The sequence below is a fragment of the Nocardia sp. MDA0666 genome (assembly GCF_003023875.1).
Taxonomy (GTDB): Bacteria; Actinomycetota; Actinomycetes; order Mycobacteriales; family Mycobacteriaceae; genus Nocardia; species Nocardia aobensis.
In genome coordinates this window covers 459,100-684,444 of the sequence record NZ_PYHT01000001.1, presented here as the reverse complement: position 1 = coordinate 684,444, position 225,345 = coordinate 459,100, and the positions used below count along the sequence as shown (strand labels likewise).

At 68.7% G+C, this 225,345-nt stretch carries 228 protein-coding genes, 2 pseudogenes and 1 riboswitch (2 of these 231 cut by a window edge); of the genes and pseudogenes, 115 read left to right on the top strand and 115 right to left on the bottom strand.

Annotated features, from left to right (window positions below; all coding sequences use genetic code 11):
• Positions 1 to 308 carry the 3' portion of a glyceraldehyde-3-phosphate dehydrogenase gene (locus C8258_RS03325; protein WP_369974705.1) on the top strand. The gene continues 1,129 nt to the left of window position 1, outside the view, so the window shows 308 of its 1,437 coding nt (coding positions 1,130-1,437); its start codon lies beyond the left edge, outside the window; the stop codon is at positions 306 to 308.
• A 12-nt stretch (positions 309 to 320) separates the two neighbouring features.
• On the opposite strand, the gene C8258_RS03320 is transcribed toward C8258_RS03325, so the two are convergent.
• The gene (locus tag C8258_RS03320) at positions 321 to 857 is read right to left on the bottom strand and encodes a hypothetical protein (RefSeq protein ID WP_106953779.1); all 537 of its coding nucleotides are present in this window, start codon (positions 855 to 857) and stop codon (positions 321 to 323) included.
• 283 nt (positions 858 to 1,140) lie between these two features.
• Between C8258_RS03320 and C8258_RS03315 the strand changes: the two genes are divergently transcribed.
• On the top strand, positions 1,141 to 1,539 hold the full coding sequence (locus C8258_RS03315; protein ID WP_146161147.1) for a hypothetical protein: 399 nt from the start codon (positions 1,141 to 1,143) through the stop codon (positions 1,537 to 1,539).
• Positions 1,540 to 1,560: 21 nt separating this feature from the next.
• Here the strand turns inward: C8258_RS03315 and C8258_RS03310 are convergent, their stop codons facing one another.
• The 3 genes from C8258_RS03310 to C8258_RS03300 all read right to left on the bottom strand — a co-directional run bounded on the left by C8258_RS03310 (position 1,561) and on the right by C8258_RS03300 (position 5,441).
• Positions 1,561 to 3,099 carry an acyl-CoA synthetase gene (locus C8258_RS03310; protein ID WP_106953777.1) on the bottom strand — a complete coding sequence of 513 codons (1,539 nt, stop codon included), beginning with the start codon at positions 3,097 to 3,099 and terminating at the stop codon, positions 1,561 to 1,563.
• Positions 3,100 to 3,181: 82 nt separating this feature from the next.
• The gene (locus C8258_RS03305) at positions 3,182 to 4,252 is read right to left on the bottom strand and encodes an alcohol dehydrogenase catalytic domain-containing protein (protein ID WP_106953776.1); all 1,071 of its coding nucleotides are present in this window, start codon (positions 4,250 to 4,252) and stop codon (positions 3,182 to 3,184) included.
• Positions 4,253 to 4,256: 4 nt separating this feature from the next.
• Positions 4,257 to 5,441, bottom strand: coding sequence for an LLM class flavin-dependent oxidoreductase (locus C8258_RS03300; protein WP_106954036.1), 1,185 nt, complete (start codon positions 5,439 to 5,441; stop codon positions 4,257 to 4,259).
• Positions 5,442 to 5,640: 199 nt separating this feature from the next.
• Between C8258_RS03300 and C8258_RS03295 the strand changes: the two genes are divergently transcribed.
• The 4 genes from C8258_RS03295 (at position 5,641) to C8258_RS03280 (ending at position 9,015) form a co-directional block, all read left to right on the top strand.
• Positions 5,641 to 6,285, top strand: coding sequence for a TetR/AcrR family transcriptional regulator (locus C8258_RS03295; protein ID WP_106953775.1), 645 nt, complete (start codon positions 5,641 to 5,643; stop codon positions 6,283 to 6,285).
• Between the two features lie 113 nt (positions 6,286 to 6,398).
• Positions 6,399 to 6,710: a hypothetical protein gene (locus tag C8258_RS03290; protein ID WP_233224843.1), complete on the top strand. Its 312-nt coding sequence runs from the start codon at positions 6,399 to 6,401 to the stop codon at positions 6,708 to 6,710.
• Positions 6,710 to 7,291, top strand: coding sequence for a carboxymuconolactone decarboxylase family protein (locus C8258_RS03285; protein WP_106953774.1), 582 nt, complete (start codon positions 6,710 to 6,712; stop codon positions 7,289 to 7,291). The genes C8258_RS03290 and C8258_RS03285 overlap by 1 nt, the downstream gene beginning before the upstream one ends.
• A gap of 161 nt (positions 7,292 to 7,452) precedes the next feature.
• Positions 7,453 to 9,015 (top strand): aldehyde dehydrogenase family protein, encoded by a 1,563-nt coding sequence (locus tag C8258_RS03280; RefSeq protein WP_233224842.1) that lies wholly within the window; start codon positions 7,453 to 7,455, stop codon positions 9,013 to 9,015.
• A 9-nt stretch (positions 9,016 to 9,024) separates the two neighbouring features.
• Here the strand turns inward: C8258_RS03280 and C8258_RS03275 are convergent, their stop codons facing one another.
• On the bottom strand, positions 9,025 to 9,918 hold the full coding sequence (locus tag C8258_RS03275) for a LysR family transcriptional regulator (RefSeq protein WP_106953773.1): 894 nt from the start codon (positions 9,916 to 9,918) through the stop codon (positions 9,025 to 9,027).
• An 82-nt stretch (positions 9,919 to 10,000) separates the two neighbouring features.
• Here C8258_RS03275 and C8258_RS03270 point away from each other — a divergent pair, with 82 nt between their 5' ends.
• Positions 10,001 to 10,486 (top strand): GNAT family N-acetyltransferase, encoded by a 486-nt coding sequence (locus C8258_RS03270; RefSeq protein WP_199195550.1) that lies wholly within the window; start codon positions 10,001 to 10,003, stop codon positions 10,484 to 10,486.
• 16 nt (positions 10,487 to 10,502) lie between these two features.
• On the opposite strand, the gene C8258_RS03265 is transcribed toward C8258_RS03270, so the two are convergent.
• The gene (locus C8258_RS03265) at positions 10,503 to 11,141 is read right to left on the bottom strand and encodes an LppP/LprE family lipoprotein (protein ID WP_158271203.1); all 639 of its coding nucleotides are present in this window, start codon (positions 11,139 to 11,141) and stop codon (positions 10,503 to 10,505) included.
• A gap of 178 nt (positions 11,142 to 11,319) precedes the next feature.
• On the opposite strand from C8258_RS03265, the gene C8258_RS03260 reads away from it, so the two are divergent.
• Positions 11,320 to 11,625, top strand: a complete 306-nt coding sequence (locus tag C8258_RS03260; RefSeq protein WP_232329325.1) for a LuxR C-terminal-related transcriptional regulator — start codon at positions 11,320 to 11,322, stop codon at positions 11,623 to 11,625.
• 15 nt (positions 11,626 to 11,640) lie between these two features.
• Here C8258_RS03260 and C8258_RS03255 read toward each other — a convergent pair whose 3' ends face one another.
• Genes C8258_RS03255 through C8258_RS03245 form a run of 3 tightly spaced genes read right to left on the bottom strand, consistent with a single transcriptional unit; the run spans position 11,641 to position 14,533 of the window.
• Entirely contained in the window at positions 11,641 to 12,681 is a 1,041-nt protein-coding gene (locus tag C8258_RS03255) for a hypothetical protein (RefSeq protein WP_106953770.1), read from the bottom strand.
• Positions 12,678 to 13,895 carry a sensor histidine kinase gene (locus C8258_RS03250; RefSeq protein WP_106953769.1) on the bottom strand — a complete coding sequence of 406 codons (1,218 nt, stop codon included), beginning with the start codon at positions 13,893 to 13,895 and terminating at the stop codon, positions 12,678 to 12,680. Before C8258_RS03250 ends, C8258_RS03255 begins: the two co-directional genes overlap by 4 nt.
• Positions 13,865 to 14,533, bottom strand: a complete 669-nt coding sequence (locus C8258_RS03245; RefSeq protein ID WP_199195549.1) for a response regulator transcription factor — start codon at positions 14,531 to 14,533, stop codon at positions 13,865 to 13,867. Before C8258_RS03245 ends, C8258_RS03250 begins: the two co-directional genes overlap by 31 nt.
• Before the next feature lie 239 nt (positions 14,534 to 14,772).
• On the opposite strand from C8258_RS03245, the gene C8258_RS03240 reads away from it, so the two are divergent.
• The gene (locus C8258_RS03240; protein ID WP_106953767.1) at positions 14,773 to 15,165 is read left to right on the top strand and encodes a hypothetical protein; all 393 of its coding nucleotides are present in this window, start codon (positions 14,773 to 14,775) and stop codon (positions 15,163 to 15,165) included.
• A gap of 47 nt (positions 15,166 to 15,212) precedes the next feature.
• Here the strand turns inward: C8258_RS03240 and C8258_RS03235 are convergent, their stop codons facing one another.
• From C8258_RS03235 to C8258_RS03225, 3 genes are all read right to left on the bottom strand, one after another.
• Positions 15,213 to 16,649, bottom strand: a complete 1,437-nt coding sequence (locus C8258_RS03235) for a lipase family protein (protein WP_158271202.1) — start codon at positions 16,647 to 16,649, stop codon at positions 15,213 to 15,215.
• An 88-nt stretch (positions 16,650 to 16,737) separates the two neighbouring features.
• Positions 16,738 to 17,895, bottom strand: coding sequence for a CdaR family transcriptional regulator (locus C8258_RS03230; protein WP_106953765.1), 1,158 nt, complete (start codon positions 17,893 to 17,895; stop codon positions 16,738 to 16,740).
• 139 nt (positions 17,896 to 18,034) lie between these two features.
• Positions 18,035 to 19,243, bottom strand: a complete 1,209-nt coding sequence (locus tag C8258_RS03225) for an erythromycin esterase family protein (RefSeq protein WP_106953764.1) — start codon at positions 19,241 to 19,243, stop codon at positions 18,035 to 18,037.
• A 114-nt stretch (positions 19,244 to 19,357) separates the two neighbouring features.
• Here C8258_RS03225 and C8258_RS03220 point away from each other — a divergent pair, with 114 nt between their 5' ends.
• A complete protein-coding gene (locus tag C8258_RS03220) occupies positions 19,358 to 20,080 on the top strand; it encodes a MerR family transcriptional regulator (RefSeq protein ID WP_106953763.1) in 723 nt (240 codons plus the stop codon).
• A gap of 60 nt (positions 20,081 to 20,140) precedes the next feature.
• Positions 20,141 to 20,611 (top strand): hypothetical protein, encoded by a 471-nt coding sequence (locus C8258_RS03215; RefSeq protein WP_232329326.1) that lies wholly within the window; start codon positions 20,141 to 20,143, stop codon positions 20,609 to 20,611.
• Between the two features lie 88 nt (positions 20,612 to 20,699).
• Here the strand turns inward: C8258_RS03215 and C8258_RS03210 are convergent, their stop codons facing one another.
• The 3 genes and pseudogenes from C8258_RS03210 to C8258_RS33090 all read right to left on the bottom strand — a co-directional run.
• A complete protein-coding gene (locus C8258_RS03210; protein ID WP_039782552.1) occupies positions 20,700 to 21,035 on the bottom strand; it encodes a hypothetical protein in 336 nt (111 codons plus the stop codon).
• A gap of 469 nt (positions 21,036 to 21,504) precedes the next feature.
• A complete protein-coding gene (locus C8258_RS33095; RefSeq protein WP_233224871.1) occupies positions 21,505 to 22,338 on the bottom strand; it encodes a collagen binding domain-containing protein in 834 nt (277 codons plus the stop codon).
• 144 nt (positions 22,339 to 22,482) lie between these two features.
• Positions 22,483 to 24,201 (bottom strand): annotated as a pseudogene (locus C8258_RS33090) (MFS transporter); the annotation flags it as partial.
• Positions 24,202 to 24,489: 288 nt separating this feature from the next.
• Here C8258_RS33090 and C8258_RS03200 point away from each other — a divergent pair.
• Positions 24,490 to 25,452 carry an acyl-ACP desaturase gene (locus tag C8258_RS03200; protein WP_106953762.1) on the top strand — a complete coding sequence of 321 codons (963 nt, stop codon included), beginning with the start codon at positions 24,490 to 24,492 and terminating at the stop codon, positions 25,450 to 25,452.
• A 15-nt stretch (positions 25,453 to 25,467) separates the two neighbouring features.
• On the opposite strand, the gene C8258_RS03195 is transcribed toward C8258_RS03200, so the two are convergent.
• The 14 genes from C8258_RS03195 to C8258_RS03130 form a co-directional block, all read right to left on the bottom strand.
• Positions 25,468 to 26,172 (bottom strand): MBL fold metallo-hydrolase, encoded by a 705-nt coding sequence (locus C8258_RS03195; protein ID WP_106953761.1) that lies wholly within the window; start codon positions 26,170 to 26,172, stop codon positions 25,468 to 25,470.
• Positions 26,169 to 26,384 carry a hypothetical protein gene (locus C8258_RS03190; protein WP_146161146.1) on the bottom strand — a complete coding sequence of 72 codons (216 nt, stop codon included), beginning with the start codon at positions 26,382 to 26,384 and terminating at the stop codon, positions 26,169 to 26,171. The genes C8258_RS03195 and C8258_RS03190 overlap by 4 nt, the downstream gene beginning before the upstream one ends.
• A 68-nt stretch (positions 26,385 to 26,452) precedes the next feature.
• On the bottom strand, positions 26,453 to 28,735 hold the full coding sequence (locus C8258_RS03185) for a glycoside hydrolase family 65 protein (protein WP_146161145.1): 2,283 nt from the start codon (positions 28,733 to 28,735) through the stop codon (positions 26,453 to 26,455).
• A gap of 86 nt (positions 28,736 to 28,821) precedes the next feature.
• Positions 28,822 to 29,625: an acyl-CoA thioesterase domain-containing protein gene (locus tag C8258_RS03180; RefSeq protein WP_106953758.1), complete on the bottom strand. Its 804-nt coding sequence runs from the start codon at positions 29,623 to 29,625 to the stop codon at positions 28,822 to 28,824.
• Between the two features lie 42 nt (positions 29,626 to 29,667).
• A complete protein-coding gene (locus C8258_RS03175) occupies positions 29,668 to 30,300 on the bottom strand; it encodes a hypothetical protein (protein WP_233224841.1) in 633 nt (210 codons plus the stop codon).
• 45 nt (positions 30,301 to 30,345) lie between these two features.
• Positions 30,346 to 31,302 carry an MlaD family protein gene (locus C8258_RS03170; protein WP_106953757.1) on the bottom strand — a complete coding sequence of 319 codons (957 nt, stop codon included), beginning with the start codon at positions 31,300 to 31,302 and terminating at the stop codon, positions 30,346 to 30,348.
• Positions 31,299 to 32,396: an MlaD family protein gene (locus tag C8258_RS03165; RefSeq protein ID WP_106953756.1), complete on the bottom strand. Its 1,098-nt coding sequence runs from the start codon at positions 32,394 to 32,396 to the stop codon at positions 31,299 to 31,301. The genes C8258_RS03170 and C8258_RS03165 overlap by 4 nt, the downstream gene beginning before the upstream one ends.
• The gene (locus C8258_RS03160; RefSeq protein WP_199195547.1) at positions 32,393 to 33,496 is read right to left on the bottom strand and encodes an MlaD family protein; all 1,104 of its coding nucleotides are present in this window, start codon (positions 33,494 to 33,496) and stop codon (positions 32,393 to 32,395) included. The genes C8258_RS03165 and C8258_RS03160 overlap by 4 nt, the downstream gene beginning before the upstream one ends.
• A complete protein-coding gene (locus C8258_RS03155; RefSeq protein WP_106953754.1) occupies positions 33,496 to 34,539 on the bottom strand; it encodes an MlaD family protein in 1,044 nt (347 codons plus the stop codon). Before C8258_RS03155 ends, C8258_RS03160 begins: the two co-directional genes overlap by 1 nt.
• Positions 34,527 to 35,531: an MlaD family protein gene (locus C8258_RS03150; protein WP_106953753.1), complete on the bottom strand. Its 1,005-nt coding sequence runs from the start codon at positions 35,529 to 35,531 to the stop codon at positions 34,527 to 34,529. Before C8258_RS03150 ends, C8258_RS03155 begins: the two co-directional genes overlap by 13 nt.
• Entirely contained in the window at positions 35,532 to 36,578 is a 1,047-nt protein-coding gene (locus C8258_RS03145; protein ID WP_106953752.1) for an MlaD family protein, read from the bottom strand. It abuts the gene before it with no gap.
• Between the two features lie 4 nt (positions 36,579 to 36,582).
• Entirely contained in the window at positions 36,583 to 37,446 is an 864-nt protein-coding gene (locus C8258_RS03140) for an ABC transporter permease (RefSeq protein WP_106953751.1), read from the bottom strand.
• The gene (locus tag C8258_RS03135; RefSeq protein ID WP_106953750.1) at positions 37,446 to 38,303 is read right to left on the bottom strand and encodes an ABC transporter permease; all 858 of its coding nucleotides are present in this window, start codon (positions 38,301 to 38,303) and stop codon (positions 37,446 to 37,448) included. Before C8258_RS03135 ends, C8258_RS03140 begins: the two co-directional genes overlap by 1 nt.
• A 148-nt stretch (positions 38,304 to 38,451) precedes the next feature.
• Positions 38,452 to 39,351, bottom strand: a complete 900-nt coding sequence (locus C8258_RS03130) for a phosphotransferase family protein (RefSeq protein ID WP_146161144.1) — start codon at positions 39,349 to 39,351, stop codon at positions 38,452 to 38,454.
• A 206-nt stretch (positions 39,352 to 39,557) separates the two neighbouring features.
• Here C8258_RS03130 and C8258_RS03125 point away from each other — a divergent pair, with 206 nt between their 5' ends.
• Complete coding sequence (locus C8258_RS03125; RefSeq protein WP_106953748.1) at positions 39,558 to 41,867, top strand: MFS transporter; 2,310 nt, start codon at positions 39,558 to 39,560, stop codon at positions 41,865 to 41,867.
• Here the strand turns inward: C8258_RS03125 and C8258_RS03120 are convergent, their stop codons facing one another.
• From C8258_RS03120 to C8258_RS03095, 7 genes are all read right to left on the bottom strand, one after another.
• On the bottom strand, positions 41,868 to 43,808 hold the full coding sequence (locus tag C8258_RS03120; RefSeq protein ID WP_106953747.1) for a YhgE/Pip family protein: 1,941 nt from the start codon (positions 43,806 to 43,808) through the stop codon (positions 41,868 to 41,870).
• A gap of 3 nt (positions 43,809 to 43,811) precedes the next feature.
• A complete protein-coding gene (locus tag C8258_RS03115; RefSeq protein WP_106953746.1) occupies positions 43,812 to 44,489 on the bottom strand; it encodes an ATP-binding cassette domain-containing protein in 678 nt (225 codons plus the stop codon).
• A 56-nt stretch (positions 44,490 to 44,545) separates the two neighbouring features.
• Entirely contained in the window at positions 44,546 to 44,710 is a 165-nt protein-coding gene (locus C8258_RS32485) for a hypothetical protein (RefSeq protein ID WP_158271201.1), read from the bottom strand.
• A 66-nt stretch (positions 44,711 to 44,776) separates the two neighbouring features.
• A complete protein-coding gene (locus C8258_RS03110; protein ID WP_369974692.1) occupies positions 44,777 to 45,475 on the bottom strand; it encodes a PAS and ANTAR domain-containing protein in 699 nt (232 codons plus the stop codon).
• Positions 45,476 to 45,586: 111 nt separating this feature from the next.
• Entirely contained in the window at positions 45,587 to 46,534 is a 948-nt protein-coding gene (locus C8258_RS03105; protein WP_106953744.1) for a helix-turn-helix domain-containing protein, read from the bottom strand.
• Between the two features lie 178 nt (positions 46,535 to 46,712).
• A complete protein-coding gene (locus tag C8258_RS03100; RefSeq protein WP_106953743.1) occupies positions 46,713 to 47,423 on the bottom strand; it encodes an HAD family hydrolase in 711 nt (236 codons plus the stop codon).
• A gap of 94 nt (positions 47,424 to 47,517) precedes the next feature.
• Positions 47,518 to 49,749, bottom strand: a complete 2,232-nt coding sequence (locus C8258_RS03095) for an MMPL family transporter (RefSeq protein WP_106953742.1) — start codon at positions 49,747 to 49,749, stop codon at positions 47,518 to 47,520.
• 545 nt (positions 49,750 to 50,294) lie between these two features.
• On the opposite strand from C8258_RS03095, the gene C8258_RS03090 reads away from it, so the two are divergent.
• From C8258_RS03090 to C8258_RS03070, 5 genes are all read left to right on the top strand, one after another.
• A complete protein-coding gene (locus tag C8258_RS03090; RefSeq protein ID WP_106953741.1) occupies positions 50,295 to 56,738 on the top strand; it encodes a type I polyketide synthase in 6,444 nt (2,147 codons plus the stop codon).
• Positions 56,739 to 56,769: 31 nt separating this feature from the next.
• Positions 56,770 to 58,191: a condensation domain-containing protein gene (locus C8258_RS03085; RefSeq protein WP_233224839.1), complete on the top strand. Its 1,422-nt coding sequence runs from the start codon at positions 56,770 to 56,772 to the stop codon at positions 58,189 to 58,191.
• Between the two features lie 15 nt (positions 58,192 to 58,206).
• The gene (locus C8258_RS03080; RefSeq protein WP_233224838.1) at positions 58,207 to 58,908 is read left to right on the top strand and encodes a hypothetical protein; all 702 of its coding nucleotides are present in this window, start codon (positions 58,207 to 58,209) and stop codon (positions 58,906 to 58,908) included.
• Entirely contained in the window at positions 58,905 to 60,365 is a 1,461-nt protein-coding gene (locus tag C8258_RS03075; protein ID WP_106953739.1) for an MFS transporter, read from the top strand. Before C8258_RS03080 ends, C8258_RS03075 begins: the two co-directional genes overlap by 4 nt.
• A gap of 109 nt (positions 60,366 to 60,474) precedes the next feature.
• Positions 60,475 to 61,419 (top strand): ADP-ribosylglycohydrolase family protein, encoded by a 945-nt coding sequence (locus C8258_RS03070; protein WP_106953738.1) that lies wholly within the window; start codon positions 60,475 to 60,477, stop codon positions 61,417 to 61,419.
• Here C8258_RS03070 and C8258_RS03065 read toward each other — a convergent pair.
• Entirely contained in the window at positions 61,416 to 62,696 is a 1,281-nt protein-coding gene (locus C8258_RS03065) for an MFS transporter (protein ID WP_233224837.1), read from the bottom strand. The two genes, C8258_RS03070 and C8258_RS03065, sit on opposite strands and share 4 nt — an antisense overlap.
• Before the next feature lie 1,051 nt (positions 62,697 to 63,747).
• Here C8258_RS03065 and C8258_RS03055 point away from each other — a divergent pair.
• From C8258_RS03055 to C8258_RS03035, 5 genes are all read left to right on the top strand, one after another.
• The gene (locus C8258_RS03055) at positions 63,748 to 65,121 is read left to right on the top strand and encodes a lipase family protein (protein ID WP_146161143.1); all 1,374 of its coding nucleotides are present in this window, start codon (positions 63,748 to 63,750) and stop codon (positions 65,119 to 65,121) included.
• Positions 65,122 to 65,219: 98 nt separating this feature from the next.
• Positions 65,220 to 66,428, top strand: a complete 1,209-nt coding sequence (locus C8258_RS03050; RefSeq protein ID WP_106953734.1) for an NAD(P)/FAD-dependent oxidoreductase — start codon at positions 65,220 to 65,222, stop codon at positions 66,426 to 66,428.
• A 271-nt stretch (positions 66,429 to 66,699) separates the two neighbouring features.
• Positions 66,700 to 67,524: a DUF1684 domain-containing protein gene (locus C8258_RS03045; RefSeq protein ID WP_106953733.1), complete on the top strand. Its 825-nt coding sequence runs from the start codon at positions 66,700 to 66,702 to the stop codon at positions 67,522 to 67,524.
• A complete protein-coding gene (locus C8258_RS03040) occupies positions 67,521 to 68,543 on the top strand; it encodes an LLM class flavin-dependent oxidoreductase (protein ID WP_106953732.1) in 1,023 nt (340 codons plus the stop codon). Before C8258_RS03045 ends, C8258_RS03040 begins: the two co-directional genes overlap by 4 nt.
• Before the next feature lie 305 nt (positions 68,544 to 68,848).
• Complete coding sequence (locus C8258_RS03035) at positions 68,849 to 69,259, top strand: hypothetical protein (protein ID WP_146161142.1); 411 nt, start codon at positions 68,849 to 68,851, stop codon at positions 69,257 to 69,259.
• Here C8258_RS03035 and C8258_RS03030 read toward each other — a convergent pair.
• Entirely contained in the window at positions 69,246 to 70,562 is a 1,317-nt protein-coding gene (locus C8258_RS03030; RefSeq protein ID WP_106953730.1) for an MATE family efflux transporter, read from the bottom strand. The genes C8258_RS03035 and C8258_RS03030 overlap by 14 nt on opposite strands.
• Positions 70,563 to 70,801: 239 nt before the next feature.
• Between C8258_RS03030 and C8258_RS03025 the strand changes: the two genes are divergently transcribed.
• From C8258_RS03025 to C8258_RS03010, 4 genes are all read left to right on the top strand, one after another.
• Positions 70,802 to 71,230, top strand: a complete 429-nt coding sequence (locus C8258_RS03025; protein WP_106954030.1) for a GtrA family protein — start codon at positions 70,802 to 70,804, stop codon at positions 71,228 to 71,230.
• A gap of 77 nt (positions 71,231 to 71,307) precedes the next feature.
• Positions 71,308 to 72,684: a hypothetical protein gene (locus C8258_RS03020; RefSeq protein ID WP_369974691.1), complete on the top strand. Its 1,377-nt coding sequence runs from the start codon at positions 71,308 to 71,310 to the stop codon at positions 72,682 to 72,684.
• A 45-nt stretch (positions 72,685 to 72,729) separates the two neighbouring features.
• Positions 72,730 to 73,959, top strand: coding sequence for a MoxR family ATPase (locus C8258_RS03015; protein WP_106953728.1), 1,230 nt, complete (start codon positions 72,730 to 72,732; stop codon positions 73,957 to 73,959).
• Positions 73,956 to 75,182 carry a VWA-like domain-containing protein gene (locus C8258_RS03010; RefSeq protein ID WP_106953727.1) on the top strand — a complete coding sequence of 409 codons (1,227 nt, stop codon included), beginning with the start codon at positions 73,956 to 73,958 and terminating at the stop codon, positions 75,180 to 75,182. Before C8258_RS03015 ends, C8258_RS03010 begins: the two co-directional genes overlap by 4 nt.
• A 19-nt stretch (positions 75,183 to 75,201) precedes the next feature.
• Here the strand turns inward: C8258_RS03010 and mug are convergent, their stop codons facing one another.
• Positions 75,202 to 75,765, bottom strand: a complete 564-nt coding sequence (mug, locus tag C8258_RS03005; RefSeq protein ID WP_106953726.1) for a G/U mismatch-specific DNA glycosylase — start codon at positions 75,763 to 75,765, stop codon at positions 75,202 to 75,204.
• 292 nt (positions 75,766 to 76,057) lie between these two features.
• Between mug and C8258_RS03000 the strand changes: the two genes are divergently transcribed.
• From C8258_RS03000 to C8258_RS02970, 7 genes are all read left to right on the top strand, one after another.
• Positions 76,058 to 76,984: an alpha/beta hydrolase gene (locus C8258_RS03000; RefSeq protein ID WP_106953725.1), complete on the top strand. Its 927-nt coding sequence runs from the start codon at positions 76,058 to 76,060 to the stop codon at positions 76,982 to 76,984.
• Positions 76,985 to 77,145: 161 nt separating this feature from the next.
• Positions 77,146 to 78,492, top strand: coding sequence for a family 1 glycosylhydrolase (locus C8258_RS02995; protein ID WP_106953724.1), 1,347 nt, complete (start codon positions 77,146 to 77,148; stop codon positions 78,490 to 78,492).
• A 109-nt stretch (positions 78,493 to 78,601) separates the two neighbouring features.
• Positions 78,602 to 79,171, top strand: a complete 570-nt coding sequence (locus C8258_RS02990; protein ID WP_106953723.1) for a dihydrofolate reductase family protein — start codon at positions 78,602 to 78,604, stop codon at positions 79,169 to 79,171.
• A gap of 14 nt (positions 79,172 to 79,185) precedes the next feature.
• Positions 79,186 to 79,542 (top strand): YciI family protein, encoded by a 357-nt coding sequence (locus tag C8258_RS02985; protein ID WP_106954029.1) that lies wholly within the window; start codon positions 79,186 to 79,188, stop codon positions 79,540 to 79,542.
• A 4-nt stretch (positions 79,543 to 79,546) separates the two neighbouring features.
• The gene (locus C8258_RS02980) at positions 79,547 to 80,845 is read left to right on the top strand and encodes an RNA polymerase sigma factor (protein WP_106953722.1); all 1,299 of its coding nucleotides are present in this window, start codon (positions 79,547 to 79,549) and stop codon (positions 80,843 to 80,845) included.
• Positions 80,846 to 81,101: 256 nt separating this feature from the next.
• The gene (locus tag C8258_RS02975; protein WP_146161141.1) at positions 81,102 to 82,310 is read left to right on the top strand and encodes a Cmx/CmrA family chloramphenicol efflux MFS transporter; all 1,209 of its coding nucleotides are present in this window, start codon (positions 81,102 to 81,104) and stop codon (positions 82,308 to 82,310) included.
• A 107-nt stretch (positions 82,311 to 82,417) separates the two neighbouring features.
• Positions 82,418 to 83,266 (top strand): 3-hydroxybutyryl-CoA dehydrogenase, encoded by an 849-nt coding sequence (locus C8258_RS02970; protein ID WP_036510909.1) that lies wholly within the window; start codon positions 82,418 to 82,420, stop codon positions 83,264 to 83,266.
• Between the two features lie 142 nt (positions 83,267 to 83,408).
• Here C8258_RS02970 and C8258_RS32480 read toward each other — a convergent pair whose 3' ends face one another.
• Positions 83,409 to 83,564 (bottom strand): hypothetical protein, encoded by a 156-nt coding sequence (locus C8258_RS32480; RefSeq protein WP_158271200.1) that lies wholly within the window; start codon positions 83,562 to 83,564, stop codon positions 83,409 to 83,411.
• A 395-nt stretch (positions 83,565 to 83,959) separates the two neighbouring features.
• On the opposite strand from C8258_RS32480, the gene C8258_RS02960 reads away from it, so the two are divergent.
• A complete protein-coding gene (locus tag C8258_RS02960; protein ID WP_233224836.1) occupies positions 83,960 to 84,877 on the top strand; it encodes a cutinase family protein in 918 nt (305 codons plus the stop codon).
• A 7-nt stretch (positions 84,878 to 84,884) separates the two neighbouring features.
• Positions 84,885 to 85,319 carry a hypothetical protein gene (locus C8258_RS02955; protein WP_146161140.1) on the top strand — a complete coding sequence of 145 codons (435 nt, stop codon included), beginning with the start codon at positions 84,885 to 84,887 and terminating at the stop codon, positions 85,317 to 85,319.
• A gap of 189 nt (positions 85,320 to 85,508) precedes the next feature.
• Here the strand turns inward: C8258_RS02955 and C8258_RS02945 are convergent, their stop codons facing one another.
• A complete protein-coding gene (locus tag C8258_RS02945) occupies positions 85,509 to 85,940 on the bottom strand; it encodes a MarR family winged helix-turn-helix transcriptional regulator (RefSeq protein ID WP_106953718.1) in 432 nt (143 codons plus the stop codon).
• Positions 85,941 to 86,035: 95 nt separating this feature from the next.
• Between C8258_RS02945 and C8258_RS02940 the strand changes: the two genes are divergently transcribed.
• On the top strand, positions 86,036 to 86,455 hold the full coding sequence (locus tag C8258_RS02940) for a heme-binding protein (protein WP_106953717.1): 420 nt from the start codon (positions 86,036 to 86,038) through the stop codon (positions 86,453 to 86,455).
• A 95-nt stretch (positions 86,456 to 86,550) separates the two neighbouring features.
• Here C8258_RS02940 and C8258_RS02935 read toward each other — a convergent pair whose 3' ends face one another.
• A complete protein-coding gene (locus C8258_RS02935; protein WP_106953716.1) occupies positions 86,551 to 88,287 on the bottom strand; it encodes an acyl-CoA synthetase in 1,737 nt (578 codons plus the stop codon).
• A 105-nt stretch (positions 88,288 to 88,392) separates the two neighbouring features.
• Here C8258_RS02935 and C8258_RS02930 point away from each other — a divergent pair, with 105 nt between their 5' ends.
• Together C8258_RS02930 and C8258_RS32475 are read left to right on the top strand one after the other, a co-directional pair.
• The gene (locus C8258_RS02930) at positions 88,393 to 89,253 is read left to right on the top strand and encodes an oxygenase MpaB family protein (protein WP_106953715.1); all 861 of its coding nucleotides are present in this window, start codon (positions 88,393 to 88,395) and stop codon (positions 89,251 to 89,253) included.
• Positions 89,254 to 89,311: 58 nt separating this feature from the next.
• Complete coding sequence (locus C8258_RS32475) at positions 89,312 to 89,485, top strand: hypothetical protein (RefSeq protein WP_157104199.1); 174 nt, start codon at positions 89,312 to 89,314, stop codon at positions 89,483 to 89,485.
• A gap of 55 nt (positions 89,486 to 89,540) precedes the next feature.
• Here C8258_RS32475 and C8258_RS02920 read toward each other — a convergent pair whose 3' ends face one another.
• Together C8258_RS02920 and C8258_RS02915 are read right to left on the bottom strand one after the other, a co-directional pair.
• A complete protein-coding gene (locus tag C8258_RS02920) occupies positions 89,541 to 90,104 on the bottom strand; it encodes an NUDIX hydrolase (protein ID WP_106953714.1) in 564 nt (187 codons plus the stop codon).
• Positions 90,105 to 90,154: 50 nt separating this feature from the next.
• Positions 90,155 to 91,123: an endonuclease/exonuclease/phosphatase family protein gene (locus tag C8258_RS02915; protein WP_233224835.1), complete on the bottom strand. Its 969-nt coding sequence runs from the start codon at positions 91,121 to 91,123 to the stop codon at positions 90,155 to 90,157.
• Between the two features lie 288 nt (positions 91,124 to 91,411).
• Between C8258_RS02915 and C8258_RS02910 the strand changes: the two genes are divergently transcribed.
• From C8258_RS02910 to C8258_RS02890, 5 genes are all read left to right on the top strand, one after another.
• Complete coding sequence (locus C8258_RS02910; RefSeq protein ID WP_106953712.1) at positions 91,412 to 92,575, top strand: CdaR family transcriptional regulator; 1,164 nt, start codon at positions 91,412 to 91,414, stop codon at positions 92,573 to 92,575.
• An 83-nt stretch (positions 92,576 to 92,658) separates the two neighbouring features.
• On the top strand, positions 92,659 to 93,210 hold the full coding sequence (locus tag C8258_RS02905) for a hypothetical protein (RefSeq protein WP_106953711.1): 552 nt from the start codon (positions 92,659 to 92,661) through the stop codon (positions 93,208 to 93,210).
• A 37-nt stretch (positions 93,211 to 93,247) separates the two neighbouring features.
• Positions 93,248 to 94,924: an AMP-binding protein gene (locus C8258_RS02900; RefSeq protein ID WP_106954027.1), complete on the top strand. Its 1,677-nt coding sequence runs from the start codon at positions 93,248 to 93,250 to the stop codon at positions 94,922 to 94,924.
• Positions 94,925 to 95,056: 132 nt separating this feature from the next.
• Positions 95,057 to 95,680 carry a DUF4203 domain-containing protein gene (locus C8258_RS02895; protein ID WP_106953710.1) on the top strand — a complete coding sequence of 208 codons (624 nt, stop codon included), beginning with the start codon at positions 95,057 to 95,059 and terminating at the stop codon, positions 95,678 to 95,680.
• A gap of 7 nt (positions 95,681 to 95,687) precedes the next feature.
• Positions 95,688 to 96,347 carry a GAP family protein gene (locus C8258_RS02890; protein ID WP_106953709.1) on the top strand — a complete coding sequence of 220 codons (660 nt, stop codon included), beginning with the start codon at positions 95,688 to 95,690 and terminating at the stop codon, positions 96,345 to 96,347.
• A 4-nt stretch (positions 96,348 to 96,351) separates the two neighbouring features.
• Here C8258_RS02890 and C8258_RS02885 read toward each other — a convergent pair whose 3' ends face one another.
• Positions 96,352 to 96,576, bottom strand: a complete 225-nt coding sequence (locus C8258_RS02885) for a lipopolysaccharide assembly protein LapA domain-containing protein (protein ID WP_051025629.1) — start codon at positions 96,574 to 96,576, stop codon at positions 96,352 to 96,354.
• A gap of 190 nt (positions 96,577 to 96,766) precedes the next feature.
• Here C8258_RS02885 and C8258_RS02880 point away from each other — a divergent pair, with 190 nt between their 5' ends.
• Positions 96,767 to 98,662, top strand: a complete 1,896-nt coding sequence (locus C8258_RS02880) for an alkyl/aryl-sulfatase (RefSeq protein WP_106953708.1) — start codon at positions 96,767 to 96,769, stop codon at positions 98,660 to 98,662.
• Between the two features lie 27 nt (positions 98,663 to 98,689).
• Here C8258_RS02880 and C8258_RS02875 read toward each other — a convergent pair whose 3' ends face one another.
• The 8 genes from C8258_RS02875 to C8258_RS02845 all read right to left on the bottom strand — a co-directional run bounded on the left by C8258_RS02875 (position 98,690) and on the right by C8258_RS02845 (position 104,639).
• Positions 98,690 to 100,156 (bottom strand): FAD-dependent oxidoreductase, encoded by a 1,467-nt coding sequence (locus C8258_RS02875; RefSeq protein WP_106953707.1) that lies wholly within the window; start codon positions 100,154 to 100,156, stop codon positions 98,690 to 98,692.
• Positions 100,157 to 100,193: 37 nt separating this feature from the next.
• Entirely contained in the window at positions 100,194 to 100,316 is a 123-nt protein-coding gene (locus C8258_RS33475; protein ID WP_255420400.1) for a hypothetical protein, read from the bottom strand.
• Positions 100,317 to 100,355: 39 nt separating this feature from the next.
• Positions 100,356 to 100,586 carry a ferredoxin gene (locus C8258_RS02870; protein WP_106953706.1) on the bottom strand — a complete coding sequence of 77 codons (231 nt, stop codon included), beginning with the start codon at positions 100,584 to 100,586 and terminating at the stop codon, positions 100,356 to 100,358.
• The gene (locus C8258_RS02865; RefSeq protein WP_106953705.1) at positions 100,586 to 101,827 is read right to left on the bottom strand and encodes an NADH-ubiquinone oxidoreductase-F iron-sulfur binding region domain-containing protein; all 1,242 of its coding nucleotides are present in this window, start codon (positions 101,825 to 101,827) and stop codon (positions 100,586 to 100,588) included. The genes C8258_RS02870 and C8258_RS02865 overlap by 1 nt, the downstream gene beginning before the upstream one ends.
• Entirely contained in the window at positions 101,824 to 102,396 is a 573-nt protein-coding gene (locus C8258_RS02860; protein ID WP_233224834.1) for a ferric reductase-like transmembrane domain-containing protein, read from the bottom strand. Before C8258_RS02860 ends, C8258_RS02865 begins: the two co-directional genes overlap by 4 nt.
• A complete protein-coding gene (locus C8258_RS02855; RefSeq protein ID WP_106953703.1) occupies positions 102,393 to 103,319 on the bottom strand; it encodes an FAD:protein FMN transferase in 927 nt (308 codons plus the stop codon). The genes C8258_RS02860 and C8258_RS02855 overlap by 4 nt, the downstream gene beginning before the upstream one ends.
• Complete coding sequence (locus tag C8258_RS02850; protein ID WP_146161139.1) at positions 103,316 to 103,567, bottom strand: hypothetical protein; 252 nt, start codon at positions 103,565 to 103,567, stop codon at positions 103,316 to 103,318. The genes C8258_RS02855 and C8258_RS02850 overlap by 4 nt, the downstream gene beginning before the upstream one ends.
• Before the next feature lie 133 nt (positions 103,568 to 103,700).
• The gene (locus tag C8258_RS02845) at positions 103,701 to 104,639 is read right to left on the bottom strand and encodes a GlxA family transcriptional regulator (RefSeq protein WP_106953701.1); all 939 of its coding nucleotides are present in this window, start codon (positions 104,637 to 104,639) and stop codon (positions 103,701 to 103,703) included.
• A 201-nt stretch (positions 104,640 to 104,840) separates the two neighbouring features.
• Here C8258_RS02845 and C8258_RS02840 point away from each other — a divergent pair, with 201 nt between their 5' ends.
• The 5 genes from C8258_RS02840 (at position 104,841) to C8258_RS02820 (ending at position 109,049) form a co-directional block, all read left to right on the top strand.
• Positions 104,841 to 105,533, top strand: a complete 693-nt coding sequence (locus C8258_RS02840; RefSeq protein ID WP_106953700.1) for a DJ-1/PfpI family protein — start codon at positions 104,841 to 104,843, stop codon at positions 105,531 to 105,533.
• A 42-nt stretch (positions 105,534 to 105,575) separates the two neighbouring features.
• Positions 105,576 to 105,893 (top strand): hypothetical protein, encoded by a 318-nt coding sequence (locus tag C8258_RS02835; protein WP_106953699.1) that lies wholly within the window; start codon positions 105,576 to 105,578, stop codon positions 105,891 to 105,893.
• On the top strand, positions 105,890 to 106,339 hold the full coding sequence (locus tag C8258_RS02830; RefSeq protein WP_106953698.1) for a hypothetical protein: 450 nt from the start codon (positions 105,890 to 105,892) through the stop codon (positions 106,337 to 106,339). Before C8258_RS02835 ends, C8258_RS02830 begins: the two co-directional genes overlap by 4 nt.
• Before the next feature lie 82 nt (positions 106,340 to 106,421).
• On the top strand, positions 106,422 to 106,904 hold the full coding sequence (locus tag C8258_RS02825; RefSeq protein WP_106953697.1) for a hypothetical protein: 483 nt from the start codon (positions 106,422 to 106,424) through the stop codon (positions 106,902 to 106,904).
• A gap of 66 nt (positions 106,905 to 106,970) precedes the next feature.
• The gene (locus C8258_RS02820; RefSeq protein ID WP_233224833.1) at positions 106,971 to 109,049 is read left to right on the top strand and encodes a glycosyltransferase family 39 protein; all 2,079 of its coding nucleotides are present in this window, start codon (positions 106,971 to 106,973) and stop codon (positions 109,047 to 109,049) included.
• A gap of 73 nt (positions 109,050 to 109,122) precedes the next feature.
• On the opposite strand, the gene C8258_RS02815 is transcribed toward C8258_RS02820, so the two are convergent.
• Both C8258_RS02815 and C8258_RS02810 read right to left on the bottom strand, forming a co-directional pair.
• Complete coding sequence (locus C8258_RS02815) at positions 109,123 to 110,001, bottom strand: SAM-dependent methyltransferase (protein WP_106953696.1); 879 nt, start codon at positions 109,999 to 110,001, stop codon at positions 109,123 to 109,125.
• Positions 110,002 to 110,215: 214 nt separating this feature from the next.
• The gene (locus C8258_RS02810; RefSeq protein WP_106953695.1) at positions 110,216 to 111,148 is read right to left on the bottom strand and encodes an SDR family NAD(P)-dependent oxidoreductase; all 933 of its coding nucleotides are present in this window, start codon (positions 111,146 to 111,148) and stop codon (positions 110,216 to 110,218) included.
• 103 nt (positions 111,149 to 111,251) lie between these two features.
• On the opposite strand from C8258_RS02810, the gene C8258_RS02805 reads away from it, so the two are divergent.
• A complete protein-coding gene (locus C8258_RS02805; protein WP_106953694.1) occupies positions 111,252 to 112,097 on the top strand; it encodes a helix-turn-helix transcriptional regulator in 846 nt (281 codons plus the stop codon).
• Between the two features lie 25 nt (positions 112,098 to 112,122).
• Here C8258_RS02805 and C8258_RS02800 read toward each other — a convergent pair whose 3' ends face one another.
• The 4 genes from C8258_RS02800 to C8258_RS02785 all read right to left on the bottom strand — a co-directional run bounded on the left by C8258_RS02800 (position 112,123) and on the right by C8258_RS02785 (position 114,605).
• Positions 112,123 to 112,527 (bottom strand): arsenate reductase ArsC, encoded by a 405-nt coding sequence (locus C8258_RS02800; protein WP_106953693.1) that lies wholly within the window; start codon positions 112,525 to 112,527, stop codon positions 112,123 to 112,125.
• Positions 112,524 to 113,639, bottom strand: a complete 1,116-nt coding sequence (gene arsB, locus C8258_RS02795; RefSeq protein ID WP_106953692.1) for an ACR3 family arsenite efflux transporter — start codon at positions 113,637 to 113,639, stop codon at positions 112,524 to 112,526. The genes C8258_RS02800 and arsB overlap by 4 nt, the downstream gene beginning before the upstream one ends.
• Entirely contained in the window at positions 113,636 to 114,016 is a 381-nt protein-coding gene (locus C8258_RS02790) for a helix-turn-helix transcriptional regulator (protein ID WP_106953691.1), read from the bottom strand. Before C8258_RS02790 ends, arsB begins: the two co-directional genes overlap by 4 nt.
• 73 nt (positions 114,017 to 114,089) lie before the next feature.
• Complete coding sequence (locus C8258_RS02785) at positions 114,090 to 114,605, bottom strand: ArsI/CadI family heavy metal resistance metalloenzyme (RefSeq protein WP_106954025.1); 516 nt, start codon at positions 114,603 to 114,605, stop codon at positions 114,090 to 114,092.
• A 97-nt stretch (positions 114,606 to 114,702) separates the two neighbouring features.
• On the opposite strand from C8258_RS02785, the gene C8258_RS02780 reads away from it, so the two are divergent.
• The 4 genes from C8258_RS02780 (at position 114,703) to C8258_RS02765 (ending at position 117,157) form a co-directional block, all read left to right on the top strand.
• On the top strand, positions 114,703 to 115,062 hold the full coding sequence (locus C8258_RS02780; RefSeq protein WP_106953690.1) for an Rv2640c family ArsR-like transcriptional regulator: 360 nt from the start codon (positions 114,703 to 114,705) through the stop codon (positions 115,060 to 115,062).
• Positions 115,063 to 115,199: 137 nt separating this feature from the next.
• Entirely contained in the window at positions 115,200 to 115,793 is a 594-nt protein-coding gene (locus C8258_RS02775; RefSeq protein ID WP_106953689.1) for a TetR/AcrR family transcriptional regulator, read from the top strand.
• A complete protein-coding gene (locus C8258_RS02770) occupies positions 115,790 to 116,644 on the top strand; it encodes an alpha/beta fold hydrolase (protein WP_106953688.1) in 855 nt (284 codons plus the stop codon). The genes C8258_RS02775 and C8258_RS02770 overlap by 4 nt, the downstream gene beginning before the upstream one ends.
• Positions 116,645 to 116,728: 84 nt before the next feature.
• Positions 116,729 to 117,157: a hypothetical protein gene (locus C8258_RS02765; RefSeq protein WP_106953687.1), complete on the top strand. Its 429-nt coding sequence runs from the start codon at positions 116,729 to 116,731 to the stop codon at positions 117,155 to 117,157.
• Positions 117,158 to 117,177: 20 nt separating this feature from the next.
• Here the strand turns inward: C8258_RS02765 and C8258_RS02760 are convergent, their stop codons facing one another.
• Both C8258_RS02760 and C8258_RS02755 read right to left on the bottom strand, forming a co-directional pair.
• On the bottom strand, positions 117,178 to 117,807 hold the full coding sequence (locus C8258_RS02760) for a glyoxalase (RefSeq protein WP_106953686.1): 630 nt from the start codon (positions 117,805 to 117,807) through the stop codon (positions 117,178 to 117,180).
• Positions 117,804 to 119,012 (bottom strand): MFS transporter, encoded by a 1,209-nt coding sequence (locus tag C8258_RS02755; RefSeq protein WP_106953685.1) that lies wholly within the window; start codon positions 119,010 to 119,012, stop codon positions 117,804 to 117,806. The genes C8258_RS02760 and C8258_RS02755 overlap by 4 nt, the downstream gene beginning before the upstream one ends.
• An 84-nt stretch (positions 119,013 to 119,096) precedes the next feature.
• Here C8258_RS02755 and C8258_RS02750 point away from each other — a divergent pair, with 84 nt between their 5' ends.
• The 7 genes from C8258_RS02750 (at position 119,097) to C8258_RS02725 (ending at position 124,396) form a co-directional block, all read left to right on the top strand.
• On the top strand, positions 119,097 to 119,549 hold the full coding sequence (locus C8258_RS02750; protein ID WP_106953684.1) for a helix-turn-helix domain-containing protein: 453 nt from the start codon (positions 119,097 to 119,099) through the stop codon (positions 119,547 to 119,549).
• A 212-nt stretch (positions 119,550 to 119,761) separates the two neighbouring features.
• Positions 119,762 to 120,007 (top strand): CsbD family protein, encoded by a 246-nt coding sequence (locus tag C8258_RS02745; protein WP_036510789.1) that lies wholly within the window; start codon positions 119,762 to 119,764, stop codon positions 120,005 to 120,007.
• Between the two features lie 41 nt (positions 120,008 to 120,048).
• Entirely contained in the window at positions 120,049 to 120,207 is a 159-nt protein-coding gene (locus tag C8258_RS32470) for a hypothetical protein (RefSeq protein ID WP_157104356.1), read from the top strand.
• 31 nt (positions 120,208 to 120,238) lie between these two features.
• Positions 120,239 to 120,703, top strand: a complete 465-nt coding sequence (locus tag C8258_RS02740) for a CinA family protein (protein WP_036510792.1) — start codon at positions 120,239 to 120,241, stop codon at positions 120,701 to 120,703.
• 152 nt (positions 120,704 to 120,855) lie between these two features.
• Positions 120,856 to 122,361, top strand: a complete 1,506-nt coding sequence (gene prpD, locus C8258_RS02735; RefSeq protein WP_106953683.1) for a 2-methylcitrate dehydratase PrpD — start codon at positions 120,856 to 120,858, stop codon at positions 122,359 to 122,361.
• Positions 122,358 to 123,272 (top strand): methylisocitrate lyase, encoded by a 915-nt coding sequence (gene prpB, locus C8258_RS02730; protein WP_106953682.1) that lies wholly within the window; start codon positions 122,358 to 122,360, stop codon positions 123,270 to 123,272. Before prpD ends, prpB begins: the two co-directional genes overlap by 4 nt.
• A complete protein-coding gene (locus tag C8258_RS02725) occupies positions 123,272 to 124,396 on the top strand; it encodes a bifunctional 2-methylcitrate synthase/citrate synthase (protein WP_106953681.1) in 1,125 nt (374 codons plus the stop codon). Before prpB ends, C8258_RS02725 begins: the two co-directional genes overlap by 1 nt.
• Before the next feature lie 20 nt (positions 124,397 to 124,416).
• On the opposite strand, the gene C8258_RS02720 is transcribed toward C8258_RS02725, so the two are convergent.
• Genes C8258_RS02720 through C8258_RS02710 form a run of 3 tightly spaced genes read right to left on the bottom strand, consistent with a single transcriptional unit; the run spans position 124,417 to position 127,347 of the window.
• Positions 124,417 to 125,862 (bottom strand): lipase maturation factor family protein, encoded by a 1,446-nt coding sequence (locus C8258_RS02720; RefSeq protein WP_106953680.1) that lies wholly within the window; start codon positions 125,860 to 125,862, stop codon positions 124,417 to 124,419.
• Between the two features lie 40 nt (positions 125,863 to 125,902).
• Positions 125,903 to 126,727 carry an acyl-CoA thioesterase gene (locus C8258_RS02715; protein ID WP_369974690.1) on the bottom strand — a complete coding sequence of 275 codons (825 nt, stop codon included), beginning with the start codon at positions 126,725 to 126,727 and terminating at the stop codon, positions 125,903 to 125,905.
• Positions 126,724 to 127,347, bottom strand: a complete 624-nt coding sequence (locus C8258_RS02710; protein ID WP_106954023.1) for a TetR/AcrR family transcriptional regulator — start codon at positions 127,345 to 127,347, stop codon at positions 126,724 to 126,726. The genes C8258_RS02715 and C8258_RS02710 overlap by 4 nt, the downstream gene beginning before the upstream one ends.
• Before the next feature lie 115 nt (positions 127,348 to 127,462).
• Here C8258_RS02710 and C8258_RS02705 point away from each other — a divergent pair, with 115 nt between their 5' ends.
• Positions 127,463 to 128,221: a DUF72 domain-containing protein gene (locus tag C8258_RS02705; protein ID WP_106954022.1), complete on the top strand. Its 759-nt coding sequence runs from the start codon at positions 127,463 to 127,465 to the stop codon at positions 128,219 to 128,221.
• A gap of 12 nt (positions 128,222 to 128,233) precedes the next feature.
• On the opposite strand, the gene C8258_RS02700 is transcribed toward C8258_RS02705, so the two are convergent.
• On the bottom strand, positions 128,234 to 131,650 hold the full coding sequence (locus C8258_RS02700; protein WP_233224832.1) for a serine/threonine-protein kinase: 3,417 nt from the start codon (positions 131,648 to 131,650) through the stop codon (positions 128,234 to 128,236).
• A 228-nt stretch (positions 131,651 to 131,878) separates the two neighbouring features.
• Between C8258_RS02700 and C8258_RS02695 the strand changes: the two genes are divergently transcribed.
• From C8258_RS02695 to C8258_RS02685, 3 genes are all read left to right on the top strand, one after another.
• Positions 131,879 to 132,724, top strand: a complete 846-nt coding sequence (locus C8258_RS02695) for a crotonase/enoyl-CoA hydratase family protein (RefSeq protein ID WP_106953678.1) — start codon at positions 131,879 to 131,881, stop codon at positions 132,722 to 132,724.
• A 26-nt stretch (positions 132,725 to 132,750) separates the two neighbouring features.
• On the top strand, positions 132,751 to 133,500 hold the full coding sequence (locus C8258_RS02690; RefSeq protein ID WP_106954021.1) for a VOC family protein: 750 nt from the start codon (positions 132,751 to 132,753) through the stop codon (positions 133,498 to 133,500).
• Positions 133,501 to 133,647: 147 nt separating this feature from the next.
• Entirely contained in the window at positions 133,648 to 135,654 is a 2,007-nt protein-coding gene (locus C8258_RS02685) for an aconitate hydratase (RefSeq protein WP_106953677.1), read from the top strand.
• A gap of 6 nt (positions 135,655 to 135,660) precedes the next feature.
• Here C8258_RS02685 and C8258_RS02680 read toward each other — a convergent pair whose 3' ends face one another.
• The 7 genes from C8258_RS02680 to C8258_RS02650 form a co-directional block, all read right to left on the bottom strand.
• Positions 135,661 to 136,638, bottom strand: a complete 978-nt coding sequence (locus C8258_RS02680; protein WP_106953676.1) for a glycine betaine ABC transporter substrate-binding protein — start codon at positions 136,636 to 136,638, stop codon at positions 135,661 to 135,663.
• On the bottom strand, positions 136,635 to 137,372 hold the full coding sequence (locus C8258_RS02675) for an ABC transporter permease (RefSeq protein ID WP_030513812.1): 738 nt from the start codon (positions 137,370 to 137,372) through the stop codon (positions 136,635 to 136,637). Before C8258_RS02675 ends, C8258_RS02680 begins: the two co-directional genes overlap by 4 nt.
• A complete protein-coding gene (locus C8258_RS02670) occupies positions 137,369 to 138,655 on the bottom strand; it encodes an ATP-binding cassette domain-containing protein (protein WP_063064319.1) in 1,287 nt (428 codons plus the stop codon). Before C8258_RS02670 ends, C8258_RS02675 begins: the two co-directional genes overlap by 4 nt.
• The gene (locus C8258_RS02665; RefSeq protein ID WP_106953675.1) at positions 138,652 to 139,296 is read right to left on the bottom strand and encodes an ABC transporter permease; all 645 of its coding nucleotides are present in this window, start codon (positions 139,294 to 139,296) and stop codon (positions 138,652 to 138,654) included. Before C8258_RS02665 ends, C8258_RS02670 begins: the two co-directional genes overlap by 4 nt.
• A 120-nt stretch (positions 139,297 to 139,416) precedes the next feature.
• Positions 139,417 to 140,349 carry a TauD/TfdA family dioxygenase gene (locus C8258_RS02660; RefSeq protein WP_106953674.1) on the bottom strand — a complete coding sequence of 311 codons (933 nt, stop codon included), beginning with the start codon at positions 140,347 to 140,349 and terminating at the stop codon, positions 139,417 to 139,419.
• Between the two features lie 100 nt (positions 140,350 to 140,449).
• Positions 140,450 to 141,160: a TetR/AcrR family transcriptional regulator gene (locus C8258_RS02655; protein ID WP_158271199.1), complete on the bottom strand. Its 711-nt coding sequence runs from the start codon at positions 141,158 to 141,160 to the stop codon at positions 140,450 to 140,452.
• Between the two features lie 359 nt (positions 141,161 to 141,519).
• On the bottom strand, positions 141,520 to 142,281 hold the full coding sequence (locus C8258_RS02650; RefSeq protein ID WP_106953672.1) for a 1-acyl-sn-glycerol-3-phosphate acyltransferase: 762 nt from the start codon (positions 142,279 to 142,281) through the stop codon (positions 141,520 to 141,522).
• 169 nt (positions 142,282 to 142,450) lie between these two features.
• Between C8258_RS02650 and C8258_RS02645 the strand changes: the two genes are divergently transcribed.
• Positions 142,451 to 142,819: a DUF488 domain-containing protein gene (locus C8258_RS02645; protein WP_106953671.1), complete on the top strand. Its 369-nt coding sequence runs from the start codon at positions 142,451 to 142,453 to the stop codon at positions 142,817 to 142,819.
• Between the two features lie 42 nt (positions 142,820 to 142,861).
• On the opposite strand, the gene C8258_RS02640 is transcribed toward C8258_RS02645, so the two are convergent.
• Genes C8258_RS02640 through C8258_RS02630 form a run of 3 tightly spaced genes read right to left on the bottom strand, consistent with a single transcriptional unit; the run spans position 142,862 to position 144,507 of the window.
• Entirely contained in the window at positions 142,862 to 143,419 is a 558-nt protein-coding gene (locus tag C8258_RS02640; protein WP_106953670.1) for a histidine phosphatase family protein, read from the bottom strand.
• The gene (locus tag C8258_RS02635; protein ID WP_106953669.1) at positions 143,416 to 144,270 is read right to left on the bottom strand and encodes a CbtA family protein; all 855 of its coding nucleotides are present in this window, start codon (positions 144,268 to 144,270) and stop codon (positions 143,416 to 143,418) included. The genes C8258_RS02640 and C8258_RS02635 overlap by 4 nt, the downstream gene beginning before the upstream one ends.
• A 21-nt stretch (positions 144,271 to 144,291) precedes the next feature.
• On the bottom strand, positions 144,292 to 144,507 hold the full coding sequence (locus C8258_RS02630) for a CbtB-domain containing protein (RefSeq protein WP_036510848.1): 216 nt from the start codon (positions 144,505 to 144,507) through the stop codon (positions 144,292 to 144,294).
• Between the two features lie 33 nt (positions 144,508 to 144,540).
• Positions 144,541 to 144,686: riboswitch (cobalamin riboswitch) on the bottom strand.
• A 112-nt stretch (positions 144,687 to 144,798) separates the two neighbouring features.
• Here C8258_RS02630 and ligD point away from each other — a divergent pair.
• Positions 144,799 to 145,743: a non-homologous end-joining DNA ligase gene (gene ligD, locus C8258_RS02625; protein ID WP_233224831.1), complete on the top strand. Its 945-nt coding sequence runs from the start codon at positions 144,799 to 144,801 to the stop codon at positions 145,741 to 145,743.
• 218 nt (positions 145,744 to 145,961) lie between these two features.
• Here the strand turns inward: ligD and C8258_RS02620 are convergent, their stop codons facing one another.
• Both C8258_RS02620 and C8258_RS02615 read right to left on the bottom strand, forming a co-directional pair.
• The gene (locus C8258_RS02620; RefSeq protein WP_106954019.1) at positions 145,962 to 147,041 is read right to left on the bottom strand and encodes an NAD-dependent epimerase/dehydratase family protein; all 1,080 of its coding nucleotides are present in this window, start codon (positions 147,039 to 147,041) and stop codon (positions 145,962 to 145,964) included.
• A 5-nt stretch (positions 147,042 to 147,046) separates the two neighbouring features.
• Positions 147,047 to 148,399, bottom strand: coding sequence for a cytochrome P450 (locus C8258_RS02615; protein ID WP_199195576.1), 1,353 nt, complete (start codon positions 148,397 to 148,399; stop codon positions 147,047 to 147,049).
• 236 nt (positions 148,400 to 148,635) lie between these two features.
• Between C8258_RS02615 and C8258_RS02610 the strand changes: the two genes are divergently transcribed.
• From C8258_RS02610 to C8258_RS02595, 4 genes are all read left to right on the top strand, one after another.
• A complete protein-coding gene (locus C8258_RS02610; RefSeq protein WP_036510966.1) occupies positions 148,636 to 148,986 on the top strand; it encodes a hypothetical protein in 351 nt (116 codons plus the stop codon).
• 93 nt (positions 148,987 to 149,079) lie between these two features.
• On the top strand, positions 149,080 to 149,571 hold the full coding sequence (locus C8258_RS02605; protein ID WP_063010724.1) for a Dps family protein: 492 nt from the start codon (positions 149,080 to 149,082) through the stop codon (positions 149,569 to 149,571).
• Positions 149,550 to 150,590: a hypothetical protein gene (locus C8258_RS02600; RefSeq protein ID WP_233224829.1), complete on the top strand. Its 1,041-nt coding sequence runs from the start codon at positions 149,550 to 149,552 to the stop codon at positions 150,588 to 150,590. Before C8258_RS02605 ends, C8258_RS02600 begins: the two co-directional genes overlap by 22 nt.
• A gap of 11 nt (positions 150,591 to 150,601) precedes the next feature.
• On the top strand, positions 150,602 to 150,952 hold the full coding sequence (locus C8258_RS02595; protein WP_106953667.1) for a hypothetical protein: 351 nt from the start codon (positions 150,602 to 150,604) through the stop codon (positions 150,950 to 150,952).
• Here C8258_RS02595 and C8258_RS02590 read toward each other — a convergent pair.
• The 4 genes from C8258_RS02590 to C8258_RS02575 are packed head-to-tail and all read right to left on the bottom strand — an operon-like array spanning position 150,922 to position 153,912.
• Complete coding sequence (locus C8258_RS02590; RefSeq protein ID WP_106953666.1) at positions 150,922 to 151,200, bottom strand: hypothetical protein; 279 nt, start codon at positions 151,198 to 151,200, stop codon at positions 150,922 to 150,924. The genes C8258_RS02595 and C8258_RS02590 overlap by 31 nt on opposite strands.
• Positions 151,197 to 152,687, bottom strand: coding sequence for a molybdopterin-dependent oxidoreductase (locus tag C8258_RS02585; protein ID WP_106953665.1), 1,491 nt, complete (start codon positions 152,685 to 152,687; stop codon positions 151,197 to 151,199). Before C8258_RS02585 ends, C8258_RS02590 begins: the two co-directional genes overlap by 4 nt.
• A 20-nt stretch (positions 152,688 to 152,707) precedes the next feature.
• A complete protein-coding gene (locus C8258_RS02580; protein WP_106953664.1) occupies positions 152,708 to 153,130 on the bottom strand; it encodes an oxidoreductase in 423 nt (140 codons plus the stop codon).
• 2 nt (positions 153,131 to 153,132) lie between these two features.
• The gene (locus tag C8258_RS02575; RefSeq protein ID WP_106953663.1) at positions 153,133 to 153,912 is read right to left on the bottom strand and encodes an SDR family oxidoreductase; all 780 of its coding nucleotides are present in this window, start codon (positions 153,910 to 153,912) and stop codon (positions 153,133 to 153,135) included.
• Between the two features lie 177 nt (positions 153,913 to 154,089).
• Between C8258_RS02575 and C8258_RS02570 the strand changes: the two genes are divergently transcribed.
• The gene (locus C8258_RS02570) at positions 154,090 to 154,320 is read left to right on the top strand and encodes a DUF6480 family protein (protein ID WP_106953662.1); all 231 of its coding nucleotides are present in this window, start codon (positions 154,090 to 154,092) and stop codon (positions 154,318 to 154,320) included.
• A gap of 673 nt (positions 154,321 to 154,993) precedes the next feature.
• Here the strand turns inward: C8258_RS02570 and C8258_RS02560 are convergent.
• Both C8258_RS02560 and C8258_RS32160 read right to left on the bottom strand, forming a co-directional pair.
• Positions 154,994 to 155,200, bottom strand: coding sequence for a hypothetical protein (locus C8258_RS02560; protein WP_063064394.1), 207 nt, complete (start codon positions 155,198 to 155,200; stop codon positions 154,994 to 154,996).
• Between the two features lie 78 nt (positions 155,201 to 155,278).
• On the bottom strand, positions 155,279 to 155,788 hold the full coding sequence (locus C8258_RS32160) for a hypothetical protein (protein WP_146161138.1): 510 nt from the start codon (positions 155,786 to 155,788) through the stop codon (positions 155,279 to 155,281).
• 113 nt (positions 155,789 to 155,901) lie between these two features.
• On the opposite strand from C8258_RS32160, the gene C8258_RS02550 reads away from it, so the two are divergent.
• The gene (locus C8258_RS02550; RefSeq protein ID WP_106953659.1) at positions 155,902 to 157,008 is read left to right on the top strand and encodes a glutamate--cysteine ligase; all 1,107 of its coding nucleotides are present in this window, start codon (positions 155,902 to 155,904) and stop codon (positions 157,006 to 157,008) included.
• A gap of 11 nt (positions 157,009 to 157,019) precedes the next feature.
• Positions 157,020 to 158,084 carry an NAD-dependent epimerase/dehydratase family protein gene (locus C8258_RS02545; RefSeq protein ID WP_106953658.1) on the top strand — a complete coding sequence of 355 codons (1,065 nt, stop codon included), beginning with the start codon at positions 157,020 to 157,022 and terminating at the stop codon, positions 158,082 to 158,084.
• Positions 158,085 to 158,120: 36 nt separating this feature from the next.
• Here C8258_RS02545 and C8258_RS02540 read toward each other — a convergent pair whose 3' ends face one another.
• From C8258_RS02540 to C8258_RS02505, 8 genes and pseudogenes are all read right to left on the bottom strand, one after another.
• Entirely contained in the window at positions 158,121 to 158,576 is a 456-nt protein-coding gene (locus C8258_RS02540) for an SRPBCC family protein (protein WP_106954017.1), read from the bottom strand.
• A complete protein-coding gene (locus C8258_RS02535; RefSeq protein WP_146161137.1) occupies positions 158,576 to 159,100 on the bottom strand; it encodes a DUF4142 domain-containing protein in 525 nt (174 codons plus the stop codon). The genes C8258_RS02540 and C8258_RS02535 overlap by 1 nt, the downstream gene beginning before the upstream one ends.
• A gap of 73 nt (positions 159,101 to 159,173) precedes the next feature.
• Positions 159,174 to 159,383, bottom strand: a pseudogene (locus tag C8258_RS02530) (MBL fold metallo-hydrolase); the annotation flags it as partial.
• A gap of 69 nt (positions 159,384 to 159,452) precedes the next feature.
• The gene (locus C8258_RS02525) at positions 159,453 to 161,087 is read right to left on the bottom strand and encodes an NAD(P)/FAD-dependent oxidoreductase (protein ID WP_233224828.1); all 1,635 of its coding nucleotides are present in this window, start codon (positions 161,085 to 161,087) and stop codon (positions 159,453 to 159,455) included.
• A gap of 9 nt (positions 161,088 to 161,096) precedes the next feature.
• Positions 161,097 to 161,558 (bottom strand): SRPBCC family protein, encoded by a 462-nt coding sequence (locus C8258_RS02520; protein ID WP_106953655.1) that lies wholly within the window; start codon positions 161,556 to 161,558, stop codon positions 161,097 to 161,099.
• 69 nt (positions 161,559 to 161,627) lie between these two features.
• Positions 161,628 to 161,939 (bottom strand): hypothetical protein, encoded by a 312-nt coding sequence (locus C8258_RS02515; protein WP_106953654.1) that lies wholly within the window; start codon positions 161,937 to 161,939, stop codon positions 161,628 to 161,630.
• Positions 161,936 to 163,024, bottom strand: coding sequence for an alcohol dehydrogenase catalytic domain-containing protein (locus tag C8258_RS02510; protein WP_106953653.1), 1,089 nt, complete (start codon positions 163,022 to 163,024; stop codon positions 161,936 to 161,938). The genes C8258_RS02515 and C8258_RS02510 overlap by 4 nt, the downstream gene beginning before the upstream one ends.
• A 3-nt stretch (positions 163,025 to 163,027) precedes the next feature.
• Positions 163,028 to 163,495: a DUF4334 domain-containing protein gene (locus C8258_RS02505; RefSeq protein ID WP_106954016.1), complete on the bottom strand. Its 468-nt coding sequence runs from the start codon at positions 163,493 to 163,495 to the stop codon at positions 163,028 to 163,030.
• A gap of 82 nt (positions 163,496 to 163,577) precedes the next feature.
• On the opposite strand from C8258_RS02505, the gene C8258_RS02500 reads away from it, so the two are divergent.
• Complete coding sequence (locus C8258_RS02500) at positions 163,578 to 164,126, top strand: TetR family transcriptional regulator (RefSeq protein WP_106953652.1); 549 nt, start codon at positions 163,578 to 163,580, stop codon at positions 164,124 to 164,126.
• A 112-nt stretch (positions 164,127 to 164,238) separates the two neighbouring features.
• On the top strand, positions 164,239 to 165,078 hold the full coding sequence (locus C8258_RS02495; RefSeq protein ID WP_106953651.1) for an SDR family oxidoreductase: 840 nt from the start codon (positions 164,239 to 164,241) through the stop codon (positions 165,076 to 165,078).
• Between the two features lie 7 nt (positions 165,079 to 165,085).
• On the opposite strand, the gene C8258_RS02490 is transcribed toward C8258_RS02495, so the two are convergent.
• A complete protein-coding gene (locus C8258_RS02490; RefSeq protein WP_063064332.1) occupies positions 165,086 to 165,610 on the bottom strand; it encodes a DUF4383 domain-containing protein in 525 nt (174 codons plus the stop codon).
• Between the two features lie 175 nt (positions 165,611 to 165,785).
• On the opposite strand from C8258_RS02490, the gene C8258_RS02485 reads away from it, so the two are divergent.
• The gene (locus C8258_RS02485) at positions 165,786 to 166,457 is read left to right on the top strand and encodes a molybdopterin-dependent oxidoreductase (protein ID WP_369974689.1); all 672 of its coding nucleotides are present in this window, start codon (positions 165,786 to 165,788) and stop codon (positions 166,455 to 166,457) included.
• Positions 166,458 to 166,551: 94 nt separating this feature from the next.
• On the opposite strand, the gene C8258_RS33590 is transcribed toward C8258_RS02485, so the two are convergent.
• Together C8258_RS33590 and C8258_RS32465 are read right to left on the bottom strand one after the other, a co-directional pair.
• Entirely contained in the window at positions 166,552 to 166,839 is a 288-nt protein-coding gene (locus C8258_RS33590) for a molybdopterin-dependent oxidoreductase (RefSeq protein WP_369974704.1), read from the bottom strand.
• Positions 166,840 to 167,058: 219 nt separating this feature from the next.
• Complete coding sequence (locus C8258_RS32465; protein ID WP_158271198.1) at positions 167,059 to 167,343, bottom strand: hypothetical protein; 285 nt, start codon at positions 167,341 to 167,343, stop codon at positions 167,059 to 167,061.
• A 202-nt stretch (positions 167,344 to 167,545) separates the two neighbouring features.
• Here C8258_RS32465 and C8258_RS02465 point away from each other — a divergent pair, with 202 nt between their 5' ends.
• From C8258_RS02465 to C8258_RS02430, 8 genes are all read left to right on the top strand, one after another.
• On the top strand, positions 167,546 to 168,370 hold the full coding sequence (locus tag C8258_RS02465) for a BON domain-containing protein (RefSeq protein ID WP_106953650.1): 825 nt from the start codon (positions 167,546 to 167,548) through the stop codon (positions 168,368 to 168,370).
• Positions 168,371 to 168,399: 29 nt separating this feature from the next.
• Positions 168,400 to 169,179: a metallophosphoesterase gene (locus C8258_RS02460; RefSeq protein ID WP_199195575.1), complete on the top strand. Its 780-nt coding sequence runs from the start codon at positions 168,400 to 168,402 to the stop codon at positions 169,177 to 169,179.
• A 619-nt stretch (positions 169,180 to 169,798) separates the two neighbouring features.
• A complete protein-coding gene (locus C8258_RS02455) occupies positions 169,799 to 170,956 on the top strand; it encodes a class I adenylate-forming enzyme family protein (protein WP_158271197.1) in 1,158 nt (385 codons plus the stop codon).
• A gap of 170 nt (positions 170,957 to 171,126) precedes the next feature.
• Positions 171,127 to 171,792, top strand: a complete 666-nt coding sequence (locus tag C8258_RS02450) for a rhomboid-like protein (protein ID WP_106953647.1) — start codon at positions 171,127 to 171,129, stop codon at positions 171,790 to 171,792.
• A 145-nt stretch (positions 171,793 to 171,937) separates the two neighbouring features.
• Positions 171,938 to 174,082, top strand: coding sequence for an acyltransferase family protein (locus C8258_RS02445; protein WP_233224827.1), 2,145 nt, complete (start codon positions 171,938 to 171,940; stop codon positions 174,080 to 174,082).
• 83 nt (positions 174,083 to 174,165) lie between these two features.
• Entirely contained in the window at positions 174,166 to 175,116 is a 951-nt protein-coding gene (locus tag C8258_RS02440) for a S9 family peptidase (protein WP_233224826.1), read from the top strand.
• Between the two features lie 54 nt (positions 175,117 to 175,170).
• A complete protein-coding gene (locus C8258_RS02435; RefSeq protein WP_106953645.1) occupies positions 175,171 to 175,788 on the top strand; it encodes a TetR/AcrR family transcriptional regulator in 618 nt (205 codons plus the stop codon).
• A 79-nt stretch (positions 175,789 to 175,867) separates the two neighbouring features.
• The gene (locus tag C8258_RS02430; RefSeq protein ID WP_106953644.1) at positions 175,868 to 176,521 is read left to right on the top strand and encodes a dimethylarginine dimethylaminohydrolase family protein; all 654 of its coding nucleotides are present in this window, start codon (positions 175,868 to 175,870) and stop codon (positions 176,519 to 176,521) included.
• A 7-nt stretch (positions 176,522 to 176,528) separates the two neighbouring features.
• Here C8258_RS02430 and C8258_RS02425 read toward each other — a convergent pair whose 3' ends face one another.
• The 4 genes from C8258_RS02425 to C8258_RS02410 form a co-directional block, all read right to left on the bottom strand.
• Positions 176,529 to 177,101 carry a hypothetical protein gene (locus C8258_RS02425; RefSeq protein WP_146161136.1) on the bottom strand — a complete coding sequence of 191 codons (573 nt, stop codon included), beginning with the start codon at positions 177,099 to 177,101 and terminating at the stop codon, positions 176,529 to 176,531.
• A gap of 66 nt (positions 177,102 to 177,167) precedes the next feature.
• Positions 177,168 to 177,386, bottom strand: a complete 219-nt coding sequence (locus tag C8258_RS02420; protein WP_106953643.1) for a hypothetical protein — start codon at positions 177,384 to 177,386, stop codon at positions 177,168 to 177,170.
• A 161-nt stretch (positions 177,387 to 177,547) separates the two neighbouring features.
• Positions 177,548 to 178,213: a sterol desaturase family protein gene (locus C8258_RS02415; protein WP_106953642.1), complete on the bottom strand. Its 666-nt coding sequence runs from the start codon at positions 178,211 to 178,213 to the stop codon at positions 177,548 to 177,550.
• Positions 178,203 to 178,934 carry a FadR/GntR family transcriptional regulator gene (locus C8258_RS02410; RefSeq protein WP_106953641.1) on the bottom strand — a complete coding sequence of 244 codons (732 nt, stop codon included), beginning with the start codon at positions 178,932 to 178,934 and terminating at the stop codon, positions 178,203 to 178,205. Before C8258_RS02410 ends, C8258_RS02415 begins: the two co-directional genes overlap by 11 nt.
• A 196-nt stretch (positions 178,935 to 179,130) precedes the next feature.
• On the opposite strand from C8258_RS02410, the gene C8258_RS02405 reads away from it, so the two are divergent.
• On the top strand, positions 179,131 to 180,066 hold the full coding sequence (locus C8258_RS02405; RefSeq protein ID WP_233224825.1) for a universal stress protein: 936 nt from the start codon (positions 179,131 to 179,133) through the stop codon (positions 180,064 to 180,066).
• A 36-nt stretch (positions 180,067 to 180,102) separates the two neighbouring features.
• A complete protein-coding gene (locus C8258_RS32785; protein WP_199195545.1) occupies positions 180,103 to 180,258 on the top strand; it encodes a hypothetical protein in 156 nt (51 codons plus the stop codon).
• Between the two features lies 1 nt (position 180,259).
• Here C8258_RS32785 and C8258_RS02400 read toward each other — a convergent pair whose 3' ends face one another.
• The 3 genes from C8258_RS02400 to C8258_RS02390 all read right to left on the bottom strand — a co-directional run bounded on the left by C8258_RS02400 (position 180,260) and on the right by C8258_RS02390 (position 181,928).
• Positions 180,260 to 180,682, bottom strand: coding sequence for an organic hydroperoxide resistance protein (locus C8258_RS02400; RefSeq protein ID WP_036504197.1), 423 nt, complete (start codon positions 180,680 to 180,682; stop codon positions 180,260 to 180,262).
• Positions 180,683 to 180,687: 5 nt separating this feature from the next.
• Entirely contained in the window at positions 180,688 to 181,161 is a 474-nt protein-coding gene (locus C8258_RS02395) for a MarR family winged helix-turn-helix transcriptional regulator (protein WP_106953639.1), read from the bottom strand.
• 215 nt (positions 181,162 to 181,376) lie between these two features.
• Positions 181,377 to 181,928, bottom strand: a complete 552-nt coding sequence (locus C8258_RS02390) for a TetR/AcrR family transcriptional regulator (RefSeq protein WP_233224824.1) — start codon at positions 181,926 to 181,928, stop codon at positions 181,377 to 181,379.
• A gap of 108 nt (positions 181,929 to 182,036) precedes the next feature.
• On the opposite strand from C8258_RS02390, the gene C8258_RS02385 reads away from it, so the two are divergent.
• Positions 182,037 to 183,467 (top strand): NAD(P)/FAD-dependent oxidoreductase, encoded by a 1,431-nt coding sequence (locus C8258_RS02385; protein ID WP_106953638.1) that lies wholly within the window; start codon positions 182,037 to 182,039, stop codon positions 183,465 to 183,467.
• Positions 183,468 to 183,475: 8 nt separating this feature from the next.
• On the opposite strand, the gene C8258_RS32460 is transcribed toward C8258_RS02385, so the two are convergent.
• From C8258_RS32460 to C8258_RS02375, 3 genes are read right to left on the bottom strand one after another with little or no spacing between them, the layout of a single operon-like run.
• Positions 183,476 to 183,613, bottom strand: coding sequence for a hypothetical protein (locus tag C8258_RS32460; RefSeq protein WP_158271196.1), 138 nt, complete (start codon positions 183,611 to 183,613; stop codon positions 183,476 to 183,478).
• 17 nt (positions 183,614 to 183,630) lie between these two features.
• Positions 183,631 to 185,049 carry an amidase gene (locus C8258_RS02380; RefSeq protein ID WP_199195544.1) on the bottom strand — a complete coding sequence of 473 codons (1,419 nt, stop codon included), beginning with the start codon at positions 185,047 to 185,049 and terminating at the stop codon, positions 183,631 to 183,633.
• Between the two features lie 29 nt (positions 185,050 to 185,078).
• Positions 185,079 to 185,903 (bottom strand): GntR family transcriptional regulator, encoded by an 825-nt coding sequence (locus C8258_RS02375; RefSeq protein ID WP_106953637.1) that lies wholly within the window; start codon positions 185,901 to 185,903, stop codon positions 185,079 to 185,081.
• A 340-nt stretch (positions 185,904 to 186,243) separates the two neighbouring features.
• Between C8258_RS02375 and C8258_RS02370 the strand changes: the two genes are divergently transcribed.
• The gene (locus C8258_RS02370; RefSeq protein ID WP_106953636.1) at positions 186,244 to 186,690 is read left to right on the top strand and encodes a VOC family protein; all 447 of its coding nucleotides are present in this window, start codon (positions 186,244 to 186,246) and stop codon (positions 186,688 to 186,690) included.
• Positions 186,691 to 186,700: 10 nt separating this feature from the next.
• Here the strand turns inward: C8258_RS02370 and C8258_RS02365 are convergent, their stop codons facing one another.
• On the bottom strand, positions 186,701 to 187,603 hold the full coding sequence (locus C8258_RS02365) for an NAD(P)-dependent oxidoreductase (protein ID WP_146161135.1): 903 nt from the start codon (positions 187,601 to 187,603) through the stop codon (positions 186,701 to 186,703).
• 433 nt (positions 187,604 to 188,036) lie between these two features.
• Between C8258_RS02365 and C8258_RS02360 the strand changes: the two genes are divergently transcribed.
• The 9 genes from C8258_RS02360 to C8258_RS02320 all read left to right on the top strand — a co-directional run bounded on the left by C8258_RS02360 (position 188,037) and on the right by C8258_RS02320 (position 200,355).
• On the top strand, positions 188,037 to 190,247 hold the full coding sequence (locus C8258_RS02360; RefSeq protein ID WP_106953634.1) for a bifunctional SulP family inorganic anion transporter/carbonic anhydrase: 2,211 nt from the start codon (positions 188,037 to 188,039) through the stop codon (positions 190,245 to 190,247).
• A 290-nt stretch (positions 190,248 to 190,537) separates the two neighbouring features.
• Positions 190,538 to 192,778 (top strand): bifunctional SulP family inorganic anion transporter/carbonic anhydrase, encoded by a 2,241-nt coding sequence (locus tag C8258_RS02355; RefSeq protein ID WP_106953633.1) that lies wholly within the window; start codon positions 190,538 to 190,540, stop codon positions 192,776 to 192,778.
• A 246-nt stretch (positions 192,779 to 193,024) separates the two neighbouring features.
• A complete protein-coding gene (locus C8258_RS02350) occupies positions 193,025 to 193,672 on the top strand; it encodes a (2Fe-2S)-binding protein (protein WP_233224823.1) in 648 nt (215 codons plus the stop codon).
• Positions 193,673 to 193,789: 117 nt separating this feature from the next.
• Complete coding sequence (gene thrS / locus C8258_RS02345; protein ID WP_210743177.1) at positions 193,790 to 195,868, top strand: threonine--tRNA ligase; 2,079 nt, start codon at positions 193,790 to 193,792, stop codon at positions 195,866 to 195,868.
• Positions 195,869 to 195,876: 8 nt separating this feature from the next.
• On the top strand, positions 195,877 to 196,512 hold the full coding sequence (locus C8258_RS02340) for an HIT domain-containing protein (RefSeq protein WP_036502908.1): 636 nt from the start codon (positions 195,877 to 195,879) through the stop codon (positions 196,510 to 196,512).
• A 1-nt stretch (position 196,513) separates the two neighbouring features.
• Complete coding sequence (pgsA, locus tag C8258_RS02335) at positions 196,514 to 197,185, top strand: phosphatidylinositol phosphate synthase (protein ID WP_106953632.1); 672 nt, start codon at positions 196,514 to 196,516, stop codon at positions 197,183 to 197,185.
• A 22-nt stretch (positions 197,186 to 197,207) separates the two neighbouring features.
• The gene (locus C8258_RS02330) at positions 197,208 to 198,191 is read left to right on the top strand and encodes a phosphatidylinositol mannoside acyltransferase (protein ID WP_106953631.1); all 984 of its coding nucleotides are present in this window, start codon (positions 197,208 to 197,210) and stop codon (positions 198,189 to 198,191) included.
• A complete protein-coding gene (locus C8258_RS02325; RefSeq protein WP_106953630.1) occupies positions 198,188 to 199,312 on the top strand; it encodes a glycosyltransferase family 4 protein in 1,125 nt (374 codons plus the stop codon). Before C8258_RS02330 ends, C8258_RS02325 begins: the two co-directional genes overlap by 4 nt.
• Positions 199,312 to 200,355: an NUDIX domain-containing protein gene (locus C8258_RS02320; protein WP_106954011.1), complete on the top strand. Its 1,044-nt coding sequence runs from the start codon at positions 199,312 to 199,314 to the stop codon at positions 200,353 to 200,355. Before C8258_RS02325 ends, C8258_RS02320 begins: the two co-directional genes overlap by 1 nt.
• A gap of 24 nt (positions 200,356 to 200,379) precedes the next feature.
• On the opposite strand, the gene C8258_RS02315 is transcribed toward C8258_RS02320, so the two are convergent.
• The 5 genes from C8258_RS02315 to C8258_RS02295 form a co-directional block, all read right to left on the bottom strand.
• Positions 200,380 to 201,780, bottom strand: a complete 1,401-nt coding sequence (locus tag C8258_RS02315) for a PQQ-binding-like beta-propeller repeat protein (RefSeq protein WP_106953629.1) — start codon at positions 201,778 to 201,780, stop codon at positions 200,380 to 200,382.
• Between the two features lie 243 nt (positions 201,781 to 202,023).
• Positions 202,024 to 203,256, bottom strand: a complete 1,233-nt coding sequence (locus tag C8258_RS02310) for an NAD(P)/FAD-dependent oxidoreductase (protein WP_106953628.1) — start codon at positions 203,254 to 203,256, stop codon at positions 202,024 to 202,026.
• On the bottom strand, positions 203,253 to 203,435 hold the full coding sequence (locus C8258_RS02305; RefSeq protein WP_036502897.1) for a rubredoxin: 183 nt from the start codon (positions 203,433 to 203,435) through the stop codon (positions 203,253 to 203,255). The genes C8258_RS02310 and C8258_RS02305 overlap by 4 nt, the downstream gene beginning before the upstream one ends.
• A 1-nt stretch (position 203,436) precedes the next feature.
• Positions 203,437 to 203,634: a rubredoxin gene (locus C8258_RS02300; protein ID WP_106953627.1), complete on the bottom strand. Its 198-nt coding sequence runs from the start codon at positions 203,632 to 203,634 to the stop codon at positions 203,437 to 203,439.
• Positions 203,634 to 204,857: an alkane 1-monooxygenase gene (locus tag C8258_RS02295; RefSeq protein ID WP_106954010.1), complete on the bottom strand. Its 1,224-nt coding sequence runs from the start codon at positions 204,855 to 204,857 to the stop codon at positions 203,634 to 203,636. The genes C8258_RS02300 and C8258_RS02295 overlap by 1 nt, the downstream gene beginning before the upstream one ends.
• A 204-nt stretch (positions 204,858 to 205,061) precedes the next feature.
• On the opposite strand from C8258_RS02295, the gene C8258_RS02290 reads away from it, so the two are divergent.
• Together C8258_RS02290 and pdxS are read left to right on the top strand one after the other, a co-directional pair.
• Positions 205,062 to 205,676 (top strand): TetR family transcriptional regulator, encoded by a 615-nt coding sequence (locus C8258_RS02290; RefSeq protein ID WP_233224822.1) that lies wholly within the window; start codon positions 205,062 to 205,064, stop codon positions 205,674 to 205,676.
• 502 nt (positions 205,677 to 206,178) lie between these two features.
• Positions 206,179 to 207,081, top strand: coding sequence for a pyridoxal 5'-phosphate synthase lyase subunit PdxS (gene pdxS, locus C8258_RS02285; protein WP_062997834.1), 903 nt, complete (start codon positions 206,179 to 206,181; stop codon positions 207,079 to 207,081).
• 81 nt (positions 207,082 to 207,162) lie between these two features.
• On the opposite strand, the gene C8258_RS02280 is transcribed toward pdxS, so the two are convergent.
• Positions 207,163 to 207,603 carry a VOC family protein gene (locus tag C8258_RS02280; protein ID WP_106954008.1) on the bottom strand — a complete coding sequence of 147 codons (441 nt, stop codon included), beginning with the start codon at positions 207,601 to 207,603 and terminating at the stop codon, positions 207,163 to 207,165.
• Between the two features lie 90 nt (positions 207,604 to 207,693).
• On the opposite strand from C8258_RS02280, the gene C8258_RS02275 reads away from it, so the two are divergent.
• Positions 207,694 to 208,683 carry a YafY family protein gene (locus C8258_RS02275; protein WP_106953626.1) on the top strand — a complete coding sequence of 330 codons (990 nt, stop codon included), beginning with the start codon at positions 207,694 to 207,696 and terminating at the stop codon, positions 208,681 to 208,683.
• Between the two features lie 287 nt (positions 208,684 to 208,970).
• A complete protein-coding gene (locus tag C8258_RS02270; protein ID WP_158271195.1) occupies positions 208,971 to 209,960 on the top strand; it encodes a LysR family transcriptional regulator in 990 nt (329 codons plus the stop codon).
• A 50-nt stretch (positions 209,961 to 210,010) separates the two neighbouring features.
• On the opposite strand, the gene C8258_RS02265 is transcribed toward C8258_RS02270, so the two are convergent.
• Positions 210,011 to 210,622 (bottom strand): hypothetical protein, encoded by a 612-nt coding sequence (locus C8258_RS02265; protein WP_106953624.1) that lies wholly within the window; start codon positions 210,620 to 210,622, stop codon positions 210,011 to 210,013.
• Positions 210,623 to 210,808: 186 nt separating this feature from the next.
• Between C8258_RS02265 and C8258_RS02260 the strand changes: the two genes are divergently transcribed.
• The 4 genes from C8258_RS02260 (at position 210,809) to C8258_RS02245 (ending at position 214,749) form a co-directional block, all read left to right on the top strand.
• Positions 210,809 to 212,242: an MFS transporter gene (locus C8258_RS02260; RefSeq protein ID WP_106953623.1), complete on the top strand. Its 1,434-nt coding sequence runs from the start codon at positions 210,809 to 210,811 to the stop codon at positions 212,240 to 212,242.
• An 83-nt stretch (positions 212,243 to 212,325) separates the two neighbouring features.
• Positions 212,326 to 213,144 (top strand): acyl-CoA thioesterase II, encoded by an 819-nt coding sequence (locus C8258_RS02255; protein ID WP_106953622.1) that lies wholly within the window; start codon positions 212,326 to 212,328, stop codon positions 213,142 to 213,144.
• 67 nt (positions 213,145 to 213,211) lie between these two features.
• On the top strand, positions 213,212 to 213,874 hold the full coding sequence (pdxT, locus tag C8258_RS02250; RefSeq protein WP_083870847.1) for a pyridoxal 5'-phosphate synthase glutaminase subunit PdxT: 663 nt from the start codon (positions 213,212 to 213,214) through the stop codon (positions 213,872 to 213,874).
• Between the two features lie 122 nt (positions 213,875 to 213,996).
• Positions 213,997 to 214,749, top strand: coding sequence for a YebC/PmpR family DNA-binding transcriptional regulator (locus C8258_RS02245; RefSeq protein ID WP_036502880.1), 753 nt, complete (start codon positions 213,997 to 213,999; stop codon positions 214,747 to 214,749).
• 52 nt (positions 214,750 to 214,801) lie between these two features.
• Here the strand turns inward: C8258_RS02245 and C8258_RS02240 are convergent, their stop codons facing one another.
• Positions 214,802 to 216,286 (bottom strand): alpha/beta hydrolase, encoded by a 1,485-nt coding sequence (locus tag C8258_RS02240; RefSeq protein ID WP_369974703.1) that lies wholly within the window; start codon positions 216,284 to 216,286, stop codon positions 214,802 to 214,804.
• Positions 216,287 to 216,424: 138 nt separating this feature from the next.
• On the opposite strand from C8258_RS02240, the gene C8258_RS02235 reads away from it, so the two are divergent.
• The 4 genes from C8258_RS02235 (at position 216,425) to ruvB (ending at position 219,364) form a co-directional block, all read left to right on the top strand.
• Entirely contained in the window at positions 216,425 to 216,943 is a 519-nt protein-coding gene (locus C8258_RS02235) for an O-acetyl-ADP-ribose deacetylase (protein ID WP_106953620.1), read from the top strand.
• 125 nt (positions 216,944 to 217,068) lie between these two features.
• Entirely contained in the window at positions 217,069 to 217,638 is a 570-nt protein-coding gene (gene ruvC, locus C8258_RS02230; RefSeq protein ID WP_106953619.1) for a crossover junction endodeoxyribonuclease RuvC, read from the top strand.
• Positions 217,635 to 218,240 carry a Holliday junction branch migration protein RuvA gene (gene ruvA / locus C8258_RS02225; RefSeq protein ID WP_036502860.1) on the top strand — a complete coding sequence of 202 codons (606 nt, stop codon included), beginning with the start codon at positions 217,635 to 217,637 and terminating at the stop codon, positions 218,238 to 218,240. The genes ruvC and ruvA overlap by 4 nt, the downstream gene beginning before the upstream one ends.
• 5 nt (positions 218,241 to 218,245) lie before the next feature.
• On the top strand, positions 218,246 to 219,364 hold the full coding sequence (ruvB, locus tag C8258_RS02220) for a Holliday junction branch migration DNA helicase RuvB (RefSeq protein WP_106953618.1): 1,119 nt from the start codon (positions 218,246 to 218,248) through the stop codon (positions 219,362 to 219,364).
• 28 nt (positions 219,365 to 219,392) lie between these two features.
• Here the strand turns inward: ruvB and C8258_RS02215 are convergent, their stop codons facing one another.
• Together C8258_RS02215 and C8258_RS02210 are read right to left on the bottom strand one after the other, a co-directional pair.
• Positions 219,393 to 219,917, bottom strand: a complete 525-nt coding sequence (locus C8258_RS02215; protein WP_158271194.1) for a DivIVA domain-containing protein — start codon at positions 219,915 to 219,917, stop codon at positions 219,393 to 219,395.
• A 13-nt stretch (positions 219,918 to 219,930) separates the two neighbouring features.
• Positions 219,931 to 220,572 (bottom strand): TetR/AcrR family transcriptional regulator, encoded by a 642-nt coding sequence (locus C8258_RS02210; RefSeq protein ID WP_369974702.1) that lies wholly within the window; start codon positions 220,570 to 220,572, stop codon positions 219,931 to 219,933.
• A gap of 70 nt (positions 220,573 to 220,642) precedes the next feature.
• Between C8258_RS02210 and C8258_RS02205 the strand changes: the two genes are divergently transcribed.
• The 4 genes from C8258_RS02205 to secF all read left to right on the top strand — a co-directional run.
• Positions 220,643 to 222,136, top strand: coding sequence for an NAD(P)/FAD-dependent oxidoreductase (locus C8258_RS02205; RefSeq protein ID WP_106953616.1), 1,494 nt, complete (start codon positions 220,643 to 220,645; stop codon positions 222,134 to 222,136).
• Positions 222,137 to 222,272: 136 nt separating this feature from the next.
• A complete protein-coding gene (yajC, locus tag C8258_RS33585) occupies positions 222,273 to 222,734 on the top strand; it encodes a preprotein translocase subunit YajC (protein ID WP_106953615.1) in 462 nt (153 codons plus the stop codon).
• A 137-nt stretch (positions 222,735 to 222,871) separates the two neighbouring features.
• Entirely contained in the window at positions 222,872 to 224,704 is a 1,833-nt protein-coding gene (gene secD / locus C8258_RS02195) for a protein translocase subunit SecD (protein WP_106953614.1), read from the top strand.
• Positions 224,701 to 225,345 carry the 5' portion of a protein translocase subunit SecF gene (gene secF, locus C8258_RS02190; RefSeq protein WP_106953613.1) on the top strand. Its footprint extends 558 nt past the window's final position, so only the first 645 of its 1,203 coding nucleotides appear in the window; the start codon lies at positions 224,701 to 224,703; its stop codon lies beyond the right edge, outside the window. The genes secD and secF overlap by 4 nt, the downstream gene beginning before the upstream one ends.

Sequence of the window (225,345 nt, the reverse complement as noted above, 5' to 3'; positions counted from 1 at the left end):
ACCTGCGGCAGGTGTCGCTGGCCGGTCCGCTGAGCCGCAATCTCGACTACACCGCCGCCACCGATGTGGTGTCCAGCGATTTCATCGGCTCGCGCGCGGCCTCGATCATCGACGCCAACGCCACCATCGTCGAGGGCGACACCGCGATACTGTACTGCTGGTACGACAACGAATTCGGTTATTCGTCCCAGGTGGTCCGGACGGTGCAGTACATCTCGGGTATCGAGTACCCGACCTATCCGCAGTTCGCGGACCGGTCGCAGGATGCCGCCGACGTGCGCGCACTGGCCGGGGTCGAGGCGGGGTAGCGCCGAACCCGTTCAGTGGGTGAGGACGATCTTGACGACGACCACCGTCGTCGCGACGGCGGTCAGCAGCAGTGCCGTGAGGATGGTCGAGCGGCCGGGCCGGGCGCCTTTGAGCCGTTCGATCACGAAGACGATGCCGCCGATGCGGATGAGCATCGCCACCTCGGCGACGATCTGTGCGGTGCGGGGTGTGAGCCAGTCGAAGGCGGCGCACGCCAGGATGATCGACGGCAGTACCGCGGAGCTGAGAATCGGCACCGAATCGCGCAGATCCTCCCACCGTTGCCGCGGCGTGAGCGCGCGGTTCTCCCGCACGGCCTGGCCGACGCCCTCGGCGAAGGCATGCGCGACGAAGGTCGACAACGCGGTGCCGATGACGATCAGAATCCCGACGTGCTCCTCGGTGGTGGTCACCGGGACCAACGCGGCGAGAATGAGGATATTGCCGTAGACGTAGGCGCTGATCCGGCTCGCGGCATTGCCGCGGTCCAGCGGATTCCGGCGGGAGAACAGGGGACCGTGGAGCAGTGCGTCGCGGCTGCCGTCCATATGTCTCCCGTTTCTGATCGTCCGATGCGGGGCGCGGCCTCGGGTCGGGCACGGGTGGGGCAGGTGGGCCGCCGCGAACAACCCTAGGACATCGGTGATCATCCGGACCATCGATCGGCCGCCGCGTCGACCGCACGGTCCGGCTGCCGGGACGAGAGTCGGTGCGCGCCACGGTACCCATCTGCCGGTGCGGCGCGTCGGTCTGGTTTGCTCTGGCGGAGCCGGGCATTCGGGCCCGGCGCGTGCGCGAGTGCCCGGCGACAGGTGGAACGCGAGGTCAGGTATGGGGTTCGGGGATGGTGGTCCGGCGGGGGAGCCCCGCGGCGTATCGGGGGTGGCTCTGTGGGTGGGCGTGCTGTGGGGTGCGCTGGCGGCCGTGCTCACCGCGCCGGTGGCCGCGGCGATGGTGGCGAGCGTCTATCGGTTTCCGATTCCGTTCGGGGAGTACGCCGAAGGACTGCGCGAGGCGGTGAACGCGGCGCTGGCCGCGGTGTTCTATCTCGTGATGGGCGGCGGCCTGCTGCTGGCCGTGCTCGGTGGTGCGGCGGGACTGATGATCGTGCGCGCGCACGGCCTCCGGCTGGGGCGCGCGCTGGCGCTCACCACCGCGGCGGGGTTCGGGCTGGCGGTGGTGGGCGCGTTCGGGCTGGCCCTGCTCGAACACGTCATCGGGCCTTGGTGATCGAGCGCCGTGGTGAGCCGCTCAGTCCGCTGTCGTCATAGGCTCGCGCAGTTCGCGTTTGAGTAGTTTTCCGCTCTGGTTGCGGGGGAGCGCCTCGGCGAAGCGAATCCTCTTGGGCACCTTGAACGGTGCGATCAGATCTTTGACGTGCGCGATCAGCTCATCGGCGGTCGTCTCGCGGCCTTCGTGCAGGACCACGACGGCGGTGACGGCCTCGATCCATTTCTCGTCCGGGATGCCGATGACCGCGACCTCGGCGACGGCGGGATGGGTATAGAGAGCGTCCTCGACCTCGCGGGAGGCCACCAGGATGCCGCCGGTGTTGATGACGTCCTTGATCCGGTCCACGACGGTGATGTAGCCGTCGGCATCCCGCGTCACCAGGTCGCCGGAGTGGAACCATCCGTCGCGGAACGCCTCCGCGGTCGCGTCCGGGTTGTCCCAGTAGCCGCGGCACAACTGTGGCGAGCGGTAGAGCACTTCGCCCGGCTCGCCGGGACCGACGTCGTTGCCGTCGGTGTCGACGACGCGAGTTTCCACGAAGAACACCGGCCGTCCGCACGACGACGGCCGTTCGGCATGTTCCTCCGGGCGCAGCACCGTGGCGAGCGGCCCGATCTCCGATTGCCCGAAGCAGTTGTAGAAGCCCAGGTCGGGATACCTTTCCCGCAGCCGGTTCAGCACCGTCACCGGCATGATCGAGGCACCGTACTGCGCCTTGCGCAGCGACGAGAGGTCGCGGCGGTCGAGGTCGGGGTGGTTGGACAGCGGCACCCAGACGGTGGGTGCGAGGAACAGTGAACCGATCCGGTCCTGTTCGACCCGGCGCAGAATCTCCGGGATGTCCGGAGTGGCCAGCAGGTGCACGGTCGCGCCGACCGACAGGTAGGGCAGCATGAACACGTGCATGCCCGCCGAGTGGTACAGCGGCATGGCGACGAGCGGATTGTCGTCGGGACGCAGGTCCAGCGCGATCACCGACGAGACGTACTCGAAGACGAGCGCCTCGTGAGTCATCATGGCGCCCTTGGGTTTCGACGTCGTTCCCGAGGTGTAGAGCAGTTGGGCGAGGTCGGTCGCGGCCGCACGGGACGAGAAATCGCAGACCTCGCCGGCCGCATCGGCGACGGCTCGCAGCGATCCGCCGGCATCGCGCAGCGGTACGACGTACTCGACCGAGGTGAGGTCGCCGCGGACCTGGTCGAAAGTGTCGATCAGCGCTGGGTCGACAAGGACGGCCCGCGCACCCGACTGCGAGACGAGATAACTCAGCTCCCCGCCCTTCAGGGCGTAGTTGACCGGAACGTGCACCAGGCCGGCCCGGGCGCAGGCCAGGAATCCGATCACGTACGCGTCGGAATTGGTGCCGTAGGCGGCGACCCGATCGCCCGCGACCAGGCCGAGGTCGAGCAGATGGGTCGCCGCCCGGGTGACCGCGGCGTCGAGTTCCCGGTAGGTGTAGGCCCGGCCGTCGAATGTCAGCGCGGTGCGACCGGGGACCTTCGCCGCCGAACGGTGCAGCACCCCGTCGATGGTGTGCGTGCGGGGATCGAGACTCATAGGCGGGAGATTATAGGACGTCCAACTAGTTTGGCAGGGAATTCGCGAGGCCGGTGGGCGCCCGGTATTCGCCGCCGCGGCCTCATCGTCGCTCCGGCAGGACCAGGATCTTCACGTGTTCGTCGGGTGCGCGCAGGGCGGTGAACGCGTCGGCGACCCCGTCGAGTCCCACGCGGCCGGTGATGATCGCCTCGGCGTCGATCTCCCCCGAGGCCAGGCGCCGCAGCGTGGTGTCGTAGGCGTCCTGGTAGGGACCGTGCCCGAAATTGACGGCGATGCGGCGGAACTGGCCCACCACCGGAATGATCGTCTCGGTGGCGAATCCCGCCGCCAGTACCTGGATGCGCGAATTGAACGGCAACCCGTGCATGAGGGTGTCGAGCATGCCCGGCCGGCCGCTGCATTCGTAGGCGATCAGCGTGCCCGCGGCGCCCGGGCCGACGAGCGAATTGCGCTCGGCGACAAGGTCATTCCACACCAGAATCGGATCCTGTTCGGTGGGGTCGACGGCGACGTCCGCGCCCACCGCGAGCGCCAGGGCGCGGCGCTTGGGAGACGGTTCGGAGGCGACGACCACACCCGCGCCGTGCGCCTTGGCGGCGATGATCGCTCCCAGACCGATGGCGCCACAGCCGATCACGAGGGCCGAATCACCGGCGCGCAGACCGGATTGCTGCACGTGCATCTCGCCGACATGCAGCGGTTCGGCCAGCGTGGCATGCTCCAGCGACAGCCCGTCCGGCACATGCCGGACCCAGACGCTGTCCACCACGATGTGCTCGCCGAACGCGCCGTGATAGTCGTTGGAATAGCCGATGATCGTCGGGATGCCGGTGCCGGCCTCGGTGGCCAGCCCGATGCCCGCCACGCGGTCGCCGACCGCGAAATCCGTGACGCCCGAACCTGTTTCGACGATCGTCCCGGCGTATTCGTGTCCCAGCACCACGGGTCGCGCGATGTCGAAGGTGGCCAGCGGATAACCGCTGTCCGCCGCGACCTGCACGAATCGTCCGGCGTCCTTGGTCATCGACAGGTCGCTGCCGCAGATGCCGCAGGCGGCGACCGCGATGCGCACCTGCCCCGGACCGGGAGCCGGTGGATCGGCGACCTCGGTGACAGCGAATTCTCCGTCGAGATATCCCACGGCACGCATCGATTCACGCTCCTGTCGCGGCGGATTCGCCGTAGTAGTCGGTGTGGGCCTTGGTGATCGCGGTGACCAGTCCGCCGATGAGGCGGTCGCGGTGATCCTCGGCGTATTGCAGACTCGCCTCGCGGCCGAGGTTGCGCCGCCGGAAGTGCGGAATCACCTCCGAGGCGAACAGTTCGTAGCTGCGTTTGGTGTCTTCCCAGTCGGCCATGTCGACATGCAGGATCAGCAGGGTGCCGAAGCCGCCGGTCTTGTCGAGGAGCCGCTCGATCTGCGCGATCGCCTCGTCCGGTGTCCCGATGACGGCCTGGCCGAATTCGCCGAGGCTGTCGTTGCGCCAGTGGTCGATGATCCCCTTACCGGATTCGGCCCACTCGGGTCGCTGTCCGGTCTGGCGGTTCACATACGCCGCCATCGATCCGATCCGGCGCGCGACGGCGCGTTCGGCGTCGGCCCGGGTTTCAGCGAGGAACATCGGATTGACCAGCCGCCACCGCGATCGGTCCGCGCTGTGACCGTGCTCCGCGCACACCTTGTCGTAGATTCCCCAATTGCGGTCCAGCACATCGAAACCCGCCGGTGAGCTGGCGGCGAGCGACAGCAGTGAGAGGCCGTGGGTGCCGGCGAGCACCGAGCCGTTGGGGGAGACGGTGGAGGCCGTGGCGATCTCGATCCCGGCCGGGTCGTAGGTGGGTAGCTGGGCGCGAGCGTCGCGCAACGTGAACCAATCGGTGGACATGTTCACCACGTCGCCGCGCAACAGCGCCAGGATCGCGTCGAGCGCCTCGCCCTGGCGCCGGCGCTGGTCGGAGGGGTCGATCCCCATCATGTGCGCGTCGAGCGGGATCTTGCCCGGCCCGGTGCCGAAGATCAGCCGCCCCCGGGTCTGCAGATCGAGCTGGGTCATGCGGTCGACGGTGACCAGCGGGTGATGGTAGGGCAGTGACACCACGCCGGTGCCGAAGCGCAGCCGCTGCGTCCGTTCGGCCGCGGCCGCGATGAAAACATCGGGCGCGGGCACGATTTCGGCGCCGGTCGAATGGTGCTCACCCATCCATGCCTCGTCGAATCCGAGGTGGTCGAGGTGTTCCATCAGATCGATATCGCGCCGCAGCTGCAGGGCGGGGTCGGCGTCCAGTGGATGGTACGGGGCGAGGAAGGCCCCGAATCGTAAGGATTCGGACGTGTGCACGGAGTCTCCTTCGAACGGCGCGTCTGTGATCTGCTTCACCGCGCTGTGTCCTGCTTAACATGGATCACTTGATCCAAAAGTTTGCTGTCCCGGTGACCGAGATGGCTCGAGAAAAGGTGCACACCAATGCTTTCCGTGTGCGTATGAGATAGAGTTCTCCGGAAGATCGGATCGAGCGAACCAGTACGGAGGTGATCTGATGCCGGCTCCAGCGCCCAACCGCCAGGGCAACGCGACCCGCGGCCGACTCGTCAAGGCGGCCGAGCGTCTGTTCGCCGCGCACGGGGTCGACGCGGTGTCGGTGCGCGCGGTGAACGCGGCCGCGGGCCTGGGGCCGGCGTCGGTCAACTATCACTTCGGCACCAAGGACGACCTGATCACCGCGGTGCTGCTGGATCTCGGCGCCGCGGTGCGCGACAGCATTCGCGCCAATGCCGACCGGCTCGGCGCACGGGACGAGGCGCCGACCACCGAGGAGCTGGTGCGCGCCGTCACCGAGCCCTACCGCGATCTGCTCCTGCGGCACCGCACCCGCGGTATGCGGTGGGTCAGAATCGTCACCCAGGTCTCGGCGCGCGATCATCCCGCCCTGCGCGCGGTGGAGGAGAACCTGCGCGAGCGTCTGCATGTCCAGGTGCGCCGCACCTTTCCCGAGGCCGATCCCGCACGCCTGGAATCGCGCTGGGCCATCGCCCTCATGGGATTTCTGCAGGCGCTCGCCCGCGCGGGGGACTGGCACGCCCACCCCGATCCCCTGCCCGCCGATGTGCTGACCGCCTTCTACGAGGATCAGGTCGCCTTTCTCTCCGGGGGGCTCGACCGCCTGCTCCGCGAGAAGGACTGATCTCGAGCCCGATTTCGCTGGTGGAGCCTGCGGACCCGGCTTCCGGAGGTACATTCGTGTCCGTGGCGCCTGCCGTCACGGCTCGCGTCGGGAACCGGCTGTGAGGAGGCGAGATGGCGCAGGACAAACGCGCGGTATTCCAGGATCTGGTGGATCGGGTGCTCGACGGCGACGGCAGCACGCCGCGGGAACAGCGGGCGCAAGCCTTCGGAAACGCCGGACCGCCCCCGCTGCGCGAACTGGTCGACAAGGTGGCGACCCGGCCGACCGAGGTGACCGATGCCGACTTCGCCGCGGCGCGGGCCTCGGGGTTCGGCGAGGGCGAACTCGTCGAATTGGTGATCGCGGCCGCGGTCGGACAGTCCGCACGGCAGTACGACGCGGGACTCGCCGCGCTCGCCGAAGCGACCCGGGAGCGTGGCTGATGCGACCGGACGTCCTGAACAACGACTATCGGCCCGGAACCAAACTGCTGTTCAGGGCCGTTCGATTGTTCTCCGGTCAGCCGCTGCCCGACGCCGCGAAGCTGGTGTTCTACCGGCCGGATTTCTACGGCGCCCGAGCGAAGGCGTTCACCCACGCGGCGATGCGCGGCCCCTCGAAGTGGTCGGTTGCCGACCGGGAGCTGATGGCGGCGTACGTGTCGAAGGTCAACGCCTCCGCGTTCTGTATCGGTGCGCACACCGCGACCGCGGGACAGGCCTATGCCGACGACGCGAAAGTTCGTGCGGTGCTCGATGATCCGGAATCCGCGCCGATCGGTGCGGGCCTGCGCGAGACGCTGCTACTGCTGGGCAAGCTGTCCCGCGACGGAGAGATCATCGCCGACGATGTCCGAAGGGTGCTGTCCGCCGGGGTATCGCCGCAGCAGGTCGAGGACGCCTTGGCGGTATGCGCCGCCTTCAACACGACCAACCGGCTCGCCGATGCCTTCGGATTCGACGTGCTGAGTCCGGAGGGTTTCGGCGCCGGGGCCAAGTACCTGCTGAAGCGGGGTTATCGGTAGCGCGAGAGCGGCCCGCACGTATCTGCCCGGCGGAAATCTAGAACAAGTTCTCGCAATGGGTAGACAGTTTTGGTAAGTTGTCTACTAGGTCACGAGGGCCGTCCGCCGTGCAATCGATTCGGTTGCGACAACCCTTGTGTGACAACCGAAATCGCACTGGAATGCCAGTTCCGACCGAGGGGAAGATCATGGCCATCGTCCACCCACTGCCGACGACCGAGGGTGACCGGCGCACGCTGGCGCTGGACAGTCCGGTGGATCGCCGGCGCATCGGCGAACTCGAGGTGGACACCACCGCCGAGGTGCAGAGCGCGGTCGCGCGTGCCCGTGCCGCTCAGCCGGCCTGGGCCGCGCGCAGCATCGCCGAGCGTGCCGAGATCCTGCGCGGCGCCGTCGGTGTGATCGTCGCCCGGCGCGCGGAGATCGCCGAGACCATCCGCACCGAGACCGGTAAGCCCGAGGCCGAGGCGCTCGGCGTCGAGATCGTGCCCGCCTGCGACTTCCTCAACTACTGGACCGCACGCGCCCGGCGTGATCTGCGCTCGCACCGGCAGCGGCTGCACGGCTATCTGAAACCGCTCAAGAAGCTGTACATGCAGTATCAGCCGCTGGGTGTGGTCGGTGTCGTGACGCCGTGGAACGCCCCGTTCGTGCTGTCGCTCAATCCGGTGGTGCAGGCGCTGGTCGCCGGCAACACCGTGGTGTTCAAACCGTCGGAGGTGACGCCGCGGTCGGGCGAGTGGGTGGCGCGCGTGCTGCACGAGGCCGGAGTGCCGGAGGATGTCGTGCAGGTGTTGCACGGCGACGGCGAAACCGGTGCGGCACTGGTCGATTCGGAAATCGACAAGGTGTGCTTCACCGGCAGCGTCGGCACCGGCCGCAAGATCGCGGCCGCCTGCGCGACCCGGTTGCTGCCGTGCACCCTGGAACTGGGCGGCAAGGACGCCATGATCGTCTGCGCGGACGCCGATCTCGAGCGCGCCGCCGCCGGTGCGGTGTATCTGTCGATGTTCAACACCGGCCAGGTCTGCATGAGCGTGGAACGCATCTATGTGGTCGACAGCGTCGCGGACGAATTCATCCGGCTGGTCACCGAGAAGGCCGCGGCGGTCACCTACGGTCCCGGCGACACCGATATGGGCCCGCTGTTCTGGGATCGCCAGCGCGACATCGTGATCCGCCACATCGACGATGCGAAGGCCAAGGGCGCCGACATCGTGGTGGGCGGCGCCGCGGACACCGGTGACGGCCTGTACTTCCAGCCCACCGTCGTGGTCGGCGCGCATCACGACATGGACCTGATGACCGAGGAAACCTTCGGTCCGGTGACCGCCATCATGCGGGTCCGTGACGAGGACGAAGCCGTCCGGCTGGCCAACGACTGCAAATACGGGCTGAGTGGCTCGGTGTTCACCAAGGACGCCGCCAAGGCCCGCCGCATCGCGGCCCAGCTCACCACCGGTTCCGTCGTGCACAACGATGCCGCCGTCATCTACGGCGTGCCCGAGGCGCCCTTCGGTGGACGCAAGGACAGCGGTGTCGGCCAGGTCAACGGCCCGGGAGCGCTGCGCGGCTTCACCCACGCCCAGCCGGTCCTGATCGATCGCTGGCAGCCCAAGCAGGAAAGCATCTGGTACCCCTACTCGGAGAAGACCATCCGCAACCTCGACGGTCTCATCCGCTACGGCTTCGGCAACAAGATCATGCGCAAGCTGCTGTCCTGACGAGCGCCCTCACGCCGTGCCCGGGCCGGGCAGCAGGGCGAGCAGATTGTGGACCAGCGGTCGCTCGTCGCCGGTGCGGTGTGCGGTGTAAATGGTTGTGTCGGCATCGGTTTCGGTCAGCGCGAGGATGCGCGCCGAGGCCGGTGCCGTGAAGGTCGCGCTGCGCGGCGCGACCGTGATGCCGAGGCCCGCGGCGACCAGATAGAGAATGATGGTCCAGTTGGTGGCCTCCTGCACGATGCGGGGCCGGCGGCCCGATCGCAGCAGGGGCGCCAGGTTCCGGTCGTGGGCCAGCGAGCCGGCGGCGCGGGGGAAGAAGACCATCGGGTGGTCGACCAGATCGGCGCCGGTGACGGTATCGCGCGCGGCGAGCGGATGGTCGTCGGGCACCACCGCGACGAACGGCTCGGTCATGAGCGGTGTGGTGGTGGTCCCCGGCTGCGGGTCGGGATCGCGCACGATCGCGAGGTCCAGGGCACCGTTGGCGAGCCGTTCCATCAGATGGCTGGTGAATCCCTCGACCAGGTCGACCTCGACCAAGGGATAGCGGTCGCGGAACGCGCGCACCCCGCGCAGTGGTTCGAGCGGCAGTACCGACGGCACGAAGCCCAGGTACAGCGTCCCCTGTCCGCCCTGCCCGATGCGGGAGACCTCGGCCAGATCGCGTTGCGCATGCCCCAGCAGGGCCTCGGCGCGCTCACGCAGTACGGCGCCGGCGGGGGTGAGCGCCACCGTGCGCGAGGTGCGATCGAACAGGCGGGCGCCGAGCAGCGTCTCGAGCCGCCGGATCTGCTGGGTCAGGGCGGGCTGGGCGATGTGCAGACGGGCGGCCGCGCGTCCGAAATGCAATTCCTCCGCGACGGCCAGGAAGTAGCGCAGGTGTCGCAGCTCTACCCCGTCCATATGCCGCCATCCATAAGTTCAAGATATCAATCGGAGCTATCGAATATTGGACGCTATGGGTTCCGGCGCGCATCCTGGTGAAGTGATTCTCGTCGAACCGATGTCCGGGCCGGCCGACGCCGCCGCCTTCAAAGAACTCAATCTGGAATGGATCACCGCTTTGTTCGGCGTCGAACCGGCCGACCTCGCCACTCTGGACAATCCGCAGCGGATCGTGGCGGACGGCGGGCAGGTGCTGATCGCACGCGATGGTGACGACCGCGTTGGGTGTGTCGCCCTCATCGCGGAGGATCCGGGTGTTTTCGAGATCTCGAAAATGGCGGTCGCGCCGCGGGTCCGCGGCCGGGGGATCGGCCGCCTGCTGCTGAACGCCGCCATCGACCACGCTCGCGCAACCGGCGCGACCTCGCTGTTCCTGGCGAGCAACGGACGTCTGGCCGATGCCGTGCACCTGTACGAATCGGTGGGATTCGTGCACGTGCCGCCGGAGGAACTGCGGCCGATTCCCTATGATCGTGCCGACGTCTTCATGAAATTCGATCTCACGCAGCAGGTTTCGGCCGTCTGACCCCCTTGTCGGAGGATCAGTTGATCGGCGGACGACCCTGTGTGTCCACGCCCGAGCCGTTCCAATGGAACGACACCGTCGTATAGGTCCCGTCGGGGCAGGCGTTGCAGCTGCCCGGCGTCTTGTAGGTCAGTACGACGGTGTCGTCGGTACCGGCCCGGGAGTCGACGGTGGTGAATGCCTGGGCTTTCGGCGTGGCGGTGCCGACGTAGTCGCCTCGGTGGAACAGCAGTGCCTGCTCCGGGGAGCTCGCGGTTGCGCGCTGGATCGTCACCACCACGACCGACAGTGTCGAACACCGGTTGTAGGTGCCGCGCAACGCGGGTGGGTTGTCGTTCCACGCCCAGGTGACACCGCCGCCGGCGTCATACGGCGGCAGGGTCGCTACGGCCCGGCGGATCTCCGGCGCCGAGAGGTCGGTGGTGCAGTCCGCCGAGCCGGAACTCGTGGTGGCGGCGGCGGTTTCGCGCGTGGTGTGGTCGACCGGCGTCGGTGACGAGCTGGCGGAACTCGTAGTAGCGGAAGCATTGTCGGTCCCATGTCCGCAGCCGGTCAGCGCGACGAGAGCCACGCCGGCGACCACCGGCAGCCATGCCCTCCGGAGTGGTCGGCGCGGGATACGAGTGGCGGGGGAGCGTGGCGCAGCGACGGTCATATGGCGAGTGTGGCCGATGAGCTTGGTGACTCCTTTCGTTTTCCGAGCGAACGGTGACCCCAGTTTTCGTGTCAAGCAACTGGAACCTGCCGGGCGGCACGGTAACTGCGTAGCGTTCGACGGACACGTCGCCGGGGGAACGGCGACGCCGTCGGCTTCTGCAGAACAGGAAGACATCGTGTCCGAATTGTCGCCGGTTCCGGCCTGTCTCGCCCCCGCGATCGCCGATCGCACCTCGCTCGCCGCCGCCCCGGAACCGCGGCCGCAGCTCAGCGCCCGGGAAGTGGAAGTACTGCTCGCGTGGATTCTCGGCGAGACCAAAGGCGAGGTCTGCCGCAAGCTGTTCATCGCGCCCGGAACGGTCAACACTCACCTCGCCCGGATCCGGGAGAAGTACCGCACCGCGGGCAGGCCGGCGCCGACGAAGGCCGCCCTGCTCGCGCGCGCCCTGCAGGACGGGTACCTGGACCTCGACGACATCTGACGTCGCGGCGGCGGATCAGCCCGGGGCGCCGGCGCGCGGTCCGGGGGCGTCGATTTCGATCCGCCGGATGCCGGAGCCGGGATCGTTGACGACGACCGTGGCCAGAATCGCCCTGTGCGGCGGCAGAATTCGAACATGGGCCGTCCCGGCGGCCGCGGTGGCCAACGCCGCGGCGACGGTGCCCAATACCCGGCGGCGGGTGGAGGCAGGCAGGTCGTCCAGGCCGTGGTCGTCGATCAGGACGACATCGACGCCACGCAACCGGGCATCGCGCGCCGCCGTCGTGACCGGTTCGGCGGCGAGTGCGGGGGCGCGCAGCGTATCGCGCAGATGCGCCTCGATCAGGCGGCAGTCGTCGCGGGTGCGGTCGTCGAGCGGCTGCGGGCCGGCGATGCGTTCCAGAATCGGGCGAACCATATCGTCCAGGCGCTGGATCTGGTCGCGGCGCTCGTCGAGTGCGGCGGCCGCCGCGGCCTCGGAACCCACCTGCCGGGTCGATTCCTCCCGCAACCGGAAGATGGCCTGCGCCGCGGGACGAAGGGTGTAGGCGAAGAAGGTCGCCATCATCAACGGCCCCAGATTGATCGCCGAAATCGCGACGCCGTGACCGAAACCCTGCCCGCTCTGCCACGACCACACGGCGGAGGTGGCGATCATCGACAGCAGACCGGCCCATGCGGCGCCGGTCCGCCCGCGCACGCACATGAACGTCGCGGTCACCGTCCCGCACCCGAACGACCACAGTTGCGCGACCGAGGTCGGGGGAATCGGAAGGTTGAACAGGGTCAGCGCCGCGGTCGCGGGAATCGAGACGGCCAGCGCGGCGGTCGCAGGGAGGGGCAGCGGATCGGGCCGGATGCGCAGCAGTGCCGCGGTCGCGGCGGCGGTGACGGCCAGTCCGGTGAGCACCGGCCACAGATGCCGGGTCTGCTGCGCGGACGAAAGGCTCAGTGCCGCTTCCGAAATCAGGTAGAAGGCCGCGATCAGCCAGGCCGGCCGGGTATCCATGCCCAGGAGGGTGCGGGCATCGCGGACGGGTCCGGTGGCCGCGCTCATCGCTCGACCGCCCGCCACGACAGGTGAATCCGGGTGCCGGCGCCCGGACGGCTGCGCACCTCGACCTCGCCGCCGGGCAGGCGGCGCACCCGTTCCACGATGCTGACGGCCAGTCCGAGGCGGTGGGAGGGGACCTTCGCCGGATCGAATCCGCGGCCGTCGTCGGTCACGACGACCTCGATCCGCCCCGCGTCGAATCTCAGGCTCACCGTACGCGCGGCGTGTGCTCCGGCGTGAATGACGCTGTTGCGCACGGCTTCCGCGACGGCGGCGCCCAGGACCTGGATCGGCTCGGCGGGAAAGTAGCAGTCGCCGCCGTCCGGGTCCTCGCGCACCGTGACCGGCAGCCGGTCGTCGACGTCGGCGACCGCGGTGCGGATGTGCGCGGCGGCCGTCGCGGCCGTAAATCCTTGCGCGCCTTCCGAACTTACGTCGTCCAGCTTGCCCAGTGCGAGTTCGGCCTGGTGGCGTACCTCCGGCCGCTGGGTTCCGCGCGCGGCGGCCAGCAGGGTCGACATCACCCAGTCGTGCAGCAGCGCGTTGAACCGGGCGCGTTGGACGGTGCGCGCGCTCGCCGCCGCGGCCGCGGCCGCGGCCTCGTGGGCTTCGGTCCGGGTGGCGTCCAGAATCCGTCCGGTGCGCATCGCCATCACCCCGGCCGCGACGAAGAGCAGGCAGAAGCTGATCGCGAACATGAGGTCCGGGACGAAGCGGCCGTTGTGTCCGGGCGCGCGGCAGAAATGGTTGATGAGCTGGACCGGGATCACCGCCGCGAGCAGCACGGCGACGGTGCGGCCCGCAGGCCAGACCAATGCGGCGGACAATCCGGCCAAGCCGGGAATGGTGGAGATCCACGCATCGGCACGGAGCAGTTCGCCATTCCACGCCACGGGCCACAGGGCGGCGGCGACCACGAAGCCCAGTGCCGTCACGGCGGCGGTCGCGCGAACCCACCGAAGGTCGGGATGAAACGAGAACAGACCCATCACCACCGCCGGACCGTAGACGATGCCCACGGCGAGCACCGTCCACCACGGAGCCAGGTCGTCGGCCTGGCTGATGATGGTCGCTGCCATCAGGAACAGATAGGCCACATACCCGGAGGACAGGAAGCGGGCGAACAACCGGGTGATGCGGTCCTCGGCCGGGCCGACCGTCGTCCGTGCGGCACCGGCGTCCGGATCTACCGGCGTCGACGTGGTATCGGCAGCCACCCGTCCTCCAGAGCGCGTTTGAACAGTTCGGTTTTGGTGCGCGACGGCCGCCCCGCCTCTGCGTACTTCTGGCGGATCCGGGCCAGATAGGCGTTGACCGTGTCTTCGGTCAGGCCGGTGAGCCGCGCTACGCGGGCCGCCGGTTCTCCCGAGGCGTACAGGGCCAGGACATCGCGTTGGCGGGGGCTGAGCGTGACGGTGGCGAAATTCTCGTCGGAGTCGATCGCGACCGCCCACTCCGTCGTAGGCACCTGGCGGCCGGCCGCGGCATCGCGCACGGCGGCGGCGACCACCTCGTCGCGTTCCGACTTCCGCACCACGCCGAGAACACCGGCCCGGGCGGCCGCGCGCACCAGGAACGGTTCGTCGCCGGAGGTGAACACCAGAGTTTCGATGCCGGCGGCCCGCAGGTGCTCGATATTGATGGCGGGGGAGGACCCGTCGGGAAGCCGCAGGTCGAGCACGACGAGTGCCAGATCCGTTGTGATGGAAAGTAATTCGGTCACCGATGCGGCCGTGGCCGCGATGGTGACGGTGGGCTCGCCGGCGAGGATCTGGCGCAGGCCCGCGATGGTGACCTGGTGATCCTCGACGACACCGATGCGATACGGGTCCCCGGCCGCGACATTCTCCTGCACCCTGCCCCCTCCTGTGCCGACCGTGCCCGGTGGCGCCGGTTCCGGCGCGCGAATACGGCAACGGATGATGATTGTTATTCACTCCGCCGGGGTAATTCATTACGTCCAGCCGCTCGAGCCTTCACGCACAACTGACCAGGCGTCGTGCGAAACACCGACTGGCGCACTCGCCGCGGCGGGGCAGACTGAGCGGTATGGGATGGCAGCGCCCCAGGTTCGAGGAAGGAGGCGTGGTTGTCGTGACGGTAGAACCGCGCCATGTGCCCACGGTGACGGTGGATTTCGACGATCTCGCCGAACTGATCCTCGCCGTGCATACCGTGGTCACAGATGTGCCGCGCCGGCTACGCCGCCGGCACGACAACGTCGTCGACATCGTCGCGGCGACGGTCAGCGATATCCGGCCCACGGACGCGGGACGCCGACATCGTCTGCCGCGCACCCCGGCAGCGGCCTTCGCGGTGACCCAGCGCGGCGAAACGATCGACGTCGTCGTCGAGCAGGGCGACACCGTCGCCTGCGCCAGCTTCTTCGAACAAACGCTCACGGCTCACACTGATTTCGCCGCCTGGCTCGCCGAACACACCCACGACGCCCTCCGGGACCGGCACATCCACTCGATCCTGTCCTGAGCGTTGCGCCGCCGCCGGGCCCGCTTGTTCGTTACTGCCCGAATCTGTTACTGCCCAACGGGTTTGCCGAACAGATTCAGCATGAACGGGGCGATCTGCGGCAGCAGGGTGGTCCACAATTCCGGGGCGAGCAGGACCGAGCCGGCGTCTTCGGTGTGGCAGCCTGCGGGCGCGGGTGTGCCGTCGAAGCGGTCGGCGAGGAATCTGATCATCAGCGGCACGGCGAAGGTGTCGAGGGTGAGATGTTCGCTGAAATGGTCGCGCAGATAACGGATGCGGGCGGTGGGATCAGCGCAATAGGTCGCGACCAGATCGTTGACCGGCCCGACGGGAAGTAGCCAGTCGGGGTTGGCGTGCAGCATGAACATCGGCATATCGGGGACGTGGTGGCCCATCTTGATCTCGTCCATCACCGCCACCGCGCGCGGGTCGTCGAGCGGGTGCGGGATCGCGAAGAGGCTGTCGTAATCGACGAACGGCACGACCAGTGAGGTGGGGACCTGGCAGAGGTTCTGTTTCGCTGCGACGAGCGCCCGACCGGCGGGAGTGAGGTACTTGTCGAAAAGGTCTGCCAATTCCGGATATTCGCGGCTCGCGCCCACCGCACCGGCGAAGACGATACCCGCGCCCGCGTTCGTGCTCGCCATTTTCAGCGCCGCGCCGACGTCGGCGGGGATACCGCCTTCGGCGGCGCCGACGATGGTCAGCTCCGGGGCGTAGTCGCGATGCAGTTCGGCGGCGTGGCCGGTGGCGAGCGCACCGCCGGAATACCCCATCATGCCCACCCGGGTGCGCGGCCCGTCCAGGCGCATCGGCGCGAAGTTCTCGGCGGCGCGGATACCGTCGAGGGTGATCCGGCCTTCCAGCGGACCCGCGCCGAAAGCCTGGGCGGGACCCTCGGTATCGGTGACGACCACCGCCCAGCCCATCTGCGCGGCGGCGATCGGGACCGCGAACAGGCTACTGGTTTCGGCGGAGCCGGCGAGCGGGCCGAGCGAGCCCACCTGGCTCAGATACGAAGGGCGGCAATATTGTCCGAGCGAGTCCTCGGCGAACTGATACGACAGCAGAGGCCGAGGGGACGGGCTGTCGGCGTGCGGTCTCATCACCGTGGTGACCGCGGGAATCGCGCGGCCGCGGGTGTCGGTCGAGCGGAACGACAGCTGCCAGGCATCGATGGTGAAGGGCAGGACACCGAGGTAGCCGAGGTGGACCTGCCGGGCCGCGATGATCTCGCCCGGCTGCTTACCGGCCACGATCGACTGATCCGGCTGATAGAACTGCGCGTCGAGTTCCGGTGGCAGCGGCGGAACAGGAAACGGCAGTGGCGGTGTCACCGGTACCGACGGTTTCGGGTCCGGTGGCGGGGCCGCCGTCGAGACCCCGGCGACCGTCAGAACGGTGGCCGCGGCGAGGGCGGCCACGACCAGTACGTGCCTGCGCCGGGATGGGCGGATGCTGTGCGCGGTGACGTCGTTGTCCACCCTGTCAGCACACCGCATCGCCCGAACCCGCGGTATCGGCAATCCGACAGCCGGTGGCCGCGCCGTTTGGAAGAGTGCCCAAACGTGTTCAGGGCGCGAAGTGATGTGCCTGCAGCCGCTGTGCGGTGAGGGCGGCGGCCACGGTCATCGCCTCGGTGGGGTTCTGCGGATCCAGCCCGATGAGATCCCGGACCCGGCACAAACGGTAGTTGACGGTGTTGCGGTGGATGTCGAGGCGGCGAGCGGTGGCCAGCTGGTTCAGGCCGGTCGCCAGGAACAGCTCCAGGGTCCGGGTCAGGACGGGTTGGGTCTCCAGCGGTGCCAGCACCGCCGCCAGTCCGGGCCGGGCGGCGTCGCCGGCCGCAATGGCGTATTCGAACTGCAGATCCGCTCTGCGGCAGAGGTTTTCGGCTCGTTCGAGGCAGCGTCCGAGTTCGGCGAGGATGCGGGCCTCGGCGTACCCCGACGGGATGTCGGGCCGGGTCGCGGTCGCCGTGCCCACCCAGTACGCCGGTGCGCTCCGCGGCAGGCGGGCGCGCAGCAATGCCGTCGTGTCGCGGCCGTCGTCGCCCGGCGAAAGCGGAATCAGCGCGACCCACCCCGAAATGTCCATCCGCACAAGGACTCCCGGTATCGATTCGACTCGATGCCGCAGATCGGCCGCCGCGTCGCCGATATCGGGGCCCAGCCGGAACACCGTGATCAGATAGCGCTCGGCGAGCCGGACCGTGGGCCGCCCCGGCCATTGCTGCGGATCACAGCCGGTGAGCAGGGCATCGGTCACCGCGCGCCGGTGTTCCATGAATTCCCAGCGTGGATCGTGCGCGCGGTCGGTCGCGGCCGCCACGATGCGCTGGGTGAGCAGCCCGAGGTAGCGCATCAGCGGCGCGGCCGCCGTCAGCAGCAGTTCGCGCTCGCTCGCGGTCGCCGAGTCGAGCAGGCGATCCCAGACGACACTCGCGCCGAGGCGGTAGCGGTCGAGGACGTCGGTGACCGCCGCGCCGTCGCGGACGCGTTCGACCGCGAGCCGCACCATATCGGCGGTGTCGTCCTCGCCGGGTTCGATCCCGGTGCGCAGGTAGCGGAAGAACAGGTCGACATTGAGTTTCACCCCGTGCGCGAAATCCGCGGCCACCAGCGATTCCGGCAGCCGCGGATACGGCGGCACCACCCCGTAGAACCCGTCCACCATCGCCACGACGCTGCGGTGCAGCTCCTCGATTCCGGGCCCCGTGGGCGGTGTCATGGCAGGCCCCTCCATCCCGCGCGACGCTTACGGCGACGACATTCGCTCGATGGTATCGGTACCGGGCCGGGGTGGTAGGCGGTTCAGCGGGCGTCCGAATCGACTCCGGCGATCCGATCGGCCGTGGTGAGCGCCGCCGCTACCAGTACCGGACCTGCTGCCCGTCGGTGTCGGTGATGAAGACGAGCGCGTCGGCGGTGTCGAGATCGGCCCGGCGCAGCGGGATGTGGCCGAGGACCATCGGCTCGCCCGTGGCGATCGCCGCAGGTAGCGAATCGCGCAATTCCTTTGTGGGAAACAGGGTTCGGCGCGTCGTCGCCAGCGCCAGCACACCCTGCAGGGTGGCCGGATCGCAGGAGGTGGCACCGTCGGTCGTCACGACCGTGTAGCGGTCTCCGAGAGCGAGGGCGACGAGCGCCCCGGCTCCACCCCAACCGGGCGTGTCCTCGCCGGGGGAGTGCGCGCGCTGGAGGTGGGCATTGTGCGCGAAGACGAGACTCGGCCCGCGGTGTCGCTCCCGCTCGACGATCGCCAGCAGGTTGTCGGCCATCATTTCGGCGCGCACGCTCAGCAGGGCACCGAGGCGATCGGCGGCGGGGGTGGCCATGGCCGCGTGGTAGCGCAGCAGGCCCTGGGCGGTGCGCGCCTGGGCGACCGCCCGGTCGTAGCCGATCGGATCGACCGGTCGCAGACCGGGACCCGCGCGGTGCAGCGCGCCGGCGAGGTCGTCGGCGACGACGCGCAGGGCACGGGCACGGTCGGAATTGCCGACGGAGGCGGCCGGATCGAACATGGCCGCCTCGTTCGTCCATTCGGCATCAGCACCGAGCAGGGCGTCGAGGTCATGTGCCGACTCCGGCCGCAGTGCGGCGGGCAGATAGCCGGTGACCGCCGACAGCGTGTAGCGCGGACTCGGCGCGGCGGAGATCTCCACCGGCGCGTCGAATCCATAGCAGTGCACGCGATCTCGCGGTGACCGCCCGGCGTTGTAGGCCCGCAGCCATTCGACGAGTTCGCGGTTGCCCGGGACCGCGCCGAAGCCGTGGCTGAACCCGGTGGCGAGGACCTCGTCGATATCCGCGGTGGCGCCGTGGAGGTAGTCGTCGACGCGCGCGGCGGCGAAGAGATCGATCTCCAGCGCGATCGACCGGAATCCCCGCTCCACGAGGTGGGCCAGAATGTCGTTGCGCAGCAACGGGAATGCCGCGATTCCGTGCGTCGGCTCGCCGAGCCCGAGCAGCGCCGGAGGTTCGGGACGCGCGGCGAGCAGTCCGTCGAGCGTGCGGCCCAGGCTCACCGGGTCGTCGAGTGGGCGGCCGATGGCACGCAGGGTGGTGGCAGTGGACATGAATACCCCTTTCCGGCAGCGAATACCTTCGACACTATCGTTGAAGGTTCGAGTGAAACTTCTGCGCAAATGAACTGGTAAAACACCGGTCGAAGTCTCAAACGGAGGTACACACTGCGACCCGTCGATCTCGCCCGCGAACACGGATTGTCCCCGCAGGCGATCCGCAATTACGACGAGGCGGGCATCCTGCCGCCGACCGAGCGCACCGAGACCGGTTACCGCCGCTACACCCCGCGGCACGCGCTGGCGCTGCGCACCTTCCTCGCCCTACGCGCCGGGCACGGGCATCGGCAGGCCGCGGAGATCATGCGCGCGATCCATCGCGACGACCTCGAATCCGCCTACCGGCTCATCGACGCCGCACATGTGGCACTGCTGACCGAACGCGGGACTCGCACCGAAGTCGCGACGGCCCTGAGCGGCCTGTCCGCCGCGCCCGCACCGATTCCCGGGCCGCCGATGACCGTGGGTGAACTGGCGCGCCGGATCGGAGTACATCCGGCGACCCTGCGCACCTGGGAAACCCACGGCATCCTGCGCCCCGACCGGGACCCCGCGACGGGCTACCGCCGGTACGGCCCGGACTGCGTGCGTGACGCCGAGATCGCCAGGCAACTGCGCCGCGGGGGCTACCTGCTGCCGCAGGTCGCGCAGTTCCTGGAGTCGTTGCGCGAGGCGGGCGGCGCGGCGGCGCTGAGTGTATTTCTCGAGGCGTGGCAGCAGCGTCTGATCACCCGTAGTCGCCATCTTCTGGCCGGCGCCGCCCGGCTCGACGAGTACCTGAGGCGGGCGGACCCGGCGGGTAGCCGGTCCGGATGTCGCGCGGACTCGTAATGGGTTGTGGCGGTTGGCCGATGGGTATGTCAGGGACATCATCAGACCGAAGGAGGCAGCGTGAAGCGATGGATCGTGCGTACGTTGGCGATGGCCGGTGCGGCAGCGCCGTTGGCGTTCGGCGGCGTGGCCGGCGCCGACACCCCCGGGCCGGTGTACTTCTCCGCCGGGACTTTGAACTGCTCGATCGCCGACGACGGCAGCGTGGGATGTGACCTCGCCACGCCGACGTGGATGTCCATCCAGCTCGGCACCAACGTCTCGGTGCCGGTTCCCTTCCCGGTCCGCGAGGTCGTCATCGACGTGCCGTGGGCGCCCGCGCATCCGGGGTTCGACGCCGGGACGCCGCACACCCTGCCCGGCGGCAACCCCGATATCTCGACCTACGGCCAGAGCGCCGGGTCCGGTCCGACTGCCGGCCCCGCGGTCTCACACGCCGGGTCGACGTGCGCGGTCGGCTTCCACGGCAGCTTCTCCTGTGATGCGAAGGGCCATCACTTCTTCTACTACGAGGCGATCACCGGCAGCTGATCCAGTCGGCGCAAACCCTGTCGCGCGATTCGCCCCTGCTTCGATCGATGGATCCGGACGAATTGCGCGACAGGCTTTTCCGGGACTGTCACGTACCGTTCAATTCGGGCAGTTCGCCGCTGGCCCAGCGCGCATACGTGTGTTCCGGCGTGACCGTGACGACGTCGGTGATCGCGAGCAGGTCGGCGGGGATCACCCGGTCGGCGAAGTGGTCGAGGCTCGGAACGACGACGGCCTCGGCATCGAGTCGCACCACCGCGTCGATCAGCTGCTGGATCGGATCGCAGGTGCGGTTGCTCAATGCCACGGTCTTACATAGGTTGTAACCTAAACGCCCTGCCAGCCAGCGTATTTGGGACTCGTCCCAATGCTGGTGCCGTCGCGACACATCTCTGCGTAGATATCCGAGGGCAAGGAAGGTCATATCGGTCCATCCTCGAGTCGACTGCACGCGGGCGAACTCGTCGGCCAGGGAGCTTCTCTCTCAGCATCTTTCTGGCAAACTCCAGCTTAACGGTGTTTTTCGTGCCGTGACAACCAGCGGCCGCGGGACCGGCGGTCGGGTGTCCGGTCGAGTTTGCTGAGGGTGACGCCGATTTGCGCAGGTAGCGACCACTTTTCAGCGGCCGGCGCGATGCGCCGAAGACCAACGGGGACAGGCGTTCAGGGCACTTTCATCGCCGCCGCATGCCCTCTGCTCGGCACACGGTGGCGCGAGTGGAAAGCGGACATCAGACAGCCCTGTCCAACTTCCGGCTACTCGGCGAAATAGTCTGCGACATCGGCCTTTTCGGGTGGGGTGACCAAGACGGCCCATGGCCGGATACACGCGTGGCTCCAGCACCACACTGTGCTGGAGCCACGCGAAGGCCGACGATGTCGGCCGGTCTCGGTCAGTCCCGGTCGAATGCCGGTTCCGAGGTGTCCGGTTCGGCGGCCTCGCTGCCGGCGGGCAGGTCGTAGCTGAGCCGCACGTCGTGTTCGACCGCGCCGCCGGCCACCTCGACGCGGGCCTCGCGCGGCGGATAGCCGCGGACTACGACGGTGTGGATGCCCTCGGTCAGGTCGGTCACGCTGTAGCGGCCCTCGCCGTCGGTGCGGGCCGTGCCGAGTACCGCGCCGGTCTCGTCGAGAACCGTGACCAGCGCGTCGGGGACCGCTCGATCGCCGGCCCGGACCGAGCCGGTGAGCACGGCCAGCGGGAACAGCTCCACATCGTGGTGCAGCACGCCGCTGTCGGGCACGGTCAGGGTCATGGCTGCCGGGCGCAGCTGCGCGGCCACCGCGACCAGCGTGTAGGTACCGCCGACGACACCCGAGCACAGGTACCCGCCGTCGGCATCGGTGACCGCCGCGCCGACGACCTGGCCGCGCAGATCGGTGAGGGTGACGGTGGCGTCGGGAACCGCCCGGCCCGCCGCGCGGACGAAGCCGGACAGTTCACCCGAACCGTGCAACGTGACGTCGAGGCGCTGCGGCCGCCCGTCGACCGCGACGGTGACCGCGGTCGGCTGCTGTCCGCGCGCCGACACGATCAGCACGTAGCTGCCGGGAGCCGGCGGATCGATCACGTACCCGCCCCGCGGGTCGCCGGTGGCACGCGAGACCTGATGTCCCTGCTGGTCGATCAGCGTCAGCACCACACCGTCGAGCGGATGGCCGTCGGTGCGCAGCACATGTCCGCTGATCGAGCGCTCCGACCGGGCGGGCGGTGCCGCGGCGGGCATCGCCGCGGTGGCCGCGAGGGCGTGGCGACCGGCGGGTACGGGATGCCCGTTGGTGGCCGGCCGCCCCGTTTCGGCCTCGGCGTCCGCGTCGGTGACCAGGCCGGCGCCGGCCGCGCCGGCCAGTTCCTGCGCCTCGTGCTCGACGTAGTCGCCGCGGGCGAACCAGGAGGCGATCGAACCGAGCAGCATCATCACCGCGGCGGCGAGGAACACCACCACCAGGCCCGAATGGAACGGATCGGAGATCAGGTGCGGGAAGAACTCCTGGCCGGTCAGCACGTCGGAATGCACGCCCGGCTGGTCCAGGGTGCCGCTCGGGCCGAGCAACTCCTTGAACGGGTTGTAGCCGAGGAAGGTCGCGAACAGGCTGCCGACCGGCGGCATATCCGCGATCTGTCCCGCGACGTCGGCGGGGACGCCCTGGCCCTTCAGTCCGGAATTCATCGCACCGGGCAGCGTGCCGGACAGGCCGACGATCATCAGCGAGAAGAAGATGCCGATCGACAGTGCCATACCGCCGTTCATCAGCGTCGCGCGCATACCGGAGGCGACGCCGCGCTGCGAGGCCGGGACCGCGGACATGACCTCGGCGGTGTTCGGAGAGGTGAATATGCCCATACCGAGGCCGTTGAGCAGGATGATCAGCGCGAACAGCCAGTAGTTGAAGTTCACCGGGATCACGATCAGCAGGACGAAGGTGATCGCGGCGAGCAGCAGGCCGCCGGTGGCGAACAACCGGCCGCCGAAGCGGTCGCTCAGATATCCGGACAGCGGTCCCGAGACCAGGAAGCCGATGGTCAGCGGCAGCATGTAGATACCGGCCCACAGCGGCGTCGATTCGAAGTCGAAGCCGTGCAGCGGCAACCAGATGCCCTGCAGCCAGATGATCAGCATGAACTGCAGGCCGCCGCGGCTGATGGAGGCCATGAGGCTCGCGAAACTGCCCAGCGCGAAGGTCCGGTTGCGGAACAGGCTCAGGTGGAACATCGGCTGCTTCGACTTCGCCTCGATGACGCAGAACAGCACGAGCAGCACGATGCCGCCGATGACGCCGGTCAGCACCCAGGGGTTGCCCCAGCCGGTCTTGGAGTCGCCGTAGGGCTGGATGCCGTAGGTGATACCGGCCAGCAGCGCCGTGAGGCCGAGGGCGAAGGTGACGGTGCCGGGGAGGTCGAGCGATCCGGGCTGGCGTGCGCCGTTGTCGTGCAGCGACTTGTAGGACCAGATGGTGCCGAGAATGCCGAACGGCACGCTGACCCAGAAGATGGCCTTCCAGTCCCATTCGGCGAGCAGACCGCCGATCAGCAGACCCAGGAACGAGCCCGCGACCGCCGCGACCTGGTTGATGCCCAGCGCCATACCGCGCTGCCTGGCGGGGAAGGCGTCGGTGAGGATGGCCGTCGAATTGGCCATCAGCATGGCGCCGCCGATACCTTGCGCCACGCGCCAGGCGATCAGCCAGATCGCGCCGCCGCCGAGATCGAACGGATCGAACGACAGCGCTATCGCGCAGACGGTGAATATGACGAAGCCGAGGTTGTAGATGCGGACGCGGCCGAACATGTCGCCGAGGCGGCCGAACATCACCACCAGCACCGCGGAGGTGAGCATGAAGCCCATCAGCATCCACAGCAGGTAGCTGACGTTGGCGGGTTCGAGCGGGTTGAGGTGGATCCCGCGGAAGATCGCCGGCAGGGAGATGATCACGATCGACGAGTTGATCGTGACCATCAACATGCCGAGGGTCGTGTTCGACAGGGCCACCCACTTGTAGTGCGGGTGGTCGTGATCTACCCGGAGCCGGCGGCCGATGGTATGGATGTCGGAGGCATCCAGCTCCTCGGCGGGTTGGGCGGAAGCCAAGTTCTCTCCCTCATCGACAGGAAAACGGAATGGGTCTCCAAATAATATAGTTGCGATGGCTAACTAATTGAAGAGGAGTATGTCACGTCCGAATTGTCCGGACTTCAGGTTTGATTCGGCGGATATCCATTCACGGTGCGACGCGACCGGCGCCATCGAACGGGGGACACGTCGGCGGGAACTTCCGGCAACCGCTGAGCAGCGGGTAGCGTATCGCCGCGCAACACTGCTCTCGAATCGCCCTTGTGTGTCGTAAACCCGATGGTTCACCTTTTCGGAAGGAATTGCATGCCAAAGGATTTGACGCAGTTGCAGTTGCTCGTCGAACTGGAGCCGGTCGTCGCGAACCAACTGGACCGGCATCTGGCCACCGCCAAGGAATGGCACCCGCACGATTACGTGCCTTGGGACGAAGGCCGCAATTTCGCGGCACTCGGTGGCGTCGATTGGGATCCTGAACAGTCCCGCCTGTCGGAAGTGGCGAAGGTCGCCATGATCACCAATCTGCTCACCGAGGACAATCTGCCCTCCTATCACCGGACCATCAGCGAACATTTCTCCCGCGACGGCGCCTGGGGAACCTGGGTCGGGCGGTGGACCGCCGAGGAGAACCGCCACGCCATCGCCATGCGCGACTATCTGGTGGTCACCCGCGGGGTCGATCCGGTGGCGCTGGAGCAGGACCGGATGGTGCACATGACGCGCGGGGTGCACGCGCCGGATCACTTCCACGGCATGCTCGACCAGGTCGCCTACGTGACGTTCCAGGAGTTGGCCACCCGTATCAGTCACCGCGCCACCGGCCGGGTGTGCAACGACCCGATCGCCGACACCATGCTCGCGCGAATCGCGGCCGACGAGAACCTGCACATGATCTTCTACCGTTCGCTCGCGGCGGCGGCGTTCGATCTGGCGCCGGATCAGGCGATGGAATCGGTCACCAAGATCGCGAAGACGTTCGCGATGCCCGGCAACGGAATGCCGAACTGGCGGCGCAACGGTGTGCTGATGGTCAAGCACGGCATCTACGATCTGCGCCAGCATCTCGACGAGGTGCTGACTCCGGTGCTGCGGCACTGGAATGTCTTCGGCCGCACCGATTTCACCGAGCGGGGCGAGCGCGCCCGCCAGGAGCTCGCCGAGTATCTCGACAAGCTCGGGCGCGACGTCGTGCGCTTCGAGGAGCAGCGGGCGCGCATCCTGGCCCGCGAAGCCGCCAAGGCCGAGGCCCTGGACCCCGCCGGGGTATGAACGAGCGGGGGGAGATCAACGGGCCATGGGTTTGCCGTGGCCCGGAATCAGCAGCCGCGGCCGTCGTGCGATCAGCGATTCCGCGGTGGTGTGGGTCTGTGCCTCGTCGTGGTTGAAGACCTCGGGTAGTGCTTGGAGTCCGGTGTCGGGCAGCAGTGGATGACCGGTGACCAGTGCGTCGCCGCTGAAGAGGATGTCCTCGTCGGGCATGAGATAGGCGGTGTGGCCGGTGGTGTGCCCCGGGGTGGGGACGGCCACGATACCGCCGGGCAGCCGGCGCAGGGTGTTCTCGTCGCCGGTGGTGGCGGTGGGGACGCTCATGCGGACGTGGCCGCCCAGCGCGCGCAGCGTCTGGAACACCCACCGCGGTCCCCCGGGAGTGCCGAGCTGGCGGGCCATATCGGCGGGAGTGATCTGCTGCAGATACTCCCGGCGGGCGTGCGCGGCCTCGTCGGCTCCCGTGTAGACCGGCACACCGGTGCGTTCGACCAGAGTCGGGATGGCGCCGATGTGGTCGAGATGGGCGTGGGTGAGCAGGATCGCCACCAGGTCGGCCGGTTCGTGGCCGATCTGGCGCAGGGAATCGAGCACCGCGCCGGTATCGCGCGGATAGCCGGCATCGACGAGGACCACGCCGGAATCGCCGGTGATCAGCGACCAGTTGACGTTCGTTCCGGCCACCACGTACACCGAATCGGCGACCTGCTCGATGGCGCTCATGCGACGGCCCCCGCACGCGCGAGCCGGTCCCAGGGCACCGGCATCCGGCCGGAGGCGATCGCCTGCGCCGCGATCGAGAGCCCCGGGGCGATCCCGCGACGATCCTGGGACGCGGTCGTGCCGGGGACGGACCGGTGCTGCCGGTCGCCGAAGTCGAAGTGGTTCTGCACACCGGCGATCGTGGTGGCGGCGGCCGCATCGCGCAACCGCACGACGCTCGTTTCGCGCGATCGGTCGCGAAGGACCGGCCGATGACGCGTGCGCAAATCCGCTGTGCGCATCAGCACGCGGCGCGGGTGGGGAGCGAAAGCGGTTGTCCGGCAACCAGTTCGGCGGGGCCATCCGGTGTCTGCAGGGTGATCGGGTCGCCCGAGGTGAGGGTCAGCGTCGTGGTCGCGGGCCCGATGTGCACGGTCATCCGGGTGGCGCCGATCGCCAGTTCGCGAATGGTCAGGCCCTCGGGAAAACCGCTGGGCAGCATCGGATCGATGGCCGGGCCACTGTCGGTCCAGCGCCATCCGAGGGGTGCGTAGAGCAGTCCCTGCAGGAATCCCGCGGCGCCGGTGACGAAGATCCACGCCGACTGTCCCTGCGCGTTGGCCCCCGACCGGTCCCCGCGTGCCTCGGCCTGGAATTCGTACGGTTCGCGGGCGTAGGGCTGCACGGATCGGTCCAGGTAATCCTGGGTGCGGCAGGGGTCGTAGCGGGCGCTGAGGATCGCGCCGAGGCTGTTGCTCATATTCGGGCCGTCCGGATCGGTGCGGTCGAAGTAGTACCGCATGGTCGCGGCCGGTGAATAGCCGGGCGCCGCGTAGGTGAACGGATAGCTGAGCAGCACCGTGTCGGCCTGTTTGATCGGGGCGCCGGTGTAGCCGAGATATTCGGCGGGCACCCCGGGCGCGATATCGGGCGGCATCGCCATATGCGCGCCGATATCGGCCCAGCGCGGGTCGACGGGAAGTCCGGACAGTACGGCCGCTCGGGCGGCGATGTCCATCGTGTTGCGCACGCCGCCGTTGGTGAGGGCATTGTCGATCGAGAAGGCGACATACTCGTCGGATCCGGCCGCCGGGGCGAAATGGTAGGCGCCGTCCGGCAGTTTCGGCCCGATCCGCGCGGTCAGATAGTCGGCGATCGCGGTGATCACCGGGGCGCCGCGGGTACGCAGCCAGTCGCGATCGCCGGTGGCCAGGTAGTACTGCCATTGGGCCAGGGCGATCTCGTTGTGCAGATGTTCCTCGGTGAGGCCACAGCCGATCGGGGACGCGCAGCGCTGGGCGGGTCCGTCGTTCCAGGGGTACAGCGCGCCGGGCAGGCCGTAGCCGCGGGCGTTGGCCCGCGCGGCGGGCAGTGCGGCGGCGCGGAAATCGACCACGGTGCGCGCCAGGTCCGGATACAGCGCCAGCAGGGTCGGGAAGATCCAGGTCTCGGCGTCCCAGAACGTCATGCCGCCGTAGTCGTCGGACGACAGTCCCGCCGGTTGCACCGACCAGCGCTCGCCCGCGCGGACGCTGGCCAGGACGGAATACAGTGCGGCGCGGATCCATCGGGTGTAGTCGGTGCGGCCCGGGATCTCGAGGGTGGGCTGCCACAGCCGGTCCCACTGTGCGGCGTGGGCGGAATGCGCGGCCTCGAAGCCCTGGGCGCGACCCGATTCGGCCGCGGCGGTGGCGGCGGCCAGGGGATCGGGCCCGTAGTCGGTGGAGGAGATGCCGGTGTAGGCGGTGAAGGTGTAGCTGTCGTTCCCGGTGGCGGGCAGAACGTATCGGATGCCGTCGGCGCCGGGCAGTGCGGTGCCGGCGGCCTGCGGCGGGGAGTCGACGGACGACACCACGAACGCGGTGTCGGCGGTCCCGTCCGCGCGGACTCCCGCCACCGTGCGTCCGCTGCTCGGATCGGCCGTCGCCGTCACCGGGACGACCCGGCGCGCCGCCGCGCCGTCGATCCGGTCGACGACCGCGACCTCACCGGGGCGATCGGGTGTGACGGTCAGTTTCTGCACCGCGAGATCCGGCCGGTCGCGGGAGACGAAGGTGTCGTAGCGAAGCCGCAGCCGGTGTTGCGGGTCCGGTGTCCAGTCGGCCCGGGTGGTGACCGTCGCGGTGCGGTAGTCCAGCGTCTGCTGGTACTCGTGCACCGTCGCCGGATCCACGTCCGCGTCGTATCGGTGCCCGCCGATCTCGACGGTGAGCCCCGACCACGCGGGCAGCGCGGCGATCACCTGGGTGTACTGCGGTGAGGGCTCGGCCTGCGCGTAGAAACCCGCCAAATATGTTCCGGTATAACGGGATTGCTGCAGCGGGAACGAGGTGCGCACCGCATCGCCGTAGTCGTGGTATCCACCACCGCTGGGCGGCAGTACCGTCCCGATCCGGCCGTTACCCAGATAGGGCGCGGCGTGGAAATCGCCGGGTGCGAACGATTCCGACGTCGCGGACCACAGCTCGTCCGCCGGGGCCGCGGTCACCATCGGCGGCGGTGCGGCCACCACACCGAGGACGACGATCACTACCGGCCACAGGCGCCGACGCCGCGCAGCGGGCGTCCTTCGGATCGGGCTCACCCCGACGATCGTCGGAACCTGCCGCCGCGCGGTCAACCCGACACGCTCGGTGCCGCGATATCGGGACGCGAATATCGCCCGGCGCCTCAGTTTTCGGAGAAGTCGATCCCGTTTCCGGAGAAGTCGATCTGGGCGGCCGCGTTGCCGACCGCGGTCACCATGCCGGTGCCGATCGGCCCGCGCGAATCGAAAAGGGTTGCGGTGCCGACGGATACACCGTTGCCGGTGAGGTGGGTCGCGGCTTGCAGCCCGATCCGGTCACCGACGGGCAAGCGGTCGAGGGCCACGGTGAGATCGGCGTTGATGTATCCGATGCCCTGCGATCCCCAGTTGGTCACCAGGCTCGTGGACTCGGCGGCGACCACGGCCTGCACGAACGCGCTGCGTTCCTCGCCCTCGACCGCCCCCAGCGGGACCGCCCACAGGCTCTTGCGGCCGGAGTTCTGATGGTCGCCCATCGACGTCGACCAGTTGTTGTCGCTGCGGTACCACCAGTCCACCCCGGCGTCGGTGGGCGGGTCGAACGGATGCTCGGAATGCCACTCCTCGCCCGGAGGAGCGTCGGTGGCGCGCAGCTGGACGAGCCGCGCCTCGGCGACCTCGACCTCACCCTGGCGGACCGTGGCCGAGGCGATGTGGATCCGCCGACCGGCGCGGATCACCTCGGTGTGCACCTCGAGCGGCTGTCCCTTCGCCGCCTTGAACAGATCGATGGTGAACCGAGCCGGGACGAAACCGGGCAGCCCGTGTTCCCGTTCGAGGGTGCGCGCGGCGGCCGCGCAGACGGCGGGGCCGCTGAGCATGTCCGCACCCCAGCGGCCGTACGCCCACTTGCGGGGCAGGTACCGACCGTCGTCGTCGACGGTGAACATGGCAGGCATATCGGTCATCAGCCCATAGTGTCCTATCGCTCCCGGCGGCCTGCGGCCGACTCACTTGGTGGGCAGGGCGTTCTGCAACCCGCCGACGTCGGTGATCTTCCAGTCCGAGTTGCGGTCGATGGTGAGCGAGTAGGTCACGGTGGTGCGGCCGCCGTCGGGTGTCTGCGCGCTGGTCGAGGTTACGTCCAGATAGGCGTTCACCTTGTAGATGCCGTCGGATTCGGAGGTCACCGCGGCGGATAGCGGCGTCGCCTTCGAGGTCCACTGCAATGGCAGCAGGATCTGCTCGAGTTGCGGTGCGGTCGCGTCGAATTTCGCCGCCAGCTGAGTGGTGGTGCCGGCCTTCAACCGCTCGATCCAGCTCTTCACATCGTGGTAGTCGATGGTCGAGGCGCCGACGGCGTACTTCGACGCGATGTCGGCGGCGTGCCGGTCGTCGGCGGCGGCGGTATCGCGCCCGGCCAGCGTGGAGCGTGCCGAGAAGTACAGGCACCCGAACACGATGCTCACCGCCAGCAGGGCGACGATCACCGCGGTGGTCAGTACGGTGGAGAGCCGGACGGCGATCGTCAGCGCGGCTCGTCGCTCACCGGTGGGTGCGGAAGCCGGTGTGGCACCGGTGTTGTCGTCCTTGTCCGCCTCTGCCGCGGCCGGGGTGTCCTTCTCGTCTACTGCTGTGCTCATCGGTGGGTTCCTCCTGCCGGTCGGGCTGGGCTGGGTGGTACTCGGCTATTTGACGGCGATCCGGAAATGCAGCGTCCCGTCGGGATCGACGCCCTGCAGTGCCTGGCTGATCAACGCGCTGACGTCGATGTGGGGCGAGGAGTGGACGGCCTCGGTGAGTACCGGCTGCAGGGCGGGGCCCAGTGGTGCGACGGCCGGGCCGATCTTGTTCAGCAGTTCGGTCAGTTGCCCGAGGAACGGGACCAGTCCGTCGCCGGTGTAATAGTTGTCCACGGGTTGTTTGTTCGACAGCACGGACCCGCCCTCGACGATCTCGAGCAGCATGGTGCCGAACCGGCCGAGTTGCGGTCCGGCGGTTTCCAGGGAGGGGCCCAGCCAGTCCATATTCCCGCCGACGGCCTGCATATCGGTGAACAGCTGCCGGATGGCGTCGGTGCGGCTCAGCAGGGTGGCCGCCAGCAGATCGGATGAATGCTGCAGGGTGCGCATCGCCTGATCGGTACCCGTCAGCGCGGTGTCGAAGGTGTCGACCAGCCGCGCCACCGTCTCCGGGTGGATCTGCTCGAGCAGTGCCACCGCCCGGGTCGACAGCGCCGTGATGGTCATCGGCAGATGCACCCGCTCGGTCGAGATCGTCTGCCCGTCACGCAGATACGGCCCACCCGGGGCGGTCGAGGCGAATTCGATATACGGTTCGCCGAGCGCCGACAGCTGTTCGATGTGGATGTCGCTGGTGGCCGGGATGTGGTACTTGTCGTCGATCCGCAGCCGGACGAGCACGCCGGAGGCTTGTTTGCGCACCGTCTCCGCCTTGCCGACCGCGACCCCGTCGAACAGCACCGGCGAATTCGGCCCCAGCCCACCGGATTCGGCGAGCCGGAGATCGGCGGTGAGGTAGGACTTGCGCGGATCGAGGTGCAGCACACCCACCGTCATGTAGACGATGCCGAAGACGAGGACGGCGGCGATCGCCGTGAGCGAGACGATCGATCGAATTCTCATCGCACCGCTCCGATCATCCGCAGCGTCTCGACGATGCGGGTGGTCTGCTCCTCGGGGGGCATGCCGGGGGCCGGAGAAGGCGATATCGTGACGCCGACCAGGTCGATCTTCGGGCCGCGCTCGGCGAACGGAATGATCTGGGACTGTAGCAGATTCGTCAGTCTCGCCATATTCGACGGGGAGCCGGTGTCGAGCGGCGCACTGCCGAACAGCATCGGCACCACCGCACGGGCCGCTGCCGTGGTCGAATCCAGCACCGGCCCCAGCCAGGTCGTCGACGGCGCGAACGGGCCGAGCGCGGTGAGGACGAAGACGACGCCGATTTCGGCGCGGATCACCTCGGTGGTGTGCTGCACCCCGTCCGGGGTGAGCAGGGGATCCCACGTCGAGGTGTGATTCAGCAGGCCCTCGTCGACCGTGGCCTGGATGCCGCTGACCAGCTGGTGAATCGAATCGGTATGTGCGGCAAGGTCGTTCAGGTCCGCACCGAGCACGTCGGAGATTCGCGCGGTCACCGCCGGATCCGCGGGCATGATCCCGTTCACGGTGTGCGCGATGTTCTGGATGTCGTGTACCGCGCCGCTGCCGACGAAGGTGGCCAGCTGCGCGAGGATGTCCTCGATGGGCAGTTGCGGGCGCGTGTCGGAGATCGGGATCGTCGCGTCCGGGCCGATCTCGCCGACCGTGGGGTGGGCCGGTTCGGTGAGCGCGATGTGGACGTCGCCGAGCGGTGTGGCCTGGCGCAGCTGGGCGGTGGTGCCGACCGGTAGCCGGACCGAGGTGCGGATGGCGACATCGGCGATCACATAGCCCTTACGCGCGGCAGCCGTGCCGGTGGCCGGTGCCGGATCGACGACGGTGATGTGGGTGAGCTGCCCGATCCGCACCCCGTTCGCGATGACCTTGGCGCCCTGCGGGAGATTGAGGACATCGGCGAACTGGATACGCAGCCGGTAGGTCGGTCCGCCGACGCCGGTGCCCGGCACCGGGATGTCGGCGGGCTGGAAACCGCAGGCCGTGGCCGATGCGGCGAGGGTGGCGGCGACCAGCGCGCAGGCGCAGATCCGGCGCAGGTTCACGATGCGTCGTGTCATTTCGCGCTCACCGCCGACAGGAGTACCGGCAGGGCCGGCGCGGTCACCACGCCGTTGCCGGCGGTCCCGCACTGCTGTCCCGCGACCGCCCGCAGCGCCGCGCAGATCTGGTCGGCCTGTTGTTGGGGCAGCGCCAGTTTCGGCGGTGCGTACCCGATGGTGAACTCGCCGCTGACCGGATCGACCGCATCGGTGAAGCCGGTGGCGAGGGCCGGCGTCATGCGGATGATCTCGGCGAGCGAGCCGACTCCCGAGGCGATGAGTTCGGATAGACCGGAGACGTTGTTCAGCGCGCGCAGCGCGGGGGAGCCGAGCTTCATGACCACCTCGTTGAGTTCCGGGAGCAGCCCGGCGAGCGCCGTCACCAGATCGGCCACGGGCGGAAAGGCGAGGGTGTTGATATCGGAGAACGTCTCGGTCAGCCGCGGCACGATGTTCTCCAGTTCCGGCCATCCGTCGCGGGCGCGATGGGCCAGTGCGGCCAGATCGTCCATGAGCTGACCGAGATGTCCGATCGCCGCGTCGGGTGAGGCGAGCGCCCTGCTCAGTTGCTCGATGAGCGCGTTGAGCTGCTGTCCGGTACCGGATGTCGCCCGGTCGAGGGCGTCGAGACCGTCACCGACGGCGGTGCGCTGTGCGGGATCTGCGGACGCGTTCAACTGATCGGAGAGTTTCGCCAGGGCGTCGAAGGTTTCCGACATGCTCTTGGGCGTCAGGGTTTTGGTGATGCATCGGCCCGGATCCCAACCGGCTCCGGCGGGTTCGGCGCCGATGAGTGCGAGATTGCGATCGGCCAGGATGGTGTGGCTGACCGTCACCGCGCCGACGTCCGGCGGGAGTGTGCGGTCGGCGCGCACTGTGAACCGCACCTTGGCCGCACCGTTGTCGGGTTCGATGGCGGTGACCTTGCCGACCTGAACGCCCATGACGGTGACGGCGCTGTCGGTGTAGAGGCCGATGCTGTCGGGCATTTCCGCGCAGTAGCTGCGCGTCGCCGGTTCGGATCTGGTCAGCTTCACGCCGAAACCCGCGGCCGACACGAGGACCAGCACGACCGCCGCCGACATCAGTCCGCGCGATCCGAGCATCTTCGTCAGCATCAGCATCCCCCTCCGGGAACCGGAACGCAGATACCGGTGATCGTGGCGGCGGACTGGTCGATGTTCACTCCGCCGCCCGGCTGGACCAGCGGCGTCAGGCGCTGCTCGAAGGTGTGCAGGGAATCGAGCAGGGCGCCCATGCGATCGCCGAGTTCCCGCAGCTTCGGAATCGCGTCGACGAGCGGCTGCGCCTGATCGCGCAGCGAGTCGTCCCAGATCCGGCCGAGCGGGACCAGCTTCTGCACCAGCTGGGCCAGGCCGTGCAGCGCCCAGCTGAGCTGTTCCCGGTTGTCGGCGACGACGTTCTCGAGAGTGCCGAAGGTTCGCATCAGGGTGACGAGGGTGTCGGAATTCTTGTTCAGCGCCGTCAGATATTCGTCGGTCAGCGCCAGCGTGTGCGAGACGTCCGCGTTCTGCCGATCCATGACGGCGACGATGTCGGCGACCGCGCGACCGGCGTGCCGGAGCGCGTCCGGACTCTTGTCGATCGCACCTGACAGCGCGGCGAGGTCCCGGCGGAGTGCGTCGCCGTCTGTCCGCTGCACGGGCGCGACCGCGTCCTGGAACGCCTGGGTGAGGTTGTAGGGCAGAATGACGCGCTGCGCGGGAATGACGGTGTGGCCCAGCGGGTTCGATCCCGCCGGCTGTACGGCCAGATAGTAGCCGCCGACGAGGGTCAGCATCCGCACCGCCAGGGTGGTCTGATCTCCGATGGCGACGCCGTCCTTCACGGTGAACGTCATCCGCACCCGGTCGGGCAGGAGCCGCAGCGCTGTCACCTTGCCGACCGGAATTCCCGCGATCCGGACGTCGTCGCCCGTGCGTATCGAACCGGCCTCCGCGATATCCGCGGAATACGTACGCTCCGGGGTGGTTCCGACGATATCGATGATGCCGACGGCGGCCACCAATACCAGGACGGCGACAATCCCGCCCATGCCCCAGCGCAATTGGGTGCCGCGTTCGTCGCGGCCGGTGAATATCGCGCGGTGGGCGGTACGCACGGCGGCGGCGATCGACGAGGGTGTGATTACCGGTGACATAGCGTGATCCTCTGTCCGGCGATCAGGACGGCCAGCGGTGCGGGCGCCGCCGCGATGCCGTGAGAGCAGGTCATATTCGCGTCGGGTCCGGTCGGGGGCACGGTCGTCGCCAGGGTCTGGATCAATCCGGGGAGCCGTCCCAGCACGTCGGCGGCCCGGCTCGGGTTCGGAAGGACCCGATGCAGCAGCGCGTCCAGGTCGCGATTCTTCTCGCCGGTGACGCCCAGGACATCCAGCAGGTCCAGCAGCGGGCGCAACATCGGCGGAATTTCCATCGCGAATTGCACCAGGCCCGGCAATTTGTCGGTGATGGTGACGAACAGTTCGGTCAGATTCGTCATCAATTGCATGGCGTTTCCGGACTTTCCGGCCATATGCGCGGAAACCTGGGCGAAATTGTTCACCAGGATGGACAGCACCTGTGCGCGGTCCGACGCGTACCGGCTCAGCGTGTCGATGGCGTCGAGCGCCGGCCCGATGCCGTTGCCGTCGCCCTGAACGACGGCGAGCATACTGCTCGCGAACCGATTCAGATCGTCGGGCGACAGCTGCGCCAGCACCGGCTGCAAGCCGTTGAACAAGGTGGTGATGTCGAAGGCCGGAATCGTATGCGCCGTATCGAAAACCGACGCCGAGGTGCGGCGGGCGCCGAGTTGATCCGGTTGCCGGATCTCCAGGTACCGGAAGCCGGTGAGGTTCTGATACCGCACGGCCACAAGGGTTTCGGTGTAGAGCGGATGGCCCTGTGTCACCGTGAAGCGCACGCGCGCCAGGGCCCCGTCCAGTTCGACGCTGCGCACCTTCCCGACCTGCACCCCGTAGAGCCGGACGTCGTCGCCGGTCCGCAGTCCGTTCGCATCGGTGAACATCGCGGTATAGGTGTCGGTGTCGCCGTCGACCGGCCGCTCGATCAGCCGGAACACCCCAGCCAGCACGACGGCCATGGCCAAGACGGACAGGGCGACGCGAATCCACAACGCGCGTGTCGACACTCAGTTGCCTCCTGCGCCGGGCCGGTGGGACAGCGGCGCCGCCAAACCCGGAACGGTGGTGAGGTCGACGCGCGCGTTCAGCACCGGCCCCGCCGGTGAGTCGTGGAAGCCGGCGCCGAGACGGTCGAGCAGCTCACGCAATTCGCCCTCCGATCGCTGTGGGTCGGAGACCGAACCGGCGACCTGGTCGAGCATCGTGACGGCGATCGGCAGCAGGCCCCCGAAATTGCGCTGCGCGGTGTAGAGGGTTTCCGTTGCCACCGGGAGCATCTCGTTCTGAACGCGGTTGAACATCTCCGAGAAGCGATCGACGTTCTCCTTCGTCGCGAGCTGCTGGTTCGTCAGATCCGCGTGCAACAGTTCGGCCGCGCCGGCGAGCAGTGCCGGTACGCCGTGCAGCGCCGAGCCGAACTGGCCGAACAGCAGTGACGGGGGCAGTTGCTGGGTTTCGGTGAACGAGCGCGCGGTCGTGCCGATCGCCTGCAGCAGCGGGGTGAAGGCGCCGATATCGTGCGAGGTCGTGCGCAGCACCTCGGTGAGTTTCGGGGTCAGCACGTCGTCGGTGAGCCGGCCCGTGGATTCCAGCAGCGCGGCGAGGGTGGCATCGCGCACCCGGTCCGCGTCGCGATCTCTCAGGTCCACGGTCGAGCCGTCCCGCAGCTGGGCGCCGCCGCTGATCGGATTCAGTTGCAGCGCAGTGATTCCGAAGAGATTGCCGGGCGCGTAGTCGACGGTCAGTGCGTCGGTCAGGCCGAACAGTTGCGACCGGCGCAGAGCCAGTTCGACGCGCTGGCGGCCGGCTCCGGCTATGGCGACGGCGGTGACCGATCCGACCCGGACACCGTCGAGCCGGACATCGGTTCCGGGGCCGACCCCCTCGCCGACCTGTGCGGTGACGAGGTCGACGCGGATATCGTCGGCCGGTCGGCTGTCTGGCAGCAGCCGCCAGCCGACGACGATCACCGCGGCGAGGGCGACCGCCCCGATGCCGAGGATCCGGGCGCGGCGGGGCCCGACCTCGGTGCCGGGCAGGGCATAAGGAGGCATGGGGTCATCCGGTGAACGTGATGGGGGACTGGAATCCCCAGAGAACGATGGTGGTGAGCATGTCGAGCGCGATGATCGAGACGAGGCTGGCCCGGATCGCGCGTCCCGAGCCGATGCCGACGCCTTCGGGGCCGCCGGTCGCGAAAAAGCCTTGGTAGCAATGGATCAGGACGACGGCGACGGCGAAGACCATCACCTTGATCGTCGCGGCGATGACGTCCCAGCCCAGGACGAACTGATCGAAATAGTGGTTGTAGGTGCCGGCCGGTGTGCCGTGGATGGTGGTGACGATCAGCGCGCAGGACAGATAGCTCAGAATCAGGGCGACCACGAAAGCCGGTGCGACGGCGATGATTCCGGCGATGACGCGGGTGGTCACCACGAACGGCACCGACCGCACGCCGAGCGATTCGAGCGCGTCGATCTCCTCGGAGATGCGCATCGAGCCGATCTCCGCGGTCATCCGGCAGCCGGCCTGCGCCGCGAAGCCGACACCCGCCGCGATCGGCGCCAGCTCCCGGGTCACCCCGAATGCGGAGATCAGACCGCTGAGCTGGCCCAGCGAAAGCAGGTTGAGCGCGCTGAACGCCTCGATGCCGATGGAGGCGCCCATCGCCGCCCCGAGCAGCAACATCAGCGGGACCACTCCGCCGCCGATGATGACCGAACCGCGGCCCCACGTCATATCGGTGATCACCACGATTGTCTGGCGCCGGTAGTGCCGCAGCGTGTACGGCAGCGACGACACCACCTGCCAGCCGAATCCGAGCACGAAGCCGATCGATTCGAACGGCCGCAGCGGATGGGCGCGGGCCCCGAGGCGATGCACCCATCGCAGGCCCGCGGGCGCGTACGGGGTCGCGGTCATCAGGCCATCCTCACCGGGAAGAACATGGTGACGACCTGCGTGATCGCGGTGTTGAGCACGGTGACCGCGGCGATCGACATGACCACGGCCGCGTTCACGCCGTCGGCCACACCGCGCGGGCCGCCCCCGGCTTCGAGCCCGCGCTGGCAGGCGATGATCACCACGAGGAAGCCGAAGATCAGCGCCTTGATCAGCGACACCCAGATGTCGAGGGTGGTGGTGAAGGCGCCGAAGGACTGCCAGTAACTGCCCGGCGTCACCCCGAGCGCGGCGACCGCGACGGCGAATCCGGAGGCGATACCGACCGCGATGATCAGGATGTTGAGCAGGGGAGCGACCAGCATCATCGCCGCGATCCGCGGCACGACCAGGCGCTGCACCGGATCTATGCCCATGACCCGCATGGCGTCGACCTCCTCGCGCACGGTCCGCGCGCCCAGATCGGAGGCGATGGCCGCCGAACCGGCGCCGCCGAGCATCATCGCGGCCGCCATCGGCGCGCCCTGTTTGATCACCCCCAGCCCGCCGGCCGCGCCGATCATCGAATCCGCGCCGAGTTGCGACACGATATTGCCGACCTGGGTGGAGACGATGACGCCGAACGGAATCGCCATCAGCACACTGGGAATCGCGGTGACCTTGATCAGAAACCATGCCTGCGTGAGGGTTTCGCGCGTCTGAAAGCGCATCCGCACCGCATCGCCGAGGGCTACCCCGATCGCGTGGGAGCCCATCTGCAACGCTCTGCCGAGCGTGGCGAGACTCGACAGCACCGTGTCGGAGAAGTTGCGGCGCAGCACTTGCGTCGCCCTGGGTTCCCGTCCCCCGAGGTGTACATCCAGATCAGTGGTCGACATCGAACCTCCGTCCGCCGAACCATGCGGCAGAACGTACCATATGATCTGGACCACATTCCAGACACCAATCCAGATAGGTGCTCTGATCTGTGGGCACGGGTCGGCGATCCGCCGGTGAAGGGGAAAAGCGCGTGCCGTCCAGGCGGTTTCAGTGCAGGGGAAGCCAGCCCGGCCACTGCCGCGGGCCTTCGTCGCCGCGGAGGCAGGCCAGCCGCCACCGCGCCTGGTCGCGGTGCACCGGGTCCGTGCCGGCGGCGCGGACGGCATCCATCGTCATCCGGAACTCGAGGATGTCGCGCAGCAGGAAGAACCCCGGCCACCGCATGACGTCCAGATGGTAGGTATCGCAGAACCGGGCGTATTGCGCGCTGGTGATCCAGCCCAGTGAGGCGTAGGCGATCGCGGTCGGCACCAGATCCCATTCCGGCGGGCCGATCGACAGGTTCTCCAGATTCAGCATCAGCACGTCGTCGTCGACGGTGGCGGCGAAATCGCGGCCCCATGCCTCGCCGTGGATGACGCACCACTGCATCCCGTACGGCAGATCCGCCCAGCGCCCGCGCAATTCGGCGAGATGGTCGTGCAGCCAGCGCCGGTCCTCGCCGGTGAACAGATCGGCGGTGTCGATCAATTCGGCGATTCCGCGAAACGGCTGCAGCTGGCCGAGGGTGAACGTCGTCGGCGGCGCCAAGCTGTGCAATCGGAGCAGCGCCGCGGCCATATCGTCCACGGCGCCGTGGTGGTACAGCGGCGGAGCCTGCCAGAAGGTCACCGTCCGGCCCTGTATCTCGAGCGGTTGCCGCACGTTGGGCAGGGTGTGCAGGGTGGCGACGCCGGATGTGGTGAGCCAGTGCGCGGCCTCGATCTCCCGGCGCGCCTCGGGGCGATGATCCGGGTGGCTGATGCGCACCACGACTCCGCTGGGCAACCGGTAATCGGTGCCCGCGCCGAACCGCACCTCCTGGGCGCCCCCCGCTTCCATGCCGGCACTCAAACATGCGGCGCGCAGAACCGACAGATTCCCGTTTCCAGCCAGCTGTGCGGTCATGCGCATACCCGAGTTCCTGCCGAATCCCTCGTCCTTGCTCTCATTGTGCTCGATCGGCGGACCACCCGACGCGGTTTCGGGCAACCTTCTGGTTACCGATTGCTGAGGCTGAGATCACGTTCGCTCGGTCGGAGACTGCCTCACATCCCTGTTAGGGTTCTAACCGGAGATTCACTCCGCTTCCGTCTCGTGGGGAGGAACCACCCGTGGCGCGCGTCAAATCCCGCCCGCACTACAACGTCGTCTTCGCGGTGCTGCTGCTCGGCATCTCGGCGTACGCATTGCTGCAGTCGATGGTCGTTCCGGTGCTGGCCTTGCTGATTCCGGCCCTGCACACCACACAGAGCACCGCGACCTGGCTGATGACCGGATATCTGCTCTCGGCCTCGGTGGCGACGCCGATTCTCGGGCGGATCGGCGACAAGGTCGGCAAGGAACGCATGCTCGTCGTCACCCTGGTCGCGCTGACGATCGGCTCGCTGATCGCGGCGCTGACCGAGTCGGTCGGGGTGATGATCGTGGCGCGGGTGATCCAGGGCCTCGGCGGCGGCGTGATTCCGTTGGCGTTCGGCATCATTCGCGACGAGTTCCCGGCGAAGAAGCTGCACGGCGCGGTGGGTATCGCCTCCTCGCTCATCGCCGTCGGATCCGGTCTGGGCCTGGTGCTCGCGGGCCCGATCGTCGAGCATCTGAACTACCACTGGCTGTTCTGGGTGCCGATGATCATCACCGCGATCGCCGCAGTGGCCGCGATCGTATTCGTGCCCGAGTCGCCGGTGCGCAGTCCGGGCAATATCAATTGGGGCGCGGCGATTCTGCTGTCGGCCTGGCTGGTGGCGCTGCTGCTGGCGGTGAGCAAGGGCCCGTCGTGGGGCTGGAGCTCGGCGCTGACCCTGGGCTTGTTCGCGCTGGCCGTGGTGGCGGCGGCCGCCTGGATCGTAGTCGAGCTGAAATCGACCACCCCGCTGATCGATATGCGCACGATGCGGATTCCGGCGGTGTGGACGACGAATCTGGTGGCCGTGCTGACCGGCGCCGGAATGTACGCGATGATGACCTTCCTGCCGCAGCTGCTGCAGACACCCAAATCGGTGGCGGGCTACGGGCTGAGCGCCAGCATCACTCAATCCGGGCTGTACATGCTGCCGCTGTCGGTGGCGATGTTCGTGATCGGCCTGTCGATCGGGCCGCTGGCGGCGCGCATCGGGCCCAAGGCGATCGTGTTGATCGGCAGCGTCATCACCGTTCCGGCGTTTGTGATGCTCGCGGTCGGACACGACCACGGCTGGGAGATCTACCTGGCCGGTGCACTGCTGGGTATCGGTATCGGACTGGCCTTCTCGTCGATGCCGGCCATCATCGTCGCCGCGGTGCCGCCCGCCCAGACCGGGGCGGCCACCGGGATGAACGCCAACGTCCGCACCGTCGGTGGTGCGATCGGCAGTGCGATCTCGGCGGTGCTGCTGACCTCGGGCGCCGCCACCGCGCACGGTCTGCCCGCGGATTCCGGGTATTCCCGGGTCTTCTGGTTCCTGGCCGGTGTGTCCGTGCTCGCCGCGCTGGCGGCCCTGATCATTCCGTCGGTGCGCGCGCACGCGCCGCAGGCCGCCGCGGAGGAATCGGAACTTGCGGAGCAGCCGGAACTCTCGGAGCCGGAACTCGTTGCCGCGCACGACGGTAATGCGGTGGTCGCCGGAATCGCCGGTGTGTCGGCGCCGCAGGCGGTGGATATGGCGGGCGACGACCGGGCGATCGGCGGCAGCATCCGGCGGGAGAACGGCGGGTCCGTGCCGGACGTGGCATTGACGCTGATCGACCAACGCGGACACCAGGTTTCGCGCGCCACGGGTGGATCCGACGGTAGCTACCGCCTCCCCGCCCCGGCGCCCGGCAGTTATGTACTGATCGCCTCCGCCGCCGCGCATCGCCCGGTCGCCGTCACCGTCGTCGTCGGCGCGGTGGCCCAGACCGTCGATCTGACGCTGCCGAGTTCCGGGGAGCTCACCGGCACCGTCCGCCGCGCCGGCGACGGGAAACCCGTTGCGGGAGCGACGGTTACCCTCACCGATCCGCGCGGGGAGGTGATCGGGGCGGCGGTCACCGGCGGCGACGGCGGCTTCCGCTGCGGCGGTGTCGCGTCGGGCTCCCACACTCTCGTCGTGGTCGCCGACCGGATGCACCCCACCGCCGTCACCCTCACCATCCCCGACAGCGGACTGCTGCACCACGACGTCGACCTGGAACCGATGGCAACCCTGGCCGGAGCCGTGGAGGCGCACGGCAAGGCGGTCGCCAACGCGGAGGTGACCGTCCTGGATGCGAGTGGCGACCGGATCTCCACCGCCCGCACCGACGGCAACGGCCGCTATGTGGTCTCGGACCTGCCGGCCGGTCACTACACGGTGGTGGCGCGTGGATATCCCTCGGTGAGCAGCACCGTCACCGTCGGCGCGGGCCGGATCACCCACGATGTGGAGCTCGCCTACGACGAATCGGCATCCGTGGGCTGCGGCTGATCAGGCCTCGATCTGCGGGTGCAGCCGGTTCACCGACCACACTCGTTGTCTGCGGACGACGAGTGTGGTCGCACCCAGGAAGAGGACGAGGAATCCGGCCAGCACGATCAGGTCGCGGACGAGGTTGCCGGTGAGCCCGCCGGAGATGCCGACGCGCAGACCGTCGACGACATAGGTCATCGGGATGAGCGGATGGATGGCCCGGAACGGGGCCGGGGTGGTTTCGATCGGATAGAGGCCACCGCATGCGGTGAGCTGAATGATCAACAGCGCCAACGACAATGCCTCACCGATCGCGCCCAGCGCGACGCGCAGGAAGTGATCGATCGCCACGAATGCCGCCGCGGCCAGAATCAGCAGTCCACCCACCCAAACCGGATGCAGCGGATCGAGTCCGAGCCCCAGTTGTACGACGAGGTAGAGCAGCAGCCCACCGGCCGCGGCGATCAGGGCGACCGGCAGCCATCCGGCCGCGGCGACCGTGAGCGCGCCGACGCGCCCAGCCAGTGCGCGCAGGTTGAGCGGGCGGATGAACAGGTAGGCGAGCAGGCCGACCACCCACAGCGCGATCGCGAAGAAGAACGGTGCGAATCCGCGCCCGTACACACCGGCGGGATGCAGGTTGTCCATGGTGATGCCGACGGGTGAACCGAGGACGTCGGCGGCCTTGGCCGTCTGCTCGGGGCTGGTGTCCGGAATCTTGGTGACGGCGCCGTCGACCACGCGGGTGATGTCGGCGGCGCCGGAATTGAGCTGATCCGCACCCGTCTGCAGCGTCCTGCTGCCCGCCTCGAGCGCGCCGAGCCCGGCGCCGATCTGCGCAGCCCCGCCGCCGATGGTGCGCGAGGCCGCCGTCAGTGCCTGCAGGGGTGCGGCGGCCCCGGCGACGGCCTGGCCGACCGTCCCTGCGCTGCTTTGCAATTCGCTCGCCTGCTGGGCGGCTTGCTGCGCGGAGGTCTGGGCCTGGTCGGCGGTGGTGTTCGCGGCGGTGGCGGTCTGGGCAAGGGCCTGCGCGTTGCGGCGAGCGGTGCTCAGCAGGGGATCGAGCGCGAATTCCGGGTGGGCGGCGGCGAATTGGTCCAGCGCGGTCGAGCCCTGGGTGGCGGTGCGGCTGACGATGCCGGTGGCGTCGCGGACCAGACTCAGACTCTGCGCGGCGGCCGAGCTGGCGTTGGCGACCGTGCCCGACGCGGCGGGCAATGCGGCCACACCCGCATTCGTGATCGCGGTGATCGCCTGATCGGCGCGGGTACCGGCGTCGGCGAGTTGCCCGACGCCCTCGGTGATCGATCCGGCGCCGGCCTGGGCGGCGGTGATGCCCTGGGTGAGCGCGGCGCTGCCCTGTTGCGCGAGCACTGTCCCGTCGAGCAGTTTGTGCGCGCCGACCGAGGCGATCTGCAATTGCTGTTTCACCTGGGACAGATCGCCGTAGATGGCGGTGGCGTAGGCGGCGTGCGCGGCGGTGTCGATCTGGCTCTGCAGTTCGGTTTTCGCGGTTTGCGCGACGATGCCCACGATGTAGTTGTTCGCGTCGTTGAGCGTGATTCCCATGGTGGCGCGTTCGGGGATCGGATTCTGCGCGGTGGCCAGTTTGTGGCTGAAGTCCGGCGGCACGGTGATCGTGAAGTAGTAGCGGCCGTGCCGCAGACCGTCCAGCGCCTCGTCGGCGTCGACGAAATTCCAGGCGAAGGCTCCCGACGCCTGCAGTTGCTGAGTGAATTGCTTTCCGGCATCGATCATCTGGCCGTTGGCGACCGCGGGCCGGTCCTGGTCGACCACGGCGACCGGAATGCGGTCGGTGCGCCCGTAGGGATCCCAGTTCGACCATAGATACAGCGACCCGTACAGCAGCGGAATCATCGCCAGCCCGACCGGGACCAGTCGGCGCATCGGTGCCCGGAAGCGGAGAAATTCCAACAGGGCCAGGCGAACCGCGGTCATCGCTCACTCCTCCGGAAGGGGGATCTGATCTCGCTCGGTCGGGTGCGGCAGGTCGATCACCGCGACGGAATCGTCGAGGGACGGCGGCGGAATGGTTGTCGTCGCGATGACGGTGCAGCCCAGTCCGGTGAGGATGCGCAAGGCGTCCCACAGCCGTTCGACATCCGTGTCGCCGCAGCCGCGTTCCACATCGTCGACGACGATCGCGGCCGGCTGTTCGGCGGCCGCCAATGCCACCGCGAGCAAGGTCTGCTCGTGCGGCGGCAGTTCGGCCACGGTCGCCGTCGTGGGCGCGTCGACATCGAGCATGGTCAGCGCATCGCGGATGGCGGCCCTTCCGATGCGCGGGCCGCCGATCATCGTCCGCTCGGTGACGATATCGCCGACACGCAGTTCGTCATCGAGGCCGACCGCCGGCTCCGCCCGCGCCACCGCGACGAGTTGCCGCACCCGCGCGCCGTCGGCGGGCAGGCGATAACCGCCCACCGCGACACTGCCCGCCACCAACCGCATCCGTCCGGCCAGCGCCAGCAGCAGCGAGGTACGGCCGGATCCCGAGGGCCCGGCCACCACACCCAGTTGACCGGCCGCGACATCCACCGACACTCCCGCGAACGCGCATCCCCGTGCTCCGCGAGCCGTGATGCCGCGCGCGATGATCTCTACACCGTGGAAAGCCATCGGGGCGAGACTAACCCGCGCGCCCCGGTCCCCGTCCGCAGCGACATCCCCGCCGTTCAGCCCAGCACCACGAACAGCACCACGATGACGATCAGCACGATGACCATGGTGACGATGAGCAGGAGCGGGCTCTTGCGGTTGGTCACCGGCGAGTCGCTCAGCGAGACGTCCTCGCGCTCGGGATTCGCGGGCCGGCTCTGGTCGTCGAATCGTTCGGACATCGAGCACCTCCGGGTCTGCTGGCGGTCGCTGCGTAATACCCGGGCCGCCGGTCGGCAAACGCGCCGCTAGTCCGGGGTCTTCGCTGCCGGGATGCGGGTGTGCACGGTGAGTAACAGATGGTCGAAAGCGGTGATGTGCTCCGGCGGAGGCGGCGCGACCAGGGGAAGTTCCTCGATGATCTGCGCGGCCAGGTCGCGAAGTTTGGTGTTGGTTTCCTGGGACCGCCACGCCAGCACCTTGAAGGCCTGTTCGGCGTTGATGCGGTACATGCGCATCAGGACACCCTTGGCCTGTTCGATCACCGCGCGATTCTCGATCACGTCGGGCAGGGCGGCCGAGAGAATTTCGCGTTCGTTCTCGGCGAGCGTGTCGGTGAGGTCGATGTAGAAGCCCGCGGTGGCGGCGACCTGCCCGGCGTCGTCGTAGATGCGATCGGCGACGACCATCACGTTGTGCACATTGCCCGCGGTATCGACGAACCGATGCCGGCTGGAGAACGATTCGCCCAGCTCGACCGCTCGGGTGATGGTCTTGGCGACCTCCTCGCGGTCGTCCGGATGTTTGTGCGCGAGCAGCAGTTCCGTGGTCGGGACGACGCCGCCGGGGGTGTAGCCGTGCATGCGGTACACCTCCTCCGACCATTCCCAGCGACGGGTGGCGAACCAGAACCGGAACGACCCCACGCGGGGGATATCGCGGACGGTGTCCGAGATGGTCTCGGGTGTCGCGTGGTTGCGAAGCGGATCGGTTCTATGCACGAGCATCATTATGTTCGGCCGCCAGGCATCCTGCCGTTGTTCGAACGCACAGTGGACTGAACCGTTCGTTTTCCGTCCTGAGGTTGCCCTATCGCGGGAAAAACGCCGGTCCAGCGGTCAGCCGGCGAGCGCCATGGCGGGCGAGCGCCCGTAGTGGCGACGGTAGAGCGCGGCGAAGCGACCGGGGTGGCCGAAACCCCACGCGGCGGCGATCGTGGCGACGCTGTCGCCGTCGTCGGCACTGCCCGCGATCAGATCTTCGTGGGCGCCGCGCAGCCGCATGCGCTTCAGGTACGCGGTCGGGGTCGTATCCAGGTGCCGTCGGAAGGCGATCTGCAGCGCCCGCACGGTGACATACGCCGCCGCGGCGATGTCGGTCACCGCGATGTCCTCGTGGATGTGCGATTCCATGTAGGCCACCGCGCGGCGCACGGTCAGCGGATGCGCGTCCCGGCGATCGAGCGGGGTCGGCTCGAGGCCGGCCGTGTTCGGAAACGCGTGCAGTACGGTCGCGGCCAGATATTGCGACGCCGTGGCCGCCACCAGCGGCGGCACGTCACCGTCATAGGAGGCGGCGAGCTGCTGCATATGTGAGATGACCGCGGTGAGCCGATCGCCCGCCTCGGGGGTCACGGTGCGATGGCCCGAGAGGGCCACCTCTCCGGTATCGGGCCGATTCGCCGAGGCGACTCTGCCGAGTAGGGACGGATCGAACATCGTGATGGTGAAGTTGGCCTGGTGGACGACACCGGAGTACGGCAGATCCGGCGGGGTCAGAATTCCGATCTCGCCCGGCCCGAACGTGTCGTTGCCCGCATCGACGTACTCTTCCTCGACCCATCCGGCCTCCACCCCGATCAGGCAGATCTTGTTGAGCGGATCGGCGTCGTAGCTCATATCGAATCCGAGTTCGAGCCGGTCGAGACTGACCGGGCCCAGCATGTCGCGCGCGATCCGGCTGCGGACCGGCACTTCCGTGGCGTTGCCGATCTCCATGGTCGTGTAGTTCCGATTCAGAAATTGCTCGGTGGCAGCCAAGCTCTCGCTGTCGAACTCTACTGTCATCGGTCGGTGATCCTCCGCTGTGCCACTGCCACGCCACCGCCCCGGTCACGTTCGCCTATGACGGGGTGCGTCGTACGGACATAAAAGCCTACTTGTCCATAGTGTTTCCCCGGCGCGCGTTGTGTCACCCGACGGTGACGTGATTCTCGAGGCGGTAACGAATTCGCCCCGGAAACGATCAGAGGAGGGACGCCAGCGGGCTGCGATGCAGGTCACGGCGCAGGTGCGCGACGTCGTCGCAGACGAATGCCGCGCCGTCGGCCTCCAATTCGCCGCGGGAGATACCGCCGCTCAGGACACCGATCGCCGCCACGCCGAGCTTGGTGCAGGCGCGCATGTCCCAGACCGTATCGCCGACGAACACCGCTCGCTGCGCCGTGACACCGGCCCGGTCCAGGGCCACCCGGACGATGGTCGGATCGGGTTTGGCCGTCTCCACGTCTTCGGCGCCGGTCACCGCGTACAACACCGACTCGCTGTCGAGCAGGTCGCGCAGCCGGGCCAATTCGTCCGGCGGCGCCGACGTGGCGAGGACGACGCGCAGGCCCGCCTCGTGCAGATGGCGCAGGATCTCGCGGGCGCCGGGCAGCAGGGTCAGTTCACCGGCGCGCTCGAGGTAGTAGCGGCTGTGCAGGTCGCTGGCGGTATCGGCGGTCTCGCTGGCGAGATCGGGGGCGAGGGTGCGCAGCAGTTCGTCGCCGTCCATGCCGATGCTGCGGTGGATCCGCCAGGTCGGCACATCGGCGTCGACGTCGCGGAAAGCTCGATGCCAGGTCACGGCATGCAGATAGTTGGAGTCGACGAGCGTGCCGTCGATGTCGAAGAGGACGGCTGCGGGTTCGGGCACGGCATCTCCTTCTCTCCTGTACCAGCCTGCGTGACGAGCCATTCGAGAGCAGATGCCACTGTACCCAGCGTGATGCCGCCGCGGCGGCGGACATCCCCGCCGCAGCCGTCAGATGGTCACGGGACTACTTTCGCCCTCACCGGTTGCTCACCACCGGCGCGGGCTCGGAAGGCGCGCGGTCCGGCTCGTCGAAAAGAATTGCCGCGGCGCGGGTTTCGTTGCTCTCGGTCGCGCCCGCCGGATCGCGACGCAACCAGCGCGGTGCCCACCAGCAGGCATCCCCGAGCAGGCGCATCGTCGCCGGAACCAGCAGCACCCGCAGAATCGTCGCGTCGATGAGCAGGGCGGCGACCATGCCGAACGCGATGTACTGCATCATCACCAGATCCGACAGCGCGAATGCGCCGGTGACGACCAGCAGGATCAGCGCGGCGGCGGTGATGATGCGCCCGGTGTGGGCGACGCCGGCGCGAATCGCCTCGCGGGTGGACGCGCCCGCGGCCCGCGCCTCGACCATGCGCGAGAGCAGGAATATCTCGTAGTCGGTGGACAGCCCGTAGATCACCGACACGATCACCACCAGCACCAGCGCCATGATCGGCTGCGGGGTGAAGCCGAGCGGTCCGGCGCCGTGCCCGTCGATGAAGATCCAGGTGAGGATGCCGACCGTGGACCCGAGCCCGAGCAGGTTCAACGCGCCCGCCTTCAACGGCAGCACCAGTGAGCGGAAACTCCATGCCATCAGGGCGGTGGTGGCGAGGAAGACGAGGGCGACCACCAGCGGTATCCGGTCCACGAGTGCGTCGATACTGTCCTTCTCGATGGCGGGCTGACCGCCGACGAGCAGGGTGGCGCCCTTCGGCAGTGGCATCGAGCGCAGGTAGTCGATCGCCGCATCCTTGTCGGCCGTGGATGCGAGCACGGTTTGCGTGGTGAATACGCTCGACTGCGCGGGCCGTTGCAGCCAGGCGGGGAAGGGCGCCGCGAGTCCCGGGGCGTGGCCGGCCTCGGCCAGCACGGTCTCCTTTGCGGCGGGATCGTAGGTGATCAGCACCAGATCGATCGGGTTGATGCGGCGCAGCGGGAAGATCTCGTCGAAGTGCTGCTGCGCCAGTCGCGTCGGATGATCCGGTGGCAGGAAGCGCTCGTTGATGGCGCCGAAGGCCAGGTCCCGGATCGGCGCGATCAGCACCAGCAGTCCGATGACCACCGAAACCGCCACGAACAGCGGCCTTTTCATGACGCGGTCGGCGATCCGCCCCCAGAGATTGTCCGGAACCCGGCCCGGCGGTGTGGTCCGGCGGAACCAGGACACGCCGAAGCGGTCCACCCGATGGCCGAGCACCGCCAGCATCGCGGGCAGCAGTGTGATCGAGGTGAACGCGGCCAGCGAGATGGTGATGATGGCGCCGTAGGCGAACGAACGCAGAAAACCCTGCGGGAACACCAGGATTCCGGCGGCGGCCACGGCCACGATGGTGGCCGAGAACACCACGGTGTGGCCCGCGGTCGCCACGGAACGGCGCACCGCGTCGTCGACGTCACGACCGTCGGCGAGTTCGTCGCGGAACCGGCTCAGCACGAACAGCCCGTAATCGATGGCCAACCCCAGCCCGACCATCGAAACCACCGGCGAGACGAAGGAATTGACCTCGGTGACCGTGGTGAGCAACCGGATGAGGCCCCAGGCGCCGAGCACGGTGAGCCCGCCGACGATCAACGGCAGCGCCGCGGCCACCACGCCGCCGAAGAGGAAGAACAGCAGCACCGCCACCGCGGGAATCGCGAACAGCTCCATGCGCTGCTGATCGTGGGCCATGGTGTCGTTCAGCGCGCCGGCCACTGCCTGCCCGCCGGCCACCTCCATATTCACGCCGGGAACGTCGAAGGCGTGCGCGACGGCTCGGAAGTTGCGCATCTGCTCGGTGGGGTTGTCGCCGTGGATGGCGATGGAGGCGAAGGCGTGCTCACGGTCCGCGGAGCCGAACATATCCGGAAGCGCCACACCCGTTGCGGTGGGCCAATATGCGGCGTTCACCCGATCGATCTGCTGCGGGAACCGCTTCGGCAGACTGTCCAGGCTCGCCACGATCGGCGCGGCGAAGGCCGGATCGTCGATCGTCGTGCCGGGCGGGGCGTGATACAGCACGACCACATCGGCACTGTGGTCGCGCCCGAAGATCTCCTCGTGCACGTGCGCGGCTCGCACCGATTCCGAGGACGGATCGTCCCAGCCGCTGGAGCTCAGATGTTCGCCGAGGCCGAGCCCGTACCAGCCGAGGGCGAGCAGTCCGGCCACCAGCACACCGATCACCGTGAACCGCCGGCGCAGCACGAGATCGGCCCAGTGATTCGATTCGGCGGACAAGTGCCGGCTCCCAACTGTTTGCGCGGATCGGTTCGGCTGTCGTTTCGCGACGCTCGTCGCGAGACCGGGCCTGCGGTTTCGGCGGAATTTCCGGAAATTAACCGCCGCGTTGTCGTGGGGACAGCAGGCAGCTGCCTCGAGAAAATGAGCGTTCGAGGAAAGATAGGACGCTTTACGCGCGAATTCGGTCGGCGTACAGCAATTTTCCGACGGATCATAATCGCGGCGCGGAAGTCTTGTGAGCGGTGAGCAAAGCCCGGCGCCGCACCGGGTGGAAACGCCGTGGACTGTATCGAATAGCGTTGCGTCCTAACGATTTCAGAGACCGATCGGTCGGCGTGGAACATATCGCTGCGGCGGCTGGGTGGGTTCACAAAACCGTCGCGCGCGGTTGGTTGGAGGGTCCAAAAGTGGGGTGAATCTCTTCCATCTCCGATCACGGTCAATAGCGTGGGCGCCATCGGTCACATGCCCAGGACCGCAGAGAGACGAGTGAGTCGCCGAGATCAGCCGGTGGCCTCTGAACGCGAGACCGGAGGATATTCGTGTCGGATATTGCAATTGTGGGTATCGGCTGTCGATTCGCGGGCGGAATCGACTCGCCCGAGACATTCTGGGACTTCGTGGTCGACAAGCGCGACGGCGTGGTCGAGATGCCGGCGGATCGATGGGACTACCGCAGGTACTACGACCCCGAGCCCCGCACCCCGGGCCGCAGCTACACCAAGCGCGGCGCCTTCATGACCGCCGACCCGTGGCAGTTCGACCCCGACTTCTTCGGGATCTCCCCGCGTGAGGCGACGGTGCTCGACCCGCAGCAACGCCTCATGCTGGAGGTGACGTGGGAGGCGCTCGACGACGCCGGGATGGCCGGGCGTGCGGCCGGTTCCTCGGTCGGTGTGTACGTCGGCGGATTCGTGGTCGACCAGTCCGTGATCGGCGTGGTCGGGCCGGCGCTGTTCCACACCGATATGCACACCCCGGCGAGCGCGTCCTACACGATGCTGTCGAATCGAATCGCGTACGCGCTCAATCTGGTCGGGCCCGCGCTCACCGTCGACACCGCGTGTTCGTCGTCGCTGGTCGCGTTCCATCTGGCCTGCCAGGCCCTGGACAACGACGACTGCCGGGTGGCCCTGGCGGGCGGCGTGAACGTGATGCTGCAGCCGGAAACCTTCGTGCTGATGTGCAAGGGCGGGTTCCTCGCCGCCGACGGCCGCTGCAAATCCTTCGACGCCTCCGCCGACGGATACGGCCGTGGCGAGGGCGCCGGCATGGTGGTGCTGAAGAAGCTCGACGACGCCGTGCGTGACGGCGACCGCATCTACGCGGTGGTCAAGGCCACCGGCTCGAATCAGGACGGGCGCACCACCGCCATCACGGTGCCGAATGTCGATTCCCAGGAGGCGCTGGCCCGCACCGTCTGCGAACGTTCGGGCCTGGCGCCGCAGTCGATCACCTATCTCGAGGCGCACGGCACCGGAACCCTCGTCGGCGACCCGGTCGAATTGCGCGCGCTCGGAAAGGTTTTCGGTGCCCCCACCGGACGCACCGAATCGGTCGGCGTGGGGTCGGTGAAGGCGACGATCGGCCACACCGAGGCCGCCGCCGGAGTCGCCAGCGTGATCAAGGCCGCGCTCGCCATCAAACACCGCACCCTGCCCCCGCAGGGCTGGCTGGACAAGCAGAATCCCGACATCCCCTTCGAGGAACTCGGCCTGCACGTGCAGACCGAGGCGCAACCGCTGCCCGCCGACGCCGGCCCGATGTCGGTGGCGGTCAACGGTTTCGGCTACGGCGGAACCAACGCGCACGCGATTCTGCAGGAGTATGTCGGTCCCGCACCGGCGTCAGCAGGATCGCACCGGCATCTCGGCATTCTGCCCATCTCGGCTCGCAGCACCGCCGCGGCCCGCGCGCTGGCCGGACGATTCGCCGATCTGATCACCGCGGGGGCCGACCCCGATCATCTCGCCGAGGCGGCCTGGACGCGGATGGCGCACCACGCGTTCCGCACCGGCGTGCTGATCGGTGACTCCACCGAGGAGCTGGTGCGGGAGCTGCGCGGCTACGCGGCGGGCGAGGGGCGCGATGCCTCGCGCACCATCGTCTCGCGTGCGCCCGAACCGGTGTTCGTGTTCTCCGGAATGGGCCCCCAGCACTGGCGGATGGGGCGGGAACTGCTCGCCGCCGGTGGCGTGTTCGCCGACACCGCGGCCGAGATCGATGCCGAGTTCCAGGCCCTGGCGGGCTGGTCGATCGTCGACGAATTGCGCAAGCCGGAGGGCGAATCCCGGGTCACCAGTACCGAAGTCGCGCAACCGGCGAACTTCCTCGTCCAGGTCGGCCTCGTGCGCGAGCTCGAGCAGTACGGCATCACCCCGGCCGCCATCGTGGGCCACAGCGTGGGCGAGGTGTCGGCGGCATATGTGAGCGGCATGCTGTCGCTGCGCGACGCCGTCCGCGTGGCCTACCATCGCGCCCGCCTGCAGGCGACCACCGCCGGCACCGGCGGCATGCTCGCGGTGGGACTGCCGAAGGACAAGGCCCTCGAACTGATCGGCGACGACCCGGGTATCGATATCGCCGCGGTCAACAGCCCCAGCGCGGTCACCCTCTCCGGCGATGTCGGACGGCTGGACCTGCTGGCCGAAAAGCTCACCGAGGAGGGCGTTTTCGCTCGCCGTCTGCGCGTCGAGGTGCCTTACCACAGTCGCCTGATGGAACCGATCGAAGCCGAATTGCGTTCGGTGCTGGCCGATCTCGCGCCGCGGACCCCGACCGTGCCGCTGTATTCGACGGTGACCGGTATGCGGGTCTCCGAGGCCGATTGGGACGCGTCCTACTGGTGGTCGAACGTTCGGCGGCCGGTCCGGTTCTTCGATGGCGTCGGCGCCCTGATCGGCGCGGGTCACCGGATCTTCCTCGAGATCGGTCCGCATCCGGTGCTCTCGGGCAATATTCGCGAAGCCCTGCTCGGCGCCGATGTGCAGGGGACGACGGTGCCGACGCTGGACCGCGAACAATCCGACGCCGACAGTCTACGCCGCACCCTGATCGGCCTGCACGCCGCGGGCGTCCTCGACCGCGATCTGCTGTTCCCGCCCGATCGCCCGGCCACCCCGCACCTGCCGCTGCCGCGCTACCCGTGGCAGCGCACCCGCCTGCACTCCGCGCTGCCGCTGTTCGAACAGGCCCGGCTCGGCACGCCCGGTGGCTACGCCATGCTCGGCGATCCCGATGTCGAAGGCCGGCCGGAATGGCTGCTGCAGGTCGGCACCGAATTGCTGCCGTGGCTGTCGGATCACGTGGTCAACGGCATCAAGATCATGCCCGGCGCCGCGTATCTGGACGCGGCGCTGAGTGCCACCAAGTCGCGGATCGGCTCGGAACAGGTTGCGCTGGAAGGAGTTCGGTTCGTCGCGCCGCTCATCATGGGCGCCCCGGACGTACCGCTGGTCGCGCTGAGTATCGAGGAGGCCAGCGGCCGGTTCCTGATCAGGTCCCGCAGTGCCACCGGCACCGCGTGGACGGTGCACGCCTCCGGGCGCACCCTCACCGGCAGCCACGAGCAGACCACGGTCGCCGTTCCGGAGATCGAGGTCGGCATCGACGTCGATCCCGCGATGTTCTACACCGGCCTGGCCGCGGCCGGACTGCAGTACGGGCCGTCGTTCCGGCGGGTCACCTCGGTGCGCGTCGGCCGCGATGTGGTGGTGGCGACCGTCGACGGCGCAATCGCGGCGGATTCCGGTCATCTGGCGCATCCGGCGGTCGTGGACGCCGCCATGCAGTGTGCGGCCATGTTGTTCGCCGACGAACGCATCGACGAGGGCGTGATGGTTCCGGTCGGCGTCGGTGCGGTGCGGTTGCTCGCGGCGCTGCCCGAGACGGTGACGGTGGTCGCCCGGCGCGATCCGGACGCTCGGCTGCGTGCCGATGTGGATCTGCTCGACGCCGACCACAAATTGGTCGTCCGCCTGTCCGGCCTGCAGATCGGCGCGCTGCGGCCCGGCGACGATCCGCTGCACCGGATGGCCGACTTCTATTACGCCGAGACCTTCGAGGAACGCGATCCGATCGACCCGGCCGCGCTGGCCGAGGCCGGCTCGGTGAGTACCGTGGTGGTCCGCCTGGGCGAGACCGACCGGGCCGACCGGTTGGTGGCCGCGCTGGCGGATTCCCGTCTGCACGTGGTGGATTCGACCGGGCCCGAACTGGAGTCCGAGCTCGTCGAGCAGTTGCGCGCGGCCCGCGACGAACCGGCTCGGCGGTTGCACATCTGTGTGGTGGCCGGTGCGGTCGCCGACGACGTGGCCGACCTGTGGACGCTCAAGCGCATCGCGGTGGCGATCGCCGACTTCGTCGAACCGCCCAGCGAAAACGGCACGCCGCAAACGATTTTCGGTGACGGCCTCGTGCACTGCACCCTGGTCACCGAATCGGCCTTCGCCCTGCCCGGCAGTCCCGTCGCTCCCGATACCGGACAGGCCGCGCTGGCCGGCGCCCGGCGCGTGCTGCTCAACGAGCAGACCGCCCTGCGATGGCGGCTCGTCGACGTCGAACCCGACACCCCGATCGCCGATCTCGTGGCGGAGCTGGCGGTGCCCGGCGCCTTCTCCCTCGACAACAGCGACGAGGTGCTGCTGCGCGACGGTAAACGCTGGGCGACGGTGATCACCAAACCGCTGCCCGAGCGCCTGGAAGCCTTGGAAACCTCGGCGCCGCTGACCGATCCGGAGGCCAACTTCGAACTCGACATGCCACGTACCCGGCTGCTGTCGGCTCTGGCGTGGCGGGAATGTCCGCGGGTGGCACCGGGCCCCGGCGAGATCGAGATCCGCATGCAGGTCATCGGATTGAACTACAAGGATCCGCTGAAGGTCATCGGGCTGCTCGGCGAACGTGAGCTCGCACCGACGTATTTCGGCACCGTGCCCGGTATGGAGGGCGTCGGCACCGTGGTGCGGATCGGCCCGGGCGTGGAGGGCGTGAACGAGGGCGATCTGGTCGGTGTGGCCGCCAAGGGCATGATGCGCCGCTTCGCTGTCGTGGACCGGCAACTCGCGGTCGTCCTGCCCGAGGGCACCGATCCCGGGCACTGCACCAGCATCATCGCCTTCGGCACCGCCGAATACGCCCTGCTGGATCTGGCCCGGCTGGAACCGGGGGAGACGGTGCTCGTGCACGGTGCGGCCGGTGGTGTCGGCACCGCCGCCATCCAGGTCGCCAAGGCTCGCGGCGCCACCATCATCGGCACCGCGAGCACCCCGGAACGGCGCGCGCACGTGCTGGCGATGGGCGCGGACTACGCGGTGAACTCACGCTCGCTGAACTTCGTCGACGAGGTCGCCGCGATCACCGGCGGCGCGGGCGCGGATGTGATCGTCAGCAGCGCACCCGGTGAGATCCTGCGCCAGAACTTCAATGCCGCAGCCGAATTCGGCCGCATCGTCGAGGTGGGCAAGGCCGACATCTACACCGGCGGCCTGCTGGAACTGGCCAACTTCGACAAGAACCTGTCGTACTTCTCGATGGATCTGGACCGCCTCGTCAAGGTGAAGCCACAACGGCTCGCGGCGCTGCTGCAACGAGTGTTCGAGAAGGTCACCGAGGGCACCTACCGCCCCCTGCCGTACCACATGTTCGACACCGCCGAGGTGAGCAAGGCGTTCGAGGAGACGCTGCGCTCGTCGCGGCCGGCGCGTATCGCGCTGCGCATGGACGCACCCGAACCGCCGGTGCGCCCGTATCTGCCCGATGTCGAAATCAGCGATACCGCAACGTATCTGATCACCGGCGGGTTCGGTGGTTTCGGTCTGGCGATCGGCCGGTGGCTGACCTTGCGCGGTGCGCGACGGCTGGTGCTGGCCGGGCGGCGGGGTGCGACCACGGAGGAGGCGCGTCGTCAGCTCGAGGCGTGGCGCGCGATCGGCATCGAGATCGTCGAGGAACTGCTCGACGTGACCGACCCCGGCGCGGTCGCCGATGCCGTCGCCCGCATCCACACCGCGGACCATCCGCTGCGCGGGGTGTTCCACGCCGCGGGCGCGGTCGCGGACAACAACCTCGCCAAGATGGAACTCGGCCAGCTCGAACAGGTCTATCTGCCGAAGGTGCTGGGCGCGCAGATCGTGCACCGGGCCGTCGCCGAGGCGGGCATCGACCTCGACATGTTCGTGCTGTGCTCCTCGGGCGGCTCGATGTACGGCATCTACGGCCAATACAGTTACTGCGCGGCCAATGTCGCGGTCGAATCGCTGGCGCTGCGCTGGGCGGCCGCGGGGGAGCGGGCGTTGTGCGTCGGCTGGGGTCACCTCTCCGGTGCCGGCGGTATGGCGGCGAACGAGACCTCCGAGAAATATCTCGACCTGGTCGGATTCGGCCCGATCGATATGGGCGACGCCACCGCCTACCTGGAGCAGACCCTGCGCCTGGGCGCGACGCGGGTCGCCGTCATCCCGACCGACTGGGCCAAGCTCACCGGAACCTTCCCGCAGCTGGCTCGCACCGGTCGCACCGCCGCACTGGCCCGGGCCTCGGCGAAGGACACCTCCGAGCTGGCCCGGCTGCGCGAGGAGCTGGCCGCGATGGAGGAATCCAAGCGCGGACCGCATATCGCGCGGCTGATGGCCGGCGAACTGGCCGTTGTCATGGGCGTGGACGTCGACACCATCGATATGACGATCCCGGTGCCGGAACTGGGCCTGGATTCGCTGATGGCGGTCGAACTCGGCGCCCGGGTCACCAAGACGCTCGGCATCGACCTGATGTCGCTGCAGATGGGCCGCTCGTTCAGCCTGGAACAGGCCGGGCCGAAGGTCGCCGAACTGATCCTGGCGCACGAACCCGGTGGTGCCCAACCGGATCCGGCGGCCCTGGCCGCGGCGGTGGACGGTGCCGTGGCGAACGGTTCCCAGCCCGCGGCCGAGTCGAACGGTCACGACGCGCCGGCCGGTGCGGTCGCGGAGATGGCGGGGGTCAGCTGATGGCCAAGCTTTTCGCTACCTGCCGGTGGAAGTGAGTAGTGTAACCGTGGTCGATTTCGGACTCATCGACGAATGGTCACCGCCGCCGGGGCGGATGGTCACCTGGGGCGCGTCACCGGAAGCGGTGGCGCGGGCCCGGGCCGCCCCGGTCCATCCGGCGCCACCGTCGCTGCAACAGGAACAGTATCTGCGCCAAGCGGATCGGCACGCCGCCGCCGACTTCCGGTTCTCCGGACTGTGCCTGGCCACCGCACGGATCCCGACCGGTGGCCTGGACCGGGAGGCGATGACGCGGATCGTCAACACGTTCCTGTTGCGTCACGACACCTTCCGGACCTGGTTCGACATCGGCGCCGACGGCACCGTGCGGCGGCATCTGGTGCCCGAGGACGTGGTGGACTTCATTCCGGTCGACTACGGGTGGATCGATGATCCGGCCGCGATCCGGCAGCACGTCGAGAAGACGACTCCCGACCCGTTCCAGTGGGATTGCTTCACCTTCGGCGCCATCGAACACGGTGATGCGACCACGGTCTACCTCGCCGTCGACCACCTGCACACCGACGGTCTCGGGCAGTACCTGTCCGCGTCCGACTTCGCGCAGCTGTATCTGTCCGAACTGAGCGGCGAGGCCGAACCGCTGCCACCGGCGGCCAGCTATCTGGACTACTGCGTCGCCGAGCGTGCCTACAGCGATCTGCTGACGCTGTCGTCGCCGGGCGTGCAGAAGTGGTTACAGTTGTTGCGCGGCAACGACAATCGGCTGCCGTCGTTTCCGCTGGATCTCGGCAAACGCTCCGACGGCTACAACCGCAGCGCCCACCGCACGGTCACCCTCCTCGATGAACATCAGGCATCGTCCTTCGAGGAGATCTGCCGGGCCAACGACGCGGAATTCGTGGGCGGAGTCTTCGCTGCCGCGGCCCTGGCCGAACGCGATCTCACCGATTCCGACTACTACTTCGGAATGACGCCGGTGAGTACCAGAACCTCTGCGGCGGAGGGTAATTCGGTCGGCTGGTACGTGACACTGGTGCCGGTGGCCTTCCCGCTCGGCCCCGGCACCCCCATCACCCGTACCCTGAAACTGGCCCAGCGCGCCTACGAGAACGGGCTCCGCCTGGCGCCCACCTCGTTCCATCGGGTGCTGGAACTGCTGCCCGCGGACTCGGAGATCAAGGCCGAACCCGGCTGGGTCACACCGATGATCTCGTTCATCGACGCCCGCGACTTCCTCGGCCACGAATTCTTCGACGAGGTGACGGCCGGCGTCTACGCCAACCGCGCGGCGTCGGAGGAGGCGCTGATCTGGGTCAACCGGCTGCCGTCGGGGACGACGCTGAGTGTCATCTACCCCGACACCGCGGTCGCCCACGACTCGGTCGAGCGCTACATCGCGGCGATGCGCACGGTTTTCGCGTCGATCATCGATCCCGGCGCGGAAACGAACTGAACTACAGGAGGTTTCGTGGTGTCGGAAGGCCCCGTGCCCATGCTCTTTCGCGACCCCGGCATACCCGACGGTGAAAAATGCCGGTACACGGTCGGAATCGACGGCCGCAGTTCGGGTTTCGAGCTGACCAGCGTCGTCACCCACGAGAACGGCGGCTACCGGACGCTGCTCGAGGCATCGAGCGGCGACGGCGAACTGGAACTGACCATCGATCAGCGCTTCGGCCGGGTCGACGGATTCCTGCGCGCCGAGGACTACCGCGCCGAAACCCGTTCCCGCGGTGTGGTCGTCTCCCGCGAGGAAGCGCATTTCATCGACACCGTCCACCTCCCGATCGGCGGCGCACCCGCCCCGTTCCCGACCGACATCATGCCGATCGTCGGTGGAATGACCCTGCTGCGCGGGCTCGACCTCACCGAGGGGGCGGCGCAGTCGATCGATACGTGGCTGGCGTTCTCCGTTCATTGGCCCCTGGTCGCCCGCGTGGACAAACGCACGGTGGTGGTAGCCGGCGCGGGCGAGATCGAATGCCGCCAGGTGCGCCTGCGGCCGAGCTTCGGGCAGGTGAACATGTTGCTGGACAAGATGATCGGAGGATTGCTGCCCCCGTTCGTGGCCCATATCGAGGTGCAACCACCACATCGGCTGGTGCGCTTGAGCTTCCCGACCGAACTGGCGTTGTCGGCGCCGCGCAGCGTGATCGAGTTGGCCGGATGACGGGTGGAACCGGGAGCGGACAGGCCGTGCGCGGCGATGGGGCAGTGGTCGAGGGGCACGTGGTTGTCGGCGAGTCGTCCCCCTCGGAATTGGCGGCATGGCTGGCCTTCGCCGGCTGTTTGATCGCGGTGTTCATGCAGATGATCGATGTGACGATCGTGAACACAGCCCTGCCGAGAATGACCTCCGACCTCGGCGCTTCCCGTTCGGCGGAACTGCTGGTGATTTCGGGCTATTCCCTCGCCTTCGCCTGCACGCTGCTCAGTGCCGCCCGCCTCGGCGCCGTTGCCGGTCGTCGCGCCATGTTCCTCACGTCGGTGGTGGCGTTCACGGCAGCATCGGTCTGGTGCGGATTGTGCACGGGTGCCACCGAATTGGTAGTGGCCCGGGTGGTCCAGGGCGCGGCGGGTGCGGGCATGGCGGCCCAAACCATCGCCATTCTGATCGCCAGCTTCCCTCGTGAACGCCACTCCCTGGTCTTCGCCATGTACGGCGGCGTAGCCGGTTTCGCCGGCATGCTCGGCCCCATCCTCGGCGGCGCCCTGCTGACCCTCGACATCGGCGGCTGGGGTTGGCGCACGGTCTTTTTGATCAACCTTCCCATCGGCATGGTCGCCTTCGCACTCGCCTGGCGATACCTGCGCATAGGCCGCCCGCCGTCGCCCGACCGCCTCGACCTGGGCGGCGCGGCGCTGTCCGGAGTCGGCCTACTCCTGGTCGTGTATGCCCTGGCCTTGGTCCAGCAACACGGCTGGCAAGCCCAGCCGATCGCCCTCGGCCTGGCCGGAGTGGTGGTGTGCGCCCTGTTCGCGGTCCATCAGATCAGGCGTTCGTCCCGCGGAGACAGCCCTTTGATGCGGCTGGATCTGTTCTCCGACAGGGGCTTCCGCATCGGCTCCATCCTGGTCTGCCTCTTCTTCGGCCTGTTCACCGCGTTCGTCTTCGCCGCGTCCATCACCATGCAGGACGTCCTCGGTTACACGCCGTGGCACACCGCGATCGTCATGACGCTGTTCGCTCTGGGCGCCGGTGCCGGCGCGATCGCCTCGCTGTTCCTGGTCCGCCAGTGGGGAATCCTGATCCTGGCCGCGGGCGTCACCCTCTACGGCGGCTGCATGGGCGGCGGCGCCATCTACCTCCACCTGACCAGCGGCATCGCCAATCCCCTCATCGCCGCCCCCGCCGTCTGCGCAGCCGGCTTCGGAGTGGGAATCTTCGCAGTCCAAATCCAGCCGATCATGCTGTCGGGCCTGAACGCCGACCATATGTCGGAGACGTCCGGTGTGGTCCCGACCATCGAACAGATAGGCAACGCACTGGGTTTGGCGGTTCTGACCACCCTGTTCTTCCGCTCCCACACCCTCGACGGCGCGCTCACCATGATGGTGGCGCTGGCCGTGGTGTCGTTCGGATTGGGGGCGCTGACGTTGGCTTTGCCGCGAGCGCAGCACAACTGAAGTTCGTGGCGTGTGTGGCGGCTGCCATTCGGTATCCGGCGGCACACCGTGCTGTCGGCTCGAACGGAGTCTTGCGGTAGTTGCCTTTTGTTGGCACGCTTGTTCGCGCATGCCGAACTCCGATACCGCATATGACAGCCTCGTGGGCTTGGCCGTGGGCGATGCGCTGGGTGCGCAGTTCTTCGTTCCCGGGCACTCCGTCTTCGATCTGCACGCCGGGCGACCGCCCGCGCCTCCGTGGCAGTGGACCGACGACACCGAGATGGCCTGTTCGGTGTACACGGAGGTCCTCGACCGCGGCCGGATCGACCGCGATGCGCTCGCGGCCGTGTTCGCGCAACGATGTGAGCCCTACCGTGGTTACGGTCCGGGCACAGTCGTTGTGCTGCACGAGATTCGCGACGGCAGGCCCTGGGCCGACGCGGCAGGTGCGGTTTTCGGCGGGAACGGGTCGTGGGGGAACGGTGCCGCGATGCGGGTCGCTCCGCTCGGGGCCTATTTCGCCGGAGATCCGGACCGGGCGGCGGCGCAGGCAGCGCTGTCCGCCGAGGTCACCCATCGTCATCCGGAAGCGATCGTCGGCGCCATGGCGGTCGCCGTCGCGGCCGGCCACGCCGCAGCGGTTCGTGGAAAAGACTGTGCGCCCGGCGAATTGCTGGATGCGGTGGAGCCGTACCTGGTCGACGGGCGCACCGCGGACGGTATCCGTCGCGCCCGGAAGTTGATCGGCAGCTCCGTGGCCGAAGCGGCCTACGAACTCGGCAACGGCGCCCGGGTCAGCGCGCAGGATACGGTGCCGTTCACCCTGTGGGCGGCCGCGAGCTTCCTCGGCGACTATCCGGCTGCGGTCACCGCCTGCATCGAGGCGGGCGGGGACGCGGACACCACAGCTGCGATCGTCGGCGGAATCGTGGCCGCGTACACGGGAGTCGGCTCCCGAGGTTCGATACGCGGTATACCTGAGGAGTGGCTGTCGGCGCGTGAGCCACTGCCCGCATGGGCGCTGGAGCGACGCGGCGCCGGCGAACTTCCGTCGGGCGGGGTCATGGGTTAGTGTTCCGCGCCTGAAATCTGTTGCAGAGCGGTTCCGTCGGTGTCGCGTGGCGCCGTTGTCCTGGTCTGCCGCCAGGGCAGGAGGACCGAGCCGGCGAGGAGGGCGGCGGCCGCGCACCCGATCGCCACCCGTGGGCTCGTCGCGCCTGCTATCAGACCGCCCAGGGCGATGAACGCGGGCTGGACGCTCTTCGAACTGATCGACCACGCGGTGCGGACGCGGCTCATGTGATCGTCGGCGGTGCAGTTCATTCGGTAGGTGGCGAACACCGGGTTGAACACTCCGGCGCAGAGCAACAGGAGAGTTTCGGCGGTCAGGATGACGAGGAGGCCCAGTGCGCTGGGGCCTGCGATCAGGAGCAGTCCCACCCAGCAGGTACGCAACGTACCGGAGCCGAGGAGGACTGCCCGTTGACCGAATCGCGCCACAAGTCTTGGGCTGCACAAGGATCCGAAAAGGCCACCGAGGCAGGGCAGTCCCAGGGCGAGTCCGTACTGCCACGGTGCGAAGTGCAGTTCGCGCAGCATGAGCAGGGCGAGCAACGGGGTGGTGAGGGTGACCGCTCCGCCGAAGAGCATGCCGTTCCAGAACAGCCGGCGCAGTACGGGGTGTTCGAAGATGTAAGTCCATCCGCTGCGGATCTCACGTCGCCACTGGTGGTCGGTGGGCGCGTGCGCCGGTATCGGTTCGATGGTTGCGATGCTCCGGATCCTGAACGCGGACAGCAGATAACTGACCGCGTCGAGCGCCACGGTGATCGTTGCGCCGAATACCGTGATGAGAACGCCGCCGATCGGAGCGCCGATGGTGGATGCGGTCCAGAAGGTCGATTCGAACCGGCTGTTGGCTCGCACGCGGTGCGGCTCGGCGACGATGGCCTTGACATAGGCCCCACTGGCGGCGTTGAACACCATTTCGCAGAGGGTTTGCAGCGTGAGTACGACGCAGAGTTGCCCGTAGGTCAGTGCACCGAAGCATGCGGCCAGAGGAACACTGGCGAGGGCCGCGAACGAGACGAGGTCGGCGTGCATCATGATGGGTCGTTTGCGATGGAACTCGATGAACGATCCCATCGGCAATGCGATTGCCGCACTGGCCAATCCGGCGATCGCCGCCATCAGCGAGACCTGCAGGGCGGAGGCGTGCACGACGAGGATGGCGACCAGTGGGAGAGCACCGGCGCCCAAGGCGCTGCCCAACTGACTGACGGTCGAGGCCTGCCACAGGCGAGAGAAGTCGGGTGAGAGTCGATCGGTTTCGGCAGCGCCACATGTCACCAGGCGGACTCCGATCGATCGATGGTAGGGCCCAGTTTTGCTGAACCTGTCTGCCTACGGTGATCGGGCGTCGATGCGGTGAGATCGGTGGCCTCGCTGCAGACATACTTCCGGCGACCGACTCTCACCACACCAGTTTCGGCCTCCTGTTGATCGTGCGGGCTTCAGTCGTATCAACTCGCGATTCGCCGGGCACGAACCGACGTCGCTACTTCTCGAACACCGGCATGGGTGGAATGCCGCGCACCGGCATGGGCGGAATGCCGCGGAAGGCGGTTCCGGCGGCGAGGTTGCCGCAGCAGAGGCTGGTGCCGGGTACACGCCGCTCGAGACACGAGGTGGTGCGCCGGCGCAGATCCCCCGAAGTTTGCTGGTCCGGGGGTATCTTTCGGAAGTCGGTGCGGTGTCGGCCGCTGCCGACGTGCGCCCTTGTGTGCCGGATTTGCCGGGACTGTTCCACTTCTGCACGACCTTCGGTTCGAGTACAACTCTGACAGGGCGGGTGTGTGTTGTCGTGAAATGTCTGCGGAGCGTCGCGGTTACGCTGGCGATCGGGTGCGCAGTGGCGTTGGGGCCGGCCGCCGCGCTCGCCGACCCGCCGTCGCCTACCCCGGCACCATCCACTACCAGCCCGACAGTTCCGGCGGCATCGAGCCCGGGCGAGCCGTCCGCATCGGGCCCGGCCGCGCCGCCAACTGCCCCCGGGCCTGTGCAGTCCGGTTCGAGTCCTCCCACGCGGTCGACCGCTGATTCTGCTGTGCCGTCCGGGGCCGTTCCGGCCGCGCCGCCAGCTGCCGATCGGGCTGTGCAGTCCGGGCCGAGTCCTGCTTCGCCGTCGGCCGCTGATAGTGCCGTGCCGTCCGGGGCCGTTCCGGCTGCGCCGTCGACCTCCGATCGACCTGCGCCGTCGGCGTCCAGCCCCGCTGCGCCGTCGGCGGCTGATCCGGGCGCTACGTCCTCCGAGCCGAATCCTTCAGCCGCCCATAAGGATCCGGGGCCTTCGGCGTTTCAGAAGTGGCTCGACGACACCATTCCCGCGCCGACGTCGGTGGTGCCCGGGCTCGGATCTGCTGCTGCCGATCCCGGCGGGGCGTCGGATCCGCAGGCGCTGTGGAAGGCGATCCAATCCAGTCCGACCGGGGATCCGTTCTTCGACGAGGCACCGGCGGATCTCGCGCATTACGCACCCGGGGACGTCATCGAATCGCGGGATGTCAGCTGGCCGGGGGTGCCGATGGTCTTCCTGACGGTGCTCACGCCGGTTCAGCGGGCGGTACAGGTGAAATTCCGGACCACGAACTCCGCCGGTGCGCCCTCCTTCGGGACCGCGACGCTGCTGTTGCCCTTCGGCCGGTGGACCGGACCGGGGAGCCGTCCGGTGCTGCTGAACGCGCCGCCGATCAACGCGCTCAACCGGCGTTGCACTCCCGGCTACGTGTTCTCCCACGGATTCGACATCACGACCGGCGGCACCGGCAACGATTTCGTCCCGTCACCGACGATGTGGGCGGCGAGCCGGAACTATGCGGTGGTGATCCCGGACCACGAGGGCCCCTTGATGTCCTATGCCGAGCCGACCGTGGCCGGCCACATCATGCTCGACACCGTGCGTGCGGTACGCCACCTGATGCCGGACGAGTTCGGTGAGAGCCGTTTCGCGATGACCGGCTATTCCGGCGGTGCCATCGCCAGCTACGCCGCCGCGATGCTCGCACACGAATACGCCCCGGAACTGACACCCCACCTGGCCGGGGCCGCGATGGGCGGCCTGCCCATCGACTACGAATCCTTCGCGAAGACCTTCGACGGCACCTACGCCTCGGGACTGATGCTGACCGTGACGCTCGCGCTGGCCCGCGAACATCCCGAAATCCTCAGCCGCATGAATCATCTGGCGCAATGGGCGGCCATTTCCCCGCTCAAGGATGTGTGCAGTTCGACCATGGCGGACATCGGAGTGTTCGTACCCTATGCGGCCGTGGCGAATATGGCCGACCCGCTTCACACCACATTCGCCGACATGATGTTCCGGCGATTGAGCCTGAAGGGCAGGAAGGCCGGCATGCCGATCTACGTCTACAACGGCGTGCACGATCCCTGGATGCCCGTCGCGAAGGCCGAGGCGTTCTATACCGAACAGTGCGCTCTGGGAGTTCCGGCCACGAAGAGCATCGTGGGCGGGGAACATATCCTCGGCTACTTCGACGGCTTTCTCGGGTCGACGCAGTGGCTGGGCGAACGATTGTCCGGTGTCCCGGCGCCGAACGCCTGCGAAGTGGCGCCACGCGCGGATGCCGCATCGGGGCCGAGCACGTCGAACGGTGCGTCCAGCGACGTCCCCGAAGCCGAGAAACCCTCCGCAGCACCCGTGCGGCCAGTGACCTCGCCGCCGAGTCGATCCGCCGGTCCAAAGCAGGATCGCTGACAGGCGGGTGAATGCGGCGTGATCCACCTCACGCGCTGTCACAGCCGCGGGGGATGCGGCGTCTTATGGCCGACCCCCTCAGCAAACGGAGGAAGACGATGAAGAACAACGAAGTCCTCGTGATCGGTGGCGGATACGCCGGGGTGATGGCGGCCAACCGCCTGACGCAGCGTGACGACGTGCGGGTGACGGTGATCAACCCCCGCCAGGTCTTCGTTCCGCGGCTGCGGCTGCACCAGCTGGTGGGCGCGACGCACGAGGCGGTCGTCGATTACCCCGATGTCCTGGCCGAGAAGGTGCGGCTGGTCGTCGACAGCGTGACGCGGATCGACGTGGCGGGGCGCACGGTGCAGCTGGCCGGCGGTGACAGCATCGGCTACGACTATCTGATCTACGCGGTGGGTAGCGGCATCCCCGCGCCGCAGGTACCCGGGGCGGCCGAATTCGGCTATCCGATAGCGACTTTGGAGGCGGCGCAGCGGCTGCGATCGGTCCTCTTCGATACGCCCTCGTCGGCCGCGGTGACGGTGATCGGGGGCGGGCCGACCGGGATCGAGACCGCCGCCGAGCTGGCCGGACAAGGGCGCGCGGTCACCCTGGTGTGTGGCAGCGTTCTCGGTCCGTACCTGCATCCCAAGGCGCGGCGCACGGCGCACAAGTACCTCGCGAAACTCGGAGTGCAGGTCGTCGAAGGTGCCGATGCGACCGTCACCGCGATCGGGCGAGACGCTGTGGTACTCCGCGACGGCCGGACCCTGGCCAGTGCCGTGACGATCTGGGCGGCGGGCTTCGGCGTACCGGACCTGGCCGGTCGCAGCGGATTGAGCGTCGATGGCGCCGGGCGGCTGCTCACCGACGAGACACTGACCAGCGTCGCCGACGAACGCATCGTCGCGGCTGGCGATTCGTCGGCACCCTCGGATCTGCCGTTCCGCATGAGCGCCTACACGGCGTACTGCCTGGGCGCGCACGCCGCCGACACCGTCCTGCACCGCATCGCGGGGGAACAGCCCTCGGCGATCGACCTCGCTTTCCCCGCCATGTGCCTCAGCTTCGGCCGGGACGCCGGGATCTATCAGCTCGGCCACAAGGACGAGACCGCCATGCGGCTGTACTTCGGCGGGTTCGCGGGTAAGAAGCTCAAGGAATTCGCGTGCGAGGCGGGGATCAAGCATCTGGCGACCGAGGCCCGCAAACCCGGCTCGCACCACTGGTTCTCCGACGGCAAGTACCGGCCGGCGCAGCTGCAGGCCCGGCACGACGACACTGTCCCGGGAAACCGCACCAGTTCAAGCGCGCTGCCCTGAGTGGTCAGTAGTCGCGGCCGGTGAGTGGCGAGTTTGCCGGCGGGGAGGCTGTACTTTTCGTGCAAACCTGGCCGTTCTTTGCGGTTTTCGCGCAATCTCGCCGAGGTTTGCACGAAAAGTTCACCCGTCCCCGACTGCGCCCCACGCTCGTAACCGGCTACCGGCTGCGCACATGATCATCTCCCGCCCCGGTCGCCGACCGACACTCGAATTGTGTTCGGGTTGAGTGGAAGCCTGTGCGCGGGCCGAGGCATCCGCTTACATCGAAACCATGGCAACATCGGCACCGTCGCCCACCGACGCGGACACTTTCACCACCGAGTGGCGGGAATGGCATCGGCGGCAGGAAGCGCACCTGTCCGACCGGCACGGCTTTCTCGCCATCACGAGTCTGCACTGGCTCACCGAGAACCCGCAGCGCTTCGACGATGCCCCCGGCGCCTGGTCGACCGGGGCCGACGGTGTGGTGGTCGTGCTCGACGAGGACGAAGAGTTGGTCGTCGACGGCGAGCCGGTGCGCGGCCGCCATGGGTTCGGCGTCATCCCCGAACGCGGTGGCGTGAACGCTGTCTGGGAAGACGCCGTGATCGAGGTCGCCAAGCGGGGTGGCCACGACATCGTGCGCCCTCGGCACCCGAACACCCCGCTGCGCACCGCTTTTCGCGGCACTCCGGCGTTCGTCCCGGACCCGAAGTGGGCGGTCACAGGACGCTATGTGGCCTTCGAGGAGCCGCGGCCGACGACGGTCGGCGCTGCGGTGGAAGGACTCGAGCACGTATACGATGCGCCGGGGCAGATCGAATTCGAGGTCGACGGTAAACCGTTGCGCCTCACTGCTTTTCCCGGCAAGAACCCCGGAGATCTGTCGGTGTTGTTCACCGACGCGACGTCCGGAGTCACCACCTACGCGGCGAATCGGGTGCTGCAGGTGCCGGCGCCGGATGCCGACGGAACCGTGGTGCTCGACTTCAACCGTGCGGTGAACCTGCCGTGCGCGTACACCGATCTGGCGACCTGCCCGCTGCCACCGGCGGAGAACCGGCTGCCGATCGCGGTCGAGGCGGGGGAGAAGATCCCCTACGAGCGTCAGCAATGAGCTCGCCGCGGATCAGTTCGCTGGCGTTTCTGACCCCGGGCAACTACCTCGACGACGATCCGTACACCGGCCTCGAGGACACGCTGCAACTGTTCGAATTCGGCGAGCGACTCGGGTTCGACGGCGCGTGGATCCGGCAGCGGCATCTCGAGCACGGAGTCGGTTCGGCAGCGGTCTTCCTGGCCGCGGCCGCCCAGCGGACGAGCCGAGTGGAGCTGGGCGCGGCGGTGATTCCGATCGGGTACGAGAGCCCGTTCCGGCTGGCCGAGGACTTGTCGCTGGCCGACGTGCTGTCCGAGGGGCGTTTGCAGCCGGGTTTCAGCGCGGGGACGCCGCCGCACGCAGACCTGATCGGTGATCTGGTCTTCGACGGCGACTGGCGCAGCTTCGACCTGTCCTACGGCCGGGTGGCCCGGCTGATAGAAAACCTGCGCGGCCACTACCTGGGCGACGCCGACACCGTCATCCACTCGCCGGGCAACACCCAGCGCCCCCGGCTCCAACCACACAGCCCCGGCCTGGCCGACCGGGTCTGGTACGGAGGCGGGAGTACCCGCTCGGTGCGCTGGGCGGCGGAGAACGGGCTGAATCTGCTCAGCGGAAATATCGTATTCGGTGACCGCAGTGACGATTTCGTTACCGCTCAGCTGGGGCTCATCGACGACTACCGCGAACGCATCGATCCGTCGCGTCCGACGCGCGTCGCGATCGGCCGGGTGATCGTCCCGTTCGACAGCGCCGACCGCGCGACTCGGGAGCGGTACCGGGCCTATGCCGCCGGCCGCCACGAACGCACCCTCGGCCCGCAGGGTGAGCGACGGGTCCTGTTCGCCCCGGATGTCGTCGGCACCGCCGAGCAGATTCTCGAACAGCTGCGCGCCGATCCGGTCCTCGCGCAGACCGCCGAACTGCGTCTGGAACTGCCCTACGAGTTCCATCGCGCCGACTACGAGCAGATCCTGCACGACACGGTGGAGCTGATCGCTCCCGAGCTGGGGTGGAAACCCGCGCTGGCCTAGGCCGACGCGAGAGGACCCCGCTCGGCGAACCGGCCGGGGTCCACACCCGGACACCGCGCCCAGGTGTGAGCAGCAGGGTCGGCGATGATCGGATCGCCGACTCTGCAGACGGTCCGAGCGCGCTTCTGCCGAGCGCGGCGTCGGGCATCGCGACGATCAGGCCGCGAGTTTGAACCTGTGCTTCCGGGTATCCACACCATTGCCCGATAACGGTGTCGGCGCGTCCACTGACCCGCGATACGACACCCGGCGTTCCACCGTATTCGGTATCACCGTTCGTACTACGAGCCAGGAGGACGAGATCGATGATGACCGGCCGGAACTACCGAAGCTCAGCACTTTTCGTCACCGCCCTGGCAGGGATGGGGCTGGCCGCCGTGTCGACGGCTGCTCCAGCGCTCGCCGCCAACTCCATCGACATCAAAGGGGTGGGGCCGGCCAATGTCGGGGTCGACTACACCTGTGATGCCAATTCAGGCACGTCCGCGGTCAAGGTCATGGTGGGCGATCCCAACGCCGACGCACCGTCCGCGATGGGTACGCAACCGCAGGTCACCTGCAATGGGCAAACGCAGAGCACTGTTGTCGAGCTGACCGGCCCGGACGGGTCGCCCGCACAGTTGCAGCAGGGCCAGACCGTGCAGGTCCGGGTGGCGTTGGTGGATCCTCAGGACACCGTGGTCTCCGGAAAGGCCAATGTGTTCAAGCTGGGGTAACGGCGACCTGTGCCCGCCATCGCCGGCGGGTGGCCGAGGCGCGTGCGGTCCAGCCCGCCACGATCCCGAGATAGACACCGGGCAGCCCCCAGTGCAGCACCGCGGCTGCGATCCACACCGCGGGCAGGGTGACGCAGACGACCGAGAACACGGACGCGGACATGACCGCCTTCGTGTTCCCGGCCGCGCGTAGCTGGGCCGCGTAGACCATGCCCATCGACATGACCGGCGCCAGCACCGGCAACGACCACACCACCCCGTGCCCGGTCGCACTCACCGCGGCGTCAGCGGTGAGGAGCCGGAACAACACCGGCGACAGCGCGGTGAGCAGCAGCGCGACCGCACCCGAGGCGCCGATCATGAGCACCGCGCCGGCCCGCACGACAGCGCGCCGCCCGCGATCGTCGCCGGCGCCGAGGCACTGGCCCGCCAGAACCGCCACCGCCACACCGATTCCGAACACGAGCATCCACACCAGCGAGACCGCCAGGCTCATCACCCGGTGCGCGGCCAGGCTCACCGTCCCCGCTCGCGCCACCACTGCCGTGATCACGGCATCGCTCCCGTAGCCGACGACTCCGAATACGACATCCGGCACCGCGAGCACTGTCACCGCGTGCCACACCGTGCGATCCGCGCGAGCCCGGACGGTTGCCGACCCGATGGCCCGGCGAACACGCGGAATCAGCGCGACCGTGCCTGCTGCGACGGCGGCGGTCGAACCGATCGCGGACCCCGCCGGCCCCCATCCCGCCCCGAAGATCAGGATCCACGACACCATCACGTTCAGCACGGCCACCGCCACCGCGACCCGGGCGCCGGATCTCGTATCACCGATGCCGGCGAGTACACCACGCAGATGAGCCGTGACGGCCGTGAACGGCAACCCGCACAACAGAATCCACAACATGACCGTCGCTTCACGCCGATCCGGGCCCACCGGCGCGGTCACCGCCACGATCACGGGTGCGGCCGCCGCCGCGGCCACCGCGACCGTCACTCCGACCGCAGCGGCGCCCGAAAGCCCTGTCGATGCCACCGCCCGGACCGCGTCGATATCCCCGCCGCCGTGCCGGCGCGCGACGAGTATCTGGGTGGCCGATCCCCACGGCACCACCAGCGCGGTGCAGCAGATCCATACCGGCACAACCAGTGCGGCGACGCCGAGCGCTTCGATCGAGTGGTGACCCAGCAACGCGGTATCGGTCACGCCCAGCACCAGCGTCGTCGCGGAGGTCAGAACGACGGGCGCCGCCAGTCCGCTCACCTGACGAAGTCGCGCGATTCGCGCTTGCCTCCCCATGCAGGGACTCTAATAGCGTTCCCGCGCAAGCCTCTTCCAGTGGTGCGGAAACCGGAGCTACCCGCGCCGGAGCTCGTGTAAGTACCGTGTCAGCGCTGCGTCAGTCCGGTGACAGCGGCATGGAAGACAGTTCTCCCATGAACAGCGGAGCACTCGCCACGGTCGGAGCCCGGAATGCCGGGTGGGACACGACGTTCGTCAGTCGCTTCGATTCGGCTCTCGGTATCGGACGCCCGCCGATGCTGCGCTCACAGTGGCTCGACCGCGGTCGGCGGTATGTGCGCAGTGATCACGCCTTCGCCCAGTTGATCCGTTTCGCGCTGGTCGGCGGCGCGAGCAATATCGCCTACGCCCTGCTGTTCGTGGTCATGAGTGGGCTCGGACCGCTTGTCGCGAATATCGTGGGCTCGCTGGTCAGTACGGCGATCGCGAACGAACTGCACCGCCGCCTCACGTTCCGAGCGGCCGGCCGCATCGGCTGGTTCACCGCGCAATGGGAAGGCGGCGGCCTCGCGCTCCTCGGTGTGGTGATCAGTACGGCCGCGCTGGCCGGCCTCCGTTTCTGGGCGCCCGGCCTCGGCGATCTCGTGCAGGCGAGCGCCGTCCTCGCCGTCACGGGGACGGTCGGCGGTCTGCGGTTCCTGGCTCTGCGTGGCTTCGTCTTCTGAGAGGCGGTATCATCGACCGCGATGATGACTCATTGCGATTCAGGATTGGGGGTCTCGTTCGCACACGGTGAGTGCTGATGCACCCTGTGACCGCGAACGGGAACGATTCCCGAATTCCCTTGTGGCTGCGGATACGCGAGTTCGCCGTACCGCCCGCCATGATCGAGACCGCGACGACCCGGCGTCGTGCCGGGGACTGGGCCGGAGCATGTGCCGCGGCGGGTGTCGACGTCGACGTCGATCCACGCCAACTGGCACGTACCCACGGCAGCGAACTCGCCGCCCGCGTACTGGGCGATCTGCGGCACCTGGCGCCGGATCTACTGCGCTGGCATATGCCCAGGGTCGCCTCCGACGGCTTGTTACGGCCCGGCCTGACGACGACTCTGGCCCGGTACGACCCGCGAGAACGCGGAAAGTGCTGCGGTAGAGCAGGGTTCATACATCTCGTCGTCCGCACCGCGCCGGCCTGGGCCGACTCCGGACAACGCATGAGCCTGGCGCTGTGGGACGAATCCCGTCCGGAAGGCGGCATCGGCTCGCATCCGCATCCCCGGCCCAACCGCCGCTTCCGGCTGGACCTGCACCGTCACCTCTGGGACGCGCGACGATCCGCAGAACTCGGAATCCGTTGCGGTACAGGTCGAACAGCCGGTGGCAACGGGACGGAGGCCGCGATCGCAGAGCACGTCCCGCCGGGATGCGCCGTCGACCGGTGGGCAGCCGAGGCGGAGTTGCTGCTGCGCACCGACGGCCGTCCGCGCGGTGCGCTGCAGGTGCGATTCGGTGCGCGACACCGGCTCATCCTCGAGTACGAGGGAGACCCTCCCGCGCTCCGAATCGCGTACCCATACCCGCGTGGCGCGGTGTCCGCGCTTCCTGTCCTGCCGTACGCGGCGACCTGGATGCTTCCCGACCTGGCATTGCTGCGCGCCGGTGCGATCACGGCCGATCGCCTGCATCCCCTGGTCGCTTCGGCGCTGGTGCCGGAGTTCTCCTCGGCCGCACCATCTTCCGACACCAGCGCGTACAGCCGTGCGCACCTGGTGCAGTGCCGGGGAGAGCAGCACCGCGTCGGACTGGTGGACGGCACGCTGACCGCGCTGGATCACAGCCCGGCCGAGCTGCGGCGAGAGGAACTGCTCGTCGCCCTGTCCGGCACACCGCTGCCCTGCCTGCAGGCGATCGACCTGGCGCACCGGCGACCGGATTGCCTTGCCGGCGCTCGTGATCGGTTGCGCCACGGCGATATCGCCGGTGCGCTGGCCGTCGTCGACAACCTGCTCGGTCCCGATGCGCGGTTGCGCGCGGGAGCATTGCGCGACGAGCTGGAGGTGGCCGCACAGCGGGAGCACACCTACCGGCAATTCCGCAGCGGGCCAACGGAATCCGCTCCGCCAAGAAAACGGCGCACCCACCACCGCACCCATCCGCGCCACGCGATGGCGCGCTGACCGCGCATATCCGCCCGACTTCTTCGACACCAAGGTGATTCATCGATGACCACATCTGCCTCGACCACGGGCACCGCCCGAATCGACGCCGCCGGCGAACTGCTGACCCTGCTGAACGAGTCCACCACCGAGCCGGCCTCCGACATCCAACTGGAGGCCCTGACAGTGGCCGTGGCCGCGGACCTTCCGGTGCTCCTGTGGGGCGAACCCGGGATCGGGAAGACGGCGGCGCTGACCCAGCTCGCCGATTCCCTGGACCTTCCGCTGACCACGGTGATCGCGAGTGTGCACGAGCCGTCCGACTTCTCGGGCCTGCCCGTCGTCGGAGACGATCCCGCGGCTCAGGGTGTGCCGCTGGCCCCGCCGGACTGGGCGGTCCGGCTGGTGCGTGCCGGTCGCGGACTGCTGTTCCTGGACGAACTGTCGACCGCACCGCCCGCGGTGCAAGCGGCGCTGCTGCGGCTCGTCCTCGAACGCCGGATCGGCGCATTGCGGCTACCTGCCGGTGTCCGCATCGTCGCCGCCGCCAACCCGCGCTCCTCGGCGGCCGACGGATGGGAGCTGAGCGCCCCACTGGCCAACCGATTCGTCCACCTCACCTGGACGCACGACCCCGACGTCGTCGTGCGCGGACTCGGCGGAGTCTGGCCCCGAGCGAGCCTGCCCACGCTCGATCCCGAAATGTTCCCGGAGGCAGTGTCTTTCGCTCGCCGCGCGGTGTGCGGGCTGCTCGCCGCGCGGCCCGCGCTGGTGCATCGGATGCCCAGCGGTGAAGCACGCCGGGGCGGCGCCTGGCCCTCGCCGCGCACCTGGGAGATGACCCTGCGACTGATCGCCTTCGCCACCGCCGCCGGCGCCGGCCGGGATGTGCTTTCCCTGCTGGTGCGAGGGACCGTCGGTGACGGTCCCGGCTTCGAACTGCTCACCAGCATCGACCGGATGGAACTGCCCGACCCCGAGCAGCTGCTCGCCGATCCGGATACCGCCGACCTGCCCGAGCGTGGCGATCTGCGCCAGGCGGTGCTCGACGGTGTGGTGGCCGCGGTCCGCCGGAAACCGGAGAAGTCGCGCTGGGACGCCGCTTGGGCGCTGCTGGCGAAGGCCGTCGAGACCGGCGCGCCGGATCTGGTGGTCGTTCCCGCCACCACCCTCGCCGCCCTGCGCCGCGACCAGTGGGAGATCCCGGCCGCGATCGAGCAACTCGCGGGAATGGTGGCGGTGTCGCGGACAGCGGATCGCGCTGCTGATCGCGTCGCCGCGCAGGCCGGGCGATGACGGCGCCCGCGGCCGCGGATTTCGAGAAGCTCTGCGCCGCCCGCCTGCTGGCGGTGCGGGCCCGACCCTATCTGGCCACCGCTCTGTACGCGTTGCACCTCGTCGAGTCACGCGGTGTGCCGACGATGGGCGTGGACCGGTACTGGCGGTGCTACGTCTCACCGGTGTTCGTCGCCCGCACATCCGTGGAGGAACTGGCTTCGATTCTGGTCCACGAGGTTTCGCATCTGCTGCGTGACCATCACGGGCGCAGTGACCGGTTCGCTCACGACCACGACCTGACCGGCCCGGCGCAACGCCTGCGCATGAATATCGCCGCGGACGCCGAGATCAACGATGATGCGTTCGGTGACGGACTGATCCAGCCCGAGGGCGCTGTCCTACCGGCAAGTCTGGGACTGCCCAGCGGTGAACTCATGGAGGATTACCTGCGCCGATTTCGCTTGGGGCCCCACACCCAGGACATGGCCTGGCTGGATTGCGGCAGCGGTGCCGACGGGCTCGACCGCGACTGGGAGCTGGGACCGGACGGGGCGAACGGCCTCAGCGATCAGGAATGCGAGGCGGTCCGGTTCCGGGTGGCGCAGGGCATCGACGGGCGTCCGGGTGACGCGCCCCGAGGCTGGCGGCGCTGGGCGGAGGAGGCATTGCATCCACCGCAGCCGTGGCGCGACCTGCTGCGCGGGGCCATCCGCTCCGCGGTCTCCGCGTCCGGCGCCGGCGACGACTACACCTACGGCCGGCCGGCTCGGCGATCGGCCGGAGTACCCGGAGTGGTGTTACCGAGCCTGCGGCACACCCCGCCGCGAGTCAGCGTGGTCATCGATACCTCGGGGTCGGTCAGCGACGCCGAACTGGGCAGCGCGCTGCTGGAAACGTTCGCCATCGTCCGTGCCGTGGGCGGTCGCCGCGATCTCGTCAAGGTTCTGTCGTGTGACGCCGCCGCGCGGATCGCGCAGCCCCTGTGCCGAGCGGAAGACATCGCGCTGGTCGGCGGCGGAGGCACCGATCTACGCGCGGGCTTCGCCGAAGCGCTACGCGCGCAAGCCCGTCCGGACGTGATCGTGGTCCTGACCGACGGTCACACACCGTGGCCGGCGTCCCGGCCCGCCTGCCGGACGGTGGTGGGATTGCTGGGGCGGCAGCGGTCGTGGAGCGAAGCCGATCCGGATTACGTTCCGGCCCGGCCGCCCGAATGGGCACGGGTCGTGCGGATCGGATGACAGCGGTGTTCGTCGGCCGTCAGTCGGATTCCGTCGCTTCGCGCAGGATGCGGAATTCGGCGGCCAGGGCGTCGAGGGTGTAGTGGGCGTTGAGGCCGCTCGGGTTGGGCAGCACCCAGATTTCGGTGGCACCGAGGGTTTCGGCCTGGCGTCCGACGGTGGTTTTCGGCCGGCCGAAGGCGGTGCGGTAGGCGCCCAGACCGAGGACGGCCAGGGCCCGGGGTCGGTAGCGCCGGACTCGCTCGGCCAGCGCCCGGCCGCCGTCGCGCAATTCCGCCGCGGTCAGCTCGTCGGCCTTCGCCGTCGTTCGCGCGGCGACGTTGGTGATGCCGATCCCGAGGACGAGCAGTTCCTTCTGCTCATCGGGACGGAACAGCCGGGGCGTGAAGCCGGACCGGAACAGCGCGGGCCAGAAACGGTTTCCGGGCCGCGCGAAATGGTGGCCGGTCGCGCCCGACCACAGGCCCGGATTGATGCCGCAGAACAGCACCCGCAGATCGGGTGCCACCAGATCGGGAATGGTGCGGTCCTTCGCGGCGGCCAGATCCGCCGGGGTCGGGCGGTACGCGGCGGAATGTGCCATCCGCCCAGTCTGCCGGACCGGGCGTCGCGCCCGCCCACGGCGGTGATCGCCGACGGCGCGGAGTGCCCGCAGGTTCGCCGGTGTGTGCTGAGACAGCGGGAATGTGCTGCGAGAAGTCGCCGTCACCCTGGGTGTTCAACCAATGGTTGTGCGTACCGGCGTGTCCGGTTGTTTGATACAGGTCACCGCACCTGATTGCATCCGAGTGAACAACGTGGAGTTGTCCGGCGTCGATGCGCCGAGAGCAGCCGCCATTCGGTGCCGCAGGGCATGCGGCGTGATCAGGAGGATCATGGAAATCGGGCTGAAGCGGCTGATCGGTGCGAGATTCGATGCGCACGTCGAGGAGAGCCGGCGATTCGATGCCGCCTCGAAACCCGTTGCGGGTCCTGCTGATTTCGAGGAATTGCAGCGGGTCCGGGCGAGGCAGGCCGCGTCCCGGCCGCCGTCGGGTCCCCGGGCGGCCCAGCAGATGGCCGAAGTCGGCGGTCGTCGAGTTCCGGTGCGGGTCACCGTTCCCCGGGAGACCGAGATACGGGGCGTCTATCTCGATATCCACGCGGGTGGCTTCTATATCGGCTCGGCGGCCGGTGGTGATGCGCGCAATGCGGTGCTGGCCGACACTCTCGCAGTGGCGGTGGTGAGCGTCGATTATCGACTGGCACCCGAACATCCCTGGCCCGCCGCGCCCGACGATTGCGAAACCGCGGCGCTGTGGCTGATGGAACGCGCGGAATCGTTGTTCGGCACATCGGCATTCGTGGTGGGCGGGGCTTCGGCGGGAGCCACCCTGGCCGTGACCACCCTGCTGCGTCTGCGAGATCGAGGACTGGCCGATCGGTTCGCCGGCGCGGTCCTGCAGTACGGCGCCTACGACCTGAGCGGACGATCTCCCGGCGGCCGGCTGTACGCCGACGAGTACTTCATCGAGGCCTACGCCGGTCACGTCGCGGACCGCACCGATCCCGACATATCTCCCCTCTACGGCAACCTCGGCGACCTACCGCCGGCGCTGCTGGTGGTGGGGCAACGCGACATCCTCCTCGAAGACAATCTGGCGCTGGCCGCCCGGCTCGCCGCTGCGGGAAACGATGTCGACGTCCGCGTCTATCCCGAATCCGCCCACGCCTTCACCTTCCGCCCGACCGGTATGGCCGCTGCCGCTCTGCGCGAGATCGACGCGTGGGTCGCGGAGAGGCTGCCCGAGAAAACGATCTGACCAGCGCGGAGCCGGGCGGCTGTCGGTCACCCGGTGCGCTGCCACGCGCAAGAGGATGCGATGCTCGCGGGTCGCTGGTGGCGCGCCGGATCCCATTGCGACGGTGATGTAGTGGTGACCGATCACCAGCGCGGACCGGCTCCATTCGTTACCCTGGCTTGATGCGATCCCGGTTTCTGCGCAATGTCTCGGCCGTGTTCGTCGCTGTTGCGTCGGTGTTGCTGAGCGGCACTCCGGCCCTGGCCGGCCCACCGATACGGGCGGCAGCGCTCGCGTCGCTGGACTCCGGATTTCTCTGGGGTGTGGCGAGTTCGGGCTTCCAGTCCGAAGGCCGTTCGCCCGACAGCAATTGGACTCGTTACATCGCGCGCAACCCCGGGTACGAACCACTGCAGAATTCGGTCGACTTCGCCGATCGCTACGACTCCGACATCCGGCTGGCCGCCGATATGGGAATGCGGGTGTTCCGGGTCGGGATCGAGTGGGCGCGGCTGCAACCCGAGCCCGGGAAGTGGGACGACAGCGCGTTCCGCTTCTACGATTCGGTGGTCGACAGCATCGTGCGCGCCGGGATGCGGCCGATGATCACCCTCGACCACTGGGTGTATCCGGGCTGGGAGGCCGACCGGGGCGGCTGGCGCAATCCGGGCATGGCGGGCGATTGGCTGGCGAACATGCGTGCCGTCGTGGATCGCTATTCCTCGCGGAACCCGTTGTGGGTCACCGTGAACGAACCGGTCGCCTACATCCAGAACGAGGTTCGCGAGGCGGGCGCCGATGCCGGCGCCATGCTGACCGGGGTGGTCGACGTGCACAACGCCAGCTACGACTACATCCATCAGAAGCAGCCCGGAGCTCAGGTCACCGCCAACGTCGGATACGTCGCGGGTGCGGAGGATCAGGTCAACGGTGAGTTGGTGGACCGGATCGGCGCCCGGCTCGACTACGTGGGCGTCGACTACTATTTCGGATTCGACCCGGCGCAGTCGCTGTACAGTGCGATCGGACGGGCCACCGGTTCGTCGCTGCCGAATCTGCCCGGCCCGCGCATCTGGGACATGCCGCTGCGCACCGAGGGCATCTACTATGCGCTGCAGCACTATTCGCGCCGGTTCCCCGGTAAGCCGCTGTATATCGTCGAGAACGGCATGCCCACCGAGAACGGCCTGCCCCGCGGTGACGGCTACACCCGCAGCGACCACCTCCGCGACACCGTCTACTGGCTGCAACGCGCCAAGGCCGACGGTATGAACGTGATGGGCTACAACTACTGGAGCCTCACGGACAACTACGAATGGGGCAGCTACACACCGCGTTTCGGCCTGTACACCGTCGACGTCCGCACCGATCCGTCGCTCACCCGCCGGCCCACCGACGCCGTCGGCACCTACGCGCAGATCGTCGCCGCCGGTGGCGTCCCCGGCGACTACCGCCCCACCCGCGCCCCGGCCCTCTGCATCTTCGACGACCCGCCGGCCAGCTGCCTCAGCCCGGTCGCGGGGCCGTAGGCGTTCTCCCCACCAAAAAAAAGTTTTGCGGTGATGTCGATTCGGGGGATGCCCCGTTCGAGGGGTAGGTGAGGGCTGAGAGGCAGCCCACCCCTGGAAGGACACAACCATGCGCACACTGGTGGCTTTCGAGCATATGACCCTGGACGGCTATGCCTCGTCCGGCGAAGATCTGGGATTCGAGTTCACGTTCCGCGCCTACGACGACGAACTGCAGGCCTACGCCGAGCACATCCAGGCCGACTTCGACACCGCGATCTACGGCCGCGAAACCTACCTGGGGATGTTCGGGTACTGGTCGCAGCAGCCGAACGCCGAGAGTTCCCCAGGCGAGCGCCGGCACGCCGAATGGGTCAACGCCGTGGACAAGATCGTCTGCTCCACCACGCTGGAGTCGGCCGAGTGGAACAACACCCGGCTGATCAGCAGCGACGTCGCCGCGCAGATCGAGGCGCTGAAGCGCCAGGACGGCGGCGTGATCGCGATCTATGCCAGTCCGAAGCTGGTGCATTCGTTCATCGATATGGGGCTGGTCGACGAGTTCCGCATCGTCGTCCATCCGGTCACGCTCGGCTCGGGCACCCCGGTGTTCCACGACAAGGCGAAACTGGATCTCGACCTGCTGGAGTCGAAGGCATTCGGTTCGGGCGCGGTGTATCTCCGCTACCAGGTGCGATGAGGAAGGATGCCGATATGCGTTATCTGATGCTGATCCGGCTCGACCCCGCGGCCGCGCCGGTGCAGGGACCCGATCCCGCCATGGCCGAGGATATGGGCAGACTGCTCGAGGAGATGACCAAGGCCGGCGTGCTGCTCGACACGGCGGGACTGCGACCGGTCGACGAAGGCGTCCGGGTTCGTCAGACCGGCGGCAAGCAGACCGTGCTCGACGGCCCGTTCAGCGAGTCCAAGGAGGTCATCGGCGGATACTGCCTGCTGCAGACCCGCTCGCAGGACGAGGCCATGGAATGGGGTTCGCGGTTTCTGCGGCTGCACGGGCCGGAATGGGATGTGGAACTGGAGATTCGCCAGCTCGACGACCAGGCTTGACGGTATGTCGTTACCCGGGGTGAGCGGCCGTCCGCACGCAGGTGCCGACGGCCGCTCACCGGCGGCTCGGGCAGTGGAGGCGGCGTGGCGCATCGAATGGCCGAAGCTGGTGGCCGGCCTCACCCGGCTGGTCGGTGATATCGCCACCGCCGAAGAGTTCGCACAGGACGCACACCTCGCCGCCCTGGAACAGTGGCCGCGCGACGGGATTCCGCCGAATCCGGGCGGCTGGCTGATGCTCACCGCGAAACACCGTGCCATCGACCGGATCCGGCGTGACGCCACCTTCGCCCGGAAACTGCCGATGCTCGGGCACGACCTGCTCACCGAACACACCGGCGCGCAACCGGATACGGACGATATCGAGGACGACCTGCTGCGCATGGTGTTCACCGCCTGCCATCCGGTGCTGTCGCAGCCCGCTCGGGTGGCGTTGACGTTGCGCATGGTCGGCGGCCTCACGACCGACGAGATCGCCCGGGCGTATCTCGTGCCGGAAACCACGGTGGCCCAACGGATCGTGCGCGCCAAACGGACCATCGCCGAGAAGAAGGTGGCCTACGAGGTTCCGTCGGGCCCGCAGCTGGCCGAGCGGCTGGAGTCCGTGCTGGAGGTCGTCTATCTGATCTTCAACGAGGGGTATGCGGCCACCTCCGGCGAGAACTGGGTGCGCGCCGAACTGTGCGACGACGCACTGCGATTGGCGCGGATCCTCACCGGGCTGATGCCGCTGGAACCGGAAGCGTTCGGCCTCGCGGCCCTGCTGGAATTGCAGGCGTCGCGCACCGGCGCGCGCAGTGACGCGACGAGACAGCTCGTGCTGCTTCCCGATCAGGACCGGAGCCGCTGGGATCAGCTGTCGATCCGCCGCGGCTTCGCCGCCCTCGGCCGGGCGCACAACCTGGCCGTGCGTCGCGGTGTTCCACCCGGTCGCTACGCCCTGCAAGGGGCCATCGCCGCCGCGCATGCCATGGCCGCCACCTCGGACGACACCGATTGGCGACGCATCGCGGGCCTGTATGCCGTTCTCGCCGAACGCTTTCCGTCGCCGGTCGTCGAGGTGAATCGCGCCGTCGCGGTGGCGATGGTGCACGGCCCCGCCGCGGGACTGGACCTCGTCGACGCGGTGGCCGCGACCGGTGCGCTCGAGTCCTATCACCTGCTGCACGCCGTCCGCGCGCACTTCCTCGCGCAGCTGGACCGCGCGGCCGACGCTCGCGCCGCCTATCTGCGCGCCGCCGATCTCACCGCCAATGCCGCCGAACAAGCGTTGTTGCGCGACCGTGCGGCCCGGCTGGACTAGGCCGAGTATGGCCAGGGCACTTCGGCTTTCGGTGGCGCGGTCATCCCCGCCGATACGCGTTGTTAGGGTGATGGGGTGAGTTCTCCGGAGGCATCCGAACGGTAGCCGCTCGGCCTGTGGGCCGGGCGGCGTTGTGAGTGGTTCCCCACCGATCGCTGAGCGACCGGTGCGGTTGGCGTATCTCGCAGCGCCGGATGATGCCGGTTTCGTTCCCTGGGCGCCGTATGCGGCGCCCTGTCTCCTGGAGTACTTTCTCATGCCCCTTGTGGTTGTCGTGCTGGCTGTCGCGGTGTTCGCGCAGGGCACATCGGAGTTCATGGTGTCGGGACTGCTGTCGCAGATCGCCGACGATCTCGGCGTCTCGCTCGGCGCCGCCGGTTTGCTGACCTCGCTGTTCGCGGCCGGAATGGTGGTGGGAGCGCCGACGATGGCGATGGCGGCGGGCCGTGTGCCGGTCCGGTATTCGGCCACGGCGTTTCTCGGGCTGTTCTGTGTCGCACACGTGATCGGCGCTACCGCAACCGGTTTCGCGTCGTTGCTGGCGACGCGGGGTGTCGCGGCGATCGCCGATGCCGGGTTTCTCGCGGTGGCGCTGGCCGCGCTTCCGCGGCTGGTCGGTCCGGCGATGATCGGCCGCGCGACCGCCGTCGTGGTCTCCGGGGTGACGGTGGCATGCATCGCCGGGGTGCCCGCGGGCACGGTGCTGGGACAGCTCTGGGACTGGCGTTCGGCGTTCTGGGCTGTCGCTGTCCTCAGCGCGGTGGCGCTCGTGCCGGTATGGGTGATGCTCGGCCGCCAGGTACGGGAGGGCGATGTGCCGAGTGGGCCCGCTCCGTCGATGCGGCGCGAATGGTCGGTGCTGAAACAGTGGCCGGTCCGGATCGCCGTCTCGGCCGCAATCCTGGTCAACGCCGCGACCTTCGCCGCATTCACCTATCTGGGCACCAGTACGACCGCCGTCGCCGGAAATGGGTGGGTTCCCGTGGTGCTGGCCCTCTTCGGTGCCGGTTCGTTTCTCGGCGTGACGGTCACCGGTCGTTACAGCGACCGCCATCAGCGGCGGATCGTCCTCGTCGGAACGGCTCTGCTCGTGGGAGTCTGGCTCGTCGCCGCGGTGGCCGCGCACGTGCTGATCGGGGTGGTGGTCATGTCGGTGGTGGCGGGTGCGGTCGCGTTCGGCGTCGGTTCGACGCTGATCGCGACGATCGTGCGGACCGCGACACCGGCTGCTCCCCGCATCGCCGGCGCGTTGGCGACCACCGCGTTGAATATCGGCGCCGTGTTCGGCCCGGTCGCCGCCGGTCCGGTGGTCGACCTCACCGGTCATCCGGCCACCGCGTTGTGGTGCAGCGCCGCCTGCACCGTCGCCGCGGTGGGTGTCGTCGTGCTGGATCGGCGTCGGCCCGCCACGAGCCGGTCGAGCAGCGGAATCGCCGATCGCCCGGCAGCGCGGCGCGGCCGGTGATGACGCGGCCGGCGGGGTCCGGAGTTTGCCCGCAACCTGTTCCAACTACCCGAACAGCGATAATGGGCGCGCAAGTGTTCGGAACCGAGATGGTGGGAGAGACGACTGTGAAGCTGATCGGTGTGATCGGTGGCGGAACCATGGGTGCGGGAATCGCCGAGGTATGCGCGAAGGCCGGGAGCGAGGTTCTCGTACTGGAGACGACGCCGGAGTTCGCCGAGGCGGCGCACAAGCGCATCGAATCGTCGATCTCGCGGGGCGTGACGAAGGGCAAGATCACCCAGGACGAGGCCGACGCCGTGCTCGCCCGGGTGCGGGTGACCCTCGACATCGAGGAGTTCGCCGACCGCGACCTGGTCATCGAGGCCGCGCCGGAAATCGAATCGCTGAAGTATGAGATCTTCGGCAAGCTGGACAAGATCGTGAAGCCGACCGGCATCCTCGCCACCAACACCTCCTCGATCCCGGTGATCAAGGTGGCCGGTGCCACGCAGCGCCCCGAGCAGGTCGTCGGCCTGCACTTCTTCAACCCGGTGCCGGTGATGCCCCTGGTGGAGGTGATCTCGACGCTGGTCACCTCGCCGGAGACCGCCGCCGCCGTAACCGACTACGCGAAGAACACCCTGCACAAGACGACCGTGCAGGCCGGTGACCGCTCCGGATTCATCGTCAACGCGCTGCTGATCCCGTACCTGTGCCAGGCGGTGCGGATGCTGGAGTCGGGCTACGCCAGCGCCGAGGACATCGACGCCGCGATGAAGGGCGGCTGCGGTTACCCGATGGGCCCGCTCACCCTGCTCGACACCGTCGGCCTCGACGTCGCTCTCGCCGCCGCCGAATCGCTGTACGGCGAATTCGCTGAGCCGCACTACGCACCCCCGGCGCTGCTGCGTCGCATGGTCGACGCCGGCCGCCTGGGCCGCAAGACCGGTCGCGGATTCTACGAGTACAGCTGATCGCGGCGCCCCGCGTTCCCGGACGGATATCGCTGTGGGCGTATCACCGGGAATGCGGGGCGGACCCATTCTTCGCCAACCGCTCGCCGCGACGGCGCACCGTCGAAACGGCTGACCGCCACCGGGTTCGCGCAGGCACGGGTCAGGTGTCGGGGTCTTCTTTCTGGTCGCGGGCGGGCCCGGGTCCGGCCAGTTTGCCGGAGGTCTCCGGTGGCGCGTCGACCGTGCGCTTGCCCTGGGTTTCCTGGTCGTCCTGTTCGGTATCCGTATGCGCGTCGGTGTTCTCGGGGTGGTTCATGCCGTGCGCGTACCCGTTCGGCGGCTGTCGAATCGCCGGCACGCGCCGATGGGTCGGTCTGCTCGGTGGTGGTCCCGGCGGAAACCGGCACGTGCGTCGAATGGGCCATCAAGTTACTAACAGTTCTTACCGGCCACCATATGTCGCGCGGGGTGTGCCCACGAACTGCACATAGGCCAGGGCAGCGGTCGTATGCCGCCATCGGCGATTCACCTTCAATGCCGCTGTCGTGGAGACCTTTCCAGTTTCGGATGTTCGGATCTCGATGCGGGCCAATTCGAGCAAATCCGGCGGCGCCCCGACAGCGAGAGTGATAAGTTATCTATCATTCTCTCAACTACGACACCGCTCGCGCGGGTCGCGGCAAAGCTGCCGAGTGATTCGGAGGTGTCACCGTGTCTCCGTATACACGCTGGAAATCCCTCGCGGCCGCCGGTCTGGTGGCGGTGACGTACGGCCTGGCGCAGCTCGGCGGGAGCCCGCCCGCGCACGCGATGCCGGCCTGTCCCGGCTTGTATGTGCTCGCTGTACCCGGCACCTGGGAAACCTCCGACGACGACCCGCGCACAGGGATGCTCGCGGCGAGTGTGGACGCACTCCCGGGCGACGTCGGTGTCGGCTATGTCGCCTACTCCGCGACGGCGTTCCCGTGGGAGGGCGAGGTGTACGGCCGCTCCAAGCGCGAAGCCGTCGACAAGGCCCGCGCCGCGGTCGCCGCGGTGGCACAGTCGTGCGCCGCGACCCGCATCGCGATCCTCGGCTACAGCCAGGGCGCCGATGCCGCGGGTGATCTCGCGGCCGAGATCGGCACCGGTCACGGTGTGGTGGCGCCCGACCGAATCGCGTTGGTGGGCTTGGTCTCCGATCCTCGCCGCGCACCCACCGACACGCTGATCGGCCCGCCGGTCACCGGTGCCGGCGCGGGCGGGCCGCGCCCCGGCGGGTTCGGCCTGCTCGCCGCGCGCACCTACACGTTCTGTGCCGCCGGAGACCTGTACTGTGCGATGCCCGACGGAGATTTCGCGGGCCGCATCGCCGGATTCTTCGTGGAGATCTCGAATCCCGATCCGGCGCTGTTCGACCGGTACTCCCGGGATGCGGCCGATCTTCTCGATTCGGCGCTGGCCGCGGGAGGACTCGGATTGCTGGCCGGTCAGCTCGACGCGAGCGCCGTGGACGAGCGCAAGGCCCAGATCGCGGAGTTCGTGAATTCCGGTGTCCACCAGAGCTATCCGTTCTATGTCGTCGGGCCGGGTGGTGAGACGGCCCTGTCCTGGCTGCGCCGGCAACTGGTGGATCTGATAGGCAAGTGAGGTGGGTATGCGGGAAACGGCCGATCGTGGTGCGGTGGCGATCGTCGGTGCGGACGGGCCGCTCGGAAGTGTGATCGACCGCGTCTGCGAGCAGCAATCGGTGGCGGTGGTCGGCCGGGTGACCCGCAGAGGCTGGGTGATCGACGGGCCGCCCACCGTGGTCATCGATGTCGGCTCGGCCGAAAACCTCTGGGACAGTGCCGAATTCTGTCAGCGATGGGGCAGCGCCCTGCTGTACTGCGCGGCGAACCGGGATCCCGACGGCTTCACCCGGTTGCGCGAGTTGAGTACCGCCGTGCCGGTGGGGCTGGTCACGACCCTCGCCCGGCCGCAGCCGCGGCTCGAGCTGGTGGCCGCGCAATTGCTCGGTGTCGCCGGGGAACTCGCGTCGGCGGCCCCCGGCTGGTATCCGATGGCGGATCGGTTCCGCGAAGCGAACTAGTCGGCGGGCGGGCGACCACCAGCCTTCGGCAAGGACGCCTACAAACAGGGCCATGCTGTCGAATGCGGCATCAACCCTGCGCAAAGAGAACCGCGCTGTCGCAACACGATTCGACAAGCTCGCAGTCCGCTACAAGGCAGTTGTCCAGATCGTCGCCATAAACCTCTGGCTTTCCTTCTTGAACCAGGTCTACTCGAGGATGCGGGTGAGTAGCTGGGTGAGCGTGTCGCGCTCGGTGGACGATAAGGCACGCAGGATGTCGTGTTGAACCTCGGTGAGTGTCGTGTCCAGCTCTTTGAGCCGTCGTCGCCCGGCGGCGGTCAGGGTGATCCGGTTGCGGCGCCGGTCGCTGGGGTCTGGGGTGCGCACGACGTGGCCTCGTTGTGTCAGCTCATTGAGCATCGTGTTCATGTCGCTCTGGTCGATTCCGCACCGTTGGCCGATCCGGACCTGACTGTCCGGGCCGAACTCGTCCAGCGCGGCGAGGATCGCGAAGTGATGGGCGTGCCCATCGAAACCGGCCATCGTTTCTGCAATGACCCGATGTGCCCGCGCGGAAACCTTGTTGAGCAGCCAGCTCGGTTTGCTGCGCAGGCGGGTCGGCGCTTCGCCCATCTCCATGCGCGCAGTCTAGCCAATCTCTTGGTGCAACCAATAAACGCTGTTATCCTGGGTCGGACCAAGATTGGTTGAACCAAGATATTGAAGGTGGAACGATGTCACTCACTTTGGACGAAGCTCGGGCGGTCAGCGACCGGGTCCGCGGACACGCCATCGGACTCGGCGCGGCAGTGACGATCGCCATCGTCGACGACGGCGGGCACCTGCAGGTTCTCGATCGCATGGACGATGCATCTCCCATGTCGGCGCGTATAGCCCCGGCGAAAGCATCCAGCGTTGCGCTATTTCGTCGCGACGACACTGACCTGATGAATCTGCAGCAGGCCTACCCTGCGGTGTTCGCGCAGATAATCGACACAGCCGGAACACCTATTGTGGCGGGCAGGGCCGCCCGGTTGATCTGGCGCGACGGTGTGGTCGTCGGTGCGATCGCAATCGCCGGAGGGACGCTCGCGCAGGATGAAGCGTGTGTCGATGTTGGAGTCGGCTCTCTGTCGTCCGTCGCGTCGACTTAGTCGACGACCACGCAATGTCGGCAGGCTCGGGCCAGGCAGTGTGGGCAGCACTGATCAGTGCTCGGGCCAACTTGCCGACACGACCAGCGCCTGCCCTACTTCTTGAACACGGCCTGGTCGGCGGGCGCGACGCGTTCGGTTTCCAGCTGCCGCCGCAGTAGTTTCCCGGTCGCGTTGCGCGGCAGTTCGTCGACGAAGACGACGTCGCGCGGAACCTTGTGGCGAGCGAGATTCGCCTTGACGTAGTCGCGGATCTCCTCGGCGTCGACACCAGCGCCGGCGGCGCGAACCACGAAGGCGCGCAGCCGCTTTCCGAAATCGCGGTCGTCCACGCCGACCACCGCGGCCTCCGCGACGTCGGCCCGATTCACCAGGAGGTTCTCGACCTCCAAGGGGTAGACGTTCTCACCGCCGGAGACGATCATGTCGTCGTCGCGGCCGTCGACGAACAACCGGCCGTCGGCGTCGAAATGCCCGACGTCGCCGCTGCACAACAACCCGTCCACGATCTCCTTGTGCTGCCCGTCGGTGTAACCGGTGAAGCTGAGGCCACTGGAGACGAAGATCGTGCCCACCACACCGGGGGTGGTCACCGGATTGCGGTCGGAGTCGTAGATCGCGACCCGGCATCCGACCGGGGGACGGCCGACCGTACCCGGCGCCTCGCGCATGTCCTGCGGAGTCGCCACCGCCGCCACCGCGACCTCGGTGGAGGCGTACAGGTTGTAGAGCACCTCGCCGAAAACCTCCGCGGTGCGGCGGCTCAGATCCGGGGACACGGACGAACCGGCGGCGAAGATCACCTCCAGCGACGACGTGTCGTACTGCCGCAATACCGATTCGTCGAGATCGACGATGCGCTGCAACATCGTCGGCACCAGCACGAGGGTCGCGGCGCGGTATTCGGCCACCGCGGCGAGCGTGTGAGCCGGATCGAATTTGCGCTGCCGGAAGACGATTCGATTGCCCAGCGCCCAGCCCAGCGTGCACTGGGACAGCCCGGTTCCGTGGAAGATCGGGGCGGCCATCACCATCGTCTTCTCGCGCGGCAGCGGGATCCGGTCGAGGAACTGCGCCGACTGCAGCGGGGAAACCTTGTCTCGCGGAGCGCCTTTCGGAGTCCCGGTGGTGCCGCTGGTGAGAATCACGAGTCCGCCGGGGCGCGGGGGTGCGGCGACGGGGTCGGTCGAGTGCGGCTCGGCCTGCGCGTAGATGGTGGTGATGCCGGAGGTGCCCTCGTCGTCCCAGGTGAGCAGCCGGGGGATGTCGGCGGGAACGGCTCGGGCACGGTCGGCGAATTCGCTGTCCAGCAGCAGTGCGTCGACCTTCTCGCGAGCGACGACCTCGGCGAGCTGCGGGCCGGCGGATCCGGTATTGAGCAGCGCCACGCGGGCACCCAGCTTGCCCGCGGCCAGCAGGCTCAGCACCATGCCGCGGTGATCGCGGCACAGCACGGCGAGGACGGATCCCGGTCCGAAACCGTGAGCGGCGAGCCCGCGGGTGAGTGCGTTGGATTCGCGGTCGAGCTCGTCGAAGGTGAGGGTGCCGCGGTCGTCGACCAGCGCCGGCGCGGTCGGAGTGCGGCGCGCGGCGTGGGCGAGCACCGTGACGAACGGGCCGTAGATTCCCGCGTCGCGCGCAGTCCGGACGATATCGAGTGGATGCCACGGGTCGAACATGCCGCGCCGCCGCAACACCGATGCCGCGGCGAACGCGTCACCGACAGACCGGACCAGCTCGCCCGCAGAACTCGACAGCACCACACAGACCTCGATCCACCTCGGCCGGCGAGCGCTTCCGTATTGCTTCGCCGGATCACTGCCAGAATACATATTCACATATTCGATGGTGTGCCGTTCGGTTGAGCATTGCTGTCGACACCCCGTTGGTGAGAAGATGAGACATCTGACATCTCATTGACCCTCGGAGTGATACCCATGAATCGAGCCGCCCGAACAGTTGCCGCGGCGCCCGCGCCGGATGCCGGACTCGCCCGCCGACGGCAGTACATGGCCGGTCCTGCGGCATTGCTGGGCGGCCCGGCGAATGTCGTGATGCAGCTCGGTCTGCCGCCCGTCGGTCGCGGAGTCGTCGAAAGTACCGTGGAAAGCGGTCAATACGCACGGCATCCGCGTAAGCGCGGCCGCACGACGCTGACCTATCTGGCGGTGGCGATGCTCGGGACCGAGGAGGACCGCGTCGCCTACCGTGCCGCCGTCGACACCTCGCATCGGCAGGTGCGGTCCCGCCCCGGCAGCCCCGTCCGCTACAACGCCTTCGATCCGCAACTTCAGCTCTGGGTGGCAGCCTGCATCTATCGCGGCGTGGACGATTCGACACGGTTGTTCTACGGTAGAATTGACGATAACTTAGCTGACGAGTTCTATCGTGAGTCCGCGCGTTTCGGCACGACGTTGCAGATGCCGGAGCGGCTATGGCCGCCGGATCGGGCGGCCTTCGACGAGTACTGGAACGCCAAGTTGGGCGAGATCTCGTTCGACGACGAGGTTCGCCGCTATCTGCTGGACCAGGTCATCGGCCTGGGGCCGTACGGCCGCGCCCAGCGAATCGCCTTCGCGCGGGTCAATCGCTTCTTCACCACCGGATTCCTGCCCCAGCAGTTCCGCGACGCACTGGGCCTCGGCTGGGGCCCGCGGCGGCAGCGCACCTTCGAGATCGTGATGCGAACCATCGGAACGGTGCTGAAGCGCCTGCCCGAACACTGGCGCAGCTACCCGTTCGACGGGTACATCGAGGATATGCGGCGGCGACAGGCACTCGGAAAGTCGTTGGTGTAAACGGCGGCCAGCCCGCTTTCCGCTCCTCGCCGACGACACGAGGGATACCGTGGATGTCATGCCTTTCCGCGTATACACGACAGCGAGTGGGCCGGACCATGAACAGTCTTTCCCCGACCCGGAGGACAACTTCAAGTTCCTCGAGGGGGGAGTGCTGGCGGTGTACACCGCGACGAAGTACACGTATTACGCCCCCGGCTTCTGGACCCACCTCGAGGAACACAAACCCTGATCGTTTCTCGATCGACACCCTGGGGTAGGCCTCAGCGTCCGGGGGTGCCGCAGCGTTAGTACGAGGACAGCGCGGTGCGCAGTTTGGTGAGGAATCGGCTCATGTGCGGGTCGGATTCGGGGATGGTGGCGCGATCGAGCTCCCACCATCGGCCGCCGGCGAATTCTCGTGGGTCGAGGGTGAAGGGGTGGTCGCGGTGGCCGCGGATCACGTACCAGAGGGAGACGTCGCGGTGGGGGTGAGTTCCGACGGTTCGGGTGCTGGTGAGGAACAGTGGGCTTTCGCCTATGAGGGTGAAATCGGCATCGGTTCCGAGTTCTTCGGCGGCTTCTCGTCGGGCGGTGTGCAGAGGGTCTTCCCCCGGGTCGACGTGACCGCCCATGGGCAGGTGTAGTCCGGACTTGCGGTGGGCGCCGAGCAGTACGCCGCGGGCATCCGGATCGACGACCACCACATACGACACCAGGTGCTGTGGCGGCGTGGCCGGAGGTTCTCGCCGGAAGATGTCGTCGGTGCCGCCGACCCAGGACAGTGTCTGCCGGATGTGCTCCTGCTCGAGGGTGTCCAGCGGGGTGATCGCTGCGACGATGTCCGCGACGACCGCGGTGGCGGGGTGCATGGGCCGACGATAGCGGCGGGTACCGACAGTCGATCCGGGCTACTCGGGCGCTATTGCGGGTGGGTGAGGCGCAGGTGCGCGATCAGCGCCTTGTGATCGGCGCCGGGCAGGCGGACCGTGTCGACGGTGTCCGCGTGGCCGTCGGCGACCAGGATGTGGTCGATGCCGACCAGCGGTGGCCAGCGTTTGTCGGTGGGATAGGTGACGAGGTGGCCGGCGCCCTCTTGTTCGGCCGCGTCGTGGAACCGGTCCGAGAGCATCGCGCGGAATTGGGCATGGTCGAAGGTCGCGTTGAAATCGCCGCCGACGATCACCGGCCGATCCGTGGGCGAGCGGTCGAGAATGGCTCGTAGCCGGGACAATTCGTCGGCCCACAGGTGTGTTCCGGAGATCGGGGGCACCGGATGGAAGGCATAGACGCTGACCGGTCCGACCCCTGGGACGGTGGCGGTCGCGGAGAGCTGGTTCAGGACGAATCCGTCGTATTCGACAGTGTCCGAGAGGGAATAGGCGCTCCAGATCCCGGTGCCGGTGGCGGTGCGCCCGGGTGACAGATATCGATGCGGCAGCAACCGGTCCAGGCCCACGCCCTCGAGGGCGTGCACCGCGGCCGGAGTCAGTTCCTCGACGGTCAGAATGCCGACCTTGCGTTCGCGCACCTGCTCGATCAGTGCGTGCGGATCGGCGCCGTCGAAGAGCAGATTGGCCTGCATCACCGTCACCGGTGTGCCGTGATCGCCGGGGGAGCGGCCGACATACAACGGCGCCTGCGTCCAGATCGCCACGCCCACAACGGCAATGGCCACCGCGACCCCGGCCCACCGCTTCGCGGCAGCGAACAACGCCACCCCGACCACGGCGGCACACATCAGATACGGCGCGCCCGACGCCGCCAGCACCAGCCATTGTGACGCGGTCCGATTGAAGTGCAGCGCCACACCGCCGGCGCCCACCAGGGTCGCAACCACGGCGAGCGATTCGAGCGCGATCCGCCCCCGCGCTGCCTTCATGCGCCTCATCCGCGCACCTCGAATCTGGCCAGCACGTGCGGTGGAGCCCTGCTCGTCGCCGATCGGGGGCGTTTCGTGCGCGTTCGGCTCTGTCGGAGGGAACGGCACGGGACTCCCATCGGTCGATCGGCTCGCGGACGAGGTGAGTGTATTCATTCCTCTCGAACGGGTTTCGTCCGTCTGCGCGCGTGACGCCATCGCCTGACCGCCCACCCAGCGGGAGTATTCGCCGGAATCGTGCGGAGAGCGGTCACACTCTTGCCATTCTGAGCGGATAGCCGGAGCGGAGGTGGGCGAATGGACGAGCCGGGTGCCGGGGCGCCGCGACTGCGCGAACTCGGTGCGGACCCGGACGCCGTGTTGCGGCTGATCCGATATTTCGACGGTTTCGACGAATCCGACACCAACGCGGATACGGTGGTCCGCGCCGCGGCATTGCTGGCCGAATGCCCGGCGGCCGCGAGCTGGCCGTCCGGCACGGTGATCCGCTACGACGCGGCGGGTCGTCCGTTGCCGGCGGTGATGCCGCCGCCGGAGGCGACCGGCGAGCCGGCGGTGTGGCTGGAGCGGACCGGCGCCGCGCACGCCCTCGATGGCGTCCTGGTGGATCGGCTGCGGCACTGTCTGCGGGTGGTGGCGGTGCGCGGTTCGGCGGCAGGGCCGACGGGTCTGGACGACCCCGCGCTGCTCGAGGTGGTGCTGTCGGAGAAGCAGCGGCGCGAGGATCGGGTGCGGGCCATGCGCCTGCTCGGGATCGATCCGGCGCAGCCGATGCGGGTGCTCGCCGTGTCGGCACCCGGTGCGGCGGAAGCGGTCCGGATCATCGGGGCCCGGGGCCGAGTGGTGCGCTCGGCCGTCATCGGCGCGACCACCGCGGTGCTGATCCAGGACCGGGAAACCTGCCGGGAGCTGTCGGATGTGCTGAATTCCGCTGTGGTACAGGAATTTCCGTCATCGCGCCGGGGTGCGGGCGGGCCGTGGGTGGGGATGGGGGAGCGGCTGCCGGCCTACGCGGCAGCCACGTCGTGGGAGCAGGCGCTGCGGGCGTTGCGTTTCGCCTCCTCGACCTGGCACGGGCGCCGGGTGGTCGCCTACGAGCGACTCGGATCCCTGGCCCTGCTCGGCGAGCTGCCCGTGCAGCGACTGCTGGGCACCTCGGATGTGTTGCGGGTCAACGCATTCGCTGCCACGGAGGCGGGTGCGCTCGCGGTCGACACGCTCGAGGCGTTCTGCGTCTTCGGTTCGCTGCGGCGCACCGCGGCGGAACTGCATCTGCATCACAGCACCGTGGCCGCGCGCATCGCGCAGGTCGAGGCGGTGATGGGCTGGGATGTCGACGAGGCGCTCGACCGCTTCACGGCCACGCTCGCACTGATGGTGCGTCGCATCGCGCTGTCCTCGGCCGAACTCGCCGCGGATCCGGGAGCGGCCGGGCGCGCCGATCCGACGGGTGTCGGATGAATCCGGCCCTTCCGGCGACAGGTGGCGGGTGATCCGGATCACTCGACTCGGTCATGATCGGCAGCGACAGAAGGAGTTTCGACATGGCAGTCATCGATCCGAACCGCACCTGGGCCCCGCTGGAAGAGCGGCTCGCCACCACCACGAACGCACGGCACCGGCAGGTGCTCGAGATCGTCATCGAACATATGAAGGCCGAAGCGAAGCCGGATCTGGACGGCCTCATGCGGACGCTGGTGCCCGAACCGGCCTACCACTTCTGGAACGGCGGACAGGATGTCGGCCCGAAGGGAAGGGACGGCGTGCACACCTACTATTCGGATTTCGTCGCGAGCCGCAGCAATATCCTCGAATACGCACTCGACCGATTGGTCGTCGACGATCACTGTGTGGTGACCGAGGGCTTCCTGAAACAGATCTATCCGGGCGCATATGCCGCACAGATCGGCATCCCCGTCGACGACACCGCGGCCGACTATCTGGTCGTATTCAGGCAGCTGCTGTTGTGGCCCGTCGACGCGGAGGGCCGGATCGTCGGTGAGGACTCCTATCACTCCGGACCGGTGGAGATCCGCAAATTGAGTTTCGACGAATTGCCCGGCGAATACGTCGAACTCGTGCACTCGAAGGCGTGAGAACGGCCAGACTCGGCTGATGGAAGGCGATACGGAAATGACCGAACTATCCCCTGCGACCGCGGATGTGCGCCGGGCGGATGTCGCGACCCTGCTGCTCGACCGGCTCGGTGACGAGCGGCTCGGACTGCGCACCCGTGATCGGGATTGGACCTGGGACGCGGTGGTCCGGGAATCGGCCGCCCGTGCGGATCTGGCGCACTCGCTGCGCCGCGAGGGGCCCTTCCATATCGGGGTCCTGCTGGACAACGTTCCCGACTTCGTCTTCTGGCTGGGGGCGGCGGCCTTGGCGGGGGCCACGGTCGCCGGCCTGAACCCCACTCGCGGCGACGCTCAGCTCGCGGCGGACATCCGGTATGTCGACTGCCAGCTGATCGTCACCGACGCGGCCGGGATGGCGCGCCTGCGCGACCTGGATCTCAACCTTCCCGAGGACCGGTACCTGCTGGTCGACGACCCCGGTTACGCCGCGCTCGTCGATTCCCATCGGGTCGAACCGGCGGCCGCGGGCGGCCCGGACGCGCTGATGCTGTTGCTGTTCACCTCCGGCACCACCGGAACCTCGAAAGCGGTGAAATGCAGTCAGCGCCGCCTGGCGATGGTCGCATACGCGGCGCGGGACAAATACGGTCATGTGCGCGACGATGTCGACTACTGCTGTATGCCGCTGTTCCACGGCAATGCCATCATGGCGTTGTGGGCGCCGGCGCTGACGGTCGGCGCGACGGTGTGCCTGACACCGAAATTCTCTGCCTCCCAATTCCTTCCGGACATCCGCTATTTCGGCGCGACCTTCTTCACCTATGTCGGCAAGGCGCTGGGATATCTGCTCGCCACACCCGAAACACCGCGCGACGGTGACAACGACCTGGTGCGTGGCTTCGGCACCGAGGCATCGGTGGCCGATCAGGCCGAATTCCGGCGCCGCTTCGGCGCCGAATTGTTCGAGGGCTACGGTTCCAGCGAGGGTGCGACCCTGGCGGCGCTGGATCCGAACGCCCCGCCCGCGGCCCTCGGCCGTCCCGCGCACGCCGGTGTCGCGGTGGTGAATCCGGATACGCTGCGCGAATGTGTGCGCGCCGAACTCGACGAATTCGGCCGGGTCCGCAATCCCGACGAGTCGATCGGCGAGATGATCGACAAGGCCGGCGCGCTGGCCTTCGAGGGCTACTACAAGAACGACGCCGCCGATGCCGAACGCATTCGCAACGGCTGGTACTGGACCGGAGACCTCGGCTACATCGATACCGACGGTTTCCTGTATTTCGCAGGGCGCAAGGGAGATTGGATTCGCGTCGACGGGGAGAACACCTCCGCCCTGATGATCGAACAGGTCCTGCGCCGCCACCCCGCGGTCATCGCCGCGGCCGCGTTCGGTGTCCCCGACCCGCGATCCGGTGACCAGGTCATGGCCGCCGTGGAGGTCGCCGACCCGGACTCGTTCGATGTGCGCGAATTCGCCGAATTCCTCACCGCGCAACGGGATCTCGGTACGAAGGGAACGCCGCGACTGCTTCGGGTGTCGGCGAATCTGCCGGTTACCGGGTCCAACAAGGTCCTCAAACGCCAACTCCAGGAGCAGGCGTGGCACACCGAGGAGACCGTCTATCGCTGGAAGGGCCGCGGCGAACCCGAATACGAACCCATGACGGCGGCGGACAAGAAGGCATGGGAGGCCGAATTCGCGACCTACGGCCGGGAGCGTCTGTTGTAACCGCACAGCACCGGCGGCCCGCCCGAGGTGGCCGCAATTGCCTCGCGCATTCCCCGTCCTGACGGTAACTGGGCGGTTACTGTGAAACTGCGGCACCGTCGCACATGCGGTTCACGGTCGGAAGGGGTCGTGATGAACGGCATCGTGGTTGCGCTCGTGGGAGCTCTGCTGTGCTTCTACGGAATCAGGTCGGTTCACCTGGGGATCCTCGCGATCGGCTTCGGCCTCGGCTGGCTGATCGCGGATCTGTTCACCCCGTCGTTCTGGTGGCTGCTGCTGTTCGGCGCGATCGGGGCGCTCTCCGCGTGGGTGGTGACCTCGCTGATCTTCCGTTTCGCGTCGTATGTCATCGGCGGGTTGACCGGCGCGATGGTCGGCGCCAAGCTGGCGTCGGTGCTGCAACCGGGAGACAAGAACTGGGCGCTCAGCATGATCGTGATCCTGGCGGTCGGCGTGGCCGGCGGTTTCCTCGCCGACCGCTTCCGGGCCCGCGCACTGCTGTGGCTGACCTCGATCGGCGGTGCGAGCATGGTGCTGAGCGGCGTCGGTCGTATGAACGAACACTTGTCGTTCCTGCGGGCGCCGGATTCCACGTGGGAGCAGATCTTCTCGGCGCTGGCCTGGATCGCGCTCTCGGCGACGGGCTGGATCGTGCAACGCCATCTGTTCGCCGAGAAGCTCGGTATCGACCATCTCGCCGGACGGGACAAGCACAACGGCGGCGGCGCCGTCGCCACCGGGCGCCCGCAGATGTGATGCGGACATGGGTGCTGTCCTCGGTGATCTGCTGCCCCTGGCGGTCGGTGTCGCGATCTCACCGATACCGATCGTGGCCGCCATCCTGATCATCCTCTCGGCGAACGCCGCCCGCGCCGGCACCGGCTTCGCCATCGGCTGGGTGCTCGGAATCGTCGTCGTCACAACGATTTTCGTGGTGCTGTCCGGAACGCTGTCGGATTCGCAGAACAAGCATTCGTCGACGGTGACGGCGTGGGTGAAGATCGTGCTGGGCGTCGTGCTGCTGGGATTGGCCGCGATGCAGTGGCGGTCGCGCTCCGACACCGGGGTACCCGGGTGGATGCGCGCGATCGACACGTTGAGCGCGCCGGGCGCGGTCGGCCTGGGTGCGTTGCTCTCGGCGGTGAATCCGAAGAATCTGCTGCTCTGCGTCTCGGCCGGGGTGGCCGTCGGCACGAGTGGGCTCGGCGGCGGCCCGCAGGTGATCGCCGTGCTGGTGTTCACGGTGATCGCGGCCGCCAGTGTGCTGGTGGTGGTGATCGGATATCTGGTGGCCGCCGAACGGCTGCGGGAACCACTCGATCGCGCCCGGCGGTGGTTGCAGGCGAACAACCACGTCGTGATGGCGATCGTGCTGCTGGTGATGGGCGCCGTCGTCCTGGGAAAGGGAATCGGCGGACTGTGACCGGTCAGCGCCGCCCGCGGTGGGTGAACAGGCCCACGATCCAGCCGACGACGAACATGATCAACAGCACCAGCCACAGCGGAGAACTGATGGTCACGGTGAGGATGTTGATGTCGACGCGATGATGATTCTGCGCGACGAAGATGACGGCCAGAATCGCCAGCACGATCGCCACCCACTGCCGGGGCGAGATGCGGGACAGCAGGGAAGGTTTAGCGGCCCGATCCATGGTCTCCTCCTGTGGCTCGTCGGTGACACGGTCATCGCCGACCGGCAGCGCCGAATGCCGTCGAGCCGATGATCCGTCGGGCGGGCCGTGCCCACTTCACCCGTCTCGGGTGAGGTCGTCACCCCACCGAGCTGGGAATGTCGCGGGCGAGTCGACACAACCAGCCTTCGTGCAGATTGGGGTGCGTGCCATGACCGGCCAGGGCGACGTTTCCGGGAGCGTGCGGACACAGAACGAGGAGGCGACCCGCGCCCTGCCCTTCGGGGACGATCAGGATTTCGCGGACGCGCGACGCGGATTCATCGCGGCGCTGGAACCCGGCGTGGTCGAGAATGCGGCCGGCGATGTGGTGTGGGACAGCGACGGTTACGCCTTCCTCGACGCGGAATGCCCGCCCACCGTGCATCCCAGCCTGTGGCGGCAGTCGAAACTGTGTGCCATCCAAGGGTTGTTCGAGGTGACCGAGGGGATTTATCAGATTCGCGGGCTCGATCTGTCGAATATGACCGTGGTCGAGGGCGATACCGGCGTGATCGTGATCGATCCGCTGATCTCCCGGGAAACCGCCGCCGCGGGTCTCGCGCTGTATCGCACGCATCGCGGTGACCGGCCGGTGACCGGGGTGATCTATTCGCATTCGCATATCGATCATTTCGGCGGCGTGAAAGGCGTGACCACGCCGGAGGATGTCGCGGCGGGCCGTTGCCCGATTCTCGCGCCCGCGGGATTCGTCGAACATGCCGTCGAGGAGAATGTCTACGCCGGCACCGCCATGGGGCGCCGCGCCGCCTACATGTACGGCGCCGCCCTCGGGCGGGGGCCGAAGGGCGCGGTCGGCGCCGGATTGGGGCCGACGACCTCGACCGGAACCCCGACCCTCATCACGCCCACGACCGACATCACCCACACCGGGCAGACGGAGATCGTCGACGGTGTGCGCATCGAATTCCAGATGACTCCGGGCACCGAGGCGCCGTCGGAGATGAATTTCTATTTTTCCGACCGGCGCGCCCTGTGTATGGCGGAGAACGCGACGCACACCTTGCACAATCTGCTCACACTGCGCGGCGCCCTGGTGCGCGACCCGCATGTGTGGTCGAAATATCTGACCGAATCGATCAATCGTTATGCCGCACAGGCGGATGTGCTGTTCGCCTCGCATCATTGGCCGACCTGGGGAACCGAGAAGCTCACGGAATTCCTTGCGCTGCAACGTGATCTGTACGGTTATCTGCACGACCAGACGTTGCGGGCGCTGAACAAGGGTGCCGTCGGCATCGAAATCGCCGAGTCCATCGAACTGCCACCGGCCCTCGCGGCGGCCTGGCACACGCACGGCTATTACGGTTCGGTCAGCCACAATGTGAAGGCGATCTATCAGCGCTACATGGGCTGGTTCGAGGGGAACCCGGCCACCCTGTGGGAGCATCCGCCCACCGAATCGGCGAAGCGGCACGTCGACTTCATGGGCGGCGCCGAGCAGGTGCTGAAGAAGGCGCGCGACTCGTTCGCCGCCGGCGATTTCCGTTGGGTGGCACAGGTTCTCAATTACGTGATATTCGCCGACCCCGGCAATCGCGAGGCGCGGGCGCTGCAGGCCGACACCTTCGAACAACTCGGCTACGGTTCGGAGAACGGTACCTGGCGCAACTTCTTCCTGATGGGCGCCTACGAGTTGCGCCACGGATCGGTCGGCACGCCGACCGCCACGGACGCACCCGATATCGCCGCCGCGCTCACGGTGGAACAGCTCTTCGACGCGATCGCGCTGCGGATCGACGGTCCCAAGGCCTGGTCGGCCGACATCACCATCGACTGGAAAATCTCCGACCCGGACCTCGTGCATCGCACCCAGCTTCGCAACGGCGTCCTCGTCCACTACGACGTGAGCGCCGATATGCCCGCTCCGGACGTCACGTTCACCCTGTCCGATGCCGATCTGCACGCCGCGCTGCTCGGTGCGAAGGATATGCAGCAGCTGATCGCCGACGGCGCGGTCACCGTCGACGGCGATGTGTCGAAGCTGATCGAACTGGTCGGCTACCTCGACGCACCCGACCCCGACTTCGCGATCGTGACGCCTTAGCGGGCGACTACCGCTGTCCCCGTCCGGTCACAGCTGTTCCAGATCGCGAGTCGCCGGTCCCTCCAACAGTTTTCCGTCGTGGGTGAAGCGCGAGCCGTGCAGCGGGCAATCCCACGAACGCTCGGCGTCGTTCCAGTTCAGGATGCCGTACAGGTGTGGGCAGATCGGCGACACGGCCGAGGTGGTGCCGTCGACGGTGCAGACCCCGACGGGACGGATGCCGCGGCGCTCCACCCGGCCCTCGCCCTCGGCGGGGGTGCCACCACCGCCGAACGCCGCGCTCAGCCAGCCGGTCGTCAGATGCCGTGCGACTTGGATATTCATCGAGGCGGCCTTCGCCAGTCCGGTGACTTCGCTGCCGCGCCAGGTGCGATATGCCTGCGCCCACGGCTGATGGCCCCCGAGTGCCATGCCGGCCAGCGCGAGACCCGCCGCCACCGCATTGGTCATTCCCCATTTCGCGTAGCCGGTGGCGACGAGGATGTGATCGCTGCCCGGAAGCAGCGGCCCGACGTAGGGCAGTTGGTCGATGGCGGAGTAATCCTGGGCCGACCAGCGGTGGGTCAGTTCGGCATCGGGGAAGTGCGTGCGCGTCCAGTTGTACATGTCGGCGACGTGGGCCATCGGCGATCGGGTGCGGCCCACGACATGCCCGCTGCCGCCGACGAGCAGCAGATCCTCGCCGCCGTGCGGGGCGTACCGCAGTGACCGCGTGGGCTGGTCGGCGGACAGGTACATGTCGTGCGGGAATTCACCGGGCACCCGGAACGCGGCCGCGTAGGAGCGGTGGGGCTCGAGCCGCGCGAAGTATCCGCCGCGATCGAGAATCGGTGTGCCCGTGGCCAACACGACGGTCTTCGCGCGGATATCGCCGCGATCGGTCGACACCGTATCGCCGTGGACGGCGTGGACGCGGGTGTGTTCGAAGATCGTCGCACCGTGGCGGCAGGCCTGTAGGGTCAGCCCCTCGAGGACGTCCATCGGGTCGAACTGCGCCTGCTCCGCCAGGCGCACGGCGCCGTGGGTGTGGAACGGCAGCGCGGTCTCCTCGGACCACGCGACGTCGAGCCCGGCCTGCTCGCAGGCGCGAAATTCCTTGCGCACCAAGTCGGTTCCGTCCTCGGTTCCGGCGTAGGTGATCGCGTCCGCGTGCTGGGTGGCGATGTCGTTCTCGGCGCAGAACCGCAGCAGCCACTGCTGGCCCTCCAGGTTCGCGTCGACGTATTTGCGCACCGTGCTCGCCGAATGCTTCGCGGTGATCGCCGAGAGGTGCGTGCCCTGCAGCAAGCTGAGCTTGCCGGTGGTGTTGCCGGTCGTGACCGCGCCGATCGTGCGGCCCTCGAGCACCGCGACCGTGCGCCCGGCGCGGGCGAAGAGCAGGGCGGTCACCAGGCCGGTGAGCCCGGCGCCGACGACGACGCAGTCGTACTCCCCGCCGGGTTCCGGGGTCACCGGGACCGAGACGGGCACTCGATCGAGCCACAGAGATGTCACCGGACCAGCCTCCTGTCGTTGCGCGTGTTCCGCCTCGTCACCGCAGGTTGCCCTCTTTGTCCGGCGGCTCCGTCCGGCCCGACCGGTGATTGTGGATCGTGCGGTACAGCAGCACCGCGGCGACCAGGACGACCAAGCCGGCGATCACCAGTAGCTCCATACGGAGCCCTTACCCGGGATGGTCGCCTTCAACCCCGCGTCATCGGATTCGTCGCAGCGACAGCGCCAGGCGCGGGCACAGGCTCACCGTATCCCGGGCGGCGGCGGCCGAATCGCCGTCGAGGACCGGGTCCCGGTGGTCGCGGGTGAGCGGAAAGCCCCAGTCGTCGCGGGCGATGGCATGGGGGAGCAGTTCGCTGCACAGGCCGCGGCCGTCGCAGCGGGTCCAGTCGATGTGCAGGCGCCAGGCGGGGCGGTCGGATGCGGTCACTACGCGGCTCCCTGGGAACGGGAACGGGCACGGCAGTAACCGTGCTTGTGGCGGTCGATCTCCTCGGCGAAGACGGTCAGGGCGGAACGCGCCAGCCGCGCAGTCCCGTCGGGGTGGTGGCAGGCGCCGCGGCCGTCGACCAGATCGGCGACGCGCGCGATGTCCTGCGGCCGGGCGGGCCCGTCCGCCGCCAGATCGCCGATCGCGCGGGCCAGCTGCGGTAAGCCGTTGCGGCACGGACCGCACTGCCCGGCGCTCTGGGCGGCGAGGTAGGCGGTGATGTCGGTGGTGACCCGCAGCCCGCATTCGTCGTGGCGGAGTACGCGCACGACGCCGGCGCCGGGTGTCGCGTGCCAATGCCGCAACGCTTTCCGGGACAACGCCGCGCCGGGAAGAGCGGCGCCGGGCAGCCAGGCGCCGTGGTATCCGCCGACCAGAACCGCTTGAACCGCGGCCGGATCGGTGCGTCCGAACCGCTGGATCACCTCGGGGAGACCGGTGCCGAGTGGAATCTCGACCACACCGGCGGCGGTGGTTCCGGACAGGGTGACCAGCATGGTGCCGGGTTCGTCGGGCGTGCCGGCGGCGCGGAACCAGGACGGCCCGAATCGGGCCAGCAGTGCCAGATGGGCGAGGGTCTCCACGTTCTGCACCAGTGCCGGGCGGCCGTTCAGCCCGGAGCGGGAGGTGCTGACCGGCTTGTCCCGCGGGATCGGCGCGCGACCGGCCAGCCGCTCGAGGACCGCGCTCTTCTCCCCGGCCAGGAAGGTGTCGGCGGCGGGCGTGAGATCCACCCGCCGCGTGTCGTAGCCCGTGGACTGCCGCTCGGCGAGGGCGTGCCGAATCGGGTCGAGCAGCTGTTGCGGGGCGTACAGGTAGCAGCGCCCCGCCCCCACGGCGGCGGCCACCACGGACAGGCCGTCGAGTACGAGATGCGGTGCGCGCCGAAGTAATACGGCATCCTTGTCGCTGTCGGGTTCACCTTCGGCGCCGTTGGCGACCACGATTGCGCGTCGTCCGTCGGCCACGGCGGCGAGCTTGCGCGCCACCGGGAAGCCCGCGCCTCCGCGACCGGTGAGACCCGCGGCCGATACCACGTCGATGAATTCGCGTCCCACGGCGCGTGCGGGGCCGTATCGCGCCACGTGCGCGGAGAGCTCGGGTCCCGTGGCCGCCAGCAGCCGGTCCGTGCCCGTCGGGGCGGGTGGAGTCGTGGAATTTCCGGTCAGTGTCGTCGTCATCGCCGGCTCCTCTCGGGGACTGTGCTGAATTCGGTGAAACCGCGGCTGAACCGCCAGACGCCGGCGGTGGCGACGGCGAGGATGCACACGCCGACGAGGGCGAGCATCCAGATCCGGTCGACGTCACTTCCCGACCCGAGCGTGTGGATCAGAGCCACCTGCCACAGGGCGTAGACCGACCAGTGCACCAGGCGAAAGAGGCGGGGGCCCAGGCGATGTCGCAACAGGGCGGTGATCACGACCACCGCCAGCAGGTCGACGGCCAGGGTGCCGAAACCCACCCACAGCGGCCGATAGCCGCCGGTGAACGGCACCACGACGGTCAGCAGCCGCAACTGGGCGTACGGATCGAAGAACAGGGTCAGCACATGCAGCGCGACGAACGCCGTCGCCGCCAGTGCCGCGCCGCGGTGGAATTCGGCCAGCCCCGCGCGGGGGAGGACTATGGCCCGCCCCGAGCGGGCGGCGATTCCGGCGACGGCCGCGACGGTCAGCAAGATCAGTGCCGTGATGCCGCTGCCCCGGCCGAACGCCCACAATGCCTGGTCGAACGCGGAGCTGCTCATCATCGAATTCCTTCCGGCTCGTCGGGCCAGCCGCCGAGGGTGAGCACCCGCCCGGCCCGGTCGACCAGCCGGGCCGGGAGCCCGGCGGACCGCAGCCACGGCAGTGCCGCGCGGCCGCGCACCACGGCGGCGGTGGCGGCGGCATTGGCCGCGAGGCAGGATTCGGCGGCCACCGACACCGTCCGCCAGACCGGGTCCACGGCGCGTCCGGTGCGGGGGTCGAGAATGTGGTGCAGCGAGCGTCCCCCGCGAATCCAGCGGCGCCGCACCGTACTCGAGGTGGCGATCGCCGCGCCCGCGGGCAACCGGACGAGGGCGGCCGGCTGGGCCGCACCGTCCTGGACGAGTACCTGCCAGTGCCCGCCGGGTGCGGGTCCGGCGGTGGCAATGTCGCCGCCCAGGCTCACCAGGACACCGCAGCCGAGCTCATCGGTGACCGTGCGCGCACACCGGTCGGCGGCCAGGGCCTTCGCTGTCGCACCGAAGTCGAGCCGCATGCCGGCGGGCAGCGTCACCGCGCGCGGGAACCGGATCACCTGCGACCAGTCGGGGCGCGGGGTGACGCGCAGCGCGACGACCGCCGGTCCGGTGGTGATCTGCGTGAAATCGCGGTCGTAGCCGAGGTTTTCGAGGTCGGCGCCGATCGTGGGATCGACGTCGCCGTCGGTGTCGCGGGCGACGGTCAGGGCCGCGTCGAGATATTCGTCGAACAACGCGCTGACCCTGACCGGGCGGCCGGATGCCAGCGTGCTGATTTCGGAATCGGCGCGAAACCGGTTGCAGGCGTGGTCGACCCGATCCAGGTGGGCGTCGACGAGGCGGCGCGCTTCGGCCAGCGCGGCCGGGTCGGTGACGACGAGGCGGGCGGTGGTACTCCACAGCTCCCATTCGGCCGCGGCCGTCTCCGCCGCGGGTACCGAGGTCATGAGCCGCTCGAGTGTGCGTGTGCGGTGCCCTGGCCGGGGCTCAGCTGGGGAACGTTGCCCGGGGTGCCGGACGATTGATCGGTGTTGTTGCTGCCCGTGTTGTCGGTGATGGTGGTGCCGGGCGTCGCGGCCGGCTGGTTGTCGGCGTATGCGACGACCGCCGCCGTCGTCGTGCCGACGGCGCCGACGGCTACGAGTATCCCGGCCGCGGTCCGGCCCAGGCGGCGGTTCGGATGTGACGTTCCCATATCGGTCACCTGCTCCGTTCGGTGCTGCGCCGACGCGTGTCGGCCCTCTCTAAAAGGCCAGCATGCGGACCGAGGCTGGGTGCCGGCTGTGCGCCGGCAATGAGTTGCCGAGGCGGCGACCGTGAGCTGAAGATCAGCTGAAATTGCGGCGATAGCTGTGCGGGCTGACGCCGGTGGTGCGTTTGAAACGCTCGCGGAAGGCGGTGGGCGATCCGAAGCCGACCTGGGCGCCGATGCGTTCGACGGAATGGGCGGTGGATTCCAGCAGGTGCTGGGCGCGGCGGATGCGGGCGCGATGCAGCCACTGCAGCGGCGTGGTGCCGGTGTGCTCGCGGAAGCGGCGGATGAGGGTGCGGGTGCTGACGCCGGCGCGTGCGGCGATCTCGTCGAGGGACAGGTCGGCGGCCAGATTGGTTTCCAGCCAGTTCAGCAGCGGCTCGAGGTCGGAGCCGCGGGGCGTGGGCGCGAAGCCGTGAACGATGAATTGTGCTTGTCCGCCTTCGCGTTCCAGCGGCATCACCGAGAGCCGGGCGGTGTCGGCGGCCACCGCGGAACCGTAGTCGCGGCGGATCATGTGCAAACACAGGTCCAGCGCCGCGGCGGCACCGGCCGAGGTGAGGATCTGGCCGTTGTCGACGTAGAGCACATCCGGGTCGACCTCGACGGCCGGATACGCGGCCGCCAGCTCGGCGGCGGCGATCCAGTGCGTGGTGGCGCGCAGCCCGTCGAGCAGTCCGGTGGCGGCCAGCGGGAAGGTGCCCGAGCAGATGGAGGCGATGCGTGTTCCGTTCGCGGCGGCGGTGCGCAGCGCGTCGCGGACGGCCGGTGAAATCGGCGCGGTCGGGTCGGCGGTGCCGGGCACCACGATCGTGTCGGCATCCGCGAGTCCGGCCAGTCCCCAGGGCGCGCGCAGGGTGAAAGCTCCGGCATCGACCTCCGGTTGTTCGGCGCAGACCCGGACCTGATAACCGGGGCGGCCGTCGGGCAGCCGCGTCCGGCCGAAGGCCTCGATCGGGGCGGCGAGGTCGAAGGAGACCACTCCTTCCAGGGCGAGAACGGCGACGGTGTGCATGGCTGGAACATACCCTGCCGCCCACTGTGACATCCGCCATTCGGCCCCGGAAAGCGCTCTGTTCTGCCAGGTCGCAGCCGCTTTTCTCGGATATGTCACTTTCCCGTCGAAACCTGTCGAAAATGCCACTGGGATCCGCGGGAGTGCCCGCATACCGTCGGGCCGTGCCCGGGCCGGCCGGGCGGATGCGAAGGGATTCCCATGCATGCTCAGATCGTCCTGTTCGACGGGTTCGATCCGCTCGACGTCATCGCCCCGTACGAGGTGCTCTATGCCGGCGGGACCGCATCCGACGGCGCGGTGAGCGTCGAACTGGTTTCGGCGGAAGGGCCGCGAGAGGTGGTGAGCGGCACCGGCGGGCTGGAGTTGTGCGCCACCGCGGCACTCGACCCCGCACGACCCGGTGTGGTGCTGATCCCCGGCGCCTCGGGCCGTATCGGCGAGCCGGGGGAGGTGCCGGATCAGGATGCCGGGACCGCCGGTGAGTGGCGCCGCGACGAATTCATCCCGGTTCTCCTCGGCCGCACCCTGACCACCGGCCTGCCCGACCTGCTCCGCGCGGCGATGGCCGACCCGCGGATCACGGTCGCCGCCGTGTGCGGTGGGTCGCTGATTCTCGCCATGGCGGGACTGCTGGAGGGGCGCCCGGCGACCACTCATCACCTGGGACTGGATCTGCTCGATGCCACAGGCGTGCAGGCCGTGGACGCGCGCGTGGTCGACGACGGCGATCTCGTCACCGGCGCGGGCGTCACCTCCGGTCTCGACCTCGGTCTGTATCTGCTCGAACGCGAGATCGGGCCACGCATCGCCCATGCGGTCGAGCGGCTGTTCGCGCACGAACGCCGCGGCACCGTCTGGCGCCGCCAGGGGCCCGCTCCCGCCACCGTCTGACCCGACCTGCTCGATCCACGACACATGAGGAGTAACTGCGTCATGTCCGCCGAAGGCATGTGGGATCTGTCCATCTCCACCCCGATCGGCAGGATCGCCGTCGAACTCGAGCTCCATCGCGAGGACGGCACTCTCGTCGGCACGGCAAGCGGTGCGGGCGAACGGGTTTCGCTTCGCGACGTCGTGCTCGACGGTGATCGGCTCACCTGGAATCAGGCCGTTACGTCACCGATGCGATTGAATCTCGCTTTCGCGGTCACCGTGGCGGGCGACACTCTCACCGGCACCGCCAAGGCCGGCCGCCTGCCCGCGTCGAAGGTCACCGGCGTGCGCCGCGGCGGAGCGGAGCGAGCCCGGTGACGAAAGTGCTGCTGTCGCTGCATGTTCTGGCCGCGGTGATCGCGATCGGCCCGGTCGCCGTCGCCGCGAGTATGTTTCCCCCCGCCCTGCGCCGCGCCGCCGGATCGGCGGACGCCACCGCGAATCTGCGCGTGCTGCACCGTATTTGCCGGGTCTATGCCGCCGTCGGCCTCACGGTCCCGATCTTCGGGCTGGCCGCCGGCGCCGCCCTGGGCGTACTCGGGACCGGATGGTTGATCACATCGATCGCCCTCACCGCCGCGGCCGCGGCGATCCTGGCCACGATGATTCTGCCCGACCAGCGCGCCGCACTCACATCCCTCGCACCCGGGCGCGTCGATGCCACGGCCGCACGCCTGGCCATGTCGGCGGGCATCTTCAACCTGCTGTGGGCGACCGTCGCGGTGCTGATGGTGGTGCGCCCCGGATCGACCACCGGCGCCTGAACTCTCGGCGTGTCCGGTCGCGACACGACGAGGATTCCGGCGGGTCGGTGCATTGCGGCGCCGGCCGGAATACCGTGGACGTATGCGCGCTGTCGTCCATCTGGTGCTGTTCGCCTGCGGGGTCGTGATGGCGGTCGGAGCGTTCGGGCCGTTCGTCGGGGTCGTGCAGGCCCGCCACATCCGGCTCGTCGATATCCGCGACGGCTTCGCGACCGGAATTCCGCTGGACGGGGTGCAGGCCCAGTCGCCGCAGCTGCGCGCGTCCTACACGGTGGTGTTGCTGCTTGTCGCCCTGGTGATGCTGCTGGCCGGGCTGTTCGGCTCACGGATTCTGGGATGGCTCGCGGTGCTGGCCGGAATCGCGGCGCTCGTGGTGCCGGCCTGGCGATTGAATCAGCGGTTCGACAGCCAGTTGCGCGACGACTATCAGCATCTGCTCACCGGTACCTGGGGGCTGTATCTGTTCGGCGGCGCGGTGGTTGTCGCCATCCTCGCGCTGCTGGTCCCGGGTGAGAAGCCCCGGCGCCGGGCTGCCGTAGGCGCGGGGGAGAAGCAGGCCCGCTAGGCGTTCATCGCAACCTCACTGCTCGCTCACAGGTAGCTGTGGAGCTGCACGGGCTGAATAGGCGCCGTGACTACACCACTCCTCGAGAATTCGCCGGTGGTACCGCCCGAGCCCGCGAAGTCCGGCGCCGCCCGCAGATTCGGCGGCAACGCCGTCGAGCGGGCCGGTCTGGCGGTGCTGCTGATCGCGACGGCGGTGATGTACCTGTGGAACATCACCGTCAACGGGATGGGCAACCAGTTCTACGCCGGCGCCGCCTGGGCCGGATCGAAGAACTGGGAGGCGCTGCTGTTCGGCTCCCTCGATCCGGCCAACTTCATCACCGTCGACAAGCCGCCCGTATCCCAGTGGGTGATGGGGCTGTCGGGCCGCATCTTCGGCTTCTCCAGCGCGAGCATGCTCGTTCCGCAGGCGTTGATGGCCGTGGCCGCGGTCGCGCTGCTCTACGGCGCGGTCCGGCGGATCACGGCGAATCACTGGATGGCGCTGGCGGCGGGTGCGGCGCTGGCGTTGACGCCGGTGGCGGCGCTGATGTTCCGGTTCGACAATCCCGACGCGGTCATGGTGCTGCTCATGACGGCCGCCGCCTACGCCACCGTGCGGGCACTGGACCGCGCGTCCACGACCTGGTTGATGCTGGCCGGGGTGGCGCTGAGCTTCGCATTCCTGGCGAAGATGCTCGAGGGGCTGATGGTGCTGCCCGCGCTGGGGGTGGCCTACCTGCTGGCCGCTCCGGCATCGCTGCGCAGACGCCTGCTGCAACTGCTCGGCGGACTCGTCGCGCTGCTGGTGTCCAGCGGCTGGTATGTGCTGCTCACGCTGTGGTGGCCGGCCTCGAGCCGCCCGTACCTGGCCGGGTCGACCGACGACAACTTCATGAATCTGGTGCTCGGATACAACGGTTTCGCCCGCGTGCTCGGCCGCAATCACGGTGGCGGGGCCGCCCCGGCCCACGATCCCGCCGCGGCGGCTCAGGCGGTGGCGCATGCCGCCCCGCCCGCGGGTGCGCGCAACGGATTCGGCGGCTTCGGCGGGCAGGTGCACGGTGTGCAGCGGCTGTTCACCGGTGAATTCGGGTTCGAGATCGGCTGGTTGCTGCCGACCGCCCTGCTGGCGATGGTGCTGGTACTCGTCTCGCGCGGTCGCGCGCCGCGCACCGACCGGATGCGTGCGGCCGCCATCGTCTTCGGCGGCTGGATCGTGATCGACGGCGGTGTGCTCAGCTACATGAACGGCATGGTGCATCCGTACTACTGCCTCTCGATCGCCCCCGCGGTCGCCGGGATGTTCGCCGTCGGTATCGCCGAACTGTGGAACCGGCGCCACACCGCGTTCGGCCGATTCGGTACGGCCGCATTGCTCGTGGTGACGGGCGTGTGGAGTGCTGTTCTACTGCACCGCAACAGCGGCTGGTATCCGGAGCTGCGCTGGACGATTCTGGTCGTGACGCTGATCGCCGCGGTGCTGCTGGCCGTGCCCTGGACGTATGCGGCGCATCGCCGCCTCGCGGCCGTCGTCCTGACGGCCGGCCTGATCGGTGGCGTGGCGGGCAGTGCGGCCTACTCGTTCGCGACCGTCGCGACCGCGCACTCCGGTGGTGGGCCGACGGTCGGCCCGGCGCAGGCGAGCGGACGTGGCGGCTTCGGTCAGAGCCGTCCGGATCCGCAGCTCTCGGCGATGTTGCGGGCGACGACTGCGACCTGGGCGGCGGCGACCAACGGTTCGTCCGCGGCCGCCGCGCTCGAATTGGACAGCGACAGGCCGGTGATGGCGATCGGTGGGTTCTCCGGCAGCGACCCGGTGCCGACGCTGGCACAGTTCCAGACCGACGTGAAGGACGGCAAGATCGCCTACTACGTCGTAGAGGCAGACGGCCGCAATCAGGGTCCGGCGGATGCGCGCGAGCAGGGCATGACCGGAAACCGGAATCCGGGCACCACCACGGGCCGGGGTGCGGGCCGGGAGCCGGCGGTATCCGGAAACGCGCCGGGGCAGCCGCAGCCGGATACCACCGGGAATGCCGGCGGGCCGGGCGGTTTCGGCCGCAATCAGCACGCCGACATCACCACGTGGGTCACCGCCACCTTCCCCGCCCAGCACATCGGCAACGCCACGGTGTACAACCTGAGCGGCTACCGAGGCTAGGAATACATCGAAAGAGCTTGGCGGGCAACGTATCCCGTTGCCCGCCAGCCTCTGTTCGTGTCGCGTACCCGCGTCACGGCCGGGTGACCGTCACCAGACTTATCAGTGACTGCTGGCGTCCCTCGGGGCCCTCGGGTGTGTGGCCGAGGCTGCGGATGTAGTCCGGAAGGTAGATGCGCTCGCCGGTCCACCCGTGGTCGGTGAACCAGGCGGTGGTGTCGCTGCGCGGCTCGTTGTAGATCAACTTCACCCATTCCGAGCCGGACTCTCCGTCGGCGGCCAGGGCTTCGGCAGCCTCGGCGGGCAGGGGATCCATCTGTTCGACGGCGGCGCGGCTGCCGGGTGCGCTGAGCGAATGGACGGTGTCGAACAGCTGGTCCTGGGCTGTGGGTGTCAAATAGATCAGCAGCCCCTCGATCAGCCACGCGGTCGGCCTATCGGAATCGAAGCCACTGTCGCGCAAGGCTTTCGGCCAGTCGCCCCGCAGATCGACCGCCACCTCCCGGCGATCCGCGATCGGTTCGCGCCCGGCCTGCGCGAGGGTCTCGCGCTTGTAGCCGAGGACCGGTGGCCGATCCAGTTCGTAGACGGTGCAGCCCGCCAGCGACGGCAGGCGATAGGCCCGCGCGTCCAGGCCCGCCGCGAGCACGACCACCTGCCGGATTCCCGATGCCACGGCGGCATCCAGATAGTCGTCGAAATACCGGGTCCGGAACAGTTGGTGCTGCTGAAAGGGGATGCCGAAATCCGTTGTCAGCAAAGGGTGTTCGGGCAGCCGTCCGGCCAGCAGATCGGCCCATTCGCCGCCGGCGGCCGAGACGAACAGCTCGGCGAGCGGGTCCCGAGCCGGGGCGTCGCCCGCGCGTCCGCCCAGTGCGCGAGCTGCCGCGACGAACAAGGCCGTGGATCCGACACCGGTGTTGATATCCCAGGAATCCTCGTCGGTACGCATGATCGCCAACCTACCCACCGGGCCGGGCGCGGCCGGGACCCCGCGCCGCACCCGCGCGAATCCGCCACGAAACCCCTGTTACCACGCATTTCCCGCCATCCGGCGTGGGTTCCGGGCGGAGAACGCTCAGGTACTTCGCGCGCCGAGGTGCTCACCGGCGACGCATTCGTGCGGTCCGGTGGCGAGGCGCTCCGATCGGACGTCGCGGCGAGCGTTACGCCCGTACCCGCTCCAGCAGCTCTGTGGTCGCCTCCCACAGGCGGCGCTCCCGATCGCGATCGTGGGCGATGGGCTGCACCTCGGTGAGCCGGGTCTTCACCACGAACGCGCCGTCGCGCAGGTGTGCCCAGTCGTCGTCGAGGGCGACCGAGGCCAGGAGCGGTCCCGAGCGTTGCGGGGTCGATACGCCGGGAAGCCGGCCCAGCACGCGGCCGATCGCTCGCGCCGGGGCGGGGGCGCCGCGGCCGAGCGCGGTACCGGGCATCCAGCCCGGTTCGAAGACCGAGACGTCGATCCCGGGGCCGGCGTGGCGCTGTAGTTCGTGGGCGTAGTAGAGGATCGCCAGCTTGGCATTGGAGTAGGCGACACCCGACGCGGTCATGCCGGGGGAGTGGTCGCCGGTGGCCGGGCGAGCGAGGTCGAGGGGGTCGGCCCAGTCGGCCTCGGCGACGTTGAGCATTCGGCGCCAGAAGTTGGCGTGATAGGTGTTCGATCCGAGCAGCACCACCCGCGCCGGGGCGGTGAAGGCGTCGAGAAGGTCGCCGATGAGCTGGGCGTGGGCCAGGTAGTTGACGGCGAAGGTCGTCTCGTAGCCGTCGCGGGTGGCCTGCCGGGTGTCGGCGGACATGGTGCCGGCATTGGCGATCAGCGCGCGCAATGGTCGCACCGCACCGGCGGTGAGGAGTTCGCGCACGGTGGTTGCGGCGGCGCGGACATCGGCCAGATCCGCCAGGTCGCAACCGATTTCGCGGACACGAGCACCGTGCGCGCGGGCCTCCTCGGCGACCTCGGTGAGATCCCGCCCGGCGCGGCCGACCAGGAGGAGGTCGGGACGCTGCCCGTCCGGGCGGGCGGCCATGGCCAGTGTCGTGGCGCGGCCCAGATTGCGGGTAGGGCCGGTGATGAGAACAGTTCCGATTTCGGTCATGTCCCCAGCCTGCGGGCCGGGCCGGACCATAGGCAGTCGTCCGGTTGTCGTAGGACTGTCAGGGCCAGGACACACCGGCGGCAGTTCCCGCAGACTGGAGTGCGTGGAAACGTGGGAATTCGGCCGGACGGTGCGCAGGTGGCGCGACCGGGTGGCGCCCGAGGCCGTCGGTGTGCCGGTGGGTCCCCGGCGCCGGGCCGCCGGACTGCGCCGGGAGGAGCTGGCCGCGCTCGCCGGCATCTCCGCCGATTACCTCACCCGCCTCGAACAGGGGCGCGCGACCGCGCCGTCGGCGCAGGTGGTGGAGGCACTGGCTCGCGCCCTGCGGGTGTCGGACACTGAACGCGATCTGCTCTACCGTCTGGCCGGGCACGCCGCACCCGGCCCGGACGTGGTGCCCTCGCGCGTCACCGCGAGTGTGCACCGGGTGCTCGACCGGTTGTCGCACACACCGGTGGTCGTCTACGACGCGAGCTGGACGCTCGTCCTGGCCAATGCGCCCTACAACGCGCTGATGGGCGACACCACCTCCTGGCGCGGCCTGGAGCGCAATGTCGTGTGGCGCAACATCACTCGCATGCCGACCCGGGTCGTGCACTCCGAGCGGGAGCAGGCCGAACACGAGGCCAGGCTGGTGGCCGACCTGCGCTTGACCGCCTCGCGCTATCCCGCCGACCGCGCGCTGCGACGCCTGATCGCCGACCTCGGCTCAGCGGGCGCGCGGTTCACCGACCTCTGGAACGCCGAGACGCCACCGCCCGCACCGGACCCGTCGAGGCGCAAGACGATCGACCACCCGGCGGTCGGCCTGATCACCCTCGACTGCGACACCCTGCTCGTCACTCTCGACGATCTGCGGATTTCCGTCTACACCGCCGAACCCGGCACCGAGGACGCCGCCCGGCTCGACCTCGCGATCGTGCTGGGCACGCAATCGCTGACACCATGAGCGCCACGGCCGCGGGCGGCCGGATTCACGACGTCGGCGGCAGAAGCTCGGCGATGAGATCTTCTACGCGAGAACGGATGTCGTCGCGAATCCGCCGCACGGCTTCGATGTCTCGCCCGGCCGGGTCGTCCAGTTGCCAGTCGCGATAGTCGACGCCGGGGAAGTACGGGCAGGTGTCGCCGCAGCCCATGGTGATGACGACGTCGCTGAGGCGGACGGCGCCGGGCGTCAGCACGGCCGGGGCGCCGGCGGTGATGTCGATGCCGGCTTCGCGCATGGCCTCCACGGCTACCGGGTTGATGCGGTCGGCGGGTTCGGTGCCGGCGGAGCGGACGTCGATGCGGTCACCGGCGAGGTGGGTGAGAAAGCCCTGGGCCATCTGCGATCGTCCGGCGTTGTGCACGCAGACGAACAGGACGCTGGGTTTCATTGTTGTGCAGAGCCTTTCGCCGATGCCGGAATATCGGCGTTGGTCGGGACATCGGATGTGATCGGGAACCGGTTGCGCAGGGCGAGGGAGACGTAGACGAGGCCCACGAGGATCGGGACTTCGATCAGCGGGCCGACCACGCCGGCGAGGGCCTGCCCGGAGGCGGCGCCGTAGGTGGCGATCGCGACCGCGATAGCGAGTTCGAAGTTGTTGCCCGCGGCGGTGAAGGCGAGGGTGGTGGTCCGTGCGTAGCCGAGGCCGACCACCCACCCGTAGAGGTAGCCCCCACCCCACATGATCGCGAAGTACGCCAGCAGCGGTATCGCGATGCGTGCGACATCCCAGGGGCGGGCGGTGATGTGTTCGCCCTGCAGGGCGAACAGGATCACGATCGTGAACAGCAACCCGTACAGCGCCCACGGCCCGATCCGCGGCAGCAGCCGCTCCTCGTACCACTGCCGACCGCGGGCCCGCTCGCCCAGCTGCCGCGTGAGAAAGCCGGCGACCAGCGGGATGCCGAGGAAGATCAGCACCGATTTCGCGATCTGCCACGGCGAGGTGTCGATCGTGGTTCGTTCGAGCCCGAGCCATCCGGGCAGAACCGAGAGATAGAACCAGCCGAGTACGGCGAACATGACGACCTGGAAGATCGAATTCAACGCCACCAGGACGGCGGCCGCTTCGCGGTCTCCGCAGGCCAGATCGTTCCAGATGATCACCATCGCAATACATCTGGCGAGGCCGACGATGATCAGGCCGGTCCGGTATTCGGGCAGATCCGGTAGCAGCAGCCACGCGAGGGCGAACATCAGCGCGGGCCCGGCGATCCAGTTCAGCACCAGCGAGGCGAACAGCAGACGCCGGTCGCCGGTGACGGTGTCCAGCCGGTCGTAGCGGACCTTCGCCAGCACCGGATACATCATGATCAGCAGGCCCAGGGCGATGGGCAGCGAAATGCCGTCGACCTGCACCGCCGACAGGGTGTCGCCCAGTCCGGGCACGAGTCGCCCGAGCAGCAGACCCGCGGCCATGGCCACGCCTATCCAGACCGGCAGGAAGCGGTCGAGGGTAGACAGTCTGCCGGCGACCGCGGTGCCTTCGGTGGTGGTCACGTGTGCACTCCGACCCTGGACTGATCGACGAGTAGATCCGAAAGGCGCTGCAACGCTTCGGGTATCACCCGGTAGTACACCCAGGAGGCGCGGCGCTCACTGGTGACCAGCCCGGCCTCGCGCAGCACCTTCAAGTGGTGGGAGATGGTCGGCTGGGTGACGTCGAGCCCGTCGGAGACGTCGCAGACGCAGGCTTCGCCACCGGCGCGCGCCGCGATGGCCGACAGCACCCGCAACCGGACGGGGTCGCCGAGGGCTTTGAACATCGCCGCGAGGTCGTGGGCGGCCTCGGCGCCCACGACCGGCCGTACCCGCGGCGTGGTCACACACCCCGCCGGTGCGGACATTTCCGCCGAAGAGGAGACCTGATTAGACATCTATCGATATTGACAGATATCGATATGAATGGGCAAGCGAAGCCTCTGTGAACAAGCGCACCGTACGTGCTGGTCAGTCGCGGCAGGTGGCGCCGCCGGCGACAGCGTCCCGCCTGGCGTCGGCGGTGCAGCAGACGCCGTCAGTGGCCGCATCGGCATCGGTGCCGCAGCACGCCTGCGCGGCTGTGTTGTCGTCGGCGAATTCCGGTGCGTCGCCGAATGTTTCGGTGTCGGCCAGCACGGTGTAGACCTCCCATTTCTCACCGTGCGGTCCGGTGACCCACACTTTGTCCTGCCGCGCGAAACAGCAGGTCGTGCCGATCTGCTCCGAGGTGAACAATCCGGCCTGCGACAATCGCGCGATCTCGTCGTGGACCTGTTCGGAAGTCTCCACCTCGACCCCGAGGTGGTTGATCGTCCCGCCGGCGCCGGTGTTCTCCAGCAGTACCAGCTTCAACGGCGGCTGCTCGACGGCGAAATTGGCGTAGCCGGGTTCGCGCTTGGCCGGTTCGGTGTCGAACAGTGTGGAGTAGAACGCGACCGCTCGATCGAGGTCGTCGACATTGAGGGCGAGCTGTACGCGAGACATGAGAACCTCCATGGTCCGATATATGTCGAAAAGGTTGGCGGTTCCGAGTCTGCTCCACCTTTTCGACATATGTCAATCCCATCGGTAGGGTGGTCGCATGCCCAAAGCGCTTCCCGTGATCGATATGTCCGCCCCGGTGTGCTGCGCGCCGGTGGCGGCCGGGCCGGTCGATGATGTCGCGGCCCTGGAGGTGGCGTTGCGGCTGAAAGCGCTCGCCGATCCGGTGCGGGTCAAGCTGATGTCGCTGCTGCTGGCGAATCCGGATACCGGCGAGAACGGTGGTGATCTCGCTGCCGCGGTAGGGCTGGCGGAATCGACGGTCAGCCATCACCTCGGTCAACTCCGCAAGGCCGGGCTGGTCGAATCCGAACGCGTCGGCATGACTGTCGTCCACCGCGCCAGACGTGATGCGCTGGCGGCATTGTGTGTGGTGCTGGACCCCAACTGCTGCCGGTGAGTATCGCCGCCCGGTGACATCTCCGGGGTCGTCGCGTCGCTGTCCGGTCCTGCTCGATCCCGGCCGAAATATCGCTGGCCGCATCTAACCTAATATGCTTAGGATAATTCCTAAGTTAATTAGGTTAGGAGTCCTGGATGTCGCCCCGTGCCGGGTTGTCCCGAGAGCGAATCGCCCGTGCCGCAGCGGAACTGGCCGATGAGGTCGGATTCGCCCATGTCACCCTGTCCGCGGTGGCCCGTCGGTTCGGCGTGAAGGATCCCAGCCTCTACACCCACGTGCGCAACCTGCGTGACCTGCAGGTGCTGGTGGGATTGTTGGCGGGGGCGGAGATGAACGAGCGGATCGGTGCGGCGGTGGCAGGGCGGTCCGGACGCGACGCGCTGTTCGCCTTCGCCGACGCGTATCGCTCCTACGCCCTCGACCATCCGGGCCGGTACGCGGCAACGCAGATCCGCATGGATCCCGACGAGGTCGCCGGAGAGCCGGCCCTGCTGCGTGGAATCGAGCTCACCGCGGCGCTGCTGCGCGGCTACGGGTTGAGTGAACCCGCGTCTACCGACGCGGGACGCCTGCTGCGCAGCACATTTCACGGTTTCGCCACCCTGGAGGCGGCGGGCGGATTCGCCCACTCCAGGCCGGTCGGCGCCAGCTGGCACCACATTCTCGACGCCCTGCATCGCACCCTGACGCAGTGGCCGATCCCCACCGAAGAGAAAGCAGCGCAATGAGATCCGACACTCTGTCCGTCCCCGGCGCCACCCTGTACTACGAAATACGCGGCGGCGGACCACTACTGCTGGCGATTCCCGGTGGTGGCGGCGACGCGGGCGTCTTCGACGAGATGGCCGAGGTCCTGCAGAGCCACTTCACCGTCGTGGCGCTCGATCCGCGCGGATATTCGCGCAGCGTTCTCGACAACGGGCCCGAGCGGCAGCAGGTGGCGGTGCAGGCCGACGACGTGGCCCGGCTGCTCGCGCATCTGACCGACGAGCCGGCCTTCGTCTTCGGCACGAGCAACGGTGCGATCGTCGGGCTCGACCTGCTGGCGAGACACCCCGGCCGGGTGCGCACACTGGTCGCGCACGAACCACCGTGCTTCGCCGTCCTGCCGGACGCCGACCGGCACCTCGCGATGGTCGAGGAGGTGTACGCGCTGCTGCACACCGAGGGAGTCGCCGCGGCCGGGGCGAGATTCCTGACGGGCATCGGTCCCGCGATGAAACCGGCGCCGGAGGTCTCGCAGCTGCCGGAGCGTGCCGCGCAGATGTGGGCTCGCCTCGCCGCCAACGGCCCGCTCATGATCGAACACGAGTTGCGTGAATTCACCTCGTACATACCGGATTACAGTGCGCTGGACCCGGTGTTCGACCGGCTGGTGCTCGCGGTCGGCCGGGAAACCCGAGGGTGCCTGCCCTATCGTCCGGCGGTCGAGATCGCGGCCCGGCTCGGACTCGAGGTGGTCGAGTTCCCCGGGGCGCACAACGGAATACGCACCGAGGCGAAAGAATTCGCACGCCAGCTGGTGGAGGTTCTGTCGGCGGAGATTACGTCAACGCAGCGTCATCCGACGGATTCGTAGCGGCATCGGTAGCGGCCATGCTCGATGAGTGTCCGGCACCGCGAACCCGCGGGCCGGCGGCCCTACCGGTTTCGAGGAGTTTCCATGACCACGGTCCGTTTTCATCTCATCTCCACGCTGACCCCCGCCGAGGTCGTGGGTGTCCTCACCGACTTCGGCCCGTCCCGGGCGCAGGTGTGGCCGACGATCGATGCCGAGCACTTCGTCGTGCACGAGCAGGGCGAGGGCTGGGCCGAGGTGACCGAGGGTACGGAGGCGGCCTGGGAGCGTGCCCGCTACGAGTGGGATCCGGCGGGTGACACGGTGACCGTCACCACCCGGGATTCCAAACTCTTCGGCGCCGGTGGTGGCTGGGTCTTCCGTGCCACGCCCGCGCCGGAGGGCAGTCGCGTCGATGTCGAACTGACTCGGACGCCGCGGGCCTTCAAGGGGAAGCTCCTGGCCGCGTTGCTTCCCCTGGTCGGCCCGTCGTCGCTGCGCAAATCCTTCCGAGTTTCGTTGCGGGCGGCCTGATTTCGGCCGCACCACCCGGCTCAGGCCTCGACCTCCCACACGAATCCGTCGGGATCGGTGAAGGAACCGAGCGGGCTGGTGACGGCGATCCGATGCGACCCGGAGCCTTCGGCCGGGACGCCCGCGTCCTTGGCGGCGGCCTTGCGTCCATAGAGCGCGAGCTTGACCGACCCGGCCGGCGACTCGAATTCGGCGTACTTGCCGCCGAAGCTCTTCGCTACGGTCAAGCCGCGTTCGACGTAGAACTGCTTGGTCGCCTTGACGCTGTCGACCCCGAGCAGCAGGACGAAATCGTCGACCTCGCGGGTGGCCGGTCCGGTGTCCTTCTTCGCCGAGGTCGCGATCTTCCAGACCGCGCCGTCGGGGGCCTGCACGACGCCGCCGTAGCCCCAGAAACTCTTCTTGGCCGGCTTCACCGTCGTCGCGCCCGCCGCGACCGCGGAACCGATGAAGCTGTCCACCGTGCTCGGCTGGGATACCACGAGGGAGAGGATGTATCCGCGGAAGCCGGTGGTCTCCGCGTCCGACTTACGGACCCGCAGCCGGTCGCCGAGACCGAACGCGGATTCGTAGAAGGCCGCGGCGGCAGCCGGGTCCGGGGTCTCGACGACGACCGATGCGATGATGCTCTGAGCAGTGGTGATGTTCATGTCGAAGACGTTATCGGCGATCGGGGGTCGGTCGCTTCTCGATTCCTGATCACTCCGGGAGCCCCCGCGATCGCCCACACCGCGACGCCGCCGACCGCGAAGGCGGCGCCGAGAATGCTCGACCCTGCCCATCCGGCGGCGGAGTACGCGGCGGTTGTGGCGGCCGCGCCGAGGGCCGAACCGACCGAATAGAAGAGCATGTAGTTGCCGATGATGCTGCTGGTCCGGTCGGGGTGGGCGGCGGTGAGCAGGTGCTGATTGCCCACATGCACGGCCTGGACGGCGAAATCGAGGACGACCACACCTGCGACGAGCAGCCACAGCGACCACGACCCTTGCGCCGTGGCCAGCCATGAGACGGCCAGCAGGACCAGTGCCGCCCCGGTGACCGGGTGCGCGAAACCGCGGTCGGCCCAGCGTCCGGCCCGGCCCGCACCCAGGGCGCCCGCCAGCCCCGCGAGCCCGAACAAGCCGATCCGCGCGGTGTCGAGATGCCACGGCGAGGCCGCGAGGGGCAGCGCCAGGCCGCTCCAGAGTGTGCCGAAGGAGGCGAACAGGAAGAAGGCGATCAGGCCGCGCGAGAGGAGGAGCCGGTCACCGAACAGCATGCGCGAGGTGCGCAGCATCTGCCGGTAGCGGACGCGGCCGGTGCGGGTGTCTGCCGGTAGGAGCACGAGGATGAGGCTTGCCAGCGCGACGAGAAGGACGGCCCAGACGGCGTACACGCTGCGCCAGCCCCAGGCGGTGGCCAGAGCGCCCGCGACGATGCGCGCACCGAGAATGCCGACGACGACGCCGGAGGTCACCATGCCCAGGGTTCGTCCGCGCTGCTGCGGTGCCGACACGGCCGCCGCGTAGGCGACCGTCGTCTGCACCACGACCGCGAACAGGCCGGCCAGCGCCAGTCCGGTGAGCAGCACCCACGTCCGCGTGGCGGTCGCGGCCATCACGACCCCTACCGCGGTGAGCAGCAGATGTGCGGCGATGAGCTTGCGCCGGTCGATGGTGTCGCCCAGGGGAACGAGGAAGACCAATCCGGCCAGGTACCCGAGCTGCCCGACCGTGACGATCCATCCCAGGTCGCCGGCCGGCACGCCCAGGTCGTCGCCGATCTGCGTGAGTATCGGCTGGGCGGAGTAGACGGTCGCGACCGACACCGCGCAGATCGTGGCGAACAGTAGGCGCCGCCCGAGAGGTAGGAACACCGGGACTCCAAATTAGTAGCGTTTTGCAACTGTTTGAACGGTACGTCACAATGGTTTCAATCAGCAACCGTTGAGGAGGGCGTGATGACTCAGCCGGTACTCGCCGACACCGAGTGGACCGATCCGGCGTGTCCGGTCGCGCGCACGCTCGACCTGGTCGGCGATCGGTGGAGTCTGCTGATCGTTCGCGACGCGATGGACGGCGCCCGGGCATTCCGGGATTTCCAGCAGGCCACCGGAATTGCGCGCAACATCCTCACCGACCGGCTCCGGAGACTGGTCGCGCGCGGCATCCTCGAACGCACGCCGGGTCCGTCGGGCCGGCGGCACATCTACACCCTCACTCCGGCCGGCCGGGATCTGTTCACCGTCGTAGTCGCCTTGCGGCAGTGGGGTGAGCGGCACGCGTTCGGCCCGGCCGAGGAACACTCCGTGCTCGTCGACGAACGCGGTGTCCCGATTCCCGAGCTGCGGCCCGCGAGTTCGGGCGGCGGCGCCGTGGACTCGGAAACGACCTTCGTGCGCAAGGCGGGCTGAGCGCGTCGACTCCGTCACAGTCGGGCAGCCACGATCCCGCGCCCGGCCTGAGCGACATTTTCGACGCCGACCAGCGGAGAGAGATCGGACACGACGACCCGCCGCGGCAGCTGCCGCAACCGGCCCGGGCCGTGAGCGGGTAATCGTCCGATTGAGCACCGCCGCGCTGGGTAGGCGTTGCATGTCAGGAAATTGCGACGGAAGGGGACTCCGTGTCCGACCACAACAGTGGCCCGCGTGAGGGCATCAAGGGCGTCGTCGAGGATGTGAAGGGTAAGGCCAAGGAGGCGGCCGGCATCGTCACCGGCAACAACGACCTCGAGTCGGAGGGCCGCGCGCAGCAGGACAAGGCCGAATCGCAACGTGAGGCGGCCGAGAAGGAGGCGCAGGCCGAGCGCGCCCGGGCCGAGGCCAAGGTCGACGAGGCGCGTCAGCAGTCCCACCAGCAGGGAAGCTAGTTTCCCGACCGCTCACCCGTTCCGCGCCGGAGGAGGTTCTCGTGGTTTCACACGACGTCATCGCCCAGCTTCGCCAGGACATCACCACTGCGTCCGATGCCGGAGACGAGGCCGAAGTGCAACGGCTGCAACGCGAACTCGACACCGCGCTGCAGGCGTACCGCGAAAGCGGAGACGACGCGGAACGGGAAGCGGAATGAACGACACCGTGGCCGCCCGGGAGGCGGGGCGATGACCGAGGGTGCCGCCGAGCGGATCGCCGAACTGGCCGCAGCGGCCGGTTCGACGATCGCGGTGGCGGAGTCACTGACCTCGGGCAAGATCGCCGCCGCCCTCGGCGCGGCACCGGATGCGGGACAGTGGTTCCGCGGCGGGGTCGTCGCCTACAGTCCAGAGGTCAAACGCTCCGTCCTGGATATGCCCGATGTCCCCGTGGTGTCGCGGCCGGCCGCGGAGGCGTTGGCGGCGAATGTGCGGAAACTGCTCGGCGCGAGCTATTCGGTCGCGGTCACCGGGGTCGGTGGCCCCGAACCGAGTGACGGCGAAGCGCCCGGCACGGTGTGGTTCGCCACCGCCTCCGAGACCGCGGTCACCGCGTGCCGGGCCGAATTCGACGGTGAACCGGAAGAGGTCCTCGAGCAGACGGTGCGCTTCGCGCTGAGCTGTCTGCTGGACCGTCTGACCGCCGATCGATAAACGGTCCGCGGACGACGACACCGTCCGCAAGGTTCGCAACTTCGCCGGATCGCTTACGCAGAACTAGGCAGTTGCAACGTATTTCGACGGGTACCCGTCCTGAGTAGCGTCCGAATCATGCGATTCGACGACGTACTCGGGAGGTCCCGGCTGTGAAGAATCACCTCGTTCGCACGCACCGCTCGGCGGAGGTGTTTCCGCGGACGGAACATCTCGCGTGGCGGATCGCGGAGGTCGCCACGGATCCGGTCGCGGTGGCGCCGGACACCGAAGAGATGATCGTCAACCGGATCATCGACAACGCCGCGGTCGCCGCCGCGTCGATCACCCGGCGCCCGGTGGCCGACGCCCGGGCGCAGGCCTTGGCGCACCCGTATCGACCGGGCTCCTCGGTGTTCGGTGTGCCCGGCACGTATTCGCCGGAGTGGGCGGCCTGGGCCAACGGTGTCGCGGTGCGCGAACTGGATTTCCACGACACATTTCTCGCCTCCGAATACTCCCATCCGGGCGACAACATCCCGCCGATTCTGGCCGCCGCCCAACATGCCGGACGCAGCGGCCGCGACCTCGTTCGCGGCCTGGCCACCGGCTACGAGATCCAGATCGATCTGGTGCGGGCGATCTGCCTGCACGAACACAAGATCGACCACGTCGCCCATCTGGGCCCCTCGGCCGCCGCCGGCATCGGTACGGCGCTCGGCCTCGACACCGGAACCATCTATCAGGCCATCGGCCAGGCGTTGCACACCACGACCGCGACCCGGCAGTCCCGCAAGGGGGAGATCTCCAGCTGGAAGGCCTATGCGCCGGCCTTCGCGGGAAAGATGGCCATCGAAGCCGTCGACCGGGCCATGCGCGGCGAAGGTGCGCCCGCCCCCATCTGGGAGGGCGAGGACGGGGTGATCGCCCGATTGCTGTCCGGGCCCGATGCCGAGTATTCGGTACCGCTGCCGGGTCCGGGCGAACCGAAGCGAGCGATCCTCGACTCCTACACCAAGGAGCATTCGGCCGAATATCAGAGCCAGGCGCCGATCGATCTGGCCCGGCGCATGCGCGCCCGCATCGGCGACCTCGAGGAAGTGGCCTCGATCGTGTTGCATACCAGCCACCACACTCACGTGGTGATCGGCACCGGCTCCGGCGATCCACAGAAATTCGATCCCGAGGCTTCGCGGGAAACCCTCGACCACTCGGTCATGTACATCTTCGCGGTCGCGCTGCAGGACGGGTCCTGGCATCACGAGCGGTCCTACGCACCCGAGCGTGCCCGCCGGCCCGACACGGTCGCGCTGTGGCACAAGATCTCCACCGCCGAGGACCCGGAATGGACCCGGCGCTACCACTCCACCGATCCCGCCGAGAAGGCGTTCGGCGCGCGCGCCGAGGTGACGCTGACCAGCGGTGAGGTGATCGTCGACGAACTCGCGGTCGCCGATGCCCACCCGCTCGGCGCGCGGCCGTTCGCCCGCGAGCAGTACATCGCCAAATTCCGCACCCTCGCCGAGGGAGTCGTCGACGCGGCCGAACAGGACCGCTTTCTCGACGCCGCGCAGCGGGCGGGCTCGCTCGCGCCGGGCGAACTGGCGCAGCTGACATTCGAGGTGTCCGACGAGGTGCTCGCCCGCGCCCCGAAATCGCCGAAGGGATTGTTCCGATGACCGGATTGCTCGCCGCCACCACCTCCGCCGCCGACAAACGCGTCGCCTTCCGCGCCGGACTCGCCTCGGGGACGATCCAGCGGTTGCCCGGTGCCTTCAATCCGTTGGTGGCCAAGCTGATTCAGGAAATCGGGTTCGAAGGAGTCTATGTCTCGGGTGCGGTGGTGTCGGCGGAACTCGGGCTGCCCGATATCGGGCTGACCACGCTGACCGAGGTCGCGGGCCGCGGTGGACAGGTCGCCCGGGTGACCGATCTGCCGGTGCTCATCGACGCCGACACCGGTTTCGGCGAGCCGATGAACGCGGCTCGCACCGTGACACTGCTCGAGGATGCCGGACTCGCGGGTTGCCACCTGGAGGATCAGGTGAATCCCAAGCGCTGCGGTCACCTCGACGGCAAGGCCGTCGTGCCTGCCGACGAGATGGTGCGTCGCCTGCGTGCGGCCGTCTCTGCGCGGCGCGACCCGAATTTCGTGATCTGCGCCCGCACCGACGCCGCCGGAATCGAAGGCATCGACGCGGCGATCGACCGCGCCCGCGCCTACGCCGACGCCGGGGCCGACCTGATCTTCACCGAAGCGCTCGGCGGCGCAGCCGATTTCGAGAAATTCCGGGCCGCGGTCTCGATTCCGCTGCTGGCCAATATGACCGAGTTCGGCAAATCTGAACTGTTGCCGGCGCGGACACTGGAATCCATCGGCTACAACGCGGTGATCTATCCGGTGTCCACCCTGCGCCTGGCGATGTGGGCGGCCGAGACCGGGCTGCGCGAAATCCATGAGACCGGCACCCAGGCGGGATTGCTGGATCGGATGCAGCATCGCAGCCGGCTCTACGACCTGTTGCAGTACGAGCGCTACAACGAATTCGATTCCGACATCTTCACATTCACCCTGGGAAGGAACCAGTGATGACGATGGCCGCGACTCCGGCGATCAACAAGGGCCTGGCGGGCGTCGTCGTCGACACCACCGCGATTTCGAAGGTGGTGCCGGAAACGAATTCGCTGACCTACCGGGGCTATGCCGTCCAGGATCTGGCGGCGCACTGCACGTTCGAGCAGGTCGCCTACCTGCTGTGGTACGGCGAACTGCCGAACGACGCCCAGCTGGAACGGTTCTCCCAGCAGGAACGCGCGGCCCGGCGAGTCGATCGGTCGCTGCTGTCGCTGGTGGCGAAACTGCCCGACACCTGCCATCCGATGGATGTGGTCCGCACGGCGATCAGCTATCTCGGCGCCGAGGATCCGCTCGAGGAGGACAATTCGCCGAAAGCCAACCGCGCCAAGGCGTTACGCATGCTGGCGGTGCTGCCTACCATCGTGGCCGCCGACCATCGCCGCCGGCACGGACTGGACCCGATCGCCCCGCATTCGCACATGGGATACGCGCAGAACTTCCTGAACATGTGCTTCGGGACGGTGCCGGCGCCGGAACTGGTACGGGCCTTCGAAATCTCGCTGATTCTCTACGCGGAGCACAGTTTCAACGCCTCCACGTTCGCCGCGCGGGTGGTGACGTCGACGCAGTCGGATATCTACAGCGCGGTCACCGCCGCCATCGGCGCGCTGAAGGGACCGCTGCACGGTGGGGCGAACGAGGCGGTCATGCGTGACATGCTCGACATCGGCGAGCCCGAGCGAGCCGAGGCATGGTTGCGGAAAAAGCTGGCTGACAAGCAGAAAGTGATGGGCTTCGGCCATCGGGTCTACAAGAACGGCGATTCCCGGGTGCCGACGATGAAGCGGGCGTTGCTCGATATCGCCGCCGCCACCGACGGCGGCCGGTGGGTGCGCATGTACGAGATACTCGAACGCACGATGTCCGAGGCCACCGGGATCGCGCCGAATCTCGACTTCCCCACCGGCCCCGCGTATTACCTGCTGGGGTTCGACATCGAAACCTTCACTCCGATCTTCGTCATGAGCCGGATCACCGGCTGGGCCGCCCACATCATCGAACAGGGCGCCTCGAACGCGCTGATCCGCCCGCTCAGCGAATACGTCGGCGTCGAGCAGCGGTCGGTCCTGGCCTGACCGGCTCCAGGCCGGGCGGATCAGCCGTGCCGGATGCGAGGGGAGGCGAGGGCGGTCGGTGGGACGTAGTCGCCGACCGCGTCGCGGTGCCACCACACGTGGTCGCGGCGGAGTTCTTCGCGGGTGCTGAATCGGTAGAGGTAGTGCCGGACTCGCACATGGGCGGGTGGGTCGTCCGGAAAAGGATTGTGCCGCAACAGATGCAGGGTGGCCGGGTCATTGGTCAGCAGTCGCCGCAGGAACGGGCCCAGCCAGGAGCGTGCGTAGACCGGGGAGATGGCGGCGAACCACATCAGCCAGTCCAGGCGCAGATGGTAGGGCGCCCACTGGCGCGGCAGCCGGTGCGGATCACCGGGCTTGCCCTTGAAATCGTATTCCTCCCATTGGGTTTGCTCGGTGATGTGCCGGTCGCGGGTGCCCTCCACCACCAGTTCCCAGCGCCGGCGCTCGATCCGCCCGAACGCGCCGTAGGTGTTCACCAGGTGGTACCGATTGAAGCTGGCGTTCATCTGCTGGTGCCCGGACAACAGGTTCCGGATCGGCCAATAGCTGAGCACGACCACCGCGGCGGTGAAGGCGAGGACCACCGCGACGAACCACGTGGGCGGGTCCGTGAACGCCGGCCGGTCGGGCAGCGGCACGACGGTCGCCGCCGAGCGGGCGTCGATCGCGGTGCAGGCCAGCAGGATCGTCAACCAGTTGAGCCAGGCGAAATTGCCGGACAGGACCAGCCACAGCTGGGTGACCACGACGATCGTCGCGGCGATGCTCGCGACCGGCTGCGGAGTGAACAGCGCGAACGGCACGACCAGCTGCGCGATATGGTTCGCGGCCACCTCCACGCGGTGCAGCGGTCGGGGCAGGTGGTGGAACAGCCAGCTCAGCGGGCCGGGCATGGGCTGGGTTTCGTGGTGGTAGTACAGGCAGGTCAGATCGCGCCAGCAGGGGTCGCCGCGCAGTTTGATCAACCCCGCGCCGAACTCCACCCGGAACAGCAGCCAGCGCGCCAGCCACAGCACGAGAATCGGTGGCGCGACGTGGTCGTTGCCGAGAAAGATCGCCAGGAATCCCGTCTCCAGCAGCAGCGATTCCCAGCCGAACGAATACCAGGCCTGGCCCACGTTGACGATCGACAGATACAGCACCCACGCCGCGAACCACAGCAGCATCGCCGCCCACAGCGGCACTCGATCGTCGGCCCTCGCCGCCAGGGCCACCGCCAGCGCCGCCCCGGCCCAGGCGACACCGGCGAAGAACCGGTCCGAATAGTGCAGATGGAACAGGCTCGGCGAACCCCGGAACGAGGAGCGGGCCAGGAACGCGGGCACCGGCAGCATGCCGTCGGCGCCGATGAGCGCCCGGAACTGCCGCGCGGCGCCCACGAACGCGATCAGATAGACGACCGCGAGGCCGCGTTGGAACACCTCGCGCGCGAACCAGTAGCCGGGCGCCGTGAACCACTGCATGTTCGGGGCATACCCGCTGCGGCCGGTCGCGATGCCGGGTTCAGTCCTTGAAGTACACCAGTTGATGGGTGGTGGCCAGCGGACTGCCGTCGGCGCCCCATAGCTGTGCGGACTGATCGAAGTAGCCGCCGCCGAAATGCTGGCCCCGGGCGGTGGCGAGCAGCGGACGGTCGCCGTGGGCGGCGAGCGTGGCGGCATCGGCGTGGAAGTAGACGGTGAGCGAGACGGTACCGGCGGCGACCATCCGGCCCTGCCGCACCATCACCCGCGGAATGAACACATCCGCCAGGGCCGTCAGCGCGGGAAAATCCAGCGGGCGAGCCGGGAGGTCCCGCACCCACAGCGTGGTCGTGGAGGTCGGCTGTTCCCGCGGTTTTGCAGTGATCGGCCCGCCGCCCTCGACGAACCGCATCTCGTAGTTGCGCATCCACACCGGAAATTCCGGCGGTGGTGCCACGGGCACCGACTCGGCGGGCGGTGCGGCGGGCGGTGCGATCTCGGTATCGGACCAGGTGGGCCGCCGGGCGCCGCAGACGACGGTGGCGGTGGTGGTCACCGCGTCGTCCTGGCTCAGCGTCAGCATCCAGTGCTGGGTGCTGCGATTGGTGCGCACCGGCCGGCTGTCGATCGTGAAGGGTCCGTCGGCGATCGGGCCCGCGTAGTTGACGGTGATCGACACCGGTTCTGCCGCGCACCGCGGATCGTCGAGGACAGCGCGCACGGCGGTGGCCGCGGTGACGCCGCCGAAGGGGCCCACCATATTCGAATACGACGCCGCGGTACGGGCCAGGTAGCGGCCCGTGCCGGCGGGCGCCGGCGCGGTGGCGAGATCGAACGGGTGGGTGCCGAGATCGGTCCGATTCACGAGCGGGTACTCCTTGTCCGGGAAGGTGGGGTCGTGGCGGGGGCCGGGATCGCGGCCTGCAGCAACGATTCGAGCCGGTCGCCGATGCGGTCCAGGGCGGTGGTGCTGCGTTCGGCCCGGCACATCGCCACGCTGCCCTCGAACGCCGCGATGATCAGGGTGGCGGTGCGTTCGGCCACCGCCTGCTCGGCGCCGTCGTCGCGCAGGGATTGCGTCAGCAGATCGGTCCATCGGGCGAAGGCGGCCGCCGCCGCCTCGCGGGGGCTGCCCTCGGCATCCGGCACGTCCTCCACCGATACCGCCAGCACGGGACATCCGGCGCGAAAATCGCTGTCCAGCAGATTCTTTCGCCAGCGACGCAGGAACGAACGCAGGCCCTCGACCGAGCCCTTGCGCAATTCGCGCGACAGCGTCGCCGCGGTCAGATCGCCGGCGAGGGCGACGGCTTCGGTGGCGAGTTCGGCCTTGCCACCGGGGAAGTAGTGGTAGGTCGAGCCGAGCGGAGCGTCCGCGAATTTGGCGAGATCGCGCACACTCGTGGCGGCGAGACCGCGCCGGCGGATCATCTCGGCCGCGCCCGCCACCAATTTCGCGCGCGAATCATCCGGTGTGCCGCTCATATCTTCCACCTCCCTATAACGTCCGTCATAGCGTAGCTCGTTCCTATAACGATCGTCATAGGGGTGTCCGACGAGGTTCCAGCGGAGCCGGGGCGAGTCTGGTTCGATGGACGGTGTGACCCTGTTCGTCGGGACTTCCGGCTGGCAGTACCGGGACTGGCGCGGCGTGCTCTATCCGCCGGGCGTACCGCAGCGGCTGTGGCTGGAACGGTATGCGGCCGCCTTCGCGACCGTCGAGAGCAACAACGCCTTCTATCGGCTGCCCAGTCGCGAGGTCTTCGCCGCCTGGCGGGAACGCACGCCGGACGATTTCGTCGTGGCGGTGAAGGCCAGCCGCTTCCTCACCCATGTCAAACGACTACGCGAGCCGGCCGAGCCGGTGCAGCGGCTCCTCGAGCACGCCGCCGGCCTGGGCGACCGGCTGGGTCCGATCCTGGTACAGCTGCCGCCGACCCTGCGGGCGGACGCGACGCTGCTCGACGACTGTCTGCGACAGTTCCCCTCGACGGTGCGCGTGGCTGTCGAACCACGCCACGAGTCGTGGTGGACACCGCGCATCCGCGCGGTGCTGGAGGAACGCGGCGCCGCGCTGTGCTGGGCGGATGCGCGCTCGCGCCCGGTGACGCCGTTGTGGCGCACCACCGACTGGTCGTATCTGCGTCTGCATTCCGGGCTGGCGCGGCCGCAACCCCGGTACGGCCGGCGCGCGCTGACCGCATGGGCGCATCGGCTGGCGGACACCTTCGGTCCCGCCGACGGGTACGTGTACTTCAACAACGACCCGGGCGGCGCGGCCGTCCACGACGCCGTGGTGTTCGCCGGGCTGGCGCGAGACGCCGGGCTGACGGTGACCCGCACCGACGTGTCCACCTGACGGACCGGCGGATCACCCGAGCTGGTCGAGGAAGGTCCGCGGAAGGGCGATGGCGGGAGTGCCCGCGGAATGTCGCCCCGCCTCGCCCGAGAGCCGCCGGACGACGGCGATCAGTGCCGGGCCCTCGTCGATCAGCGGGCGCACCAGTCCCGCTTCGACGCAGCGGCGCAGCGCCGGCGCGAGCACCGCCTCGGCCTCCTCCGACCTGCCCACGTTCTCGAGGCAATGCGCGAACAACAGCGTGGCGCACAGGGCGGCGCGCGGGCGCGCGGCGGCGTCGATCGACTCGCGCAGGGCGCGGGCGCGGGGGAGCGCCCGCTCGGGATCCGCGCGCAACAGCCACCGGACGGCCGCTTCCTCGGTGAGGTCGTGAATCGTGGTCGCCACGCCGTCCCGCGCCCCGCGGGGTGCGGGCGGCTCGCCGGGGCCGAATTCGACGAACCCCAGCCGGATTCGCTCGAGTTCGATGCGCGCCGACAGCCGCGGCAGGGTGTGTGCGGTGGCGACCTGGGTGCCGTCGGCGAGTAGTCGCCGCGCTGCCTCACGGTCCCCGCGCAGCGCCTCGATGCGCGCACCGGTGCCGTACACCCCGGTCAGGAAATCGACTGTGCCGCCGTCGAATCCGAATTCCACCGCCACGCCGAGCAGATGGTGCGCCTCCGCGATCTCGCCGCGGTCGTAGAGGAAATCTCCGAGTGCTGCCGAGGCCAGGCGAGCGGTGAGGGAACTCTCCCCGGTCGTGGTGCGCGCCAGATGCAGCGCCGTGCGGAAGTGTTCCTCGGCCGCCTCGCTGTCGAGTTGTTCACGCGCCGCCATCCCCGCGAAACAGTGGCTGTACATGATGCTCAGCGCCCCGGTGATGTGCCGGAAATAGGACCGGCCCCACCGGTGCCATTCGTGGACGCGGTCGAAGTCGAACCGGTGCAGGGCGGTGAAGGCGCCCAGGTTGGCTGCCGCCGCCAGCACGAACGGCGCCAGCGAATCCGCGCGGGCGCAACTCTGTTCGACGATGTCCTCCAGTCCGTCGAGGTGATCGGCGAGCGCTGCCTCCACCCCGCACAGAATCGACGCCTCGACCGCGAGATCGGATTTCCCGTGTCCCGGAGGCTGTTTCGCCGAATCGGCGGCCAGCGCCAGCTGCAGTGCGGTGTGCATGCGGCTCGGCCGCCGCAACAACACCGCCGCCCAGGCCAGAGCGATCTGCAGAGTCGGATCGGCCGCGGCGTCGGTGACGGGCAGTTTCGCCGCCAGCGCCGCCAGGGTGGCCAGATGCGAATGCTGCACCAGTTCGCGGGCGTGCGCGGAGACCAGAGCCACCGCGCGTCCGGGGTCGCCCGCCGCCATCGCGTGGTCGATCGCTTCGCTGAGCATGTCGTGGGCGGCGAACCATTCGGCGGCGCGGCGGTGCAGGTGCGGTACCAGTTCGGGGTGGTCGCGCTCGAGTCGCTGGCGCAGGAAATCCGAGAACAGCGTGTGATAGCGGAACCATTCGCCGTCGTCGTCGAGGCGGCGCAGGAACAGGTCCCGCCGCTCGATGTCCTCGAGCAGCGCGCGCCCCTGCGGCCGTCCGGTCAGTTCCGAGGCGAGCGAGCCGCACACCTTGTCCGTGACAGCGGTTTCCAGCAGTGCGGTCAGCACATCGGGTTCGAGCGCGTCGAGCACGTTGTCGGTCAGATATTCGCTGATCGCCAGATGCCGCCCGGACATGGTGGCGATCGTGCTGCCCGGATCCTCGCGCCCGCGCAGCGAGATCGATGCCAGTTGCAGCCCGGCGACCCAGCCGTCGGTCCCGGTCCGCAGCCGGTCGATATCGGCCGCGTCCAATGTCAGCCCACCCACCCGGGTCAGGAAGTCCGCCGTCTCGTCCTGGTCGAAACGCAAGGCGGCGGAGTCTATTTCGATCAGATCGTCGCGAACGCGGATGGCCGAGAGCGGAAGTCCGATCATCTCGCGGCTGGTGATCAGCAGTTGCAGATGGTGGCAGGCGTTGTCCAGCAGGAAACGCAGTGCGGCGGTGGTATCGGCGTCGGTGACGCGATGCCAGTCCTCGATGATCATCACGATCCGTTCGCCGTCGGCGTGGATGCGGTTGATCAGTGTGGTCAGCACATAGCGCATCACATCGTTGCCGTGTTCCTCGACGACGCGCAGCAGTTCGGTGGTCAGGGCGGGCCTTGCCCGGCCGACGGCTTCGATGAGGTGCAGCAGGAACCACACCGGATTGTTGTCGTCGTCATCGATGTTGAGCCAGCAGGTGGCGACCCCGCGGCTCACCATCCGCTGCCCCCACTGGGCGGCGAGCGTGCTCTTGCCGAAACCGGCCGGCGCGTGGACGACGATCAGGCGCGGCCAGCGATCGCGATCCATCGAATCCAGCAGGCGGGGACGGCGCACGAGCGGGCGCGCGGGGAGCGCGGGATGGAATTTCGTCTCGGCGGTCGGCGGTACCGTCACCGGGTCGGCCGGGGGAAGCAGGCCGAGCCGGGTCGGTTCGCCGACGCGATCGGCGGCGGCTGCCGGTTCGGCCGCGGGAGGCTCCGGTGCCGGGATCGCCATCTCGTCCACGCGGAGACCGCGGTGACGCTGCAACTGCTGCGCCCGCTCGCCGAGCTCCGCCGCGGAGACCGGGCGCTGCGCCGGGTCGGCGGCCATACTGTCCTCGATCAGTGCGCAGATGTCGTCGGGAATGCCGCCGGGACGCAGATCGGGAATCGGTTCCTCGGTGATGCGCACGAATTGGGCGACCAGCCGCTCACCGGAGCGGCGCTGGAAGGCGGCGTGGCCGGTGAGCATGCAGAACAGGGTGGCGCCCAGGCTGTAGATGTCGGAGGCGACCGTCGGGGTGCCGTCACGCAGCACCTCGGGAGCGGTGAACGCCGGTGACGCGGTCACCACGCCGGTGGTGGTGCGGAAACCGCCCTCCACCCGGGCGATACCGAAATCTGTCAGCTGCGGTTCGCCGTAGTCGCTGAGAAGTACGTTGCCCGGCTTGATGTCTCGATGCAGGATGCCGGCGCGGTGCACGGTTTCCAGCGCACCGGACAGTTTCACCGATATGCGCAGCGCGGCAGTGACATCCAGGGGGCCGCCGTGCTGGATCCGCTGTTCCAGCGAGCCCTTCGGGTGGTACGGCATCACGAGATAGGGCCGCCCGTCGCCGGTCGTGCCGACCTGCAGGATCGCGACGATGTTCGGATGTTCCGGGAGCCCGCCCATGGCCCGCTGCTCGCGCAGGAATCGCTCGAGATTCTCATCGCCGAATTCGGATGTGGCGGTGAGTACCTTCACCGCGACGGTGCGTCCCAGTGCGAGTTCGCGGCAGCGATAGACGACGCCGAATCCGCCCCGTCCGATGATGTGCGCATCGGCGAACCCGGCCGCCCGCAGATCGTCATCGATCACCAGGGAGCGGTCGCGCTGGGTTGCCATGGAATCCTTGTCGGCCATCGGCACCGTTTCCGTCTGTACTGCTTCCGCGGAGCCCGTCGCGCTGGCATGTCAAGTATAGGCGCGGCCTGCGCGTATGCCGTGGCCGAGACCGTTCGCTGACCCGGTGGCCGAACCCGCAGGCGACGCAACGAGATTCGCGTGCCGGGCGGGGGCGGGACGGGCCACGGGGGATGGTCACCGTCGGGAGGCTGCTGGCATGCTGTCGATATGGCCGACATCCGCTGGGAAATCTCCGACTCCATCGCCACCATCACGCTCGATCGCCCGCAGCAGCTCAACGCCTTCACCACCGCGATGGGCGAGGAACTGATCGCCGCCTTCGACGAGTTCGACCGCGACGACCGGGTGCGCGCGATCATCGTCACCGGGGCGGGGCGCGCGTTCTGCGCGGGCGCGGATCTGTCGGCCGGAGCCGAAACCTTCGCCGCCGAGGCGACCGATACCTTCCGCGACGGCGGTGGTGAGGTGGCGCTGCGGATGTTCGAATCACAGAAGCCGATCATCGCCGCGATCAACGGCCCCGCCGTCGGCGTCGGCATCACCATGACCCTGGCCGCGGACTTCCGGCTCGCCGCCGACACCGCGCGCATCGGATTCGTGTTCAATCGGCGCGGCATCGTGCCGGAATCGTGCTCCAGCTGGTTCCTGCCCCGCCTGGTGCCATTGCAGACCGCGCTGGACTGGGTGTATTCCGGCCGGTTGGTCGAGGCCGACGAGGCGTTGGACGCGGGCCTGTTCTACGCCCTGCATCCGGCCGGCGATCTGCTGGACCAGGCCCGGGCGCTGGCGCGACGGCTCACCGAACATTCGGCGCCGGTCTCGGTGGCGTTGTCGCGGCAGATGCTGTGGCGCGGCCTCGGCGCCGACCATCCGATGATCTCGCATCGCGTCGAATCGCGCGGTATCAACCAGCGCGGTGCCAGCGCCGACGCCCGCGAAGGCGTGTCGGCCTTTCTCGAGAAGCGGCCCGCGCAATTCCCCGACAGCGTCGAGCGCGACCTGCCCGATGTGTTCGCCGGTGACCTCGCGACTCCGCCCTTCCGACCCGCCTGAACCGACCGGTGCCCCTGGAGGAACGCATGATTCGCTGGAGCTGGATGTACATCGACCGGCCCGCCGCACGTTTCGACGACGCCTTCGCCTTCTGGACAGCGGTGACCGGCACCGGGCTGTCGGCCCGCCAGGGTGAACACGGCGAGTTCGCGGCTCTCGACCCGGCGACGGGTGACGCCTACCAGGCGGCGCAGGCGGTCGGCGGGGACGGTGGCGCCCATCTCGACCTCGATGTCGCCGATCTCGACCGCGCCCGCCGCGCGGCGCGTGATCTCGGCGCGATCCTGGTCGCCGATCACGACACCTGGTCGCTCGCGCGGTCCCCGCACGGGCTGCCGTTCTGCCTGACCACCGGCGACGGGCGGCATATCCCCGCGCCGTTGACCGGACCCGACGGCAGCCTCAGCCGGGTCGATCAGCTCTGTTTCGACATCCCGCCGTCCGGCTACGACGGCGAGGTCGAATTCTGGGCCGCGCTCACCGGCTGGCCCGTGCGGCGCACCGGTCGCGCCGAGTTCACCCGGCTGCTCGTCCCCGCACACCTGCCGGTACGGATCTTGATACAGCGCCTGGACAGCGAACAGGAGCCGGGCGCCCATATCGATATCGCCTGCTCCGATGTCGAGGCGGTGGCGACCTGGCACGAATCGCTGGGCGCCCGGCGCGCGCACCGCGGCGCACAGTGGCTGGTGATGAACGATCCGGTGGGCGGGGTGTACTGCCTCACCGAACGAGACCCGTTGACCGGCAAGGTGTTTCGGCGCGGCTCGCGCTGAGCGGGTCCGCCGCGGGCGGGCGGCGGGGTGCCGGTCCCCGGACCGGTTGCGGCGCGCCGGTGTGGATCGGCGCATCCTGGAAGGGACTGGCGCACCGACGACGCGCCCGGCCCCGGCGATGCCGCGGGCTCGGGCAGAGGAGGGCAGATGACCGGCCAGCAGCCGCACACGGACGGCCCGCGCACCGTCGCCCAGAAGTTGATCGAGTCCCATCTGGTGTCGGGCCGGATGCGCCCGGGGGAGGAGATCGCGCTGCGCATCGACCAGACGCTCACCCAGGACGCCACCGGCACCCTGGTGATGCAGGAACTCGAGGCGCTCGGGCTCGACCGGGTGCGCACCGAACTCAGCGCGCAATACGTCGACCACAATCTGTTGCAGACCGACGACAAGAACGCCCAGGACCACGAATTCCTGCTGTCGGCCTGCCGCCGGTACGGGCTGTGGTTCTCGAAACCGGGCAACGGGGTCTCGCACCCGACCCATATGCAGCGTTTCGGCAGACCCGGCGTGACGATGGTCGGCTCGGATTCGCATACGCCGGCCGGTGGATCGCTGGGCATGCTCGCGATCGGCGTCGGCGGTCTCGAGGTGGCGCTCGCCATGGCCGGTGAGCCGCTCTACATCACCATGCCGCAGATCTGGGGCGTCGAACTGACCGGTGAACTGCCGCCCTGGTGTTCGGCCAAGGATGTGATCCTGGAGATGTTGCGCCGCCACGGCGTCAAGGGCGGCGTGAACCGGATCATCGAATATCACGGTCCCGGCCTGGCGGGACTCACGGCGATGGATCGGCACGTGATCGCCAATATGGGCGCCGAACTCGGCGCCACCACCACGGTCTTTCCGGCCGACGACGCGGTGCGCGAATTCCTGCGCGCCGAGGATCGCGCCGCCGACTTCACCGAACTGCGGGCCGACGAGGGCGCGACCTACGACCTCGACGAGCACATCGACCTGTCCGCGATCGAGCCGCTGATCGCCCGGCCCTCCTCACCCGGGGACGTGGTACCGGTGCGGGAGGTCGCCGGGGAACCGGTCGCGCAGGTGGTGATCGGGTCGTCGGCCAACCCCGGGCTGCGGGATTTCGCGATGGCCGCAGCCATCGTCTCCGGCCGGCAGACCCACAGCGACGTCAGCTTCGACGTCAATCCGTCCTCGCGGGAAATTCTCGAGGATCTGACCAGGATGGGCGCCACGTTCGAACTGATCCGCGCCGGGGCGCGCCTCCACCAGTCCGGATGTATGGGCTGTATCGGCATGGGGCAGGCGCCGGCCGTCGGCCGCAATTCCCTGCGCACCATGCCGCGCAATTTTCCGGGACGCTCGGGCACCGACGAGGACTCGGTGTGGTTGTGTTCGCCGGAGACCGCCGCCGCGTCCGCGCTGACCGCGACGATCACCGATCCGCGCGATCTCGCCGACGAGCTGGGCCTCGACTATCCGGTGCTGGAACTGCCCGCACACGCGTCGGTCAACACGGCGATGCTGGTGCCGCCGCTGCCGGTGGCCGAGGCGCGCACGGTGGAATTGGTGAAGGGCCCCAACATCTCCGGCCTGCCGGATTTCGATCCGCTGCCGGATGTGATCGAGGCGCCGGTCCTGCTCGTGGTCGGCGACAACATCTCCACCGACGACATCTCCCCGGCCGGAGCGCGGGCACTGCCGTTCCGCTCGAACATCCCCAAACTCGCCGAATTCGCTTTCACCCGAATCGATCCGGACTATCCCCGGCACGCGGCCGAGATCTCCGGCACCACCGGACATGTCGTCGTGGGCGGAGACAACTACGGGCAGGGCTCCTCGCGTGAACATGCCGCGATCGCGCCGCGATATCTGGGGCTGCGGGCGGTGATCGCGAAATCGTATGCGCGCATCCACTGGCAGAATCTGGCTAATTTCGGCATCGTCGCCCTCGAATTCGCCGATCCCGCCGATTACGACCGCATCGGGGTGGGTGACGTGCTGCGTATCGAGGGGCTGCGGGCTGCCCTCGCCGCCGGTCCCACGATCACCGCCCACGATGTCACCGCGAACGTGGATATTCCCCTGCGCCACCGGCTTTCGGAGCGTCAGGTGGAAACGGTACTGGCCGGCGGCATCATTCCGCGGCTCGCGGCAGCGCAGGCGGCGCGCGAGATGTCGGATCGCTGAGCGTTTCTATTCGATGAGTTTTTCGCTCTTCAACCAGTCGTAGGCGACGTCGGCGGGATCCTCGCCGTCGATATCGACACGGCCGTTGAGTTCCTGCATCAGATCATTGGTCAGCCGCTCGGAAATCGTGCCCAGCAACTGACGCAACTGCGGATAGCGGTCCAGGATCTCCCCGCGCACGACGGCGGCGCCGCTGTAGGGCAGGAAGAACTTCTTGTCGTCGTCGAGCACGACGAGATTCAGATTCTTCACCCGGCCGTCGGTGGTGTAGATCATGCCGAAATTGCACGGTGCGCTCTTGGCCGTCGCGGTGTAGACGACGCCGGCGTCCATCCGGGTGACGTTGCCGGTGGGCACGCCGTTCGGATCGTTGTAGGGGATACCGTATTTCTGCAGCATCGGAATGAAACCGTCGGCGCGGCTGAAGAATTCGTCGTCGACGCAGAACGTGCGGTCGCGCACCGGCAATGCCGCCACATCCGACAGCGACTTCACCCCGAGCCGTTGCGCGGTCGGCGTCGACACACCGAAGGCGTAGGTGTCGTTGAAATTCGCCGGCGGCAGCCACTCCAGGTTGTGCTCACGCTTCTCGATATCGTGCACGCGCTGCCAGAGTTCCTGCGGATCGGAGATGGTCTCGGTTTCGTTGTGGTAGTTGACCCATCCGGTACCGGTGTACTCCCACAGGATGTCGGCGTCACCGTTGAGCTGAGCCTGCCGCGACGACGCCGAACCCGGTGCGCCGGTCAGATCGGTGATCTTCGCGCCGGCCGCGGCCAGATAGGTCGCGGTGATCTTGCCCAGCAGTACGCCCTCGGTGAAACTCTTCGACGTCACCACGAGTTTCGCGCCGTCGAGCGGTCGCTGCCCGCCGGGCAGGCTCGCATCGCGGAAGGTGCCCGACGAGCTGACCAGCCCGCAGCCGGCGAGCATCGACACCGTGAGGACGATCGCGCACAGTGCCAGGGCCCGTACCGACCTCATGACACACCTCGCGGAGTCGCGGCCAGTTCGACGAGTCTGCCCAGCCAGTCGATGATCAACGCCAGCAGTCCGACCAGAATCGCCCCGGACACGAGCAGTTTCGGCAGGAACAGGGTGACGCCCGTCGTGATCAGGGTGCCGAGACTGGTAGCGCCGATGAAGGTGCTCAGGGTCGCGGTGCCGACCAGGATCACCAGGGCGGTGCGCACCCCGTTGAGGATCACCGGCACCGCGAGCGGCAACTCCACCCGTACCAGGGTGCGGGTGGCGGAGAACCCGATCCCGCGCGAGGCCTCGATGGTGCGCTGATCCACCTGGCGCAGGCCGATGATGGTGTTCTGCAGGATCGGCAGAATCGCGTACACCACCAGACCGACGACCGCCGTGCGGAATCCGGTGCCCAGCCAGAAGGTGAACAACACCAGCAGTCCGACCGCCGGCGCCGCCTGGCCGATATTGGCGATGTTGACCGCGATCGGCTCCAGGCGTTTCAGCGCCGGCCGGGTCAGCGCGATACCCAGCGGAATCGCGACGACGACCACGATCACGGTGGCCACCACGGTCAGCTCGATATGCGACCAGATCGTGGTCTGCAGGTTGGACCAGGCCAGCGAGGCCTGCTCGGTCGGGGTGAACGTCGTCGACCGGTACCAGACGATGTAGCCGATGCCGATGACGAGGATGATCAACGGCTCGAACCAGACGTCCATCGGCAGCCGGCGCAGGCGGGTCATGACTGCCCGGCCGATTCGTGCTCGTCGTCGTCGGCCGCGACCACCGGGGTCGGCGCGGGATCGGTTCCGTCGACGTAGGTTTCGTAGGAGGTGTCGTGTTCCTCGGAGCGCACGTCGGCGAGTGCGGCCTGGATGGTCTCGGTCACCGCGCCGATGCCGATCGAGCCGACGACCGCACCGCGTCCGTCGGTGACCAGGGCCGCGCCCTGACTGGCCGCCAGCATCGCGTCGAGGGCGTCGTTGAGCGTCGAGGAGCGCGCGACGACCGGCAACCGCCGATCGAGGTAGTCCGACACCTCCGGTTTGCTCGCCAGTTCGGAGAGCGAGGGCCACGACCGCGGCCGCCCGGCGGCGTCGACGACCACCACCCAGGTCTGGCCGGCGGCCCGCGCGCGCTGGATCACCGCCTGTGACGGCTCGCCGATGCGGGCGGTGACCACGTCGTCGAACTCCACATCGCGCACCCGCTGCACGGTCAGATAGGCGAGTTTGGCGCCGGAGCCGACGAATTCCTCCACGAAGGGCGTGGCCGGTGCGGTGAGGATTTCCTCGGGCCGCGCGTACTGTTCGACATGCCCGCCCTCGGACAGGATCAGCACTTTGTCGCCGAGTTTGGTGGCCTCCTCGAAATCGTGGGTGACGACGACGATCGTCTTGCCGAGTTCGTGCTGAATCCCGATCAGGCTGTCCTGCAGGCGAACTCGGGTGATCGGGTCGACGGCGCCGAACGGCTCGTCCATCAGCAGCACCGGGGGATCGGCGGCCAGCGCCCGCGCGACTCCGACGCGCTGCTGCTGGCCGCCGGACATGTCCTTGGGCAGTCGGTCGGCGAATATTCCGGGATCCAGACCGACGAGTTCGAGCAGATATTCGGTGCGTTCGGCGATCCGCTTCTTGTCCCAGCCGAGCACCCGCGGGATCGCGCCCACGTTCTTGCGCACCGACCAGTGCGGGAACAGGCCGCCGGATTGGATGACGTACCCGATCGACTGCCGCAGTTTGTCCGGGTCCTCGCGAGTGACGTCGCGCCCGCCGATGAAGATGCGGCCCTCGGTCGGCTCGATCAGGCGGTTGATCATCTTGAGGGTGGTCGTCTTCCCGCACCCGGAGGGGCCGACGAAGGCGACGATCTGTCCCGCCTCGATCTCGAGGTCGAGGCGGGCGACGGCCGGCTTGTCCTGGCCTTTGTACCTCTTGACGACCGAGTCGAGGACGATGGACGCCCCGGTGACATTGCGTTCCGGCGTCGCCGGTCCGGGCCGGTCGGTCACAGCGTCGGTCATGAGAGTCCTTCGGCGATGGTGAGGCGGCCCAGCAGAACGAGTAGCGCGTCGAACACCAGCGCCACGATGACGATGAGGATGGTGCCCGTGGCCGCGGTCTCCAGCGCGTTCGCGCCGCCCAGTCGCGACAGGCCGTTGAAGATCAGCGATCCCAGGCCCGGCCCGAGAACGTAGGCGACGATGGCGGCGACACCGACGATCATCTGCGTGGAGACCCGGATACCGGTCAGGATCACCGGCCACGCGATCGGCAACTCGACGGTGAGCAGGATGCGGGTGCGGGAAAAACCTATTCCGCGTGCGGATTCCACCACCGAGGGCGGTACCGAGCGCAACCCTACGATCGCGTTGCCGATCACCGGCAGGGCGGCGAAGAACGCCAGCATGATGAACGACGGGACCACACCCAGCCCGAACGGGACCAGCAGCAGGGCCAGCAGCGCCAGCGACGGGATGGTCAGCGCGACCCGGCTCGAGGTGAGCGAGAGCTGCGACAGCAGTGGCAGCCGGTAGACCGCCATCGCGATGAAGACGGCGACGATCGTGCCGACCAGAACCGTCTGAAACGCCAGTGACGCATGCTGATAGGTGAGGAAGGCCAGAGTGTCACCCCGCCCTCGGATGTAGTTCCACAGGTTCACGGGACTCCCATCGTCAGCCCTCTGCCGGCACCTGTCCGCGCGCCGCCACCGGGCGCAGGTTGGTCAAAGACTAAATGACAGTACGGCTCCGGTTCCGCACGCCGCGCTGGCCACCAGCCTTCATGCCGCCCGCGGCAGCGACTGCGGATGGGCATAGGCCGCAGCGTCACCGGAGATCACCGTACTCGGGCGGCCGTCGACGCCGACGGGTACGGCACCGGCCAGCGTGATGCGGGTGAGCCGGCGGTGTTCGGCGCCGTCGTAGTCGTCGATCGCGTAGTGCTGGGTGGCGTGGTTGTCCCAGATCGCCACATCGCCGGGCGCCCAATCCCAGCGCGTGGTGTGCTCGAGCCGGGTCACCCGATCCTGGAACAGGCGGAACAGGGCCCGTGATTCGGCGGTGGACAGGCCGACGATCTCCTTGACGAAGCAGCCCAGCAGCAGCGCGCGTTCCCCGGTCTCCGGATGGACGTGCACCACCGGATGTTCGGTCTCGAAGTAGCGGGACTCGAATTCGGTTCGGTACGAACGGGTTCCGGCATCGGGCCGGTCGTCGGCCTCGGCGGCGTAGTCGTAGCGGTTGGTGTGGCGGGCGCGCAGATTCTCGGCCAGCACGCGCAGCGGTTGCGGCAGCGAGTCGTAGGCGGCGACGGTGGAGGCCCAGGTGGTGGATCCGCCGTAGGACGGCAGGGACACCGCGCGCAGGATCGAGGTTTTCGGCACGCGGTCGACGAAGGTGACGTCGGTGTGCCAGACGTTGGAGCGGCCGTGCTGTGAATCGATGGCCAGACTCTTCACCCCCGCGGAGGTGAGTGTCGGATGCGGCGTGGTGGGCGTGCCGAGCAGTTGCGCGAATTCGTACTGCCCGTCTTCGGTGAGGTGGTCCTGGCCGCGGAAGAAGATCACCTTGTGCCGGTGCAGGGCCGAGCGGATCGTGGCGATTGTGCCGGTGTCCAGCGCGCCGCCGAGGCGAACTCCCTCGATCCGGGCGCCGATGTGGTTACCCAGCCGGACCACTCGCACCGCGGTATCGGTTGCCTCGTCGACGGACATCGCACGACCTCTCTTCCAGCCTGTCGGACGTGCGGTAGATAACCATCCGCCGGCCGGGTCCGGCCAGCGTTACGGTCACCGGGATCGAAATCCGGTGGTCTCAGGCCCGGCCGCGGGCCTCGAGCTTGCGTTCCAGGCCGGCGATCACGAGGTCGACGTCGAATTCGAACTGCTCGCCGACCCGCCCGGCGCTCTCGCGTGTGGTCGCCACCTGCCGCAGAAGTGGAAACTCTTCTCCCACTTCCGCATTCAGTGTCCGCGCGACGTGTTCGGCCTGCAGGTCCACATGGCCCCGGTTCGCCTCCGTGGATTCGCGCGCGGCCGAGTACGCGATATCGGCGAGCAGCCGCAGGGTGCGCCCGGCCTCCATCGGCTCGAATCCGGCGGAAACCAGCGATTGGAAGATCCGCTCGATCTCCGCCAGCGTCGACAGTCCGCCTCGGCCACGGAATCGCACGTGGTAGATCAGCACCCCGACCTGGGTGAGGGCTTCGGCGACCGCGGCGGCGAACAGGTGCAGCAGCTGCCGCCAGTCACCGTCGGCGGACAGGTCGAGGCGGCGGATCTCGGTTTCGAAGGCGTCGAGTGCGACCAGTTCCAGTAATCCGTCGCGGTCGCTGACGTAGTAGTTCAGCGATTTGCGATCCACGCCCAGCGCGTCGGCGACCGCTTTCATGGTGAGTGTTTCCGGCGGCAGCGCGCGTGCGGCGGCGACGATGCCATCCCGGCTCAGCCGGGGCGGCCGCCCGCGCCCGCGCCGCGATGTCTGCACGATTCCAGCCCCGGATTCGGTTGTCTTCCCGCCGCTCACCCCTCCCAGGCTACGGATGCCGTCGGCGGGTCCGGACAACCGGACCGCACGCCTTCGCCGTCGCCGGGGACCTGTCCGCACTGGGCGAACCGGCGCGCGAGTGGGCCCACCGGTATATCGGCAGCGCGCGCACCGACGTCCGGTTCTGGGGCGAAACAGATTGCGGCGACACATCTTTCGCGCAGGCCTCGCCGACGCCGTACGTGCCGGGCCGGGCGGCGCGAGCCTTCAAGGCCTATGCGCTGGAGGCCGTGGGCATGCGGCCACCGGCCCGTGATGTCGAATCCTTTCGCGCGGTGGTCGGTGCGGTGGCCGCAGGGTCGGGTGGTGCGCACGTTGGCTGCCGGTTGACGCACGCGTTACCGGACGGCCGCGATCGCCCCGTCGAGGGCGCGCTGCATCCGGGTGCCGACGACCCGGGTGATCTGGGCCGGTCGCTCCGGGAAATCCGGCAGCGGCTCGTCGAGGTAGAACGTGGCGCGGCCATCGGGGCCGTAGGTCAGGCCGAGGAAGACGAAAACCGGTGCCGCCCCGGCGTTCCGGGCGCGCGCGGCGATGTGGCCGATGCCGGTGCCGATGGTCTGCACCCGGGCCGGATCGGTCTCGTTGCAGGTCCCTTCGGGGAACAGCGCGAGGTCGTCGCCGTCGACCATGCGCCCGACGCAGACGTCCATCAGCTGCTGACCGGCGGCGTAGGCGGCGCGCGCGCCGTGATCCTTGCCGCGGAACACCGGGATGGCGCCCATGACGTCGATGCGCGAGCGCTGTCCCGGTTCGATGAACAGTTCGTCCTTGGCCAGCACCCGGATGTGGCCGATCCGCGGCCGGAACACGCTGCGCCAGGCGAAAGCGGCGACGGTGCGTGGATCTTCCACGCTCACATGGTTGATCGCGATGATCATGCGGCGGTTGTCCCGGATCAGCTGCCGGATCGCCGCGCGGGCGCCGTCCGCATAGCGGACCGCCGGGCGTTTGCGATAGGCGGTGATCGCGTAGAACAGGCGCGCGCGGGTGCGGGGCGCCCGGTGGGTGCGGTAGTACTCGTAGACGGCGTCGCGATTGTCGAATTCGACCGACGGGGGTAGGGCTTCGGGATCGGCGGTCGAGATCGGGGCGTTCATTCAACCTACGCTACCGTAACCTACGGCTACGTAGGTAGTGGTCCGCGAACGCGTTCTCCGCGAGCGGGCGAAGCGGCCACGCGCGTGATTACCCTCGGATGCGGGAAGGTGACCGGCCATCCCGCGTTGTGGGTGCCCGGCGAGACGGCCGACCGAAGGGAGCAGCGCGATGGCGAGGACACGACCGCGAGTCCAGGTCCGGCGGATCTACGACGATCCCGATCCCGACGACGGGATGCGAGTTCTGGTCGATCGCCTGTGGCCGCGCGGGATGAGCAAGGAGAACGCCCACCTCGACGAATGGTGTAAAACGATCGCGCCCTCCACCGAACTGCGCACCTGGTACGGCCACGACCCCGCCAAATTCGACGAATTCGGTCGCCGCTACCGGGAGGAACTGCGCGATCCGGAACGCGCCGCCGACCTGGATCATCTTCGCGAACTCGCCGGGCGCGGCATGCTCACTCTGCTGTCGGCCACCAAGCGGATCGACATCAGCGAGGCAGCGGTGCTCGCCGATCTGGTCGAGAAGAAGTAGGCGCCCCATTGAGGCGGACCCGCATGGCCGGGCCGCGCGATCTCACAGCGGATTCGCGGTGTGCCGTACGGTCCAGGCCGGGCCGCGGCTGTGCAGTGTGGTGGCGCTGAGCGGCGGAATGTCGATGCGCCAGAACGATTCCGGCGGCGCGGCGAGGGCGAGCAGGACGCTCGCGCGGACGATGGCGGGATGGGTGATCGCGACGATGCGGCGTCGGTCCGTGACCACCGTGCCGAGCCAGCCGCGTACCCGGTCGAGCAGGTCGGTGAGCGCTTCACCGCCGTGGCCGCGGTAGCCGGGATCCGTCATCCAGGCTGTGAGGTCGGCCGGGTCCAGGGTGTCCATCGACCTGCCCGCCCAGTCGCCGCAGTCGAGATCGCGCAGGGCGGGTTCGGTGGTTGCGCGCAGGCACAGCAGGGTGGCGGTCGCGGTCGCCCGCAGTTCCGGGGCCGCCAGTACCCGGTCGGCCCGCGGCACCGCCGGGGAGGCGGCGCCGCGGGGCGGCTCGTCGAGCGGTTCGTCGACCGGGAAGCGGGCCGACCGCATCGCCGCGGTCATGCCGTGGCTGATCAGCGTGAGCCGGGTGACGGTCGCGCTCATACCGCCGCTGCCGGCGCGGCCGCGGCGGAGTCGTCCGCGCGCCGGAACAGCCGCGGCGCCAGCGTCGCGAAACCCACACCGATGACCGACCACAGAATGACCTGTGCGGCAAGGGAATAGAAGCGGAAGTAGTACAGATCGTCGGCGGGGAAGCCCGGATAGACGATCCGGCCGCTCGAATCGGTGAGCGGCCGCGGTGTTTCGGTGGCCGCGTCGCCCAGGGCCCGGTTGGCGGCCAGATGCCCGAGTGAGGGCAGCAGCGCCGCGATCGCGGTCACCACGACGACGAAGGCCAGGCCCGCGGCGATGGTCGCCGTCCAATTGCCCAGGCGCGCTTGCAGTGTGCGGCCCAGCCACACGGCGCCCACCGCGCAGGCCGCGGCGATCGCCACCATCAGCAGGTACAGGCCGGTGCGTTGCCCGATCGTGTCGGGATTGCCGATCGAGGGCGGATTGGTCGGATACTTGAAGAACGGCACGGCATACAGCACGCCGAACATGCCGCCCGCCACGCACAGCGCGAGATTGCGCGGGCTCAACGAGCCGACGCGGCCCACGAACAGGCAGTATACGACCGCGAACAGCGCACCCATCGCGGCGCCGAACACGATCATGCCGAAGCCGACGCCGATACTCGCCTGCACCGACCGGGTGAACAGTTCGCCCTCTTCCATGCCGGCCATCGTGTGACCGGCGGCCTGCTCCAGTGTCGTATGCGCCTCGTCGCGCCCGCCCTCGTAGGCGATGGCGCGATCGATGATCGGCTCGGCCAGAATCCGGGCGAACACGAAGGCAAGCAGTCCGCCGATGGCGCCGACCAGCACGCCGCGGGCGATGATTCGTTTTTCCATTGTGGGAGATCGATCCTGCGGTCAGTGGCAGGGGTAGCCGAGGAAATGCCGTGCGTCGTGGACGAATTCGTGAACGTGCATATCGTCGCCGAAGATCGAGACCGCGCCCTGATCGATACCGATGAAATAGAGGGCGAGCAGCGCCAGGACGGTGGTGCCGCCCAGCCACAGGGCCGTCGTGGGAATGGAGAGTCGCATCGACTCCAGGCCGGACCGGGGAACATAGGACGTCGCCATGTGACTCTCCTCCGGGGATTGCGCGTCCCCGCTCGATGGTGGTTACCACGCGATCCGAGTATCTGACTCGCTTTCCGCCCGGCGGAAGGCTCACAGTGGCGCGACCGTCCCGGATTTTCGCCGGGTTCCTCGAATCGTCGCTCGCACAACCATACGAAATCGCGGTCCGGCCGGTCAATCGGCTGGTTGCGAGATCGGGTCGTGACCGAAATGTCAGCGCCGTCATCGCTGTGAGAGGAGGATTTCAGGGTAGTAACCGAAAAATAGCCATCGGTCGAAGGGTGGGTTCACATGAGCGGATTGCCGCGGTATGCGGCGATGCTGGCGACGGCCGGCGCTCTGCCCGCCGACAGTGCGGCGTGGGCGTACGAGGTGAAATTCGACGGTATCCGCGCCATCGGTTACGTGGATCGGGACCTGCGGCTGATCTCGCGCAACGGCAACGACGTGACCGCTGCCTGGCCGGAACTCGCCGACCTCGCCCCGGCGGCGCCGCCGATCGTCGTCGACGGCGAAATCGTCGCCTTCGCCGCGGACGGGCGTACCTCCTTCGCCGCACTGCAACCGCGCATGCACCAGCGCAATCCGGCCATGATCCGCGCACTGACCCGCTCGGTGCCCGCCACCTACCTCATCTTCGATCTGCTGCACATCGGCGACCGGCCGCTGATCGATCTGCCCTACGAGCAACGCCGCCGTTTGCTGGAACAACTCGGCCTGCGCGGCCCGAACTGGCGCATCCCACCCGGGCTGACCGGCACCGGTGCCGACGTCCTCGCCGAATCGGCGCGCTTGGGGCTCGAGGGCATCGTGTGCAAGCGCCTGGACAGCCCGTATCTGCCCGGCCGGCGCAGTCCGCTGTGGACGAAGGTCAAGAATGTCAACGATCAGGAGATCGTCATCGTCGGGTGGCGGCCCGGCGCGGGCCGGCGCGCGGGACGCATCGGCTCACTGCTCATGGGTGTGCACGACGAGACCGGGGAATTGGTCTACATCGGCAATGTGGGCACCGGCTTCACCCAGGCCATGCTCGATGATCTCCAGGCCAAGCTGCGGCCGCTGCGGCGGCAGACGCCGACGGTCGCGGCGCCGGTGAAGGACGCGATCTGGGTGGAACCGGAACTGGTGGGCGAGGTGTCGTTCACAGAGCGGACCGGGGACGGGCGCTTGCGTCACCCGTCCTGGCGCGGGTTGCGGCCGGACAAGACGCCGGACGAGGTCAACGCTCCCGGGTAGCACGGCGCCGACGACGATCCGGCGTGGGTCGATCTCTCGTCGTCCGGATTACATGGGCATCATCGGGAACATCATGTTCCACATGTTGCGCAGCATCCCCATCATCTGCATGCACATCGTCGCTCACCTCCTGCCCTGCCTGCGGTGTGAATCCCCCACAGATCTCACGCGGTGATGAAACGCGTGGTTCAGGATGTGGCCGGGGCGTCCAGGGACACTCACAGGTCCGCGCCCCAGCGGTCGACCGGGTCGCTGCCACCGACACCGGAGGCGAACTCCCGCACCCGCAGACGCCCACCGGCGTCGGACGCCAACGGCGGTGTGGCACCGCCGGATCCGTGACTCATACCGGTCAGGACCTCGCGCAGGGCGGAGACGGCGTCGACTCGTGGTGCCCAGCCGAGATCGCGCCTGGCGCGGGTGGTGTCCATGATCGGCAGGCGCATCATCGCGTCGAACAGTTCGGGCGGGGCGGGGACCAGGCGCAGGCGCCAGCCGACGGCCAATGCGGCGCGCACGGCCCCGGGCGGTAAGGAAACCGTCGGCGCATCGAACAATGCGCCGAGTTTCGCGCGATCGATCACCGGGTCGGCGGCCAGGTTGAACGCGCCGTGCACGCTCGGGTCGACGACGGCGAGACTGTAGGCGCTGCCGATGTCGTCGGCGTGCACCGCCTGCAGCCGCAGACCCGCCGGCACGGGCAGCACCGGGATCAGCGGAGGGCGCAGCACGCTGCCCGGCACCAGCGGGCCCGCGAACAGGCGGCGCTGTTGGCTGGCGGAGGCCTCCTGGAAGGTGAAGGCGGGGCGCATCCGCACCACCCGCCGGTCCGGATGTTCGTTCTCGAACAGGTCGAGCAATCGCTCGACATAGGCCTTCTCACGCATGTACCCGGCTGGCGGCCAGCCTTCCGTGGACCAGTCCTCGCCGACCGGATCATCATGGTGCACAGGGGAATACGCGCCGACCGACGATGCGTACACCAGCGACGGAACGCCGGCCTGCGCGACCGCGCGCAAGACCCGTTCGGTTCCCTGGACGTTCGCGCGCCAGGTTTCGAGCGGGCGATGCGTCGGCTGGAACACCCACGCGAGATGAACTACCACATCGGCGCCGCGGAATTCGGTGAGCAGATCGTCGCAGCGCATATCGGCGCGCGCCCACCTCACTCCCTCGGCCGGCTGCCGCGGCAGCCGCCGGGCCAGTCCGACTATCGCGTCGATCTCCGGGCGCCGGGCCAGCGCGGACACGACCGCGGTGCCGACGTTCCCGGTGGCTCCGACCACGACCACACGCATGTCCGTCACCTCCCCGCCGGCGAAGGCGACTGTGCCGCTTGGAGTGCGCGCGCCCGCGCGGTGAAGTCGATGCGGAAGTTGTCGAAGGTGATCGGCAGCGCCGCCCCGGGGGTGGGCCGCGGGTGCGAGCGCAGCTCCAGATCCAGTTCATCGATCAGATGCGCCAGCACGCTCGTGGTGAGGAACAGGACCAGATCGCGACCGGGACACCGGGCCGGCCCGGCACTGAACGGCACCAGCTGCGGGTACCGCTCGGCGCGTCCGTCGAGCCAGATATCGGGTTCGAAGGTGTGCGCGAACGGCAGGGTGTCGGAGTCGCGGTGGAAGGCCGGTACCGGGATGAGCAGGGCCGCGCCCGCCGCCACGGTGAACCGGTCGTCGCCGCGGCCCCATGCGGTGTCCTCGGTGGTGTCGCGCAGTATTGCCGGGGTCGTGGGCCACAGCCGCAGCGACTCCAGGATGCAGGCACGCAGATACGGACGCGGCATGGCGCGCTCGGGCTCCTGCGCGTCCAGCCGTGCGCGGGCGAGCTGCTCGGGATGCGTGGACAGTACGGCGAGGGCGCGGATGGTCGCCATACCGGCGGCGTCGAAGGCGAACAGCCAATGCGGGATCTGGCCGACCGGATCGACCGTGCCCGCGGCCGGCAGTTGCGTCAATGCGCCTGCGAGACTGTCGGTTTCGGCCGACTGCACGTAATCGTAGAGTTGCTCGTAGAAGCGCTCGCGCAGCCGTCGATGCGGACGCGCGAAGTAGGACCAGTTGCCCGCCGCGCGCAGCCGCCACAGCCGGTCCGTGATCGAGTCGTCCTCGCGGGCGCGGCGGCCCAGCACGATCCGGCGCACGAGTCGCCACCAATCGGTGGTGAAGTGCGCCGCGTCCAGCCCGCCGCGCTGCATCGCGGTGCGGATCTGCTCGCGGGCGGCATCGGCGACCACCCCGGCGAACGGATCGGCCAGATGGTGCAGCGGCCGGTCGGTGTCGAGCGCCTGTTCGTTCAGGCGGCGGCGCTGTTCGCGGGCCGCACCCTCGGAGATGAGCACCCCGTGCGGCTGGAAGGTACGCAGTGCGGCGATCTTTTCCCGATTGGCGGGATGGAACGGAGTCGGCGCGCCGTCGAGTATCCGCGAGACGTCGGCGGGATCCAGCGGCACCAGCACCCGCCGCCCCGGCAGCACCAGTTCGACCGGCCCGCTGCCGAATTCACGCCGCAGCCGGTGCATCCGGCGGACCGCGCGGTCATCGGCGCCGAGACGTTCCAGCACCGCCATCATGCCGCGGCGCCGGGCGATCACCCCGGCGGCGACCGGTGCCAGGCCCAGATCGGTCAGTGCCGCCGCGGCGCGCGATCCGGTCAGCCGGTGGGCGGTTCGGCCGAGGGCCGGCGTGGGGCCGGCAGGGTCGGCTGGGCTGCGCGAATCGGTGTCGCCGTGCGGATCGGGTTCGCGGTGCACATCGGCCTCCTTTGGTCCTCAGCGACCGCCTACCCGGGAGGGATCGGGCGAAACGAGCGCCTGGGCACCGATCGAATATTCGCGGAGGGGCCGGGTAGTGCCGGGGTGACGAGTGCACGACGAACGGGCCGGAGGTGACGATGGCACGCGAGGTCAATCCCCGATGGAGTGACCCGCCGAGTTTCCGGCGGGCGGTGCGGTACGTGGTCGGTGTGCTGGTGGTGGCGGCGATCGTCGCCGGGGTGGCGCTGGGGTGGGCGGCCTCGCGGGAGCAGTGCGCCGACGCCGATCACGTGGCCTGCGATACCGCGTCGCGGCTGGCCGTCGGTCTGGTGCCCGGAATCGTGTTGTTACTGGGCGGGATCGGCGCGTTCGTCATCACCGTACGGCAGTGGCGTGGCGGACGGCCGTGGCCGGTATGGCAGGGCGCGGGCTGGTTCCTGTTCGCGGTGATGGTGGTGTATCTGGCGATGGCGATGGCCGCAGGCTGAACCCGGCCGCTCGTTTGGAGCCGCTGGCAGCGGGTAGGTCGTGCACGCAAGCAGTCGCCTAGGTGATGACTGTCAGCGAGGAAGGAGACCATCGTGGCCAAGACCTCCACGACCACCGATCCGATCGCGACGGTGCTGGAGCCGGAACAGCAACGGATCGCCGGTGACGCGCTCTGCGCCACCGTCGTCGATCTGATCGATCTGAGCCTGATCGGCAAGCAGGCGCACTGGAATGTGATCGGCCCTCGGTTCCGCACCGTCCATCTGGCATTGGACGAACTGGTCGAGACCGCGCGCGGCTTCACCGACGCGGCGGCCGAACGGGCCACCGCCATCGGCGTCAGCCCGGATGGGCGCGCCCGCACGGTCGCGGAGAGTTCCAGCGCCGAATCGTTCCCCTCGGGGTGGCAGCAGGACGGTGACGTGATCGCGGCGATCGTCGCCTCCCTGGCCGCGGTCGTGCGCCGGCTGCGTGAGCGGATCGATGCCTCGGAGAAGGCCGATCCGGTCACCCAGGATCTGCTCATCGATATCGCCGGCCGGTTGGAGCAACTGCATTGGATGTGGCAGGCCCAGGCCGCCTGACGCGCGCCCTGCGCCGATATCTGGTTCCGGCGGCGGCCGTCTTGGCCGTCGCCGGTTGCTCCGCGCCGGGGTCGCGACTGGAAGCGCCCGATGCCGTGCGGGTGACACCGATCGGGGCCATCGTGCACGCACCGGTGTGGTCCTACCGGTCGGACGCGCTCGTGGCGCTGGCGCCGGACCGGGTCGTGAAGGTGAACGGTCTGGCCGACGGCCGCGGCGACACCGTCACCTCGGCCCGCCTGCCGGGGCTGGGACCGAACCTGCAGATCAGTCCGGTGGACGATGGCACGGCGCTGGTCAGCGCCACGGATCGGCAGGCCGTGGCCTCGATTCGGCTGTCCGATCTGGTCGATACCGGCACACTGTCCGCGGGTCCGCGGCCGTCGTATCTCGCCCTCGATTCGGGGGAGCGGATGCTGCTGGCGCTCTCCCAGGACGGCGCCACCGTCACGCCGGTGGATCTGCACCGGCGCACCGCATTGACGCCCACGGTCGTGGACGCGGGCCCGCAGGCCCGGCTCGACGGGGCGAACCGCAGTCGCGAAGTGGAGTTCCACGTCTACGGCCCCCGGGGCAGCGCGCACTACAAGGGCAGTTCCTCACCCGCGGACCGAACCGGCGCCGACGACGAGCCCGTCCTCGCGGCCGCGGGGGACGGCACGAAGGTCACCCGGTTGTATGTGGCGCGGCCCGGGGGCGAGCTGATCGCCCTGGACTCCCGTCGCGACGGATCCGGAAGCGAGACGGTCGGATCCGTCGACCTGGGTGCGCCGATCCGCTACCTGGCCACCGACGACACCCGCATCTACGCCGCGACGGACCGGCAGCTGGTGGTGCTCGAAACCCGCAGTTTCGAGGGATATGCGAACGGAACCATTCCCGTGCTGCGCCGATTCGATCTGCCGGTGCGGCAAGCGCAGGAGGCGGCGTGGTCGGGAATCGCCGTGGGTCCGCATCGGGTCTATCTGACCGTCCGCGACCTGCCCGAAGTGGTCTCCGTGGCCAAGCCGCAACTGTGAGAGGTGTCGTGATGGGCGAAATTCATTCCAGCACAGTCGATGTCGAAGAGGATCTGGATATTCTGACCGAGCAGCTGCGCGGGTTGCGTGAGTTGGCCGCCGATCCGGATCTGACCGCGGCCGACGGCGTCGTCTACGACTTCGGCATCCGGTGGGGCACGATGATGTCGGGGCGGCTGCCGCGCGTCGTGTACTACCGGGAGCGTGGTGCGCTGTCGGTGGCCGATGGGGACCGATTCGACCGACTGATCGAGGAATTCGCCGCCGCCGCCGCGACGATCGAACGCTTGCGGCTGGCCCCGGCGCGCACGACCGGTCGCTGCCAGCCCGCTCACTCGGTCACCGGCGGGAGCCACAGCTGATCGCGGCGCATCCGGATTCCGGTGTGCGGCACCGGGCATGCGGGATTCGCGCAGGTCAACGCGACCATATAGGCGTCGAGATCCTCGTCGAGGAACAGGAACCCCAGATACAGCGCGTCGCCCACCCGGAAATCCGTTGCGCCACAGGCTCGGCAGCGCGCGCGCCTGCGGTCGAGGTAGGCAAGGACGCGATCGCGTTGCCGCTGGGTCAGTTCGATGTTCTCCGGTCGCCGCTCGGTTGTCGTCATATCTCGACGTCCTTGTCGTAGTAGATGTTGTCCTCCCGCCAGCCGCCCATGCCGTGACCGATATGGGAGTAGTCGGAGACGAACTCGATCCGGTCGATCCATTTCGCCATCTTGAACCCGACCTGGTTCTCCACCCGAAGCCGAAGTGGCGCACCGTGTTCGATGGGCAGCGGTGCGCCGTTCATCCGGTAGGCGAGCAGCGTCTGCGGGTTGCCGGCCAGTTCCAGATCCAGCACCTCGTAGAACTGGCCGACGCCGTCGGCGCTCGGATCGTCGCGTCCGGTGTCCTGCATGGTGAGGAAGCACAGATATTTCGCATCCGGCAGCGGGCCGGCCCGCGCGACGAGTTCGCGCAGCGGCAGCCCGGTCCACTCACCGATACTCGACCAGCCCTGCACGCAGTTGTGCAGCACCCGCTGGGTCTTCGGTTCGCCGAGGGCACGCAGATCGTCCAGGCTCAGGTGCATCGGGTGTTCGACGAGACCGCCGACGTCCAGGCGCCAATCGGCGAAATTGTGTGCCGCCATCACCTTGTACGGCAGCGCCGTCGGCGGTTTTCCGTTCACCCGATGTTCCGGCGAGAGCGCGTGCGCCGAGTAGTCCTGCCGCGAGGTCAGGGGCCGGAGCAAACCCAGCCGCATCCGGCGCACGAAGGCGCCCAGCACCCGCTGCACCGACCGCGGATCACGCAGGCTCCACACCGTGGCCGCGATATGCACCAGCACGATCGCGCCGATGATCACGAACGACAGCGCGATCGCCCAATTGATATTGCGGACCTGCCCGAAGATCATCAACGCGGTCAGCTGACCCCAGCTCCAGAAGAACACCATCGACACGTGGATGACGATGAACACGGCGAAGGCCAGCAGACCCAGGAAATGCAGGCTGCGCGCCGACTGCCGGCCGCCGAACATCCGCACGAACCACGGAAAACGGGCCTCCACGGCCGGGGATTGCGCTGCGCCGGTGAGTATCTGGAACGGCGCGAGCACGAAGATCACGCCGGCGTAGGCGAGTTTCTGCACCGCGTCGAAGGGCTGTCCCGGCAGCAGCGGCGGCAGGTTGAAACTCATATAGGTCACGATGTCGTGCCAGGCCGCGGGAAACAGCGACCACGAGGTCGGGATGTAGCGGCGCCACTGGCCGGTCGCGAACAGCAGGATGTAGTAGGCGAGGCCGACGAGTATCCAGCCGGCGACCGTCGCGAAATGCCAATGCCGGCCCAGGCCCAATTTCTTGTGGCCGGGCAGCGCGATCAGTGACGAGTAGCTCTCCTCCTCGTCGAGGGTGTCGTAGAGCTTGTCGGCCGGCATCCGCTTGCGGGTGAATCGCGCCCATTCGGTGCCGGGTTTGCTGTCGTCGCGCCAGAAGAGTTTCGGGTAGCTCGACAGGATCTCCACCCCGCTGCGCATCGCGAAGGTCAGAAACAGCACATTGAGCCAATGTTCGATCCGCAGCCAGGCCGGAAAGTCCAAGGTGGTCATCGTGTGTCACCCCGTCCCGCTCAGTCGCGCCAGTGCTGTCGTTGCGGCCGGGCGACGGTGACACCCAGCACGATCGCGGCGGTCACCGCCAGGAATCCCAGCGCGCAGGTTCCGGCCGCAGTGCCCGGCGCGCTGTCCCACCAGCCCCGCACCTCGGGCAGGTCGGGGAGTCCGGCGAGCCTGCTGAGCACATACACCACCAGGAAGGTGAGGGAGGCGAGCCCGCCCAGGGTCCAGCCGGCGCGGGCGGTACGGGCACCGCACACCAGCGCCGCGGCGAGGGCGCACCAGGCGATCAGGATCGCGAAACCCACGCGCAGGTAGGTCGGCAGCGCGTCCTCGCGCACCAGCACGTACAGATGCACCCCGCCCAGACCGAGCAGCAGCGCCGCCCCGGCCGCGGTGGTCGTGCGGGGAAGGTCGACGGCGGCGTAACGGTCCACGATCAGCGGCCCGAGATGATCTGTCCCGCTTTGGCTTTCAGCGCGTCGGGGAACACCCGGCCAACCAGGCCCATCACCTTCGTGGGCAGCGAGGCGGCGACGACCTTCTGCTCGCCCGCCAGCAGCGCGTCGACCCCCTGGCGGGCGACCTCGGCCGGATCGTCCTTGGGGCCGCGGCCGATGCGGGTGTCCAGCATCTTCGCGCGCCGGAAGAAATCGGTGTCGGTGGGACCCGGCATCAAGGCCGTGACGGTGATGCCCTTGTCGCGCAATTCCTGCCGCAGCGCCTCGGCGAACGACTGCACGAACGACTTCGACGCGTGGTACACGGCCTGTTCGGGGCCGGGAATCATGGCCGCGATCGACGAGGTGAACAGCAGCCGGCCCGAGCCGCGCGCGGCCATATCGGCGACCACCGGCTTCGCCAGGCGCACGGTCGAGCGCACGTTGAGGTCGATCACCGCGAGCTCGTCGTCGAGGTCGGTCGACAGGAAATCGCCGCCGCGCCCGATACCCGCGTTGAAGGCCACCGCATCGAGCGCGCGGCCGTCCTCGGTGACCGTGGCATACAGCTGCTCCGGCCCGTTGGCGCTGTGCAGATCGATGCGCAGCGGCCGCACGCGGGCACCGGAACGGCGCAGCGATTCGGCGGCCACGTCGATGGCGGCGTCCTCGGCGGCGATGGCCACGTCGTAACCGCGTTCGGCGAACTGTCTGGCGAGCTCGAACCCGATACCGCTGGACGCGCCGGTCACCAGGGCCAGGGGAGGTGTGTCGGTCATACCTCCCGCCTACCCGGACAGTGCGAACACATACCTGCGCGCGGTCGACTCGCCACCGACGCAGGTTTCGCCCGATTTCCCCGCACCGGCGTGGTTGCCCGCGCCGGTGCGGGGTAGGGCTGCAGTGAGAAGCCGACGACGATGAGGGGCGCGTTCGCCCCGGACAGGACGCCCGACATGTCTGCAATGGATCCGGACCCGGCCAAGACTCCGGACCTGGAACCCGGTGGTGGTGTAGCCCCCGGTTCCACTCCGCCCGAGACCGCACAGACCTCGGGTCTCTCGGCGCCGGAGCCGAGCACCCGGCATCACTTCCCGGCCAGCGGGGTGTTGCTGATCGTCATCGTCGCGGCGATCGTGGTGGTGTTCGTCGTCGTCGCGATCGCGCTCATCGTCTCCATGGCCTGACGAGTTCGCGGCCTGACGGGTTCCCCGGCCTGACGGTTCTCGTTCCTGGGCGTTCGACCGTGACCGAAACTATATCCGGCTCAAACGAATTCGCGGTTTTTCTGCGCTCCTGCGCGGGTACTCGTGCTGGTATCGCGTTGGCGCGCGCCGGTGGGAGGTCGCGAGATGTCGGTCGAGCAGAGGGAATACGACGACGACCCGATGATCGAGGACTCGCAGCCCGATGTCCCGGAACCCGATGACCGGCCCGGCCGGGAGCGGATCGTGGGCCTCGCACCGGGCGGATCATGCGGGGCGGCCGGGTGTCGTGAGCGTGGCTATCGACCGTATGCGACGCATCGCCCGACGCATGCGGCGCCACCCGGTTCGAGTGGGATGACGTCCCGAAAAATCTTCTGGCACAACATCATCGGAGAAATCGGCCGGCACCGGCCGTGAAGCCGGTGCCGACCGCGCGGCAGTCGGCCGGTCGTGCTGGAACTACCGCCCCGTCCGGAGAGACGATTCGTCGTAGGCCTCGCACCGGCGCACTCCGTTGTGCGGGACCGAAATTGCGGGTATCCGTCGCCGTTGACGGATAGGGCGCTACGTCGAATCGTTCTCGGTACAGGAGAGATACCCCCCTGCTCGACCGTAACCGGCGCGAAATCGCCGATTCGCGAATCGGATGCGATCAGTCGACCTCGCCGGTCCGGTCGTGTTCGGCGCCCTCCGGCGTCGTGGTTCGCGGGGGTGTCAGCTGCGGGTCGTCGTCGGCGGGTGGTTCGGGATCCCGCCACTCCTCGGCGCGGCTGGAGCGGTTGCCGCGCAGGGTCCCCTGGAGGTCATGACGTAATTGATCATCTTCGCGCGCACCGTGTTTGGTGTTTCCACGGTCCATCGTCCTCTCCTTTCGCGGATCAGCGGTGCCGGAGCAGGGCGGCGACACCGTCGGTCGGAGCCGGATCCCGATCGACGGTCACGATGTCGGCCCCCGCGGCGAGCGCGGCCAGCGGCAGCGCCTCGTCGGCGCGGCGTACGACGCCGGAGCCCGAGGGCAGATTCGACGCCTGCACCGCGGTCGGATCCTGCCCTCCGTGTACAGGTCGGCGCCGCGATCATCGACCACCGCGACCACGTGGGCCAGGGCCGGTGAACGCGACTGCAGCAACGGCAGCAGATACGGCATCGATGAGAGCCGGACCGTGGTGCGAGCGGGCGGTTCTGGCAGCGCCTCGGTGAGCAGGACGCCGTCGGCATCGGCAATGACGGCCTGTCCCGCATGCCCCGGCGGCGGATCGGACAGCCCTCGCTCGACAGCGTCGAGGACGGCGCTGTCCGCGCCGTCCCCGTCCAGGGCCTTCCGCACGGCACGGCTGCGCAGTCGTTGCTGGTGCGCGGCGTCCTCGGTATCGCTGACGGTCTCGATGTAGATCGAGGCGAAAGGTCCCGGATGCTCGGTCAACTCGCGTAGTCCTGAGATGGTCACATGCGGCGGCTACCCGCACCCGGCGAGTGAAACCTCGATCCGCGCCGGAATGCGTTTGCCGTTCCGGCCGCCGGGCATCACCGAGAAATGGACTGTGCCGGGCGGGTGAGCCGATGGATGCCGCCGATGTGACGTTCGGGGTCGAGGAGGAATTCCTGCTGGTCGATCCGGTCTCCGGAGCGCCGGTCCCGAAGAATTGCGAGGTCGCGCGGTCGGCCGGCGATGCCGGTATCGATCTGCAGCTGGAACTGACCAGCTGTCAGGTGGAGACCAGCAGCTCCGTCCACACGCGCGTGGACGACCTGCTGCGGGAGCTGCGGCAGTTGCGCGGCGCCGTGGTCCGTGCCGCGGCCGACAACTCCGCCCGGCTGCTCGCCACCGGGGTGCCGCCGACGGTGCCCGACGCCTATCCGGTCACCGACACGCCGCGCTACCGCCGCATCGAGGAGCAATTCGGGATGCTCGCGCACGAACAGGGGCTGTGCGGCTGCCATGTCCACGTCTCGGTGGACGATCCGGAGAGCGCGGTGCAGATCAGCAATCATCTGCGGCCGTGGTTGCCGGTATTCCTTTCGCTCACAGCCAATTCCGCGGTCTACCGCGGAACCGACACCGGCTACGCGAGTTGGCGCAACGTGTTGTGGCGGCGCTGGCCGAGCGCCGGCCCGCCGCCGTATTTCGACTCCCACGCCGACTACGACGCCGCGGTCGAGCTGATGCTGACCTGCGGCAGCATCCTCGACACCGGGATGGTCTATTGGGATATCCGCCGCTCCGTGCATTTCCCGACGCTGGAGATCCGCATCAGCGACGTCCCCGTTACGGCCGAGGAATCGGCATTGCTGGCCAGTCTGGTGCGCGCCGCCGCGGTGGTCGGCCGTGCCGAGGTACGTCGTGGTCGACGGGCGCCCGCGGTGCCGGCCGCCACCCTGCGCGCCGCCTACTGGAAGGCCGCGCGCGAAGGACTCGACGGCGACGGAATCGATCCGCTGGTCGGGCGGGTGGAACCGGCGCGCATCCGGCTGGCCCGGCTCGTCGAGCACGTCACCCCGGCCTTGCGAGAACTCGAGGAGGAGCAGTTCGTGACCGAGACGATCGCCGCGGTGACGGCCCGCGGCAACGGCGCCCGGCGGCAGGCGGCGGCATTGCGCCGGCGCGGCGCGATCGCCGACGTGGTGGACGAGCTGGCCGAGGCGACCGCGGACGGCTGTTCGCTGTAGGGGAGGGGCGCATGCGTATCGCGATCACGGGCGCGAGCGGCAATGTCGGCACGGCGCTGTTGCGGGCGCTGCCCGACGCCGAGATCGTCGCCATCGCCCGGCGGCCACCGCCCGCCGACCGGGCACCGTATGCGCGGGCACGATGGGTCGCCTGCGATATCGGGCACCCGGCGGCCCGTCCCACGCTGGCGGCGGCCTTCGACGGGGTGGAGGCGGTGGTGCACCTGGCCTGGGCCGTGCATCCGCGCCGTACCGATCCGCCGCTGGAACGCACGAACCGGATCGGCACCGACCACGTGCTGGGCGCGGTGGCCTGCAGCGGCGTCGCGCATCTGACGGTCGCCTCGTCGGTGGCCGCCTATTCTCCCGCGCCACGCTGGACCCGCGTCGATGAGCAGCAGCCTCGCGACGGCGTACCCGGCGGTGCTTACAGTCTGGGCAAGGCCGAACTGGAACGGCGGCTCGACGCCTTCGCCGGCGAACACCCGGCGGTGGGCCTCGCTCGGATCCGGCCGTGCGGCATCGCCCAATCCGATGCGGCCGCCGAACTCGGCGACTGGCTACTCGGGCCCTGGCTGCCGCGTTCGCCGGTCGGCCGCGCGTGGTTGCCGGTACCGCTGTGGCCGCGGCTTCGCCTGCAACTCGTGCATGCCGAGGATGTGGCCGCGGCGATCCGGGCCATTCTGGTGCGCCGGGCCAGCGGCGCGTTCGACCTGGCCGCCGAGCCGGTACTCACCGCGCCCGCGCTGACCGAGATCTTCGGCGGATTCCGGGTTCCCGTCCCGCGCCCGGTGCTGGTCGCTGCGGCCTTCGCGGGCTGGCGACTCGGACTGCTGCCGTTGCACCCGGCCTGGCTCGAGCTGGCCGATCGGGCATGTCTGGTGCGGGCGGAGCGTGCGCGGCGTGAACTCGATTGGCGGCCCGCCCATTCCGCGGTCGACGTGGCGACGGAGCTGGCCGCCGGGCTGCGCGCGCGAACGTCCGGCGGCAGCGCCGTGCTGAACCCGGAGCCGATGCGCTTTCGGCCGGGACGCCCGACGCATCAGGATCAGCGGCCGGAGCACCGCAGGCGATGAACGCCGATGACCGATGCCTGCGGCCGATACCGATCACTACGGTTTGCGGGTCTCGACGTAGTGGGCGGCCACCAGATCACAGAGCCGCGTCAGCGACTGTTTGTTGCGGGGCTTGAGCGCCATGGTCTGCACCACGCCGGGGATGAGCCGGCCCGGTCCGCGGATGATCTCCTCGCTCATGGTCACCTCGGTGGTGTCGGCGTCGATGGGCGTCATCGCCAGCCGGATCCACGCCACCCCCACCGGCCACAACTCCGCCTCCAGTTCGATGCTGTTCGGCGGATCCACGGCCACCACCCGGGTGGCCTGCTGAGCCATCAGCGGCCAGGCGCCGACGCTGTGATGGATCCGGGAGCCGATCCGCGGCCAGTCCTGGTCCACGTCGCGCATGTGGGTGGACCCCACCACCCAGTGGCCGTAGGACCAGCCGTCGGACAGTACGGCGAACACCTGTTCGGCCGAACCGGGAACTCCCATCGTGACCTCGCCCATCAGCACACCGCCAGGGCGTCGCGAATCATGTCCAGATGGTGCTGGACCACGGGCGCGGCGTTCTGTGCCAGCGCCGTGACCTGCGGGCTGCTGCCCTGCGCGGTCTCGGTGGCGCCTGCCTGCAGTGTCTGGACGTGGAATCCCTCCTGCATGTGCAGCCAGGCCAGGTCGTAATCGCGGCCGGTCTTCATCGCCGTCTCACGCATCTGCTGCGTCTGGTCGGCGGACGGCATCAACGGCAGGACGACGCCGTTCGGGATCGCGACCGCGGCGCCCATCGCCTCGAGCCGGGTGTGGTCGGTGACCAGAACGGGGCCGAGGTCGCGCACCTGCTGACAGGTGCCCATGGCCGCCGCGCCCGCGCCGGACAGCATCTCGGTCAGATTCCCCTGGTGGACGGCGACGAGAAAATCGCTGTCCTGCGCCGACAGTGCGGCCGGTTGAGCCGCTCCGACCGCGGTCGCGCCGAGCCCGAGGCCGACCGCGGCGGCAGTAACGACGAGCAGACGATGCGGTGATCTCATGATGTGCTCCTGTTCGCTGGGTGTTTGCAGCCCGAATGCCCAGCACGGCGCGTCGTACACGTGCCGCCGGCGCTCACAGCACCACCGTTTCGCCGCGCGGAATCTCCACGATGCGATCGGCCCATCCGCGCTGCCGCATCCGGTCGCGGAATTCCGCGAGCGGGGACGCGAAGACGGTGTAGTCGTCGTAGTGCACCGGCACCGCGCGCGGCAGCCGCAGCAGGTCCACCAGTCCGGCGCCCTGCGCGCCGTCCATCGTGACGGTGAGGCCGAAGGGCAGTCGCGAAGGACAGCAGCGTCGTCGCGTTGCCGACGAAGGTGATCGACAGGTCCACGAGCTGTCTCCGTCCGGTCAGCGGTCGATGTCGTAGAGCGCGGAGTGCAGGCGGGACAACAACTTTCGCCGTGGCCAGCCGGTCGGACGGGAGTCGGCCAGCGCGGCGCGGGCGGCGTTGGCGCCGCAGGTGCCGTGCACGCCGCCGCCCGGATGTGCCGAGGCCGAGCCCAGATACAGTCCCGGTACCACGGTTTCGGGCCGCCCGAGCCCCGGGACCGGCCGGAACACCAACTGCTGGTGCAGCTGGGAGGTGCCGCCGTTGACCGCGCCGCCGACGAGATTGCCGTCGGCGCTGTGTAAATCGCTGGGCCGCTGCACGATCCGCGCGTGAATCCGGCTGCCGAAGCCGGGGGCGTGGGCTTCGAGGACGGCGTCGACCCGTTCGGCCAGCAGGTCGGCCGAGGCGTCGTCGGTGACCCCGCGCGGCAGATGGGTGTAGGCCCACGCCGATTCGGTACCGGGCGCCGACCGGCTGGGATCGGCTGTGGTCATCTGACCGAACAGCATGAACGGCGTATGCGGCACCACGCCGGTGCCGATATCGGTGGTCCACCGCGCCAGCCCCGCCCGGTCGGCGCCCAGATGCACCGTGCCGGCCTCCCGCAGCTGCTTCGACCGCCACGGAATCGTTTCGGAGAGTGCGTAATTCACCTTGACGGTGGGAGCATCCCAGGTGAATCGTTCCAGATCGGCGCGCAGCCGCTGCGGCAGATCCGCGTCGGCGAGCAGCCGGGTGTAGAGGGTCGGTGCGTCGATATCGGCGATGACCGCCTTGCGGGCCCGCACGAGCTGACCCGCGGCCGTGATCACACCGTCGGCGCGCCCGTTGCGAATGACGACGCGTTCCACCGGCTGCCCGCAATGCACCCGGGCCCCCGCCGATTCGGCGCGGTGCACCAGGGCCGCGCTCAGCGCCCCGGCCCCGCCCACCGGAACCGGGAATCCGCCCTCCTGGGCCAGCATGCTCAACAGATAGCCGTAGACGCCGCTGCCGGGCGCGTCCACCGGGACATCGGCATGCATCGCGTTGCCCATGATCAGCAATTTGGCGGCTTCGTCGTGGAACAGTTCGTCGACCATCCGCCCGACCGGGAGAATCAGGAACCGCAGATACCGGAACAGCTCGGCTGATCCGAGATCACGCCACAACCCGGCCGCGCCGCGCACGGGCGGGAACGGGCCGAGGAACGACCCGAGCAGATGTTCGCGTACCTGCCGCCACTGCTCGACCAGCCGCATCCAGGTGCGGCCGTCGCGACTGTCGCGCCGGGCCAGCGCCTCGGCCGTGATCTCGGCGTCCGGATGTACGACGGCGGCATCCGTGTCCTCGGGACTACAGGGGTGGCCGTACACGATGGGCGCTCGGCTCCACCGCAATCCGTGATCTTCCAGACCGAGGCCGCGCAGCGCCGGCGAGGCGCCGGCCATCGGATAGAACGCGCTGAACAGATCCATCCGATAGCCGGGCACCAGCTCGGCGCTGCGCACGGCGCCCCCGGCGGTGTCCTGGGCTTCCAGCACCACCACATCCCAGCCGTGATCGGCGAGCAGCGCGGCGCTCACCAGGCCGTTGTGCCCGCCGCCGATGATCACGGCGTCGACGGGCTCGGCATCGAGCGGCGCCGAACCACCGGGAGTGGGCGAGGACACGGGCATGCGCTACGGCTGGGGGCGGTCGACGTCGCCGCGCCAGGCACCGGATTCCCGTGGGCGCGATTCGATGAAGTCGCGGAAACGCTCGAGGTCACCCTTGACGCGACGATCGAGTATGCCGAGCTTGTCGGCGACGTTCTCCACGAACCCGTCGGGATCGATATCCATCTGCGCGGTCACGCGCGTGGTGTCCTCGTCTAGTCGATGGAAGGTGATCACTCCGGCATGCCGGGGACCGGCCTCCGAGGTCCACGACACCCGCTCGTCGGGGTGCTGCTCGGTGATCTTCGCGTCGAATTCGCGGGTCGCGCCGGCCACGTGCACCGTCCAGTGGGTGTGTGTGTCGTCGCGCTGCTCGACCCGCTCGACGCCCTGCATGAACTGCGGGAACGATTCGAACTGGGTCCACTGGTTGTAGGCGGTGGTCACCGGTACGTGCACATCGACCGATTCGGTGACTGTTGTCATGCTGCGACCTCCTCATGGTCTCGGTGGGCAACGCTGACGCCATACCCGCGCCGCGCGCTCGTACACGGATCACTCGGTCCCGGCGTCGAGTGCGTACATCGAGCGGACCACCGCGAGCAGCGCGGCCTGCCGGGCGGGGCCGGGGCTGTGCCGCTCCGACAGCTCCCGCACGGCGGCCGCGGTGTCGGCATGCGCCGTGCGCAGTTCGTCGAGGTAGGCGTCCAATCGCGCCGGATGGGCATGGGTGGCGTCGAGGCAGGCGACGGCGTCGGCCAGAACCTCGACCAGGTGGGCGAGCCGGGGTGCGAACACCTCGCCGAATTCGTCGTTTTCGGCGCCGGTGGCCACTGCCTCGGTCAATCGCGCGCCGGCCGCGGTCACCAGGTCAGCACGGGTTTGACGACACGTCCCGCATGGTGGTCGGCCAGGGCGGCGCCGATCTCGGTGTACGGGTAGGACCGGACCAGACGGTCGAGCGGCAGCCGGCCGGCCGTGTAGAGCTCGAGCAGTTGCGGGATGAACCGCTGCGGCACGGCATCGCCCTCCAGGCAGCCGTGAATGGTCTTGCCGCCCAGCACGATATCGCGCATATCGAGCTGCGGGACGCCGATGCCGAGGCCGACCACCGCCACCGCGCCGCCGGTGGCCAGCCCCGCCACCGCCGCCGCGAGCACGTCGGGACGACCGGTGGTGTCGAGGGCGTGGGTCGCGCCGCCGCCGGTGAGTTTGTCTATGGTCGCGGCGGTCTCGTCGCCCGGGGCCAGGGCGGCGGCCGCGCCGAGTTCGAGGGCGAGCGCACGGCGATCGGCGGACGGTTCGACCACCAGCACCGTGGTGCCGGGACGTGTCCGTGCGGCCAGCAGCCCGGCCATGCCGACCGCACCCGCGCCGTAGATCACGATTTGCGAATCCGGTTCGGGGGCCAGCACATTCAGTATCGCGCCCGCGCCGGTCTGGAAGCCGCAGCCCAGCGCGGCGGCGACGGCGAGATCGGTGTCGCCGGGGACGACGACCGTATTGTCCGCGGTGCTGAGCGCGTATCCGGCGAAACTCGACTGCCCGAAGAAGCCGTCGCGCACGCGCGTGCCGTCGACGGTCATGCGGGGCGAGCGATCGGCACGGCCGCCGAACTGGTTCAACGCGGTGGATCGAGCGCAGTAGGGCAGGCGGCCGAGCCGGCAGTTGCGGCAGGTGCCGCAGTGCCGGAACGTCAGCACGACCCGGTCGCCGGGCCGCACGCCCGCCACCTCGGCGCCGACCGCCGCCACCACACCCGCGCCCTCGTGGCCGAGCAGGATCGGGCGGTCGGCGGCGCCGGCGGCGCGGGAGACCAGATCGGTGTGACAGATTCCCGACGCCTCGATCCGGACCAGGATCTCGTCGGCACGCGGCTCGTCGATCGTGACGGATTCCAGGCTGAAGGCGGCCTGCGGATCGCGCGACAGCGCGGCAGTGGTCACCGGCACGGCTCAGACCCGCTCGAGCAGGAAGTAGAAGTATTCGCCGCCGGCCAGCACCAGTTCGGGGCGTCCGTTCATGATGCCCATCAGCGTGTTGTCGTCGAGGCGTTTGAAGTGGTCGAAGACCGCGCGGCCGTCGTAGACCATGGTCGCGGTGACCTCGCCGCGGAATTCGATATTCCACAGCGTGGCCTCGCCGCCCCCGAGTTCGACATCGGAGTACAGCGTGCCGTCCTCGGCGCGGCAGATCAGCGGCTTCGCATCCATCGTCGAATGGAAGGTCTTGCCGTACCAGCCGCTCTTGTCCAGTGCGCGGCACAGCGGGTGTCCGGTTCGGAAGGCGGCGCCCCTCCATTCGCCGAGGATGTCCTCGGCGCGCACGACCGCGAGTTCGGCCCACAGCCGGTCCAGCTCGTCGGTCGATACTCCGCTCGATTGCGCCGCCAGCTCGCGCCAGCGCTCGGTTGTCCCGGTCATCGCATCCTCCACAGTTTCCCGAACCAGATGGTTCGGGAAACTACACCCGAACCGGCTGGTTCGGCAAGATAGGATCCGCGGCATGCGCGCAGCAGGCCATGCCACCAGGGAGCGAATCCTCGCCGCGGCCAAGGCGGAGTTCGCCCGCTACGGCATCGCCGGGGCCCGGATCAACCGGATCGCGGAGGCGGCCAATGCCAGCAAGGACCGCCTGTACGCCTACTTCACCGGCAAGGACGACCTCTACGCGGCGGTGACCGAGCAGTGGGCAACCGAGACCACCGCCGAGACCGCGCTGGACGCGGACGATCTGCCGTCCTACGTCGGCAGGCTCTTCGATCACTATCTGCACCACCCCGACAACGCCCGCCTGCAGGCGTGGGCGGAGATCGAGCGCACCCACATCCCGGGCGCCGACGAGGCGATCCGGCGCGCGGTCGCACCCAAGATCGCCGAGATCCGCCGCGGTCAGGCCGCCGGGCTGATCACCGCCACCTTTCAACCGCTGACCCTGCTGACATTGCTGACCGATCTCGCCCGCACCTCCGCGGTCCACGCCCTGCACGACGACGACGCCGAGGACCGCCGCGCCGCCACCGTCCTCGCGGCCCGGCGGTTGATCGCGCCCTGAGCGCGGCGCTGGTTTGCCCGAAGCGGGTGCGGGTAGCGCGAGTGCTGAGGCTCCCCGGGCTCCACGCGACCGTAGGGGCCTCCCACCGCCGCCACGTCGACAGGAGATCGCGATGGGTTTTCCGGAGCAGCAACAACAGGTCCCCGGGGTGCAGCAGCGGATGACCCCGCAACCGGACTGCGGGGAGGACAGCTATCGGGGGTCGGGCAAACTCACCGGGAAGGCGGCGGTGATCACCGGCGCCGACAGCGGAATCGGCCGCGCCGTGGCCATCGCCTTCGCGCGCGAGGGCGCCGACGTGCTGATCTCCTACCTCGACGAACACGAGGACGCGCACCAGGTCGTCGCGCTGGTGGAGCAGGCCGGCCGCAAGGCGGTCGCGGTGCCGGGCGACCTGTCCGATCCCGAACACTGCAAGGCCGTCATCGACCGCGCCGCAACGGAATTCGGCAAGATCGACGTGCTGGTCAGCAACGCCGCGTATCAGATGACGCACGAAAGCCTCGACGAGATCTCCGGCGACGAATGGGATTACACGTTCAAGCTCAACGTCGGTGCGCTGTTCCATCTGGTGAAGGCGGCCGTCCCGCATATGCCGGCGGGCGGCTCGATCATCGGCAGCTCCTCGGTGAACTCGGATATGCCCTCACCGACGCTGGCGCCCTACGCGGCCACCAAGGCGGCCATCGCCAACTTCTGCGCCAGCCTCGCACAGCTGCTGGGGGAGAAGGGGATTCGCGTCAACAGCGTCGCGCCGGGCCCGATCTGGACGCCGCTGATCCCGTCCACCATGCCGGTGGAGAAGGTCCGCAACTTCGGCGACGACGTCCCGCTCGGGCGGGCCGGACAGCCCGCCGAGCTGGCCGCCTCCTATGTGCTGCTGGCCTCCGACGACGGCAGCTACATCTCCGGTGCGCGGCTCGCCGTCACCGGCGGTCGGCCGATTCTCTGATCGGCCGTCAATCGGTCCGCCCGTGGCCGGTGCCGGGCGGAGCGGACTCCGGCCGTCCCGGCTGCGGCGATCCCTCGAACAGGATGGGACGGTCGCCGGCCGGACCGAGGAACAGCCCGAGCAGCAACATCGCCGCGCCGAGGCCCAGATGCAGCCAGTTGTCCGCGGTGTTGACCGGAATGACGTTCGCGGTCGACTCCTTGTCCACGACCAGGCCGTACACCCAGAGCGCGAGGTAGACGACGCCGCCGGCGATGAGATAGGTCCGCGCGGTCATCGTCGTGCGGCCCATCGCCAGGCCCGCGACGCCGAACACCAGATGCACGATGTTGTGCAGCGCCGAGACCTGGAACACGCCGAACAGCTCGGCGCCGGAATGATGCCCGGTCCAGGTGAGCATGTCGTAGTTCGTGGTCACGCCCGGGATGAACCCGAGCACGCCGACCACCAGGAACGCCGCCCCGACCGCATAGGCCGCGGCCTGCACCGGGGAAACCCGCGCCCGATGCCGAGATACAGATGCGGTGGCCATCGCTGCTCCCTTCGAATGCCGAAGATTCGCCCGTGACTTCGACGGTAGCCGCACCGGACCGCCGCGAACAGCGCGAACCCGTTACAACCCGGTCGGCGCGGGTATCGCGCACACAGACCGGGCTGTCGCCGGACCGGATCCGCGCCATCCGCCACTCTTCGTCTCCGAGGTGACCATGCATATCCGATCCGGTACCCACACGGCCGGGGCGAGCGAACACGACCGCATCGCAGACCCGTGGGGGACGCGCACTCCGTACGGCCCCGGGCAGCCGTGGCCGGAACGCGTGGATATGTTCCTGGCCGAAGGTGTGCGCGAGGACATGGTGGAACGCTGGGTGCCGACCGCCTCGGTGCTGCATTCCAACGGCGACGCGATGGATATCGCCGTGCACGAGGGACGCATCGTGGGGGTGCGCGGCCGTGCCGGGGATCGGGTCAACCGCGGGCGGCTGGGGCCGAGGGACCTGTTCGGCTGGCAGGCCAACAATTCTTCCGATCGGCTGACCCTCGAGGAGTATTACGCGCTCACCGTCCTGGCCCGCGGCGGCATCGGCACCAATCATCTCGACGGCAACACCCGGCTGTGCACCGCCACCGCCGGTGAGGCGCTGAAGGAGTCGTTCGGCTCCGACGGGCAGCCCGGCAGCTACTCCGACGTCGACCACGCCGACGTGATCGCGCTCTACGGTCACAACGTCGCCGAAACCAGACCGTGCTGTGGTCGCGCATGCTCGATCGCCTGCGCGGCCCGAATCCGCCCGCCCTCGTCTGCGTCGACCCCCGCACCACGCAGGTCGCCCGCGCGGCCACCATCCATCTGGCGCCGCGCCCGGGCACCAACGTGATGGTGATGAACGCGTTGTTGCACGAGCTGATCCGCAACGACTGGATCGATCGCGACTACATCGATGCGCACACCGTCGGATTCGACGAATTGCGTCAACAGGTCGCCGGCTGCGCGCCCGACCGCGCGGCCGAGATCTGCGGCGTGCCGGCGGCCGATTTGCGGGCCGCGGCGAGGGTGATCGGCACCGGCGAGCGCCACGGCAGCAGCGGTGCGCCGTCGGCGTCGCGCAGATCCAGGCGGCGGGCGTAGTCGAGGAAGATGTCCAGATCCGGCCGGGTGGCGCCGGGGGGTTCGACCGCCTTCTCCGACAGGTGCACGGTGCGGTCGGCGTTGGTGAAGGTGCCGGTCTTCTCACCCCAGGTCGCCGCGGGCAGCACCACATCCGCCAAGTGCGCCGTCTCGGACAGGACGCCGGAAGAGGTGTTCGAGCAGTGGAAGCGGTGCAGTGCGGGATGCCTGTGCGACTACTCGGCCATGAGCTACGCGAAACTGCGCGCGCGGGGAGGTATCCAGTGGCCGTGCACCGAGGAGCATCCGGAGGGCACCGAGCGCTTGTACGCCGACGCGAAATTCCGTGCGGCGCCGCAGGATTGCGAAACCTACGGTCGCGATCTGATCACCGGCGCGCCGCGATCCGCACCGCCGATCGTCACCGCACCGACCACGAGGTCCACCACGTGTGCCGGGATCTGCTGTTCTGGACCGACGAGCATCGCCGCAAACTGGCCCACACCGGAGAACGGCGCGGCCTGCACCTGGACGCGTCGCCGTTGTCGGTCGCGGGACCGGTGGAATCGGCGCGCCGGGCGCTCGGCACCCTGGTCGGCCGGCGGCACGCGCCCGCGCTGTTGTTGCTGCGCGATCTGCGCACGCTCCACAGCCACGCCGCGGTGGTGTCGGTGACTGGGAAATCCTGGCCCAGGCGGCGCAGGCGGCGAGAGACAGCGAACTGCTGGACCTGGCCTCCGACTGCCATCCGGAGACGTTGCGGCAAATGCGCTGGGCGAATGCCAAGATCAAGGAGACCGCTCCCCAGGCCGTCGCGACGCCGTGAATACCGCTGCCGACGGCGGGTATGCGCCCGCTATGACTGCCTCGATAGAGCAGTTGCTGCACACGCTCACCAAGGTGGTGAACGCGCTGCTGGCCCATGAGATCGACTTCGCGGTCGGTGGCGGCTGCGCGGTGTACGCGCGCGGGGGTCCGGCGAGCGATCACGATGTCGACATCTACGTCAAACCGGCCGACGCCTTCCGTGCCCGCGACATCCTGACCGCGTCCGGGCTGCATGCCGTCGACCCGCCCGAGGACTGGCTGACCAAGGTGTACGACGGAGATACGCTGGTGGACTTGATCTTCCGGCCCAACTACCGCAACGTCGACGACGATCTGCTGGGCCGCGCGACCTGGATGCGGATAGGCCCGGCGGCGGCTCCGGTGCTCAGCGGCACCGATCTGATGGTGGACAAATTGATGGTCCTCGACCCGCACCGGCTCGATTTCACCCGGCTGCTGGCGGTCGCCCGGGATCTGCGGGAACAGGTCGACTGGCGGCGCGCCCGGGACGAAACCGCGGTCTCGCCGTACGCACGGGCGTTTCTGGCGCTGGTCGAGGATCTCGGAATCGGAGGTGAGGTCATGGCTCAGGACTCGGGCGACGAGGTGTTGCCGCAATATCTGGTCGCGAATCTGCGGCGGGCGTTCGCGGAGGACCCGCGCACCGCCGAACTCGGCGTGCAAGTGACCATCCGCGGCGCCGTGGTGGTGCTGTGCGGGGAGGTCGGCAGCGAACAGCAGCGCAGCGACCTGGAGGACATCGTGCGCGAGCACGCGCCGAAACTGCGCATTCACAACGATATTCGGGTGTCCTCCATGCAGTCGCCTATCGTCGATCACGAACGGCTCAGCTGATGACGGGCCCGGAACGGACGACCGACGGGGTGGTGCGCATCGCGGCGGTGGCCGATATCCACCTCGGCGCGGAGTCACGGGGAACGCTGCGCCCGGCATGGGAGCGACTGCCCGAGGAGGCCGACGTGCTGCTGGTCGGTGGCGATCTCACCCGGCACGGCACCCTCGACGAGGCGCGGGTGGTCGCCACCGAACTGGAGGACCCCGGCGTGCCGGTGATCGCGGTGCTCGGCAACCACGACCACCATTCCGATCTGCAGGACGACATCACGGCCCTGCTGTGTGATCACGGGATCCGGGTGCTGGAAGGAACCTCCACCACGGTGACCGTCGGTCCCTATTCGCTGGGCGTGGCGGGGACGAAGGGCTTCGGCGGTGGCTTCGCCGGCAAGTGCGCGAGCGTGTTCGGTGAGCGCATCATGCGCGACTTCGCCTCCTACACCGTCGATCTCGCCGACGCGCTGCATGCGGCCCTGTGCGGGCTGGACACCGATGTGAAGGTCGCGCTCACCCACTATTCCCCCTGCGGGGACACCCTGCACGGCGAGCCGCCCGAGATCTATCCATTCCTGGGCTCGTACCTGCTCGGCGAGGCGATCGACACCTGCGGAGGCGCCGATCTGGCGATCCACGGGCACGCGCACGCCGGATACGAGCGCGGCACCACACCCGGCGGGGTCCGGGTGCGCAATGTGGCCCAGCCGGTGATTCGCGCGGCCTACACGGTCTACGATCTCTCGGTACCGGAGCGGGCGGACGGTTCCGGTGCGCCGAGCGAGTCGCACGAGGCCGCGCGGACCCCCGCCTGACAACGAATTGCCGGAATATCCGGCCGAGGAAGTGTGGCCGAAGTTCTGGTAATTCCCGCCGGGCTGCGGAATCATTTGTGGAGAATACCCGAGGGCGGGTGCGGGAAGCCCCCCGCCCAGCGGCAGGAATTGCCTTCCGGCCGATGCGGGAAGGATTGTTCCGAGCGGTCGTGACGCGAAATTGCGCGGCCGCCCGGTCTGGGGAGACGTCGGCGCCTCGCTCGGTCAGGTGCTGCGACAGGCCCCGGGGTGCGACAGGAACGACCGGTGTCGCAGGAGGATTCGCGTGGTCGATGAGCTCGACGGACGGTACCTGATGAAGATCGCCGAGTGGCCCGGCGTGCGCACAGAATCGCGCACATTCAACCGTGCAAATGTGCTTGCATCCGTAAATGCTTTCGCACAACACGTGACAATGCGTGCGGTTGCGCATTGTTGTTGTTCTGGCTAATGTGTCCGCATCCCGATGGCGTACATGTGACGTTTCCTTCGCAGGCGATGCGTCGCTGCCTGTGTCCACATGTGATCGGGTGCGAGCGTGTACTGCGGGGAGGAATGCGGTAGATATCGGACAAGGGGGAACAAAGATTGGTATTCGATGACAATAAATTCTGCATCGGTGAATATTCGAGGATATCGGGGCCGGGATATCGCGACCGGTGCCGGTAGGCCCGCGCTGTTGTTCAGCGCGGTCACGACCGCCATGCGGATGCGCCCGTACGCGACGGTGTCGAGCATGCACGACAGCCGGACCTTCGGTGACCTGCTCGCCGAGGTGTCCGACAAGGCCGCGCGATTCGATACGGTGTTGCGCCGTCCGCGTGCGAGAGTCCTTGTGGCGCTCGGTAATTCCCCCGGATACATCTCGACGATGCTGTCGCTGCTCGCCCGTGGCGACATCCCCGTCCTGGCCAATCCGGCACTGCCGCTCACCGCGATGCGGGAGCTGATCGAGGAGTGCGGCATCGACGCCGTCGTCGCCTCCGGGCAGGCCGGCGGAATCCGGCTCGACGAACGATCCTGGGCGCAGCGCACCGATTTCGACGGTGACCGCCCGGCCCTGCACCGCGACACCGAACTGTGCCGCGTCGCCTCGGCGCCGTCGCGGCGACTTGTCTGTCTCGAGTACTCCGCGACCGCGGTGCTCAACGCGGCCACCGCGTGGGTGGGCGCGAGCAAACTGCGCGAATCCGATCGGACGCTGTGTTTCGCAGGTCTGTTCGGGCGCTTCGGATTCCACACCGCCACCGTCGCCAATCTCGTCGCCGGCGCCGATCTGGTGCTGCCGGCCGGAACCCACGCGCCGGGCAATATCCATCGCCATCTGGCCGCGGAGTCGCCGACCGTGCTGGTGGCCGAACCGGCCGTCTATCAGGCGATGGTGCAGGGCACCCGGGAGGACCTGTCGGTCGATGTCGCGGCGGCGCTGCGCCGGATCCGGCTGCGGCTGTCCCCGCATTCGGTCGCCTCCTCGGTGGCGGCGCGGGTGCGGGCCGTGTCGGGCCCGATCACCATCTGCTACGGCCTCGACGAAACCGGCCCGGTCGCCTACGGTTTCGACGCCGCCGACGGTGCGTCCGGTGTCCACCTGCTGTCCGGAGTCCGCGTGGAGGACCGCTCCACCGACGGCGAACAGTACGCGCGCGTGCACACCAAATCGCTGGCGACGACCTACCTCAACGACCCGCTCGAATTCGAACGCTCCCTCACCGGCGACGGCAGCTATCTGAGCCGCAGCCTGGCCGGCCTGCCCGCATCGGTCGTCGACGCCGGCTGACCGCGGCCGGGCAGTCCGGTGGCCGCCGCACCTCGGCATCTCATCCGCGGTGGGTGATGCCGCCGTCGCGCAGGCGATACACAGTCGATGCGCCGGCGCTCGACGCCTCGTGAGCGCCGGGCCCGATCGGCCTGTGAGGAGCCACGGTGGCGAATCGACGATCTGAGCGGATGCGTGGTCGTGCCGCCGCGGCATGGCGTTACGTCCGCACGGCGCCGTGGACCTTCTCGTGGTTGGCGCTGCTCCTGGTGACCACGATCGTGCAGCATGCGGTGCCGCTGGACGACCTGAAGATCATTCTGGGCGAGCGCTCGACGAATCTGTCGAATCTGAAGAGCGATCCGCTCCACGTCCTGGTGACGAGCCTGCTGTGGGTCGCCGGCTACTTCTGGCTGCCGTATCTGGTGCTGTACTGCGTATTCCACGCGCCCGCCGAACGGTGGCTGGGCGCCCTGCGCTGGGCGATCGTCGGATTGTCCGCCCACGTGGGCGCCACCTACATCAGCGAGGGGCTGCTGGGCTGGGCGATCCGGCACGGATATGCCGATCCCGCTCTCGTCGACGTGCGCGATATCGGTGTCAGCTACTTTCTCGCCGGCATCATCGGCGTGCTGACCTATCACATCGCATATCCGTGGCGGTGGGTGTATGTCGTGGCGGCCACGGCCTGTTTCGCCGCGCCGCCGCTGATCCACCTGACCTTCACGGGAATCGGCCACTTCTCGGCCTTCCTGATCGGCCTGGCGTGCTACCCGCTCACCCGGACCCGGACCGCGCCGACGTGGAATCCGGCGCGGGCGTGGCGGGACCGCCGCCGTCGCGCGCGCGCAGTCTAGTTCATCGGTGCACACCTGGAAAGCGAAGTGGCGCTGAGTGTTTGCGGCGTGCTAAGAGAGTGGACGTGTTGTGGTCTGCGCGTGTTCATCTCCACCCTCGTGTGTCGGTACCGGTGCCTCTTCGTGGGAACCGGCGTTTCGCGTGGTGACCGGAGGTATCGCGCGCGTCCGGATCGCCGCGCCGCCACGGCCCGCACCGGCGCGTTCGGCGTCGGGTCGGCCGGCGTCGGGCCGGGCCGAGACCGCGTCGAAGAGGACCGCCTACCGCGGTGACCTGGATGGGTTGCGCGGTGTGGCGATCGTGCTGGTGGTGGTGTTCCACATCTGGTTCGGCCGGGTCTCGGGCGGCGTGGACGTCTTCCTGGTGCTCTCGGGATTCTTCTTCACCGGACTGCTGGTGCGCCGCGCGGAGCGGGGAGCCGTCGGTATCGGATTCACACTGCGCCGCACCGGGCGGCGGCTGCTGCCGGCGATGGTCGTCGTCCTGGCCGCCGTCGTGGCCGCGACGATCTCCACGCGGCCTTATACGCAATGGTCGGATCTGGCGGGACAAACCCTGGCGTCGCTGTTCTACTACCAGAACTGGCGACTCGCGACGAGCTGGTCGGACTACCTGGCCGCGGATCCGTCGGTGAGCCCGCTGCAGCATCTGTGGTCGATGGCCGTGCAGGGGCAGTTCTATCTGCTCGCCCTCGTCGTGGTCGCTGCGGTCGCCGCCGTGCTGCACCGCATCGACCGCATCGCACTGTTGCGTCCTGTTCTGGCCGGTCTGATCGCACCGGCGGCCGTCGTGTCGCTGCTGTACGCGGCCCACGGGGCGGCAACGCATCAGGGCTGGAACTACTACGACAGCGGCGCGCGGCTGTGGGAGTTGCTCACGGGGGCGGCGCTGGCGCTGGCCGGACCGGCCCTGCTGCTACCGCGGATGCTGCGGGCGGTGACCGCGCTCGCCGGTCTGGCGGGCGTGCTGTTGTGCGGCTGGCTGATCGTCGACGGCGCCAACCGCTATCCCGGCCCCGCCGCGCTGGTGCCGGTGCTCGCCGCGGTGGCGGTGATCGTCTCCGGAAACAACGTCGCCGCGGCGGATATGCCGTGGCCCAATCGGATTCTCTCCTCGCGGCCGGCGCAGTGGCTCGGGGAGATCGCCTATCCGCTCTATCTGTGGCACTGGCCGATTCTCATCTTCTACCTCGCCGAATCGGGTCGCCCGCACGCCGGGCTGCGCGACGGCGCGCTGGTGGTCGCGGCGTCGCTGCTGCTGGCGTGGGCGACGCACCTGCTCGTCGAACAGCCGTTGCGCCTGGGGGCGCGCAGTGCGCTTCTGAGTTCGTCGGCCCTGTACCGGCGCGGCGCGGGCGCGCTGGTGTGCGCGGTGGCCGTTACCGTGGTCGCGGCCACGAGCGCATGGCAGTTCGGTGTGGTGCGCATGCATCCGGCGCAACCGACGCGGCCGCTGGATCGGGTGCTGTATCCGGGTGCGGAGGCGCTGGCGGCGGGGGCGCCGACACCGCAGGCGCCGATGCGGCCCACGGTCTTGCAGGCTCCCGGCGAACTACCGCCGCCGACGCTCGACGGCTGTATCGCCGACTGGGACACCCGCGCGGTGGTCACCTGCACCTACGGCGATGCGAGCGCCACCCGCACCCTGGCGGTAGTGGGCAGTTCCCATGCCGAACACTGGGTTCCCGCGCTCCAGGAACTCGCCGCACAGCATTCCTTCCGCATCCAGGTGTATCTGAAGATGGGCTGCCCGCTCACCCTGGCCGACGACGCCACCTACAAGGGGGAACCGATTCCCGAGTGCCGGGACTGGTCGCGCGCGGTCCTGGACCGCCTGGCCGTCGACCGTCCGGACTGGGTGTTCACCACCGGCAGCCGGCCCCGCACCGGAACCGGCGACGAGACACCGCCCGAATACGTGGACGTGTGGTCGGGTCTGGCCGAACGCGGGCTCGACACCGTCACCATCCGCGACTCACCGTGGTTGCGCCACAACGAGATCCGTTACGCGGCGGCCGACTGCCTGGCCGGCGGCGGCGACCCGGTCAGCTGCGGTATGCGCCGCAGCGATGCGCTCGATCCGGTCGATCCGCAGCTCGAACCGGCCTCGCGCTACCCGAACATCTTCCCGATCGACCTGAGCGATGCGTTCTGCGATGCGTCGATGTGCCCGGTGGTCGCCGGCAACATCCTGATCTACCACGACGAACACCATCTCACCTCGAGCTATTCGCGCTCGCTGTCCGGGGCTCTCGGCCGGGAGTTGGGACCACTGCTGCACTGGTGGTAGTGCCGCGCGTCACGTGGGGCGACACCGCGGCTCGATAGCCAGTACCGTATTCCACGAGTGGCTCGAGCAGGAGGTGCCCGCACGTGGTGGGCGTTGAACAGGGTGGGGCGCGCCGGTGGGTGATGGCCGGGGTACTCGCGGTCGTCGTCGCGGCGATCGGCTTCGGTCCCGTGGAACCGGCGGCGCCGGATGGGCATGCCGGTCCGGCGGTGCCGGGCCTGAGCATCCAACCGGCCGAAGCCGGTGTGCCGATTCGGATCGCGTACGGCCGTGAAGCCGATACCTTCGGTGACCTCTATCTGCCCGCCGGTAAGCCGCTGTCCGGATCGTCCGGCCGGTGTCCGGTGGTGGTGCTGATTCACGGCGGCGGCTGGGCGCAGTACCGCGATCTGACCCAGTTCTCCGCGCAGGCCCGGCAGCTCGCCGAATCCGGTGTGGCGGTGTGGAATGTCGAGTATCGGCGGGTCAACGGCGCCGGCGGCTGGCCGGTGACGCTGACCGATGTCGACGACGCCGTCGCAGCCCTGGGCACGGTCGTCCAGCAGCGCGCCGGGGGCCGGCTCGATCTGGACAATGTCCATCTCGCCGGCCATTCGGCGGGCGGACAGCTGGCGGCGTGGGCCGCGGGCCGCCGGACCGATGGCGAGGCCGCATCGCGCGGGTTGCGCATCCGCAGTGTGACGCTGATGGCCGCGGTACTGGATCTGGACTACGCGGTGGCGCACGGCAACGACGGATTCGTGCGCAAACTGCTGGGCGGTCTGCCCGACGAGGTACCCGACCGCTACCGATACGCCTCACCGATCGTCAATCTTCCCCGGGGCGTGCACGTCACGGCTGTGCACGGCGACGCGGACCGGGTGGTGTCGGTCGAACAGAGCCGCCGCTACGCCGAGGCCGCCCGCCGCGCCGGCGACCCCACCGACCTGCACATCCTGCCCGGTGTCGGGCATGCCGAATTCACCGATCCGGGCTCCGCGGCATGGTCGGTGGCGCGGGTGGCGATTCTCGCCAGCGTCGCGGAATCGGCGTAGCCGGGCACCGTCCCTGCCGCGCCCGGCCGCGACCGATAGTGTGGATTCGTGACGATGGCGGACAGACAGTACGGCGGCCGTGCGGTGACCGAACGCCGGGCCGAACGCCGTCAGCGTTTCATCGTCGCGGCGACGAAGGTGTTCGCCGACCGCGGCTACGCGAACTGCTCGCTGGCCGATGTGTGCGCCGCGGCCGGACTGTCGAAGCGGCAGTTCTACGAAGAGTTCCAGACCCGCGAGGATGTGCTGATCGCCGCCTACGACCGGGTCCAGGACGAGGCCGCCGCGGCGGTCGTGCGGACTCTGGGCACGCTTTCGCCGGCCGATCCGGCGCAGGCGATGGCGGTGGTGCTGTCGGCCTACCTCGACTCGATCACCTCCGATCCGTACCGGGCCAAGCTGGCGTTCATCGAGGTGGTCGGCGCGAGCGACCGGATGGAGCAGCATCGCCGTGAACGCCGGCACGGCTGGGTCACCCTGCTGGAGATGGTGGTAGTGCCGATCGCGGGCCAAGGCGCGCGTCTGCGCGGCAGCGCCGCACTCTCGGCGAGTGTGTTGATCGGCGCGGTCAACGGTCTGGCCCACGAATGGTTGCTGATGCAGCCTCGTCCCGACGTGAGTGAGCTGACCGATCTCCTCATCCCCGTCGCGCTGTCGTTGATCGAGACCTGATCCGGCCGGTCAACGACCGACTTCGCTCGGTGCGCCGCACGAGCAGGCCCAGGCGCGGACAGGATATGCCAACTTCTTCGTGCGCGACCCCTGGTTCACCGTCGGTGCGCACGTGATCGAGGGTTCGCTGCAGTTCCCGCACCGTCGCCTCGAGGTCCTGACCAGCCGGCCGGTGCTGTGCGAGCGGGTGCTGGAGTCCGCGGCGGCCTACGTCTCGATCCCGATCCCCGAGGTGGCGCCGGCCGGTCAGGCCGGTCCGGGCCCGTACCTCGAGGGTGGTGACGTGGTGGTCCTGGGCCGTACCGTCCTCGTCGGCGTATCGGGTATGGCCACCGATGCCGCAGGGATTCGCTGGCTGGCGAAATACCTTGCGCCGCATGGTTTCACGGTAGTGCCGGTGCGCCTGCCGCCGCACGTGCTGCATCTGGACTGCGCGCTGGGGCCGGTCCGCGAGGGCCTGCTCGTCGCCTGCCCGGACCGGCTCCCGGACGGACTACCCGAACCGCTGCGGGGCTGGGAGTGTGTCGAGGTCGACGAGGACGAGGCGGCGCAGATGGCGACCAACGGCCTGCCCATCGACGCAGACACCTACGTCACCGATCCGGCGTTCGAGCGGGTCGGCGTGCAACTCGAACAGCGCGGCCTCACGGTGGAATATCTGGATTTCGGTGTCTCACGCTTGTTCGGCGGTGCCTTCCGGTGCAGTACTCAGCCACTGTCGCGCATCGACTGATCGGCGCCTATCGCGCCGGATCTAGCGAGTCCAGTTCGGCGCGCAGCTGGTCGACCTCGGCCGCGACCTCGTCGCGAAGTTCTTCGCGCTCGGCCAGGCTCAGTCGCAGACTCTCGATCGTCTCGTTCATCGCCGCGAGTCGCCGGTCCGCACCCTCGAGATGCCATTCCAGCACCGAACGCCGGTCGACGTCGGTGCTGGCGGAACCCACCCATTCGACCAGATAGTCCAGCCACTGTGGTTGTTTCGGCATCGGCTCGTCGTCGTCCCAGCCGCGGCGCAGTGCGGGTTTGGGGGAGAGCACGCGCTCACTGTCGCCACCGTCCGGGGTGGGGGCGTGCAGCTGGATCAGGCTCAGCTTGCCCGCGCTGGTCACCACGGCGGTCACCCGATATCGCCCGGCCAGATGCATTCTGAGTTCGGCGGTGCCGCGGCCGTCGGCGTCCATCGCGCCCAGCCACGGGCCGTGCGCCGCGCTGAGAATCGATTCGAGGATGCCGAGCTGGCCGACGCCGCGTCGCAGGCGGGTCGCTCGCTTGCGCAGCTCCTCGGTCGTGGCGGTCATCTGATCCCAGTGCATACCCACGAACATAGTGGTCCCGCCGCGCCGGTTCCCCACCTCCGGTGAAGTGGGGAACCGTCCCGATCACTGCGCGGGCGTCGCGGCCTGCGCACTTCCGCTCGACAGCGCCTTCACCAGATCGGTGATGCCGGACGCGGAGCCGGTGCCCGTGGGGTCCGGCTCGCCCGGTGCCACCACCGGTGTCGCGGAGACGGCGTCGTCCGCCGCCGCGATGCCCGCACCGCCGCACAGCGCGGCCGCCGTGGCGGCACCGATCAGGGTCAGAGTTCCGAGTTTCTTCATTCGGATGAAGTCCTATTCCGTGGATGTCGTTGTGAATGCGGCTGCCGCATCGTCCAATTCACTACATCCGGACGAATCGGACCAGCCCCGAGTATCCGGGGCAGCAGTGGCGGGGGCGGCCGCCGTCGGTGCGCCGCAGGCTCCGGCCGATGCTCGGGTGCTCAGCGGCCGGTGCCGTGCAATGCCGTGGCGGTGCGGGAATTCGGCGTCGACGCCGGATCCGGATAGGTGCCGAGCAGCCGGTCGGCGGTACCGGAGCTGGTGACGGTGAACCAGTAGTGCTCGTTCTTGAAGTGATGCAGCCGGTGGTTGCGCCGGACCGCGGTGTAGAGGCGGGTGCGCGGCTGATAGTCGGTGTGGATCAGATAGTGGGTCCACTCGTAGGCCAGACCCAGCACGCCGACCACGGTCAGGAAGGTCGCTCCCAGTCCGATACGCGGAAACGCCAGCACCGCAACGAGAACGAGAGCCGGGAAGAGCCAGAGGAAGGTCTGCCACGGGATGAAGATCAGGTCCACCCGGCGCGGATCGGCATGGTGTTCGCGATGTTTACGCGCGAGCAGTGAATCGAGGGTGAGCCGGCCGATCCGGCGGGGACGCCAATGCAGGATGCACACGTGGATCATCCACTCCGTCACCGGGAAGAACGCGAGCATCACCCCGGCGACCAGGGCGTCGGTGAGCTGCCAGTCGCCCACCGCGATCCGGGCGGCGAGCGCGCCCGCCAGCAGCGTGGTGATGATCCACGGCGAGGGGCGGCGCACGAAGACGCCGAAGGCGTCGGGCAGCGTCGTGGTCCGGCGGTGGGAGCGGGCCTCAGCGGTCATCGTCCGCACCTTCCATTGTGCGTATCACGGTGTCGAATTGTGTTGCGGCGACGCGCAACAGCGTGTCCGCGGCGGTGCGGGCGGCGGCGGGGTCGCCGCCGGCGACGGCCGCGGTGAGCCGGCGGTAGTGGTCGATGCCGCCGACCTCGGCGGCCATCACACCGGCCAGCGCGACGATCGCGGGCTCGTAGACCTCACGCAGCGTGTTGAACAGCAGCCGGAACACGATCGATCCGGTGCCGTCGACGATGTGGTCCCAGAATTTCAGCGCCTCGAGTTGCTGTGCGACCGGATCCTGCTGTGCGGCAAGCGATTCCAGGCAGTCGCCGAGTTCGGCGTGCAGTTGCGCGCCGCCGTGCTCGGCGGCCAGGGCGGCGACCTCCCGGCCCAGGACCAGCCGCGCCTGCAGGATGCTCGCGACCACGGTGTGGTCGAACTCGCCGTTGCGCACGATGAGCCGGGGTAGCAGATCCAAACCGGCCGCACGACGGAAGTCGCGCACCGTGGTCGCCCCGCCCTGGCGCACGTCGATGAGCCCGGTGTGCGCCAGCTTGCGCAGTGCCTCGCGCACGGTCGGCCGCGACACTCCGAGTGCCTCGGCGAGCTGCCGTTCGGCCGGAAGCGTGGCGCCCGCCGGAAGTTCTCCGTCGAGGACCTCGGTCACGAGCTGGTCGAATACCGCGTCGGGGACCGTCTGCCGGTCTATCCGCTGAAAGGCCATGATCGGAACGGTAATCCGGCTGTGGTCAGAGGTCAAGTGGTCAGACCAGTTTCGTCGGTTTGTTTCCGGGGGATCCCCGCCTTCCGGCTACGATCGAGCTGTTCCGTCAGGTGCAGTGCTCCCGAGTTTCGCCCGGTGGCGGCTGTCGGGCCGGACCGGCTTTCGTGCGCCGCCCAGTCGATCGAGGAGGATGTCCGTGACCACCGATGAATCCGTGACCGAGAAGTCCGCGTCCGAGAAGTCCGTACCCGCCGGGCAGCCGGAGACCGCGAAGGGGCCGATCGTCGTCGCCGTGGACGGCTCGCCGACCTCGCTGCAGGCGGTGGCGTGGGCGGCCCGCGATGCGGCACTGAGCGGAGCACCGCTGCAGATCGTGCATTCGATCGCGATTCCGGCGAGTTTCGGTCCCGGCCTGGCCGCCGGTACGGCACAGCCGGATTGGTTGCGCACCGACGGTGAGCAGATCCTCACGCGCGCGACGGAGGTGGCTCGCGACATCGGCGGGCCGGATATCGATATCGACGCCGAACTGGGACTGGAACTGATCATCGGCGACATGCTGGTGCGGTCGGAGACCGCCGGCGCACTGGTCGCGGGCAGTCGCGGGCGGGGTGCGTTGCAGCGCGGGCTGCTGGGGTCGGTCAGCTCGGCGCTGGTCCATCATGCGAAATGTCCGGTGGTGATCGTCAAATCCCATTCGGCCACCGACCCGGTCGCGGCGCGGCGTCCGGTGCTGGTGGGCGTCGACGGCACCGAGAACAGCGATCCCGCCGTCGACGCGGCCTTCGCCGAGGCGCACCGGCGTGGTGTGGAACTGGTGGCGCTGCATTCGTGGAGCGACACCACGGGTCTCGACATCTCGATGTTCGGCTGGGATACGATCGTCCGCGCCGAACACGCCATGCTCGCCGAGCGGCTCGCGCCGTGGCGCGAACGGTATCCCGAGCTGCCGGTCACTCTGCAGGTGGTGCGCGACAATCCCGCGAAATCGCTACTGGAGCAATCGGATTCGGCGCAACTGGTGGTCGTGGGCAGCCGCGGCCGCGGCGGATTCGCCGGAATGCTGCTCGGCTCGACCAGTGTGGCGCTGATCGGTTCGGTCGAATGTCCCATCATGGTGGTGCGCCGCTGACGGCGCACCACGACGCCCCGACCACGAGGAGATGTCATGTGCGTCCCGACCACCTGTACGACCTGCGGCAAGATCACCTGGTCCGGCTGCGGTGCCCACATCGACGAGGTGCGCGCGACGGTTCCGGCCGACCGGTGGTGTGGCGGGCACACCGACCCGGCGCCGGCGAAGCGCTGGTGGCAGCGCGGCTGACTCAGTCCTCGGCGACGATCACGTGGACGTCGATGTTGCCACGCGTCGCATTCGAGTACGGGCACACCTGGTGCGCCTTGTCGGCCAGCGCCTGAGCCTCGTCGCGAGACAGGTGCGGCAGCGACACCTCCAGGGTCACCTCGAGACCGAAGCCGCCCGCGTCGTTCGGGCCGATGCCGACCTTCGCGCCGACCGCGGAATCGCTGACGTCGACCTTCTCCTGCTTGCCTACCAGACGCAGCGCGGAGTGGAAGCATGCGGCATACCCGGCGGCGAACAGTTGCTCCGGGTTGGTACCCGCCCCGCTGCCGCCCATTTCCGGCGGCGTCGCGAGGTCGACGTCGATCTTGCCGTCGGTGGTGCGGGCGTGGCCGTTGCGGCCGTCTCCGGTGGCCAGGGCCTCGGCGGTGTAGAGGATTGCCATATCGGTCATCGCTTTCTCTCGGTGGATGCGCCTTCGGCATCCGGTTCGGTATTCAGCGCGGCAGTCAGCCGGGCCAGTGTTTCGCGCAAGGTCACCAGCTCGTCCAGGGACAGTCCGCCGCCGAATGCGGTGGCCATGCGCGCCGGAATGTCGCAGGCGCGTTCTCGCAGTGCGTCCCCGCGTTCGGTGAGCCGGATCTCGACCCGCCGTTCGTCGTCCGCGGCACGCCGGCGTTCGACGAACCCGGCGGCCTCCAGGCGTTTCAACAGCGGTGAGAGCGTGCCGGAATCGAGGGCGAGGGCGGAGCAGAGATCGCCGACGCCGCGCCCGTCGCGCTCCCACAGCGCCAGCATGACCAGATACTGCGGATAGGTCAGCCCCAGTGCGTCCAGTTGCGGCCGATAGCGGGCCGTTACCGCGCGGGAGGCGGCGTACAGCTGGAAGCACAGCTGCTGGTCCAGTGCCAGCGGATCGGTCATGTGGGTAAATATATGACGCAATAAAGTTGTGCACAACCTAAATGTGCTGTGCGCTGGATCACCTTTGATTGCCGCCTTGGTCGGCCGATGAGCGGGCGGAACCGGCTCGGGCGAGATGTCGCCGCGGTCGGCGCCGTGGGAAGTTTCGGCGGCGCACTGATCGAGAGTGCGGCGGTGATACTCGGTACGGAGTCCGTCTCAGTCCGAGCGTGTTCTCAGGCCGACGTCGCCCGCACGACCATCTCCGCGATCTCGTCGTCGCTCAGGGTGCTGCGTTCGACGAGTATGTGCGACAACACGGTCCGCACGATGATCTCGGCGGCTTGTTCCGGTGTCACGGTCAAATCGCCGGCGCGTTGCAGGGACAGCAGTGGGGTCAGCATCGCGGCCACGGTTTCGACGAGATTGCGCTCGGACTCCATATGGGTGACCGCCGCGTTCAACAGCCACTGCGGTTCGTGACCGCGGATGTACCGGAACGCCTCGTGGGCCCGCAGGTAGCGCAGTGCGAAAAGTGTTGCCGTGCGGGCCAACTCCGGTGTCGGCGCCGTCATGTCGACCACCTGGTACGCGGCGGCGATCATGGTGCCGATCTCGCGCCGGACGAGGGCGGCCACCAGTCCGTCCTTGTCGCCGAACTCCCGGTAGGTGGTCGCGCGCGATACGCCCGCGCGCCGCGCCACGTCGGTCAGTGTCAGGTCGGTCAGGCCGGATTCCGCCACGAGTTGCAGCGCGGCATCCATCAGTTCGGTCGCGGACCTGGTCACCGCCTCATTCTGCCTGCTCTGCCGGTGAAGGCGGGAATGGCGGTTGTTTCCTCGCCCTGCTGAGACTAATTTGTATTACAGTCTCAGTAACGCGATGAAGGTGGCTCGATGGCGAGAATCGGCGAACATGCGGTGGTCGTGGGGGCCGGAATGGGCGGTCTGCTCGCGGCCCGCGTGCTCAGCGACCACTACGACCGCGTGACCGTGATCGAGCGCGATGCTCTGCCCGACGGCTCGCAGGCGCGCCGGGGCGTCCCGCAGGGCCGGCATGTGCACGGGCTGCTGCCGCGCGGAAAGGACCTGCTCGAGGAGTTCTTTCCGGGATTCGAGGCGCAACTGCTCGCCGCCGGGGCGATCGACTGTGATGTGCTGAGGGAGGTCACCTTTCAGATGGCCGGGCGCACCCTCGCGCAGGTCTCCACCGGCTATCGCGGTCTGCAGGCCAGCCGTCCGCACGTGGAACACCATGTGCGGCAACGTATCCTGTCGATTCCGAATGTGACGCTGCGTGATCGGTCCCAGGTCTCCGGTGTCATCACGAATCCGTCCGCGACGCGCGTCACCGGCGTCACCGTGCACGATGCGGGCGGTGGGGAAGACCTGACCGCCGACCTCGTGGTCGCCGCCACCGGGCGCGGCGGGGTCGTCCCGGCCTGGCTGGACGCCCTCGGCTATCCGCGACCACCGGAAGAGGGCACCACCATCGATATCGTCTACCGCAGCGCGTTCGTCGAACTCGAGCCGGGTGCGCTGGGGACCGACAAATCGCTGACCATCGGTGTGCGGGAACTCCCGCCGCGGGCCCTGGCGCTGTTCGCGGTGGAGGGGCGCAATCGCTACGTGCTCACCCTGATCGGGCACGCCGGCGAACAACCACCCGCGGATCCGGCCGGCTTCCTGGACTTCGCGGCGGCCCTCGTTCCGCCGGACGTGCGCGCGGCGTTACGGCGCGGCGAACTGCTCACCGATATCGCCACCTTCCGCTACAAGGCCAACCTGCGCCGACGGTACGAACGTCTCGACCGGTTCCCGTCCGGCCTCCTCGCGGTCGGTGACGGTCTGTGCAGTTTCAGTCCCGTCTACGGCCAGGGCATGACGATTGCGGCGATCCAGATGCGGGTGCTGCAACGCTGTCTCGCCGCGGGCGGCGAACGCGACCTGGCCCGCCGCTTCTACACCGCCGTCACACCGGAGATCGATATCGCCTGGCAGCTCACCGTGATCGCCGACAGCGCGATGCCGCACGTCGGCCCGCACCCGGATCCGGCGATCCGCGTCGCGGTCGCGGCCCTCGACCCGGTGCTGGCCGCGGCCGAGCGTGATCCGGTCGTCGCCGCCGCCCTCTATCGCGTGATGGGGCTGACCCAGCGGCCGGTCGCCCTGTTGCGTCCCGACCTGGTCGCCCGCATCGGGCTCGGCGCGGCGCGCGCGGCCGGCGAGGCGGCGCTGGCGGAGGCCGAACGCCGGGCCGGTCGAATCGGTGGGCTCGTCGCGGCGCTCGGCCCGGCACGGTGCCTCGCCGCCGTGAAACGCCGGTGACGTGAGCCTCAGGTGAGAGCGAAACCGCCGGCCGGGGCGGTCCAGCGGGTGGCGTCGACCGTGGTGAGCAGGTCGGCCATGGCGCGCACGGCCGCGCGCATGGCGTCGACCGCGGCGGTTTCCTCGGGGTCGGTGGTCCAGGTCATGATCGGCTCCTGACGATTCAGCGGAGGGCAGTGGGGATCTCGGTGTGATGGGTGGTGCGGCGTTGGTAGGCGTCCCCGGCGCGCAGGACGGTGGCTTCATCGAAATGGCTGCCGGATACCGACATCGAGAGGGGCAGACCGTCGGCGGTGGGGCCGATCGGCAGCGCGAGGGTGGGGTTGCCCAGTGGGTTCCAGTACGGGGTGTGCAGACTCGACAACACCCCCATCGGTTGCAGTTGATCCAGATCGGCGATCGCGGGGGCGCCGAGGTGTCCGGTCGGCGTCACCACCAGGTCGACCTTCGTCAGCAGTTCGGCCATCCGCTGCCTGCCGATGCGGCGAACCCGTTGAGCCTGAACATAATCCGGTCCGCTGACCGCATCCCCGCCGGCGAGGATGATGCGGGTGGCCTGTCCGTAGTCCGCCCAGCGTTCGCGCAGCGCGGGCCGGTGGTAGGCGTGCGCCTCCGCCAGCATCACCACGACATCGACCGCGGTCAGTTCCCGGTACATCGGCACCTCCACCGGTACGATCCGGGCGCCGGCCGCGGCGAGCACGGCCACGGCGTCGGAAAACCGTTGTGGCTGAGCCGGATCGATCCCACCGTCGGCGAACCGATCCAGATCGTCCACGCCGATGGTCAGTCCGCTCAGATCTCCGGTGAGCGCGCCCGGATAGTCGTCGACCGGTGTGTGCGCACTGTAGGGATCGGCCGGGTCGTATCCCGCCAGCACCGACAGCAGCAGGGCGCAGTCGGCGGCCGAACGGGCCATCGGACCCGGATGGTCGAGGGTGTACCCCAGCGGAACCACGCCGGACTTCGGCACGCGGCCGAAGGTCGGCTTCAATCCGGTGATCCCGTTGAAGGCGGCCGGAATGCGGATACTGCCCGCCGTGTCGGTCCCGACGGCGCCCAGGAACATCCGGGCGGCCACGCCGCTGCCCGATCCCGAACTCGATCCGCCGGCCCAGCGGGACGGATCCCACGGATTACGCGGTACCGGAAAGGGTTTGGCCGGATCCGGGAGACCGATGGCGAATTCCATCGTGGTCGCCTTGCCGGTGACGACGGCGCCGGCCTCCTCGAGCCGGCGGACCACCGTGCAATCGCCGTGGGCGGCGCCCCACGCGGGATCGAGAACCAGGCTCTGCGCGGTGGTGGGCGCGGCGGAATGGGCGAGAATGTCCTTGATTCCCACCGGGATTCCGGCCAGCGGGCCGAGCGGAACGCCGGCGGCCAATTTCTCGTCGATGCGCGCGGCCTGTGCGACCGCGCGCTCGTCGAATCGCGACAGGTAGACACCGAGCGTCGCGTCGTGTGCGTCGGCCGCGGCGAGGGCCTGTTCGACCAGCCGGGTGGCGGTGGTCTCGCCGGAGCGTAGCGCGGCGGCGGCCTCGGTCAGTCCGGAGAGTATGGGTGGGTCGGCTAGTGTCATGGTCGTCCTTACCTCGGCGGGCGGTGGGGTCAGCGGGACAGGGTGGCGGTCATGTCGAGCCGGGGGATGGCGCCGAGTTCGAGCTGGATCTCGGCGCGGCAGGAACCCAGCGCGTAATCGACGGCGATACCGTCGCGGGTGCGGATGGTCTGTTCCACCAGCAGCACCGGCTCACCGGGCAGGATGTGCAGCAGTGCGGCGGTGCACTCGTCGGCGCGTGCGGCCTGGACGCCGACGTCGCTGCCGCCGACATCCACCCGGCCGCCGCGCAACAGGCTGTAGAAGTCGTCGCCGAACGCGGCCTGGTCGATCCGCGTCGCCTCCGGTGCGCGCAAATAGTTGGTGAATACCGCGAGCGGGCGATCGTCGAGCAGCAGGACGTATTCGACGCACAGGCAATCGTCTCCGGGCCCGACATCGGCCAGATGGGCGGCGATCACCGGCGGTGCCGGGATCCAGGCCCAGTACAGCAGGCGTGGCGAGATCCGGCCGAGGGCCAGATGTTGCTCGAGCGTCCGCCCCTCCGGCGGCAGCGCGCCGGATACGACGTAGTGCTCGCCGACCGCGACCGTGCCCACTCCGCGGCGCCGCTCGATCAAACCGTCGGCACGCAGCATGCCGAGCGCGGCGCGCACCACGTCGCGCGGGAGATGATGGCGCGCCATCAATTCCGGCTCGCCGGGCAGCCGTCCGGTGCCGAACGTGCCCGCCCGCAGGTCCGCCCGCAGCAGATCCCGCAGGCGCCGGGCGGGCAGTTGCGCTGCGGCCGGCAGGATTTCGCGCATCTGATCACCGAACACCCGGCGGTCGTGAGCGGTTCGATCGGAGTGGAGCTGTTCGGAGCGGGGGTGCATGCCGGTAGCGTGCAGAGAATCCGCGTTACGCGACAAGGACTTCCGGTAAAGACCTGGTTACGCGGTCGCATGGGTCGGTGCACAGCGGCGTTACCAGCGGTTTCCGTTACCGCCGGACGGTATTTCGCGGTCGCGCGGCACGATGCGGTCCCCTCTGCAACCCCGGTGTCGGAAGTTACGCGGGCGAACGGTGGGAGCGACGCCGGTGGGGTGGTGGGAGAGGTGCAGGGTGAGCGGCGGGAGTGACACTGCCCGGGCGGTCTGTCCGATCCGTTCAAGACGTGCACGGCGCCGGCGAGGTTGACTGCGTGCGGAGAACGACGAGAACGGAGGTATCGGGGTGCGAGCACAGATCCATGCGATCACGCTGGGCGTGCGCGATCTGGAGGTGTCGTTGCGGTTCTATCGGGCGCTCGGATTGGAGTCGCCGGGAATCATCGGAACCGAATTCCGGCCGGATGCGGAGAATCCCGGTGGGGCGGTGGTCATGTTCGCGCTCGGCAACGGGGTGACGCTGGCGCTGTACGGGCGCGACGACCTGGCCAAGGATGCGGGTATCCCACCGGAACGTATGCGCGGTTCCGCGATGAGTCTGGGCTGGTTCGTCGACAGTGACGCTGAGGCGCAACGAGTTCTGGAGCTCGCCGGCGCGGCAGGGGGCACCGTGGTCCAGCCCGCGCGCACGCGGCCGTGGGGGATCTACGCCGGCTACTTCGCCGACCCCGACGGGCATCTGTGGGAAGTCGTGCACTTCGCTCGATCCGAAGCCCAGCCGGGAGCTGGCTAGCCCCCGGTCGTCAAACCTGCGCCGAGTCGCCGCCGTCCCGGTACAGCGCGGCGATGGCGGCGATATCGGCGCCGGGATTCGTTCGTGCCGCATCCTCGTAACGCGTGCGGACGATTTCCGCCAACGGCAGGTGGGCACCCGCCTCCGCGGCGATGTCGACGGCGAGTCCCGCGTCCTTGGCGCCCAGGACGGTGGTCCACCATCCGTCCGGGGACGCGGTGAGCACGGCGTCGAAGCGGTTCGCCACCGCCGGGGCGACGACAGGCGCGTCGGCGAGCAGTTCGCGCAACTGGTCGTCGCCGAGTCCGCCGGAACGCCCCACGGTGAACGCTTCCGCCAGCGCCGCGACCCCGGAGATCAACAGGAAGTTCGTCGTCACCTTGGCGGTCAGCGCGTGTGCCGCCGAATCGTAGTGGCGCACCCGCTCGGAGAGCGTGCCGAGCAGCGGTGCGAGCCGTTCCCGCAGCTGTGCGGGCCCGCCGGCCAGCAGCGTTGCCTTCCCGGCGGTGACCGTACCGGGCCCGCCCACGATCGGGAGCGCCAGAAACCGGTCACCGAAGCCGTCGGCGAGGGCGGCGCCCAATGCCGGGGAGACGGTCGAACAGTCGATGTACGGGGTCCCGGAATCGAGAGATGTCTGCAACTCGCCGAAGGCCACCGAGGTCACCGCCGCGTCGTCGGCGAGCGCGGTGAGGGCCGCGTCGACTCCCGAGACGGCCGCCGCGACAGTTCCCGCCTCCGTCGCACCGGCCGAAATCAATTCTGCCGCTTTACCTTCGGTGCGGTTCCATACCGTCACCCGGTGCCCGCCGTCGAGCAGGCGCCCGGCCACGGCGCGGCCCATCCGTCCCATTCCCAGTACCGCGATATGCACTGTTGCCTCCTCGTCCGGGTCGCGGTCGGCACATGGCACCGACCCTGTCCTTCCCACTGTCCCGCAGTTGTGCCGCGCCGGTCGCGTTCGGTATCGGTGATAGGCGAATCGTACAAGTGACCAGGAACGCCGCTGCGGTAGTATCGCCGGTGGGTGCGGCGAAGCGATTCTGCGCCATCATTTTTCGTTGCATTGCTGCGTTCGGGGGTGGTCCCGGGCAACTCCGGACCTCGAGCCTGGTTGTGATATAGATCACAATTGAGTACCGGCGCCGACTTTTGTGCTGAAAACCCTTTCCAACTGCTTTGCGTTGTCTTTACTATTAGGCGCGTTGGGCCGCTGCCGGGCATCCATGCCCGGATGCGTCGCAGGCGCAACACATCTCGCGTCACCCGCTTCGCCCGCCCGCTCTCGATGCCAGTACATGTTCCACCGATGGACCGAACCGACACCGGTTCGGCGAAGGAGAAATATGTCCACCGACACCGACTCGGTCCGACGGACGTCACCTCGGGGCCTTTCGGTCGTTCTACGCCACGATCTACCCGCCTCCGTGGTGGTTTTCCTCGTCGCGCTACCCCTGTCCATCGGTGTGGCCGTCGCCATGGGCGCACCGGTCGCGGCCGGTTTGATCGCCGCTGTGGTCGGCGGTCTGGTCGCCGGGCTGTGTGGCGGTTCGGTACTGCAGGTCAGCGGCCCCACCGCCAGCCTCACCGTCGTGGTGGCCGAATCCATCCACCAGTTCGGCTGGGCGACAACCTGTTTCATCACCGTCTGCGCCGGTGCGCTGCAGGTGGTGTTCGGCCTGAGCCGGATCGCGCGCGGCGCACTGGCCATCGCGCCCGTGGTGGTGCACGCCATGCTCGCCGGTATCGGCGTGGTGATCGCACTGCAGCAACTGCACGTCCTGCTGGGCGGGCAGACGTTGAGTTCGTCGTGGGCGAGCATCGTGCAGCTGCCGCATCAGCTGACGGTGATGCATGCCGGCGACGCGCTGGTCGGCGGCATGGTAATCGCGATCATGCTGGGCTGGCGCTATCTACCGGGCCGGATTCGTGCGGTCCCGGCGCCGCTGGCCGCCGTGGTCGCGGCGACGGCGCTCGCGATGGTAGTGCCCACCAGCGTGGAACGCATCACGCTGCACGGGTCGTTGTTCGACGCGATGTCGTTACCGCAACTTCCGCACGGCAACTGGAGTGCGGTCGTGCTGACCGCGTTCACGATCGCGCTGATCGCCAGCGTGGAGACGCTGCTGTCCGCGGTGGCCGTCGACCGATTGCGGCCGGAGTATCGCACCGACCTCGACCGCGAACTGCTCGGCCAGGGCGTCGCGAACATGACCTCCGGCATGCTCGGCGGCCTCCCCATCGCCGCGGTCATCGTCCGCAGTATCACCAACGCCAAGGCCGGCGCGCGGACCAAGGCCTCCACCATGCTCAGTGGCGTGTGGGTGCTGGTGTTCTCCGTCGCGCTGGTCGAGGTGGTGCGCCAGATCCCGAAGGCCGCGCTGGCCGGACTGTTGATCGTCATCGGTATCGGATTGGTGAAACTCGCGCATATCCGCCTCGCGCGCCGCGCCGGTGATCTGATCGTCTATGCCGCAACGGTTCTCGTGGTGATCTTCGGCAATCTGCTGCTGGGTATGCTGATCGGGCTGGTGCTGTCGTTCGCGCTGCTCATGTGGCGGGTGGTGCGGGTGGTGATCGTGGCCGCGCCGGTCGGCGACACCGGGCGCTGGCTCGTGACCGTGGACGGTTCGGCCACCTTCCTGGCCCTGCCGCGGCTCACCGCTGCGCTGGCGCAGATTCCCGCAGGCGTTCCGGTCACCGTGGAGATGACCGTCGACTTCATCGACCACGCCGCCTCCGACACCCTGCACGAATGGGCGCAGCGACACGAAAGCCTCGGCGGCACGGTGCAATTCGTCGAACTCGGCGCTGTACGGATTGCCGACCTCACCGCGGGACCGCCCGCGCGCGGCCACGCCCGGCGCATGCTCGACGACGTCCTCGCGCCCTGGCGTCCCACCACCCGCACCGATCGGATCGCCGCCGGGATCGCGGCCTATCACCGCGGGCACGCCCACATGATGCGGCCGCATCTGGACGAACTGCGGCACGCCCAGGATCCGGAATCGCTGTTCGTCACCTGCGCCGATTCCCGCATCGTGCCCAACGTGATCACCAACAGCGGCCCGGGTGATCTGTTCACCGTGCGCAATATCGGCAATCTGATCCCCGCCGACGGCCGCGACACCTCGGTCGAGGCCGCGCTGGTCTACGCACTGAACAAACTCGACGTGCGCTCGATCGTCGTCTGCGGGCATTCCGGCTGCGGCGCCATGGACGCACTGCACCACGGTCTGCACACCGGCTCGGGTCTCGACGACTGGCTCGCCCACGGCCGCCCCGCGCTCGAGCGCTTCCGGGCCGGGCATCCGGTGGCGGCGGCGGCCGCGGCCGCCGGGTATGGCGAGGTCGACCAGCTGGGCATGGTGAACGTCGCCGTGCAGATCGAGACGCTGGCCGCCCATCCCGTCGTGCGGCGCGGGATCGAGGCGCGCGGTGTGGTGCTGTCGGGACTGTTCTTCGATATCGCCACCGCCCGCGTCCTCGCGATCACGCCCGACGGTATCGCCGATATCGACGACCTCCGCCACCCCGTGCCGGTCCCGGTTTCCTGAAAGGAGCATTCCCAGTTCTGGCAATTTCGCCGGATGGAAAACGCGCCCTGAGCGGGCGCACAGTGGTGCCGGTGCAGGTCGGAGCTCCAGGCGGGTGAGGGCCGTCACATCGAATCCGGAACGTGTCCGAGGCTAAAGATCCTTTTCTAAGCCTTTGCTTAGTCTTTACTATTAGGGTTGCCCTCGCTTCCGGCTCACTGCTGGACAACGAAGTCTCGCAGCTGAATTCGATGCCTGGAGAACATGTTCGACCGACCGGACCGCCGCGGCGGCTCCGGTGAAGGAGCAATATGTCCACCGACACCGTCGCTACGCCCAGACCCTCGGCCCCGCCGGGCCCCAGCTGGTCGGACCGGATGAACTCCGTCCTACGACACGATCTGCCCGCTTCCGTCGTCGTCTTTCTCGTCGCTCTGCCGCTCTCGATCGGCATCGCGGTCGCCACCGGCGCCCCGGTCGCGGCCGGACTCATCGCCGCCGCCGTGGGCGGCATCGTGGTGGGAACCCTGGGGGGCTCCGTCCTGCAGGTCAGCGGCCCGGCCGCCGGCCTGACCGTGGTCATGGCCGAAACCATCAATCAATTCGGCTGGAAGACAACCTGTTTCATCACCGTCTGCGCGGGCGTGCTGCAGATCGTGTTCGGCCTGAGCCGGATCGCGCGCGCCGCGCTCGCCATCGCGCCGGTCGTCGTGCACGCCATGCTCGCCGGCATCGGTATCACCATCGCCTTGCAGCAGGTCCATGTCCTGCTCGGCGGATCGTCGCAGAGCTCGGCGTGGGAGAACGTCGCCGAGTTGCCGAATCAGCTGCTGCACCTCAGCGGTATCGACGTCGTGATCGGCGGGCTGGTCATCGCGATCATGCTCGGCTGGCGCTGGGTGCCGGCCAAGATCCGCGTGGTTCCCGGACCGCTGGTGGCGATCGTGGTCGCCACCGCGCTGTCGCTGGTGCTGCCCGGAAACCCCGCCCGCATCACGATGAGCGGGTCGCTGTTCGACGCCGTCGGCCTGCCGGACATGCCCAGCGGAGACTGGAGCGGTGTCGCGCTGGCGGTGCTGACTGTGGCCCTGATCGCCAGCGTGGAAAGCCTGCTGTCGGCGGTCGCCGTCGACAAGATGCACAACGGACCCCGCACCAACTTCGACCGTGAGCTCATGGCACAGGGTGCGGCCAACGTGACCTCGGGCATGATCGGTGGCCTGCCGGTCACCGGCGTCATCGTGCGCAGTGCGACCAATGTGACCGCCGGTGCGCGCAGCCGGGCCTCGGCGCTGCTGCACGGCGTCTGGGTGCTGCTGTTCTCGATCGCCCTGGTGGGCGTGGTCGAGCAGATCCCGAAATCGGCGCTGGCGGGTCTGCTGGTGATGATCGGCATCCAGCTCGTGAAGCTGGCTCACATCAAGATCGCGCACCGCACCGGCGAACTGGTGATCTACGCGGTGACCATCGCCGCGGTGGTGTTCTTGAACCTGCTCGAAGGTGTGCTGATCGGTCTGGTCGTCGCCTTCGCGCTGCTGCTGTGGCGCGTGGTGCGCGTCTCGGTCGAGGCCGCTCCGGTCGAGGGAACCGACCGGTGGCTGGTGAGCGTGGACGGCACCTGCACCTTCCTCGCCCTGCCGAAGCTCACCGGGCAGCTGGCGAAGGTGCCCGCCGGCGCCGGCGTCCTGGTGGAGCTGACGGTCGACTTCCTCGACCACGCCGCCTACGACGCCATCCACTCCTGGGCGAAGCAGCACGAAAGTACCGGCGGCACCGTCGAATTCGTCGAGATCGGGACCGCGCGCATGGCCGATGCGGCCGAGCGTCCGCCGCGGCGCGCCCGGGCCCGCGGGCTGCTCGACGATGTGCTGGGGCCGTGGCGTTCCGAGGGTGGCAATCCCGTCGCCGCCGGTGTCGCCGCCTACCACCGCAGCCACGCCCATGTGATGCGGCCGCACCTGGACGAATTGCGCGACGGTCAGGACCCGGACTCCTTCTTCCTGACCTGCTCCGACTCGCGGATCGTGCCGAATGTGATCACCAACAGCGGTCCGGGTGACCTGTTCACCGTCCGCAACATCGGCAATCTGATCCCGGCGCGCGGCACCGATGTGTCGGTGGACGCGGCGCTGAGTTTCGCGCTGCACAATCTGTCGGTGCGCAACGTCGTGGTGTGCGGACATTCGGGCTGCGGTGCGATGAACGCCCTGCTGTCCGACCGGTCCGCCGGCCCCGATATCGACGACTGGCTGGCCCACGGCGCCGAGGCCCTGCAGCGCTACCGCGGCGGCCATCCGGTGGCGGCGGCCGCGGCGGCCGCCGGGTACGGCCCGGCCGACCAGCTGAGCATGGTCAACGTCGCGGTCCAGCTGGAGACGCTGCGGGAGCATCCGGTCGTCGGACGGGCCGTCGACGAGCGCGGTGTTGCGCTTTCGGGCCTGTTCTTCGATATCGGAACCGCACGGGTCCTCGAGGTCACCACGACCGGCATCGCCGAGATCACCGATGCCGAGCGACCCGGAATACCCGCCCGGAATCCGACCCACGCCTGATCCGGGCGGAGGGTGCGCGAGTTCGTCGGCCCGACAGCCGAACTCGCGCACCCGTCCCCCTTCGCCGCGGCAGCCGTCCCGCCACGACCCGGGGACGGCTGCCGCGGCGCGCCTGAACGTCGGCGTCGCCCGCGCCGATACGCTGAGCGGCGCACCCCGAAACCCTGCCGCCGCCTCGATCCGAGCGCGTCGGGCATGCCATGGTGGACGTGGTGCATTCGCTGGATCGATGTGGATCGGAGTCGGATGGAAATGGTGGCGCAGTCGGCGGCGTCCGGGATGCCCGCCCAGGTGGCCGGCATCAAACTCACCGAGACCGCGTGGCTGTCGGAACGGATCGCCGATATGGGAATCTCCTGGGGCACAGGCGATTCCCGTGTGTCGGGCACGCTGTGGTGGTGTATGGCCGCCTCGGCGCTGGTGGATCCGATCACCGAGGCCTACGCGACCGGCGCACCGGCACCCGACCCCACGCTGGAACGGCTGCGCTGCGAGGTCCGGCCCGACGGCGGCATCGAGCGGATCGTGCCCGAATCCGCGGGCGAGTCCGAGGCGGTCGGCGCCGCGCTGGGCGACACCCTGCGGCGCGTCATCCCGGTCGTGGCCCGGGTGACCGGCGCCGGTCCGGCAGCACTGTGGGCGATCGTCGCCGACGCGATCGGCAACCGGGCCATCGACGCGGGCGACCCCGAGGCGGGTGCCCGGCTGGCCGCCCAGGTCGGGGAGCGGCTGCCCGCGCCGCGATTCACCGACATCGCCGCACGCACGTTCGTGCGGCGCATCTCCTGCTGCCTGGTCTATGAGGTGCCCGGTTGCGATATGTGCACCAGCTGCCCCAAAAGGCCCGCCGCCGAGCGCGAGCGGCTGCTCACCGAGCTGGCCCGGCGCGGGTGAGCGGGCCGCGTCCGCTTCGCGGCCGGTCCATCGGCGCACGACCGGTACTGTCCCGATAGCATTGGTCGCGCCGGTGAGATTTCTGTTCGTCGACCGGCCCGGAACAAGAATGCCGACATGTCTAAGGAGAGCGCAGCCGTGACCACCTCAGCCCGCATAACCCCCGCCGCCCTCGTCCGGGTGCCGGCCGGGACGACGGCGGGCGCCGCGGTGCGCGAAGCGGGCCTGGCCACCAAGGGCCCCGACACCGTCGTCGTCGTCCGCGACGACGAGGGCAACCTGAGAGACCTGTCCTGGGCGCCCGAGACCGACGTCGAGGTCGAGGCCGTCACCGCCGGCTCCGAGGACGGCCGCAGCGTCATCCGCCATTCGGCCGCCCACGTGCTGGCCCAGGCGGTGCAGCAGGAGTTCCCCGAGGCCAAACTCGGCATCGGCCCGCCGATCAAGGACGGCTTCTACTACGACTTCCAGGTCGAGCGGCCCTTCACCCCCGAGGATCTGGCCAAGCTCGAATCCCGGATGAAGAAGATCATCAAAGGCGCGCAACGGTTTTCGCGCCGGGTGGTCGAGGTCGACGAGGCCCGGGTGGAATTGGCGAAGGAGCCGTTCAAACTCGAACTGATCTCCGATAAATCGGGTATCGACGATCCGGAGGTCATGGAGGTCGGCGGTAAAGAGCTGACCATCTACGACAATCTCGATCCGCGCTCCGGCGAGAAGGTGTGGGGCGATCTGTGCCGCGGCCCGCACATCCCGACCACGAAATTCATTCCCGCGTTCAAGCTGACCCGCTCCTCGGCGGCCTACTGGCGCGGTGATCAGAACCGCGAGGATCTGCAGCGCATCTACGGCACCGCCTGGGAATCGCCGGAGGCGCTGGAGAACCACCTGCACGTCCTGGAAGAGGCCGAGAAGCGCGATCACCGCAAACTCGGCCTGGAACTGGATCTGTTCTCGTTCCCGGACGAGCTGGGTTCGGGCCTGCCGGTGTTCCACCCCAAGGGCGGCATCATTCGCAAGGAGCTCGAGGACTATTCCCGCCGCCGCCACATCGCGGCCGGCTACGAATTCGTCAACACCCCGCACATCACCAAGGGGCATCTGTTCGAGGTCTCCGGACACCTCGACTGGTACCGCGAGGGCATGTTCCCGGCCATGCATCTCGACGCCGAATACAACGACGACGGCACCGTGCGCAAACCCGGCCAGGACTATTACGTCAAGCCGATGAACTGCCCGATGCACAACCTGATCTTCCGCTCGCGCGGCCGGTCGTATCGGGAGCTGCCGCTGCGGCTGTTCGAATTCGGGTCGGTGTATCGATACGAGAAGTCCGGTGTCGTCCACGGGCTGACCCGGGTGCGCGGCATGACCCAGGACGACGCGCACATCTACTGCACCAAAGAGCAGATGCACGCCGAACTGACCTCGACGCTGCAATTCGTGCTGAGCCTGCTGCGCGATTACGGTCTCGACGATTTCTACCTGGAATTGTCGACCAAGGATCCGCAGAAATTCGTGGGCTCCGACGAATTGTGGGAGGAGGCCACCGAGACGCTGCGCAAGGTGGCCACCGATTCGGGCCTGGATCTGGTCCCGGATCCGGGCGGCGCCGCGTTCTACGGTCCGAAGATCTCCGTGCAGGCCAAGGACGCGCTGGGCCGCACCTGGCAGATGTCGACCATTCAGCTCGACTTCAACCTGCCCGAGCGCTTCGGCCTGGAATACACCGCCTCCGACGGCACCAAGCAGCGCCCGGTGATGATCCACCGCGCCCTGTTCGGATCCATCGAACGATTCTTCGGCGTGCTCACCGAGCATTACGCGGGCGCGTTCCCGGCCTGGCTGGCGCCGGTGCAGGTGGTCGGCATCCCGGTCGCCGACGCGTTCGCCGACCATCTGGACACGGTGGTGGAGGAACTGCGTGCCCACGGTGTGCGAGCCGAGGTCGACCGCAGTGACGACCGGATGCAGAAGAAGATCTTCAACCACACCGCGCAGAAGGTGCCGTTCATGCTGCTGGCCGGCGAGCGTGATGTGAACGCCGGTGCGGTGAGCTTCCGATTCCGCGACGGCACCCAGGTCAACACCGTGCCGGTGGCCGATGCGGTGGCGACCGTCGTCGACTGGATCTCGCGGCGCGACAACGCCTCGCCGAGCGCGGAAGGATTCGAGGTCCGGACCGGTGGGGCGTGAGTGAGGGCATGGTGGAAGAGGCTGTGACGCAACAGGATCCGGGTCGGATCGTCGACACGGGAGCGGGGGACCCGGACCGGTTGCAGCGATTGTGGACGCCGTACCGGATGTCCTACATCACCGGTGCGGTCGCCGATCGCGACAGCCGCAACGGGCCGGCCGACGCCGACGCGCCCGCCGGCGCGGAGGAGACGACCTCGGCAGGGCTGAAGCACCCGTTCACCGAGATCCCGAAGATGTCGGACGAGGACGGACTGGTCATCGCGCGCGGCGAATGGGTGTTCGCGGTGCTCAACCTCTACCCGTACAACCCGGGCCACATGATGGTGGTGCCCTATCGGCGGGTGGCCGACCTCGAGGATCTCACCCCGGAGGAGAGCGCCGAACTGATGGCGTTCACCCAGCGGGCGATCCGGGTGATGAAGAAGGTGTCGCGACCCGAGGGCTTCAACGTCGGGCTGAATCTCGGCGGCGTCGCCGGGGGATCGCTGGCCGACCACCTGCATCAGCACATCGTTCCCCGCTGGGGCGGGGACGCCAATTTCATCACCGTCGTCGGCGGGGTGAAGGTGATGCCGCAGTTGCTGCGGGAGACGCGGGCCCTGCTGGCCGGGGCGTGGCACGAGGCGAAGGAAGTCGAGTAGCGTGCTGAGCTTCTTCGGTCGGGAGACGTTCGCCAAGGCGACCGCGCCGCTGGGACGAGCGCTGGTGAGCACCGGGCTCACGCCCGACGCGATGACGCTGATCGGCACCACCGCCTCGATCGTGGCCGCGGTGACGCTGTTCCCGACCGATCACCTGTTCTGGGGAACGATAGTGATCTGGCTCTTCGTCATGTTCGACATGCTCGATGGGGCGATGGCCCGCGCCCGCGGCGGCGGCACCAGATACGGTGCGGTCCTCGACGCCACCTGTGATCGCGTGGCCGACGGCGCCATCTTCGGCGCGCTCGCCTGGTGGTCGGTGTATCACGAGCACAGCAAGCACCTGTTCGTGGCGACGCTGGTGGTCCTGGTGACCTCGCAGGTCATCTCCTATGCCAAGGCGCGGGCGGAGGCGAGCGGGCTCTCGGCCGACGGCGGGATCATCGAACGCCCCGACCGCCTGGTCATCGTGCTGGTCGGGGCCGGTTTCACCGGCATCGGCGGCTATTTCGGCATCGAGTGGCTCACCTACGCGGTGTATGTCGCGATGTACATCCTGGCGGTGCTGAGCATCGTCACCGTCTTCCAGCGAGTTCTGGCGGTACGGAACTCGGCCGGTGCCCGCGACGTGATCGCGCCGGTCACCAAGGCCGACTCCGATACGGCGAAATGAAAGTGGTAGGGGCGTGACACAGATGAGGGCCGCGCTGACCGACAGGGCCTACGCGGCCGGGTGGCGACTGGTACGGGGACTGCCCGAACGCACCGCGCGCCGCGTGTTCGACGTCGGCGGCGACTGGGCGGCCCGGCGCGCGAACCGCGCCGCCCACCGCGGCGAGGGACCGAATCAATTGCGCCGCAACCTCGCCCGGGTGCTGGCCGTCGACCCGCTCGAGGTGCCCGACGAGTTGATCCGCGCCTCGATGCGCTCGTATGCCCGGTACTGGCGCGAGGCGTTCCGGCTGCCGACCCTGGACCATGCGGCACTGGCGGATTCGCCGCTCATGCCGCCACCCCAGGGCATCGAAGATGTGGACGTCGCGCTGGCGCAGGGGCGCGGTGTGGTCTTCGTGCTGCCGCATTCGGGGAACTGGGATATGGCCGGGGTGTGGCTGGTGCAGCACTACGGCGGCCTCACCACCGTGGCCGAACGGCTGCAGCCGGAATCGCTGTTCGAGCGCTTCGTGGCCTACCGGGAGAGCCTGGGGTTCGAGGTGTTCCCGCTGACCGGCGGAGAGCAGCCGCCGTTCCGGCAGCTCGCGCAACGATTGCGCGACAACAAGGTGGTCTGCCTGATGGGCGAGCGCGACCTGACCGGAAAAGGTGTGCCGGTGGAGTTCTTCGGCGAACGCACCTGGATGCCGGCGGGCGCGGCGAAACTGGCCATCGAGACCGGCGCCGCGCTGATGCCGGTGCACGCCTGGTTCACCGTGGACGAGCAGGGCCGCGAGGGCTGGGGCTTGAAAACCGAAGCGCCGCTGGATGTTTCGGCCGGTGTCGCGGCGGCCACCCAGCAGCTGGCGAACCGGTTCGCCGCCAATATCGCCGAACACCCCGCCGACTGGCATATGTTGCAGCCGCTGTGGGAACGGGATCTGTCCGCCCAGCGCCTCGAGCGGATCGCGGCAGCGCAGGTCGTGCGCGGCGATGAGCGGTCCGCCGGAGACGCGGTGTCATGAGAATCGGCATGGTCTGCCCGTACTCGTTCGACGTGCCGGGCGGTGTGCAGTCACATGTCGTGGAGTTGGCGCAGGTACTGATCGAGCGCGGCCACAGGGTGAGCGTGCTGGCGCCGGCCTCCGACGACACCGAACTGCCGGAATTCGTCGTCTCGGCCGGGAAGGCGGTGGCGATTCCGTACAACGGTTCGGTGGCGCGGCTGTCGTTCGGGCCGACCGCCTACACCCGGCTGCGACGCTGGATCGCCGACAGCGACTTCGAGGTCCTGCACGTCCACGAACCCAACGCCCCGAGTATCTCGATGCTGGCGCTGAAGGTGGCCGAGGGACCCATCGTGGCCACCTTCCACACCTCCACCACCCGCTCGCTGGTGCTGGCGACCTTCCAGGGGGTGCTGCGGCCCTACCACGAGAAGATCAGCGGGCGGATCGCGGTGTCGGAGCTGGCGCGGCGCTGGCAGGTGGAGGCGCTGGGCAGCGACGCGGTCGAGATCCCCAACGGAGTCGATGTGCCGGCGTTCGCGAATGCGCCACTGCTGCAGGGATATCCGCGTACGGGCGGGACCGTGCTGTTCCTCGGCCGCTACGATGAGCCCCGCAAGGGGATGGCCGTGCTGCTGGGCGCACTGCCGAAACTGGTCGCCCGCCATCCCGACGTGGAGATCCTGATCGTGGGCCGCGGAGACGAGGAACGGCTGCGCCGGGAAGCAGGGGAACACGCCGGACATCTGCGTTTCCTCGGCCAGGTCTCGGATGCGGAGAAGGCGTCGGCGATGCGCAGTGCCGATGTGTATTGCGCGCCGAATCTGGGCGGGGAGAGTTTCGGCATCGTGCTGGTGGAAGCGATGGCCGCCGGAACCGCCGTGGTGGCCAGCGAATTGGACGCCTTCCGCCGGGTGCTGCGCGACGGGACCGCGGGAGTGCTGGTGCCGGTGGGTGATTCCGCGGCACTGGCCGAGGCGATCGACGGATTGCTCACCGACCGCACCCGCCGCGAGGATCTGGTGCGCACCGCGGATCAGGTTGTCGGCGAATACGATTGGCCGGTCGTGGCCGAACAGATTCTGCGGGTGTACGAGACGGTCACCGTCGGCGACGCCCGGGTGAGGACCGCTGGATGATCACCTTCTCCGCGACGACCATCCTGGTCCTCGCGCTGATAGCGGCGGTGATCATCGCCATCGGAGTATGGGCCTACTCCACCGCCAACCGGCTCGACCGGCTGCACGTGCGCAGTGACCAGGCCCGTGACGCGCTGGAGGCGGCCCTGGCGCGGCGCGCGGTGGTGGCTCGCACGGTCGCGATCTCGATGGCCGGTCCGATGTCGGAGTCCGCGGCCGCGGAGCAGTCCAAGCGGCTGATCGCCCTGGCCGACCGCGCCGAACGTGCCGGTTGGAGCGATCGGGAGACGGCGGAGAATCAGCTGGCGGCCGCGCTGTCCGCGGTCGACATCACCTCACTGCGGCCGCAGCTGGTGGCCGAACTCGCCGATGCCGAGGCGCGGGTGCTGATCGCGCGCCGCTTCCACAACGACGCCGTGCGCGACACCCTGGCGCTGCGTACCCGTCGCCCGGTGCGGTTGCTGCACCTCGGCGGTACCGCGCCGCTGCCCACCTATTTCGAGATCGCGGAACGGGTCACGCCGGCCGCGACCACCGGTCTCGAGGTCGACACGGTGCGCACCTCGGCCCGGGTGGTGCTGCTCGACGACGAGGACCGCGTACTGCTGATGCGCGGCCACGACCCGCAGACTCCCGATTCGCCGTTCTGGTTCACCGTCGGCGGCGGCATCGAACCGGGGGAGACGCTGCGAACCGCGGCGGTGCGCGAGGTATGGGAGGAAACCGGTCTGGCGCTGGACTCCACGCTGCTGCGCGGCCCGATCTGGCGGCGGGTCGCGGTTTTCCCGTTCAACGGCGAGCTGATCCGCTCCGAGGAACTGTTCTTCGTCGCCCGGGTGCGCTGGTTCGATCCGAAACCCGCCGACCCGACCGTCTGGGAACGCCGCTGCGTGACCGCCTACCGCTGGTGCCTGCCGCCGGATATCGCCGAGCTCGACCGGATCGGCGAAACGGTGTACCCGTACCACCTGGACAACCTGCTGGCCGAGGCGCTCATCGCCGCCGGTTCCGATCTCGAGCCGGAGGTCCGGTCCATCCGCTGAGCCGCGGCGATTATTCGCGTCGCCTCACGCCGCAGCGTATTCGGTGAACGCGTCCGCGAGCACGACAACCATCCGGCCGCCCATCGCTTCCACCCTGGAGCGCAATCTGGGATCACCACTGGGCGGCAGCGATATCGACCAGGCGGTCGAACCGTCGCCGGCGTCGATCGCGTGCACGGTGGTGCCGTCGGCGAGAACGAGGTGCCGGCCGTCGGTGAGGCCGTCGCGCACGGTGTTCGCGAACCCCGCGGGCTGCTGCCACACCTGGTTTCCGTCGGCGAGATCGAGGCCGGTGAGCGCCGTCCCGTCGGGCGATCGGACGACCACCGTGTGATCCACTACCCCTTCGACCGCGCCCTGGCGGCCCGCGGACTCGTCGCGGCCGATCTGTGGATTGGTCCACAGCACTCGCCCCGTCGTCCGGTCGTAGGCACTCTCACCGGTGAGGATCGGCGGTGGCGACGCGGTCGCGGTCGGGTACCACTCGAGCAGGAAACTGGGGTTGCCGACCTCGGTGATGAGGTGACCGTTGCGATCGAGAAGGGTGACTCGTCCCGCGCTTCCGCTGCGATCGATCACCTGCGTGGCGATGATCCCGCCGTCGAATACGGCGCCGACGGGTGCGGTGAACAGCGGGTCGCCGGTGCGCAGATCGTAGACGCGAACGCTGTGGTCGTGGCCGTCTCGGAAGTAGTCCGGCGCATCGAGTCTCGGCCTGACCGCGTCGCCGGGAACCGGTGTCGGATACGTCCGGCGCCAGCTCGCCTCGATGTCGGCAACGGTTCCCCGGGTGACGACGGCGGTCATCGAGTCGGCGGTGCGACCGGCGACGGACACCACACCGTCGCGCACCGCGATGTCCGTCACCTCGAAGTCCGTCGTGTGGTCCGTGGCGATCGCGCCGGTAGCGGCGTCGATGATCAGCACTCGGTGCATGCCACGGCAGGTCAGCTGTCCGTCGAAGACGCGCTCGTTACAGTTGAGGAGCTCGCCGGCGTCGATTTTCCACCGTACCGCGCCGGTGTCCGGATCGATGCCGTACAACCGCACCGGACCGACTGCCGGTGCGGTGTCGCCCGGCCCCTGCACGCCGGGTACCGCGGTGGCCGCGACGATCATCGGCCCGGCATCCATCGGCGAACCGTGCCCGTGGTAGCTGTCCAGGCTGTGCGGCAACGCCAGCAGGACCGCACCGGGCTCATTTGACAGGTCGGCAGCGCGCACCGTCCATCGCGGTACCGGAGCGGAGTCGAGCCGAGGGGAAATTCGGAACCGGCCACCGGCCGCGGGGCCCTCCGGCGGCTGCTCCGGAGATCGGTTCACCCACACAACCGTCGCGACCGCCGCCACGACAGCCAGGATCAGCACCGTGATCCCGATCCGGCGCGCGCCGGATCCGGTGAGCCGGCGTGCAGCCGTGTTCATACCGCGACCTCCCTGTCGCTCCGGCCCGGGCTCCGGCCGAACTGTGCGAAAGCTGCAAAGTATCAGGTGTGTTCGAGACCCGCGACCACGAAGACCTCCCGTCGCAGGCAAGGCCGTAGCGCGAAAACGGACCGCTCACAGTCGATCTCGGACGTGATCGGGATGCGGTGACGGAGCCGGCCGGCCGGGACCCGCCTCCGGTGTGACACCGCCGCGCGGTTCGCGCAGCGGGCGGCTGTTCGGTCAGTGGTGGCTCGACAACTCGGTCGCGGCTGCCAGCTCCGGCAGGGGAATGGCCGGGTCGGACCAGGTGTCCGGGTCGTGCGTGGTGCGGGCCGCGATGAGAGTACGGGCGGTGCGCAGCTCGGCCGGGCATGCGACGGCCGCGGCGGCGACCAGGCGCCCGGCGCGCAGGCTCAGGGCGATGAACCGGCCGGGGGTGTCGGTGGTGCGGACCACGACCTCGTCCTCGGGCTGCGGCCGCCCGGCGAATTGCATGGTGACGCCGTACTGAGTCGTCCAGCCCCAGGTGACCTCGTCCGACGGAACGGGTTGTCCGAGAATCGATTTCGCGACGGCGATTCCGTGTGCCTGGGCACTGTTCCAGTGTTCGGTGCGCCGGTGGACCCCGAATTCCGGATCGTAGACGGCCGCGGCGTCACCGGCGGCGAAGATGTTCGGCGTCGAGGTGGTGTAGGACTCGTCGACGAGAATGCCGTCCCCGACGGCGAGTCCGGCCTGCCGGGCCAATCCGGTATTCGGTTCCGCGCCGATCGCGACGAGGACCGCGGCGGCGGTCCACCGGCGTCCGTCGACGGCGGTGGCTGTGACATCGCCACCGCCCCCGTCGATCCGGTCCAGCACGATCGCGTCGTGAATGTCGACGCCGTTGTCGGCGTGCAGGTTTCGGCAGTGCTCGCCGACCACCCGCGGTGCAACCCGCTCCAGGGGCGCGTCGGCCGCGTGCACGATCGTGACCGCCGCCCCCAGTCCGCGAGCCGTCGCGGCGGCTTCGCATCCGACCAGGCCGCCACCCACCACGAGCAGCGATCCACCGGTCACCACGGCCGCGCGCAACGCGTCGACATCCGCGGCGGTACGCAGCGTGTACGCGCCCGATTCGGGGCCGGGCAGTTCTCGTGCGCGGGCACCTGTCGCGAGCAGCAGCGCGTCGTAGCCGAGAGTTTCGCCGGTGCCCAGATGTATGCGGTCGCGGTCGACGTCGATGCCGTCGACCGTGGTCTCCAGGCGTACCTCGACCTCGAGTTCGCGCCACGATTGCGCGGACTCGAGCAGGAGCCGGCGTTCGTTCGCGGTGCCGGCGAGCAACTCCTTCGAGACCATCGGGCGGCGGTAGGGCAGCCGGTCCTCGGCGCCGAGCAGCACGATCTCGCCGGTGAAGCCCTCGGTGCGCAGGGTGCGGGCGGCGGTCGCGCCCGCGATCCCGGCGCCCACGATGACGATGCGTCCGGTCATGCGCGACTGACCTCGACCATCTCGAAATCCGCCTTGGCCGCACCGCAGTCGGGGCAGGACCAGTCGTCGGGAATGTCGTCCCAGCGGGTGCCCGGCGCGATGCCGTCCTCGGGCCAGCCGAGGGCCTCGTCGTATTCGAATCCGCATTGCAGGCAACGGAACAGCTTGTAGTCGGTCATGTCAGGGACCTTTCGTCGGGGTCGGGTCGTGGGGGGCGAGATCGGCGTGGAAATCCGGCTTCTCCCGCACGCCGCAGTCGGGGCAGCACCAGTCGTCGGGGATCGCGGACCACGCGGTGCCGGGTGGAAAGCCCTCGCGCGGGGCGCCTTCGGCTTCGTCGTACACGTAATCGCAGACGGGGCAACGGAATCGGGACATCAGGCGACTCCGTACTTCGCGAGGATCCGATCGCGCTTGCCGGGCTGGACGTTGACGCGGGTGATGTCACCGCCGTAGTGGGCGAGCACCCGCTCGTCCATCACGCGGCGCCACAGCGGCGGGAAGTAGGCGACGGTGATCATGCTGGCGTAGCCGCTGGGCAGATTGGGCGCGCCGTCCATGCTGCGCAGGGTCTGATAGCGCCGGGTGGGATTGGCGTGATGGTCGCTGTGGCGCTGCAGGTGGTAGAGGAAGATGTTGGTGACGATGTGGTCGGAGTTCCAGCTGTGCTCCGGCGTGCAGCGTTCGTAGCGTCCGGCGGCCGTGCGCTGCCGCAGCAGGCCGTAGTGCTCGAGATAGTTGACCGTCTCCAGCAGCGAGAATCCGTAGACCGCCTGCAGCACCAGGAACGGCAGCACCCCGGGACCGAAGACCGCGGCCAGCGCGCCCCACAGCACCACCGACATCAGCCACGCGTTGAGCACGTCGTTGTGAATCGACCACGGCCGCTTGCCCATCCGCTGCAGCCGGGTCTTCTCGAGGGACCACGACGAGCGCAGGCTGCCCCACACGCTGCGCGGCAGGAAGGTCCAGAACGATTCGCCGAATCGGGAACTGGCCGGATCCTCCGGTGTCGCCACCCGCACGTGGTGGCCGCGGTTGTGCTCGATGTAGAAGTGGCCGTAGAACGTCTGCGCCAGCGTGATCTTCGACAGCCAGCGCTCCAGTTCGTCCTTCTTGTGGCCGAGTTCGTGCGCGGTGTTGATGCCGACACCACCCATGGTGCCGATGCTCAGAGCCAGGCCGATCTTGGATATCAGGCTCAGCGCGCCGTCGACGCCCAGCCAAGACAGATCGGCCGCGCTCCACAGGTAGCAGGCGAACACCAGGCTGAGCAGCTGGAACGGGATGTAGGCGTAGACGCAGTAGCGGTAGTAGCGGTCGTTCTCGAGCTGTTCCATCACCTCGTCGGGGGGATTCTGCCCGTCGGGCCCGAAGAATCGGTCGAGGATCGGCAGCAGCACGTACACCAGCAGTGGTCCGATCCACCACCACACGGAGGCCGCGTGGTGCCAGCCCAGCTGGTTGAACAGCCACACCAGGCCGGTGGCGAGCAGGACCGCGGTCGGCGGGACGAGGCCGAACAGCCAGAGATGGCGTTTACGGTCGCGCCACTGCGGCGGCGCGGTCCGGGCCGGATCGCCGATTCGGGATGTGGTCACGAAATTCTCCTCACGAACGGTGCGCGGAATGCGCGACGGAACGGTGCGTCCGGCGGACGGAGTGCGCGGACGGGGCCGGGGCCGGAGCGGCGCCTCGCCCACCTCGATGTATTTACACTTTCTGAACAAGTGTTCTCATTGAATACAGATCCGTTCGAGTTGTCAATAGTCGAACATTTTCGTGGACCGTGTACGATCATGGGCGTGGCTACCGCGCCGAACTTCCAGTCCGATATGCGCCGACTTCTGCGCGAGCGGGTCATCGAGACCGCTCGCGGCCTGGTCTGTACCGAGGGCTGGGGTGCGGTGAACATGTCCCGGGTGGCCAAGGAGGTCGGCGTCAGCCGGCCGGTGCTGTACAAGGAGATCGGCACCAAACAGGACCTCGCCGAGGTGGTGATCGCGAACGAGGTGGACGTCTTCCTGATCGGTATCGCCGAGCAGCTGGCAGCCCACCCGGACGATGTGATCGCCGGCCTGATCGCGGCCGTGGAGTTCACCCTGCGCAGCGGCGCGGACAATATGCTGCTCAAGGCGGTGCTGTCGGGCCGTTCGGCGCCCGATACCGCGCTGTTGCCGGCGCTGATGACCGAACCCGAACCTGTGCTCGGCCGGGCGATCGCCGCGGTCACCGCGACGGTTCGCGCGCAATACGAGCTGGCATCGGTGGGCGAGGATGAGCTGGCGTCGGCCGCCGAAACCGTTGTGCGCCTTGCTCTCAGTCATCTGTTCCAGCCGACCGGGCCGGTCGAACGGGCGCTGGAGCAGATCCGGGTCGTCGCCGTCGGACTGCTCGAGCCGCTGCTGGCCGAGGTGTGACGGTGGGACGCGTTGGCGGTCAACGCATTTCGTCGGAAATCCGCCGATCTCGCCGATACCCGGCCGTTGCCGGTGTGTGTCAGGTCACCATCGGTTAGGGTCGAAACCGGTTTGCCGCACACCGAATCCGGCGAACCGGTGTGTGGAGGTGAGGTACCGAATGCATATGTCCTATCTGTTGTACGACTTCCTGCTGCCGTATATCGGCGAGCAGGCCGCGACGTACTGGGCGCAGCTGTTCGTCGTCGACCCGATCTGACGAACAGGTGGCGCCGGCCTGCGGTTTCGCACCGTCCGGCGCCACGGGTACCTGCCTTCGGCGCGCCCGTAGCGACGCCGTAGCGGCCGCCCGGTCCGGTGTGTGATCCGGCCGTGGGCGGCGGACCAGTCCAGTGCTCTCGGACTGGCTATCTAGTGGCCTGATCGGGGCGCCTAGAATCGTGGAGGTTCGCATCGCAGCGATGCCTCCTCGAACGAATCCCCGATAATCAGGAGTTTGCCCGTGACAACGCCCGACACCACCTCGACGACCGGCACCGCCCGCGTGAAGCGCGGTATGGCCGAGATGCTCAAGGGCGGGGTGATCATGGACGTCGTCACCGCCGATCAGGCCAAGATCGCCGAGGATGCCGGCGCGGTCGCGGTGATGGCGCTCGAGCGGGTTCCCGCCGACATCCGCGCCCAGGGCGGCGTCGCGCGCATGAGCGACCCGGATCTGATCGACGGCATCGTCAACGCAGTCTCCATCCCGGTCATGGCCAAGGCGCGCATCGGCCACTTCGTCGAGGCGCAGATCCTGCAGAGCCTCGGCGTCGACTACATCGACGAGTCCGAGGTGCTGACCCCGGCCGACTACGCCAACCACATCGACAAGTGGCAGTTCACCGTGCCGTTCGTCTGCGGCGCCACCAACCTGGGCGAGGCGCTGCGCCGCATCACCGAGGGCGCGGCCATGATCCGCTCCAAGGGTGAGGCCGGCACCGGCGACGTGTCCAACGCGACCACCCATATGCGCAAGATCCGCGGCGAGATCCGCCACCTGCAGTCGCTGCCCGAGGACGAGCTGTTCGTGGCCGCCAAGGAGCTGCAGGCGCCCTACGAGCTGGTCCGTGAGATCGCCGAGACCGGCAAGCTGCCGGTGGTGCTGTTCACCGCCGGCGGTATCGCCACCCCCGCCGATGCCGCGATGATGATGCAGCTGGGCGCCGAGGGTGTCTTCGTCGGCTCCGGCATCTTCAAATCCGGCAACCCGGCCGAACGTGCCGCCGCCATCGTGAAGGCCACCACCTTCTACGACGACCCCGATGTGCTCGCGAAGGTGTCGCGCGGCCTGGGTGAGGCCATGGTCGGCATCAATGTCGAGGAGATTCCGGAGCCGCACCGCCTCGCCGAGCGCGGCTGGTAATCCGTTCGGACACCGCTTCCGAGGCACTCACATCGCCGGGTCGTCCTGCACAGGACGGCCCGGCGATGTCGTTCCCGGGTGTCACACGCCGGCGACTCCCATGCCCGGCGTGACCGGCTCGGCCCGTCCCGCGAACTTCGCGATCGCCGCCGGCGTCACCGGTGTGAAGAAGTTGACCAGGTTGCCGTCGGGATCGCGGACCAGCAGCGAGCGGTTGCCCCAGGGCATCGTGGCCGGCTCGGCGACCACCTCGGCGCCGGCGCCGGACAGCTCGCGATACACCCGGTCCACATCGTCGACGAGGAATTCGATGATCACGCTCTGGTTGTTCGACGGACGGGCGGACCCGGGTGCGAACAGGGCGACCGTACGGGTACTCGCGAGCGCGAGGGTGGCGACGCCGGTTTCGATTTCGGCGAAATCCTCGGTCGCCCACCGAGCGCGCGATCCGGTGGCGCGCTCGTAGAACTCGGCCAGACGCGCGAGGTCCGCGGTGATGATGCGGATCGAGACGAAATTCATGGGCTGCTCCTTGCCGTTCGACGGTGTTTTCCGCAGCATAGGAGCAATAGAGGACAGAATCGGTCCAGTATTCGCGCTAGGGTCGAGATCATGGCTCGACCGACGGGACGCGTGCTGACCCTGCTCGAATTGCTGCAGTCCGGCGGCACCCGGACCGTGGCCGAACTCGCCGACCGGATCGGAGTCGAGGGACGCACCGTGCGCCGATACGTGGACCACCTGATCGATCTCGATATTCCGGTGGAGTCGGTGCGTGGGCGCTACGGCGGCTATCGGCTCGCCCCCGGATACCGCCTGCCGCCGCTGATGTTCGACGACGACGAGGCGTTGGCGGTCCTGCTCGGCCTCCTGGCGGGCCGCCGAATCGGCTGGGCCGCAACGGATGTGACGGCCAGCGAGACGGCGGCCGCCAAGATCCGGAGGGTACTTCCCCAGCCTTTGCGCCGACGGCTCGACGTGCTGCTGGAATCGCTCGCATTCACCGATGCGCCGGCCGAATTTGCTTCCGCGGATGCCGCGGTGCTGCTGACGATCGCCGACGCGATACGCCACCACCGGCCGGTCACACTCCGCTATACCGATCGCCACGGCCGCGCGAGCGAGCGCACGCTGCACGCCTACGGGCTCGTCGCGCATTCCGGACGGTGGTACGTCACCGGCGTGGATCCCGGCCACGCCGGGGATCGCACCTTCCGCCTGGATCGCATCACCACCGCCCGAACCCTGCCGGGGTCGTTCGACGCGCCCGGCGATATCGATCCGGTGCGACGGGTGGTGTCCGGATTCGCCGCCGCCGACTATCGATACGACGTGCGGCTGCGCATCTTCGGTACCGTCGAGCAGATCCGCGCCCACCTGCCCGCGACGGTGGCGACTCTCGACGCGGCGGACTCGGACGCCGAGCGCTGGTGGGACGTCGGTATCCGGGCGGAGCGGCTCGACTGGCTGCCGTCGGTACTCGCCGCACTCGATCGCCCGTTCGAGGTGCGGCACCCGGGGGAGTTGCGCGAACTGATCCGGGGGCTCGCCGCCCGCCTCGCGGAATCGGCCCGCCGCGGCGTCGTACCGGCCGACGACTGAGGAACCGACCCGGGCGTCGAGGCCGAGCCGGCGCTCCGGTGCCAACGGCTCGTGCCGGATGCCGTGGCACGCTCGGTTCGTGCGCATCGCACCGCACCGAGCACCGTGGTGATCGGCACCGGCCAGCACATCCCCACGGCGTGAGTTCTCAGCACTCGCGCGGCCATTCGTAGCCGCCGGGAGGACGCGGGCGGTCGCCGAATAGCTTGTCGGATACTGTTTTCCGGAAGTTGCCGGCTCCGGACGCGATGGGGCTCGAGGAGAATACAGCGAAGGGTGCACAACGAATGGTTGTGGGTAGAGCGGCGAGCACGGATCTCGACCTGGCAGCCGTACGCGCCTTCGTGGCCGCGGCCGAGGAACGGCAGTTCAGTCTCGCCGCCGTGGTTCTCGGCATCAGCCAGCAGGCGGTGTCGAAGCGGATCGCGAAACTCGAAGCCCAGCTCGGCGTGGCGCTGTTCGACCGCGTACCCGCCGGAATCGTGCCGACCGCCGCCGGTGCGCGGCTGCTGCCGCATGCGCGCGCACTGCTGGCGGTGGCCGAAACCGCGGTGGCGACGGTCGGTGAGATGCCGCGCCCGCTGCGCGTCGCGGTACAGGGCGAGCGGCAGGGCGCGACCGAGCAGATGCGGTTCTACCTCGACCGCAATCCCGGCGCCGATACCGAGCTCGTGATCTCGAACGTCTTCGTGACCTCGCGGGACATGGTGGTGCACGGCCGCGCCGACGCGGCGTTCGCCCGGCCCTCGGGTGGCCCCCGCCCGTTGCCGGCCGATATCGCGGCCGTGCCCGCGTACGTGGATCCGGCGCATCTGCTCGTCGGCCGAGATCATCCGCTGGCCGGGCGGTCGGCGGTGCCGCTGGCCGAACTGGGCGCGTACTCGGTGTGGATTCCGGGCGCCGGGGTGGCATCGGAGTGGGCCGACTTCTATCGCGAACTGAGCGAATTCTGCGGTGTCACAATCGATACCACGCCCCGCGACCGCACCCGGTTCCCCCGGCCCGACGGCATCGAAGCCATGCTCGCCCGCATCGCGGCCTCCGGCGCCCTGGCCACCGTGAGCAGCGACCACTTCCGCAATCCGTGGCATCCGCACATCCGGCGGGTGCCGATCGTCGACCCGACACCGGCCTATCCGCACGCGCTGCTGTGGTCGACGGCCAATACCCATCCGGGATTACCGCATCTGATCGAGCATTTCCGCACGACCTACAACCGCGACATCGCCGCCGGGTGCTGGCTCCCCGTCGCCGACCGCGAACGTTTCGCCGGCTGAACGCCGCGAATGCCGTTGCGCCCCTGCGCATCCGAAGGCGGCGACGCGGATCAGGCGCCGATCCGTAACGCCGGGCGGTCCGGATGATCCCAGCGCACGTCGAAGGTGGGCACGTCGTCGTGCTCGCGGTCGTGACGCAGCAGAGCGGGCACGGTCCACCGATCCGCGGAATCGGTTCGCCGCAGCAGTGCCGCCTCCGACATCTGCAGCCGCACGGTGATATCGAAATCCAGACCCCGGCCGAGCAACATCGGACCCGCGACCACCAGTACGAGCCCCGGTTCGGCCGACCGCGTGCGTGCCCGGGCGGAACGGTCCTCGGCTTCGTCCCACAGCGCGGGCAACCACCGCCCGCGCCGGCGCACCGCCTCCAGCACTTCGCGATCGAGCGCGGCGTAGTCGAACCAGGCTGTGCGATAAGTCATCTCGTCGCGCCCGAACTCCAGCCGCAGCGATGCCGGGCGAACGAAGTCGTGCAACCACACCCGCTCGGCCGGCCGCCCGAGCGTGCGGATCCGTTCGACGATCCGATCGGCCGGTTCCCGTGGTCCGGCGCCGTCGGCCCCGTCGACGGCCACCACGACCGGCCCCGGCAGCTCGAGGGCGGCCGCGACGACCCGCTCGACCAGCCCGTCCGCGGCGATCGGTTCGTATGCGGGCATCCGCCTATCATGCCCGCCACGGCGCGAATAGCGGAGAGTCGCCCGCCGGTCACGTTTGCCATCGCATAGCCTGAGCGGGTCGATTCCGGACACGGCGGGCACCTGCGAGGCGATCGAACACCCTGCGCGCAGGCCCGGCGGCGCCGGTGATCGACGGTTGTCTCGAAGTCGAGGAGGTCGGAGTCCGTGGCGGTGCTGGTCCCGCGTGAACGTCCGAAGCGGTGGTCGCTCGACGACATCGTCGTCACCGATCCGCCGATCATCCGCCGGGCGATCGGCGCGGCGAGTATCGGCAACATCACCGAGTGGTACGACTTCGGTGTCTACGCGTATTTCGAGCCGACCATCAAGGACGTGTTCTTTTCCCATCTCGGGGACACCGCCGGCACGATCGCCACGTTCGGCCTGTTCGCGGTGGCGTTCCTCGTGCGCCCCTTCGGCGGCATGTTCTTCGGACCGCTGGCCGACCGCATCGGCCGCAACAAGGTGCTCGCCACCACGATGATCCTCATGGCGGCCGGCACCTTCGCCATCGGCTGTATCCCGGATCAGAACACGATCGGGATCTGGGCGCCGATGCTGCTGTTGTGCGCGCGGTTGCTGCAGGGTTTCTCGACCGGCGGCGAATACGGCAACGCGATGACCTTCATCGCCGAGTACGCACCCGACCGGCGGCGCGGATTCCTCGGCAGCTGGCTGGAATTCGGCACCTTCACCGGATATCTGCTGGGCGCCTTGGTCGTCACGCTCGCCGACGCCACCCTCACCGACGACCAGCTGCTGTCGTGGGGCTGGCGGCTGCCGTTCTTCGTCGCCCTGCCGCTGGGCGCGGTCGGCGTCTATCTGCGGATGCGACTGGCCGACACCCCGGCCTTCGCCGCCCTGGAGAAGGAATCCGAGGAGCGGGAGAAGGCGAACAAGACCGGCGACGAGGCCAAGATCCTGGCCCGGCTGTGGCCGTACGTGCTGGTCTGCATGGGTCTGGTCGTCGCCTGGAACGTCACCAACTACATGCTGACCTCCTACATGCCGACCTACGTCACCTCGACCGTGCCCGACAGTACCGGCGGCGGCCTGTCCTCCTCGGCGTCGCAGTGGCTCCAGATCGCGGTGATGGTCATCGCGCTGCTGACCATCCCGGTGATCGGCCTGATCTCGGACCGGGTCGGCCGCAAACCGATCATCTGGACCGGCGTCATCGCCCTGGTGGTGCTGGCGTTTCCGATGATTCTGCTGGTACGCACCGACAACGCGTTCGCCGTATTCCTGGGCCTGCTCATGATGGGCCTGACCCTCATCTGCTTCAGCGCGACCATGCCGTCCACCCTGCCGTCGCTGTTCCCGACGAAGGTGCGCGGCGCGGGGCTGTCGGTGTCGTTCAACGTGGCGGTCTCGCTGTTCGCCGGCACCACGTCGGTGGTGGTCGGCGCGCTCGTCGGCGCGACCGGCGATCTGAACTGGCCGGCGTACTACCTGATCATCGCCGGGCTGGTCGGTGCGGTCTCGGTGTATTTCCTGCAGGAGCCCAACGGCAGGCACATGTGGGGGTCGGCGCCGGCCGCGCGGTCCGAGGAAGAGGCGCGGGAACTGATCGGATCGCAGGGCGAACCGGCGTCGTGAGCGCTGTCACGGCGGAGAGTCGCTCGCCGGAGCGGGTTCGCCATCGCTTAGCCTGAGCGGGGCACAGGGCGGAAGGACGGTACATGGCGACGATCGAAGAGGCACTGGAGATCGAGCGGCTCGAGCGGGACATCTTCCGCGGCGCGATCACCAAGTCCCAGCTGGCGCGGACATTCGGCGGCCAGGTTGCCGGGCAGGCGCTGGTCTCGGCCGTGCGCACGGTGGAATCGCGCTTCGAGGTGCATTCGCTGCACGGATACTTCCTGCGCCCCGGCAATCCCGCCGAGCAGACCGTGTATCTGGTGGAACGCATTCGCGAGGGCCGCTCGTTCTGCACCCGCCGGGTCACCGGTGTCCAGGACGGCGAGGCGATCTTCACCATGTCGGCCTCCTTCCACGTCGGCGACGAGGGCCCCGAACATCAGGACGTGATGCCGGAAGTCCCACTGCCGCAAGACATTCCGGACGAACGCGCCTCGATGAGCCCGGAGCGGCTGTGGCTGATGCGGGAATGGGAGCACTGGGACATCCGGCTGGTGCCGCAGGACGCGGTCGTCCGTCGCGACGGCCTGGCCTCCCAGCAGCAGGTCTGGTTCCGCTACCGCCACCCGCTGCCCGACGACCCGCTGTTCCATGTCTGCACCCTCGCCTACATGAGCGATATGACCCTGCTCGGTTCGTCGAAGGTCACCCACCGCGACGAGCCGACCCAGGACGCGTCGCTGGACCACGCGATGTGGTTCCTGCGTCCCTTCCGCGCCGACGAATGGCTGCTCTACGACCAGAATTCCCCGTCCGCGGGGTACGGCCGCGCGCTCACCAGCGGGCGGATCTTCAACCAGCGCGGACAATTCGTCGCGCAGGTCGTGCAGGAAGGGCTCATCCGCAAACTGCGCCGGTAGGTGAGCGGCGCCACAACCGCGACGGCCGCAGGCCACGACCGCGCCGCGCGACTCGTATGCTCGTGCCGTGAAACCGACCATTGGCGTGCTGGCACTGCAGGGTGATGTGCGTGAGCACTTCCACGCGCTGGCCGCGTGCGATGCCGAACCGGTGAGTGTGCGACGGGAATCGGAACTGGAATCCGTCGACGCGCTCGTGCTGCCGGGCGGCGAATCCACCGCGATCAGCAAACTGCTCGAGGTGTTCGGGTTGCTGGAACCGCTGCGGGCACGGCTGCGCGCGGGCATGCCGGCCTTCGGCTCCTGTGCCGGAATGATCCTGCTGGCCTCGGAGGTGCTCGACACCCGTCCCGACGCCCAGTCGCTGTCCGGCATCGATATGACGGTGCGCCGCAACGCCTTCGGACGTCAGGTCGATTCGTTCGAGACCGATCTCGACTTCACCGGCCTCGACGACCCCATCCGCGCGGTGTTCATCCGGGCGCCCTGGGTGGAACGCGTGGGCGCCGGCGTCGAGGTGCTGGCCCGGGTCCCGCACCGGCCGCGGCCGGGCACCGTGGTCGCCGAGGGCCCGTCGGTGGGCGACCCGCAGGATGCGGCGGGCCGGATCGTCGCGGTCCGGCAGGGCTCGGTCATCGCGACCTCCTTCCATCCCGAGGTGACCGGAGATCTGCGCGTGCACCGGCTGTTCGTCGACTCGGTCCGGGCCGCGGTGGGCGCCGGTACCTGATCGTTCGCCGTGCACCCCGGCCGGGCGGTGGGGGACCGGGCAGTAGACTGCACAGCGATCGCCGGAACGCAGATCGCGAATCTGCCCGGGCCTCGAGCACACCGACCTGAAGGAAGTAGGGAATGAGCGGCCACTCCAAATGGGCCACCACCAAGCACAAGAAGGCCGTGATCGATGCCAAGCGCGGCAAGATGTTCGCGAAACTCATCAAGAACATCGAGGTCGCGGCGCGCACCGGCGGTGGTGATCCTGGCGGAAACCCGACTCTCTACGACGCCATCCAGAAGGCGAAGAAGTCGTCGGTTCCCAACGACAACATCGAGCGCGCCCGCAAACGCGGCGGTGGTGAAGAGGCCGGCGGCGCCGACTGGCAGACCATCATGTACGAGGGCTACGGGCCCAATGGTGTTGCGGTGCTGATCGAATGCCTCACCGACAACCGCAATCGCGCCGCCGGTGAGGTGCGCGTGGCCATGACCCGCAACGGCGGCAATATGGCAGATCCGGGTTCGGTGGCCTACCTGTTCCACCGCAAGGGCGTCGTCACGCTGGAGAAGAACGGGCTCAGCGAGGACGACGTGCTGACCGCGGTGCTCGACGCGGGCGCCGAGGAGGTCAACGACCTCGGTGATTCGTTCGAGATCATCAGCGATCCCAGCGACCTGATCGCCGTGCGCACCGCGCTGCAGGAGGCCGGAATCGATTACGACTCCGCCGAATCCGGCTTCCAGCCCTCGGTGTCGGTCGCGGTCGACGCCGACGGCGCACGCAAGGTGTTCAAACTCGTCGACGCGCTCGAGGACAGCGACGACGTGCAGAACGTGTATACCAACGTCGACGTCTCCGACGAGGTCCTCGCCGAACTCGACGACTGATCCGTACCGCCGCGGGCCGCTGCCGGATGCTCCGGCGGCGGCCCGCGGCGACTCAGGTGTGCACGGGCAGCCCGAGCCGCGCCGACACCCAGGGCAGCGACGAGGTGAACGCGGCCGCCGCGAACTGCCAGGTGTGCCCGCCCGGCGTGGTGTGGATGGTGCACTCGATGCCGACCGCGCGGCCCTGACCACACAGTTTCTCGGCGGCGCCCACCTCGCCGGTGTCCATGACGCCGTCCTGGCCGCCGACGCCGATGCGACTCTCGTCGACCTGCGGCATGTGGAAGTGGCCGCCGCCGGTGTCCTTACCGGTGTGATCCTGGCGATGCGGCGGTGTCAGATCGTCGAACAGACCGGCGACACCGGTGTAGGGGCCGTGTTTCGCCATCACCGTCAGCGGGTCGAAGCGGTCGTAGGCGGCCGCATCGCCGCCGTAGAGCCGCGCGATCGTCTGTTCCCTGTTGCCGGAGGTCGGGCCGAGATCGCCGGCGATGTCGACGAAGGTGTGGAACAGTTCCGGATGCATCACGGTCAGATCGGTGGCGCAGGTGCCGCCCATGGACCAGCCGATCACCGCCCACTTCGCCGGATCGGCGGGGACGTCGAAATGCGAACCCATATAGGGCACGACATCTTTCGTGAGGTGGTCGGCGGCGGCACCGCGCGGGCCGTCGACACATTCGGTGTCGTTGTTGAAGCTGCCCGAGGAGTCGACGAAGACCAGGATCGGGGCGCTGCCGTTATTCGCGGCGGTGAACGCGTCGATGGCGGGCATGATCTGGCCGCTGCGCAGCCAGTCGGCGGGGGTGTTGAACTCGCCGCCGATCATCATCACGGCCGGCAGAGCGGGCGGCGTGGGCCCCGCGAACCAGGCCGGCGGCAGGTAGACGTATTCGGTGCGGTGCTTGAATCCGCTGGCGGCGTCGCCGGTGTCGATCGGCACCACCACACCGTGGGCGGGGTGGGTGTCGCGCATCGCGGCGAGTTCGTCCTGATCGGCCTGGTGGGGTAGTGGTCCGGCGGTCAGCGCACTCCACGCCGACTGCACGCTGGGGTAGTAGCCCACCCACTGGTTGAGCACCACCGCCGAGCCGGCGATCGCGAACGGCACCGCGACGATCGCGGCGGTGCGGTGCCACCAGCGCGCACCCGGCCAGCCGACGACCGCCAGGGCGATCGCGGCGACGGCCGCGCCCACGCAGATCCACAGCTGCACCGGAGCGGGATCGGAGGCCAGGCCCTCGTTGTTCATCACGGTGCGGGCGGCGAAGGCGGACACCACACCGAGGGCGAGACAGATCGGGAACCGGATCAGCCACCACCGCCGGCCCCAGCGCGCGATCGCGATCACGAGCAGGACGGCGGCGACGATCTCGATGGTCGGTGGCAGCCAGCCGTGCAGCAGCGAGACGCCGTGATGAAAACCGTTGTAGGGGTTCAGTTTCGCCGAGGGCAGCTGCGGTGGCGGGGGTGGCGCCACCGCCGTGGCGGCGGCCGGCGCGGGCGCGGCGGGGGCGGTCGGCGCGGGCGTCGGCACATCCATGGGCGCTGGGAACACGGCGTAATTGTCGGTGGCGTTCCTCGAGAAACCCTGTGAACTTGCTCGGAGTCCGGTACGGCCGGGAGGTTGCGTAGTCCGCCGCCGTGTGGGCCCGGCGCGGGCACAATGGGGCATATGGCCGAGATCGTGCTGGTGCGCGGGGATATCACCGAACAAGGCGTGGATGCCGTGGTCAATGCCGCCAACTCCCGGTTGCTGGGTGGCGGCGGTGTCGACGGTGCGATCCACCGCAGAGGCGGACCCGAGATCCTGGCCGCCTGCAAGCAGTTGCGGGCGACGACCTATCCGGACGGCCTGCCCACCGGCGCGGCCGTGGCGACGACGGCGGGCAACCTGCCTGCCCGCTGGGTGATCCACACCGTCGGCCCGGTCTGGGCGGCGAGACACGACCGCTCCGGTCTGCTGGCCTCCTGCTATCGCGAATCCCTGCGTGTCGCAGAGGAATTGGGCGCACGCACGATCGCCTTCCCGGCGATTTCCACCGGTGTCTACGGCTGGCCCCTCGACGACGGCGCCCGGATCGCCCTCGACACCGTCCGGGCCGTCCGCACGGGCGCCACCGAGATCCGTTTCGTTCTGTTCGACGCGACCGCGCACCGGATCTTCGAATCCGCGCTGGCCGCATCGGAATAGACGGGTTCGCCACTCCGCGGTACGCGGGGCTCCCCGGGCGCGGGCTCCGTGTCGGTGGCCGCCGGTGCCGGGGCTCTCGGTTAGACTTCGAACAATTGTTCGCGACTCGACAGGGGTGCATTTTCGTGCGCGTGATGGGTGTCGACCCCGGGCTCACCCGGTGCGGCCTGAGCATCGTCGAGGGCGGGCTGGGGCGGCAGGTCACCGCGCTCGACGTCGACGTGGTGCGCACACCCGCCGATATGGACCTCGCGCAGCGGCTGCTCGGCGTCGCCGACGCCGCCGAGCACTGGATGGACACCCACCGGCCCGGGGCGGTCGCGATCGAGCGGGTCTTCTCCCAGCACAACGTCCGCACCGCGATGGGCACCGCGCAGGCCGGCGGGGTGATCGCGTTGGCGGCGGCACGTCGCGGCATCCCGGTCGCCTTCCACACCCCGAGCCAGGTCAAGGCCGCGGTGACCGGCAACGGCTCCGCGGACAAGGCTCAGGTGACCGCCATGGTGACCCGCATCCTAGGCTTGCAGACGGCGCCGAAACCGGCTGATGCGGCCGACGCCCTGGCGCTGGCGATCTGCCACTGCTGGCGGGCGCCGATGCTGGAGCGGATGGCGAAGGCGGAGGCCCAGGCCGAACAGGCGCGACGCAGATACGCCGAAAGGCTTGCCCAGCAACGAAAGGCGGTGACCAGGTGATCGCGTCGGTGCGCGGTGAGGTGCTGGAGATCGGTCTCGACCACGCGGTGCTGGAAGCCGCGGGCGTCGGTTATCGGCTCAACGCCACTCCCTCCACGCTGGCCGGTCTCACCCGCGGCGACGAGGCCCGCCTCTACACCGCGATGATCGTGCGCGAGGATTCGATGACGCTGTACGGCTTCGCCGACACCGAGGCGCGCGATCTGTTCGGCCTGCTGCAGACCGTTTCCGGTGTCGGTCCCCGGCTGGCGATGGCGGTGCTGGCGGTGCTCGAGCCCGAGGCGCTGCGAAAAGCGTTGGCGGAGAGCAATGTCGCGGCACTGACGCGGGTGCCGGGGATCGGGAAGCGCGGTGCCGAGCGCATGGTGGTCGAATTGCGCGACAAGGTGAATCTGGTTCCCGTGCAGTCCGCACCGCCGGGCGCGGCGCCCGCCCCGGTCGTCACTCCGGTGCGTGATCAGGTCGTGGAGGCGTTGATCGGTCTCGGCTTCCCGGTGAAGCAGGCCGAACCGGCCGTCGACGGCGTCCTCGCGGAACAACCCGAGCTCGGGACCTCGCAGGCGCTGCGGGCCGCCTTGGCGATTCTCGGCCGGAACCGGTGACGCCGATGCACGACGACGAATACCCCTCTGGCGCCGAGGATGTCGAGACCGGCGCGGAGGGCGGCGAATCCGCGGTCACCGCGAACTATCTGACGTCCGACGGTGACATCGAGGCCGGGCTGCGCCCCAAATCCCTGGACGACTTCATCGGCCAGCCCCGGGTGCGCGAACAGCTGGCCCTGGTGTTGCGCGGTGCGACCCAGCGCGGCGGCACCCCCGACCACGTCCTGCTGTCCGGCCCGCCCGGACTGGGCAAGACCAGTATGGCGATGATCATCGCCGGCGAGCTCGGTACCGCACTGCGCATCACGTCCGGTCCTGCCCTGGAACGCGCGGGTGACCTGGCCGCGATGCTCAGCAATCTGGTCGAGGGCGATGTGCTGTTCATCGATGAGATCCATCGCATGGCCCGCCCGGCCGAGGAGATGCTGTATCTGGCGATGGAGGATTTCCGGGTCGACGTCGTGGTCGGCAAGGGGCCGGGAGCGACCTCGATTCCGCTGGAGATCGCGCCGTTCACCCTGGTCGGCGCGACCACGCGCTCGGGCGCGCTGACCGGCCCGCTGCGCGACCGCTTCGGTTTCACCGGCCATATGGACTTCTACGAGCCCGAGGAACTGCAGCGCATCCTGGAGCGCTCGGCGGCGATCCTCGGCGTGCGCATCGAATCCGATGCGGCGGCCGAGATCGCCGGCCGCTCCCGGGGGACGCCCCGCATCGCCAACCGGCTGTTGCGCCGCGTGCGCGACTACGCCGAGGTGCGGGCCGACGGCCTGGTCACCCGGGACATCGCCAAGGCCGCGCTGGCGGTCTACGACGTCGATTCGCTGGGGTTGGACCGGCTCGACCGCGCGGTCCTCGGTGCGCTGGTCCGCGGCTTCGGCGGCGGACCGGTCGGGGTGTCGACGCTGGCGGTGGCCGTGGGGGAGGAGGCCGCCACCGTCGAGGAGGTGTGCGAACCGTTCCTGGTCCGTGCCGGGATGGTGGCGCGCACCCCGCGTGGGCGGGTCGCCACCGCCGCGGCCTGGGAACATCTGGGCCTGGTGCCGCCGCCGGATCTGGTCTTCGGATCCATCGAGGTCCGGGGTCGCGAAGCCCAGCCCACGCTCGACCTCTTCGACTGATCCGGTCCGGCTCGGTCGTGCGGCGGCGCTAACTCACCAATGCCGCGACCGCATCCACGAAGGCATCCACCTCGGCGGAGTGATAGGCGCGGACACCTGCCCCGGCCGTGCCGAATTCGGGCCTGATCGCCGCGACGTCCCATCCCGTGGCGGTCTGTGCCAGCACTGCCGCCACGCGCTCCCGGAACGCGTCGACCTCGTCGGCGACATATCCGCTCCGTCCCAGCGGCGGGGCCGAGAACCGCAGCCGCGAGACGTATTCCGCCGAGGGCGGCCACGCCACCTGCGGCCGGGCCGGGCCGTAGCGCGCGAATTCCAGTTCCACACAGGCGCGATCGAGAAACGAGTCCACCTCGTCGCGGTCGTAGTCGCGTCGGCCGGGGGCGGCCAGGCCGAATTCGTGCCCGCGAATGGCGGCGGCACTCAGCGCGGCCCGGCCCGCGAAGGCATCGGCGAGAGCGGCGCAGAACGCGTCGACCTCGGCGGGGTCGTAGCCGCGGTGCCCGATCGGGGCCCGCCCGAATCGGATCCCTCGCACATACTCCGGCGTCACCCGCACATTGTTACTACACCGCTCCGCCGGCGCGCACCCCGTCGATCAACAGTCGCGGAATCGCCTGGGCCAGACCCGCGGTCGACTCCGGATCAGGATCGCGCAACCCGTGCACGATGGCCGCCAGCAACATGCCGGTCACCGCCTTGGCCGTATTGGCGGCGTCGAGATCGGCCCGCAGATAGCCGAGTTCCACCCCGTGTTCTAGGTATCCGGTGGTCAGCGCGTCGGCGGTGTCGAGCAGGCCGTAGAGCCGCATCGTCAATTCCGGATCGATACCGGTCGCCTGGAACAGCAGCAGCTGCGCGACCCGCCGGTCCTCGAGGAAGATCCGATGCAGCGCCACCCCGATCCGGTCCAGCTGATGCCGGTAGTCATCGAGCGAGGTCGCCGCGTCGGGTGCGTTCTCGGTTCCGAGCGCTTCGATGATCCGCGCGGCCAGATCGTCGATCACGTGGTCGATGATGTCGCGCTTGTTCTCGAAGTAGCGATAGAACGTCCCGTGCCCGATTCCCAGGGCCGTGGCGATATCGGCGATTCCGGTGGCGTGATAGCCCTTGTCGGCGAAGCAGGCGAAGGCGGTGTCGATGATCTGTTGCCGCAGTTCGGCCTTGCGTCGCTCCAAATGTGTGGATGGCTTCGGCACGGAGCCGATGATACGGTGTTCCGCAACGGAATGATGTGTCATTCCGTATCAGATACGTCAGGTAACAGGGAGGTTCGGCGTGGCACCTCAATACGACGCCGTGGTGGTCGGCGCGGGATTCGGCGGTATGGGGGCCGGAATTCAGCTGGATCGCCTCGGTCTGAAGAATTTCGTGATCCTCGAACGGGAGGACGGCCTGGGCGGCACCTGGCACGTCAACCACTACCCGGGCCTGGCGGTCGACATCGCCTCGGTGACCTACTCCTATTCGTTCGAACCGAATCCGCACTGGTCGCGACTGTTCGCCCCGGGCGCCGAGCTCAAGAAGTACGCCGAGCACATAGCGGACAAATACGACCTGCGCCGACGGATGCGGTTCAACCAGGTCGTCGGCGGGGCTCGCTGGGATTCCGAACACGCGTACTGGGTGGTGTCGGTCGAGGGTGGCGAAACCCTCACCGCGCGCTATCTGCTCACCGCGACCGGCTTCCTGTCCCAGCCCTACACCCCGCCGTTCCCGGGCATCGACAGCTTCGCGGGCAAGATCATCCACACCACGGCCTGGGAGGACGATTTCGACCTGACCGGCCGCCGCGCCGCGGTCATCGGCACCGGCGCCACCGCCGTGCAGCTCGTCCCGGAGGCCGCGAAGAAGGTCGCGGAACTGACCGTGTTCCAGCGCACCCCGATCTGGGTCGTGCCGAAGGTCGACACCGCCATCCCGAAGCCGGTCCAGCAGCTGTTCGAGAAGCTGCCGCTGACCCAGAAGGCGGCCCGGCTGGTCAACACCGGCGCTCTGGAACTGCTGATGGTCTCCGGCGTCCTGCACTACAAGCAGGCCAGATTCGGCAACAAGGGCGCCGCGCTGCTGGCGAAGGCGCACCTGCGCGCCCAGGTGCGCGACAAGCAGACGCGGGAGAAGCTGACCCCGCACTACGACTTCGGCTGCAAGCGGCCCACCTTCTCCAACACCTACTTCAAGACCTTCAACGAGCCGCACGTGCGGCTCGAGACCAATGCGATCGACCATGTCGAGGCCGACGGCATCGTGACCGCGGACGGCCACAAGACCGAGATCGACACCCTGATCCTGGCGACCGGATTCAATCTCTGGGATGTGAACTTCCCGGCCGTCGAGATCATCGGCCGCGACGGGGTGAATCTCGGAAAGTTCTGGCGCGACAACCGTTTCCAGGCCTACGAGGGCATCACGGTGCCGAAGTTCCCCAACTTCTTCAGCCTCAACAGCCCCTACTCCTACAGCGGTCTGTCCTACTTCACCACCATCGAGGCGCAGATGAAGCATATGGACCGGCTGTTGCGCGAGGCCCGTCGGCGCGGTGAGCAGGTCTTCGAGGTGCGCGAAGAGGCCAACGCGCGATTCCTGGACTACGTGACCGAGAAGCTCGGCTCATCGGTGTTCTACGCAGGCGATTGCTCGACCGCCCGCAGCTACTACTTCAACCAGCACGGCGAGGCCGCGCTGCTGCGTCCGAACAGTACTGTCACCACCCACCGCGAAGCGGTGAACTTCCCGCTCGACGACTACGTCTACGGCGCGCCCGCGGCGTGAGACACCGCCGCGGCGGGGTTCGCGCCGGTGTGGCGCACCCCGCCGCGCACACCGCGGGTGTGGCGATATTCCAGGTTGCTGGCAGACTGTGTGGGTACAGCCCACCCAACCCACCAAACTAGGACCGACTACGACGATGGCGAACCTGCTGTTTCCGCTGCTACTGGTAGTTCTGCTCGTACCGATGTTTCTCGGTGTCCGCCGCCAGAAGCGCGAAGCGCAGAAGGTCGCCGATATGCAGGAGAACGTGAAGGTCGGTGACCAGGTCACCACCACCTCCGGTCTCTACGGCACCGTGGTCGATCTCGACGAGGAGACCGTCGATCTGGAGATCGCCGAGGATGTGGTGACCACCTGGCTGCGCGCCGCCATCCGCGATGTGCGCCCCACCGGCGACGCCGCCGACTCCGCCGAGGCGGATTCCGCCGCGGACGAGTCGGACGACGAGGCGATCGCCGGCACGACGGTGGAGGGTGCTGCCACCAACGGGACCAACGGATCGGCTGCCGCGAACGGCTCGTCGGCCGACGGTTCCTCCCCGGTGTCCGGTGCGGAGGAATCCGTCGAGGACACCGCAGCCCGGCTGCGCAAAGACTGACCCGCTTCCGCCGTCGCAGCGCTCACCGCCGCGACGGCGGTGCGGCGTGTCCGTGGGCCCGCGTCCGCCGGTGCTCCATGTTCGCAGGTCATGCCGCAATTCCGGCCGCCACCCTCACCGCCTAGGAGATATGTACTGTGCCACCTTCCAAGGGAACGGGGCATCCGTTGCGGCTGCTCGGCGTCTACGCCGTGCTGCTCGCGGTGATCTACGCGTTGGTGTTCTTCACCGGTGACAAGTCGCCGGAACCCAAGCTGGGAATCGACCTGCAGGGCGGAACCCAGGTCACGCTGACCCCGCGCACGCCCGATGGCGGTAAGCCCAGCAAGGACAGCCTCAAGCAGGCCCAGCAGATCATCGAATCCCGGGTCAACGGCCTCGGTGTGGCCGGTTCCGAGGTGGTGATCGACGGCAACAACCTGGTCATCACCGTGCCCGGCAGCGACGGGCAGCAGGCGAAGTCGCTGGCCACCACCGCCAAGCTCTATATCCGCCCGGTGGTCGGCCAGCCGCTTCCGGTGGGGCCCGACGGCAAGATCCAGACCGGTACCGGTGGCGAGCTCGCCCCCGGGGCGGAACAGCCCGGCACCCCGCCCGCGAACACTCCGGAGCCGGCTCCGGGTGCGGGTCAGCAGGCCCCCAAGCCGGGTGCGTCGTCCGGTACCGAGTCCAAGCCGTCGAACGAATCCGGCACCGCCTCGGGGACGGCCTCCTCGGGCGAGACGTCCGGCACCGGCGAATCCTCGGGCACGACCGCGCAGAACCGGGTCTTCCCGGCTCCGGCACAGGCTCCGACGACGCCCGCACCCACTCCGACACCGTCGCCGCAGCCGGGAGCGCCGAATCCGGCGCTGACGCCGCAGCAGCAGGCCAAGCAGGAGATCGACGCGGCGCGGGCACTGCGCCAGAGCACCGACCCGCAGGTCCAGCAGCTGGCGGCCCAGCAGCTGGACTGCCACAAGCCCGATCCGCTGGCCGGTAACGACGATCCGAAGCTGCCGCTGGTGACCTGCTCGTCGGACGGCAACGAGGTGTATCTGCTGGCCCCGATGCGCATCGACGGCCAGGACATCAAGGATGCGAGCTCGTCGCTGAACCAGCAGTCGCAGTGGGCGGTCGATCTGACGTTCAAGAACGCCGACGCCTGGGCCGACCTCACCAAGGAATACCTGCAGAAGCAGGTGGCCTTCACCCTCGACTCGAAGGTGATCAGCGCGCCGGTCGTGCAGCAGGGCCCGCAGCTCGGCGGCACCACCCAGATCACCGGTCAGTTCAACGCCTCCACCGCCAAGGAACTCGCCAACTCGCTGAAGTACGGTTCGCTGCCGCTGTCGTTCGAGGTGTCGGAAGCGTCCACGGTGTCGGCGACGCTGGGCCTGGCCTCACTGCACGCCGGTTTGATCGCCGGTGCGATCGGGCTGATCGCGGTGTTGCTGTACTGCCTGCTCTACTACCGGATGCTCGGCTTCCTCGCCGGGTTCTCGCTGGTGGCCTCGGGTGTGGCGGTGTACGGCATCATCGTGCTGCTCGGCAGGTGGATCAACTTCACCCTGGACCTGGCCGGTATCGCCGGTCTGATCATCGGTATCGGTATGACCGCGGACTCGTTCGTGGTGTTCTTCGAACGCATCAAGGACGAGATGCGCGAGGGCCGCAGTTTCCGCTCGGCCGTCCCGCGCGGCTGGGCTCGCGCGCAGCGCACCAACCTCTCCGGTAAGACCGTCAGCCTCATCGCCTCGGTGGTGCTCTACATCCTGGCGGCCGGTCAGGTGAAGGGCTTCGCGTTCACCCTCGGCCTCACCACCGTGCTCGACGTGGTCGTGCTCTACCTGGTGACCTCGCCGCTGATGATGCTGGCCTCGCGCTCGCCGTTCTGGGCGAAGCCGTCGGTCAACGGTCTGGGCGCGGTGCAGCAGCTCGCGCGGGAACGCAAGGCGGCCGGCACTCTCGTAGGGACGGGGGCACGATGAGCGACAATCGCAGTCAGGTGTTGGAGGAACCACTCGTGGACGAGTCGCTGCCCACCGCGGACGCACCGAAGCACGGATTCTTCGAACGCCTCTACACCGGCACCGGCGGCTTCCAGATCGTCGGCCGCCGCAAGTTGTACTACGGCATCGCCGTGGTGCTGGTCCTGATCGCGGTGCTGAGCATCGCGGTGCGCGGCTTCACCCTCGGCATCGATTTCGCCGGCGGTACGAAGATCCAGATCCCGGCGACCAGCGGTATGAGCACGACCTCGGTCGAGGACACCTACTCACAGGCACTGGGACACAGTCCGGTGACCGTGCAGAAAGTCGGCTCGGGTTCCTCGGCCTCCTTCGAGATCCGTTCCGAGACACTGGATTCCGCGCAGCAGGACAAGATCGCGGATGCGCTGTTCACGAAGTACCATCCGAAGGATTCGAGCGGCACGGCCAGCCGCAGCGTCATCAGCGTCACCGAGATCAGCGAGACCTGGGGTGGGCAGATCACCCGCAAGGCGCTCATCGCGCTGGTGGTGTTCGTCCTGTTGACGATGATCTACATCGCGATCCGATTCGAACGCGACATGTCGATCGCCGCGATCGCCTCGCTGTTCTTCAACATGATCGTCACCGCCGGCATCTAT

Excerpts from the sequence above, each read along its gene's own strand:
- C8258_RS03320 (WP_106953779.1), bottom strand. The coding sequence starts at position 857 with ATGGACGGCAGCCGCGACGCACTGCTCCACGGTCCCCTGTTCTCCCGC.
- C8258_RS03315 (WP_146161147.1), top strand. The coding sequence starts at position 1,141 with ATGGGGTTCGGGGATGGTGGTCCGGCGGGGGAGCCCCGCGGCGTATCG.
- C8258_RS03310 (WP_106953777.1), bottom strand. The coding sequence starts at position 3,099 with ATGAGTCTCGATCCCCGCACGCACACCATCGACGGGGTGCTGCACCGT.
- C8258_RS03305 (WP_106953776.1), bottom strand. The coding sequence starts at position 4,252 with ATGCGTGCCGTGGGATATCTCGACGGAGAATTCGCTGTCACCGAGGTC.
- C8258_RS03295 (WP_106953775.1), top strand. The coding sequence starts at position 5,641 with ATGCCGGCTCCAGCGCCCAACCGCCAGGGCAACGCGACCCGCGGCCGA.
- C8258_RS03290 (WP_233224843.1), top strand. The coding sequence starts at position 6,399 with ATGGCGCAGGACAAACGCGCGGTATTCCAGGATCTGGTGGATCGGGTG.
- C8258_RS03285 (WP_106953774.1), top strand. The coding sequence starts at position 6,710 with ATGCGACCGGACGTCCTGAACAACGACTATCGGCCCGGAACCAAACTG.
- C8258_RS03280 (WP_233224842.1), top strand. The coding sequence starts at position 7,453 with ATGCCAGTTCCGACCGAGGGGAAGATCATGGCCATCGTCCACCCACTG.
- C8258_RS03275 (WP_106953773.1), bottom strand. The coding sequence starts at position 9,918 with ATGGACGGGGTAGAGCTGCGACACCTGCGCTACTTCCTGGCCGTCGCG.
- C8258_RS03265 (WP_158271203.1), bottom strand. The coding sequence starts at position 11,141 with ATGACCGTCGCTGCGCCACGCTCCCCCGCCACTCGTATCCCGCGCCGA.
- C8258_RS03255 (WP_106953770.1), bottom strand. The coding sequence starts at position 12,681 with ATGAGCGCGGCCACCGGACCCGTCCGCGATGCCCGCACCCTCCTGGGC.
- C8258_RS03230 (WP_106953765.1), bottom strand. The coding sequence starts at position 17,895 with ATGACACCGCCCACGGGGCCCGGAATCGAGGAGCTGCACCGCAGCGTC.
- C8258_RS03225 (WP_106953764.1), bottom strand. The coding sequence starts at position 19,243 with ATGTCCACTGCCACCACCCTGCGTGCCATCGGCCGCCCACTCGACGAC.
- C8258_RS03210 (WP_039782552.1), bottom strand. The coding sequence starts at position 21,035 with ATGACCTTCCTTGCCCTCGGATATCTACGCAGAGATGTGTCGCGACGG.
- C8258_RS33095 (WP_233224871.1), bottom strand. The coding sequence starts at position 22,338 with ATGCCCGCCGCGGCACCGCCCGCCCGGTCGGAGCGCTCGATCAGCGGA.
- C8258_RS03200 (WP_106953762.1), top strand. The coding sequence starts at position 24,490 with ATGCCAAAGGATTTGACGCAGTTGCAGTTGCTCGTCGAACTGGAGCCG.
- C8258_RS03195 (WP_106953761.1), bottom strand. The coding sequence starts at position 26,172 with ATGAGCGCCATCGAGCAGGTCGCCGATTCGGTGTACGTGGTGGCCGGA.
- C8258_RS03180 (WP_106953758.1), bottom strand. The coding sequence starts at position 29,625 with ATGACCGATATGCCTGCCATGTTCACCGTCGACGACGACGGTCGGTAC.
- C8258_RS03175 (WP_233224841.1), bottom strand. The coding sequence starts at position 30,300 with ATGAGCACAGCAGTAGACGAGAAGGACACCCCGGCCGCGGCAGAGGCG.
- C8258_RS03170 (WP_106953757.1), bottom strand. The coding sequence starts at position 31,302 with ATGAGAATTCGATCGATCGTCTCGCTCACGGCGATCGCCGCCGTCCTC.
- C8258_RS03165 (WP_106953756.1), bottom strand. The coding sequence starts at position 32,396 with ATGACACGACGCATCGTGAACCTGCGCCGGATCTGCGCCTGCGCGCTG.
- C8258_RS03160 (WP_199195547.1), bottom strand. The coding sequence starts at position 33,496 with ATGCTGACGAAGATGCTCGGATCGCGCGGACTGATGTCGGCGGCGGTC.
- C8258_RS03155 (WP_106953754.1), bottom strand. The coding sequence starts at position 34,539 with ATGTCACCGGTAATCACACCCTCGTCGATCGCCGCCGCCGTGCGTACC.
- C8258_RS03145 (WP_106953752.1), bottom strand. The coding sequence starts at position 36,578 with ATGCCTCCTTATGCCCTGCCCGGCACCGAGGTCGGGCCCCGCCGCGCC.
- C8258_RS03140 (WP_106953751.1), bottom strand. The coding sequence starts at position 37,446 with ATGACCGCGACCCCGTACGCGCCCGCGGGCCTGCGATGGGTGCATCGC.
- C8258_RS03135 (WP_106953750.1), bottom strand. The coding sequence starts at position 38,303 with ATGTCGACCACTGATCTGGATGTACACCTCGGGGGACGGGAACCCAGG.
- C8258_RS03130 (WP_146161144.1), bottom strand. The coding sequence starts at position 39,351 with ATGACCGCACAGCTGGCTGGAAACGGGAATCTGTCGGTTCTGCGCGCC.
- C8258_RS03120 (WP_106953747.1), bottom strand. The coding sequence starts at position 43,808 with ATGACCGCGGTTCGCCTGGCCCTGTTGGAATTTCTCCGCTTCCGGGCA.
- C8258_RS03115 (WP_106953746.1), bottom strand. The coding sequence starts at position 44,489 with ATGGCTTTCCACGGTGTAGAGATCATCGCGCGCGGCATCACGGCTCGC.
- C8258_RS32485 (WP_158271201.1), bottom strand. The coding sequence starts at position 44,710 with ATGTCCGAACGATTCGACGACCAGAGCCGGCCCGCGAATCCCGAGCGC.
- C8258_RS03110 (WP_369974692.1), bottom strand. The coding sequence starts at position 45,475 with ATGCTCGTGCATAGAACCGATCCGCTTCGCAACCACGCGACACCCGAG.
- C8258_RS03105 (WP_106953744.1), bottom strand. The coding sequence starts at position 46,534 with ATGACAGTAGAGTTCGACAGCGAGAGCTTGGCTGCCACCGAGCAATTT.
- C8258_RS03100 (WP_106953743.1), bottom strand. The coding sequence starts at position 47,423 with ATGGCTCGTCACGCAGGCTGGTACAGGAGAGAAGGAGATGCCGTGCCC.
- C8258_RS03075 (WP_106953739.1), top strand. The coding sequence starts at position 58,905 with ATGACGGGTGGAACCGGGAGCGGACAGGCCGTGCGCGGCGATGGGGCA.
- C8258_RS03070 (WP_106953738.1), top strand. The coding sequence starts at position 60,475 with ATGCCGAACTCCGATACCGCATATGACAGCCTCGTGGGCTTGGCCGTG.
- C8258_RS03050 (WP_106953734.1), top strand. The coding sequence starts at position 65,220 with ATGAAGAACAACGAAGTCCTCGTGATCGGTGGCGGATACGCCGGGGTG.
- C8258_RS03045 (WP_106953733.1), top strand. The coding sequence starts at position 66,700 with ATGGCAACATCGGCACCGTCGCCCACCGACGCGGACACTTTCACCACC.
- C8258_RS03040 (WP_106953732.1), top strand. The coding sequence starts at position 67,521 with ATGAGCTCGCCGCGGATCAGTTCGCTGGCGTTTCTGACCCCGGGCAAC.
- C8258_RS03035 (WP_146161142.1), top strand. The coding sequence starts at position 68,849 with ATGATGACCGGCCGGAACTACCGAAGCTCAGCACTTTTCGTCACCGCC.
- C8258_RS03030 (WP_106953730.1), bottom strand. The coding sequence starts at position 70,562 with ATGGGGAGGCAAGCGCGAATCGCGCGACTTCGTCAGGTGAGCGGACTG.
- C8258_RS03025 (WP_106954030.1), top strand. The coding sequence starts at position 70,802 with ATGCTGCGCTCACAGTGGCTCGACCGCGGTCGGCGGTATGTGCGCAGT.
- C8258_RS03020 (WP_369974691.1), top strand. The coding sequence starts at position 71,308 with ATGCACCCTGTGACCGCGAACGGGAACGATTCCCGAATTCCCTTGTGG.
- C8258_RS03015 (WP_106953728.1), top strand. The coding sequence starts at position 72,730 with ATGACCACATCTGCCTCGACCACGGGCACCGCCCGAATCGACGCCGCC.
- C8258_RS03010 (WP_106953727.1), top strand. The coding sequence starts at position 73,956 with ATGACGGCGCCCGCGGCCGCGGATTTCGAGAAGCTCTGCGCCGCCCGC.
- mug (WP_106953726.1), bottom strand. The coding sequence starts at position 75,765 with ATGGCACATTCCGCCGCGTACCGCCCGACCCCGGCGGATCTGGCCGCC.
- C8258_RS03000 (WP_106953725.1), top strand. The coding sequence starts at position 76,058 with ATGGAAATCGGGCTGAAGCGGCTGATCGGTGCGAGATTCGATGCGCAC.
- C8258_RS02995 (WP_106953724.1), top strand. The coding sequence starts at position 77,146 with ATGCGATCCCGGTTTCTGCGCAATGTCTCGGCCGTGTTCGTCGCTGTT.
- C8258_RS02990 (WP_106953723.1), top strand. The coding sequence starts at position 78,602 with ATGCGCACACTGGTGGCTTTCGAGCATATGACCCTGGACGGCTATGCC.
- C8258_RS02985 (WP_106954029.1), top strand. The coding sequence starts at position 79,186 with ATGCGTTATCTGATGCTGATCCGGCTCGACCCCGCGGCCGCGCCGGTG.
- C8258_RS02980 (WP_106953722.1), top strand. The coding sequence starts at position 79,547 with ATGTCGTTACCCGGGGTGAGCGGCCGTCCGCACGCAGGTGCCGACGGC.
- C8258_RS02975 (WP_146161141.1), top strand. The coding sequence starts at position 81,102 with ATGCCCCTTGTGGTTGTCGTGCTGGCTGTCGCGGTGTTCGCGCAGGGC.
- C8258_RS32480 (WP_158271200.1), bottom strand. The coding sequence starts at position 83,564 with ATGAACCACCCCGAGAACACCGACGCGCATACGGATACCGAACAGGAC.
- C8258_RS02955 (WP_146161140.1), top strand. The coding sequence starts at position 84,885 with ATGCGGGAAACGGCCGATCGTGGTGCGGTGGCGATCGTCGGTGCGGAC.
- C8258_RS02945 (WP_106953718.1), bottom strand. The coding sequence starts at position 85,940 with ATGGAGATGGGCGAAGCGCCGACCCGCCTGCGCAGCAAACCGAGCTGG.
- C8258_RS02940 (WP_106953717.1), top strand. The coding sequence starts at position 86,036 with ATGTCACTCACTTTGGACGAAGCTCGGGCGGTCAGCGACCGGGTCCGC.
- C8258_RS02935 (WP_106953716.1), bottom strand. The coding sequence starts at position 88,287 with ATGTATTCTGGCAGTGATCCGGCGAAGCAATACGGAAGCGCTCGCCGG.
- C8258_RS02930 (WP_106953715.1), top strand. The coding sequence starts at position 88,393 with ATGAATCGAGCCGCCCGAACAGTTGCCGCGGCGCCCGCGCCGGATGCC.
- C8258_RS32475 (WP_157104199.1), top strand. The coding sequence starts at position 89,312 with ATGCCTTTCCGCGTATACACGACAGCGAGTGGGCCGGACCATGAACAG.
- C8258_RS02920 (WP_106953714.1), bottom strand. The coding sequence starts at position 90,104 with ATGCACCCCGCCACCGCGGTCGTCGCGGACATCGTCGCAGCGATCACC.
- C8258_RS02915 (WP_233224835.1), bottom strand. The coding sequence starts at position 91,123 with ATGAGGCGCATGAAGGCAGCGCGGGGGCGGATCGCGCTCGAATCGCTC.
- C8258_RS02910 (WP_106953712.1), top strand. The coding sequence starts at position 91,412 with ATGGACGAGCCGGGTGCCGGGGCGCCGCGACTGCGCGAACTCGGTGCG.
- C8258_RS02905 (WP_106953711.1), top strand. The coding sequence starts at position 92,659 with ATGGCAGTCATCGATCCGAACCGCACCTGGGCCCCGCTGGAAGAGCGG.
- C8258_RS02900 (WP_106954027.1), top strand. The coding sequence starts at position 93,248 with ATGACCGAACTATCCCCTGCGACCGCGGATGTGCGCCGGGCGGATGTC.
- C8258_RS02895 (WP_106953710.1), top strand. The coding sequence starts at position 95,057 with ATGAACGGCATCGTGGTTGCGCTCGTGGGAGCTCTGCTGTGCTTCTAC.
- C8258_RS02890 (WP_106953709.1), top strand. The coding sequence starts at position 95,688 with ATGGGTGCTGTCCTCGGTGATCTGCTGCCCCTGGCGGTCGGTGTCGCG.
- C8258_RS02885 (WP_051025629.1), bottom strand. The coding sequence starts at position 96,576 with ATGGATCGGGCCGCTAAACCTTCCCTGCTGTCCCGCATCTCGCCCCGG.
- C8258_RS02880 (WP_106953708.1), top strand. The coding sequence starts at position 96,767 with ATGACCGGCCAGGGCGACGTTTCCGGGAGCGTGCGGACACAGAACGAG.
- C8258_RS33475 (WP_255420400.1), bottom strand. The coding sequence starts at position 100,316 with ATGGAGCTACTGGTGATCGCCGGCTTGGTCGTCCTGGTCGCCGCGGTG.
- C8258_RS02865 (WP_106953705.1), bottom strand. The coding sequence starts at position 101,827 with ATGACGACGACACTGACCGGAAATTCCACGACTCCACCCGCCCCGACG.
- C8258_RS02860 (WP_233224834.1), bottom strand. The coding sequence starts at position 102,396 with ATGATGAGCAGCTCCGCGTTCGACCAGGCATTGTGGGCGTTCGGCCGG.
- C8258_RS02855 (WP_106953703.1), bottom strand. The coding sequence starts at position 103,319 with ATGACCTCGGTACCCGCGGCGGAGACGGCCGCGGCCGAATGGGAGCTG.
- C8258_RS02850 (WP_146161139.1), bottom strand. The coding sequence starts at position 103,567 with ATGGGAACGTCACATCCGAACCGCCGCCTGGGCCGGACCGCGGCCGGG.
- C8258_RS02845 (WP_106953701.1), bottom strand. The coding sequence starts at position 104,639 with ATGCACACCGTCGCCGTTCTCGCCCTGGAAGGAGTGGTCTCCTTCGAC.
- C8258_RS02840 (WP_106953700.1), top strand. The coding sequence starts at position 104,841 with ATGCATGCTCAGATCGTCCTGTTCGACGGGTTCGATCCGCTCGACGTC.
- C8258_RS02835 (WP_106953699.1), top strand. The coding sequence starts at position 105,576 with ATGTCCGCCGAAGGCATGTGGGATCTGTCCATCTCCACCCCGATCGGC.
- C8258_RS02825 (WP_106953697.1), top strand. The coding sequence starts at position 106,422 with ATGCGCGCTGTCGTCCATCTGGTGCTGTTCGCCTGCGGGGTCGTGATG.
- C8258_RS02815 (WP_106953696.1), bottom strand. The coding sequence starts at position 110,001 with ATGCGTACCGACGAGGATTCCTGGGATATCAACACCGGTGTCGGATCC.
- C8258_RS02810 (WP_106953695.1), bottom strand. The coding sequence starts at position 111,148 with ATGACCGAAATCGGAACTGTTCTCATCACCGGCCCTACCCGCAATCTG.
- C8258_RS02800 (WP_106953693.1), bottom strand. The coding sequence starts at position 112,527 with ATGAAACCCAGCGTCCTGTTCGTCTGCGTGCACAACGCCGGACGATCG.
- C8258_RS02790 (WP_106953691.1), bottom strand. The coding sequence starts at position 114,016 with ATGTCTAATCAGGTCTCCTCTTCGGCGGAAATGTCCGCACCGGCGGGG.
- C8258_RS02785 (WP_106954025.1), bottom strand. The coding sequence starts at position 114,605 with ATGTCTCGCGTACAGCTCGCCCTCAATGTCGACGACCTCGATCGAGCG.
- C8258_RS02780 (WP_106953690.1), top strand. The coding sequence starts at position 114,703 with ATGCCCAAAGCGCTTCCCGTGATCGATATGTCCGCCCCGGTGTGCTGC.
- C8258_RS02775 (WP_106953689.1), top strand. The coding sequence starts at position 115,200 with ATGTCGCCCCGTGCCGGGTTGTCCCGAGAGCGAATCGCCCGTGCCGCA.
- C8258_RS02770 (WP_106953688.1), top strand. The coding sequence starts at position 115,790 with ATGAGATCCGACACTCTGTCCGTCCCCGGCGCCACCCTGTACTACGAA.
- C8258_RS02765 (WP_106953687.1), top strand. The coding sequence starts at position 116,729 with ATGACCACGGTCCGTTTTCATCTCATCTCCACGCTGACCCCCGCCGAG.
- C8258_RS02760 (WP_106953686.1), bottom strand. The coding sequence starts at position 117,807 with ATGAACATCACCACTGCTCAGAGCATCATCGCATCGGTCGTCGTCGAG.
- C8258_RS02750 (WP_106953684.1), top strand. The coding sequence starts at position 119,097 with ATGACTCAGCCGGTACTCGCCGACACCGAGTGGACCGATCCGGCGTGT.
- C8258_RS02740 (WP_036510792.1), top strand. The coding sequence starts at position 120,239 with ATGACCGAGGGTGCCGCCGAGCGGATCGCCGAACTGGCCGCAGCGGCC.
- prpB (WP_106953682.1), top strand. The coding sequence starts at position 122,358 with ATGACCGGATTGCTCGCCGCCACCACCTCCGCCGCCGACAAACGCGTC.
- C8258_RS02725 (WP_106953681.1), top strand. The coding sequence starts at position 123,272 with ATGACGATGGCCGCGACTCCGGCGATCAACAAGGGCCTGGCGGGCGTC.
- C8258_RS02720 (WP_106953680.1), bottom strand. The coding sequence starts at position 125,862 with ATGCAGTGGTTCACGGCGCCCGGCTACTGGTTCGCGCGCGAGGTGTTC.
- C8258_RS02710 (WP_106954023.1), bottom strand. The coding sequence starts at position 127,347 with ATGAGCGGCACACCGGATGATTCGCGCGCGAAATTGGTGGCGGGCGCG.
- C8258_RS02700 (WP_233224832.1), bottom strand. The coding sequence starts at position 131,650 with ATGGCAACCCAGCGCGACCGCTCCCTGGTGATCGATGACGATCTGCGG.
- C8258_RS02695 (WP_106953678.1), top strand. The coding sequence starts at position 131,879 with ATGGCCGACATCCGCTGGGAAATCTCCGACTCCATCGCCACCATCACG.
- C8258_RS02690 (WP_106954021.1), top strand. The coding sequence starts at position 132,751 with ATGATTCGCTGGAGCTGGATGTACATCGACCGGCCCGCCGCACGTTTC.
- C8258_RS02685 (WP_106953677.1), top strand. The coding sequence starts at position 133,648 with ATGACCGGCCAGCAGCCGCACACGGACGGCCCGCGCACCGTCGCCCAG.
- C8258_RS02680 (WP_106953676.1), bottom strand. The coding sequence starts at position 136,638 with ATGAGGTCGGTACGGGCCCTGGCACTGTGCGCGATCGTCCTCACGGTG.
- C8258_RS02675 (WP_030513812.1), bottom strand. The coding sequence starts at position 137,372 with ATGACCCGCCTGCGCCGGCTGCCGATGGACGTCTGGTTCGAGCCGTTG.
- C8258_RS02670 (WP_063064319.1), bottom strand. The coding sequence starts at position 138,655 with ATGACCGACGCTGTGACCGACCGGCCCGGACCGGCGACGCCGGAACGC.
- C8258_RS02660 (WP_106953674.1), bottom strand. The coding sequence starts at position 140,349 with ATGTCCGTCGACGAGGCAACCGATACCGCGGTGCGAGTGGTCCGGCTG.
- C8258_RS02650 (WP_106953672.1), bottom strand. The coding sequence starts at position 142,281 with ATGAACGCCCCGATCTCGACCGCCGATCCCGAAGCCCTACCCCCGTCG.
- C8258_RS02645 (WP_106953671.1), top strand. The coding sequence starts at position 142,451 with ATGGCGAGGACACGACCGCGAGTCCAGGTCCGGCGGATCTACGACGAT.
- C8258_RS02640 (WP_106953670.1), bottom strand. The coding sequence starts at position 143,419 with ATGAGCGCGACCGTCACCCGGCTCACGCTGATCAGCCACGGCATGACC.
- C8258_RS02635 (WP_106953669.1), bottom strand. The coding sequence starts at position 144,270 with ATGGAAAAACGAATCATCGCCCGCGGCGTGCTGGTCGGCGCCATCGGC.
- C8258_RS02630 (WP_036510848.1), bottom strand. The coding sequence starts at position 144,507 with ATGGCGACGTCCTATGTTCCCCGGTCCGGCCTGGAGTCGATGCGACTC.
- ligD (WP_233224831.1), top strand. The coding sequence starts at position 144,799 with ATGAGCGGATTGCCGCGGTATGCGGCGATGCTGGCGACGGCCGGCGCT.
- C8258_RS02620 (WP_106954019.1), bottom strand. The coding sequence starts at position 147,041 with ATGCGTGTGGTCGTGGTCGGAGCCACCGGGAACGTCGGCACCGCGGTC.
- C8258_RS02610 (WP_036510966.1), top strand. The coding sequence starts at position 148,636 with ATGGCACGCGAGGTCAATCCCCGATGGAGTGACCCGCCGAGTTTCCGG.
- C8258_RS02595 (WP_106953667.1), top strand. The coding sequence starts at position 150,602 with ATGGGCGAAATTCATTCCAGCACAGTCGATGTCGAAGAGGATCTGGAT.
- C8258_RS02590 (WP_106953666.1), bottom strand. The coding sequence starts at position 151,200 with ATGACGACAACCGAGCGGCGACCGGAGAACATCGAACTGACCCAGCGG.
- C8258_RS02585 (WP_106953665.1), bottom strand. The coding sequence starts at position 152,687 with ATGACCACCTTGGACTTTCCGGCCTGGCTGCGGATCGAACATTGGCTC.
- C8258_RS02575 (WP_106953663.1), bottom strand. The coding sequence starts at position 153,912 with ATGACCGACACACCTCCCCTGGCCCTGGTGACCGGCGCGTCCAGCGGT.
- C8258_RS02570 (WP_106953662.1), top strand. The coding sequence starts at position 154,090 with ATGTCTGCAATGGATCCGGACCCGGCCAAGACTCCGGACCTGGAACCC.
- C8258_RS02560 (WP_063064394.1), bottom strand. The coding sequence starts at position 155,200 with ATGGACCGTGGAAACACCAAACACGGTGCGCGCGAAGATGATCAATTA.
- C8258_RS02550 (WP_106953659.1), top strand. The coding sequence starts at position 155,902 with ATGGATGCCGCCGATGTGACGTTCGGGGTCGAGGAGGAATTCCTGCTG.
- C8258_RS02545 (WP_106953658.1), top strand. The coding sequence starts at position 157,020 with ATGCGTATCGCGATCACGGGCGCGAGCGGCAATGTCGGCACGGCGCTG.
- C8258_RS02540 (WP_106954017.1), bottom strand. The coding sequence starts at position 158,576 with ATGGGCGAGGTCACGATGGGAGTTCCCGGTTCGGCCGAACAGGTGTTC.
- C8258_RS02535 (WP_146161137.1), bottom strand. The coding sequence starts at position 159,100 with ATGAGATCACCGCATCGTCTGCTCGTCGTTACTGCCGCCGCGGTCGGC.
- C8258_RS02520 (WP_106953655.1), bottom strand. The coding sequence starts at position 161,558 with ATGACAACAGTCACCGAATCGGTCGATGTGCACGTACCGGTGACCACC.
- C8258_RS02505 (WP_106954016.1), bottom strand. The coding sequence starts at position 163,495 with ATGACCGGGACAACCGAGCGCTGGCGCGAGCTGGCGGCGCAATCGAGC.
- C8258_RS02500 (WP_106953652.1), top strand. The coding sequence starts at position 163,578 with ATGCGCGCAGCAGGCCATGCCACCAGGGAGCGAATCCTCGCCGCGGCC.
- C8258_RS02495 (WP_106953651.1), top strand. The coding sequence starts at position 164,239 with ATGGGTTTTCCGGAGCAGCAACAACAGGTCCCCGGGGTGCAGCAGCGG.
- C8258_RS02490 (WP_063064332.1), bottom strand. The coding sequence starts at position 165,610 with ATGGCCACCGCATCTGTATCTCGGCATCGGGCGCGGGTTTCCCCGGTG.
- C8258_RS02485 (WP_369974689.1), top strand. The coding sequence starts at position 165,786 with ATGCATATCCGATCCGGTACCCACACGGCCGGGGCGAGCGAACACGAC.
- C8258_RS02465 (WP_106953650.1), top strand. The coding sequence starts at position 167,546 with ATGACTGCCTCGATAGAGCAGTTGCTGCACACGCTCACCAAGGTGGTG.
- C8258_RS02450 (WP_106953647.1), top strand. The coding sequence starts at position 171,127 with ATGCGTGGTCGTGCCGCCGCGGCATGGCGTTACGTCCGCACGGCGCCG.
- C8258_RS02435 (WP_106953645.1), top strand. The coding sequence starts at position 175,171 with ATGGCGGACAGACAGTACGGCGGCCGTGCGGTGACCGAACGCCGGGCC.
- C8258_RS02425 (WP_146161136.1), bottom strand. The coding sequence starts at position 177,101 with ATGCACTGGGATCAGATGACCGCCACGACCGAGGAGCTGCGCAAGCGA.
- C8258_RS02420 (WP_106953643.1), bottom strand. The coding sequence starts at position 177,386 with ATGAAGAAACTCGGAACTCTGACCCTGATCGGTGCCGCCACGGCGGCC.
- C8258_RS02415 (WP_106953642.1), bottom strand. The coding sequence starts at position 178,213 with ATGACCGCTGAGGCCCGCTCCCACCGCCGGACCACGACGCTGCCCGAC.
- C8258_RS02410 (WP_106953641.1), bottom strand. The coding sequence starts at position 178,934 with ATGGCCTTTCAGCGGATAGACCGGCAGACGGTCCCCGACGCGGTATTC.
- C8258_RS32785 (WP_199195545.1), top strand. The coding sequence starts at position 180,103 with ATGTGCGTCCCGACCACCTGTACGACCTGCGGCAAGATCACCTGGTCC.
- C8258_RS02400 (WP_036504197.1), bottom strand. The coding sequence starts at position 180,682 with ATGGCAATCCTCTACACCGCCGAGGCCCTGGCCACCGGAGACGGCCGC.
- C8258_RS02395 (WP_106953639.1), bottom strand. The coding sequence starts at position 181,161 with ATGACCGATCCGCTGGCACTGGACCAGCAGCTGTGCTTCCAGCTGTAC.
- C8258_RS02385 (WP_106953638.1), top strand. The coding sequence starts at position 182,037 with ATGGCGAGAATCGGCGAACATGCGGTGGTCGTGGGGGCCGGAATGGGC.
- C8258_RS32460 (WP_158271196.1), bottom strand. The coding sequence starts at position 183,613 with ATGACCTGGACCACCGACCCCGAGGAAACCGCCGCGGTCGACGCCATG.
- C8258_RS02380 (WP_199195544.1), bottom strand. The coding sequence starts at position 185,049 with ATGACACTAGCCGACCCACCCATACTCTCCGGACTGACCGAGGCCGCC.
- C8258_RS02375 (WP_106953637.1), bottom strand. The coding sequence starts at position 185,903 with ATGCACCCCCGCTCCGAACAGCTCCACTCCGATCGAACCGCTCACGAC.
- C8258_RS02360 (WP_106953634.1), top strand. The coding sequence starts at position 188,037 with ATGTCCACCGACACCGACTCGGTCCGACGGACGTCACCTCGGGGCCTT.
- C8258_RS02355 (WP_106953633.1), top strand. The coding sequence starts at position 190,538 with ATGTCCACCGACACCGTCGCTACGCCCAGACCCTCGGCCCCGCCGGGC.
- C8258_RS02350 (WP_233224823.1), top strand. The coding sequence starts at position 193,025 with ATGGAAATGGTGGCGCAGTCGGCGGCGTCCGGGATGCCCGCCCAGGTG.
- thrS (WP_210743177.1), top strand. The coding sequence starts at position 193,790 with ATGTCTAAGGAGAGCGCAGCCGTGACCACCTCAGCCCGCATAACCCCC.
- C8258_RS02340 (WP_036502908.1), top strand. The coding sequence starts at position 195,877 with ATGGTGGAAGAGGCTGTGACGCAACAGGATCCGGGTCGGATCGTCGAC.
- C8258_RS02330 (WP_106953631.1), top strand. The coding sequence starts at position 197,208 with ATGAGGGCCGCGCTGACCGACAGGGCCTACGCGGCCGGGTGGCGACTG.
- C8258_RS02325 (WP_106953630.1), top strand. The coding sequence starts at position 198,188 with ATGAGAATCGGCATGGTCTGCCCGTACTCGTTCGACGTGCCGGGCGGT.
- C8258_RS02315 (WP_106953629.1), bottom strand. The coding sequence starts at position 201,780 with ATGAACACGGCTGCACGCCGGCTCACCGGATCCGGCGCGCGCCGGATC.
- C8258_RS02310 (WP_106953628.1), bottom strand. The coding sequence starts at position 203,256 with ATGACCGGACGCATCGTCATCGTGGGCGCCGGGATCGCGGGCGCGACC.
- C8258_RS02305 (WP_036502897.1), bottom strand. The coding sequence starts at position 203,435 with ATGACCGACTACAAGCTGTTCCGTTGCCTGCAATGCGGATTCGAATAC.
- C8258_RS02300 (WP_106953627.1), bottom strand. The coding sequence starts at position 203,634 with ATGTCCCGATTCCGTTGCCCCGTCTGCGATTACGTGTACGACGAAGCC.
- C8258_RS02280 (WP_106954008.1), bottom strand. The coding sequence starts at position 207,603 with ATGAATTTCGTCTCGATCCGCATCATCACCGCGGACCTCGCGCGTCTG.
- C8258_RS02275 (WP_106953626.1), top strand. The coding sequence starts at position 207,694 with ATGGCTCGACCGACGGGACGCGTGCTGACCCTGCTCGAATTGCTGCAG.
- C8258_RS02270 (WP_158271195.1), top strand. The coding sequence starts at position 208,971 with ATGGTTGTGGGTAGAGCGGCGAGCACGGATCTCGACCTGGCAGCCGTA.
- C8258_RS02265 (WP_106953624.1), bottom strand. The coding sequence starts at position 210,622 with ATGCCCGCATACGAACCGATCGCCGCGGACGGGCTGGTCGAGCGGGTC.
- C8258_RS02255 (WP_106953622.1), top strand. The coding sequence starts at position 212,326 with ATGGCGACGATCGAAGAGGCACTGGAGATCGAGCGGCTCGAGCGGGAC.
- C8258_RS02245 (WP_036502880.1), top strand. The coding sequence starts at position 213,997 with ATGAGCGGCCACTCCAAATGGGCCACCACCAAGCACAAGAAGGCCGTG.
- C8258_RS02235 (WP_106953620.1), top strand. The coding sequence starts at position 216,425 with ATGGCCGAGATCGTGCTGGTGCGCGGGGATATCACCGAACAAGGCGTG.
- ruvB (WP_106953618.1), top strand. The coding sequence starts at position 218,246 with ATGCACGACGACGAATACCCCTCTGGCGCCGAGGATGTCGAGACCGGC.
- yajC (WP_106953615.1), top strand. The coding sequence starts at position 222,273 with ATGGCGAACCTGCTGTTTCCGCTGCTACTGGTAGTTCTGCTCGTACCG.